Origin of the sequence: Sphingobacterium sp. MYb388, from assembly GCF_037479535.1 — a bacterium.
GTDB lineage: Bacteria > Bacteroidota > Bacteroidia > Sphingobacteriales > Sphingobacteriaceae > Sphingobacterium > Sphingobacterium anhuiense.
In genome coordinates this window covers 403698-634383 of record NZ_JBBGYV010000001.1, presented here as the reverse complement: position 1 = coordinate 634383, position 230686 = coordinate 403698, and the positions used below count along the sequence as shown (strand labels likewise).

The following is a 230686-nucleotide window of genomic DNA, read 5'->3' as shown; positions in this document are numbered from 1 at the left end:
CGGATGCTGGGTCTGATACGTAGTATTTTCCATGACGAATTTTATAAAGAACTACAAAATGGTTCTGGTTCCAGTGCAGAACACAGGGTAGCTCAACTTCTTTTAACTGTTCGATTGACAATCGAACTCCATAGGTACGGAATCCCAATTTCTCTGCGGCTTCACTAATCCCCAACAGATTTACGCCCGCTTTATTTGTTTGGCATAGTTTCCTGATTTTATGGATAGAGGCCAACTTACCATAATATTTGAATATGATACGAAGACAAGTGGATCCACAGTCCATCTCATCCATTTGTTTATAATGGGGGAATTTTTTTAACACGAAAAAATTATTCTATATAAGTCTTAATAAAAACATTTTCATTACATTAATAACAATGAAATGACATGCAACTTATTTTTGTTTAATAGTTGATAGCAAGTATTTTTCTAAACAATGGAAAATCTGTAGTTCAATTATTCTTTGATCTTTAGGGAAAAATCTATTTACAAACATATGTATACAGTGCATAATATTTTCACGATCAATTTTAATTTGTTTAATTTCATGTTTCCAGTTGTTAAAGAACTGATAATTATAAACATCGGATTTAAATGTATTTAAAATTGAGTTTTTCCGATTTCTATATAGGTTATTTAACTGAATTCTTAAACCAACTGGATCATCTTTTTTATATTCTTCAAAAAGCACAGACTTCATATACTTAATGTATTCATACTGTTCTACAGAACCATCAATCAGTTGTAGGTAATTAAAAACAGATAAAATAGTAAAATTCCAACGTTCAGAATAAGTGGTGAATCTTTTCTTTTTTAAAATTCGAAGTGTTAAAATACTGTCAATATTAAACAATTTTTGCACTGATTTTATATCATCTTTTCCATATCTATTGTAATCAGGTATATAGTTATCATATATACAATCATCTAAGTCACCTTTTCCGATTAAAGTAAAAATAGGTTTTTTTATGGTATTGAGAACTTCTAAAACATTCTGTTTATTTTTTACTTTAATTCTCAACTTTAATAAAGAATTATCGCCACCAAATCTTAAAAAATGTATTTCTTTTATTAATGATGCACTTTTAAGTTTTAATATAATTCTAGCTAAATCGCCAACCACCAAATTTTCCAAAATTCTTTCATTACCCTTTATCACTAAGGAAATCCACTTATTACCAATAGAATGAATCTTTGGTTTGGTATCGAGTTCATCTTCTCTAAATTTCAATAAGGAATATTGACTAACATTTTTTTCAATATTCTTGGCCGTTATTAAAATTTCATTATAATAATCAAGCTCACTTGCCCTGTAGCCTGAGAAATCCTCCAAAGAAATATATTTGTATTTTAACAAATGACTTAACAAAAGTTTAATACAAAAATTATGTTTTGTATGAATTAACAATTTTTTATCATTTTCCAATTTAAGTAACACGTACGATGAAATATTTAGAGAATTTAAATAATCTGCTAAATCATTATGTGAAATTTCATTCTTCTTTAAAAATTTTTGAATAGTAAATAATGAAAGATTCCACATTCTTTCGGCTAAAATAATACCATTATAAGAAATTTTAGGTAAAAAAGGTTCATTGGTGTAGGAATTCCAATCCCAAATAAGTGCAGGCTTTTTATATTGGTCACTAATCAAATTCAGTATATTATAAAAATCGAAATTTGGTAGATCAACATTTGGAGATGTTCTAACAGGTATAATTTCTCTTTTATTACTTTTCGAAAAAATTTTTATTTTTCCCTCTTGTACTGTCATTAAAATATCTGAAATACAGATTTCCTTATCACAACCAGTTTTTGCTTGATTTAGATTTATAAAATAACTTCTCTCAAGAAATCTCTTTGAAATATTTGAAAGATCATTAGGTGGTAGATAATAGATTTCTGCTAATATTGCACCTTCAAAATATTCACTTTCAAACGAATTTGATTCTTCAAAGTTCTGTGCATAATCTTTAAAATACGGAGTGAATCTGGAATAATTTTTACTGCTAGGAAAATCATTACTTGATTTTAAATGAAATTCATACAACTCATCTATCTTCAGTATTGAGCCAAAAATTCCGAAATTAGGAGAGCAATTCTTATGACCAACCGATAAATCATTAAATTTAACTAAATCTTCTTCTGAAATAACATAATGATCATCTTGATTATATTTACAGTAATTTAATATATGGCTGTAAAAATTATTAAATCTTAGATTCAAATATACTTGCTCACTACAAAGTGTAGTAATTTTATTAGGATTTGTAAAAAGACTATTACCACGCTCGGGATCAAAAATTTTCGTCAAAGGAACCAAATCACCCTCGTGATATTTTTTCTTGAAATTAGTAATGAATTCATCAATTACAGCTTTTGTGTTATCAATCGCATTGAATCTTAAAAAATTCAATTTGTTGATCGAATTAACAATTTGCGATGCTAATGTTTCGGAAATAGTAAATTTGCTTCCAACAGATACTATATCAATCCTTGTAGTTTGGACATTTGTTAAATTATCCTTAAACTGCTCTACAAGAAAATCTTTAATTTTACTATTATCATTTTTAGAAATACTCTCATCGTGATGTTTTTTTAATTCAATTAATAAGCTCTTTTCTGTATTTTGCAAAGAATCAATATTTATTTTACCTAAAAACGACTCTAATGAATAATTATCAATATATGACGGTGTTGTGGTAGCAATAATAAGCTTACTCTTAATTAATGAATTAATATATGAGCTCACTTCCATGCTTGTATTATTTGGAAATATCTTTTTAAAATATTCTATAATACTATTATAGGATATTGGTACAATAGTATCTGTTATAAAAGAAGATAAAAATTTTGAGCTTTTTATTACTTTCAGTTCATTCTCGCCATCTTTAAAAATAAAATATTTTAAGTATGTTCCTTCAAAAAAAACAGTAGAATTTATTGAATACATTAATGCCTGATAATATCTTTCATTATCCAATAAGAATTCGTTAAGAATATAAAGAACTTGAATATTTATATGCTCGTAAAATTCATTTTTATCATTATTTAGACATAAGTTTGTTTGACCTTCAATATTACCGAAGGATACAACCGAAAACATATCTAATGGTATAGCTCTACTACTTGCTCTACTAAAATATTTATATAATGTTGCATAAGTTTTTTCACTTATCTCATTTTTACAATCTTGCTTAATTAATTCCAAATAAAATAAGGGGGAAGAGTATTTCAGGGCGTCTCTGAAATTTCCATTTTGAAGAGTTTCTTTAATAGCTTTCTTAAAATCATCTTCTGTATCATTTTTCTCTAAAAGATCGAAAATATTCCTTAATGATAATTTAGGGTATCTTATAAAAAATGTATTATCAATTTTTTCCATATCATTAAATAAAAATCAGTGCACTAATATAGGGCACTGATTTCTAAAATCTAAATATTAGACCCAAGTATCATTATAAACCAGGTCACCATTACACATTTGTCCAGTTGGCAAAGGTAATTTAAAAGATGTCCCTCGTCTATCCTCAAAATGAGATGATTGTTTTCCTCCTTGCCAATCCATGCCACCTGCAATTTCTGACAACTGATCTTTTGTTAATTTTTCACCAACAAGTTTTAAAGATTTTTCCTTTTTCATAATTATTATTTTAAGTTTTTTAAATCCACAAGTTGAAACAAACTTGCTCTTTACTACAAGTAAGTTACTAAATAATATCATGAAAAAAAAATATATTTTTAATAAAGTGATAATATTGCAGAATAATCATTAAAAAAGCGTAAAAATATTGTTGCGGATAATATAATTTACATAAAAATCATAATCAAAGCTTCCTGTCGCTTTTTACACCTCTTTGCCATTTCATATTGATATAATTTAAGTTAGTTTCAATTAATATTAAGTAAGATACACCACTTCCGTCCCAAATAAATTTTAGGTGCGTATTTCCCTTCAAAAAACAGCTATTTTTAGATACTTTTGATTTTGGCTCTATTTTTTATTCTGAAAACATCTAAAGCTGTCCATTTTCCCCTTTAACTGGTGGCCTGATAATAGGATTATCTATCCATTGCCAGATACTTATTTTCACGAAGATATTCATCCTGATAAATCCCACCAGATTGGATAAATTCAAGTCGTATTTAGCCTTATTCTTAAGATATTTTAGCAGCAATATGCCGGTCAACGAAGTCCACATCTGGTTCATCACCGTATTTTCAGATGAACCCACAAAAGTTGATATTTTTAAGCGTTGTTTAAAGTGCTTGAAGTAGACTTCGATATGCCAGCGCTGCTTCTAATGTTTACCATCAGGCTGGCCTTCCATTGTATATTATTGGTCAAAAATTGTTAGTGGTTACCTGTGGTGCTGTCCCAAAAGTGAAGCAAGCAGAGTGATTTAGCATTGTATTTATTGGACGCCGAGCCAGAAAGTTTAATGAGTTCATTTTTAATGATTCCCTTTTCCAGGAGCGCTTCACTCTGGTTTGACTGGATAACATTGTACTTCATGTTAGTTTTTACTCCTGCAAAAAAAATAACAGCCGTTGCTGTCCAAATACGTGAGCGAGCTGTAATCTACATAACCTCAATCCACCACCACGACGCTTCCTTTGGTAAAACTGTAGCTTCCCGCGCACTGGCTATCATAAACCTTTCCGTCCGCAATCTGTATAAAAACAGGTAGACAGCCATCATATTCCAAAACAGTGTGCAGTTTTACGGCACCTTTAGTTCTGCGAAACTTGGCCAGCCACTTACCGATAGGCATAATGGGATGATACTGCCATGCATTAGATAAACCTTGCGTTTTAATTGGGTAAGATCTTTGCGAAAATGCGTATCCTTTTGCCATAGCTTGTCCAAAAGAGAAAAGTCTATCCAGTATAGTTAACAGTGTATAAAAAAGGCAAAGCAAAAGATATTAATATCCTCTGTCGTTGTGATTTCAAATACAAATCGCTCCCCTTAAATAGAATACTGACCTCTTGCAAAAACCACTTGCTCCTATAATTCTTTCAATTCATGGCTTTACCACCTTTAAGCACACTTATCAATTTATATCTTTCCAAAAAAAACATTTCGCAAAATCATCAATCTTACCTTTGTTTATAACCAACTGTATTACTCAGGATAATCCAGGTCAAGCTGTTAATCTTGGCATAGTATATACACTTCTGCAAACTCCACTTCGGAAAAATCTATGCTGGTGGATCTTTTGAAGTGTTAGGTCGCTTTGATCAAAGTGATATACGTGGTTGTAATCTTCTCGTTCAGTAAGTTCTATTTTAAGCTGGGATCTTGAAACGTATTTCCAGATTGCATATCACCAGAATCATAACCTTTCTTAAACCAAGCTCGTCTTTGAGCTGAGGTACCATGTGTAAAAGAATCGGGTACCGCATAGCCTTGAGCTTGTGTTTGTAATTTATCATCTCCAACTGCTTCAGCGGCTGTCATACCATCTAAAATATCATTATAGTCAATCTCGATATCAGATAATTTATTAACATGATGTGCCCAAACTCCTGCATAGAAATCAGCTTGCAACTCGGTCATGACAGAAATTTTATTATTTTCAACTTCACTTAGTTTTCCCCTCATGCTGTTTGTCTGAGGTAAAAGTCCCACTAATTGTTGTATATGATGCCCTACTTCATGTGCAATTACATATGCCAGAGCAAACTCACCTTTTGCGCCAAACTTTGTTTTTAATTCATTATTAAAAGTTAAATCTAAATAAATTCGTTGGTCACCAGGGCAATAGAAGGGGCCGTAGGAAGATTTCCCGATGCCACATCCTCCAGTTTCTGTTCCTCCATCATAAAAAAGCAATTCTGTTCCTTTATAATTTTTTCCCAACTGCTCTCTAAAAAGTTTAGTCCACACATCCTCAGTACTAGCTAGGACAATTCTTGAAAAATCAGTCAATTTAGTCTCTTCGGCACTAAGTTCTCTTGGTAGTCCAGTCTGCTCCGTACCCGTCATATTTTGAGCCTGCTGTAATAATTGAGATGGATCTCCTCCCATTAAAAAACCAATTATTAAGACAATAATCCCACCTACACCGCCCAAAGTTAATTTTTGACCACCTGACATTCCTCTCCTATCTTCGAAGTTGTCACTTTTTCTACCTCCTTGCCATTTCATATTGATATCATTTAAGTTAGTTTTAATTAGTATTAAATAAGATACACATTTTATCGTATACAGCATCGCAAATTATATTCCAAATTATTAAGCATTTTTTGATTTGTTATGTTAACCTTTTATAATTATAAATATTCATTATGTTTGCACCTAAATCATTTGCAACTTATCCAAAATTTAAATGAAACTAGAAAATCAACTATTCGAGAGAGCGGGAAATAAATGTGAATTGAGTCAAGCAACTGATAATTTAACATTATATACATTGCCCCCTGAGTTACAAGCTACAGCTGAAAACACGATTGTTGTTTGTCAGAAATGTGCCGATCAGTTAAATAAAACTACACAATTAGAAGCTGAATATTGGAAATTCCTACCCGATACCATGTGGTCTGAAGTACCAGCAGTACAGGTAGCTGCGTGGCGCATGTTAAATCGTTTAAAAAACGAAGGTTGGGCTTCTGATGCGTTAGATATTTTGTATCTGGATGACGAAACGTTAGAATGGGCAAAACAAACAGGAGATCATGAAAATGATGGATATGTCGAGTTTCATTTAGATAGTATCGGTCAACAATTATTTGACGGGGATTCTGTAGTCCTTACGAAAACATTGGATGTAAAAGGATCATCTATCCGGGCGACTTTAGGTACAGTCGTGAAGAATATTAGACTTGTGTTCGATAATACAGAACAAATTGAAGGAAAAATCGATGGTCAGACGATTGTGATTTTAACAAAATATTTAAGAAAGCAAAACTAAAAAAATAAGGCTACAATCAAATTGTAGCCTTATTTTTTATTTCTGTTTCGGATAATCACGCATATGTGCAAATTCGTAATTTGGATGTAACTTCAAACTATCGATTAAATCACTTAACATTTTCTGTGCTTTTCTTGTCTGAAACATATCATCATGCATCAACAGAACAACGTTATTCTTCGAAAATGAGGTGCCGTTACGTAATCTATTATTTATCTGACGATATATAAAACTCACCGATTCGACTGGCATACCAGAAGGTTTACCCTTTTTCCATTCACAGTCCCATCCCATAGAGCGGTAACCATTTTGGTATAATAAATCGGCCGTACTTGAACCACTTTGCATATCAATACGTTTACGATCTGCAAAGTACCAAATATTACGTCCTGGTAAACGGACAATCTTATGTTTAAGATTCAGTTCTTTTTCATTTTTATCAAAGTCCTCATACGCTGATTCTGCGTTGCTATAAAAATAAGTAAACTTATTATTTGCATGATTGTAACTGTGATTATAACAATCCACCAGCGGATTGTTCATATAACGTTCATAATATTTATGCAACCCCTTACTCATTCGGTCATGCTTTCCAATTAAAAAAGCATTAATCTTAATATTCTTTGCTGTAGCTATTGAATCAATAAATTGACTGCCATTTAAAGGTCCATCATCAAAAGTCAAATAAATATAACGAGGAGACACAGAGTCGGTTAATAATTTCGCCGTATCAACTTCATGATGAAGAATACTCTTTTTACCCTTTACAGCAATTGTATCCTTTTTAATCTCTTTCTCGACAGTATCTTTATTTAAATCATCGATATCATCTATACTATCAACAGTTCCAATAGTAACCGAATCTGTCTTTTTACTCCCACCTTCATTGCACGATTGTAATGCAAGAGATGTTACCGATAATAATCCAAGGAACAACCCCAGATTGAATGCTTTCTTCATGTTATAATTCACTATTAACCCTACACATAAACCACTAAAGCTGCTATTTGATAGCTAATGATTTAAACGATGTAAAAGTAAGATTAAATTTAACAGAAATCCAATTTTATGAAACCTTTTTTCTTTTGGAATAAAAACATTTTTTCATCAAATGAGTTATATTATACTATTTGATCAAAGAAAATGCTTTCAAACCTTCATTTAAATAGGCCAGATAAGTAGTAGCATCATAATCAGCACCTTTTGGTTTAACCAAAACCTGACGGTTTGCAGGATTCATAAGCACATAAAAAGGTTGTGAATTGGATTCAAACTGACTCGATTGTAAATAACTCCACTTACTTCCAATTGTCTTCAACAATTTTCCCGAACTCGTTTTTTGTTGATCTTCAACAGCAAGCTCAGTGCGGTCATCAACATAAAGTTGGATGATAACGACATTATTTGTCAAAAATGAACGAACCTGCACATCTGTCCAAACATTAGCTTCCATTTTCCTACAATTAACACAAGCATGGCCTGTAAAATCAAGCATAACCATTTTATGATGGGTTTTAGCATATTGTAAACCCTCCTCGTAATCAAAAAACACATTTAAGCCCAGCGGTGCATGAAATAAATCTGAATATTTGCGTTTAGAAACGTCTGTTACATGCGATCCACCAATCAATGAGCCTTGATTTAAATCAAAGTCCTGCGTGCTTTGTGGCGGTAAAAAAGCAGATATTGATTTTAAAGGAGCACCCCATAATCCAGGAATCATGTATACCGTAAACGATAGTACAATAATAGCTATGAACGTACGGATTACTGACAAATGTGGCAGATTACTGTCATGAGAAAATTTGATTTTTCCAAGTAAATACAGTCCCATTAAACCAAATATAACAATCCATAAAGACAAAAAGACTTCACGGTCGAACCAGTTCCAGTGATAAGCTAAATCAACATTAGAAAGAAATTTCAGTGCAAATGCCAATTCTAAAAATCCTAAAACAACTTTAACACTGTTAAGCCAACCACCTGATTTAGGCATGGCTTTCATAGCACTAGGAAATAATGCAAAAAGAGCAAAAGGTATAGCTAATGCAAAAGAAAATCCAAACATACCTACAGCCGGACCTAACAAAGCTCCACTTGTAGCTGCCTGTACCAATAAAGTTCCGATAATAGGTCCAGTACAAGAAAAAGATACTAAAGCTAAAGTTGCTGCCATAAAGAATATACCAGCCCATCCGCCTTTATCAGATTTTGCATCCATCTTATTTACCCATGAACTTGGTAAATTAATTTCAAATGCCCCCAAAAAAGAAGCTCCAAAAGCAACCAACATTAAGAAAAAGAAAAAATTAAAGACACCGTTCGTTGATAAAGCATTAAGGGCATCCGAACCAAAAATCATCGTTACCGCTAAACCAAGAACAACATAAATAACTATAATAGAAATTCCATAAAACAAAGCACGAATAAAAGATTGCGATTTATTTTGATTTCCCTTTGTGAAGAAACTGACAGTGAGCGGTAACATGGGGAAAATACAAGGCATTAATAGGGCAGTAAAACCGCCTAATAATCCTGCTAAAAATATTCCAAGTAGAGATTCACTACTTGCATGCTCTTCTGTTGTGATTACAGCCGTAGTTTTCTTAAGATTCTGTGCAGTATCAACAACTACAGAATCAGTCGAAACTTCAGAAATACCACCATCAACGAACTCCAGTTCGTCCATCTTAAGTAAAGTATCTGCCTCCTGAGCATGCGCAAAAGCTGGAAGAAGAACTATTAAAAGTAATAATTTTATGATGAATCTTTTCATAAATATTTTAATTATAATGCCGAGTGACAGGTTACAAATTGATTAAATCTAATTACAATGGGATAAATCCCATTGTAATAGATTCTATTTAAATATAAACATAGTGCCTAATACGCGATTAGGCTGAAACAAACTTTATAGCGATTCAGTATTAAAAAGAGATTTTGCTAACCTACTGATAGGTTTAAATCCAGTGAAAGCGAGATCTGTTGAAATATATCCAGCTGCTACAGGTTGTTCTCTTACTAAATCTGTACTCAAATATTTCTTATTATCGTCGCACAATAAGGTGACAACAACAGCTTCTTCCCCTAATTGCTCTTTTAATTTAATTGCTCCAATCACATTCGCTCCTGAAGAAATTCCTACAGCTAAGCCCAATTCTTTTGCTAATTTTTGGGCCATTATAATAGAATCACCATCTGAAGCAGAAACGATCTCATCCAACTCGTCCATTTTCACAATAGCCGGAATAAATTCATCTGAAATACCTTGAATACGATGCGAGCCAACCTTATATCCAGTAGACATCGTTGGACTTTCAGCGGGTTCCAAAGGATGAATCTTTACATGAGGATTTAAGCTACGAAGATGACGGCCTACTCCCATAACGGTTCCTCCCGTGCCAACACCAGCAACAAAAGCATCTGCAACTAAACCTTGCGAGGCTAACTGTAAACCAATTTCACGACCAGTCGTTAATTCATGAGCTTCGGCATTGAATTTATTTTCAAACTGTCTGGGCAAAAACACCCCTCCTTGCTGAGCTAGTTTCTCACTTAATTCAATACTCCCCAAAAAACCACCGTCTTCTTTACTAACCAACTGAATATCTGCACCCATACTTTTTATAATATCGATGCGTTCTTTACTCAACCAATTGGGCATAATAATTTTCACTTGATGTCCTAAAGCTTTACCAATAGCAGAAAAAGAAATACCTGTATTACCGCTAGTAGCTTCTATGATAACATCATCAGGCTGAATTTGACAATTCATGTAAGCTTTATACATAATATATAGCGCCATACGGTCTTTGATACTCCCTGTAAGATTATAATTCTCGCATTTCACATAAATCCTCCCAGCTTTCCCTTTATATGAGTATTGCAGCTCCAGCATAGGCGTGTTTCCTACTAAACACCATAAATGTTTAAATCTACTATCAAGCTCAGGAGACAAACATTTACTAAACATCAATTCGTTATTCATGATTTATTATTTTAAACAATATCAGTCTACAATCATTCGAAGATCTAATATTATCAGCAAAATTGACATAAAACAAAATAATATTCACTACATAAAGATTAAATCAATAAATTTTATCTAAATAATGATATATTTAAGAAATATTACAGAATCAACCAATTCATTACATTCATATCAATAAAAAATACAAAATGATGCTTGATGAAACCGACACTAAACTATTAAGAATTTTACAGCATGACGCTACACTTAGCAATAAGGAACTAGCATTTAGATTGCATAAATCTATCGCCGCTATACATGAGCGTGTAAAAAAACTGAAACAACAAGGCTATATTAAAAAAACTGTTGCTATTCTTGACCGGCAAAAAATAAACATGGGTCTGATATCTTTTTCACAGGTATTCTTAAAAGCACATACAGCCGAGGTTTTAAATGAATTTGAAAAAGAAGTTGCTAAATTTCCGGAAGTTATGGAATGTTATCAGATGGCTGGATCCTATGATTTTATGCTTCGAATAGCAACTAAAGATATGCAGGCCTATCACGAATTTTTAAGGTACCGCTTAGCCGTACTCCCACATGTGAACACCGTACAAACCTATTTTGTTCTATCGGAAACTAAAAGTGAAACAGCTTATCCGATTTAAAAAAATAGTTTTAATTAAAAAAGGGAGAAAACTACAGCTTCCTCCCTTTCAATTAACATATAAAAAACTATTCACTATCTTCTTCCATGTCCCTCACCTCTTTCTGAGTGACGATCGTGGCCTCTTTTATCATTTCTCTTGTCCGATTTTCTATGCTCCGATCGATCTCTATGATTTTCATGTCGCTCGACACGATGATTATCATAACGGTCATTGTGACGTGGACGATCATAATTACTTCTATGGTCTCTTATACTTACCTGATTTCTGCGATGAGCATAATGACCATAATCTCTTCTGTACCGATCGTGATGTCTCCAGGGATCTCTATCATTGACAACGACTTTATAGGTATTATAAAAATTAAAGTTACGGTATCGACTAGGCAAGCTTCTACTGGTTACCCATCTTCTACCATGATAATGCGTATAACGGCGATTGATCACATCATAATATACATTGATTTCTGGAATATAATAATACCTTACGTAATCATACCCCACTGGGCCCCAAGAAGGTTGATTACCAATGTTAATACTCACATTAACTTGTGCAGCAGCAGGTTTAACAAAAAACAAACCGCCAACTAAAACCGTCAAGTAAACTAATTTTTTCATACCTGCTCCTCCCTTTATTTATGTTTTTCAATTATTTATAGGTAGGACTCTATATTTTATAATAAGATTAATGAAAGGTTGTTAATATTTGTTAAAACGTTAAAATAAACTCAATATCAACATGTTAAAATATCAATTTAAAAATTATAGTCCAGCTAAGAAATTCCTAAATATTTATATAAACACGATTCATTTAAAAAGAAAAAATCATTATTTACTTTTGTCCTATATTTAAATCTTAATATGGTGACAAAACAAAATACAATTTGCCATTGTGGCAATTCACTTCCTTACGAAAATTGTTGCAAAAAAATTCATTTAGACCAAAAAGAAGCTAAAACTGCAGAACAATTAATGCGTGCAAGATATAGCGCATTTGTTGTTCAAGATATCGAGTTTTTATATACAAGCTTTCATTCTGAAACACGCAAGTTGCAAAACAAAATAGAAATTGCAAGATGGGCAAAGGAATCAAAATGGATGCAGCTCCGCATTTTATTTAGTAATTCCAATATGGTCGAATTTGAGGCACATTACTTGGATTCCGAGCTGAATTTACAGATTCATCATGAAAGATCCACTTTCAAACAAGTGGATGGAATCTGGTATTATGTCAATGGTAAGTTTATTTCATAAAAAAGGGATCTTATATTTGTTATAAGATCCCTTTTCTGGCTTTTAAAAGATATAATACTACCCCTCTAATTCCGGTTGGCCGTGATCATCTCTATATGGGGCCTCTTCGTCAAACTCACCCTCCCATTTAGCAACAACAACTGTAGCTAAACAATTACCGATCACATTGACCGAAGTCCTGGCCATATCCATCAACTCGTCAATTCCTAATATAGCCGCAATCACAAATGTTGGTAAACCAAATTGATCTGCAGTAGCAATTAATATAATTAATGATGCTCTGGGAACTGCGGCAACCCCTTTAGAAGTAATCATTAATGTAAATGCGATCATTAACTGCTCTCCAAAAGTCAAATGTATTCCAGCCGCTTGAGCAACAAATATCGCTGCCAAAGATAGATACAATGACGTTCCGTCCAAATTGAAACTATATCCTGTAGGAATAACAAAAGACACAATCTTACGAGGTACTCCAAATTTTTCCATAGCAGACATAGCCTTGGGCAAAGCTGCATCAGAACTTGTCGTCGCAAATGCAATAGAAACAGGTTCTTTAATCGCATTAATAAACTTTAATACAGGGATTTTCAGATAAAGTGCAACAGGCAACAATACAAAAGTTAGGAAACCTATTAATGCTAAATACAAAGTTGCTAACAACATGAATAGATTTTTCAGAATATCTACTCCCAAATGACCAACTGTAAAAGCCATTGCGGCACCAACTCCGATTGGAGCAAAATACATGATTAAGTTTGTAAACTTAAACATTGTTTCTGAAAGGCTTTCCGTAAAATCAACCAATGGTTTTCTTTTCTTTTCATCAACCATTGCTAATCCAATACCAAAAAGAACTGAAAACACCACGATCTGTAAAACTTGATTGTCATACACTGCTTTTACAATATTTTCAGGAAAAAGATCTCTAAAAAATGCCGTAAACTTATAAACAGGATGAACATGGTCTGGTAAAGTTTCTAAAATCTGTGCGTCATTACTTATTTGCGTTTTTGGCAGTTCTTCATGAGGCATATGTGCAACATCAACACCAACTCCAGCTTTAGTCAGATTTATAGCCCCAAGGCCAATAAAAATAGCGCAAGTCGTAGCACAAAAGAAATACAGCATAGACTTCCAGGCCATACGACCAACCTGTTTCAAATCAGAATGACCTGCAATACCATAAACTAACGTTGCAAATAAGATCGGTCCTACAATCGTCTTCACCAACTTAATGAAACCTTTACTTAGCGGTTGCAATGATATGGCAATATTTGGAAAATCTAAACCCACAAAAATACCCAAGATCATACAGGTCAAAATCCAAGTTGTTAGATTCTTCCGAACAAGAGCATTAACAATCAACACAGTAGCAACAATCCATCTTACTGCCATTAAAAATGATGGAGAAAAATTGACCCAACTAAATTCGTAACATATCGCAATAAGTGCAGCAATTGTCACCGAAACAAGGGTAATTAGCCCCATTTTTGATTTATACATCGGCAAACTTTTTATAAGGTAAAGTACAAAAATAAAAAAATACTAGGCTTTCACAAATATTAATATGGCGGATTATAATAACAGCAAATTTATTGGATACTTGAAGACATAAAAAAAGGTAGAATATGTACATATTCTACCTTTTTCAAAATTTTATTTTAAAAGCGATGCTTTTATTCAGCGTGTAACCAGGCTTTCTTTGCTAATAGCTCCTCTTCAGATTCACGAACCTCTTCGTCATCTACACAGCAGTCTACTGGACAAACAGCTGCACATTGTGGTTCATCATGAAAACCAACACACTCTGTACACTTGTCCGAAACAATGTAATATACTTCATCTGATACAGCAGCTTGAGAATCGTCAGCATCTAACGTTACTCCATCTCCAAAATCAATAACTCCATCTAATGCCGTCCCATCTGAGAATTTCCAACTCACTCCAGCGTCATATATTGCATTATTTGGGCACTCCGGTTCACAAGCACCACAGTTAATACACTCGTCTGTAATTTTAATCGCCATTTATAACCTCAAAATTATGATAAAAAACTATTTTTGTACTATCATTTATACAATCAAATCATTTTACACGTTTAAATACTAAGAGTAACTTGGTTTCGCTGATTGTATTAATAACACAAATATAATACAAATTTGTGTATACACGTTTATTAATTTTTACATTTTGACAAAGAAACAACGATTAGAAGGTTTTGCAAAACTTGCGAACTTATTCATTAATGATCATGCAGAGCTACAACATTTAGTTACAACTGCTCATCATAAAAATGCATGGTATACCGCAGAACACGTTAATAAAGCCTTTACTTCTTGGAAAGCAAATTTAAACCTTGAGCTATTAGAAAATTGGCTATCGCCATATCCTGATATTGAAAGTGACAAAATTGTAGGTTTAGTCTTAGCGGGCAATATACCTCTTGTAGGTCTTCATGATATATTATGCGTATTGGTCGCTGGTTTTAAAGCACAGATTAAGGTTTCTTCAGACGATGCTCTTCTAACAACTTACGTAATTCAGAAGTTGATAGAAGTTGAACCAAGATTTAAAGATCGTGTACAACTAGTGGATAGATTAACTGATTTTGATTTAGTGATTGCAACAGGTTCCGACAATTCTTCGCGGTACTTTGAACATTACTTTGGAAAAAAACCACATATTATTAGAAAAAACAGAAACAGCATTGCCATCATTACAGGTGAAGAATCGCACGAGCAACTAAAAGCTTTAGGCCATGATATCTTTGATTATTACGGTCTGGGATGTCGTTCTGTATCTAAAATATTTATCCCAAAAAATTATGATATAAGTCATTTCTATGAAGGAATTGAATCTTTTAAAGAGGTAAACACACATTATAAATACAATAATAATTACGATTATAACAAATCCATTTATTTAATAAATGGTGACAAGCATTATGATAATGGGTTTTTATTATTAAAACAAGATGACAAAATAGCATCACCCTTAGCTGTAGTTTATTTTGAAGAGTATGATAACTTAGACAATCTTTCTCAGCACTTAAATACATTATCAGACAGCTTACAATGCGTTACATCAGAAGCACCTTTAACGATCAAAACACCAGCTTTTAAATTCGGTGCCGGACAAAATCCTGCTTTAGATGATTATGCTGATGGGGTCAATACACTAGAATTTTTATTTGCAAACCAGTAAGCATAGCCTTATATTCGTGGAAGGATTTTTTGAAATAAAAAGTACTAACTTTGTAAATAGATGTATATAATCAAAGTAAAAGGAGTTGCCAAAATCCCTGACTATGTTCAATTAAGAGATGATTCATTCACTCTTTTAGCATATTTTAGGGTTGATCGCCCCGACAAATCTTTGGACAAAATTGGTCTCGGAGACAAGTCAGCGTACATTATGCAAATGGTAAAGGAATTGCCATTTGGACAAATAAAAAAATTAGAATTATAGTTCAATGTCTGGAAATACAGTAATCACATTAAAAAGCGTCGATATCTACCAACAAAAACATTTGGTCTTATCGAATGTGAATTTGAATATCAATAAAGGCGAATTTCTTTACCTCATTGGTCAATCAGGAAGTGGAAAAAGTAGTTTGCTAAAAATAATCTATGGCGATTTATATATTGGTAACGGAGAAGGACTAATTGCAGGTTTTGATTTAAAAAAACTGCATGAAAATGATGTCCCCTACCTGAGACGTAAGTTAGGAATCGTTTTCCAAGATTTTCATTTATTATCAGATCGCTCTGTAGAGAAAAATTTAGAATTTGCACTTAGAGCCACCGGCTGGAAAGATAAAACGCAAATTGAACATAGAATGCTCGATGTACTTGAAAAAGTAGGACTTCGCTCGAAATTAAAAAAAATGCCTCATGAACTTTCAGGAGGAGAACAGCAACGTATTGTTATTGCACGAGCACTCCTTAATAATCCGGAAATTATATTGGCCGATGAGCCAACAGGAAACCTTGACCCTGCTACTTCTGAAGAAATTGTATTGCTTTTACGGGATATCGCTTCTTCTGGAACAGCAGTTTTAATGGCAACTCATGATTACCAAATTATCCGTAATATGCCTGCACGCATCATCAAAACCGCTGATGGGGTATTGCTAGATCAAGTAGAAATATAACTGTCAATACTGACAGAAATCCTGATCATCCGACATTTTGTTAGTCCATTCTCCCGGTTACTGACAAGCTGTCGGATTTTTTCATTTTGGCAACAACTTTGACTGTAATTAGATTTTAGAGAAAGAACATTAGTTTCCCACATAGAATTTAGAAGAAATGAGCGAACAAGAGAATAATAACGAGACGATTCAAGATCCTATTGAGGATAATACAACGGAAAATCAAGAAGAGACGATTGAACTTTCTGTTGAAGAGAAATTAAGTGCTGAAGTAGCAGAGGCAAAAGATAAATATGTACGTTTATCAGCAGAATTTGATAATTATAGAAAACGTACAAGTAAAGAACGTGTTGAATTAATTCAATCTGCTGGAAAAGATGTGATCACAAAACTATTATCAACAGTGGATGATTTTGACAGAGCTTTAAAAGCAATGGAAACAGCAACAGATGTTGAATCAATAAAAACTGGTATAGAGATCGTCAATAATAAATTCAGACAAACTTTAGAACACCAAGGTTTAAAAGAAATGGATGTAGTAGGTAAAGAGTTTGATGCTGATTTACAAGAAGCAATAACGGCTATTCCAGCTCCTACTCCAGATTTGAAAAATAAAGTTATTGATGTTATTGAAAAAGGTTACTATTTAAATGATAAAGTAATCCGTCATGCTAAGGTAATTATAGGTCAATAAGATAAAAAAGATGTCAAAAAGAGATTATTACGATATATTAGGTGTAGCTCGTGGTGCAGATGAAAAAGAAATTAAATCTGCCTACCGTAAACTTGCCGTAAAGTATCACCCGGATAAAAACCCTGGTGATCATGAAGCTGAAGAAAAATTTAAAGAGGCTGCTGAAGCATATGATGTATTAAGCAATCCTCAGAAAAAACAACGCTATGATCAATTTGGTCATGCGGGTAGCTCTGCTTCCGGAGGCGGTTATGGTGGTGGCATGAATATGGATGACATATTTAGCCAATTTGGAGATATATTTGGTGGAGGTGGTCATCCTTTCGAAAGTTTCTTCGGTGGCGGTGGCGGAGGCTCAAGAGGAGGCCGTCGTGTTGCTAAAGGAACAAATCTTCGCATTAAAGTAAAATTAACACTCGAAGAAATTGCTAAAGGTGTTGAGAAAAAAGTAAAAGTAAATAAACAAGTAAACTGTCATACCTGCGATGGTAGTGGTGCAAAAGATAAATCATCTTTCCACACTTGTAATACTTGTGGCGGCTCAGGATCTGTTCGCCGCGTAACCAATACAATCTTAGGCCAGATGCAAACGACAAGCACTTGTCCTACTTGTAATGGTGAAGGGGTAGAAATTACCGCAAAGTGTACTACATGTAGAGGTGAAGGATTAGAAAGAGGTGAAGAAACAATTGCGATCAACATTCCGGCTGGTGTAAGTGAAGGTATGCAACTTTCAATGAGTGGAAAAGGGAACGCAGCTCCTCGCGGAGGTGTTGCCGGTGATCTAATTATCCTCATTGAAGAAATTCCTCATGAAGCATTAAAAAGAGATGGTCTAAATATTATTTATGACCTATATATTAATTTTGTAGATGCTACATTAGGAACAAGCGTTGAAGTTCCAACGATTGATGGTAAAGCAAAAATTAAAATTGAACCAGGAACCCAGGCCGGCAAGATATTAAGACTAAAAGGAAAAGGTATTCCTGAAGTCAATTCTTACCACAAAGGTGATCAATTAATTTATGTGAATATCTGGACGCCTAAAGCGGTCTCATCTGACGAAAAAGAGATTTTACAGAAATTGAAAGAATCACCGAATTTCAAGCCACAACCTGGTAAATCTGAAAAATCATTTTTTGAACGGATCAAAGAATATTTCGACTAGAAATATTAAATAATAAAATAATTATAAGACCATATGTCAGCACTGACATATGGTCTTTTTTTGTGTCATAATAAAAACTGACATTTTATCACAAAAAGTTAAATCAATATAAATATCAAAATATATGATAAATTATTTTTTCATAATGTCAATTTTTAAATCTCTGAAAACGTTTAAATTACGATTAACACAATTTATCAATACATTTCTATGACATTGAAAAATCAATTTGGTATCTATATTGATAATATCAATCAAATAGTCAAAAGGTTTGGCTATGGATATTGTAAAAACAAACTTTAAAAAAAATGAAAAAATTATTACTTACTCTAACAGCAGTAGCTGGTCTAACTTTTGCATCTCAAGCACAAGAATTTGGTTTCAAAAAAACTGACTTTATTGTAGAAGGTAATTTCTCAGCAAATACAAAAAATAATAAAACAGCTGAAAAGAAAGAAAACTCATTCAACTTCAATCCTTCTGTAGGTTATTTCATATCTGATAAAGTTGCAGTTGGTTTAGATTTCAACTTTGGAAATTTAAAAGCAACAGACTATTCTGGTACAAACGATACGTACAATAAATCAAGCAACTTTGGAGTTGGTGCTTATGGTCGTTACTACTTTTTAGATTTAGGATCACGTTTTAAAACTTATGCGCAATTAGCCGCTGGTTATCAACAAAGAACTGGAGAAGTTAACAACGGTACAACAACTACAGACATTCCTAAAGTTAAAGGATTTGGTGCTGGCGCTGGTTTAGGGATGAATTACTTCGTTACTGAAAACATCGCGATCAACTTTGGTTTAACAGACTTATTATCTTTTGGTACAGCTAAAGAAGATGGCGGTAAATCTTCAAACGAATTCAATGCTAACATCAACAGTTTTAACAACTTTTTTGATACAGCTAAATTTGGTTTAACTTTCAAATTCTAATCATATTTGAAAATAAAGAAAGAAAGGTCCGTCTCAATATAGACGGACCTTTCTTTTTTAAACGTAGCGCTTGATGATACGCAGCTTATGTGTGTATTTATTCCAATCCTTATTAAATATTCCCTCTTGATCCATCCTATCTATTCGAACACGGGAAGAAGCGTGAATAATGGTTTCAGAGTCCAGCATAATACCAACATGATTTATCCTACCTTCTTCATTATCAAAAAAAGCAAGATCACCTACTTGAATCTCTGACAAAAAGTCAACTGTCTGCCCTAATTCAACCTGTTGATAAGCATCCCTTGGTAAGGAAATACCAAAGGATTGATAAATCAATTGTGAGAAACCGGAGCAATCAATTCCAAATTTAGATCGCCCTCCCCAAAGATAGGGTACCTCCCAGTATTGCTTTGCGAGTATTGCAACCTGCTCGATGAAGTCTTCTTGCTCAAAATGCAGTTCAATTGCATTAAGCTCTACTAAATCATCTGCTCCAATATAAGGAAAATCCTTTCGTACAATCGTTCCATGTAAAAGCTGGATACAAAGATCATTATTGATAAGATGCCCCCCATCAAAACCGATCTTGATCTTACTTAACGACTGGTACTCCTCATACTGATCATCTGTTATTGCTAAAAATTGCCCATTCTGTATCCAACCAACATAATAGTCCATTTCAGTACGAACTTTTGTCCAATCCTTTGATTTCGTCAGTATTTCGAAAGCTTCTCCAAACAGCAATTGTGAAACCATTTCACTCCGATGTGATTCCTCCGCCCGCAATGGTACAATTGTTAAATTACATATTCCAAATTCCATATTTCTAAAACAAAAAACCGTATATTCAAGTTATTAATATGTACGAATATAAACTTTAATATCAGAACCATGGATACCAATGTTGTAAAAATAACGAGAATATTAGTTGCTGTGGACGATGAACCATGTTCACATAAAGCGATTTCCTATGCTAAAGAAATGGTTAAAAAATTTGAAGCTTCAGTAGCTTTAGTGACGGTTACCTCTCCCACTTCTCCTGCCAGCTATGGTGCAGATCCGCTGTTAGGTCAACAACCAATCATCATACCCGAAGTATCGGAAATAGAGCAGCAGAATGCTCAAAAATACTTAGAAGAACTAGGACAAGAGTTCGAAGGCGCTAATGAAGTTTTCTTATTCAATAGAATAGGCTCGGTAAAAGAAGAAATACTAGCCACTTCTCATGAGTGGTCAGCTGATCTCATCGTAATGGGATCAAATGGTAGAACAGGGTTTGATCATTTTATCTCGGGCTCCGTTTCTGAAGCTGTAATTAGAAAAGCAACATGTCCTGTGCTCGTTGTACCGGGTAAATGTGAATAAACTAATTCAAATCTAATAGTTCTATAATTATAAAAGCCATTTGCGATATGCAAATGGCTTTTATAATTATAAATTTCTTATTTTATTAAAGTTTGATTAAACGGGCAACAAACATACTATCCGCCTTTTCATAATATCCTTTTAATACTTTATAAGAATGGAGACTATACCCCAGTTCTTTTTGAATATAAGCAATCACCTCCTCATTTTCTTTCTCAAAAACAGAACAAGTGATGTATACCAACGGTTTACCCACTTTCAAATGCAATGAAACATTTTTAGCAATTTCTTTTTGCAATGTGGCAAACTCATCGATCTTCTTTGCATTAAAATAACTAATATTTTCAGGGCTTCGACCCCAAGTTCCAGAGCCGGTGCATGGAGCATCTAAAATAACTCCATCAAAAAGCTCAACTCCCAAAATAGGCGTAGTATCTTTCGTTAAATCAACTATTTTTTTTCGATAAGCTTTTATACCAGCCCTTTCAAAACGTTCATCTAAATTACGCAGAATGCTCATACGAACATCTGAAACCAATAAATTAGTAGTCGGATGCTTATCTAGGAACAATAAAGCCTTACCACCAGAAGCGGCACAGGCATCCCACCAATTTTCTTTCGGCAAAGCATCCATAAATTCAAGGGTCCGCTGAGAAGAAAGATCTTGCACTTCGATTACACCATCGAGATCCTTAAACCGCTGTAGTGAAGTTCCATTTGCTAAAGCAACAGTTTGTTCCGTTATAAATTTATAGCCGATCTGTTCCGCTTCAAAAATAGCTTTCACAAACTTTTCCTTACCTTTTCTAATCCGAATAAATAAGTCAGGTTGCAAGAATTGATTTTGTATAAAATCAACCTGATCTATCGCAGATGAAAGGTAATTTTTAAAAGGAAAAATGGTATCTAGCTCCAATAATTCTAGTTTTTTTAAAAAAGCTATTTTTTCTTCCAATGATAGGCTTAAATTCCAATCAGGTTCAAATAAAGCGACAAATGGACTTTCTGTTTCACATAAGTACTCCGCAATGATTAATCTTTTTTGTTGAGAAAGCTGCGTTGCCCCCTTACCCAATCGAAAATAATTATAACACAACCGGGAAGTCCATTTTCTGTCCTTTGATCCCATTTGCTTATTAATTTTAAAAAATGAAGTTAGATAACGAGCAAACGGCTCATTCCCTTCATAACCATCCATTGCTCTTTCAAAATTACGAATTTGCTGCTGTACTCTTTTTTCACTAAAATCACTCATCTTTACTTCCTATCAAAACTATTATTACGATACACCATAAATCGAACCCCTCTATTTACATATCCCCACTCAGGAAAGTAATCAAAACTAAAATCACTATTTATTCCAGAATAGGTTTCCTTAACCAAATGTTGCGCGTAGTCATCGCCATACTTAGCAATTAAGCCCCCAAAATAAATAGCGGCATCGTAACCTTTATAAGAAAAATCTGATGGAATTACCTGAAACTTATTCTTATACTTTTGATTAAATCGTCTTGTTCGCTCAGCATTTTCATCCACTAATGTTGATGTCGTCACGGTCAACTCATAACGATCAATATTCGTGTAATCTTCAAAAGATAATTTTGCCCAATTTGGGTGACCATACAATTTAAAAGCATAACCCGACTCACTGCTTTGCACGTCCATATTTGCTAATAATGCTCTAATCTGATTTCTATTTGTAGTACCACAGACAATATGATTAGTCCCAGCAACAACTAAGTTTTCGTTTAATTCAGCTATAGAAGTCACAACTTTTATTTGCAGACTTTTATTATAACCCAATGCCTCTGATGCAAAGTTATCCAAAAACTGTTTACTATCACCATCTTGTATATTGTAAACCAAAACAACGTCGCCGTAAGCATATTGCTTGGCTACATGCTTCGCCATAATTTCAGAGTGAGCACGAATAGAAGGTGTTAAAGACACTAAATTGGGAATCGCAAACTCGGAAGCCAAAGTTGCCGCTAAAGGTGAAATTTGTAAAATATTTTTCTCTTTAAAGGCTTGTGAAAATGCTCTAATCTCTTTTGGATAAACAGGTCCTACAATTAAATTGGCATTTTTTATAGACGCTGAAGCAGCTAAAGATGTGTTTCTAAAATTATCATCTTCAGAATCTATAACCTTTAAACTAAATTTACTTCCTTTTTCACCCAATTCTTCCAAGCCAAGTTGAAACCCTTGATAAAAATCCAACGCTAAAGCCGATCTTTTAACGTCTTCAGCCGTGGGACGCATACCTGCGATACGGTTTAATTGAAAAGGTAAGAGAAGAGCAATTGATTTTTGATTTTTAAGGCTTTCACTCGCTTTAGCAGCTTCGAGTTTTCTGGCATCTTCAGCCTGTTCAGCAGCAGTTTTACCACTATTATTAGAAACAGTACCCTGCTCACCTTTACTAGAAGGTGAGCGAAGTACGCCTGTTTTTTTTGTCGTACAGCTTGCAAGACTTAAAGCCAATGCTACTGCAAGAGCAATTTTATTCCCACTCAATCGTCGCTGGTGGTTTTGAACTGATATCATATACAACTCTATTAATGCCTTTGACGTGGTTGATAATTTCATTTGAAATCTTTGCCAACAAATCATAAGGTAAGTGAATCCAATCTGCAGTCATGCCGTCCAATGAACCTACAGCACGTAAACTAACAACATGCTCATATGTACGCTCATCGCCCATCACTCCTACAGAACGAACAGGAAGAAAAATCGTGCCAGCTTGCCAAACCTTATCATACCATCCTGCTTCTTTCAAATTACGGATGTAAATATCATCAGCTTCTTGTACAATACGTACACGATCTTCAGTGATATCTCCTAAGATACGAATAGCTAACCCTGGACCAGGAAAAGGATGTCTGCCTAAAATAGCTGGATCAACACCCAATGTTTTACCAACACGTCTTACTTCGTCTTTAAATAAAGTCTTCAGAGGCTCTACTACTTTCAGCTTCATGTAGTCAGGTAAACCGCCAACATTATGATGCGATTTAATAGTCGCAGAAGGCCCCTTAACCGATACCGATTCAATGATATCTGGATAAATAGTACCTTGACCTAACCATTTTGCCTCAATACCTTCAGGTAATTCCTTTTGAATTTCTTTTGCTGCCTCATCGAATACATCGATAAAAGAATTACCGATAATTTTACGTTTTTGTTCAGGATCAGAAACACCAGCTAAACGACCAAAAAATAATTCTTTTGCGTTTATACCTTTAATGTTAAGTCCCATGTTTTTATATGAATCCAAAACCTGTTCAAATTCACCTTTACGTAACAAACCATGATCAACAAAAATACAATGCAAATTTTTGCCAATGGCTTGATGTAATAAAACAGCTGCAACAGTAGAATCAACTCCTCCTGATAATGCCAAAATTACGTGATCGTCACCTAATTCCGCTTTCAGAGAAGCAACACTTGTTTCAGCAAAAGCATCTGGAGTCCACTCTTGAGCACATCCACAGATCTCCACAACAAAGTTTTTCAATAAAACTACACCATCTGTACTGTGGGTCACCTCTGGATGAAATTGAATACCAAAAGTTCTTGTACCGATAATGTGATAAGCTGCTACACGTACTTTATCTGTACTTGCGATAATTTCAAAGTTTGAAGGAACTTCTTTAATAGTATCACCATGAGACATCCATACTTGAGACTGAACCGGTACACCCGCTAATAATTCATTCTCAGCATTCACAAATTGCAAATTAGCACGTCCATATTCACGGATTTCCGAAGGTAATACTTCACCTCCTGATTTTTGAGCGATATATTGTGCACCATAACAAACACCTAATAAAGGAAAACGCTCTTGAATTGATTTAAAATCAATTTGAGGAGCTTCCTCTTGTCTTACTGAATATGGACTTCCCGAAAGGATTACTCCCTTTACAGTCTCGTCAAATTCAGGTAATTTGTTAAATGGGTGAATTTCACAATACACATTAAGTTCTCTTACACGACGCGCGATTAATTGCGTGTATTGCGAACCAAAGTCAAGAATTATAATTTTTTCTGGCATGGCGCAAAGTTACGCATTTGATATGAATTTATAGAAAGGAAATTTGACTTAAATCTTCTCAAAATACTCATTCTATATAAAACACACCCTATTTTTATTGCAAAAAAATAACAGCTTTTGATCAGGCTTAAATAACATTAATCACTAAAACAGTTTTCCCATGCTGCTTTAAATTTTGAAGAAAATCTATAATCTTCCTTTTCCAAAGTTTCGAGTAGCTGTTTTTTTGCCTCATATTTTGTCTTGATTTTAATGTCCTGAAATAAATCTATAGACTTATTTTCTTTCCCATCAACATGATATAAGACTGCTAGACCTACCAAAATATCAACCTCTGCAGAATCAGTAACAAGCGCCCGTTCAAACATTTCAATAGCTTTAGATATTTGATTCAATTCAAATAAAGCATAAGCATAGTTACTTAAAATCATTGTTTGATTTGGATTTTTACGTAAAACCAAATCATAATATTCAGCAGCTTTTGGATAATTATTAAGAACATCATAGGTCAGTGCCAATGCAGCATAGATATCTAGATCAGAATTTCCCAGACTAATTACTTTTAATAGGTCATTTTGCGCCTCTTGATATTTCTTTAAATCAAAAAAGATAGCATATCTATTTTCATAATAAACAGGATTATCATTATCCAATTCAATAGCTTTATCCAAATCCTTCTTTGCAGCTTCCAGTTTATTTAGATCTTGAAATATCAAACCTCTATTATTGTAATACATCGCTGCTTCTGGAGATTTTTTAATTGCGTTCCCAAGAAGATCAACAGCTCTTAAATTATCTTTTTGACGTTGATAGGCCAAGGCTCCATAAAAGTAAACATCAGCTATAAATCGAGGTTCCTTGATATCTTCTCCACTTACCATGCTATTCTCGAAAAGCTTAAATACATTTATCAATTCATCATCCTTGCGCATTTCATTAAGTAACTTCAAATAATTATTATAATAACGAGCATTATTTTTTTCCAATTGGAGTACCTTTTGATAATCAGATCTTGCCAATTCGGGTTTTAAATCAAAATAATAAGTATTACCTCTTATATCGTAAAACGAATGATTATCAGGATCTAATGCGATACCCTTCGTGGCAGTTTCAATAATAGTTGCGTTTCTTTTCAGTGCAATTAAGATGTAGCATTTCAATTCGTAATATGCACTTATTGTTTTATCTTGAGCGATAAGCTTATCGATAAGTTTTAAAGCTTCTTCGTGCTTGTTAGATTTGTAAAGTTTCCAGACTAACTGATACATATCTTCACTAGACTTCGTTGAAGTAAAAACTTCACCCTCTACAATATTTTCGATCTCTTGTGCATCAACCACACAGCCAGTTCCTAGCATACATGCTAATAGTAGAGTACTCACTACATTCATTGTTATCTATTTTATATTTTAAATTTACAATTTCTTCTTTATGAATAATCACGATCAATCATCTAAATACATAAAATAAAATCTCCAACAAAAAAAGCTTCAGACCTTTCGATCTGAAGCTTTTCAATATGCCGATATGTAAGAATTAACTAATAATTCCAGCCTTAATTAATTCGGCTTCCATCTCTTGTTGTAATTTCAAAGCCTCTTCTCTTGCTTTCTCCGCAAAATCATGTCCTTTTGAAGCGTAGATAATACCTCTTGTGCTATTTACTAAAAGGCCACAATCCTTATTCATTCCATATTGACAGACATCTTGAAGAGAACCTCCCTGCGCTCCAACACCCGGAACTAAAAGGAAATGATCAGGAGCATGCTCACGAATCTTAATAAAACCTTCACCACGGGTCGCACCTACTACATACATCAGGTTTTCAATTGTTCCCCATGTATTCACTTTATCAATGACTTGCTCAAATAACTGCAAACCTGATTCATTCTTAAAATTTTGAAAATCCAGGCTTCCTGCATTTGATGTCAATGCCAGTACAATTGCCCATTTGCCATCAAAATCTAAAAAGGGAGTAACAGAATCATTTCCCATATATGGTGCTATCGTAATGGAATCAAAACCTAATCCCGATTGCTTTTCATCAAAAAATGCCTGTGCATACATTTTTGATGTATTTCCGATATCACCACGTTTAGCATCAGCAATACTCAAACAATCTTTAGGTAAAGCCTCCCAAGTTTTTTGCAAAGACTGCCATCCTTTAATACCGTAACTCTCATAAAATGCGATATTCGGTTTGTATGCGACACACAAATCTGATGTAGCATCAATAATGGCTTTATTAAAGGTATAAATTGGATCCTCCTCTGCCAGTAGATGCTCTGGTATTTTTGTAATATCTGTATCTAAACCAACACAAAGAAATGATTTTTTTATCTTAATCTGTTGAATAAGTTCTGCTCTAGTCATACCGGTTATTCTGTACTTATTTTTTTGTTAATTCAATTATAAAATCTGAAACTTCCTGGCGAGAATAATCTGCTAAACCTTCATGTTTAGTAGCAATCTCACCATGTTTATTGATAATCAATGTCGTTGGTATAGAACCACCTAACCATTCTTTAGGAATTTGTGAATTTGGATAATAAACGGGTAGATTTAATTGTTTACCCGTCATAAATTTATTTGCCTTCTCAGATTCTCCTTCAATTTCTACAATCAGAAAAACGACTTCACTATTACCTTTCAATCGTTCATATAACGTAGCAATGGAAGGCATTTCTGCAATGCAAGGAGGACACCATGTGGCCCAAAAATTAATGAATACAACTTTACCCTTTAGATCGTTCATATTCACGATCTCCCCTTTATCATTTTTAAAAGAAATGTTATTCTGAACAGAAATCTGCGAATCTATTTTTTCAGGTTCTTCCAATGTTGGTTTAAATAAACCAATTTTCATTAAGCCTTGTTGAAAATAAGCTCTACTTGTTGGCCACAAAAGCAAAAGAATGATAACGACAAATACTGAATTGCCAATTATTTTTTTTGTTTTCGGATTCATGATCGGCATTTAAGAATCAAACTTTTCTAACTGTTTAAGCAAAGTCGCAAAATCCTTTGGATATGGGGCTTCAAACTCAAACTTCTTTTCATCAATTGTAAAGTCAACATACCGGGAGTGCAAAGCAAAGCGCTTCATAATTGGTAGTTCCTCTTCATTTTTAGCCAAAGAAAACCCACGTTTTTTAATCTGTGACAAGTATACCGGTTTTCCATGATACATATCATCTCCCACAATTGCAGCTTTCTGTGTGGCTAAGTGAATACGAATTTGATGCATACGGCCTGTAATAGGCTTACATTCGACTAAAGTATAGTGGTTAAAATAACGTATTGAATTAAAAATTGTAGTAGCCGCCTTACCTTTGGCGCGATCTATTGACACATTTTTGCTTCCTTGATTTAAAATGGGTAACTCAACTTTTAAATCCGTAAATGTATGTGTGCCTGCAATGATAGCATGATATACCTTATTGACACGACGTCTTTCAAATTCAATAGAAACAGAACGGTAGGTCTCAGGATTTTTAGCAATCAGTAATAATCCAGAAGTTTCCTTATCTAACCGGTGACAAATCTGCGCATCTGCGTAATATTTTTTTGCTAATCGTAAAATATTGATCTCTCCTCCTTCACGCTCATCTAACGAAGCAATGAAAGGGGGTTTATTGATAACAATCAAATTATCATCTTCAAAAACAATTAGATCGGAAAATTTTGGAAATTTAAATAAGCGAGTTTCGTTTTCTCTCATCCTGCAAAAATAGTAAAATCAAAGCAATTTAATCTGCTAATTACCAAACTATCATTTTAAAATCAATAATTAATGACCTTAATTCAACGAATTTCTCTAATTTTGGTTAATTTAAACAAATCAGTAATGTCTGTAAATAAAGAAATAAAACGTATCACTACAGTACAGGTACAGGAAATGAAACATCGTCATGAAAAAATCGCGATGTTAACAGGTTATGATTTCACCATGGCAAAAGCGCTTGACGAAGGTGGCATCGATATCATTTTAGTAGGCGACTCCGCTGCGAACGTATTTGCAGGCTATGAAACAACACTGCCCATCACCTTAGACCAGATGATCTACCACGCGGCATCTGTTGTAAGAGGTACAACTAGAGCAATGGTTGTAGTGGATCTTCCTTTCGGCGAATATCAGGGAAGCATCGATCAAGCCTATTTATCTGCAGTACGTGTCATGAAAGAGTCGGGAGCACACGCCCTTAAATTGGAAGGTGGTCTAGAAATCATTGACAACATTAAGAAAATTATAAATGCGGGAATACCAGTTTGTGGACATCTGGGATTAACACCACAAGCAATTAATAAATTTGGAAATTTTGGTGTTCGTGCTAAAGATGATAATGAAGCCGAAAAATTAAAGGCCGATGCGCTAGCACTGCAAGAAGCAGGTTGTTTTGCCATCGTGTTGGAAAAAATACCAGCAGCACTTGCTGCCGAAGTAACTGCAAGTTTAGCGATACCGACTATTGGTATAGGCGCTGGTAACCAATGTGACGGACAAGTTCTAGTTGTCAATGATATGCTAGGTATGACTAAAGGCTTTAAACCTAAGTTTTTAAGACAATATGCACAATTATATCAAGAAATAACGGGAGCTGTAGGACAATATGTAGCTGATGTAAAATCAGTTAATTATCCAAATGATAATGAACAGTATTAACATATAAACTGTCATGACCAAAGTTATATTAATAGTTGGACTTATTTTATTTTTATTGTACTACATCAGTAAAAAGCTGTCCGCGTCATTTACCGCAACCAATAGTCCAGCTATTATTGTAAAAAATGGTTATCAAAAAATAGATACATCCAAAGTTATCATAGCAGATACATCTCAAAAGGTAATGAAAAATGTAGGCATAGGAGCAATTTTATTGATTATTATGCTTGCGCTGATAATCAAGATAAAGATTTTACTATTCCTATTTCCAATATCAATATACATGATTGGTTACCTTTTTCTTTTTAAGAATCATTTAAAGAAAACGAGCAGTCAAGTAATTTGGTATAATAAGCAAACTGAAGATGTAATCATTGAATCTATGACAAAAGACCCTTATCACTTTAATTTGTTACGAGATGTTAAGGCAGTGCAACAAATTGAATCAATCCAAAATACAAAAGGATTATTATTTGGGTACTTTAGAATAAAAACACAAAAAGAGATTATAGAGATTCCGTATTTAGTCTTTCAAAATAATCCAAGCAATCATTTATTTTTTGATTCCCTACAAAAGAATTTTAAAATAGATATTCAGAAAAAGATATTTCCGATCATCTAAGACCAGTTATAAATCTGGTCTATAATGAAGATCGAAAGAGCAATTTCTTAAAATGTTTTATAAAAAAAGCTTCTATCCTATTAGGTCAGAAGCTTTTTTTATAAAACTAAAATAGGTTAAAAGTCATCCTCAATTATCTCTGCAACTCGACCGATCTGACCATCCATCAACCGAACCTTGATTCCTCTATGGTGAAATGGTGCAGATGTCAGAAGATCCTTAACAATACCTTCAGTAAGTTCTCCTGATCGCTGATCTTTTTTCAAGATAATGTTAACCAACATACCAGGTTTAATCGTTGCTCTTGTTTTTCCATCCATAATACAAATATCTAAAAATAAAAAGGGTCTTACAAATTAAGTAAGACCCCCTTGTATAAACTTAATATCCCTTACTTGAATAATTTAAAAATGTCATTTCCAAAAATAAAGACCATTAGAGCAAGTAAAATAAAGAAACCTACCATCTGTGCCTTCTCTAAGAATTTTTCACTTAATGGTTTTCCTTGGATCATTTCGATCAACAAGAATACCACGTGTCCACCATCTAATGCCGGTATCGGTAATAAATTCATGAATGCCAGAGCCATAGACAACATACCTACTAATGACCAGAAGCGTACCCAGTCCACTTCAGTACCGAACAACTGGGCAATACCTACAGGACCTGATAAAGCTTTATCGGCACGAATCTCTCCCTTAAATATCTTACCAAATCCTTTTGCATTATCAGTAATAACCGTGAATGCTTTCTTTGCCCCCATTGGCAAAGACTCCATTAAACTATAATGAATCGTAAATGTTTTAATGGTTTGATCCGGATTAACATTAAAACCCAAAATCGCATCAGAAGGCACAACACCTTTTAAAGATTGTTCTTGACCATCGCGTACAATTTTCAATTCAACTGGTTTTCCGACTTTTGCTTTCAATTGGTCCTTAAACTGATCAAAAAACTGAATTGGCGTATTGTCAACTGCAACAATACTATCGCCTTTAAGAAAACCCATTTTAACTGCTTCTGAACCCGGTTGAATAGCTGCAACAGAGGTCATTTTCATCCGTGGTTCTATAAATTTCTCATCTTTTTTATCCGCAATTGTATTTAAAATATCCGCTGGAACATGAATTTTTGTATCAGCACCAGCACGATTTACAGTCAGATCTACTCCTCCCATTAATAGTTTAGAGCTAATTAAATCTGAATAGTTTTCAATCTTAGTGCCATCAATAGCCAAAATACGGTCTCCCGCCTGCAAGCCGATTGACTTCCCAATTTCTCCGGGTACAATACCATTCACCAATTGATCATTCTTGATGTCCGTAGTGCCCATTTTAAATGTTAACATCCAAAATACAACAACACCAACAATGACATTAACAATAATACCACCTAGCATCACGATCAAACGTTGCCAAGCTGGTTTTGAACGAAACTCCCATTCTTGAGGCTCTCCACTCAATTGCTCAGTATCCATGGATTCGTCAATCATACCAGCAATTTTAACATAGCCACCTAAAGGCAACCAGCCAATTCCATATTCACAGTCTTTATATTTGAATTTAAATAATTTGACACCCCATGCATCAAAAAATAAATAAAATTTTTCTACTTTAATTCCAAAAGCGCGTGCCGCTAAAAAATGGCCCAACTCATGCAATACGATCAAAATTGACAAGCCCAATATGACTTGTGCCACCATAATTAAAACACCCATGTATCTTCTTCTATAATTATTTACTTAATTGATTATTTCTTGCGCAACTCTCCTTGCAGCATAATCGGACTCAATATAGTCATCTAGACTTGGTCTCGCAAGATAATTTACTTTTTCCAATACAGTCTCGATCACATCACTCATTCCTAAAAAACTAATCTTATCCTTCAAAAATGCATCCACAACGACTTCATTTGCTGCGTTGAGTACACAGGCACTATTCCCTCCCTTTCGTAAAGAATCATAAGCTAATGCCAAATTTTTAAAAGTTTCCAAATCTGGCTTTTCGAAAGTTAATTCTGGATAATCCATAAAATTAAACCGTTCAAAAGTATTCATTAAACGATTTGGATAAGACAGGGCATACTGTATCGGTAACTTCATATCTGGCAATCCGAGTTGTGCTTTTAAAGATCCATCTTGAAACTGTACAAGCGAATGTACAATGGACTGAGGATGTACAATTACATCAACTTGGTCTACTTTCAGATCAAAAAGCCATTTTGCTTCGATTACTTCAAGTCCTTTATTCATTAATGAAGCCGAGTCAATCGTAATCTTAGCACCCATTACCCAATTCGGATGTTTCAAAGCATGTTCCTTTGTTACGGAAGTCAATATCGAACGGTCCTTCCCACGAAAAGGCCCTCCAGAAGCAGTGATATATATTTTTTCAATTGGATTAGCTTCTTCACCAACCAAGCATTGGAAAATCGCTGAATGCTCCGAGTCGACTGGCAACATCTTAACTTGATATTGAGAAGCTAAGCTCATCACCAATTCACCCGCAACAACCAGTGTTTCTTTGTTAGCTAGTGCGATATCCTTACCGCAGGAAATAGCCTTAACAGTAGGTCTGAGTCCAGCAGCACCTACAATGGCATTCAAAACAACATCAACCGACTCAAACTGTACCACTTCTTCTAAAGCCTGCATACCTGAGTAAACCGCAATTTGAGTATGTCCTAATTTTGATTTAACAAAATCAACTTGTTCTTCATTGATAATAACAACAGCGTCGGGCAAAAATTCTAATGCCTGCGCTACTAACAAAGTAGCATTTGAACCGCAGGTCAATACTACAACATGAAAAAGATCAGGAAAGGCGCGTACCACATCTAAGGTTTGTGTACCTATACTACCCGTTGAACCTAAAACCGCAATTCCTTTTTTATTCAAAATCAAAATTATTTATTAAAATATATTACTTAAAATACTCGGATCTTCACTACCCTTATATTCTTGAACCATATCTCGGTAAGCAACTGTATAGACAACAGAAGTTAACGGGATAATTAAAAATGAATTTATTAAACTAAATATAATTGCCATAATGGAATACTCCATATAAACACAATAAATATTTAATACGCTAACAAAAGCTAAACTCAATAAAATTAAAAATAAACGAATTATATTTCCTTTCGTAATCGCCAGACTCCAACGCAAAGATTTCATGACACTAATTCCTTTATCAATAATAAAAAAAGGAAAGAATGAGATACGAAGCAATATAAAGAAGGATAAGATTGCTCCTACATTTGGTACGATCTCAAATGATACCACCTCCGTATCTATACCCATATAGATAAGCGGGAAACAAACAATCATAGCAAAAAAAAGAATCAATATAGAAGCTAATGTAAAAACGACAATTCCACCTAAAAAATTAATTAATTCTGCCCAGGAAGGCCATGTTTTAACAACCCCCACATGCTCTTTATGATCCAATAAATTCAAAATAAATTTAAACAGAAACAATTGTAAGCCTAATAAAGTTACAGCAAATAACAGCATCAAAGGAATTTTGAGAAGTATACTTGAGGTCTCCAAATAAAAAGTTAATTCATGAGCAACAACAAACAATAAAAAAATAGACAATAACAATCCCCCTATTGAGAAATAATGTCCCTTTAGTATATGAATTGATCTGCTTAAAACTTCATTAACAGCAAAAGTGCTCTCCTTGAGAAACTGAATCATCGAAATAAAAATAAATTACACAAAGATGAAATAATTTTTGGTTATCAACAATTTAACAACTCAATATTTCATCTTTTTTTACACACAAAAGATAGCAAAACAAAAAAGCCTTCTCAAATAATATTCTGAGAAGGCTTTAGTTATAGGTACACCTCTATTTAAAGTCCTTTGGAACCGGTTTTTCTAATAAATACTGATAGTAAAAACGTACACGTTCTTTAAAATCATATGCATTTTTAGATCTTTCAAATCCGTGACGACTACCCGGATAAATCATCAACTCGAAAGGTACAGAACGATCGGTCAAAGCATCAACCAATTGCATGGTATTTTGCAAATGAACATTATCGTCCATATCGCCATGCATAATTCTCAAAACACCTTTGTAATTATCCGTATAAGTTAAGACAGAACCATTTTTATATCCCTCTGCATTATCTTGTGGCGTATCCATCCAACGCTCTGTGTAATGGGTATCATACAACTCCCATGATGTCACAGGAGCACCAGCTATCCCAAAATCAAAAACATCTGCGGCTTTAGTCATTGCTAAACATGTCATATAACCGCCATAACTATGACCAGTAATCAAAAATTTATTTTTAGCTACCCAAGGTTTTGCTTTAAACCATTTCGCAACAGTAGAATAATCTATAATTTCCCAGTGCCCCAGATTACGATGCATAAGTGCTACGCCCTGTTTTCCAAATTGTCCAGATGCACGATGATCAGCCGACACTTGAATAACGCCCTCATTAGCCCAATATTGACTTCTTGTACCTTTCCATGTATCTTTCACAGTACCTGCGTCAGGACCACCATATATACTGAAAATAACAGGGTATTCTTTCGCTTCATCAAAATCCGTCGGATAAGTCACGACAACAGGTAAATCATACTGTCCATCATCAGACTTTATAGTAAAGTATTTTGTCTCACCAAATTTATAGGTATTAAAATCCGATGCTCTACTATCGGCCAGTTCTTTTACAATTTTACCCTTATTGTCAACTAGTGCTACCTTATTAGGTGTGCTTACGTTAGAATAATTAGTTATGAAATAATGTCCGTCAGGAGATACTTTTACATCATGCGAATAATCACCAAATGTCAGTCTTTTCATATTCTTACCTGAAAAGTCAACACGATATAGATCATAACGTGCCGAATTCTCTTTACGCGCCATGAAGTAAACTACTTTTGCCTTCTCATCGATATACTCTAATGAAGTCACCTGCCAATTACCCGATGTAATTGGATTTAATAACTTACCATCTAAAGTATAAAGATAATAGTGAGCCCAGCCTGTCTTATCTGATTTTAATATATAGTGTTTATTATCGGCCAGATAGGTGATACGCTCTTCATGATCTAAATTAATCCATGAAGATTGTTTTTCATCATAAATTTCTTTCTTAGCTCCAGAGTTAGGATCAACTTGATAAAATTTCAAATTATTCTGATCACGATTCATCCATTGAACCATGATATTTTTACTATCAAAACTCCAATAAGGTTGGCCAAAATATTGATCATCCTTTTCGTTAAAATCAGACCAGGTCACTTCTCCACCAGTAGCATTTACAAAACCGACCTTAACTTCTGGATTTGGATCTCCAGCTTTAGGATAACGCGTTTCTTCTAGATAACCGTGTTGACCTTTCGACACATAAATTGGAAACATAGGCACCTTTGTATCATCAAAGCGCATAAAAGCCAACTTCTTACTATCTGGCGACCACCAAAAAGCTTTATAATTAGTTGATCTACCTAAGATCTCCTCATAATACACCCACGATGACCAACCATTGTAGATAACATCTGTACCATCGGTAGTATAACGAATTTCCTTGCCTGTCGTTAAATCAATCGCATACAAATCACTTTTACGTGTAAAAGCAACAAGTTTACCATCTGGTGAAAGTGTTGGGTTTTGCTCTGCAACATCAGGAGAACTTGTCAGTTGCTTAGCTGCTTGACTACCGTCCTGAATAAAAATATCATTTTTTGAAACGTATACTTTGACAGATGATTTGGCAGGAACGACATATAATTCACGTTTCCCACTTTTCAAATCAATTTGATACGTTTTACCATCTTTCGCATCACGTTCTAGATAAGCCACACTGTTTGCCCAACCAGGGTAGAAGTTGACATTTTGTGTTAATGAATTTCGATTTCCCCAAGATTGATCAAAATCCAATCGTTTTTGTTGCGCCTGAACTGTAGATTCTGATACCAGAATAAAAGCCGTAAGACTCAGCGCGGTAATTAATTTACTCATTTAAATATGAAGATTATCTAAGTTTGAGCACTAATATAGGAAATTGCCCCTATTTACAAGAAATTTAAGTTGTAACAAGGTGATTAGACAACTCGAATTTAATTAATCATCAAACAGAGACAATTGATAACCCTCGAAACGGTCATTACTTTCATCTCTAAAATTTGAAATCGAAATCCCCATTAACCGGACCTTTTTATCAAACTCCAGTTTTAAAAGTAATGAAAGTGCAATTTGATACATATCTTCTTGATGTTTAAAAATCTCCAAGATAGAGATACTTCTTGTCAACACCGTAAAATCTGCAAATTTTACTTTTAAAGTCAAAGTTCTCCCCCATTTACCACCTTTTTCAAGTCGTGTATAAAGTCGTGAATTTAAGTCTTCCAAAATTGATTTTAATTCATCTAACTGTCCAATATCACTAGGAAAAGTATCTTCAATACCAATAGATTTACGAATACGATTTGGTACAACTGCTCGATTGTCAATACCTCTCACAATTTGATAAAAAAAATCTCCCGATTTACCAAACCATCGCGTCAAATCTACATGTGATTGCTTTTTTAGATCGAGACCTTTAAAAATACCCAAAGAGCGCATTTTATTTGCCGTTACTTTTCCAACTCCAAAAAATTTTTCAACAGGTAGCTCCTCCATAAAAGTTACAATCTTTGAAGGGCCTATAAAAGTTAAACCATCAGGTTTATTCATATCAGAAGCTATCTTTGCCACGAATTTATTAACCGACACCCCAGCAGACACGGTCAAATTAAGTTCGTCTTTTATTTCACGTTTAATTCTCTTAGCAATCTCTAGAGCCGACCCAATATGTTGTTTATCATCCGATACATCTAAAAACGCCTCATCCAAAGATAGCGGTTCAACCAAATCAGTATAACGATAAAAAATGGAACGAATATGATCGGACACCTGTTTGTAAACATCAAATCTAGGACGAGTAAAAATTAAGTGGGGACATAATTTTATAGCTTGTATAGATGACATAGCCGACTTAACACCATATTTTCTCGCCTCATAACTAGCAGTGGCTACAACACCACGTCCATCAGGAGATCCACCAACGGCGATAGGCTTACCCCGTAATTCTTCAAAATCGCGTTGATCAACAGAAGCAAAAAATGCATCCATATCTAAATGAATTATTTTCCTCTTCTTATTTAATATTGTATCATCCATCGTTTTTCAAAAAACAAATTTAGATAATATTATACAGAGAAGTCTCAACATTTACTATTTTGAATTCATCATTACCTAATGCAAAAAAATAAATACGCAGATAAAGGATTGACTATATTCAGAATAACCGACTCCTTCCAGCAAATAAATGCATTACTACATAATTACATTTTTAGACAACCAAAACCAGTATTAATTAAGGAATTATAAATACCGATATAAAAAAAGATGGCCTAAAAATTGATTTAAGTATAAACGAAACTTTATTGTTCATCTAAACAATTTTACTTAAGTTTATTATAAAATTAAACTCAGATATGACTAATTCTACAGATACGCAACAAAAAAAAGGAGGTTTTAAAAAATTTTTATTTATCACCATCTTAGTTATTTTAGCAATTGGAGCTAGCATAACATATTATAAATATTACTTCGTTTTCGGAGAAGGTGTTAAATCAGGATATTTAAATTATGCTGTCAAAAAAGGAAATGTTTTCAAAACGTATGAAGGAAAGCTTATTCAAGAGGGTTTTGGACAGATGAAAGCTGGTGGTGTCGCAAGCAATCAATTTGAATTTTCAATTGAAGACGATACCGTTTTTAAACAACTCGAATCAAATAGTGGAAAGTACTTTGATCTGCATTATAAGGAATATCATGGAGCACTACCTTGGCGAGGAAATACGGTCTATATCGTAGATAAAGTAATCAGTATGAAATAAAAGAAGCACTGTTTTGTAAACAGTGCTTCTTTTATTATAACCGTATATTCAAAAGTTATTAAAAAGGCGCATCGTCCGGCATGTCATTCATACGTGAAGGCATTGTAATACCACCAGTCATCCCTCCCATATCACTACCACTAAACATAGCCGAAGGATTCATTGCTGGAGAACTGAATGATGTTGGATTATTAAAACCATCCGCCGCACCAACACCTGTAAATTCATCTTCCAAATCAACAAACTTCACATATTTACCGACAAAACGAAGTGGTACAATTCCAGTTTCACCATTACGGTGCTTAGCAATAATAACCTCTCCTACACCAGCAGTTGATCGACCTTCTTCATCTTCAGTCATACCATAATACTCCGGACGGTATAAAAATAATACCATATCTGCATCTTGCTCAATAGATCCGGATTCACGTAAATCAGAAAGCATAGGACGCTTTGAATTCCCTGGACGAGACTCTACTGCACGGCTTAATTGTGAAAGGGCCAATACCGGAACATTTAACTCTTTTGCAACAGATTTCAATGCCCTTGAGATACTACCGATTTCCTGCTCACGATTACCACCACCTTTTCCTTCGGCCTTTCCATGCATAAGTTGCAAATAATCGACAATGACCATCTGGATATCATGCTGCGCTTTTAAACGTCGGCACTTGGCTCTAAATTCAAATACGTTTAATGCTGGTGTATCGTCAATAATTAAAGGTGCTTCAGTCAACCTTCCAATTCTAGAATGCAGTTGCTGCCATTCATGATCAGCCAGATTACCTTTCTTCAACTTCTCCTGTTCAATTTCTGTTTCTCCAGCTATCAAACGATTAACCAATTGCACCGAAGACATCTCAAGAGAGAAAACGGCTACAGGTTTATTATGATCTACAGCAGCATTACGTGCTACAGATAAAACAAAGGCTGTTTTTCCCATCGCAGGACGAGCCGCAATAATTACTAAATCTGAAGGTTGCCATCCGGAGGTCATACGATCTAATGCTGTTAAACCAGAAGGAACACCTGTTAATCCATCTGTACGATCACGCAACAATTCCAAATTTGATATTGCTTCACGCATGATATCATCCATTTTCCTAGAATCTCTTCTTAAATTATTCTGGGCAATATCAAATAAACTCTTCTCTGCATGATCCAAAAGATCAAATATATCCGAAGTTTCATCATAGGCACTATTAATAATCTCTGTTGAAACTTTGATTAATTCACGTTGAATATATTTTTGCGAAATAATACGCGCATGAAATTCGATATTAGCTGCAGAAACAACACGATCAGTTAATTGTGTTATATAATATGCTCCACCAACCATTTCCAGAGCTCCCATTTTTCGAAGCTCAGCAGTAACAGTTAATAAGTCAATAGGAGATGATTTCTGAAATAAGCTAAAAATAGATTCGAAAATTTTCTGATGAGCGTCTTTGTAAAAAGATTCTGGCTTAAGAATATCAATAACTTCACTTAAGGCATTTTTCTCCAACATCAGAGCTCCTAAAACCGCCTCTTCCAAATCTAAAGCCTGTGGAGGAAGTTTACCTAATCCACTGACTAAATTATTGAGTTTGGTTCTACGCTCTCCGAAATTGGTCTTCTTACCAGTTCCAGTATTACTATCTTCAAAATTATTATCGTTACTCATCTTATATGATATCCAAAAACTTGTGCATGTACGCTAAAAAACTGATAGCGGATAGCAAATGTAAAAAAAATAAGGTAGACATTTTTCAAGAGTTGTACACAGTCAAATTAGTTGTGAAAACAATCACCCCAAAAGCTTTTGATAAACATTGATTTACAACTCAAGTTTTCCACATTTGATGTTGAAAAAAATGTTGATAATAAAAAACAGCATCTAATTAACAAGACATTAAGCAACTGTTAACAACTTCCACCAATGTTAATAAAGTTACGCTATTTATCGCAACAATAGCGCAATCAAAAAAATAATAAATAATTAAAAATGTATTCAAATCGTCACGCTGAATAAAGTATTTGCAAGAAAATTTTGCTATTTTGATTTTTCCTTTTCGATCATATTAAAGCTCAATCAGAATATTGTATCTTTGCTACTATGACAAATGAAGCATCATCATTAAAACCATACAAGGACGCAAAAGACGGTAAAAAAGAGCAAGTTGCAGATATGTTTAACAACATATCCAAAACTTATGACTTTTTAAATCATTTTCTATCCTTAGGCATTGATATCATCTGGCGTAAAAAAGCAATTAATGCTTTAAAATCCATCGCTCCGCAATATATGTTAGATGTAGCAACAGGAACTGGTGATTTCGCGCTGGAATCAATTAAAATATTGAATCCAAAAAAAATAATCGGCGTAGACATTTCGCAAGGTATGCTTGATGTTGCACAGCAAAAGATTAAACAAAAAGGTTTATCTGAGCAATTTGAAGTACAACTTGGTGATTCAGAACAGTTGCAATTTGACGACAACACCTTCGATGCTGTAACGGTTGCATTTGGCGTCCGTAATTTTGAAAATCTAAATCAGGGCTTAGCAGATATCTGTCGTGTATTGAAGCCTGGCGGAAAAGCAATAATATTGGAATTTTCTAATCCTAAAAAATTTCCAATTAAACAATTGTATAATTTTTATTTTAAAAGAATAACCCCAACAATAGGAAAACTCTTCTCAAAAGATTCGAGTGCATACTCGTATCTACCTGAATCTGTAGCTCGATTTCCTGATGGTGAAAAATTCGCGGAAATTACAAAAGCCGTTGGTTTTTCAAACACAATAATTCGCCCCCAGACTTTTGGCGTTTGTACGATATATATTGCCACAAAATAGAGAACCAATTTATTTTATTTTAAAATTAATTCAATGTCAAAAACAGTATTCATTACAGGGGCAAGTTCAGGTATTGGAGAAGCTTGTGCAGAAGTCTTAGCGCGTGAAGGATATAATTTATTACTTTGTGCGCGTCGTTTCCAAAGATTAGAGGAAATTAGGGATAGACTTAATAAACAATATCCACAAATTGCGATCCATATCTTTGAACTTGATGTTCGCAATTATGATGAAGTAAAATCTAAAATTGAGAACTTACCTTCAGAGTGGAAAAATATAAATGTACTTATTAATAATGCAGGATTAAGCCAGGGTTTAGATAGCATCCAAGATGGCGATATCGGCGATTGGGATCGCATGATCGACACAAATGTCAAAGGATTATTATATGTTACAAAAACCGTCATACCGCTATTAGAAAATCAAGAGGGAGCACAACATATTGTCAATTTAGGATCTATAGCCGCTAAAGAGGTGTATCCAAATGGAAATGTCTACTGTGCCAGTAAACATGCAGTAGATGCACTTAATAAAGCAATGAGAATTGACTTACTTCCGAAAGGAATAAAAGTAACCGGCATAAATCCGGGAATGGTAGAAACAGAGTTTTCAGAAGTGCGTTTTAAAGGTGATATCGAGCGTGCAAAAAATGTGTATAACGGAGTTGACGCTTTAACGGGAAAAGATATTGCTGAAACAATATCTTTCGTGATTAGCAGACCCAAGCATGTTAACATCAACGATCTCATTATTATGCCAACCGCACAAGCAACAGGAACGATTGTAAATAGAAAATAATAAAATTCAGTTTAATATGACTTTAGAAGAAAAAATAAATCAAGATATCAAGACCGCAATGATCGCAAAAGATGCGAACAAATTACGTGGCTTACGTGCTGTCAAAGCAGCTATTTTATTAGCAAAAACGGAAAAGGGCCACAGCGAAGAATTGACAGAAGAAACAGAAATTAAAGTTCTTCAAAAATTAGTAAAACAACGTAAAGAATCCGCGGAAATTTACAAAACCCAAAACAGAGATGATCTGTATGCGATCGAAGTTGAAGAGCAAGAAGTAATTGAAGCATACTTACCAAAGCAACTCAGCAGAGAAGAAGTGGAAGCGATAATCAAAGAAATAATCAGCACAACTGGAGCTTCTACAGTAAAAGATATGGGCAAAGTAATGGGTGCTGCTAACCAACAATTAGCAGGAAAAGCCGACGGAAGGACAATTTCCGAGCTTGTAAAAAGTTTACTCGCTTAATTACATATACTTAATATAAAAAGGGCTATAGTAATATAGCTCTTCTTTTTATGGAATTATTTTGGAAATATAAGACATTCTCTGAATTAACAACAGAAGAATTATATCGCATCCTCAAATTACGTGTTGATGTCTTTGTGAATGAGCAACAATGCTTTTATCCAGAATTGGATAATAAAGATGATCAGTGCGCCCATATTTGGGCAGAAATCAATAATGAAATTGTTGTTTATGCCCGAATTGTACCACCAGGTCTATCTTATCCGGAACCGGCAATTGGCCGAGTTGTAACAAACCCATCCTTTAGAGGTAATAATTATGGGAAAGCTCTTATAAATAAATCGCTTACCTGCATATCTGAAAAGTATGGTAGCACAGCGATTCAGATAGGTGCGCAAACCTATCTAAAGAAATTTTATGAAAGCTTCGGATTTGAACAAGTATCTGATGAATACCTGGATTATGGAATCCCACATATTGACATGATAAAACCTAAAACTTACTAATATGAATCATATTGTTATTATTACTGCCGCAATATTAGGTTCTACAGCCATTATGCTGGGTGCCTTTGGTGCACACGCTTTTAAGAAACTAATTAGCGAAGAAAAACTAACCTCTTTTGAAGTAGGTGTTCGTTATCAAATGTATTCGGCTATTACCTTACTGGTCTTAGGGTTTAATTTACATTTCGACCTTTACAGTGAACGTTTTGTATTTTATAGTATAACGGCAGGAACTTTATTATTTTCTATCAGTATCTACCTCCTGTCTTTTGCTCAATATTGGAATAAAAATTTAAAATTCTTAGGCCCAATTACCCCATTAGGGGGACTGTTAATGATCGCTGGCTGGGTTGCGTTAATCATTCGTTTTATTTAACTTTACCTATGTTAAGGCAATGATGTCTGCCACTAACCGCTTTAATGAGCTGATGACGTCTACTTTTGCTGATACTTTTTGTATCCGCTAGAATCGTTTATGACAATAAGTAAGTAGACATGTCAACTAAAAGTAACACTTTATCAAAAATAGCACTTAAAGAGAAGACTTTTTGTGCTTTAAAATGGATAGCGATCGCCATTTCAGTTGGGTTTATTGTAGGATCAATCTCAGCTTTCTTTCTCACGAGCCTATCCTGGGTAACAAATTACAGAGATCTTCATCCGGTCATCATGCTAGGATTACCATTAGCAGGTTTAATAATTGGATTACTTTATCATTACTATGGTGGCGCTTCAAGCAAAGGCAATAATCTCCTGCTTAAAGAATATTACCAAAGCGAACAGACCATCCCATTAAGAATGGCACCTTTGGTTTTATTCAGCACGTTGCTTACACATCTTTTTGGAGGTTCCGCAGGAAGAGAAGGAACCGCTGTACAAATAGGAGGTGCAATCGCCGATCAATACTCAAGAATTTTCAAGTTAACTCATGACGATCGAAAGATTTTAATCATTATCGGGATAAGTGCGGGATTTGCTTCTGTTTTTGGAACCCCCTGGGCAGGTGCATTATTTGGACTGGAAGTTATAACTGGTGGAAAGTCAAGATTAAAAGCACTTATACCAAGTATCATGACAGCCTTTATTGCCAACTATGCCTGTTCTTTCTGGAATGTATCGCATACCCATTATCACATTCGAGAAATCATCCCCGCACTCAATCCGCAACATCTACTTTATACGGTCATCACAGGTATAATTTTTGGATTAGTAGCTTATCTATTCACTGCATTCGGAGATATCTTTAGCTACATTTTCAGAAAGATTCAATACCCTCCCCTGCGTCCTTTTATTGGAGGTATTGTCCTTATTTTCCTAATATGGCAGCTAGGAACTACACAATATATAGGTTTAGGAATTCCTACCATATTAGCCTCATTCGAAAGTCAATTAAATTCTTATGATTTTATTATCAAACTATTACTAACCACTTTCACCCTTTCCGCAGGATTTAAAGGTGGAGAAGTAACACCATTATTTTTTATTGGTGCAACTCTAGGTAATGTCCTATTTGGAATTATTCCGCTACCAATGGGATTATTGACCGCAATGGGTTTTATTGCTGTTTTTGCAGGAGCAACCAATACACCGCTGGCTTGTATACTGATGGGGGTAGAATTATTTGGGTTTGAAGCCAGTATTTATTTTGCAATTGCCTGTTTTGTCGCCTATTTCTTTTCTGGAGCGAAAGGAATCTATACAACTCAGATCATCACAGGCCCTAAACATCACTTCTATCTCCACATAAAGAAAAGGCAAAATGACATCTACGAACGATTAAGGAATCTATAATAAAAAAGTTCAAGGATTTGTCGCCAATAATCCATCCTTGAACTTCTTCAACTACAACTCTTTAAGGTGTTTGTAGTTAGATTTAATCGTATCCAAAACTTCCTGCATTTTACCTCCAAGCATCAATTTAGACATTGACTTTGCCATTCCTACCATTTGATCAAAATCAACCTTAGGAGGCATAGCTAGCGCATTTGGATTCGTAAAAACATTTAATAAAATTGGACCAGGATGCGATAAAGCAAACTCAACAGCATTCCTAACCTCTTCAGGTTTATGTACATTCATACCTTTAAAACCCATCGCTTCCGCTATAGCGGCAAAATCAGGATTTATCATATTGGTTTCGTTATCAGGAAGTCCGGCAACTTCCATCTCTAATTTGACCATACCAAGAGCCCGATTATTAAAAACAATTATTTTTACAGGCAGTTGATATTGATTAATAGTAGCTAAATCACCAAGCAACATCGACAATCCACCATCACCACATAATGCAATAACTTGCTGTTCTGGATGAGACAAAGCAGCTCCAATTGCCATTGGCATGGCATTGGCCATAGATCCATGGTTGAAAGAACCGAGCATCTGCCGTTTACCAGTCCCTGAAATAAAGCGCGCCCCCCAGACACAGGTCATCCCCGTGTCCACCGTAAATATAGCACTGTCCGTAGCCAGTTCATTAATACAGTGTGCCAAATATTCTGGCTGAATTGTATCCTCCCCCCCTTTTTCTTGCATAAAACTACGCATATTGTCCTTTACTTTCTCATAGATCTTCAGCTGAGCTTCAAGGAAACTTGCATCTTCTTTTTGTTCCAGCAGCGGAAGAAGTGCCTGTAAAGTATGCTTGATATCTCCGCACAATCCCATTTCCAATTTTGCGCGTCGTCCTAATCGTTCAACAGCAGTATCAATTTGAATAATCTTATTATTAGTAGGCATAAACTTATCATAAGGGAAATCCGTACCTAATAATAAAATCAAATCTGACTCATGCATACTTTGATAGGCTGCGGCTTGCCCTAGCAGACCAGTCATTCCTATTTCGTAAGGATTATCATGTTGAATCCCCATTTTACCTCTAAAAGAATATCCTACTGGAGCCAAAATCTTTTGAGATAATTGTACAATTTCAGGATGAGCCCCAGATGCTCCAATTCCGCAAAAAACGGTAACGCATTTACTCGCGTTAATAACTTTTGCAAGAGCGTCTAATTCACTATCAGAAGGCCGAATGACAGGATTAACATAAAATAATTGGGTAGACACCGAAGAATCTTCAGCTTTCATTTCTGATACATCCCCTGGCAAACCGATGACAGCAACTCCTTTCTGTCCTATTGCATGCTGTATGGCAGTCTGAATAATTCGAGGAGCCTGTTCCGCAGTAGTTATTAATTGGTTGTAGCAACTGCAGTCATCGAAAAGCTTTACAGTATTTGTCTCTTGAAAATACCCCATACCCATCTCCGAGGTATTGATTGTAGAAGCAATTACAATCATAGGAACGTGTGAACGATGAGCATCATACATGCCATTTATGAGATGAACGTGACCAGGCCCGCAACTACCTGCGCAACATGCTATTCCATCCAGTTCCGCTTCAGCAGCTGCTGCGTAAGCCCCAACTTCTTCATGACGCACATGAATCCATTTAAGTCGGCCATCTTTACGTATTGCTTCATTAAAAAAATTAAGACTATCTCCAGTAACCGCGTAAACGCGTTTTACACCTGCTTCCACAAGCATTTCAACCAACTGATCTGCTACAATCTTTGCCATATTAAATTATTTAAGTTAAGGGGAAATCAACACCCCCTATACTAAATAACAATGAAAAATAGAATCAGTTTTAAAATATTCTGTTAATAAAGGCTATAATAGCTTACCCGATAATAATAAGCCCGCAACGGTAAAATAAATAATCAATCCGGATACATCAACCAAAGTTGCGACAAAAGGTGCTGAAGCAGTTGCCGGATCTAAACCGAATCTGCGTAGTACAAATGGGATAACCGAACCGGATAATGTACCCCAAAGCACAACAAAAAGTAAAGATAAAGAAACACTTAGTGCAATATAAACCCAGTAAATACCATAATCATATATCCCCAGTTCTTGCCAAAGTAAAATTCTAAGAAAACCAATAGTACCCAATATACCTCCCAAAATCAGACCAGATGAAATCTCACGTTTCATGACATACCACCAGTCCTTAAGTTTTATCTCTCCCAAAGCCATGGCTCGAATAATTAATGATGCAGCTTGCGATCCAGAATTTCCGCCACTAGAAATAATTAATGGAACAAATAAAGCAAGAACTACAGCCTTTTCAATTTCTCCGTCAAAGTAAGCCATCGCTGAAGCTGTTAGCATTTCACTTAAAAACAAAATAATCAACCAACCAGCTCTTTTTTGAATCAATTTAAGTAACGGAGTTTTTGTATAAGCAACATCAAGTTCATCCATCCCGCCAAAACGTTGGATATCTTCCGTATCTCGATCTTTTATCTGATCCAATACATCATCAAATGTCACAATACCGACCAATACACCATTATCCGTCGTGATCGGAAGCGCACTTCGATCATATTTCTGGAAAATTTCAAATGCCTCCTCCATAGGAGTTGCGGCTCTGATAGCAACAAAATTATGATCAATCAGTTCTGAAATTTCAGTATCTGTATCGGCTAATAACAACTCACCTATTTTTAAATCATCAATAAGCACATTCTTTTCATCGACAACATATATAAAATTTAAGGTTTCAGCCTTCTTTCCAAAAAGCTTAATATGCTTAAAAACATGTTCAACAGTAAAATATGGTCTAACTTGGACATACATCGGGGTCATGAGATGTGCAATACTATTTTCATCATAGCCAATCAGCTTCAACGCTAACTGTTTTTCACGTTCATTTAACAAATTAATTAAGTACTTAATCAAATCATCAGGTAAATCAGAAAATAGCTGATTCCTAATATCAGGCTTTAAGTTGTTAAGCAATTCTGTCAGTTCCGATTCTGAGAGGGATTTTGCTAGGCGATATTGAACATCCTTTTCTAAAAAAGAGAATATCTCGAGTTGCAAGTCAAAATCATAATGATTAAATTGCTCATACAAAGCCTCTTTGTCTAATTTACTTAGATTTTCAGCAATATCTGCGGGATGTACTTTTATTTTTTTACTCATAAATAATTACTTTTTTAATCACCGCTAAAATCTAGAAGCTAAATTGCTAAAGTATTTTGTAAATATCTCAAAATTGAAGTTGACCAGGATTAAGCTCAATGGGATCTTTTCCTTGTTGAAATAATCGTGCAGACAGTTCACCTTTCAATTCAATTTGACCATGCTCAACATGTAACCAGCTACCCTCTCGTAAACCCAACACAGCCTGACTGTTGAATTGATGAAATTCTTGGATTCTTGTCTCTCTCGTTTCACCTTTATGTGTAGAGTTAGGATCTGGATCAAGATAATGTGGGTTGAGATTAAAAGGTAAAAACTGTAACGCTTCAAAACTTGGGGGATAAACGATCGGCATATCGTTAGTTGTACCAATTGTCAAGCCCGTTAAATTAGATCCAGCTGAAGTACCCACATAACGTAAACCAGAAGCAACAGCCGATTTAATTTCACTAACAAGATCCAATTCATACAAAGTCTTGAGCAAAAGAAAAGTATTTCCTCCCCCTATAAAAATTGCTTTTGCTTTTTTTATTGCATCCTTTTGATCAGAAAAAGTGTGTAGACCCTTTACCCGAATTCCTTTATCTTTTAAAGCTTTCTGAACATTAGCTGTATATTCATCATAAGAAATACCAGATGGCCTTGCGTAAGGTACAAATATCAATTCATCGGTCTGAATAAAGTCAACCAAATCATTTTTTATATAGGTCAAAAAAGAACTTCCATGGATCGTACTTGTACTGATAACAAGCAATCTAAAATTATTATTCATATCTATCTATCTTACCACTCAAAATTCATTCAAATTTAAAATTTATTATGTTATTTCATCATTAAAAAAGCTAGTGTGAAAATGATTTTAAAAACCTTTACTTTCACACTAGCAACTATCACAAGTCAAATGCAATAAATTTCAATTAAGGATGTTAAACCAACCACAAACTACTCTACTGATTTATCTGAAGTTGTTTTTATTTTTTTATCAAGTAAGCGCTTTTCTTCTTTCAATGCCTTATTCAATAAAAACTCTATTTGTCCGTTCACACTCCTAAATTCGTCGGCAGACCATTTTTCCAATGCCTTATATACATCACTATCAATCCGGAGCATGAAATTCTTTTTTTCCGCCATATTATTTATGAATAAAACTATTGATACAGGGTTCCCGTATTTAACACAGGAGATGCCGCCTTTTCCCCGCAGAGTACAACCATCAAATTACTAACCATTGCTGCCTTTTTATCATTATCAAGCTCAACTATATCTTTTTCAGACAATCTTTGCAAAGCCATTTCTACCATACCAACTGCACCTTCAACAATTTTAGCACGAGCGGCAACAATCGCAGTTGCCTGCTGTCTTTGTAACATTGCTCCGGCAATTTCAGAAGCATACGCTAAATGACTGATCCGCGCCTCTTTTATAATAATACCAGCTGGAGCCAAACGATCTAATAATTCTTTTTCTAAGATATGATTAACAGTATCTCCACCTTCACGTAAAGTAATTGTTGCTTGATTATTAGGATCTATTTCTAAATTATCATAAGGAAAACTACCTGCCAAATGCCGCACAGCCGCTTCGCTTTGTGTGCGGACATATGAAGTATAATTTGTCACATCATAAGTAGCCTTATAAGTATCACCAACTTGCCAAACAATAACAGCGCCTATTTCAATAGGATTACCCATTTTATCATTTACTTTTAAAGTTTGTCCCTGTAAATTATCCGATCGTAGACTAACATTTAAAGTAGAGTACAAAGGATTAACAAAAAATAACCCATTTTCTTTTACTGTACCAATATAACTTCCAAAGAAATTCAACACACGTGAATGATTTGGATTAATGATCATCAGACCCTTTAACAAGAACAGTGTGGTTAAAATAAATAAAATCCCCACCGCAATATACCAGGAAGAAGCTTCTGCTTGAAAGAAACATACGATTCCAAGTACAAAAAGAACAATAGCAATTAAAAGAGCTAAATAACCAGAAAGAGGTTTAATTAATTTTTCCATATTTTTTTAAGTTTTGATATTAGTTTGATATCAAATATATAGCATTTAGATTTCATTTCAAAATAAAATATGCCAGATCAAAAAGGATTCTTTATATTCGGCATAAATGTTTATTATCAAGATGTTTAAACAATCATTCTTACCCATTCAAAATAACGATATTGAAGTATTAATATTGGGTTCTTTACCCGGAGACAGGTCGCTTCAAGCCCAAGAATATTATGCACATCCTCAGAATCGATTCTGGAAATTAATCCAACGGATTTTTAATATAACTGACTTTCATTCTTATTCAGAAAAATTAAATATACTGCTAGAAAATAGGATCGGTCTATGGGATGTGTGCGCACAAGCAAAAAGAAAAGGCAGTATGGATCTCGATATCCTTGAGGAAATTCCAAATGACCTCACTACATTCTTTTCCCAGCACCCACACCTCCATACCATCATATTTAATGGACAAAAAGCACGTAAAGTATTTGATAAACACTTTAAAAAAGCGGATCAATACCAGTATTACACACTACCAAGCACAAGTCCTGCAAATGCACAATACTCTTTAGAAAAATTACTTCTTGAATGGCAACTCATATTTAAAAAAGATTAACAAATATTTACTACAATAAAAGCTTAAAATTCATAACGAATCATTATTTTTGCAGCAACATGTCAGATTTAAAATATAACCAAAGAGGTGTATCCGCAGGTAAAGAGGATGTACACAATGCTATTAAGAACATCGATAAAGGATTGTATCCAAAAGCTTTTTGTAAAATCATTCCTGATATTCTAGGTGGTGATGAACAGTGGTGTAATATTATGCACGCTGATGGTGCAGGTACGAAATCTTCCTTGGCCTATGTTTACTGGAAAGAAACAGGTGATATATCTGTTTGGCGCGGTATTGCACAAGATGCAATCATCATGAATCTTGATGATTTACTTTGTGTAGGCGCTACCGATAATATTTTATTATCATCTACTATTGGTCGTAATAAGAATGTCATTCCAGGAGAAGTTCTTGCAGAAATTATTAATGGAACAGAAGAAATTCTAGCAGAGCTCCGTGAGATGGGTATCGGTATCTATTCAACAGGAGGTGAAACTGCAGATGTGGGCGATTTAGTACGTACTATTATTGTAGATAGTACGGTAACTTGTCGCATGAAACGTGAAGACGTCATTTCTAATCACAACATAAAACCAGGCAATGTAATTGTTGGTTTATCCTCTTCAGGAAAAGCTAACTATGAGACAGAATATAACGGAGGAATGGGATCCAATGGATTAACTTCCGCACGTCATGATGTCTTTAATAAAAATATTGCAGCAAAATATGCGGAAAGTTTTGACCCTGCTGTTCCATATGACTTAGTTTTTTCAGGCAGTCAAAATTTAACCGATAAAATCACAGTTGAAACTGGTGAAGAAATTACAGCAGGAAAACTAGTTCTTTCTCCAACACGTACATATGCGCCGGTAATCAAAAAAATATTAGATCTTTACCGTTCTCAAATTGACGGAATGGTACATTGTTCAGGTGGTGCACAAACGAAAGTATTACACTTTGTTGATGCAGTACACGTTATCAAAGACAACCTCTTCCCTATCCCTCCATTGTTTGATTTGATTCAAAAAGAATCAAATACGGATTGGAAAGAAATGTACAAAGTATTCAACATGGGACACCGCATGGAACTTTATGTACCTGAAGAAATTGCATCAGAAATTATTGCAATCTCCGAATCTTATGGTATTCCCGCTCAAATTATTGGTCGCGTAGAAGCTGCTACTACAAAACAAGTAACAGTTAAATCTCCTTACGGCGAGTTTATTTACGAATAACTAAAACGTCATTAGACTTGGTATTTTATCAAGTCTAATGACTCCTTATAACCATGAAAGATAAACTAATTGTGGGTTGGAAAGAATCATTAGATTTACCGGAACTTGGTATTTTTAATATTGAAGCAAAAGTAGATACAGGTGCGGGATCATCTGTTTTACATTGTGAATCTTATGAAATCAAAATAATTGAAAATCAAAAGTGGATTATTTGCCATATTATCGTTAATTTTAAAACAAGAGAACTTCGCATATTCAAATTTCCTGTTTATCGAGAAAAAATTGTAAAAAGTTCATTCGGTCAAAAAGAAAAGCGTTATTACATATTAACAAAAGCCAAATTATATAATCAGTTTTTCGAAATTAAATTATCTTTTAGAAACCGTTCTTCCATGCGATATCCTATGTTACTAGGAAAAAGTTTCCTATCAAAAAGGTTTATCGTGGACGTGTCAAGATCTAACTTATCTCAAAAATCTGTTGGATAAAAAGAATATTCATAGACAATTGTTTATGAACCAACATTACAATTAAATCATTCTAATCATAGCAAAGTGAAAATCGCTGTATTATCAACAGTTAAAAGCTTATACTCGACACGTCGATTAGTAGAAGCTGCAGAAAAACGTGGACATGAATGCGTTGTCATCGATCATAGCAAATGCTATGTAGGAATTCAACAAGGCAAACCTAGCATCCACTATAAAGGTCAAGATATTTCAGATATTGATGCAATAATTCCTCGAATTGGTGCTTCGGTTACTTTCTATGGTTCGGCCATTGTGAGGCAATTTGAGGTAATGGACGTAATTTCCGCCAATCCAAGTCAAGCAATAACACGATCACGAGACAAACTTCGTTGTATGCAAATTTTATCTGGTGCAGGAATCGGTCTTCCCATTACTGGATTTGCCCGTACTGCATCTGATGTTGACGACCTGATTAGTATGGTCGGTGGTGCACCTTTAGTTATTAAATTACTCGAAGGAACACAAGGAATTGGTGTAGTATTAGCTGAAACGAAGAAAGCGGCCTCCTCAGTTATAGAGGCTTTCTATGGATTAGGAAATAATATCTTAATACAAGAATATATCAAAGAAGCGAAAGGTACAGATATTCGTGCATTTGTTGTTGGAGGAAAAGTGGTCGGTGCAATGAAAAGAACAGCCAAAGAAGGAGAGTTTAGATCTAACATCCACCGTGGGGGAACAGCAGAAATTATCAGACTTACAAAAAATGAACGTGAGACTGCTATTGCAGCTGCGGCTTCCATGGGGTTAACAGTTTGTGGTGTTGATATGATGCCATCAGACAGAGGCCCTCTTGTACTGGAAGTAAACTCATCTCCTGGATTAGAAGGAATAGAAAAAGCAACAAAAAAAGATATTGCTGGAGAAATTATCATGTATCTCGAAAAACAGTTTGAATTAAAGAAAGCTGCCAAACCAGAGATTCGTAAAAAGAAAAAAAAGCAAAGCGATTTATAAAAATGAAGGTTCCTCTAAAAAAGGAACCTTTTTTGTTTTCGAACTTCATATAATGATATGAAAAATCATCTGTTTAGAATACAATGATAGAAAAGCCCCTAATTTCATTACCAGATTTTGACAATACTAAAACGAATAAATAGGATTATACGGTTACATTTGCCGATTATATTTTAAGATGCTATGAAGTTATTTCGCTACGGACCACTAAATGAAGAAAAAACAGGAATTTTAATCAATGAAGTTCACTATGACACTTCCGATTTTGGAGAAGATTATGACAATAAATTTCTCGCTAATGGTGGGCTCGAAAGATTAGAAGAGTTTGTGATAAATAACCGTACAAGCTTAAAGCCAATTCCTTCCGAAAGTCGTATCGGAACACCACTTGCAAATCCAACTAAAATTGTATGCGTAGGACTTAATTATTCTGACCATGCAAAAGAAACTGGATTAGCTCAAGAACAAGAGCCCATATTATTTTTAAAAGCTATTTCAGCATTAAATGGCCCCTTTGATAACATTATAATTCCAAAAAACTCATACCATACAGACTGGGAGACAGAACTTGCTGTTGTGATCGGAAAAAAGGGTACACATATTTCGACAGCGGAATCAACAGATTATATCGCTGGATATGTCATGATGAATGATGTAACAGAGCGTCATTTTATGAAACATAGAGGTGGTACCTGGGATAAAGGAAAGGGCTATAATACTTTTGCTCCTTTAGGCCCCTATTTTGTAACAAAAGACGAAATTGAAGACGATGGGAATTTAAGAATTTGGTTAAAACTCAACGGTAAATTAATGCAGGAAGGAAATACAAAAAATTTCATTACTCCTGTTAAAGAATTAATTTCCTATATTTCGGATTTCTTTGGATTATTCCCCGGAGATATTATTTCAACCGGCTCACCTGCTGGCACAGGTATAGGACATGTACCGCAACGATTTTTAGTAGAGGGTGATGAAATTGAATATGGAATAGAAGGTTTAGGTGTTGCTAAGAACACACTGATTAACTTCCAGAAAGAATCCAGTTAAAATCATTAAAAAAAGCACTTAAAAAATTAAGTGCTTTTTTAATTTACTCTAGTAGATTATTTATAATTAATTATTCCACCAGCCAATTTCTTCTCAGATTTATGTGCAGGTTTGCCATAAACTTCAATAACGCCACCCGCACGCGTTTTAGCGACAATAGAATCTTTTGCATATACCTCTGCTTGACCACCGCCATTGACCGTAACATTGGTTACATCTGTTATCAATTCTTTACCTTCATATTTACCGCCAAAATTAGACACAACATCTTGTGTGATACTTTTTCCAATAAGTGAAATTGTAGAACCTGAAGTAGGCTTAACATCTACCTTTTTAGCCTCCACATAAACAACCACTAAACCACCCTCTGCCGCGGAAACATTTAATTGATCGGCTACTATTTTCTCTTTTTCTCTATTAACGATCTTCGCTCCTTTTTTGGCAGATAAACTATTCAAAGATTGATAGTATACCTTAACACTGATATTATTTCCTTGAAGAGCATTTAAAGTATTCATTTTAATACGTAATGCACCGTTTTTGTTGATAACTTGGATATTCTCAGAATTAGCCCCTTCAGTCACAACCTCATTGGAATTGCCATGAATTAATTCAACCTGAATTTTATCTGTAACATCTACCGAATTAAACGTACCCACGTTCTGCTTTGTCTGAGCAATTCCTAATTGCGCAATAAAAAATAAAATAGCACCTAATCCTAATTTTTTCATATCAATATATTCTATTCGTATAACTATCCTGCAAAATATGCACCATTCCTGACTTTAAGATAAAATTTAGCAGATTTTAACAAAAATAAATAAAAAACACAGCCCCAACAAAAAAGCGTACGAAGTGAAATTACCTCATACGCTTTTTAGTACTACTTAAATGTAGACTCAATCGATATTATAACTTGCTATTAACATCAATTGCATTCAATTCTTGGAAAGCTTGTTTCAAACGTGTAACGAAAGCTTCTTCTCCCTTACGTAACCAAACGCGGGGATCGTAGTATTTTTTATTTGGAGAATCAGCTCCTTCAGGATTACCGATTTGACCTTGTAAATAATCATGGTTTTTAGCTTCATACTCGCGAACACCATCCCACATAGCCCATTGCATATCTGTATCGATGTTCATTTTGATTGCACCATATGAAATTGCTTCTGCAATCTCCTCAGGAGTTGAGCCCGAACCACCGTGGAAAACAAAATTAACAGGTTTATCAGCAGTTAAATTAAATTTCTCGCGAATGAATTCTTGTGAGTTATGTAAAATAACAGGTTGTAATTTTACATTTCCTGGCTTATATACACCGTGTACATTACCAAAAGCTGCTGCTACAGTAAATTTATCAGACACCTTTGATAATTCTTCATAAGCATAAGCTACCTCTTCTGGTTGTGTATATAATTTCGAACTATCAACATCAGAATTATCTACACCATCTTCTTCACCACCTGTTACACCCAATTCGATTTCAACAGTCATTCCAAGCGGCTTCATACGTGCTAAGTATTTTGCCGAAATCTCAATATTTTCTTCAATTGGCTCTTCAGACAAATCTAACATATGAGAAGAGAATAATGGTTTACCATGTTGTGCGAAAAACTTCTCACCAGCATCTAATAAACCGTCGATCCAAGGTAATAATTTCTTAGCAGCATGGTCTGTATGCAAAATAACTGCAACACCATAGTGCTCTGCTAATAAATGAACGTGTTGAGCAGCAGCTACAGCACCTAGAATACATGCCTTTAATCCATCATTATTTAACGTTTTACCAGCATAAAATTGTGCTCCACCATTTGACAATTGAATAATCACTGGTGAGTTAACCGCTTTTGCAGTTTCCATTACAGCATTAATCGAGTTTGTACCAGTTACGTTAACAGCTGGTAATGCGAATTTGTGCGTTTTTGCTAATTCAAACAATTCTTGTACTTGATCTCCCGTCAATACACCTTTAAAATCTTTTAGGCTCATATTATAATTTGCTTTTGTTATTTATAATCTCACTATTTATGGACTAAGTTAAAAAAAAAATATTGTTCTACATAATTTATAAAGTGTACTTATTACACTAACACAATGATCCATGCTCACTGAATAAATAAGTTTACCCAATAGCATCTATAATTTAATATTCACCTATACGTTATTGGATATCAATTACAATTTCTCTAAGTTTGAATTAAAATATAGAACAAACATGTTACACGTATACGGAATTAAAAACTGCAACACAGTGAAAAAAGCGATCAATTGGTTAGAAGAACACCAATTGCCTTATACATTTCACGATTATAAAAAGGAAGGGATCTCTGAAAATAAACTTGAGGAATGGGAAAAAGAAATCAGTTGGGAAAAACTGCTGAATAAAAAAGGAACCACATGGAAAAAACTTGATGTAGAAGAACAAGCGACCGTTACAGACGCACACACCGCTAACCAAGTTTTGATCAAAAACACAAGTATGATTAAAAGACCTGTAATTGAAGGAGGAAAGCAAATTTTGCTCGGTTTCGATGAACTAGAATACGCTTCCTCTCTAAAATAATCGTTACAATCCGACTATTTCTTCGAAAAAATTTAACAATACATCTTTTCATACTATATTTAGGCAGAACAATCCCTACAATTAAGTATGAAAAGATTACCCTTATTGTCAATAAGTATTCTGTCCTTATCATTATCAACTCCAAGTTTTGCTCAACAAAAAAGCAATTATAGTTATACTGAAGCATTTGCTCCTTTATTTTTTAATAATAATGGTGATGAATTTCGCTCAGCAAGTGGAAAACCAGGACCAGCTTACTGGCAAAACAATGCTGACTATAAAATTACAGCAACATTAGACGATCGAAAAAATACAATTGCTGGAAATGTTGAAATAAATTATAGCAATAATAGTCCAGATCAGCTGGACTATGTATGGCTTCAGTTAGACCAAAATATGTTCTCCAAAGAAGGTCGAGGTCAAGCCATATCTCCATTAACAAAAAGTAGATATGGTGATGCTAACGCGAGTTTTGATGGTGGCTATACGATATCTTCTGTCACCGATCTAACTGGTAAACCGGTTGATTATATCATCACCGATACCCGCATGCAAATTAGGCTAACTCAAGCCTTAGCAGCAAAAGGTGGTAAAACAGGATTTAAGATACAATATTCATACACAATACCAGAGTATGGTGCCGATAGAACGGGAATACTAAAAGCCGCCAAAGGTAATGTTTTTGCCATCGCACAATGGTTCCCTAGAGTATGCGTTTACGACAACATTCGAGGATGGAATACAATACCTTATACGGGGCCTGGCGAATTTTATCGTGAATTTGGTAATTATCAGGTACAGATAACGGCTCCCGCGAATCACATTGTAGTTTTGGGGGGAGAACTTCAGAACCCACAAGAAGTATTTACGGCAGAACAGTTTAAACGCTATGAAAATGCCAAAAATAGTGACCAGACAGTCATCATACGTTCTGCAAAAGAGGTCGCTCAAGCAAACTCAAGACCAAATAAGAAAAGCCTAACGTGGAAATACATTTTAAATAATGCGCAAGATATTGCATGGGCTTCTTCCTCTTCTTTTATATTGGATGCAGCGAGAATTAATTTGGTCAATGGAAAAAAATCACTTGCTATTTCTGCTTACCCAGAAGAAAGTAATGGTAATAATGCCTGGGAACGTTCTACCGAGTATACCAAAGCGGCCATTGAACATTACTCCAACAAATGGTTTGATTATCCCTATCCTGTAGCTGTCAACGTAGCTTCCAATGTTGGAGGTATGGAATACCCTGCATTATCTTTTTGTGGCAATAAAGCACGTGCTGGATCCTTATGGGGAGTAACAAATCATGAATTTGGCCATAACTGGTTTCCAATGATCGTATCCAGCAACGAAAGAGAATTTGGCTGGATGGATGAAGGATTCAACTCTTTCATAAATGAAATTGCAACCGAAAGTTTCAATAACGGTGAATATTTTAAACAAGTTGGGGATCCAAACAGTCAAGCAGTCCGATTTACAGATCCTCGCTTAGAAGCGATAATGAATACACCGCAAAGCATGGATGAACGCAATATTGGTATATTGCTTTACTATAAACCTGCTTATGGTCTCAAATTATTAAGAAATGAAATTATTGGCGCAGAACGTTTTGATTATGCATTCAAAAAATACATTTCTGATTGGGCCTATAAACATCCGACACCAGAAGATTTTTTCCGTTCAATGGAAAATGGGACAGGGGAAAACTTAAATTGGTTTTGGCGCGGTTGGTTTCTAAACAACTGGCGTCTTGATCAGGCAATCAATAAAGTAACATACATAAAAAATGACCCTAAATTAGGTTCCGTTATTACGGTTCAAAATTTAGAAAAACTTCCTATGCCTGTAGTAGTTGAAGCCACAACAGTATCAGGAAAGAAAATTCGAAAAAAATTACCTGTAGAAGTTTGGGAAAGAAACCAATCTTTTGACTTCAAAATAGATTCAAAAGAACCTTTAATATCAGTTCAATTAGATCCTGATAAAGTTTTTCCAGACCATGTTCCGGAAAACAATATCTGGACAGCAAAATAAAAAACAGAAAATCTCATATACAATCATATATGAGATTTTTTTATTAAAATAATTTCTTTTAAATACATTACTACTTATATTTATGTATTTTTGGTTATATAAAAAGGAAAAATGAAAACAGCATTCATACATAGTCTAAGCATATTGACACTTCTGGGAATTACCAGTATCTTCAGCAATCTCAAAGCGCAGGAAAAAATAAAAGGAATTGCCATGGAATTGGTCAGTAGTCAAAAAATTGAAGGAGTTTCTATCAAAAATACCCGTACAAATAAAATTGTGCAAACAGATCAAGAGGGCAATTTTATCATTGATGCTCAATTGAATGATTATTTAGCGATAGAGGCTACCGGATATGAAAAAGATACTGTTTTTGTCTATGATTATGGTGTTAAAAGAGTCTATCTAAATAGATTAAATTCAGTAATTGAACTAAATGAAGTCTATATTGAAAGAATGACAGATAGTAGATTAATTGCAGAAATCAATGCAACAAAAATCGCGGGAAAATACTCTGATGTTGGTCAACAACGTGGCGGTATCCGTCTCTCTCCTTCTCGACTATTTAGTAAAGAAGGAAAAAGAGCACGTCAAAACTACAAACTTTTAGTAGAGGAGCAACATAAAAGAGCTATCGATCGTAAATTCACAGATGACTTAATCCAATCCGTAACGCCTCTAAAAAATCCAGATTTGGCACTTTTCAAAGAGCAATACAGACCGACTTACAAATTCATTGAGCAAGCCTCAGCAGAAGATGTTAAGCTGTATATTATAGATGCCTACAAAAAATACAACACGAAAAAAGGAAAATAGTAAATTCAACTTTATTATAAGTTCAAAAAAGCTTTAAACCAAAATATTTCACATATAAGGTTTAAAGCTTTTTTATTTTTAAAGCCTTTATACGAACATTGAATCATTAACGCGCAGATTCTTTACCATTCTGTGTTCAAACTCCCCATACTTTATTAAAAATTTCTTTCTTTTATTTTGAACAAGTTTAAATAAGTTAGGCTATGTAAAAATACTTTACAACAGCTTTATAAACATTAATTATCATTATATCAAGAACAGAAACAAAAAAAACTTCCTCTTTTTTCATATAAAAAACTATATTTGACTTTGAAAAGACAATCAATAAACATTAAAAAACAACCCACTTAAAATATATTTATGCTTTTTAAAAAATCGATTAGCAAATTAATCGCAGAAGCAGAGCTAAATGGCCAAGGTACATTAAAACGTACACTCTCCAGTTCTGGACTTATTGCATTAGGAGTAGGTGCCATTATAGGTGCAGGCTTATTTTCACTGACAGGTATAGCGGCGGCCGACCATGCTGGTCCCGCTGTAGTACTCTCTTTTATTATTGCGGCTGTAGGCTGTGGTTTTGCAGGTTTATGTTATGCAGAATTTGCATCGATGATCCCGGTTGCTGGATCTGCTTATACCTATTCATATGCTACGATGGGTGAATTTATGGCGTGGATAATTGGATGGGATCTAGTCTTAGAATATGCTTTGGCAGCAGCTACTGTATCTGTTAGTTGGTCCCAATACTTCAATCAACTTCTCTTAACATTAGGCGTCGAAATTCCAACTCAATTTCTACATGGTCCTTGGGAAGGTGGTATTGTCAATGTTCCTGCAATTATCATTGTTTGTTTACTATCACTACTTTTAATGCGCGGTACAGAAGAATCTTCTTTTGTAAATAACATTTTAGTTATTCTAAAAGTTGCTGTAGTTCTAATTTTCATTGTATTGGGTTGGGGATTCATAGATCCAGCGAATCACACACCTTTTATACCTGTCAATCATGGAGAAGAAATGGTGAAAAGTGGCCAGTTAAGTTTCTGGAGTTTTCTGGGAAGCGATGATTTTGGTCATTTTGGTTTTAGCGGTATCCTGAGAGCGGCTGGAGTTGTATTTTTTGCTTTTATCGGTTTTGATGCCGTTAGTACTGCTGCGCAAGAAGCTAAAAACCCTAAAAAAGGAATGCCAATCGGTATTATTGGTTCTTTGATCATCTGTACCTTACTATATGTATTGTTTTCATATGTATTGACTGGATTGGCACCTTACACTGAGTTTAAAGGTGACGCCAAACCTGTTGCCACAGCATTTGCAAAAACAGGTTATACCTTCTTAAACACAGCTTTAATCGTAACGATTATCGCTGGATATACATCTGTAATTTTGGTCATGCTTTTAGGACAAAGCCGTGTATTTTATTCAATGAGTAAAGATGGTCTATTACCTCGAATATTTTCAGATCTATCAAAAAGACAGACTCCTTGGAAAACAAATTTAATTTTCATGGTATTTGTAAGTATTTTTGCCGGATTTGTGCCCGTATCTGATTTAGGCCACATGGTCAGTATTGGTACCTTATTTGCATTTACATTAGTGTGCATAGGGATACTTGTATTACGCAAAACAGAACCAAACCTGGAACGTCCATTTAAAACACCATTTGTACCGCTTATTCCAATACTCGGTATTTTAGTCTGTGTATTAATGATGGCATCATTACCTATTGAATCTTGGGAACGATTAGGCATCTGGATGTTGATCGGTGTAATAATCTACTTTGTTTATAGCAAAAAACATTCGAAAATTAGAAAAGAATATGCCGCAGAGCATAAGACAGAAGAATAACATAAAAAAGGCTGTTTCGATCTCGAAACAGCCTTTTTTATGTTATTCTAATAATTCAATATCCTAAAGAAAGGAAACTTGGATTTAATTTTCTTCTTTTGGTTCTACCTCGGTTACAATATAAACATCCTCATTTTCTTTCTTCATTTTATATTTTTCACGAGCTATCCTTTGCACTTCACGTTGATCAGAGCGGATGTCTGTTATGGTTTCTATAATACTCTCATTTTCTTTCTCGTAAAACGCTTTCTCTCTCTCCAAATTACTTTTTTGATGCTGGTAACTATATTGTGTCGCAAAATCATTACGATCAAAAAAACACATCCAAACAGTAAAAGCTATACCAGCTAAAAAATATTTGTTTCGAATAAGTGCTAAAAATCTATCCATAGTACAAAAGTAATATTTAAGATCTATACATGCTAAATCTCAATTAAATATAAAAACATTTATCTGAAAATTAGCTAAAGTCTAATTATGTACACATTAATTATGGAAAAACTGCGTGATAATCATCTATTATAAAAGGAACCTGTAACTTTTCTTCATTAGAAATGCGCACTCATCATCAAAAAATGAATCACCCATACTTTATCCATAAAACGATAAATCCAATATCATTATTTTTATATAAGCGCAATAATATTGCGGATCTAAGCAAAATTATCTAAGTTTAACCCTATTATTGAATAGAATCGAGCAAATGAAATATTATCTTATAGCAGGCGAATCTTCCGGAGATTTACATGGTGCAAACTTGATCAACGCATTAAAAGTCGAAGATCCAAACGCTACCTTCAAAATCGTAGGCGGCACACAAATGGAAGAGTCTGCAAATCAAAAAGCCTTAATACACACTTCGGAAATGGCCTTTATGGGCTTTGTCGAAGTATTAAAAAACTTAAGTACCATTTCAAAAAATTTAAAAAAGGTAAAAGAAGATATTATTAAAGAAAAGCCTGATTGTGTCATTTTAATTGATTTCCCTGGCTTTAACTTAAAAATCGCAGATTTTGCCAAGAAAAAAGGTATAAAAACATGTTACTATATTTCTCCAAAAGTATGGGCATGGAACCAAAAACGTGTGATTAAAATTAAACGTGTCGTCGATCACATGTTCTGTATCCTTCCCTTTGAAGTCGATTTTTATAAAAAATGGAAAATGCCCGTTGACTATGTTGGAAATCCATTACTAGATGCCATTTCATCTTATAAATTCAATCCTAATTTCATTACTGAACAACAGCTCAGCGAACGGCCAATCATCGCATTGCTGCCTGGTAGCCGTAAAATGGAAATAGAAAAGTTATTACCGGTTATGGCAAATTTAACCTACCTCTTTCCAATGCATCAATTTGTAATTGCAGGAGCACCAAATTTTGATAAATCATACTACCAGCAATACATTGGTGATCAAAATATACCGATTGTATTTAATACTACTTACGATTTATTAAAACATGCCGAAGCAGCAGTCGTAACAAGTGGGACAGCAACATTAGAGACTGGAATTCTTAAAGTACCTCAAGTCGTTGTTTATAAAGCCAATGCACTATCTATATGGATTGCTAAACAGGTCATTAAAGTAAAATTCATTTCGCTGGTCAATTTAATTAATGACTTCTTGTCTGTAAGAGAATTGATTCAAGACGATTGTACCACTTACGATATTGCACAAGAGTTAGATCAATTGATCAATAAAGCAGAATACCGGGCAAGTGTAATGGAAAATTATGAAACATTGGCCCAAAAACTAGGAGAACCAGGAGCATCAAACAAAACCGCTAAATTAATTGTTCAGTATTTGAAGTAGCGCATTAAACCTTCAAAAACGCTATTCGTCAAACAGATGTTGTTTAACATAAAAAACAAATAGCCATGAAAAAAATAATTACAATTTTTGCCCTTGCTTTTTTGGGATTTCAGTCATATGCACAAAGTAATGTTGAGCACATCAGCAAATTAGAAATTGGGAAAAAGGCTAAAAAAGTCTACAATACCAAATCCTCAGACTCGACGATTAATTTGCATATTGACACGTTGATAATGGGCGATAAAGCTTCTTTGATGTTTTACGCAAACAAAAATGTCATTTTAAATGTTGGTCACGCCATTATAGGTAATAATGCTTCTATTTCAGGGACAGATGGAAAAAATAACGGTTCCAATTTTGATATTCAAGCTAATATTCAAAAATTAGGGTCGCTGTATATTATAGCGAAAGGAGATAATGCCTTTAATGGAACAAAAACATTTCCAAATGGTAATGGTGGAAATGTTAAATTAACACTTTCAGAAAATAGCATTGTACCGCAAAGAGAAAATAAAAAACAACCTAATTATTTGCAGATTGCAAATGAAGGTGGTGGTAAAAATGTCAATGCAACCAGCGATTTAAGATCTATTTATGATCGCGTGAGACAAGCTCCAGCTGGCTTGAGAGGACTTCCTCAAGGTCAGATCTATTCCGGTAGCCCGGGAACAGATGGCAAGACTGAGATTATAACGATTAAATAAGAAAAAGCGAGCAATGCTCGCTTTTTCTTATTTAATATCATTTTAAAGGCATCCTTTAAGCTTTAATTCATAAGCGACCACAAGTCTAGTCATTCTATCATAGCGGGCCATACCCTCCTTTTGATTATTATGCTTCAAATAGCCATTATAGAAGATACCAAAGACTTTATTAGTCCAGCCAGTATAATTGCTCCAAAAAATAGCTTCCTCCTTCAGATCAGCTACTACAAGTTGGGAAAGCCGTTTTTTATAAGTAGCAAACAATTCCAAATCTATTCCCCTAAGCTCCTGTAGCATATATGATGTTGTTTGTAAATAGCTGGAATAGCGGTAAAAAAGCTCTGGATGATTTTTCAATCGCACATAGGCGATAAAATTTGCTTCGTCTTCAAAACCAACCCCCTGTTGATGAGCCAATTCATGAACATACGTAAAAGGACTAGAAAAAACAGGCATTGCTGTATTCACATGTGCTTCATGTGTAAAAGGATTAAAATATCCTGACACACCAAAATAGGAGACCCAATGACTATTAAGGGGACCCTTTGCACCGACTAAAGTCGTTGAAAGAAAAGATTGAAAAGTCGTATCCGACTGTACTAATGCTATCATCTCTCTTTTTATCTTTTCATCCTGATGCTCCCATTGCTTTGGATTTATTTGCGACCGCAAAACATTTGTCGAATCGAGACATGTTTCCAGAACAACAAGATAATCAGCTAACTTTAGACTATCTGTGCTTAAACCTATATTTTGTACAATGGGTATCCGGTAATAGTTCATCCCCCAGCTTATGTAAAAAAACAAGTATAAGCCCAAAATTACGTTAATAAGATATACTAGGAATCTACCTGCATAAGCATATCTCTTTTTAAATAAGTACTTAACAACATTAACGATTAATAGTAAAAGACAACAAACAGCAAAAAAGTAAAATAAGTCCCCAATACTAAAAGGTAAATAACCAAAAAAAACTTGTGGTAAATATGAAAAAGAAGGATACCACATTCTTGAATAATAGTGCTCAACAAAAAAAGTATTTCCTTCCAGAATAGTGATTATTGCAGTAATAAAACACAGTATTGCAAAACAGATAAGTGGTTTCTTTAGCATAAACATTGTTTAGATATTAGCTCTCATTTTCAAAATATAGCTTATAATAATTCATCCCCTTATCTTCATCAAATCCCTTTTCAATATATTCTCTTTTACCATGTAAATAAATATGAAAATTTTTATCCAGCTTTAATACGGTCTTATAAGATGCTTCCATTTTTTTAACCGCTTTGTCGGCGATATCAAAACTGCTTTGAAAAGGAGAATCAAATTCATCTTCAAATCCAGATCGGAAGTCATTAAACATTGTTGCTGCAATAGGATTACCAATTACTTCCTCCTCAAATTCCTCTTGATCAAAAGTCTCTTTTTCTTTAAAGTAATTCAATGATTTATTGAGCAGATCAATCTTATCAGCCTTTTCTAACTCAAACATATCATCCAATTTCTCATTTACAAAGTTTTTATAAACTTTCAAATAGTTACCCGTCTGATTAAAATCATCATTACGAATTTTTATCTTTAGAAAATCATCTTTCCAATAAACTGCCTCGGTTTTATTCGTTTGATCGACAACCAGCACCTTATAACCTTCCTCTTCTTCTACATTAACTATGATCACACCCTTATCCAACTTATTAATATTAATTGCTTCTTCCTCATAATCCAATTGAAAACCACCTTGATTCGGATATACTTTTAGATAAGTTTCCTTATTTTCTGACTTAAAAATTCCGACAGCATCATAATTATCCCCCTCAATCTGTACATTTTTCAATGAAACCACATACACCTCACCAGGTTTGATCTTCGGGTGCATACAAACTTCATATAAGTGTTTTGCTATCTGCTGAGAATAGTCATGAAAAGCTAATTGCTCATTAAAGAATTGCTTTGTAAAATGAAAAATTTCATTTAACGCCAGCTCTCCGTTGGGATGAAATAAGCGATAAACTTCATTTACCTTTGCAAAAGGACTCATAAAATATTGCATGAGCAGAGGGGGGAGTACATCGTCATTCTCAAGTGGAACTGGTTGCTCTGATAATATATAAAATTCCTCTTGTGACTTGTTGCCTACACGATGGATAGAAAGTTGATCGAAAGTAGCATCTTGATGAAAAAACATATTTCCTATTTAAATCTTATTTTTAAAAATTATATAAATCGACAGCGATTTTAAATGTTTCGCAATGTGCATTAACAATATCTTTGATATGCAAAGAATAGCCTCCCCCCATACAAACTTGAACTGGAACCTGATATTGCAAACAATTTAACAGAACAAACTCATCTCTTAATCGACAGCCTGCTGGAGAAAGTTTCAATTTCCCCAATTTATCTGTCGCCAGAATATCAACTCCGGCCTGGTAAAAAACAAAATCTGGTTTGACTTTGTTAAAGAGATTCGGCAGATGCTTGCTAAGCAACTGCAAATATACATCATCAGTTATACCATCCGAAACAGGAAGATCCAAATCAGAACTTTCTTTGATAAATGGAAAATTTTTATCCCCGTGAATCGAAAAAGTAAAAACATCTCGGTCGTCTTGAAATATATGAGCGGTTCCGTTGCCCTGATGCACATCGAGGTCGATGATTAAAATTTTTTTTGCCAGCTTATTTTTAAGCAAATAACGAGCGGCCACAGCTTGATCATTCAATAAACAAAAGCCTTCTCCAAAATCATAACCCGCGTGATGCGTTCCACCTGCAATATTAAACGAAATACCATTTTGTTGCGCATATAGTGCGGACTTTATCGTACCATCTACCAGATAACGTTCACGATCAACTAGACTCCTTGTTAAAGGAAAACCAATTCTCCGAACCATCTTAGGATCTAATGTCAGATCAAATAAAGCCTGCACATAGCCGGGGTCATGCGCTAAACAAGCAATTTCAAATGACACAAGTAGAGGTTCAAAAAAATTTTCCGCTTTCACTACCCCTTCGTGCAATAGCTGTAATGGAATCAATTCATATTTTTCCATCGGAAATCGATGGCCTGCACGTACAGGATGAATATATTCGGGATGGTACGCGATCTTTAACAAAGCTGTATATTTAAAACTTCACTAAGATAATAAAAAGGATATTTAATGGTTTTTATTGTGGATAATATTTAAAAATAATTGTTTCCCCCTCTAAAAAATAGCATATTTGATTTCAACTAATTAAATTTATGGAACTTAGCACCAAACCACAATTATCAGCCGAAGAGCAACGTGTATTAGGCTCTTTAATCGAGAAGTCAAAGGTCACCCCAGAATATTACCCGATGTCACTGAACGGTCTCCAAAGTGCCTGCAACCAAAAAACGGCTCGAAGACCTGTGGTACAATATTCCGATGAGACCATTATCAATACCTTAGCCATACTGAAAAAAAAGGGTCTTATCGCGCATGTTGTAGGTGGAGGTAGCCGTGTGACAAAGTATAAACATAATTTTGCCATACAATTTCCATTAGTTCCATCAGAACTAGCAATCATCTGTCTTCTACTACTTCGCGGACCATTAACAGCCGGAGAAATAAATTCAAATTCAGGTCGTCTGTATGATTTTGAAGCCTTGGAAGACATTACAGAACATCTTGAAAAATTAGCATCTGAAGGATTTGTAAAAGCATTAGAAAAACAACCAGGACATAAGGAAGTGCGATATATACATTTACTCGGTGATATCGATTTGGAACAATTTGAGCAAATACATCCCCCTTCCGAAAATACGGTACTCCTTCATAAAAGAATTGAAACATTAGAACAAGAATTAGCACAATTGAAACAACAATTTCAAGAACTTTGGGATGAACTGCATTAAAATAGACTGCTTATTTTATCCTTCTTTCAATGTGATTTATTAAGAATCGCGAGCGCACAATGGTAAGCTCAACTTCAAAAAAGATCATGTGATTTTAGATAAAAATAAAATCGGTTTACATTATTTAAATCCGCAGCTTCGCTTTACTTTTTATAAACAATATAAAACGGAACAACATGAAATTTGGACAGGTATCAAATCCACAAGAAATAGATTTTACGTTACCCCCTACTTCCCCGGATACGCTAAAATTATTAAAAAAGAATAAAAACAAGGAAGCATTTGCCATCTATGTCGGATGTGCTAAGTGGAATAAATCGGACTTAAAGGGCTTTTATCCGAAAGGAACGAAAGATGAACTTCCCTACTACAGTAGCCAGTTTAACAGTATTGAACTCAATGCAACCTTTTATAATGCACCATCAAAAGAGCAAGTTGAGACTTGGAAAAAAAAGACTCCCACAGACTTTAAATTTTTCCCTAAAATACCGCAATCAATAAGTCATTATAGCCGTCTATTAAACACTGATGAAAAAGTAAAGGAATTTACAGATAATATCGCTCTCTTTGAAGAAAAGTTAGGAATGATCTTCTTACAAATGCATGATAACTATAAACCAAAAGATATGGAACGCCTCCGTGAGTTTATCTCTAAATTTCCGAAAGGACTACCACTTGCAGTAGAAGTTCGTAATCAGGAATGGTTTTCCAAAGCTGAAACAGCAACTGCATTTTACAAGTTACTTGAGCAATTTGACATTACAAATATCTTAGTTGACACAGCAGGAAGACGCGACCTCTTACATATGCATTTAACTACTCCATCGGCATTCATTCGCTATGTCGGAGCCAATGATCCATCTGATTACACCAGATTGGACGACTGGGTTATGGTCATTAAACAATGGCGGGAAGCAGGTCTACAGAAACTATATTTTTTCATTCATCAAAACATCGAACTGGAATCACCACTTTTAGCAAGTTATTTCATCAAAAAGCTGAATAAGGAATTAAAACTTGATTTACATATCCCAGGTAGTGATAAATTATTTTAAAATTATCACTTAGCAGTGCATGATATAAATTGTAACTCTAGCTTAGAATATCATGTAAAAAAAGAGGCATCCTTAAATAAAGGATGCCTCTTTTTGATATTTATTGCAAATTATTTTTTCGCAAAACGGAAGTTCTTTCCAATAAAACGAGCATTTGCACCTAATTCTTCTTCAATGCGTAACAATTGATTGTATTTAGCCATACGATCAGAACGTGAAGCCGACCCAGTTTTAATTTGACCACAGTTCAAAGCAACAGCTAAATCAGCGATTGTTGAATCTTCAGTTTCACCAGAACGGTGAGACATAACCGAAGTGTAGTTTGAATTCTGTGCCAAAGTAACAGCATTAATTGTTTCAGTTAAAGAACCAATTTGATTAACTTTTACTAAGATTGAATTTGCAGTATCTGTATCCACACCTTGTTGCAATCGTTTTGTATTTGTAACAAATAAATCATCACCAACCAATTGAATAGTAGCGCCAATTTTTTCTGTTAACAATTTCCAACCTGACCAATCATCTTCCTGCATACCATCTTCGATAGATATAATTGGATATTTTTCAGTCAATTCTGCTAAATAAGCAACTTGTTCTTCGGAAGTACGGATAGCACCTTTATCACCTTCAAATTTAGTATAATCGTATTTACCGTTTACATAAAATTCTGAAGCAGCACAATCTAAAGCTAGACAAATATCAGAACCTGGTTTGTAACCAGCTGCTTCAATTGCTTTTAATACAGTTTCAATAGCATCTTCAGTACCATCAAAAGTTGGAGCAAAGCCACCTTCATCACCTACTGCAGTAGATAGACCGCGGTCATGCAAAATCTTTTTCAAGTTATGGAATACTTCCGTTCCCCAACGTAAAGCTTCAGAGAATGAAGGAGCGCCTACTGGCATAATCATAAATTCTTGGAAAGCAATAGGAGCATCAGAGTGAGAACCACCATTAATGATGTTCATCATCGGAATAGGTAATGTATTAGCATTAACACCACCAATATAACGGTATAATGGTTGACGAGACTCTTGGGCAGCAGCTTTTGCAACAGCTAAAGAAACACCTAAAATAGCATTAGCGCCTAAGTTTCCTTTATTTTCAGTACCGTCCAAATCAATCATGATTTTGTCGATTGCATTTTGCTCAAAAACATCAACACCTGCTAAAGCCTCAGCAATTTTAGTGTTTACATTTTCTACTGCTTTCAAAACACCTTTACCTAAGTATTTTGATTTATCACCATCACGCAACTCTACTGCTTCGTGAACACCTGTAGAAGCACCAGAAGGCACTGCAGCACGTCCAACGAAACCATTTTGTGTCGTTACATCTACTTCGATAGTAGGATTTCCGCGCGAATCCAAAATCTGACGCGCATGTACATCAATAATTAAACTCATTGTAATATTGGTTTAAACTTTTTATATAGTATTTTATACAATACTTAGTGTAATTTTTACACTAAAAAATTATATTCTGATTTAATAATCAAATATAAATAAAATTGAGCTTATTAAAAAACGTAAACCACAATTTTATGGCAAGAATGAATATATAAAGTGCAAAAAAAGAGGTTAGCAAATTGCTAACCCCTATCTTTATACTAATCGATTATTTTTTAATTAACTCAATGAAATCATCAAATAAATAACGTGAATCATGTGGACCAGGTGACGACTCTGGATGATATTGTACCGAGAACGCATTTTTTCCAATTACACGGATACCTTCAATCGATTGGTCATTTAAATTGATGTGCGTAACTTCAACTTTATCTGACTGTTCAATATCTTCTGCAACAACACCAAAGCCATGATTCTGTGAGGTAATCTCACAACGGTTAGCAATAATATTCTTAACCGGATGGTTGATACCACGGTGACCGTTGTGCATTTTTTTCGTACGGATATCATTTGCCAAAGCCAATATCTGGTGTCCAAGACAGATTCCAAACATCGGTTGGTCTGCCGCTAAGATATCTTTTACCGTTTGAATTGCGTAACTCATCGCTGATGGATCACCAGGACCATTAGAGATGAAATATCCTGCAGGATTCCATTCTTGCATTTCTGCAAAAGTAGTTTTAGCAGGGAATACTTTTGCATACACTTCTCTTTGAGAGAAATTGCGAAGAATATTCTTTTTAATACCTAAATCTAATACTGCCACACGTACAGGAGCATCTTCATTACCATAAAAATAAGGTTCTGTTGTAGAAACCTGAGATGATAATTCAAGTCCATCCATGGAAGGAACAGTAGCTAAAGTAGCTTTTAATGCTTCAACATCTAAGTTTTCAGATGAAATAATAGCATTCATTGCACCTTTATTACGGATATGACGCACCAAAGATCGCGTATCAATATCTGAAATACCAACTAAATTTCCCTCTTCAAAATAGCTCTGAATAGATTCGTCGGCCATTTTACGACTATAGTTAATATTATAATTTTTACAAACTAATCCTGCGATTTGAATCTTACCAGATTCAGTATCATCTTCATCAATTCCATAGTTACCAATATGGGCATTGGTTGTTACCATAATTTGTCCGAAATATGAGGGATCGGTAAAAATCTCTTGGTAACCTGTAGTTCCGGTATTGAAACAAATTTCGCCAGTAGTCGTTCCAATTTTTCCCGCTGCTTTTCCGTGATAAACCGTTCCGTCTTCTAAAACTAAAATTGCAGGCAATTTGCTGTAGTTGGTCATTATTTATTAAATATAAAATTGTTTTTCCTAATTCCTTGCTTTATCGAAGTTTTGGTGTATAAAAAAAGCCCTAAATGGGCTAAATAATCAATTAACAATTGATTCAACGATAACGAAATTATCGTTTTTTACAACATTTGCGAAAGCATTTACTTCAATTTTCACAGGAGACAAAGGTATAACAAAATCATCAAAGTAAAAAGACTTTTTTTATAATATTGTGATATTCCAAAAATATAACGTTAAAATCACCAATCTTAATAAGATAATGAAGTGTTTATTAATTACTTTCAATTACATTGCCCGATGCATCGCGAAAATTCCCAATGACAATCATAACAAGATCAATAATATACCAGATACCACATCCGCCAAAGGTCAATAATTGAATAATCCCAGTACCGATCTTACCTACATAAAAACGGTGAACACCAAACGGTCCTAAAAAAATACAAAGTAATAAACAGGCTAACCACCTCTCATCTCTATTTTGATTATTTGATTGCTGGGTATAATACATCGGTTGACGAACACCACATGATGGACATATTTCTGCCTTTGCATTAATAATAGCTCCGCATTCTACACAATATTTTTGTGCCGCTTGATTCATAATTTAATTAGTTTAAACACTAAAGTTACAAACTACCGTTCAATACAGGAGCTAAAAAATAAAAAAAGCGATTACATCGTATGTAATCGCTTTTTCTACCAAAAAACAATCAATTACATATTAATTGCTTTCCAGATCATATCCTTCAATTGCAAAATATTTTTTCCTGCAACAGATGATATAAAGATATACGGTAATCCTTCCGGAACTTCTTTTTCCATTTCTCTCTCCAATTCATCATCCAACATATCAGCCTTAGTAATTGCCAATAATTTTGGTTTATCACGAAGTTCTGGATTATAAACTGAAAGCTCATTTAATAAAATATCATATTCCTGCTTTATCGTGCGCTCAGTATCTGCGGGCACCATAAACAGCAACACAGAATTTCGTTCAATGTGTCTTAAGAATCGATATCCTAAACCCTTACCTTTAGAGGCACCCTCAATAATACCAGGAATATCTGCCATTACAAAAGATTTCCCATCACGATAACTCACGATACCAAGATTAGGAACTAAGGTAGTAAAAGGATAGTTCGCAATTTCAGGTTTCGCCGCTGAAACAACAGATAATAGTGTAGATTTTCCCGCATTTGGAAAACCAACCAATCCTACGTCAGCTAATACTTTCAACTCTAGAATAATCCAACGCTCTTGTCCAGGCAAACCCGGTTGTGCAAAACGTGGCGTCTGCTGAGTTGAAGATTTAAAGTGCCAGTTACCTAATCCACCTTTACCACCAGGAGTTAAAATTTGTGTCTCTCCATCCTCGGTGATTTCAAATAAAACCTCTCCCGTTTCAGCATCTTTAGCCACTGTCCCTACAGGAACCTCTAAAATTTCATCCTTCCCTGAGGCACCCGTACTTGTAGCAGAACTACCTGATTCACCACTGGAAGCAATGATATGCTTCCTATATTTTAGGTGCAATAAAGTCCATAATTGTGTATTCCCTTTAAGGATAATATGACCTCCACGACCACCATCACCTCCATCGGGTCCACCCTTCATGGTTGTTTTATCTCGATGTAAGTGCGCTGAGCCTGATCCTCCGTGTCCCGATCGACAACACACCTTCACATAATCGACAAAATTAGAACCTTGCGCCATAGAAATAAAATATATTTGTTATTAAAACGTCTCCGCTTTATTATTTAATAATTGTCAATAATAGCAGTCAATTCTCCAAAAATAAAATCGATATCACCAATACCGTTTACTTTGGACAATTTACCTTGTGCTTCATAATAAGGTAACACATGAATAGTTTTTGTAAAATATTCATCAATACGTTTTACCAATTTATCAGCAGCATCATCCGCACGGCCAGAAATCTCCTGACGTTTAGCAATGCGTGTTTTTAATTCATCTTCATTTACATCTAAAGCTATAACTACAGAGATAGAAGAATTAATACCAGTTAAAAATGCGTCCAACGCTTCTGCTTGTGCCACAGTACGTGGAAAGCCATCAAAAATAAATCCTTTTGCGTCCGGATTTTTCTTCACCTCCTCTTCCAACATCGCAATCGTAACCGAATCAGGCACTAAGTTTCCGTCAGCAATAATCTGACTGACTTGTTGACCTAGAGCTGTCTGGTTTTGAATATGAGCTCTAAAGATATCACCTGTTGAAACATGAACTAACTGATATTTATCGATAAGCTTCTGCGATTGTGTTCCCTTTCCTGCCCCCGGAGGGCCAAATATTACAAGGTTTAGCATAGTAGTATTTAGAGTAATAGAGTAAAAAAATAAAAGCCTAATCGCTATATTGATTAGGCTTTTCAAATAGTGCGCTCAAAGGGAGTCGAACCCCTAACCTCCTGATCCGTAGTCAGGTGCTCTATCCAATTGAGCCATGAGCGCGTCAACCATTACGTCATCTTCATTGCTGTTCTTCCGTTTTGGTGATGCAAATATAGGCAAAATAGCACTGCCTCCAAATTTTTTTTTCAATTTTTATCTAATAGACTGATAATGAAACAAAATAAAAAATCATCAATCAAATACAATTATGCTTAATCATAATCAACAGATATAAAGAGCTCGCACACGGCGAAATTCGATATATAGAACCACCAAAGAAGAATTTTTAATCCCTAAATCACCCATTATACATATTCAAGTTATTTCATCTTTGAAAGGATTATCTTAAAATAATTAAAAAAAGTTTCCCAAAACTCTAAGCAATTTTTTCAGTTACTATATAAAATGCTGATTGCATTTGAAATACTTTACCTGTACCTCTGTCAACGCATAAACTAGATCTTATTTTAAAAATAGAAGAAAATAAAAACCTTTTAACCAGGAAGACTCGTATAAAAGGAATATGGAATATTCTTTATTCCAAATCACCAAATTCAACATACAGCTGTTTGTGGTTTATAAAACTAACCGGTCGTTTAGTACCCAGAATCATTGCCTTCGACTTACTCCAAGAAAAAGGAACACGATTCTCCCTTTCCTTCAAAACGAGCAGCTGATAAGACTTGTCTGTTTTCATCTGCTTAACATCCGATAACTTAACAGACAAAACCTCATGAAAATCAGGTTTTCTACTGATCAAATGGCTCAGAAATTGTTCTTTCATATTTCCGAATAAGATGTACTGCAAATTTACAGGCCTTGGATTATCTTTATCAAACTGTTTATAATAGACAACCTGCTTGATTTTAAGAGAAATCGAATCTAAAAGCTTAAATCCTCCCCTTTCAAAATGACCTCTATATACATTTGCCCTAAATACTTTGGTCTGATTAACCATTTCTGGCAAAACAAAAACTTCTGGTTCAATCGTATAAACAAATTCTTCAGGAAATGCTAAACGGCTAGTGCGATATTGCTCTAGATCGGCCTTAGAAAATTCAAGCTTCAGAATAATCTGATAGTCGTGTGGCTGATGAAACATAGGTAAATGTTCAGCATATATAGTCTCTATCCCCATCAATAACATTCCATGAATATTAGGCTTATCAGGATAATGAGCTTGCTGGGCAGATATTATTTTGAAAGTGAAGAGTAAAAAAAGCAGACAAATACTTTTATAATTCATTTTGGCGAAATTTAAATATAGCAACAAAAATAGCGGATAGTTAAATAAAGAGTTTAAACGGAGTGTCATATTCCTATTAACCTCAATTAAACTATATGATGAAACCTTCTTTTAATAATTTGGAATGGAACAAAAAAAGCTTAGTCGTAATGACTAAGCTTTCTAGTAGTGCACTCAAAGGGAGTCGAACCCCTAACCTCCTGATCCGTAGTCAGGTGCTCTATCCAATTGAGCCATGAGTGCATTTTGAGCGACTTTTATTTAAAGTCATACCCCTTTGTTTTGTGATACAAATATCGGGACTTTTTTCAATTCTGCAAACTATTTTTAAACTTTTTTAGACAAAAAAAGTAATATTTTTATTATCTTATTGATAGTATTACATTTACAAAGGTTATTTTTTTAATATTTTTTTCACAAAGACGTACTTATGTCCAAAAAAGAAACGAAACTCAGCAAAATACGTATTGACGACATCAGCATTTCATATATGATAAGACCTAGTAAGACAGATAAAGCTGAAAAAACAGTTATCTTTTTACATGGTTTCCCTTTCAATAAAAATATGTGGCGCGCACAGATGCAACAATTAGACGAACAATTTATCGGAATAGCAATAGATATTAGAGGACACGGACACAGCACGCGAGGTCATGGCTTTTTTAGTGTGGATGTTTTTGCAAAGGATTTAATCCAATTCATCACACATTTAAATTTAAATAACGTTGTACTTTGTGGTGTTTCGATGGGAGGCTACATTGCACTGCGCACTTACGAATTAATAGGAAGTACACTTCAAGGACTCATTTTAAGTGACACCCATTCTTTTGCCGATAACAATATGGCAAAACAAAAACGTTTTGATTCAATCCAAGCTTTACTAAAATATGGAAAACGTCCATTTTCATTAGGTTTTATTGAAACAGTATTTTCAAAAAAGACATTAACTGAAAACCCAGAAGCGATTGAAACAATAAAGAGTGCCATTCGGCGAAACGATCTGCAAAACATTTGTGCGACACAATTAGCATTAGCGGCCCGTACAGATACAACAGCTATGTTAAACACTATAACAGTGCCCACATTGGTCATCAAAGGGAAAGAAGATAAGTTAATCACAGATCTACAGACCAAAACCTTACTTGACAATATTGCCCACGTTAAATTTATTGAATTTACGGAATCAGGTCATTTACCTAATTTGGAAGAGCCCGAAAAATTCAGTGGAGAGGTCAACTCCTTCTTAAACTCGCTCTAGTTACAGACATAAAAAAATGCAGTGGATAAAAATCAACACTGCATTAAATTGGATGTACCAAAAGAAAACATTTCTTATAAACCACGGTATTTACTTTGTTTATATTTAAAGAAATCATTCAAATGTTGTAAGTTTTCTTTTCTTTCCTCCGATTTACGGTAAGAAATAATGGAATCCCATATAAACAAAGCGAACAACAATATTGCAAAAAGAACAGGTATGCTCAAGAAGCTACCCGTAGTACCCTGCATAATTAACCAAGTTGAAACAATAACCGTTAATAAAAATTTCATAATAAATCCTAACATTTCGTATAATTTAAAGTGACTGAATAATACGCTGACTCTACCGCCAGACGTCTGAATAAAACCTGTGATGCCGTATCTTGAAATCGCTAGCCTACTGAAAAATATAAATGATCAGAAAACTAAATGGTGGAGAAGAACCAATATATTGATAAATCAAAATATCAGGTCAATTTTCAAAAAAATCAATAGTGTATGGAGAAGGTAAAACTGGTAAGTTTTAGCACTGATTTATATTTAAAAACTGACAAAAATTAAAAAACTTATAGTAATTAATTTCACATCAACTTCAAATGTACTAATTTTTTTAGACAAAAACAAATGCTACGCGGAAAATTTTAGCTAAATAACGAGTTACTTGATTTTGTAAACAGCTATAAAATAAGAGCAAATAAAAAAATAACCTCTAATTATAACCTCTAATTAACTCCAGTACTGCAGCCAAATCTTAATAATAACAAATTGCTTTTTTAGACAAACTCTACGATTGAATAATTATAATCTGTCATAAAAATGTACTAAATTTTACAGGCTATTTAATTTAAAAAAATCATTGTTACTTTTGCTAACACTGTTAACTAAAGTTTTAAAGATGGGTGTATCAGAGCGGAAATTGCGAGATTTAGAAAAAATTAGGTTACAAATAATTGAACAATCCTGGCTTATTGTACAGGAGGAAGGTTGGCAAGCACTATCCATTAGAAAAATAGCAGATGCCATTGAATATAGTGTTCCTGTTATTTATAAACATTTTGAAAACAAAGATGCTATTGTAGCCTATTTTACAAAAGTCGGTTTTTCTTTGCTTGCAACACAACTTGCATCTGCTGTAGATTCAAGCAGAACCGCAGACCTGAACTTGTATCATCTAGCGACATCTTACTGGAAATTCGCATTCGAAAATAAGAAATACTATGAAATTATGTTCGGTTTGGGTATTCCCCAATGCGAAGTTGTGAACAGTATCAAAGAGATGAAAGTCGCATCAGATGTCATGTTAAATTGTATTTCCAAATGTATTGAAGAGAATCAAGTCGAACAAATTGATCTATTTTTAAAATTCAAAACCTTTTGGTCTATTTTACATGGTATTATTACCATCGAATTCATATCAAATACAGCAACAGATCCAGAAGTAGTATCCCCTATCCTAACAGATGCTATTGAGGGATTTATTATATCATTAAAACACCACAATAAATAACATGAGTTTATTAGAAGATTTAAAATGGAGATATGCCACAAAAAAGATGAATGGCACTCCAGTAGCACAAGAAAAAGTTGATTACATTTTAGAAGCTGCTCGTTTGGCTCCTACCTCTTCTGGGCTACACCCTTATAGAGTAATTGAAATATCAAATCGCGAATTGAAAGCAAAAATTCAACCTATCGCTTACGGTCAATCCCAAATCGTAGACAGTTCACATATTTTAATATTCGCAGCTTACGATTCCTATACTAAAGAACGTGTAGAAGCACCATTTGCGCAACAGGCGGAAGAAAGAGGATTGCCAATAGGGTTTGCAGATGATTATAAAAACAATCTTTATACACAATTATCAGCGTTGTCCCAAGAACAGCAATTTAACCATGCGGCACGTCAGGCTTATATTGGTTTTGGATTAGCCGTAGCCGCGGCGGCAGAACAAAAAATTGATGCAACTCCTATGGAGGGTTTTAACAACCAACAGTTAGATGCCCTACTTGAGTTAGACAAATTAGGCCTTAAATCGGTTACAATCTTAGCCCTGGGTTACCGCGATGAAGCAAACGATTGGTTAGTTAACTTAAAGAAAGTAAGACCAAGCCATGAAGATTTCATTATTAAATTCAACTAAAATATATTTTGGGAACTCAATTATTAGGAGTTCCCGATTCTTAAACATACATTATGAAAATAGAAATTTGGTCGGACATCGTTTGTCCATTTTGTTATATTGGTAAAAAAAGATTAGAACAAGCATTAGCTTCATTTCCTCATCGTGATGAAGTTGAGATTATTTGGAAATCTTATCAACTACACCCGCAATTCCCACAAGATGCGGCTGGTATTCCCGCAGTAGAGTACATTAAAAATGCGAAAGGTCTAACTAAGGAAGAAACTTTAGGTATGATGCAACAGGTTCAGTCCATAGGAAAATCTCTAGAGATTGATTTTGATTTCGAAAAATCACTAATTGTCAATACCCTAAATGGACATCGTCTTATACATTTTGCACAAGAACATGGTCTTGGTAATATTTTAAAAGAACGCCTACTAAAAGCCCATTTCAGTGAAGGAGTAGACGTTAATGATACCAATATATTAGTAAACCTAGCCGCGGAAGTGGGGATGGACAAAAAAGAAGTCCAAGAAATGCTGTTTTCTGATCGTTTTACTTACGAAGTCACTCAGGATATTCAAGAAGGTGTAAATCTAGGTTTACGTGGCGTTCCATTTTTCGTATTTAATCAAAAGTTTGGTATTGCTGGAGCACAACCTTTAGAAATGTTTGAACAGACACTCCGTCAAGCATATGAAGATGCTAAAACAGTTATTATCATGAATGATAATGAAGGACCTAGCTGCGACAGTGAAACCGGAAATTGCTAATAGTTTACTATTAGCAATTTTGATTGTCAGACATAACCAAAGAGTTAGCTAAACTTCTGCTCCCGAATCCCAAAATCGTGCAAATAAGTTGAACTTATTTCTTAATTTCGTTTCCTATTTAATGCAGAAAAATTGTAGTATAAATGCAGTTAACTAAACTAGAAATAAAAGGATTCAAAAGCTTCGGCGATAAGATTACAATCAATTTTAATGAAGGCGTCACCGCAATTGTGGGCCCAAATGGTTGTGGCAAATCAAATGTCGTCGATGCGATACGTTGGGTTTTGGGAGAGCAGAGTACACGTATGCTCCGTTCAGAAAAAATGGAAAACATCATTTTTAATGGGACGAAAAATCGTAAAGCGGCAAACCTGGCAGAAGTTTCACTCACTTTTGACAATAATAAAAACGTACTTCCAACAGCATTTACAACAGTCACTGTGACACGTAAGCTGTTTAGAAACGGTGATAGTGAATACCGATTAAACGATGTAAAATGTCGCTTAAAAGATATTACAGACTTGTTTTTAGATACAGGAGTTGGAGCAGATTCTTATTCGATCATCGAACTGAGAATGATTGATGAAATCATCAATAATAAAGAAAACTCCCGTCGAAATCTATTTGAAGAAGCATCTGGAATATCCAAATATAAAGTCCGTAAAAAACAAACGCTAAATAAGCTAAGAGATACTGAACTTGACTTGAGTCGCGTAGATGATTTAATGTTTGAGATTACCAAAAATCTAAGATCATTAGAAGGACAAGCTAAAAAAGCAGAAAAATATACGCTTTTAAAAGATGAATACCGCCAGAGTAGTATCAATTTAGCCTATTACCGCATTGCCGATTTTAGCAGTGAACTGGAACGTCTCCAAGGTCAGGAATCCAAATTAAACAAGCAGAGTACCGACGCACAAGAACATATTAATAAAGCTGAAAATGCACTAAAGCAAATCCGAGAAGACAATCTGGAGCAGGAAAAAAATGTTTCCATACAACAGAAAGCCACCCAGGAATTTATTAATAAAATCCGAAATTACGAGTCGGAAAAAAAAGTTAAAAACGAACAGCTTAAGAATCTTCAGGATAAAGAAAGCAGATTGAATTTTGAAATCAACAATGACAATCAACAACTCAATCATGTTCTTTATACGATCAAAAGGTTAAATGAAGAGTTATTTCATGAGCAACAGCAATTGGATAATTTCCAAACAAACCTAGAAAAGGATAAATTTGAAGTCGAAGAGCTAAGAGGTCAGCAACAAACTGCCAAAGGAAAATTAGACAGCTATAACAAGGCCAGTACAACTTTACAGGACAATATCTATAAGCTTGAAAAAGATATTGCTGTTTTAAATATTCAAAAAGAAGCTTTATTACAAGAATCCATCCGAACGGTAACAGATACTGAATCCAAAGAAGCTGAGTTAAATCAATTTAATATTACTGTAGCTGAATTAGAGGGCCGTGTAGAAACGCAGCAACAACAGTATGAGACCGCCATACAGATGGAAGAAGAATTGCAATCGCAAATTCAAAATCATACAGCAAATATAAATACCCTTAAGGACGAATTAAATAAAGAGTCAAGGTTAGCAGATGCGAAACAGAATGAATATAACTTAACTAAATCCTTAATTGATAATTTAGAAGGCTTTCCTGATTCAATCCGATTTCTAAAGAAGAATGCAGGTTGGAAAAAACAACCGCCATTATTTTCAGATGTTCTTTTTTGCGAGGAAGACTACCGCGTAGCTATTGAAAATTACCTGGAATCGATCATGAATCACTATGTCGTGGAAACACAGCAAGATGCGGTACAGGCAATTAATCTTTTAAGCGATGCTGCACGTGGTCGTGCAAATTTCTTCATATTGGATGCCATCCCATCCATAAAGACATCTTCATCGATTAATGATGATATCTTAACTCCAGCTTTGAATGTTATTACTGTTGATGACAAATTCAAGCCTCTTTGCGAAGTTTTATTACAAAATGTCTATATTTTGCAACGAGAACGCGACCATGAACTTGAATTACCATTGCCCGAGGGAGATATTGTTATTTTGCAGAAAAATGGTAAATTTTCGAAAAACAGGTTAGGTCTATCAGGTGGTTCTGTGGGATTATTTGAAGGTAAACGAATCGGACGCGCTAAAAACATCGAAATCTTAGCAAAGGAAATCAAAGCTCTTAATGAAAACATCAATAAGCTACAGGATCAAATAGCCGACGAATCCGGACGTTTAGCAGCATTACAGTCTAATTCCCAAAAGGAAATGATTGATGAGCTTCGTTTTCAACTAAACCGTCTAAATAATGAATTGATATCTGTCAAAACAAAACAAGAACAATATCAAACCTTCATTACTAATGCACTAAACCGCAAGAAGGATATTCAAGATAAAATAATAGCTATTGAAAATGATTTACTAATTGTCGAACCTCAAATTCAAGATTTCAAAAACGAACGTGAGCAGCAGGTAGGTGATCTTCAAGAATTTCAGGACAGATTTAATGAAATTTCAGAGATTTTAACTGAAAAATCCGCAAGTTACAATCAAGGAAATCTCGGATACCATCAGCAACAGAATAAAGTTTCAAACATCAATAAAGATCTCGAATTCCGCGAAACGCAGCAGGAGGATTTTCAATCTCGTATCGAACGTAATACAAAAGATCTCGAAGAAGTACAGTTATCTTTAAAAATTACAGCCCAATTTGTAGATGAAGAAGACCAAGATCTGGTGGAAATGTATACGCAGAAGGATGCACTGGAAAAAGGTTTAGAAGAATTAGAAAAGAGCTACTATGGTGTTCGTAAACAAATAAATGAGTTAGAAGAGCAAATTATACAATACCGTCGATCAAAAGAACAAGATGATCTCCTAATTTCTGAAATAAAAGATAAGAAAACAGCACTTCAGATTGATCTTAATACTTTAAAAGAACGCCTTTCTGCAGAGTTTAATATTGAATTAAAAGATCTATTAGAACAAGAAGAAACGCCAACAATCACAGAAGATCAAGATGTACTTGTCGCCAAGTGTACGAAACTCAAAAAACAATTGAATGAGTACGGTTCAATCAATCTTATGGCCAAAGAGGCTTTCGATGAGATGAATGAACGTTATAACTTCATCAATAAAGAAAAATCAGATCTATTGGAGGCAAAAGAATCTTTAATGGCAACCATTAAAGAGATTGATGATACTGCAGAGGTACAATTTATGTTTACGTTCAATAGTGTTCGTGATAATTTCATCAAAGTTTTCCGCTCCCTATTTAACGAAGAAGATAGCTGTGATTTAATCCTTACAGACCCATCTAAACCGTTAGATTCGGATATTGATATTATTGCGCGTCCTAAAGGAAAAAGACCATTGTCGATCAATCAACTATCAGGAGGAGAGAAAACCCTCACCTCAACAGCACTTCTATTCTCACTGTATCTTTCGAAGCCTGCACCATTCTGTATTTTTGATGAGGTAGATGCACCATTAGATGATACTAACATTGATAAATTCAATAATATCATTCGTGATTTTTCTAAGAACTCACAATTTATAGTGGTTTCTCACAACAAAAAAACAATTGCGAGCACAGACATCATCTATGGAGTTACCATGGTAGAACAAGGTGTATCACGTGTTGTTGCAGTTGACTTACGAGATGTCGCTTAAGAAATAACAGATTTTGTTATATACAAGATCTGTTATTATAAAAAAAGGGAGTGATACATGTGTATCACTCCCCTTTTTTTATAATAATTATTCTGATGAGCTTATTTAGTCGCTACTAGAGAAACCTTAAAGTTTATCTCAGCAGAAATTAAATCATCTTTTTTACCTTCATAACTTACGCCCCAATCAGCACGAACGATGTTAAAATCAGCTTCTGTTTTGATTGTTGTAGCAGTTGATTCAATTACTTTAGCATCAAATGAGATATTTTTAGTAATACCTTTGATTGTTAAATTACCAGAAATTTTCACATCTTGTGCTGTAGCACCAGCTTCCGCTTTAGTCACAACAAATGTAGCTTCAGGAAATTTAGCAACATCAAAGAAATCCGCCGCTTTTAAATGGCCATCTAATTTCTCTTTGTACTCTCCTTCAAGATCTGTAGAACTAATTGTATTCAAATCCAATGTGAACGTACCACCGGTTAACACACCATTATTCACATTTAATGAACCTGATTTAATCGCAATCGTACCTGTATGTGCACCTGTCACTTTCGTTCCGGTCCATACAACTTTTGACTGTGTTGCATCTACATTAAACACCTCTCCAGCTGGAGTAGCAATTTGTTCTGTCGCAACAGAATCTTGCACTTCCGCTTTTTTTCCTTCTGGATTTCCAGCACAAGAAGACATAATAACAGCTGCGATAGCAGGTAATACTAATAATTTTTTCATAACTAACTTAATCTATTTTATATGTTTAAACACTTGATTAACCAAAGATATTATAAGATCTAAATAAAATCTACTAAAATACTATACAATATCAAATTATGACAATAACATGTTTTAGTGTCCTTTAGGAGCAACATCAACGCGACGAATATCAGCGCCTAATTTCTTTAATCGCTCTTCGATATTCTGGTAACCACGCTCTATTTGCTCGATATTATGAATAGTTGAAGTACCTTTTGCAGATAATGCTGCGATCAATAAAGATACGCCTGCACGGATATCAGGTGAAGTCATTTCAATTCCACGTAAAGGATACATTTTATTCAATCCGATTACAGTTGCACGGTGTGGATCACAAAGTATGATCTGAGCCCCCATATCAATCAGTTTATCAACAAAGAAAAGACGGCTTTCAAACATTTTTTGGTGTATCAAGACATTTCCCTTTGCTTGTGTTGCCACAACCAAAACAATACTTAATAAATCTGGTGTAAATCCTGGCCAAGGTGAATCTGATATCGTTAAAATTGAACCATCAATAAATGTATCTATTTCGTATGAATCCTGCGCTGGAATAAAAAGATCATCACCACGCAACTCCATTTTAATTCCTAAACGTTGGAATACGGTAGGAATAATCCCCAATTCTTTGTAACAGACATCCTTAATGGTAATTTCAGAACCAGTCATAGCTGCTAATCCGATGAAAGAGCCAATTTCAATCATATCTGGCAACATACGGTGTGTTGTTCCACCCAAACGCTCCACACCTTCTATCGTGAGCAAATTTGAACCAATACCGGAGATATTAGCTCCCATACGATTCAACATTTTGCATAACTGTTGCAAATAAGGCTCACAAGCTGCATTATAGATTTCAGTTTTACCTTTAGCCAATACTGCCGCCATAACAATATTAGCAGTACCTGTAACAGATGCTTCATCTAACAAGATGTAAGCTCCCTTTAATTGAGTAGCATCGACATTAAAGAAATGATTTTCCGAATCGTAGATAAACTTGGCTCCCAATTTTTCAAAACCCAAAAAGTGAGTATCCAAACGACGACGACCAATTTTATCGCCTCCGGGTTTTGGAATAGCTGCCTTCCCGAAACGTGCTAATAAGGGTCCTACAATCATAATAGAACCTCTTAAGCTTCCTCCTTTTTCTTTAAATTCTGACGATTGGAAATAATCTATATTGATATCCTTAGCTTCAAAAACATAAGTATCCTCATCAATACGATTGACACGTACACCTAATGCTATTAAGAGATCTATTAATTTATTGACATCCTTAATGTTTGGAACATTACTAATTGTGATGGGTTCTTCAGTCAACAATACTGCAGATAAAATCTGTAATGCTTCATTTTTCGCTCCCTGAGGAATAATCTCTCCTTTTAATGGCTTCCCGCCATTGATTTCAAATGCATTCATGCGTACACCTATATCTTTTTATATTTTCCTTTGATGTTATAAGAAAAAAAGCAATTGAAAAGAAATATAAATCACTTCACAATTGCCTTATATCATACTTAAAGTATTAACAATTATCCTCTCTTATAACCGCTGTTACTATTGCTATTATTATTGCTGTTATTATTATTTTGGTAAGGACGTCTATTGTTATTGTTACTACTTCCGCCACCTGAATTGCTTCGTTTTTGGAACGAATTTGTTCCCGAAGGTCTTCTGTTATTTGAGTTATTATTGTTGTTGCTCCGACTATGGTTATTATTAGAATGCCCGGAATTGTTATTAGTAGTTTGTGTCGGATTATTTCCTTTAACTCTATTTCCCGGAGGCGCACTTTTGAAATCTTGTTTGGTCAAAACTGTACCTTCTGGCAATTGCAATACCTTACTTGACAATTCTGCTAAATCTTGAATAATAAATTCGTCTGCTACCGCATCTTTATTCCATGTTGTATACGCCATCTTCATGAAATTGGCAATTGAAAGCGCCATTTTTTGACGTTTTTCTTCATCCGTAATGGAAATTGCCTTATTAATCATTTTCTCCACTGTAAAACCATAATGCTTGTACTTGATATTATGCTGCGGATAGGATAACAATTCTGGCTCATGCTTCACCAATTCTGGAGTTGCTTTAGGATATGGAGAATCCACGTCAATCTGGAAATCAGAAATAATTTGCAAGTGATCCCACAATTTATGCTTAAAATCTGCCACGTCGCGTAAATGAGGATTTAACACCCCCATCATATCAATGACAACTTGAGCATACTTATTTCTTTCTTCTTTTGTAGGTAAATCACAAATATAGTTTACCATATTTTGCACATTCCTACCGTATTCAGCTAGGATTAGCTTCGGTCTTGTGCTGTTGTAGTCAAAGTTCATATAGTGAATTTCAGTACCAATACAACGTTGTATTCTGTACTTTGGTATTAAATTATTGAATAATTCTCAGTTTTGCAAATTTAAGCAACAATTGTTTCTGTCCCAAGTCTTTAAAGAAAATAGTTGCTTTTACTTCTCCCTTTGATCCTTCGAGGTTAACAACCTTTCCGAAACCAAATCTTTCGTGTTCCACTTCCATGCCAACCTGCAAACTATTTGTGTCGGATGGAGTAAAACCAGCGGAAGGTGTATGCGCTTTGGGTAATATCGAGGTAGTTTTAAAAGGTTTCGGCTTAGGTTTCGAAAAACTATCCGTCTCTTTTTGCTGCCAGGCAATACGCTCACCTTGGAAACTTCCAGATTCTGCAGAAGAACTTTGTCTTGGTTTAAAATCCAGATCCAAACAAGATGGATTCAGTTCATCCAAGAATCTGCTTGGTTCACAGTTATTAAGTGTTCCCCATCGATATCTAGAAGTTGCGTACGAAAGTAATAATTTTTTTTCAGCTCTGGTAACTGCAACGTAAAATAATCTTCTTTCTTCCTCCAGTTCAGTCCTTGAATTAAGTGCCAACTGAGATGGAAATAAATTTTCCTCTAAGCCAACGATGAATACGACAGGAAATTCTAAACCTTTAGACGAGTGTATCGTCATCATTGAAACCGTATCCGCATCTGGATCTTTATCGTTATCATCATTGGTCAGCAAAGCAATATCCTGCATATAAATGTCTAACCCACGTTCCTCAATATCCTCGCGTTCGGAAAACTCTTTAATACCATTGAGCAATTCCTGTATATGTTCGTACCGTGTCAATCCCTCAACAGACTTATCTTCATATAGTTCCTTTAATATACCTGAATGCTGTGCTATATGCATTGCCGTATCAAAAGCACTATTAGTTTTTGCCAGCGCTTGAAAACTCAAGATCATTTGACCAAATCCTCCAACAGAAGCGGCACTACGTCCGTCCATAAACATTTGAGCATTCGCTACAATATCCCAAAGACGGTATTGATGTTGATCTGCGGCGATCACGATTTTCTCAACCGTGGTATCACCAATACCACGACGAGGATAATTGATCACACGTTTCAACGCCTCTTCATCGTTTGGATTAAAAGTAAGTCTAAAATATGCAATTAAATCTTTAATTTCTTTTCGTTGATAAAAAGAAGTACCACCATATATTTTATAAGGGATATTTATTTTTCTTAAAGCTTCCTCCATTGCTCTAGATTGCGCATTGGTGCGATAAAGAATAGCAAAATCTTTATAATTATACGATTTTAATGACTTTTCTTGCGAAATTAATTCCGCAACAATTTTGCCTTCCTCATTATCTGAAAATGCACGTGAAACTTTTATCTTCTCTCCTTCTTCATTATCAGAAAAGACATTCTTTTCCAACTGATTTTGATTGTTAGCAATAACCGAATTCGCGGCGTTAACAATCATTTGAGTTGAACGGTAATTTTGCTCTAATTTAAAAACCTTTACTGCAGGATAATCCTTTTGGAAATTCAAGATATTCTGAATATTTGCACCACGGAAAGCATAAATACTCTGTGCATCATCACCAACTACACAAATATTCTCATTAACAGCAGCTAATCGCTTAACGATTAAGTACTGTGAAAAGTTGGTATCTTGATACTCATCAACCATCAAGTATTTAAACTGATGCTGGTATTTATGCAGCACTTCAGGATGCTTATTCAACAAAACGTTGGTTTTGAACAACAAATCATCAAAATCCATAGCCCCTGCACGATAACAACGTTGCGCATACGTCATATAGATTTCTCCTAACTGACCTCTCCCGTTAGAAATATCTTCCGCTTTTAGTGCTTCATTTTTATTATACTCCTGTGGCGATATGAGATTATTTTTCGCTTGAGAAATACGCCCATACACATGATTGACATTATAAAGTTTGTCATCTAAGTTCATTTCTTTCAAAATGGAACGTAGTAAACTTTTCGTATCATCCGTATCGTAAATCGTAAAATTACGCGGGTATCCGATCAATTCAGCTTCTACACGCAAAATCTTGGCAAATACGGAGTGAAATGTTCCCATCCAAATATTTTTAGCCTCAGCACCAACCACCGACATAATACGATTACGCATTTCTTTTGCGGCTTTATTAGTAAAAGTTAAAACTAATATATTGAAAGGATCTACTCCTTTTTGTATTAAATGGGCAACGCGATAAGTAATGACACGTGTTTTTCCTGATCCAGCCCCAGCAACTATCATTACTGGTCCATCAGTTTGTTCTACAGCTCCTCTTTGAGAAGGGTTCAATCCTGCTAAAAAATCCAAAGCTTTCTCCTAATATTATATGTTATTTAAAATAGCTTATAAAAGTACGAAAATCATTTGGCGGATAGGCAGTCATCGTCACAAATAATAATTTTTTAACAAAATCTGCATCCTCTTATGAATATGTAAAAGACTGATTTGCACTTCAGCTAATACTCGTTCAATATGCAGTAAGATTTTCATCGGATTTAACTGAGCTTTAATAGAGGGTTTATAGTGTTTTACCTCTAGAAACCCTCTATTATCCCTTTAGAATATCACCAAAAAATAGTACCTTAGTATAAGGTATATATAAGTATATTTCCTATTAAACAGCAGCTTACTAACGTGATATTTGCAAACTAAAATTTATCGTCTTTTAAAATGAATCAACTATGCTTCTTAAGATGCTGTAGTTCGAGATTTAAAAGCTACAAAAGAGGCAAAATTCAATTTTTTATGGAGTACATCAACAGAATTGAATCCTACTTTTTTAAGCAAATCAAGCTGATAAGTTAAACTCCGCGGTGTATCTTCATGCTCGATATAAGCAAAAACATGGTCACGATAAGTTCCGTCTTTCAAACCCGTAAGGTATCTACCATAGTAATTATCATAAATCAATTTTTGAATGGCATCATGATCATGAATCACCAGATCAAAAATCCAGATACTCCCGCCCTCTTTGAGTAAGCTATACAGTTTTTTAAATGCATGCTCCCAATCTTGGTCATCACGGAGATGATGCAAAACCGCCGTTGCAATAATAACGTCATAATGATTTTCTTTTAGCTCGGCAGTTCTAAAGTCACCTTTTAATATCTGAACCTGTCCAGTTATGACTTCTTGTACACGTTCTTGTGCTTTTTCCAACATCGGCTGGCTTAAGTCAACCAAAGTACAGTCAAAATCGGACATCTTTTGCGCTAATTTAACAGGGTAATTACCAGCGCCACAACCAATATCTAGCACGTGATTTAATTCCGGATACACAGCGACAATACCATCAGTAATCAGTTCCATATTAAACAAGGCATCTAAAGTCGTCTGCTGTCCTGTGTCAAGATTTGAAAACCGTGCTACATCCTGGTCAAACCGTTCTTCAATTTCTTTTAGCGTTGATTTATATTCCATCTTTCTAATTTTTAATATTTTCAAATCTAAAACATTGAATAATACTTTAAAAATACTATTTTAGGCAATTATTAATACCTTTCAAGTATCGATGGAATTAAGACATTTACATTATTTTAAAGCAGTGGCAACGGAGTTACACTTCGGTCGTGCGGCAGAAAAATTGCATATCTCTCAACCGCCCTTAACCCGTCAGATTAAAGATCTGGAAAAAGAATTAGGGGTCATTTTATTTTACCGAAATAATAAGCGTGTTGAATTAACAAATGCAGGACGCTATTTTTTACAGGAATGTGATCAACTGATGCAGCAGCTGGAAAAGGCTAAGCTCATGACCAAACAATTACATCAGGCTATTTCAGGAGATTTCAGACTCGGTTACATTAGTTCGACCCCAAAGAAAATGCTGGCTAAGATATTGAAACAAATCAAAAATGATTTCCCCTACTTACATGTCTATCTGTATGAGACCTCTTCTCAGAAACAAAAAACGGCATTAGAAAATGGGAAACTTGATTTAGGAATACTACGAGCACCTATCTTTACAACTAATCTTCAGGTGTATTCTTTGTTTAAAGATTCCTTTTGCTTAGCAACGCCTAAAAAGTGGGGTAAGGACATTCATGCACTTACTTTAATGCAAGAAGATTTTATTTCGTACAATTCAAGTTATGCTGATGATTACCACAATCAGATCATAGCCTGTGCAAACCGGATCGGTTTCCATCCACAAATTGTACACGAATGTAACACCATGCATTCCATATTAGAATTGGTAGCGAATGGATTAGGTATCGCATTTGTTCCCACTTCGGTTGCAAAACAGAATACCGAATTGCCATTAGAATTTCATGCTTTAAAAGAACAGGATATTCAGACAGAGGTGATATTAGCTTATGACAACAAAAGTCAACATCCCGTTTTACAGCAATTTATTACATTAATTAAAAAATATTATACCGCTTAACGCATAGCTATAAGCTCGGAATTATAAAATAGATCAGTTGATTAAAGAAACATCTGATCTGTTTTACAACTCACGTTCTACTCCTAGGCCAAATAAAGCAAAATCATATTTAACCGGATCCAATGGATCTAACTTTCTCAAATTTTCAGTAAGCTGCATCGCTGTTTTCCAGTTTACCTGATCCAAAGTTATTAATCCAAATTTACGAGCGACACGTTCGACATGAAGATCACAGGGACAAATAAGATCCTTCTGATTTAAACGGCTCCAAATTCCAAAATCTACTCCTTTATCATCATGACGTACCATCCAGCGCAGAAACATATTGATCCTTTTAACAGTAGATTTCTGTATTGGAGAACTAATATGCTTTCTCGTTCTTAATGGATAATCAGGAAGAGAAAAAAAGTAATTTTTAAACTCATCTAAACACTTTTCTAGTACAACTGTACCCGTATTTTCCTGTCCAATTAAAAATGCATCTTCCAAAGAGGAAAAATGATTATAATGATAACGAAAAAACTGAATAAAATACAGAAGATCGGTATCGTTAAAAGTACGATGCTTAAATCCGAGCAACTGCTTTAAATCAACCTCCTGATGATTCATGATGAAATCATGTGGACTTCCATCCATACGTTCTATCAACTCTGTGCATTTATTAATGATGGTCTTCCGTTGCCCCCAAGCTAATATTGCAGCTATAAACCCCATGATTTCCACATCCTCTTTCTTTTGAAAACGATGTGGAATACAAATCGGATCATTCGGAATGAAATTGGGTTGATTATACTGTTCGACTTTTTTATCCAAAAAATCCTTAATATTAAAATCTGCCATCTATTTAAATAAAAACCATCAGTTCCTCCCGATAAAATTATCAGGAGGAACTGACGGCTAAAACTTTTTAATCTATTATTAAACTAACGCTTGTTCCAGATCAGCAATCAAATCATCAGCATCCTCGATCCCAACTGAGATTCGGATCAAATTATCGACCACACCTACTTTCTCACGTATTTCTTTTGGAATAGATCCATGGGTCATTGTTGCTGGATGATTAATCAGAGACTCCACTCCTCCTAGTGACTCAGCAAGTGTAAACACTTTAAATTGCGAAGAAATGCGAAATGTTTCGTTTAGATCAGCACCTTTTAAAACAATAGATATCATACCGCCGAAATCACGCATTTGCTTTTTAGCAATATCATGTCCAGGATGATCTTCAAATCCTGGCCAATAAATTTTTTCCACTTTTGGATGATTCCTAAGATATTCAGCAACTTTACGTCCATTAGCACAATGTGCCTCCATACGTAAATGTAATGTCTTGATACCACGAAGCGCTAAAAATGAATCCTGTGGTCCAGGAGTTCCGCCTACGGCATTATAAAAAAAGAATAATTGTTTGTATAACTCGTCTGAATTCATAACTAGTGCCCCCATAACCACATCCGAATGACCATTAATATATTTGGTAGCTGAGTGCATAACAATATCAGCACCAAGGTCCAAAGGATTTTGTAGGTATGGAGAAGCAAAAGTATTATCAACTACGTAAAGCACTTTTTTTTCCTTAGCAACCTGGCCAATAGCCGCAACATCCGCAATTTTCAATGTCGGATTAGTCGGAGTTTCTACCCAGATTAACTTCGTTTTGTCCGTTATCGCTTCCCGTACAGCATCAGGATCTGAAGTATTTACAAATTTAAAAGTGATTCCATAGGCTTCATAAACTTTAGTAAAAATACGGTAGGAACCACCATATAAATCGTCTCCCGTAACTACTTCGTCTCCTGGTTTCAATAGACGCAAAACACAATCCGTGGCGGCCATACCGCTTGAAAAGGCTAAACCATGCTGACCATTTTCTAAAGCAGCTAAACAGTCTTCTAAAGCTTTCCGTGTAGGATTTGTTCCTCTTGAATACTCGTAACCTTTATGCTCGCCTGGAGAAGCCTGTTGATAAGTAGAAGTCTGATATATAGGAGTCATCACTGCACCCGTTGTAGGGTCCGACTGTTGACCAGCATGAATCGCTTTAGTTGCAAATTTATATGCCATATTATTTAATATTTATATTAATTCTGAAAAAGTAAATTTATTAAAAATCTAACGGAGATTCATATTTAAAAGTATAATTCAAGTCATTTTGCAAACGATTTGACTTTACTATTTTCTGAAATGAATCACTATTATTAAAAGCAGTTGGTAAATCAAAACCGTATTTCTGTGCTGATGCTTCGACAACATCTTGCTTTAATGGATGATGAGGACATACCACGTTGTAGATTTTATTGTTTAAAGGCTTTGCAAAACCCTCACTTATCAGCGACGCAACATCTTCCAAATGAATAAAATTGGCAGGCTGTCCACCCGTAGTGCATTCTTTCTGCTGAAAATATTTAGCAAAAATGCGATTTTGACCAAACAGGCCTCCTAGACGGTAAATATGCGTATTTGGGAATACACCAATAGATTTTTCAGCAAGCAGTAATTTGGACTGCAGTTCATCTTCTTCAAAACTATCCTCATCTATTTCTTTCGAAACATCGGGATATATTCCAATTGAGCTTAAAAATATTATTTTACTATATTGTAAACTGGATAGAAAGTTACTTACTCGAAGGAACCTTTTAGTCAGGTCTTCTATTGTTGATTTATTTGTTGCAGGAACACTCACCAAGATATAATCAAATTCTTTTGGCAAATTAATAGCAGGAGTTAGTGGTTCGTCGAAATTTTGCTTAAATGCAAAAATACCATCGGTTATTAACCGATGGTATTTTTCTGCTGTAGTGGTAGATGCCCAGACTTCATGTCCTTCTTTCAACCATAAATTAGCGACAAACTCTCCTACCCATCCACAACCTAATATGAGATAACGCATGAGTGATTGATTATAAATTAATACGCTTTTGCGAATAAAACACGTTTTGTCGAAGGCTTACCTGTAAAAATACAAATACCAGCTTCCTCTTTTGCGTCTAAAGGCACGCAACGAATAGTCGCTTTTGTTTCTTCTTTCACTAGTTTTTCTGTCTCCACAGTGCCATCCCAGTGACAAGATATAAAACCAGCTTTCGTTTCCAAAACTTCTTTAAACTCATCATATGAATTTACTTCAGTAATATGAGAATCTCTGTAATCCAAAGCCTTTTTAAAAATGTTTTCCTGAATTTCAGTCAATAAACCTTCGATTCTATCTGCTAATCCAGCTTGTTCAACAGTCTCTTTGGTCTGTGTATCACGTCTTGCTAATTCAGCAGTTCCATTTTGCATATCACGTGCTCCAATAGCTAAGCGCAATGGTACACCTTTTAATTCCCATTCTGCAAACTTGAATCCAGGTCTTTGCGTATCACGATCGTCATATTTCACTGAAATATTTTTACTTTTCAATTCGCCAGACAAAGCATCGATAAAATTATCAATTGCTTGCTTCTCTTCTGCTGTTTTAAAGATTGGAACAACAACAACTTGGATTGGCGCTAACATTGGAGGCAATACCAGACCTTGATCGTCCGAGTGTGCCATAACCAGAGCTCCCATCAAACGCGTCGAAACACCCCATGATGTTGCCCATACATGCTCTAATTTACCTTCCTTAGAAGTAAATTTCACATCAAAAGCTTTAGCAAAATTTTGACCAAGAAAATGTGAAGTACCTGCCTGCAGAGCTTTACCGTCCTGCATCAATGCTTCAATACAATACGTGTCTATCGCTCCCGCAAAACGCTCGTTTTCAGTCTTACGACCGCGTATAACCGGCACACCCAAATATTTTTCAACAAAGTCACCATATACATGAAGCATCTTTTCGGTCTCTTCAATTGCTTCTTCCTGAGTTGCATGCGCGGTATGGCCTTCTTGCCACAAGAATTCAGTAGTACGCAAAAATAATCTGGTACGCATTTCCCAACGAACAACGTTAGCCCACTGGTTCACTAAAATTGGAAGATCCCGGTAAGATTCAATCCACCCACGGTAAGTATTCCAAATAATCGTTTCAGATGTTGGTCTAACGATTAACTCTTCTTCCAATTTAGCATCTTCATCAACAATAATATTTCCGTTACCATCATTTTTTAAACGGTAATGTGTCACTACTGCACACTCTGTTGCAAAACCTTCTACGTGTGATGCTTCTTTCGAGAAAAATGACTTGGGGATGAACAAAGGAAAATAAGCATTACTGTGACCAGTATCTTTAAACTTTTTATCCAAAACCGCTTGCATACGCTCCCAAATAGCATATCCATATGGTTTTATAACCATACAACCTCTCACAGCAGCGTATTCTGCCAAGTCAGCCTTGATCACAAGGTCATTATACCATTGCGAATAGTCTTCTTCACGACTTGTTATACCTTTACCCATATTATTAATTCAAAAATTATTGTAACATTGTGATTAAGAATTCCGTCTAATAAAGGAATATAAGTTTTAAAAATAAATATTTATTATTTTTGAGAACACGATTAAACCCTTATCTGAAATTTGGGTCTAAGATAGTAAATTAGACTGTATTGTCGAACATAACGACTTAGTATATTATGAAAAAAAATAGTTTTTTACTCGGCGCTATTGTGATTTCAGGAGCCCTTACGCTGGGATCTTGTACTACTAGCAGACCAATCACTCATAGTGATGATGTCTATAATAATAATGCCCAGGCAAGACCAGCTTATCAAAGTCCGGATTACTATTATGCGGATGAAAGTGAAGCTGATCAAGTCCAAGATAACGGATATTATAGTGATGAATATTCTGATGCAGAATATGAAGAAGGAAAATACGAAGACTTGGAATATGCGAATCGAATTAATCGATTTTATTATTCTTCACCAGGTATGACCTACTTTGATCCATTCTTTGATCCTTGGTATGGTATGGGAATGGGATACGGAGGCTTTTATGGTCCTTCATTTGGTTTCGGATATGGTAATGGTTTTGGAGGTGGCAGATGGTCCATTGGCCTAGGTTTTGGCTTCGGCTATGGTTCTGGCTGGGGTTACAATCCATGGTACCCAGGATGGGGCTGGGGCGGTGGATATTGGGGTAATGGATATTGGGGCGGCGGCTACTGGGGTGGTGGTTATGGTGGCGGATACTGGGGTAACCACAGATCACGTGACTTAGCAGCACGTTCACCTTACCGTGATAACTACAACACACGTTCGAGATCAGGTACGCGTTACAGTGATGGTGGAAGAACTACTGGACGTACACGTTCGAATGCTGTCGTCTCTAGAGATGCGAACGGTAGAATTAGCAGTGTTGGAAGAACACGTTCTTCTGCATCAAGCAATAATCCAAATGATACCAGAGCAGGAAGAACACGTATCGGTTCAAGCAATACCAACAGAGGTGATTATAATAATGGTGTTGGCAGAACACGTTCAACACGTTCCGATAATTACAACAACTCAAATAGTAATGTAGGCAGAACACGTTCTACAAGTTCAACAAGAGTACAACAATCAAACCCAGCGACAAGAAGTACAAGTAGAGATACTTATCAACCTTCAAGAACACGTTCTAGCGAACCGGTTCGTTCATCGCAACCAACGATGCGATCACAATCGAGCGGAAGCTTTAACAGTGGCGGTGGTGCCACTCGTTCATCAGGTGGTGGCGGAGGCGGTGGTGCTACACGCAGTGGTGGAGGCCGTACAAGATAAATATGATTCATAAGAAGAGTGGTTGATGAAAATTCAATCACTCTTTCATTACTACTATATATAAAACTATATGACTATTAAAAAAATACTTTTTGGGAGTGTACTAGCTATAGGTATGGTTGGCACCGCAAAGGCCCAGTCAATGACGGAAGATGTACTTTTGTTTTCTCAAGGAGACAATGGAGGAACAGCTCGTTTCAAGGCTATGGGAGGTGCTTCAACTGCATTAGGTGGTGATATTAGCGCTATAACAGGAAACCCTGCAGGTTTAGGTTTTTATAACCAATCTGATGCTTCTGCAACTTTACGTTACCAATATGGGAAAAATAAGATGGATTATTTCGGTAACAAAAGCAATAGCAAAACAGACAATTTTAACCTGGATAATGGTGGTGTTGTATTTCATTTACCAACCACTCGTTACGGCGGAGACTTAACTAAAGGCTGGTTAAATTTTAATGTTGGTATTGCTTACAATCGTACGAATCTTTTTAACAATAAATTAGACTATAGTGGCGTGAATAGTGACAATTCGATCACACATGCGTATGCAGATCGCATGTTCGATGAGGATGGAAGTGAATGGGCAAATGACATGAAATCATCCTTTATGTTTGATAAAACTATTGGCAAAGACAAAAACTTTTATTTTCCAATTGCTGAAGATAAAGGAAGCGAACAATTGAATTCAGTATGGACCAAAGGTGGAAAATCTGAAACAGCATTATCTTTTGGCTCTAATTATAGCAATAAATTTTATATCGGAGCAACTTTCAGCCTAACAGATTTCCGTTATGAAAAATCTGCTGTTTTTACAGAATACGGCATAACGAAAGATGCGGCTGGTATTAAAGCATTGAATCCTGAATCAAACTATCTAAAGGCAGATGAAGAACAGGCAAAATTTGTTGATGTGGACTACGAACTATTTGACCATTACGGCCAAGTGACTCAAGGATCTGGTTTTGATTTTAAATTAGGTATGATCTATAAAGCCACACCTTCTTTAAGTTTAGGATTTACGGCTAAAACGCCTACATTTATGTCAATTACAGATGAATCGACCTCTTATACAGACATTAACTACTTTAAGCCAAATGCCGATAAGTCATTCCATAATTTCGCATCTAAGTATTACGACACCTCGTACGATTATAACTTACAAACTCCCTATAAGCTTTCAGCTGGTCTTACACAATATTTTTCTGCCGGTCTATTAACTGCGGAAGTTGAATTTGTCGATTATGCAAGTATGCGCTATAGAGATGTTTATAATAATAATTCAAACGAGCAGCAGATGAATGCTAATATTAAAAATACATACCAGGCAGCCTTCAATGTACGCGTAGGTGGCGAGGTATTATTTAATCAGATATTAAGCGGAAGAGCTGGTTTCAATTATAATGGTAATCCGTACAAAGATGCTGAGTATAAAACTTATGGCATTTCAGCTGGTCTAGGTGCTAAATTAGGCCGTGGTGTATATCTTGATCTGACTGGTGTTTATAATGCCAACAACTATAAAGAAAATCCTTATAGAATCACTTATGAAGGCGACTGGAATACGGTTAGTCCAAGTGTTGACGTTAAGAATAGCAGAACAAATGTAATGTTAACGATAGGATCAAAATTCTAGATCCTATTATACGAAAAAAAGGCCTATTTCATATGAAATAGGCCTTTTTTCGTATAAGTTACCTTTAAGCCTTTTCTGCTTTTCGTCTTACAAATAAGTTGTAGTTCTCATGCTTATCTACATAAATCTCCTCCCCTTCTTCAATAAATCCATCCAAAGCCACAGCATCATACCAGACTCCCTCTATTTCAATCTTACCAGATGGGCGCAATACAGTCTTTGCTACTCCTTCCTTATTCAATAAATTGGACTTTAAAATAGAGGAGGTATATCCTTCTTCCGATTTTTGCTCTTCCTTTAAAACAAGTCGTCTAAAAACTGGAGCCTTTAACAGATTTTTCCCAAAGATGACCATCAATATGATCGACAGTATCATGGCTCCTACAACTAATAAAAATGAATTAAATAACATACCTGGATAAGCGAGTTTAAAATCTAAAAAATCATTGGCAACAAGACTAAAAGTCAGACCGCAAATAACAAAAATTATTCCTAATATACCGGCAATTCCAAAACCGGGAATAACAAAAACTTCTAAAAGAATTAATACAAGTCCTACTATAAAGACAGCTATTTCCCAATTTGCAGCTAAACCTTGAATATAGAGTGGTGCAAAGAACAGTAATGCCGCTACAATCGCAACAGCAATAGCAAATCCTAAACCAGGGGCTTGCATTTCGGCATAAATACCACCTATTATTAACAAAATCAGTATACCACTTACAGCTGGATTTATTAAAAAACTGATAATATGATCAATTGTACCCTTACGATAGACAGTTTCTTGTACATTGACTATATTTAAGTCTTTATAGATCATATTACGATTGCTAACTTCCCCCTTTGCCAGTCCAAACTTAACAGCCTCACTGCTCGTTAGAGTCAACAATTGTCCATCTTGCTTTATCAACGGCAATGATACATTAGGATCAACAAAAGCTTCTGCCAATTTCGGATCACGATGTTTTACCTCTGCCGTTGCGCGCATCAGTCCTCGCATATAAGATTGATACTTCTCAGGAAGCACTTCTCCATTAGCATTGACAACACTTGCTGCGCCTATACTTCCCCCCGGATGGATATAAATATAGTCACTCGCCAAGGATATCAGCGCTCCTGCAGAAGCTGCATTATTATTAATATAAACAATCGTCTTAATCTTTGAGTCAAGCAATTTTGTCCGGATAGAGTCTGCAAAATTTAGGGCTCCTCCATATGTATTCAATTCCATTAACACATAATCCACCTTTTTACTCTGTGCGCTGTCGTAAACTTGTTTTACTGTACGCCAGGCACTTGGTCCTATATCATCCTTTAATTCAAACACATACACCTTTTGGGCAAAACTTGATGTGAATAATACCAAGCTTAAAAAGACTGTTATTAAAAATGATTTACTAATTTTGCCTTCCATAAATAAGATTATTAAAAAAATAAACAAGCGATTAATACATTTGCTATGTCTAAATATACTATTTCTAACGCATTTTCTCAAACCTTCAGATTTCCGGTCTGGAAAATAGAAATAGATGAAATAAGCAGATTGATTGCTATTGAGTGCCGCGATCCTGAAAATACTGTTCCTTACATCACAGTTCTGGATTTTAAAGGTACAGTGTATTTAGATCATTTTAGACTACCAGAAAAGGAATGGACTTTAGCGGCTATCCAAGATCAAGTTGTCGTGTTAAGGAAAGTTTCTGAAAATAGTCCTGTATCTCCAGGTGTTTGGATGCTATTTCATCAAAAACCAGATACGACTTATTTATACCATCAATACCAATATCTTGGGATACTCAATGGTTATGTACATGTTCGTCCACAACATATCACTGCAGGTTTCGAACAGTATTTCTCATTTCTTTCAAAAGAAATTTTAACGACAATACCTTCAGAAATTAAACCTTTTGAAAATGATATAGTCTTTCCTTTGGAATTTAATGCGCAAAAACCTTCATTTTTGCAGCATATTAAAAATAATGAAGATCTATGGATCAGTAAATGTAATGATCATTTTCTATGGTCTTATCATGAAAAACGGAAAAAAAAATATACCATCAGATTGTTGCTTTCTGATAAAAAACAAGTTCTAGATGAAACGTTAATTATTAGCGATCTGGATTTAAAACTGGTGCAAATCTATTTTCAAATTGGGTGTCAGATTTTTCTTTTAACACACAATAAACAAGAATTTGTATCGTATTTAGTATAATTGTAAAACATGATGAACATTCTATCAAAATCTACCACATATAAAACACTAGCATTCTTATCATTAGCAATGTTAGCGATAAATCATAACAATGTGTCAGCGAGCACATTTACGATTGCAGCAGCACCAGACTCCATCGGAGTTGAAAAAATTGATGGACAAGAATATGTTCTTTTCAAAATTGAAAAAGGCGATAACTATTACCAGTTAAGCAAAAAATATAAAACTACCGTAGGTAAAATAACGGAATTAAATGGAAACAAAACTTTAGCTCTTGGCCAGATTGTCAAAATCCCGACCGGTCGCATGTTTTATGTAACTCCAAACAATTCAAAGAATTCTACAGTTAAAGGCTCCCAAAAAGAACTGATCGATTATAAAGTTGGTGACCAAGAGACTCTGTATGCTATTTCACGTAAATTTGACGTAACTGTTGAAGAAATAAAGAGAGCAAATAATCTGCGGTCAAACAGTATCAGCGGAGGCCAAATATTAAAAATCCCTAATAACAGCAACTTAAATATACCTCAAAAACCAGACACGCTATTTATCGGTCCAGATACCACTGCTGTAGAAGAACCCGTTATTGCAGCTAACAAATATGGTATTCGCGAGAAAACGGAACGTGGAATTGGCGTTTGGATAGATGGACTGAATGAAAATGGGACCAGTAATTTAGCATTACATAAAACTGCAGCAGTAGGTACCGTGCTTAAAATTACCAATCCGATGACAAGAAGCGTGACCTACGCCAAAGTGGTTGGTAAATTTAATGAAAATGCAGATACACATAACGCCATTGTTGTTTTATCAAAATCTGCGGCCGCTTACATAGGCGCTTTAGATAAGCGCTTTCAAGTCGAAATTACTTACGGAGTTCCTTTAGAGGATTAGTGCTGATCGATTCTTTTCGAATATTATATATTAAATGAATAAAAAACCATATGTCATTGGAATCGCAGGTAGTAGCGGTTCTGGTAAAACATTTTTTCTAAACTGTTTTTTGAAACACTTTAGTCCCGACGAAGTGACGCTTATTTCACAGGACGACTATTACATACCAGCAAATACAAAGACGCAGGAAGAAAATAAATTGTATAATTTTGATCTTCCAACTTCGATTGACCGAAATGCTTTTTATAAAGATATTAGTGATCTATTTGACGGAAAAACAATTTATAAAGAAGAATATACCTTCAATAACCCTGCTATAAAACCAAAGATGCTGGAAATTAAACCAGCACCTATTTTGATTATTGAAGGACTGTTTATCTATCATTATACAGAAGTAAACAAGTTAATCGATCATCGGATATTTTTAGATGCAAACCAAGATATCGCATTGGAACGCAGATTACGACGAGATTTAATAGAGCGTGGTTATTTTGAAGATGATGTTCGTTATAAATGGGTTAATCATGTTTTACCGTCTTACAATGAATATTTATTGCCCTACAAAAATAGTTGTGATCAGGTTATAATCAATAATACGGACGATCCTGAACCGATCTGGAAGATCACAGATGATATCTGCGCGGATTTAAAAGATAAAATTTATAAATAACAATAAAAAGACTGTGTAGAACAGTCTTTTTTACTTTCAATCGTTCCTAAAGGGTTTGTGCATACTTATTATTTACCTATCTTTGCGCCAGCAAACAAATTATACTAATGAGCCATTCTGTAAAGATTAAAAATGCTTTAGTGTCTGTATATTATAAAGACAACTTAGCACCATTAATTCAATTATTAAACAAATACGGTGTTACCTTCTATTCTACAGGTGGCACAGAAGCTTTCATCAAAGATTTAGGTATTGATGTAGTTCCTGTAGAAGACCTAACGAGCTATCCTTCCATTTTAGGTGGCCGTGTAAAAACATTACACCCAAAAGTATTTGGTGGTATATTAGCGAGAAGACCTTTAGAAAGCGATCAACAGCAACTAGCACAGTACGAAATTCCGGAAATAGATTTAGTCATTGTTGATTTATATCCTTTTGAGGAAACAGTAGCTTCTGGAGCTTCTGAAGAAGACATTATTGAAAAAATTGATATCGGTGGCATTTCATTGATTCGTGCGGCTGCTAAAAACTTCAATGATGTTGTTATCCTATCTTCTAAAAATGATTATACAGCTTTAGAGGAAATGTTAGCAGATCAAGAAGGTACAACTACATTGGAGCAACGTAAAGAATTTGCTAAGCTTGCTTTCAATACTTCTTCACATTACGATACTGCTATTTTCAATTATTTCAATAAAGAAAATACGCTTGATGTATTCAAACAATCGGAACAAAAAGCTCAAGTATTACGTTACGGTGAAAATCCACATCAAAAAGGTGTTTTCTATGGTGATTTAGATGCTATGTTTACAAAACTGAACGGCAAAGAATTATCCTACAACAATTTGGTAGATGTAGATGCTGCAGTTGCTATCATTGATGAATTTACGGAGCCTACATTTGCAATTTTAAAACATACAAATGCATGTGGTGTAGCTTCACGTCCTACAATCAAACAAGCATGGGTGGATGCTTTAGCATGTGACCCTGTTTCTGCGTTCGGTGGTGTTTTAATCACTAATGGTGAAGTAGATGCTGAAACTGCCACTGAAATCAATAATTTATTTTTCGAGGTTCTTATTGCGCCTGCTTACTCAGAAGAAGCAATTGCAATTCTTACAGCAAAGAAAAATCGTATCATTCTAGTTCGTAAGGAGGTTGAATTACCATCACAACAATTCAAAACATTGTTAAATGGTGTTATACAACAAGATAAAGACAATACAGTTGAAGGACCTGAGCAAATGACTGCTGTTACTACAGTTGTCCCAACAGCGGCTCAATTAGAAGATTTATTTTTCGCAAACAAAATTGTTAAACATACCAAATCAAATACAATTGTATTTGCTAAAAATGGCACATTGATCACTTCAGGTGTTGGTCAGACATCACGAGTTGACTCATTAAAACAAGCTATTGAAAAAGCGAATGCTTTCGGATTTGACTTAAAAGGATGTTCAATGGCTTCTGATGCTTTCTTTCCTTTCCCTGACTGTGTTGAAATTGCAGCAGAAGCCGGTATTGCAGCAGTTCTTCAACCAGGAGGCTCAATCAAAGATCAATTATCAATCGACATGTGTAATGAAAAAGGATTAGCAATGGTGACGACAGGAGTGCGTCATTTCAAACACTAATCTTCCGATTGAATCATATAAAATAGAAGAGACTGTTACCTAATAAGGAGACAGTCTCTTTTTTGTTTATAAATAAAGTCAATCTGCAGAACGAAACATTTTCGACAATCTTTAAAAGTGTCATAAAATAGCATATAATAAATAAAGGCGACCAATGGTCGCCTTTATTTATTATATGCTATAGTAACAGCTTAAATGCTTGGTACGTTTACCAATTCATTTGTATCTGCATTATAGTCGATACCATCAAAATTAAAACCAAATAGGTTAAAGAATTCGTCACGATAACCTTGAATGTCAGAAATTTCTGATAGGTTCTCTGTACAGGCTTTTTCCCAAAGTGCCGCTACTTCTGCTTGAACATCAGCTCTCATTTCCAAATCATCTACACGGATACGACCTTTTTCATCCAATTGAACTTTACCGTCAGCTGTGTAAAGACGCTCTGCAAATAAACGTTGCATCTGCTCAATTGTACCTTCGTGAATACCTTTTTCTTTCATCACTTTGTATAGTAAAGAAATATATAAAGGAACAACAGGAATTGCAGAACTTGATTGCGTTACCAAAGCTTTATTAACCGAAACGTACGAAATACCGTTAATATCTTTCAATAAATCATTTAAAGCAGGTACAGTACCTTCTAAATCATCCTTCGCACGGCCAATTGTACCGTTACGGTAAATAGGGAATGTTAACTCAGGACCGATATACGAATAAGCCACTGTTTTAACACCATCTGCTAATACACCAGCTTCTTTTAAATCTTCAATCCAAAATTTCCAATCTTCTCCCCCCATTACTGCTACTGTATTCGCAATATCTTCTTCATTATCAATCGGATTAATCGTGATATCAGAAATCACACCAGTATGAAAATCCACTGTTTTATTTGTAAAAGGAACATCAATCGGTTTCAAAACAGAAGCATATGAAACACCTGTTTTTGGATGTGTCCGTCTCGGAGAAGCTAAACTATAGATTATTAAATCAACTTGACCTAAATCCTGCTTGATTAATGCTATAGTTTGTTTTTTGATTTCATCAGAAAAAGCATCACCATTGATACTTTTTGCATAAAGACCAGCCTCATGTGCTTCTTTTTCAAAAGCAGCAGTATTGTACCAACCAGCTGTACCAGGTTTCCCTTCAGCTGCCGGTTTTTCAAAAAATACGCCAATTGTTGCTGCTCCAGAACCGAATGCTGCTGAAATACGAGATGCAATACCGAATCCTGTTGATGCACCAATGACCAAGACTTTCTTAGGGCCATTAGCAATTTCACCTTTAGATTTTACGTATTCAATCTGGTTTTTAATGTTTTTCGCAGTTCCTTCTGGATGCGAGGTTAAACAAATAAATCCTCTAGTTCTTGGTTGTATAATCATAATGATTAATTTTCTTACTCATGTTTTATTAAGGATGCAAAATAAACAAATTTTAGTAACAATTGATGCATAAATAAAGAATATCTTTTCAAGACATATCATATAATCGGTCTTGACATTGTCCTATTCATTAATTACTTTAGAAGTTACAAATCCTGATTCTTATATAAACATGCTCCTTACCGCTAAATCAAAAGCACTTTCATTTGGTATATTAGCCTCATTATTTTTCGCTAGCACTTTTGTCCTCAACCGCATCATGGCAGTTTCGGGAGGTGGATGGCAGTGGTCTTCAGCCTTACGTTTTGTATGGATGCTACCGATATTGTTACTTATCGTTATTATACGTGGAAATTTAAAACAATTATTGATTGAAATGAAAAGAAATCTAGGGCAATGGTTGCTCTGGAGTACACTTGGATTTGGAATTTTCTATGCTCTGTTGACATTTGGGGCAAGCTATGGTCCTTCCTGGTTAGTTGCAGGAACCTTTGAATTTACCATTATTGCCGGTATGTTTATAGGTCATTTCATGCAACGTAAAGAAAATCGACAGCCATTTTCTAAATCGACCTTATTTTTTTCCTGTATCATCTTTTTGGGTATCCTAGTCATGCAAATTTCTGAGGCTAAATCTACTCCGTTGTCAACAATATTACTCGGAACTATTCCTGTACTAATAGCCGCAATTGCTTATCCTGTTGGTAACCGTAAAATGATGGCCTTAACAAAAGGCTCTTTGGACACGTACCAGCGTACATTGGGTATGACGCTCGCAAGCATGCCATTCTGGATTATTCTGATGTTCTTTGGCTTTCAGGAGCATGGACTTCCCGATCAAAGTCAATTGTTACAGACCTTATTAATAGCCTTATTTTCTGGTGTTATCGCAACGCTACTTTTTTTTAAAGGGACAGAATTAGTGCAACATGACCATAAAGCACTTGCCGCAGTTGAGGCAACACAGGCTATGGAAGTGATTTTCACATTAATAGGGGAAATTATCATATTGCAAACTGCTTTCCCAAACAACTTGGCTACAACCGGTATTTTACTTGTAGTAGTAGGAATGTATCTGCACAGCAAAAACCATTAATGATTTAATGTTTTACTAATTTTATCCAAATTGAGACTATTAGCCATAGCAGAAAAGATCTTATAATAAGTGCCACGATGATCGTATAAATCTTCATGAATGCCCTTCTCGACTACCCTACCTTTTTCCATCACCACTATTTCATTGGAGTCTATAATTTGGGAAATACTATGAGACACAATAATAACCGTACGATCCTTTTTTATAGCATCCAAACTATTTTTTATTTGTTCGGTAGCAATGGCATCCAAATTCGCAGTAGGTTCGTCTAGAAAGATAATCGGAGGATTTTTCAAAAACAAGCGGGCAATTGCTATTCGTTGCTGTTGCCCCCCTGAAAGCAAATGAGCTCCAGAATCGTAACCTTGAGGCAACTCCATAATCTGTTCGTGAATGTAAGCTTCTTTAGCTGCCTTAACAATTTCTTCTTTACTACTCCCTATCTTTCCATATTCAATATTTTCAAAAATAGAACCTTTAAAAATATGGTTGCGCTGAAGAACCATACCGATATTTTTTCTTAAAAATTTAGTATCATAGTTTTTAAGATCAACTCCATCTAATAAAATCCGACCAGCTGTAGGTTCATAAAATTTATCTAAAAGATTTATAACTGTACTTTTCCCTGCGCCGCTTAATCCAACAAGCGCTGTGATCTGATTTGGTTTGATTTGAAAAGAAATATCTCTTAGTGCATGGGTTCCGTTAGGATATTCAAATGATACGTCTTCAATCACAATATGGCCTTTGATCTTATCTGGTATAAAAGTACCGCTTCCCTCAATCAAAACATCAGACTCCAATATTTCGAAAAATGATTCCGAGTAAATTAAAGCATCATTTACCTCATCATAGATACGATGCAGTTGACGAATAGGAGCTGAAACATTTGAAAATAACATAATATGAAACATAATCGCTCCAATTGTAATCTGATTGTCCAGCACCAGAAAAGCAGTTAAAACAATAATTGCAACAACTGCTATCTGCTCAATAAAATTCTTTAGACTATCAAAAATGAAACTCGTTTTTCGTGTTTGCATCTGATTTTCCGTCATTTCAAATTGAATCTTCTCATGACGGTCTGCTTCTTCAGGTTCGCGTACAAAAGATTTTATGACCAATATAGAGTCAATTAAATTAATGATTCTATTATTCTTGGATTCTCTATATTTTCGCATCTGCCGTCTAAATCCACTAAGTTTTCCAGCTTGTGTTTGACTGATGTAGAAATAAATTGGTATAACTGCGAGCCCAACCAATCCGACGTACACATTAGCCATAAACATACATACGAGCGCCACGATGGCATTCGCAAATAAAGGAAGGATATCGATAAAGAAATTCTGAACTAAACGTGTCAGCGAGCTAATTCCCGAATCAATCCGTGTCTGCAATTTTCCGCTTTCATTTTCTTCTGACGTATAAAAAGCCATTTTATACGTCAATATTTTTTCTACAATCTGTTGTGAAAAATCTCTTGCAATAAATATACGTAGTTTTTCACCGTAGAATTTCTGTCCAAACTGAATAAAGGAATAGACAATCTCTTTTACCAAAAGAACTGCAGAGATAATCCCGATCAAATGCATACCTCTAGACAGCGGTTCTTTAGCGACCATCAAGTCACTGATAGTATCTACCGTATATTTCAAGATGAAGGCATTAATCTGCGCGGCAAAAGATCCGACCAAGGTTAAAACTAAGGTATAAAAGATGAGGTTTTTATAGGGCTTGGCAAATGGTGTTATCTTCTTGAACAGTAGTGATATGGTCATATATTAAGGCGTAAAAATAAAAACGACAAGAAAATTCGTTGTATTAATCTGACCACAACAATAATACCGAAAATAAAAAAGGGAAATGAATACATTCATTTCCCTTTTTTATTTTATAAGACTAATGATTAACCAAAAACATCATTCAAGATTTTTGCCAAACGTAAACCACCTCTAAGCATACAATTTTCTGCTTTATAAATATTGTTATAAATGTAGTTATAAGATAAGTTTGCGTTGAGCTCAACATCTGCATAGATTTTATCTGAAAGCTGATTTGACTCATACAACCAGCTCGCTAATGTACCACCTTGCACCTGCTTAACTTCATTTTTACTTAAAATATCCAACACTGTTGCATATTCAGTATAGCTATATTTTTCACCATCGATCAAATCTGAATCCCATACACGGTGTATATTAGATTTTTTTCCGAACCAGCTTACTTCAATTTTATTTCCACCTTGATCTTCGGCTCTACTTACGTGCATCGGCTGATGAGCGTCACCGATTAAATGGATCAGCATGTATAAATTTTGTTTCTTTTTTTCAAGCGTTAAATCTTTTTCTGAAAATGATTTTTCCAATCTCAACACCGTTTTGTATAAATTTTCTTCATTGGAATTTTCCATTGCTAACTGAAAATCAGCCCAAGGTAGATGCGGATTAGTATTTATAAAATGAGAATTCCCCAATTTTTTAAATTCATCATGCGGATCAGATTTAATAAAATCACCCCAATTTGCCCAATAAGCTAGTTTCTGTTTTCCAATTATTTTTTGAATATTCTTTTTTGCTTTTTTTGTCAGATGACGTTCTGCGACCTCAGCAACGACACGATGTCCAGTAGATCCCCATGCGAATACGGAAGAAATCTGCAAAGTCATTGCGAGTACAATTAGACTTTTTAGTATATTTTTCATAAACAATACAATTTTAGCGCAAAGGTAAAAATTACATCCTCAAATAAAACCCTATTGACGTAATAATTTAACTTTTGAAAATTTCAAACCCATATTGAGCATCACACCAAAACTCATCGAGAGCAATTAATCTTGGTTTGAAAAATGATATCAGATCGGGCCAGTCTTCTTGTTTAAAAATACTTTTTCCCTCCATAGTCATATAGATCATACTTACAGATTTCCCTTGTTCATCTTCCATCTCCAGATCCCAGGTCCATTCCTCTCCTAGTATAGCTGTTAGAATGGTTTTGTACTCTTCAAACTGCTCCATCATAAGTTTACGCATTGATAGGTCACGATGACTCCACTCAATTGCTATTAAAGAAAGGCGTTTATCTGCCTCCATCTTAAAGCGTAGATTTTTAATACCGGTTCTATAGTTTACCCAATTAATTTTCTCTCCATCAGCAGAGTTATTTAAAGCCATATACTGTCCAAATCGGGTCCAAAAAGTCTCCTTCAACTGTTTTACTTCTTCTCTTGAATACATGGTACTTAATTTTAAAATGACGAAAATACTACTTTTATTTTCATAAATGACTAAACATTCGTCTCCACTTTGGCGTTTTTATTGCATGTACCCATAGGGACAGCTCACAGATTTATGAACAAATCATCATTATTATGGATAAGAAAAAATCACTTCTCATACTCGCCGCTACCGCTGCCGTCACGTTCGCTTACAATGCGTTAAAACCAGTAAAATCCAAAGTCAAAGTCATCGAACCTTTTGACATAGATCGTTACTTAGGCAAGTGGTATGAAATAGCAAGGCTAGATTTTAAATGGGAAAAAGGTCTGTCACAGGTTACTGCTACTTATAACAAAAATAATGATGGTAGCATTGCGGTAAATAATCAGGGATTTCATGACCAAAAAAATAAATGGAAACAGTCAATCGGTAAAGCAAAGCCTATTGATTCATCAAAAAAAGCGGCTTTAAAGGTATCCTTTTTCGGTCCATTTTACAGTGGTTATCATGTAGTGAAAATTGATCAAGATTATCAATATGCACTCATTTTTGGAGATAATTTGGATTATATGTGGATATTATCCAGAGAAAAGACAATACCTGAAGATATTAAATTAGCCTATTTGGAATATGCGCGTAAATCTGGTTATGCCATCGAAAACCTGGTTTGGACCAAACAAGATTAGCCAAAAATAGGCTTTAATACACCATAGTCAAGAGTTGGGTCTTGAGCAAAAACTCGAGCCAGCTCTTCACGATCTTCCTCCGTGATAATCCCACCAAGTCCCTTATTGTATAATTCAAGCAAATACAAGGAAGCCTCAAGCTTGTTTTCATAGGTTAAAATTGCACTTCCCACATAAAAATTTAATACCGATACTGCATATTCACCGAAAATGTCAAATCCAAATCCTGCGCCCGACTGTACTGCAAAACGCATATATTTTTCAAAGTCAGATTTTAAAATTTCCTTTACCTTGTTTTCCATATCCGCAAAAATGCAATATTATAGTGAAATAAAAAAAAGGAGATGAACTTCGTTCACCTCCTTTTTCTGTTCCAATTGGACCTATCGTACGCTTATAGCAACGATACGATCCAATACGCGTTCCGCTTCAGGTGCATCAGCTGCTGCTTTTGCAAACTCAGAACCATAACCTTCAGCGCCAATAACCTGACTACTAGGTCCTTTTCCAATCAAATATACTTTAACTACCTCAGCGCGATCTGTAGATAATTTCTTATTAAAATCCTCATTTCCAGTTTTATCTGTATACCCGCCAATCTTTACAGTTGCTGCAGGGAAAGCTTTTAGAATTGCCGCTATGTTTTCTAATTGAACTTGACTTTCAGGAAGCACTTTAGCCGTACCTGTTTCAAAATTTAAATTATCAAAATTAAACCACTTATCTTTCAGTTCATCCTCGCTTAGCGCTTTGTAGTCTGTTTTTAGAAACTGCACCAACTGATCTTCAATACCACCTTTATAGGCTTTTAACTTTACACTATCCGGCAAAATCACCTCTAAACTTTCGCGAACGACCGGAGTAACAGCAACAACAGTCAAACTTGTGTCTACAGCTGTTGTATTCATGCTATCGGTAACAACTACCTGATCTTTATCACCTTTACAGCCTTTCCCGAATAAGAACCAAAGAACAGCAATAATTACGATGGGTATTAAAATTTTCCAAATTCCTCCACCGCCAGAAGACGGGGTTTCTGTATGTAATGGATCAACAATGGGACCGGAAGGCGGAGGTGGAATAATAGGAACATGATCAATAGGAGGCACAACCGGAGGTGCTGCAGTGACTGGATTATCATGATTTACAGGTTTCGGTGGAACAATAGGTGGTGTTACAACAGTCAACTCTTCCTCTTTGGAAACAGATTCATTTGTGACCTCTTCTGGGTGAGTAACTTGAAGTTCCTCTTTAGTAACTGGCACTGATACCAATATTGCTTCTACAGGCTTATCTGTAATACTGCTATCGTGTAATTCACTATCAGTAGAAGAGGATCTAATTTGATCCGCCTGAGCAAAAGAAGTTCCAAATGCCGCTAGTCCTAATCCTGAAGGCAATGCGGCTGTAAAATTATCCTTATTTTCATTTAATAATCGACCGATTGCACTTACATCCCAATTTGTTCCATTTTGTGTTAAACCCGAGAATACAGCAGGTAATGAAACACTTAATAACTTTTCAACAGTGGATTCATTGCCTCCAACAAGGCTGCCTAAGCTTGAAATAATTGAATTAAACTTGTCTCCAAAGATAGATTGTAAAAGATCATTGTGATGAGGTTCAATAGGCTCTGCATCTACCAATCCATTGATACGTCCTGTTTCAGTATTGGTTTTTAAAAAGTCACCAAAATTAAAATCTCCATAATATTGTTTAGCTTTCTCTAAAATTGCAGCTAAGCCACTTCCTGACTCTTTTTGCAACCCTAAGAAAACAGTAGGAACAATTGCTCCAATAGCTGATTTCACTTTTTCTTTATCTTCCCCTACGGAATTACCGAGCTTAGATAAGACTTCATCATTAAAAAATTCTTTAGCAGAATTTAAAAGGTTAATTTCCATAATGTTCAAATTTTAGTTTATCCGTTACTTTAAGTTACACTTCACGATCAAGTGCTATGCTGCAATTTCACCTTGTTGTAACAATTACATACCAAGAATTGTTTTAACACAATATATAATGCTGAATTTTAAAACTTAACATTAAACAAATATGGGTTTGCTATATTAGCCCATTAATATGATATTAAGACTATAAATACCAACATCAACTATTATTAAACATGATCAAACGTACACTCGCAACGACATTTTTCTATTTAGCATCACTATCTATTTTATTTGCTCAAAATAAACCTAAATATATATTCTATATGATCGGTGATGGTATGGGACTCAATCAGGTCAATTCTACAGAAGTCTATTTGGCAGACCTTGAAAATAGAATCGGTTTGAAACCTTTAGTATTTTCGCTTTTTCCTGTCGCTACTTTTGCTTCTACATACTCCCTATCCAATGGCATTACCGATTCTGCTGCTGGTGGAACAGCACTTGCTGTAGGATCAAAAACTAAAAATGGTGTTATTGGAATGGACTCAACACAAACAAAACCTTTAAAAAGCATCGCTTATGCGGCTAAAGAAAAGGGGCTAAAAGTCGGCATCACAACTAGTGTCAGCATTGATCATGCTACTCCTGCTTCATTCTATGCACATCAAACAAGCAGAAATAAATATTATGAAATAGCAACAGATATTCCTAAATCAAACTTTGATTTTTTTGGAGGATCTGGCTTTTTAAAGCCTAATACGAATGCTGCCAAAGAATCTGTAACGCCAATTTTCACATTATTTGAGAAATCAGGTTATACATTAGCTTTTGGAAAATCGGATTATCATCGATTGAAATCAAAAGCAGATAAGATGATCTTGATTAACAATAAAGATACTGATCCTGAATCCTTAAAATTTGCAATCGATCAAAAAGATGGAGATCTCAATCTTAAAGAAATTACGGAAGTAGCAATTGAGTCACTGACAAAAAATAATGATAAAGGTTTTTTCTTAATGGTCGAGGGAGGAAAGATTGATTGGTCCAGCCACAGCAATGATGCGGCAACTACACTGCATGAAGTAGTCGATTTCAATAACTCCGTACAGGTTGCTTATGATTTTTACTTAAAACATCCGGAAGAAACATTAATCATTATTACTGCCGACCATGAAACAGGCGGTATGACCTTAGGAAATGGAAGTAGCAATTTAAACTTCAAAGCCCTCGTAAACCAAAAAGTTTCTCAGGGAGAACTTTCTAAAATAATTACTAAAATACGTATAGAACAACCTAAGACAACTTGGGAGCAAATCAAAAATATACTAGCAGAAAATCTTGGTTTATGGACAAAAATTAAAGTCAATGAACGTCAAGAAAAAGCTATGTTCCAGGCATATGAGAATAGTTTTATCAAACATGTAAACGCAACAGAAAAAAGCCTGTATGCCAATGATGAAAAACTAGTAGCTGAAGCTGTCAAAACATTAAACGAAGTCGCAAATATATCATGGGCTTCTGGCAATCACTCTGCAGGTTACGTTCCTGTTTATGCAATCGGAGCTGGCTCTGAACTGTTTACTCACAAAATGGAAAACACCGATATTCCTAAAAAAATCGCACAAGCGGCGGCATTAAGCTTATAATAAGCAATAAAAAAAGCGGGGGTTATCAAAATGATAACCCCCGCTTTTTTTATTTTAAATCTTCATCTATTTATCATGCTGTTTATGCATCTGTTTTTTCTCGCTTTTAATATTTAAAAATTCGACTAAAACAGAGAAAGCCATTGCAAAATAAATATATCCTTTTGGAATATGCTGATCAAATGCTTCTGCTGTCAGCGACACCCCGATCAAAAGAAGGAAAGACAAAGCTAGCATTTTCACGGAAGGATAATTATTGACAAACTTACTGATCTGCTCGGAGGATAGTAACATAATAACAACAGCAATAATTACTGCCGCAACCATCACACCTATTTGATCAACCATACCAACCGCAGTGATCACAGAGTCTAATGAAAAAACAATATCTAAGATTAATATCTGAAAAATTGTACTTAAAAAAGTTACACCCTTTTTATTGACTTTATGTTCTTCAGTGTGCCCGTCCATTTTATGATGTATCTCGGTCGTACTTTTATAAATTAAAAATAGACCTCCAATAAATAGAATTAGATCCCTACCTGATAATTCCAGATAACGAGACCAATCCGGATTGTCAATACCAAAAGTAGTTGCAAGATTAATAAATGGTTCTGTCAAAGACATGATCCATTTAATTGAAAATAACAGAAGCACACGAGTTACTAATGCCAACATCAAACCTAACTGACGGGCCTTTTTTTGCTGTTCGGCAGGGAGTTTACCGCTAAGAATAGAGATAAAAACAATATTATCTATTCCAAGCACGACTTCCAGTACTGTCAATGTCAGTAGTGAAATCCAAATCTGTGGGTCTGAGATCCATTCCATAAAATATGTTGAGGGTTTTTATAAATTAAATTATTTATAATGTGCTAATGAAAAAACATGGGGACTAAACCGGGTTAATCTTCCCTGGCTATTTAAAAAATCTAGGCTGATGACAAAACAATATCCAGCGATTTCACCACCTAATTTTTCAATCAATTTACTTGCAGCCACTACAGTGCCACCTGTAGCCAGCAAGTCATCATGGATGAGAATTCTACTTCCTTTTGGAAAGGCATCTTCATGGATTTCTATAGTCGCCTGTCCATACTCAAGAGCATAAGACTCTGAAATTGTATGAAAGGGTAATTTCCCCTGCTTACGGATGGGAACAAAAGGAATCTTCAAACGATTGGCCAACATCATTCCAAACAGAAAACCTCTGCTCTCAATACCAGCAACAGCATCAAGTTTACAATCCTTTACCTGTTCTACAAAAGCGTCGACCATCTCTTCACACAGCTGTGCATTTTGCAATAGCGGTGTAATATCCTTAAAAACAATTCCAGGTTTAGGGAAATCATATACATCCCGAATGATATGTTTTAATTTTTCTTCAAGCATCTTTAAAAGATTAAATACGGAGCAAGTTTACGCAAAAAATCATCATCTAATAAGATGACCTTTTTTAAATCTTCCAAATTACGAAAATGACCATGTTGATTTCTGTAATTGACGATTGCAGTACTTTGCTTAAAACTAATATAAGGATGTTTAGACAATGACTTTACATCCAACTCGTTAATTGTTAATTTTGAAACTGCATGATGAGGACTAATCTTTAGAAAAGGAAGTATGGCATCAAATGTTTCAACAGGCAGCCCATAAATCTCTTTAATCTGATCAACAGATACAAAGCCACCCAGAGACTCTCTATATTTCACAATCCTTTTGGCAAAAGTTGAACCGATACCTTTTAGCGCTATGAAAGCAGTAGTATCCGCATTGTTTATGTCGATCTCTCGAGTTTTTAATTTATTCTCAGAATCATTTTTAAACTGAGCTAAACTATCTTTTCCTCTATTTTGAACCTGATTTTTAACTGTCGTTGGTGCAATTTCAATATAATTTTCCAATTGCTTAAATGTAGCCGGAGAGATAGAATAGATCTTAGCTAAATCTTCCTTTTTATAAAATCGGCCTCCTTTTTCTCTATAATTGAGTATGACCTGAACCTGTTTCTCTTTCAATCCCAGTTTTATCCAGCCTGCTTTATCCAAACGATTGGGATCAAATCGAAATAAACTACCTTCACCCCCTTTATCATAAGGATCTTTATCTTTATGATCCCCTAAAGACCGATATTCATTCGATTGACCAACATCTGTTGTATCATTTTCAACAGATGTAAAAGCCTGAATATTGTAATTTTCTAAATTTAAGTCGGGTTTACTAAAAAAATTGGCTATAAAAGGAAAACTGAACAGGAATAGCATCAATATACTCAGTACAAAGAATCCATTCTGTTCAGTTCTTGAGAACTTGAAGTATTTAAAAAACTGACGTAGCACAATAATTTAGTTTTCATTTAAAATACATAAAATTTAAATAAAACAAAACTAAATAATCTGAAAACCAGATAAATACTACATCAAAATACGTTATAAACTATTTTTATCTACTTTTTCTACTTTACTATCGTTCTTTAAAGTTTTAGAAATAGCATCAAATGGCCTTGAGACAACCTCATCACCTTTTTTCAGACCCGATAAAATTATAATATTTTTATCGTCCTGAATGCCTGTTTTCACAACGGTTTGTTTAACCAATCCATTGTTAAAGACAAATACATATTCTTTCAAACTGTCTGTGCTTAAACTATCTGCTCCCGTACCATTTCTGATGGTAACAGATTGTATTGGAATAGCCAACCCCTTCTGATGTTTAGTAAAGATCTGTACTGTTGCAGATAGACCTGGTTTAAAAGGAGAGGCACTATTCTCCTTAATTAAATCCTCATAAGAGCTCAATTGTATACGCACTTTGACATTAAAGTTTGTAACCTGCTCGGTTGATGAACCAGCAGTCACTGTAGCAATATTTTTAGATGAAGAAGCAATCTCAGTAACAATACCTTTAAATTTACGATCTTGATAAGCATCAACTTCAATCTCTGCTTCGTTTCCTACACGGACGCGATTAATATCATTTTCATTCACATCCACATTCACTTCCATAGCGTCCATATTAGCTATACGCATGATTTCTGTACCCGCCATCTGTGCCGTTCCAACCACACGCTCGCCTAACTCAATAGATAATAATGACACGACACCGTCACTTGGCGAATAAATTGTTGTACGATCTAAATTATCTTTTGCTTCTTTGACAGTTGCCTGAGATTGGTCTATACCAAATTTCGTAGATAATACAGTCTGTCTTTGTGCTTCAATAGCTGCTAAAGTTGAGTAATATTCTGCCGAGCTTTTGTCCATTTCAGCTGCTGAGATCACTCTTTTATTAAACAGTTCAAGATTTCTCTTGTAAGTTGCTTCAACATTACTAAAATTAGCTTGTTGCTGTTTTAATTGTTGTTGTGCAGCTGCGAGATTTGCTTTCTGAGAATTCAAAGTCGCAATAGATCTTTCATAACCTGATTGCAAAATATCAGGTTTTATACGACAGAGAACTTGTCCCTTTTTCACTAAATCACCTTCTTTAATATTCAGTTCCACAACTTCGCCAGATACCTCAGAGCTCAACTTAACTTCAAATTCTGGTTGAATTTTACCACTTGCAGAAACCAGCTCATTGATATTCATTTCCTTTACAGGATCTACAGCAACTTTAACGATATCCCCTTTTCCGAACCATCCCAATTTGCTGCCAACTAAAACCAATATTAATAGAACAACTGCACTTATTAATATGATTTTTGGTAATTTATTTTTCTTTTTAGCCATTTCAGATTTTCATTAAGGGGTTATTTAATATCAAATTTAATTGGATTTCCAACATAATAATCAATTATTTTATCTTTAAAGATCATATTATACTTTGCTTGGATTAAATCAAATTCTGCTTTATTTCTATTTGTTTGTGCGGTAAACAGTTCAATACCATTCGCCATACCTATATCATAGCGTTCTTTGATCACTTGAAATGCATCTGTCGCACTACTAAAAGCAGCTAAACTAGATTGATAACGCTGTGCTGCGGCAGAAAGGTCTAAAACAGCCTGATTAACGGTTTTATTTAAATTTGTTTCTAAAAGCTGTTGATTGGTTTCTGCCAATTCTAGATTAATCTTAGCTTTTGATACATTTATTCGGTTTTTATTATTGTCAAAAATTGGTACCGACAAAGTCAGTCCTGCCCCAAATGATTTATTTTGATTAAACTGGTCACCAAAAGGAAGATAATCTCCGGTAATTAAATTTCTTCCTTTGGAAGAATAATTGGTACCATAACTCACTCCTAATGAAAGAGAAGGATAATAGCCTCCTTTCGCAATATCAATTTGTTTTAATGCTACTTCCTTATCTAATTGAGCCTTCTTTACCTCTGGATTGAAACTTTTAGCTTTTTCAAAGACATTAACTGCCGAATATTGACCTAGCACATAGTCCACCGCTTCTACTTCTGGTTTAACCAATTTCAACTCTGCTTGTGGAGACATCTCCATCAATTGTTTCAATGTCAATAAAGAAGATTCATAGGCATTTCTAGCATTTACCAAATTAAGCTCATCCGTGGCAACTTGATTTTTAGATTGAGAAAGATCTGCCAAAGTTTTATTACCTACTTGAAATTGGATGGAATCATTTTTCACCTGCTCTTTGGATAAAAGAATCTGCTGCTGGCTCGCAATCGTCAATTCACTGTTTGTGATTGCTTCCAAATAATTAACCAATACAGATAACATCAAATCATATTTTATCTTTTCAATTTGCGTAGCGGACGACTCTAATAGTAATTTATTAGCTTTGATTTGGTTGATCTTCTGAAAACCTTGAAAAATGGTTACATTAGAACTCACAGAAGCGCTAGATGTCCTCGTCCATTCATTTCCTGTGATCACAGTACCCGATACTTGGTCAAATGCAAATCCATTATTAAATCGCTGATTTACACCTATGCTCAAATCGGGATATAAATTGGATTTTGCCTGATAGACGTCCTGCGCCGCTAAATCTTTATTTAAACTAGCCTGCTTGACCTGCAGATTTCTTTCTAAAGTAATTCGAATAGCTTCCTCTACGGTTATTTGTCCTTGTCCAAACCCCGCATACCCCATCAAGGAAAACATGATGGTCATAAAAGCCATTTTCTTATAATTTTTTCTATCGTCCATAGTAAGAACCTAATAGTTTTAATATTTTTGCTAAAATAAAAATGTATGTATCTCGTTAAAGCACCTTTCTTTCTTAAATTATTATATCCAAAATCAATCTGGAATAAATCAAGGAAAGAAAACAAAATTTACCTCACTTTTGATGATGGTCCTATTCCGGAATTAACTCCATTTGTTTTAGATACTTTAAAACAGTACAACATCAAAGCGACTTTTTTTTGCGTAGGTGAAAATATTAAAAAAAATCCACATTTATTCGAAAGAATTTTGTCTGAAGGCCATCAAGTCGGAAATCATACTTACAATCATTTAAAAGGCTGGAAAACTGACGATGCTAAGTATCTCGAAAACATCCGACAGTGTCAAGAGCTTACCAAAAGTAAGCTATTTCGCCCTCCATATGGAAGAGCTAAAAAATCTCAATTAAAAGAACTCTATTCTGCATATGAAATTATTATGTGGGATGTTCTAACCGGTGATTTTGACCTTTCACTTTCCCCTGACCAGTGTTTAAAAAATGCAATCAGAAATACCGAAAATGGATCAATTATCGTTTTTCATGACAATATAAAAGCAATACCTCGTGTAGAATATGCACTTCCTAAAACTATAGCTTATTTATTAGAGAAAAACTACCGATTCGAAGTGTTATGATTTGCTTTTTCAAGTACTTTTAGTTCATAGTATTGCGCACTACTAACACTAAAATATCCAAGTGCACCATTAGATATATTAGATATCGGATTAGAGGGAGCTGCAGAACCTGGATTTAACCCTTTAACATTGGACCAGTATGTGTATACATCCTTGGCGATACATTGTCTCAAAACTTGAATTTCGTCTCCAACTTTTATGTCTTCATCTTCATTACTTATTTCATGCTCAACAAATAATCCATCATTAAATTTATCACTAAATACATCGCTAAATTTAAATTCCTCATCATTCAATTTCAACTTATACTTGTAATAGTTTTCTTGATTAGCTGGATCATTAAAACCAAATGAAGCATATATATATTCATCATTAAATCTTTTTTTACGAACTAAACCGATGGAATCTACTGCTACATATTTAGGCATGATACAGGTTGACTCAAAATGGCTTCCATCAGACATTGTAACTGATAAGGCATATCGATCACCTTCTTTGAAAGTCATTCTATCAATAACATAGCTACCATTATTCCTATCAGCAAATTGATAAGAACGGCCACTACTCATATTTGTCACTTGCACATAAGCGCCTAACACCGGATCGTTGGGTGATGTATTCGAAAAGTCGACAACACGGTTAATGGAGATTGTTTGAGACACATTTGCATTATGCAGATCTCCGACAATAACATATTTACCGACTACAGCATCCAACTCTAAATCTATTTTATCTTCACATGAACTTAAAAATACGGCCGTTACCAACACGATACAATTAAAAACAGTTTTTATATTCATCACAATAATTTATTTATTCATTAATAATCAGTTTTTATAGATCATCACGCTAATGCTTGATTTGATGATTTAACTTCTTGAATACCTATCGGTACCTTACTTTTAAAATCATTAAAATTTAAAATTCCAGGTCACAGAAGGAATTATACCGAATAAAGCGATACGGTAAGCCTCGGTAATATTAGCATTATCCTCATTCTCTCTAAAATCAATTAAGTACGCGTTTTTTCTGTTGTATGCATTATACAGCCCAAAAGACCACGATGAGGAATACCTTTTATTGAGCTTGGCACCTGGATCGTAAGTTGCAGATACATCAAGACGGTGATAATTAGGCATCCGATAACTATTGCGATCTGTATAATAAAACAAGGTTTTACCGTCTACTTGATATTTTCCAGAAGGAAAAGTAACCGCATCACCTGTGTAGTAAACAAATGTAGAGCCCAAAGTCCATTTATCTGTCAGCTTATACATCGCTACTAAAGCGACATTATGAGTTTTATCTTGTCTGGCATTGAACCATGCTCCATTATTAATCTGATCAAATTGACGCTCACTTTTCGATAGCGTATAGCTCAACCATCCTGTTAATTTTCCTTTATTTTTTTTCAAAAACCATTCTACGCCATAAGCTCTTCCTTTACCGAATAATAATTCTCCATCCAACATTTCGTTTGCCTGTAAGTCAGCACCATTCTTAAAATCAATCTGGTTTTGCAGATCTTTGTAATAGGCTTCTACCGAAGCTTCATATTTTGCATTTTCAAAATTCTGAAAATAGCCTAGTGATACTTGATTTGCTAACTGTGGTTTGATGTTATTGGAACTTAAAACAAATTGATCTGTTGGAAGGCTTGATGTCGTATTCGTCAGCTGATGCAAGTTTTGAGAATTACGATTTAAGGATGCCTTTATACTTTGATTGTCATTGAACATATAATTTAATGACAATCTTGGTTCTACAGTGAGATAATTTTGAATTATCTGATTTTTCTCATAAATAGTTTTCTCTGTGGCATTTCCATCAGCATCAAAACTATAGATGGTACCTGGCCCTAACATACTATAGTTATTAACGCGTACACCGTACAATGCTTTAAATTTATCTGATATAGACCATTCATCTGACACGTAAACAGCCGTCTCCAACCCTTTTCTTGGTTCGATCTCAATTGTGTTTACTGCGGATCCCTCTCCCCCAAAAAGACTGGCAGGACGAATTGTCTGAACAGATGCTTGAACTCCAAACCGGATCTGATGATCATTATTAGGATAATATTGAAAATCTTGTTTAAAATTCAAATTTTCAATCTTTGAAGTGATTTTGAAGTTTGAATTATTTTCAATATTCACGTTGTAATTAAAATCGCTGTAGATAAATGTTGTGTTACTAAAGAGCTTATTAGTCCAAACGTGATTCCAGCGTATCGTACCAGTCGCATTACCCCAATTAAAATCAAACAAATCACTATAGGCCATGGCATCTTTTCCAAAATAACCAGATAGAAACAAGGAATTCTTATTATCAAAACGATAATTTACTTTAGCATTCAGGTCATAGAAAAACAATTTGCTTTTGTTTACATCTTCATCCTTCGATAATTTAAGAAATAAATCGGCATAAGTTCGACGTCCACTAATCATAAAAGACCCTTTGTCTTTTACTATAGGTCCTTCCACTTTAAGTCTAGATGCGATTAAGCCCACACCTCCTTCTACACCAAACTCCTTGTTATTTCCATCAATCATACTGATGTCCATAACCGAGGAAACCTTACCTCCAAAATGTGCCGGCATACCACCTTTATAAAAATTCACATCTTTAATCGCATCAGAATTAAATGTAGAGAAAAAACCAAATAAATGTGACGCATTATATACCGCTGCTTCATCTAGTAATATTAAATTCTGATCACCCCCACCACCACGCACATAAAAAGAACTACTGCCTTCTCCTCCACTTGTCACACCTGGTAGCAATTGAATTGTTTTTAAAACGTCTTGCTCTCCAAAAACAACGGGAATATTTTTAATATCTTTTATTTCTAATTTAACCAAACCGGTTTGCACACCAGATACATTACCGATCTTCCGTCTTCCTGACACCACAACTTCGTCAAGCTTTCTTCCTCCAGGGGTCATATCAACATTGAGTACACTATCTCGATCAATCACAACATTGAAAACTTGCTCATCAAATCCAACATAAGATACAGCAATAGATTGATTTCCGGCAGGCAACTGAATGGAATAGAATCCATAATTATTTGTTCTTGCAATCTGACTAGAATTCAAATCCCGAATTACTGCTCCAATTAGAGTTTCACCATTAGCTGCGTTTTTAATGTATCCAGAATATTGGAATTTGCCCTGAGCAAAAATTTGAGAAAAAAATAAAAAGAACAAGACAAAAAAGATAGGTCTAAGAGATCGTAACATTATTTTGATTTAGTGTTTACCAAAGATAAAAAAAGCCTTGTGGTTAGCAAGGCTTTGTGTCATAAGTTTATAATTAATTAATAAAGATTTTGGAAAACAAAAATAAATCATTTATTCATAATAGCCAATTATTTATTAATTTTTTACAAAAGTATCTTTTTTTATAAAGAACTCATTGAAAAATGCCATCTGATAAATGATTGATTTAGACCAATAATCCCAGTTATGGGCACCTGACCGGGTAATAAATGTATGTGGAATATTGTTATAATCTAATTTATCATGAATTGCTACATTTACTTTATAGAAAAAATCTTCCTTCCCACAATCTATGATCAAATCCAATTTGTTGGGTTCAAGCAAATGCACCTGATTGATAACTGATTTATTCTCCCATTCAACAGGATGAGCCGTATAGGTTCCGATTCTACTTTTGATATTCCAATTCATAGGAAAAGGACGAATATCCAATCCACCAGAGGTACTTCCGGCGGCACCGTATATATCCTGATGATTAAGCGCTAATGTCATGGCTCCATGTCCTCCCATGCTCAATCCTGTTATTGCTCGTGCCGATCGATCTTTCTTTGTTGAATAATTAGCATCAATATGTGTTATTAGTTCTTGACTAACAAAAGTATCATACTGATAATTTTGATCACCTTTTACGTCCCAATACCAGCTATCAAATCCTCCATCAGGACAGACAACTATGTATTGATAGTTATCAACAAGCTTTTTTACAGCAGGAACATTATTTACCCAATTATCATAACGTCCACCAAAACCATGAAGTAGATAAAGCACGGGATATTGATTTTTCTTATCGTATTTTTCAGGTAGAATTACAACAGCCTTTATCCCTTTAAGCATACTTTTACTATTGATTGTTAATGTATCTACAGTAGCGGCATGACCTTTAATGAGAAATAAAAAAAATAGTGCCACTAACCAATATTTGAGTTTCATGTTCATTGTATTATAGTTTTTCAAAAAAATAAAGTGATGATTTAAGTCCAAACGGACGTTCACTGATGGTATAAAATCCTTCTCCGTTTAATCCAAAAGTAATAGCTTCCCCCTGTGGTTCAATCTGATAAGGAATTAATGTGGGTTTCCTAGACAGAGCCTGTTCAATCGACTCGTTCCTATTTCTAGTCCAATAAAATATTTGCGTTAAGTTCTTAATTATTATCGCACTACCTGTGGGACTGATATTTGCGGAAGTTGTAAAAGTAAATGGCAATGTTTGAACAGGTGTCAATAGGCTGAAATTCTTTTTCACATTATTAAATATTGTAGCCTTATAAACTGTTGATTGAAAATCTCTTTTCGAAATAACATAAAGCTGATGATCTACGGGATCAACAAATAAAGCTTCTGCATCCCGAGGACCATTCTTATATCGCAACGTAACGGTACGGATTACTTTCTTCGGAATATGAATTAGCGTATCACCATGCTGATATGTTGGCTCAGGAAATATGTGAAGTTTAATATTTTCACGTTTCGAATTATTATCTCCAATATCTGCTAAAATTAAAAATGAATTTCCATTGATGATTACGCGCGCTATATCTTCACAGTCCTTCACAACAATGGATTCTAGTTCATATGTACATAACAAACTACATTTCTTATCGATCAAATAAACCCGAGCCTTATCTCCACTATCATTGTGCACCCAAAAACAGGATGATTGTTTCGCATTGATAATTCCGGACAATTCATTTAATTTCCTATCAGAAATCTCACCTAAGGCCACCTGCGATTTAAAGAGCTGTTGGCTGGTTTGGGTAAATGCGATATGAAATTGTAAAAACAAAAAGGAAAAAACAATAACTTTGTTTAATAGGTTCATGCGTTAAAAATACAATATTTTTTAATCAAACAACGTTTTCTATTTACAAATGAAGCATATGATCAAATTTTCATCTCTAATATTTTTACATCTTACAGCATTTAGTTTAACATCTTTGGCGCAAACAAATGATTTTACAATTAAAATGAAAAGCGGTATCCAGAAAGAGCAGGCATTGCAGGTAAAATATTATAATAGTGCAGATTGGGAACCTTTTTATGCTAAAATAGAATCTTTCTCCTACGATCCCAATTATAGTTATGAACTGCGAATTAGAAGAACAAAAGTAGCAAATTCAGTTCCTAATAAGCCTAGTTATCGTTATACTCTCCTGAATACAGTACAAAAATCTCAGGTAAACTCGGAGAAAATAATCTTAGAAATCAATGATAAATGGGTAGACTGCCAGGGTGTAGGGCAAATGAAGTGCCTACAGGTGAGGTCTACTCCCAAAGATGATTGGGAATATTTTCACAGTCATATAAACGGATTTGATTACGAAGAAGGTTATATTTATAAATTAATAGTGAAGCGTACCAAAATCGAAAATCCGCCACAAGATGCTTCAGCTTATCAGTATAATCTTGTAAAAATTGTGACGAAAACAGCAAGTAAAAACAAAAGATCTTTACCAACAGCAGCAGTATTCTTATCAAGACATAAGTGGAAATTGATTAGTTTAAATGGAAAAGATGTAGCTAAATATAATGCTCACCTACTTTTTGATGCTGATAAGGGCCGGATATCAGGAAACTCGAGCTGTAATAATTTCTTTGGACCATTTATCATAACTAGTAATACGATTGAATTTCCAAATATAGGAACCACAATGCGGGCATGTATGGGTGATAATATTGAATCTGACTTATATCAAGTCCTTGAAAATAGGGAACTTCATTACGATATAGCGGAGCAGACGTTTAATCTGTATATTAAAAATAAACACGTTGCTATTTTCGGCCTGACAGAAAAATAAGTCTTCAATATATGCTCTTTACAAAAACAAATATGTAGGATGATGTGTTTTACAATAAAAAGATCGAAATTATGTCATATACAAAATTCACAAAACTGCATCAGCAGAGTAACTTGCTGATTTTAGGAAATGTCTGGGATGCACACAGTGCTAAAATAGCGGCCTCTGCCGGATTTCAGGCCTTAGGTACCTCCAGTCATGCAATTGCTAATTCACTTGGCTATGCCGATGGAGAGCAAATACCTGTGAATGAGTTATTATTTGTCGTCGAAAGAATAGTGAAATCCGTAAAAATACCTGTTTCTGTCGATTTTGAATCTGGTTATTCAGACAACCCATTTGAAGTTGCCAAATATGTAACACAGCTTTCTGAAATGGGAGTTGTAGGAATCAATTTGGAGGACGGAAAGGTAGTTAAGTCTGGACGCAAGCTCGGTAAAACAGGTATTTTAACAGAAAAAATTGAAGCCATTAAATCGAGCACTAAAAATATATTTATCAATGCTAGAATTGATACCTTTACCACTAAGCATGAAAATGCGCTCGAAGAAACCATTAAAAGAGCTAAAATTTATGAAGAGGCAGGTGCCGATGGTTTATTTGTACCACTAGCAGAAAGTAAAACAGATATTGAAAAAATTGTTAATTCAACACGTTTACCGCTTAATTTATTTCTAACGGATAAACTCGCAAAACCCGCTGTATTAGCAGAACTAGGTGTGAAAAGACTGAGCCATGGTGCAAAAATTTACGAATATTTAGTCGCTCAAAACACGAAACTATTTCATGATTTTTTGGCCAATCCAAAACTTCCTAAATGATATTTTATAAAAGCCATTTATCTTAGTAAAATGGCTTTTATAATTTTACTCCTCACTCAACTGCTGTAGTGCTTCTTTAAATTTAGTTGACTTAAAGTTCATTCCCCCCCCATGTTTATTTACCAGTACCCCTTTTCTATCCAGAATAATTGTTGTCGGTATAGATTTCGTTTGCAGATCCAATGGTAGCTCTGTTTTAATTCGGTATACTGGAATACTATACTTTCTTTTTTTCATAAAATTTCCTCCTTTAACTGCATTGCCGTCCATATCTACTGCCATGAAAATGATATTGCTATTTTCCCTCATGTCGAGATAAAGTTGATTCAGTCCCGGCATCTCAGCTAAACAGGGTATACACCATTTTGCCCAATAGTTGATCACAACAACCTTGCCTTTCAGATTGCTTAAATTGATATCTTCACCATCACTATTTTCAAATAAAACATCATAATCTTGCTGCAATCTTGCTGAATAATCTTTTATATTGATGGAAACAATAAAGGAGAAACAGAATAATCCGATCACCGAAATTAACCATCCTATATTTTTTTTACAAACTCGCATAACATCACCTGTAGTCCAATCTCAAAAATAGAATTTTTTATCAACTTTTATGATAGGCCTAACTAAATACTACCCTCACAATCAAAAGATTAATAAAACAAAAGATAACCCTTTGCTATATTCCTTAAAATGTTAATCTTATTTTAATATATAATCGCTATATTCATTTAAACAAACTGATACATGATCAAAAATAATCAGCTTACAACTAACATATCAAACAAATATGCTTACAATAAACAATTACGAAGATTATAAATCCTATGAAGGAAAGCTTTTGGGATTATCAGAATGGCACAAAATTGATCAGCAACAGATCAACAGTTTTGCTGATGCTACTCTAGACCATCAATGGATTCATGTCGATAAAGAAAAAGCGGAATCCGTTGGACCTTTCAAATCTACTATTGCTCATGGATACTTAACGCTTTCACTCATTCCTTACCTTTGGAAGCAGATTGCTGAGGTTAGAAATGTAAAAATGGAGATTAATTACGGTATTGAAAATCTAAAATTTGGTCAAGCTGTTTTAGTTGATAGCGAAGTTCAGTTGCAAGCAAAAGTAAAATCTGTGAACAATTTAAGGGGTGTTATAAAAGTTATTATCGAAGCTACATTATTGATTAAAGATAATGCTAAACCTGCATATGTAGGTGATGTTATATTCCTTTATCACTTCATGTAGTAAATATACAAAGCATCCATGTTTATATAATGGCACATGGATGCTTTGTATATTTAAGAAAAGCTAAGCGGGAGATACCATATTCCGCTTGAGTTTTTTATACATACTTTTAAGCGACGGAGATAAAAAAATAACAATCAAAATAATAATGCTGATGAGTGACATCAATTCATAATAATCCATTGCAAAACGTACAAAAGCCTGATTTTTGACACGTTCTGTCACCAATTTGACTGCTGTTGCATGTTCATGAAACTGAAGACCATTTTTCAGCAACGTTGCACTTTCTTTTTCAAAATAACGCTGTAATATGATATTATTCTGCTGCAGATAGTCTTGAAAAACCATCTGATGTTGATTGGTGTCAAATAATTTGAAGAAATTTTGTAAACCGATACTACTGGTGTAGCCCAAATACCGTATAGCCAGACAAACCGCCGCCGCAGAAACGGCCAAATGTGACTTCACACTCGCTATTGTAAATAAAATAGTAGGGACCATGATCAATCCAACCCCAAATCCGTGGAGCCATAAAGGAATCCAGAAATAATAATCATTCCCTTCGCTTTCAAAAGAAAAAAACATCACCTGATGGAAACTCAATAAAAAACAATAACCTAATATCCAGATCCACTTGACTGCTTTATGGGCAATAATCCAGTACATGGAAAATAACACCCCCATAATAATTCCTAAAATATTAAACCATTGCACATAGGATAAATGGATCGGATCTAGTTTTAAAACCTGAGAAAAATATTGATTGGACACGGAAAGCGAAAATCGTTCGATATACATCATAAAAAGGATCAATAACCCTAAAAGTAAGCGTCGATTTTTAAAAATGGAAATATCAACATACACGCGTTTTAAAATCAACTGACGGATGATAAAGCAAATCAACAAAGCGATTCCCAACAACAATGCAACCTGCATATGCTGATCTGAAAACCAATACACTTCTTGTCCATACACCATCATATAACCAAAGGCAATGATGACACCACTAAAATAGATACTACTTGGCCAGTCTAGTGAAAACAAAGGATAAGGCCTAATATGACGTATTGATTTCATCGAAAGCAGTATCATTAATAAGCCCGGCATAAAGGCTAATGCAGCATAGAGGTATAATACATCGAAATTAAAGGAATCAATAAACTCTGCAGTTACAAAACTATTTAAGGGGGAGCTGCAGAGCAACATTCCGAAAAAGATAGAATAGCTTACCTCCTTAGCTCGTTCACTATTTAACCTTGAAAAAATCATCGATATGGATAGGTTTACCGCACTGGCAAATAACATTCCTTGCAGAAAGCGCAATCCATAGACCCAGGTAATATCCGTAATTCGATACATCAGAAAACAATTCAGTATCTGTAATAAATTGAATATAACATAATACTGCTTTACTGGAAAAAAGAGGAAGAAACGTCTTTCTAAGATATAAAAGCCAACAAATCCGGCATAGAATAGAATTATCAAAAACTGAACATCACTGGGCTGACTGCCATAATAACCTGCAGTAACTTGAATATTGGCTCCGGGCAAAAAGAATAATACCATACTCGGCATTAAGCAGCTGAATAATATTAGCTTAATCAACCATTCCGGAACCCATTCCTTAAATATCTCTCTCACTACTTTTTATTTTTAGCAACAGATACATTTACGTTCATGCCGGAACGCAAAATTTGTTCACCCTGCTTCTTTTCCAATTCAATTCGCACTGGAACACGTTGGACTATTTTAACAAAGTTTCCAGTTGCATTATCCGGAGGTAATAAAGAAAAAGAAGAGCCTGTGGCAGGGGAAATTGAAATAATTTTCCCTTTAAAGACTTGATCGGGATAAGCATCAGCGATCACCTCTACCGAATCTTGAATACGCAGATAGCGCAATTGGGTTTCTTTAAAATTTGCAGTCACCCAAGTCGGTGTCTCAGCATTAACAATAAATCCCAATACTTCACCAGCATTGACCATCTGCCCCTCTTCAATACTCCGTTTACCGATCATACCGTCATAAGGAGCACGAACCACTGTGTATCCTACATCCAGATGTTTTCTCCCAGCAGCCGCAGATAGTCTATTCTTTTCTGCACTGACTACTGTTTTTTGTACTTCGACATCTCTCACCCGCTCTTGCGAAGCTTCCAATTTATGCTGAAGTGCAGCCAATTCACTTTTATAAACGTCTAAAGTCGCTTTGACATCTTCCATTTGCTGGGCTGTGGCAGATTTTTCTTCATAAAGAAATTTATACCGATCATACTCTAGTTGTTGCTTCGTTACCCTAGCCTCATTTGCATCAATAGATTTCTTTAATGATTCATGCTCCTCCATTAGGATCTGCTTTTGACTGCTCAACACATTCATTTCAGCATGCTCTTTGTATACAGAAGCATTAGCTTGATCGGCCTCGTATCTATATTCACGTTGATCAATAATCAGCAACGTATCACCGCGTTTTACAAATTGGTGATCATGGTAATGCACAGAGACAATGTACCCTCCCACTCTGGAGATAATAGGATTGATATACTGAGTTACCTGGGCATCATTTGTGTAAGCATAGTTTAACCGAATCCATAATGTGCGTCCTCCCCAGAACAATAATGCACATAATACAAGTGCTGCGATCCAGTTTGTTAATTTTGTCAACTTAGCATCGGTCAATGACCAACGAGATTTAGGTTTCATTAAATAGTACCTTTTAAGAATTCAATAAAATAATAGTGTTTCTGTATTGCTATTTTAGCAGTTTCGAGTTCAAATAACGTTTTTAGATGCTCCATGTCTGCGTCTAACAGATCTGTAACAAGAGCTGATGATTTAAAATAACGGTTTTTGATAATACGAGCATTTTCTTTGGCAAGACCAACATTCTTCAAGCACACATCTCGTTGTACACAAGCTAATTTATAATCCAGATGTGCTTGTAAAAGTTGATGTTGCATATGCTCTTCTTCTAGATGGTGCTTTACTTCTTCTCTATCCACTGCAACTTTCGCAATTCTTACGAGATTTTTATTACTATAAACAGCTGAAATTGGGATCTTCAATTTGAGACCGACAATTCCTAAATTATACCAACTATCATTATATGGGTATAGAAATATCTGTGGATTGGCAAAAGTAAAATTACCAGCAAGACCAAGTTCTGGCAGATAATTTGCTTTAGATTGCTTAATTGCCAGCTGTTTTATTTTCACTTCCTGTTCAGATTGCTGCAACACAAAAGCATGGTGTTTAGCAAAAGCCCAGGATTCATCATAACTATCAACCTTTACTATAAAATCATGTGGCACTGGAACGATTGTGGCATCGCCACCAATAATGAAATTTAATCTCTGATTGAATGCTTGAATATCATGGTCAATTTGAACCAGCAACAGTTCGCGTTTAGAAAGTTCCAGTTCCATACGCAACACATCACTATGGAGTAAAGCACCCGAAGTATATAAATTTTTTATTTCTTTTAACTGGGCTTTCTGATCAATAATATCTGATTCAATTAAGGTTTTATCCATATAAGATCTTTCTAGATCTAAAAACAGATTACATACATCCAATTTGATCCCTGCTTTATCATTTGCCCACGCAATAGAAGCAAGCACCTGTTCCAATTTTCGGGATTCAATTTTCATCATATCTTTATGACCATTGTAAAGATTTAGATAAAAATCAACCCCAGTATCATATAAATAATGAATGACATCGTGTTGACTTGGTTTGTTAAATAGTCCATGATCATAGACGGGCATATTGGTTGCATAACTAGCAGAACCACGTAATGAAATTTCCGGGAGCAATTCCATTCGCTGTTGTTGGACTGCCAATTTACTTTCTTCAATCTGCAAATAGGAAGTTTCTATTTGCTTGGAATTCAGCAATGACTTACTGATTATATCTTCCAAAGATGTTCGTAACGTATCAGAAGCCTGGACTTCTGAAATAGCAGATAATAACAACCCAATTGTTAGCATCCGCTTTACCATGCTGGTAATAAATATCACTTTCGTTTCTATAAAAATTTTGCGTTGCAAACATAGAGACTATTTGGATAAATAATTTCTTCACAATTGCCAATATCTTATGCATAAAAGACAAAATCAAATAAATAGAATACAAAACAACTCAATTAAGACATGCTATGAAAACGCAAGAACTCATTTAATGAAAATTAAATTCTAAAATAGAAATATATTTACAAACGACATAATGTTATTTTCTAATATAAAACCCATATGACGTAAAAAAGGTCTACTGAATAACGGGAATGTATTCAGCAGACCTTTTCCTTATGGTATCATATATTTTTTAGCTAGACCCAACCGTAAAAACCTAACTTATTCCTTCGCAGGCCGTAATAAAACAGTTATAATTTAATACCAGATTTTAGTCAAAATCAAAGAAATCTGAAAGAAATGATTTCTTCTTTTTAGGATATTGCTGATGTTTATTATGGTCATCACGGTGACCCTCGCGATAATGCTCACGATAATCGGATCTTTCCCTATTGCTATGCTCAGGACGGACTGATCGATCTTCATAAGTATTTGAAGATACTTTGTTTTGCTCAGCGGCATAAGACATCAACTTATCAAGTTCTCCTTTATCCAACCAGACACCTCTACAAATAGGGCAATAATCAATTTCAACCTGATGACGCTCTGTCATCAATAAAGTTTCGTTGCAATTTGGACATTTCATATCTTTCTATTTCTAATTTTTCAATCAATTAAATAGCAATTTACTGAAATTAAGACTATCATCACGTTGCTATCTGACACATTTCACATTATTTAACAAGTATTATCATAACAATGTAATGCTGTTGATTTTCTCTTTATATATGCCCCTAAAAAAGAAATTCATCACTTAAGACATCAAAGATTAATCCCATTCTAAAAATTGAGAAAACTTTGACACCAAAAAGTCTAATAGCATATATTTTTATTTTTTAGGATCCAGTGTTATTTCATAGACTTTAGGATCATATTTCATCATCGCCCCAGTAGCAGCATCAACACCCCAACCAATTATTCCAATAAAGTTTAAGATAGAGACCGGATTAAAAGTTGTTTCAGGTTGAAACATCTTAAATTCATAGCCTTCTTTCTTTAAAGTAACTGTTTGACCGCTAAAACCTTTTTTAAGTCTGACTGCTACAGGAGTTATGCCCCTATCAAGACCATCAACCTCAACTTTAGCACCTTCAGGAAAGGTTTTAATAGTCACTGTTTGTTTTGTCCCTGTAAAAATTGTCGCACAAGAAGTTAAAGTAATAGTTACTAACGATAATAGTAAAATTTTTTTCATAATATGTTTATTGAGATAAAGTGCAAAGATATAAAAGGAAAGTTATTATCATGAAAACAACTTAAGATTAATTTAAATAAATTTAGATCTATTTTGAATTTACACCAAATTGCCTATCCGGTAATGAAGTAAAATCATATATTAAATTCTTGACGAGAGAAGAATATGCTACATGTAAAAAAAATATCATTATTCTTTTTAGAAAGCCTCTAAAAACTATCTGACCTCAAATCATAATAATCACACGGAAAGCAGAACTTTAACTTTATAATATCTTTAAAAATGGACTTAAAAAAGAGAGAAAAAAAGCGTACCTTTGCGGTATGATTAATGTATCCAATCTTTCTCTTCGCTACGGTAAACGCGTATTGTTCGAAGATGTCAATCTCAAATTCACACCTGGTAACTGTTACGGTATTATTGGTGCCAATGGAGCTGGAAAATCGACTTTCTTGAAAATTGTTTCTGGAGAAATTGATCCTTCTACAGGTTCCGTTGCTTTTACACCAGGCGATAGAATGTCGGTATTAAGCCAAGATCACTATGCTTTTGACGAATTTACAGTTTTGGAAACCGTAATGATGGGTAATCATGAGCTATACAAAATCATGAAAGAGAAAGATGCGATCTATATGAAAGAAGATTTCTCTGATGCTGACGGTGAACGCGCTGGTGAATTAGAAAGCTTATTTGCTGAAATGGACGGCTGGAATGCTGAATCAAATGCCGCAACACTCTTAAGTAGTTTAGGTATTAAAGAAGAATTCCATTATAAATTAGTTTCAGAAATTGACGGTAATCAAAAAGTACGTGTCTTATTGGCGCAGGCTTTATTTGGTAAACCAGATATTTTGATTCTCGATGAGCCTACCAACGATCTTGATATTAATACAATTGCATGGTTAGAAGATTTCTTAGCTTCTTATGAAGCTATCGTATTAGTTGTATCCCATGATCGTCACTTCTTAGATGCTGTATGTACGCATACAGTAGATATTGATTTTGGTAAAATGACCATCTATACCGGTAACTACTCTTTCTGGTACGAGTCTTCTCAATTAGCGTTGAAACAACGTACTGATCAGAATAAGAAAACTGAAGATAAGGTTAAAGAATTGCAGGAATTTATTCGTCGCTTCTCGGCCAATGCATCAAAATCAAAACAAGCAACTTCACGTAAGAAAGCTTTAGATAAGATCAACATTGATGAAATTAAGCCTTCTAACCGTAAATATCCTGCGATCATGTTTAATACCATGAACAGAGAACCAGGAGATCAAACTTTACAGGTAGAAGGATTGAGCAAAACAGTTAACGGCGAAGTTTTCTTCAAAGACATCACCTTCATGATTAACAAAGGTGATAAAATTGCAGTATTAGGTGCAAATTCATTGATTACTTCGGCATTCTATGATATCCTTACAGGACGTGACAAAGATTTCAAAGGAGATATTAAATGGGGTATTACGATCACTCCTGCAGATATGCCAATGGATAATTCACCTTTCTTCGAAGGTAGAACAGAAAATCTGGTTGATTGGCTAAGAGATTACACAACAAACCCTGATGCTGATGAGCAATTTATTCGCGGTTTCTTAGGTAAGATGTTGTTCTCTGGAGAAGAAGTCTTGAAAAAATGTTCAGTACTTTCCGGAGGTGAGAAGATGCGCTGTATGTTCTCCAGAATGATGCTTCAAGGTGCAAACTTCTTAATCTTTGATGAGCCAACGAATCACTTGGACTTAGAATCCATTACTGCTTTGAACAACGGTATGGTTGATTTTAAAGGTTCCATGTTATTCACTTCTCGTGACCACGAATTAACTGAAACGGTAGCAAACCGTATTATTGAATTAACTCCAAAAGGTATCATCGACAAGTTGATGACTTACGATGAGTATATTAATAGTGAAGTTGTACAGGCACAGCGTGCTGAAATGTATAAATAAGAATTATTATCTATAAAAAAGAGAGGCCTTGATTGTTATAATCAAGGCCTCTCTTTTTTCATAATCTATATTAATTTGAATAAACTCCAAAATCAGCTAAATGTGAATAGAAGAAATTACCCCACGAACTTGTCGACTCTATTTTTAGATACTGTGTATTTAGTACCGATGTAAAATCTACATTGATCCAACTTCCTGACACTTGTATCAATTGAGCTGTTTTTACCAACGACCAGCTAGTACCATTTGTACTTGAGTAAATATTAATATCCTTCATCGCCCCGTTTAGGTTATCCCGATTTCTAAAAGCGACTCCTTTTACAGATCTCAAAGCCCCCATATTCACAGAAAAATAATGCGGCTGTGGCGTTTGAGCTGACGACCAAGGCGTATGCCATATTGTACTTCTATTTTTATCTAAAACGTTGCTTGCAGGCGCACCATTTTCTTGACTATCAGCTGCTATGATTGACCAGCCTGTTATCGGTAACAAGTTGTGAACAACAACTTTAGACAAATCAGGAAGATTATTGACAAAACTATATAAGTAACTATAAGTCGACCGGCTACCGTTCTCATGCATAAAACCAATACGAAGCTGGTAGTCTCCAGTTAAATCGTAAAAATCTGCCAATGGGCACTCAAATCTAAAGCTGTCAACGCCAATTACTTTAGTCGACCATTGCACAGCATCATAATCCTGATTACCACCATATGGACTTCTATCATGCCAAATCACGACATCTTTCACCGGCTTAGTCGCTGTAAACTTACCTGAAACAATAATTTTATTGCTAGCTACAGAAGCTGATAATGATGTAATATCTACAGAGGCTGCTTGGTACCAATCTGTACGTGTTACTGTACTGAATACTTGACTATTATTAAATGTTGCTGTAGTAGCTTGTGTCAGCGAAGTTGTAGAGATGCCATAAGTCGAATTACCACTTCCCATCAATGCCGTACCTAAAGTAGGAGCCAATGTTTTATTCATGCGGTTATGGCTAGCGTTAAGACCATGACCTAGCTCATGAATCATTCCTCCAATCCATACTGTTGCTTTCCAGCCGATATCGCCACCTATTCCTAAATTTTTAGCGTCTAAATTCACATAGTCCAGCGCATAACATGTGGTACCCGTTCCATAAAATGGCGGACCTCCTGGATTCGCCGGATCACTATTGTAAGTAGGAATGACAATCAGATTATGCTCACTTTTCTTTGCAGAAGGATTTAAAGCATAGTAAGCATCCACTTCCGATTTCACTGCGCCACTCCCCCCCTCATAAGGATAAGTTGCTTTTCCAAAATTACCTGGAATGTAGATAATATTAATTAGAGAGTCGTTGATCAGATCCAAACCAAAAGATTTACGACCAAAACCTTCGCGGTCCATGTTCGAAGCAAACATTTCCTGCGCATCGAGTAATATCTTACTCAGGCGCTTTCTGAAATTTGGTATAGAATCCAAATCATTTGGCACAAAGTAAACGACATTTAATTTGTAGGGATTGTTGCGCCATTCATTAGTCAAATTAAGCGCTTGCTTTTTTCCTAGACCGGATTCATCCTTGTCATAATTACTCAAATCCTGTGTAATGTCTTTACAAGAGAATACAGTAAGTAGCACTATACTACAGAGTACGTAAAAAGATTTATTCTTCATATTTTATGTTATAATGGTGTTAACCGAATTTATAAAAGACAAATCATTTTAAAAAAAATTATTTAAAAAATATAATATTTTACTTAACGCAAACGATTGTTTTTCGCAATCAACTATACTATTTGTAACAAAAGCATAGTAAAAACTATTTCACAACCAAAATATTAATTACGATTAAAGAAAAATTACAAGCACATTGATCAACGATGAGGTCATAAAAATGATTTTTCTTATAGTGAATGTGGCTTATAATTCATTTAGGCAAGTAAACATAGAATAGATTTAAATTTCTAGTAGAGGTGTTCAAAACCTGAATCATTAATAGCTAGATTTTTTTTTATTCCAGCCTCCTACTTACATCCAAAAAAATTATTATGATTCTTTTTATCTTTCTTATACAGCGGAAAGATGTTAATGATATAATAAAACGAAAATAATTACTGCAGGTAGCTTTTACACGAAAAAAATCATAAATTTTTAACAGATAAAAGATTGACTATTTTATATTGATTTTTTTAAAAAAACCTTTCTAAACGTAACTTAAAACAATATTCATATTAAATTATAAGCGCTCAATTACAGATAGTTAAAAACTAATAATTACTATTATTTAAAAATAAATGCTGTAATATGAAAACTAAAAAATATATTTGTCTACCAAATCGATAGATTTAATATTAAACATGAAAAGAACATTACTAAATTTTATTATCATCGCGATTATTGGGGTGGCCAAAACTACTCCCTCTTTTGCTCAAGGGTCCAATATTATTGAACTCACCGGTCATATTATTGACCAGAACACAAAAGAACCTTTGCCCGGAATTACCATTACAATTCAAGGAACTGTAAACGGAACATCAACGAATAACAAAGGTGATTTTAAACTCAACACAAAGGCAAAATATCCTTTTACATTAAAAGTATCTGGAGTTGGTTTTGAAACAAAAACTTACGAAGTAACAGGTCCAGAATCCAACTTAAATTTAGCATTATTGACGCAAACAATTCTCGGAAAAGAAGTGGTAGTCACGGCATCACGAACACAGGAAAGTATCTTAAAATCTCCTGTTTCAATTGAAAAATTAGATATCAGAGCTATTAGAGAATCCCCTGCCCCTAGTTTTTATGATGCACTTGAAAATGTTAAGGGTGTTCAAATGACCACTTCAAGCATTACTTTCAAAATTCCTAATACCAGAGGTTTCAATATTCCTAATAACTTTAGATTTGTTCAGTTGGCTGATGGTGTAGATATGCAAGCGGCGACATTAGGTGTTCCATTAGGTAATGCCATAGGTCCCACAGAATTGGATATTGCAAGTATAGAAATAACTCCTGGCGCTTCTTCTGCTCTTTATGGTATGAATGCCATTAATGGGATGGCTAATCTATTGACAAAAAACCCGTTTTTATACGAAGGATTAAGCGTTTACTCCAAAAATGGGTTAAATCATACCGGCGGTACTGGTCGAGAATTGAGTAATTTGACAGAAAATGCCGTCCGCTTTGCCAAATCTTTCAATAATAAATTTGCATTCAAAGTCAATCTTAGCTATTTAAGAGGAACAGACTGGTTGTCTAATTCTTATCAGGATCAAAATCCAAACACATTAAACACAGCAAACCCTGGCTTCCCAGAACTTTCGGGTAGTAACAACCCGGCCTACGATGGCTGGAATATTTATGGTGACGAAAATAATAATGCTGTGACCCTTTCGGGTTTGAACATTAATGGTAAAGCAAACCAATCTCTAATTGTGAGACGTACAGGTTACAAAGAGGAAGATCTTTCAAAGCCTACAGTTGAAAATTTAAAATTTGATGCCGCATTACATTATCGCCTTACTGAAAATGCGGAATTATCTTATAGCTACCGATTTGGTCAAATGGATGGCGTCTTTCAAAGAGGAAATAAAATTCAATTGGATAATGTAAAGGTTCAAAATCATAAATTAGAATTAAAAGGAAATGACTATTCTATAAAAACCTACCTTTCTACTGAAAACACGGGTGACTCCTACAATATTAAACCTTTGGCAGACAATTTAGACCTGACTCATTTATCTAATAATGCATGGCGAGATCTTTATAAAAACTCATTGCAAACACAGTTAAATGAAGGAATATCTTTAACAGATGCTTTAAGAAATGCTAGAATAGTAGCTGACAAAGGTCGTGTAGAACCTGGTACAAAAGATTTTGATGAACTAAAGAATACCATTACTAAAATCAATAATTGGGATCATTTGAATGCAGGCGTTAAAACCGGTACTGCAACAGGTGGTGCTCAATTGAAACAAATGAGCAGAACTTACCACGTTAATGCACAATGGGATTTAAGCCGACACATCAATATTTTCAACTTATTAATAGGGGGTGATGCGACCATTTATGAAGTAGTTCCTGACGGAAACAACTTTGTGGATTTTAAAAGACCTATAGCAGACAGGAGTCAGCCTTTGTCAAATGGTTCTTTTGGTGAAAATGTCTATTACAAAAAAGTTGGGGGTTTTGGACAGATTACAAAATCTCTTCTGGATGAGAAATTAAAACTTTTTGGATCATTACGGGTTGATTATAATCCTGAATTCTCAGCTAAAATTAATCCTAGGATTGCAGCAGTATATACCCTAAAAGAAAAACATAACCTTAGAGCATCTTTTCAAAATGGATATCGCTTTCCTGCTCTATTTGAAGCACTATCATTTGTCAATAACGGAAATGTACGTCGCGTAGGAGGCTTGTCCTATATCAATGAAGGACTTGGATACTTAGATAATTCATATACCCTTCAATCCGTAAATAGTTTTAATGCAGCGGTAAACAAGGATGTCGCAACTGGATTGACAGCTAATGATGCGGCACTTAAAAACCGGGAACTTTTAGCTGTTACAAATTTAAAGGCAACAGAGCCAGAAAGTATCAAGTCTTTCGAAATTGGCTATAAAGCGGTATTGTTTCAAAACAAATTAGCTATTGACTGGGATCTTTACAGCAATGTCTATAATGGATTTTTAGGTCAGGTAGAAGTCGCCGTCCCATCTACAGATAAGATCACAACAGATGCATCTGTTATTGATATGTTAGCTAGTAATAGATCCAAACAAACCCGTTACCGTGTTTATACGAATGCCAAAAACAGTTATAACAATTATGGAAGTTCTCTTGGCATTACTTATAACTTCAGTGGTAACTATACAGTATCCGGCAATATTAACTACAGTGATATTACTAAAAATAAAGAATCTGATTTATTTGTTACCGGATTCAATACTCCTAAGTGGGCATCTAATCTATCTTTCGGAAATAGACAGATTCTGCCAAATGTAGGTTTTAATCTTGTTTGGAAATGGCAGGATGCATTTGACTGGGAAAGCCCGCTTGTGAATGCCCGTGTCTCCGCTTATAATAATATTGATGCACAGGTTAGTTACAAGATGCCTAAAACAACTATTAAACTTGGTGGAAGTAATATACTAAACAATCATTATATACAATATGCAGGTGGACCGACACTTGGCGCTTTATACTATATGGCTATAACTTTTGATAACATCTTAACGAAATAATATTCCCTCCCCCCTTCTATTATAATTGGTTTAATCCTCCTCATTTCTCGATGACGGAGGATTTTTTTAAACTTTATTTTAAATAAAGCCCAAAATACCATACCCATGCTATTAAAATAAGCTGCATCGGAAGTCTTTGTGCATATAAATAATTCATCCCCGGCCCCGTATAATCGGCTTTAAAAATATTGATCATCTTTCTCGAAGAATTAACATTTGCAATGAAAACGACAACAAAAAAGATAATGAGCAATATTGCAGTGGTTGCTCTTAATGAAGGTATCATTAATCCGATTCCAGCGGCAATTTCGAGTACTCCCGTTAAGTATACTAAAAATAATTTTGCAGGAATAAAATCTGGCATCATCATCACCATACCTTTTTGAAATCTAAAATGCGACAAACCAGTGAAAATGATAAAAACAGTCATACCAAGATTACCTGCAAATAAAAAATCCCAAAAACCGTAGACTAATTTTGTGCCTATCAGGGCAAGAAAAAAAGCTGTAAAAAGAATAAGTAATAATTTCATAAGTCGATCATTAGTTTGTCCTAATCTAAATCTTGTTTTAAGTTTACAAGTGCATCACTTGAGAAACAAATAAATTAACGATTTGTTACAATCAAAATGATCTGTTAGATTCAGTTCTTTTCATTAGCACTATTTTTCAGATAAACTTTTACCTGCTTTTTACATTAATCCGAAATCAGGCACAAAAAAAACAGCCGTATGTATATTTACGGCTGTTTCTATTCTTTTACGTTTTTAGCTTATTTAGTGTAAGCTTGATGTATCCACTTTGTTCTTACCTTGTTTGATCATCAGCACGAATGGTACACAGGCTATGAATAATATTCCGATGTATAAAAACACATCCATATAAGATAAAACAGTAGCCTGCTTCATGACTGAACCTTCTAATAATTGATAAGCTTTACCTAAGGCTTCATTCGGGGTAAATCCTTTAGCTATAAAACTAGCCTGCATCTGATTGATACGTTGCTGTACCTCAAAATCAGTTGGATCTAAATTAGCTAATAAATTAACCCGATGGCTTTGACTAAAGCGAGAAATAAATGTCGTAATCAAAGCAATACCAAATGAACCACCCAATTGACGCATCATTCCCGTAAACGCCGCTCCTTCACCAATACTTTTACCCGATAAGGTCGACAATGATAAAGTCATTACTGGCACGAACAATAGACCTAAACCCACACCTCTAAATATTAAAGGCCAAAACATGTGTTCCGCTCCCGTATCATTTGTGAGACGGCTGTACATCACAAATGAAAAACCAAAGAATACACATAAACCTATCGCGACCATATATTTCTGAGGAACCCCATTCTGAATCATCTTACCGATAAAAGGCATCATGAAACCAGTCATCAGCGAACTCGGAATAAGCAGTAAACCTGCATCTGTTGCTGTCCATCCCAAAATAGACTGGGTGTAAATCGGAATAACAAATGTCGAACCAAACAAGCCGAAACCGAGTATAAAGCTCATCACGACACCAACTTGTAGATTTTTATCCTTTAAAACCCGCAAATTAACAATCGGCCGGTCATAGGTCAGCTCTCTCCAGACGAAAAACAGTAATCCTAAAACTGATGTAACCGAAAGAATAACAATTGTACTATTGGAGAACCAATCATCCTGCTGTCCATGTTCCAATACAAACTGTAAAGAACCAATAAACATAATCAAGAAAACCACACCCCACCAATCCACATCTTTAGCAGCCTGTTTTTCACCATATTTAGGACTCTTAACAAATGTAAGCGTCAAAAGAACAGCAATAATACCTAAAGGAACATTGATATAAAAAATATAAGGCCAAGAGAAATGATCTACGATATAACCACCTAGAGGAGGACCTAGCGTTGGCCCAACAATAACCCCCATTCCGTAGATGGCCTGCGCCATACTTCTCTTTGCCGGAGGATAACTTTCGGTAATAATAGTTTGAGCAGTAACTAATAATGCTCCACCACCCATTCCCTGTATAAATCTAAAAAATACCAGTTCCCAAATATTGGTTGAATTACCACATAAAAACGAAGCAACCGTAAAAATAATAATAGAGGCTGCAAAATAATTTCTGCGCCCAAACTGTTGCGATAGCCAACTTGTCATGGGGATCACGATCACATTCGCGATTGCATATGCTGTAATGACCCAAGCGATATCCGTTAACGTCGCACCCAATGTTCCTTTCATATCATTGAGAGCAACATTGACGATGGTGGTATCCACAATCTCCAATAAAGCACAAAGAACTGCTATAATGGTGATGATGACACGCCGATACCCATATTCAATGAGACTATCCTGATCAAGTGTAGCTGTCATAATCTTATTTTAAGTGAACGTCAACGTCAGCGTTCATTCCTGGACGCAATAAAGCAATATGATCAGCTGTGTTAGCTTTCGTTAATAATATCTTCACAGGAAGACGCTGTACTGTTTTCACAAAGTTACCAGTAGCATTATCCGGAGGAAGTAAAGAAAATTTAGAACCTGTTGCCGGTGAAAATGAATTCACTTCACCTTCAAATTCGATATTTGGATACGCATCAACAGTAACTGCTACCTTTTGTCCAATTCGAATATCATTCATCTGTGTTTCTTTGAAATTAGCAACAACCCAGGTCTCATGATTATCAACAATGTAAAATAATGCTGCTCCAGGATTAACCATCTGTCCAGGTCTTATTTTTACATTAGAAATCTGACCGTCTGCAGAAGCAGTAACTACTGTATACGAAAGATTCAATTTAGCGGCGTCAACAGCTGCTTTAGCGCGTTCAATATTAGCCTGTGCTACTGCTGTTTGTTTACTTGCAACATTTGTTTTACTCAGCACAGCCTGACGTTGTGAATTTGACGCATTTCGCTGTTGTTTTAAAATCTCAACTTGCTTCTCCGCCTCTAGCTTAGTTGTTAAAGCCTGTTCATATTGCTGTTTCGTAATTGAATGGTTATTATAAAGATTCGAATACCGGTTGAAATCATTTTGAGCTTGTTCTGCACGAATTTGCGCAACATCAATACTTCCAATATTAGAACGAACCGTCGCATCAGAAATCGCTACATTAGCAGAAGTGGCATTCACATCAGCTTTCGATACTTCAAAAGATCCCTCTGCGCCCAACAAAGCAGCTTCAGCTTCTTTTACCTTTATCAGATAATCCTGTGTATCAATCGTAAATAATGTATCTCCCTTTTTAACAATATCATTATCCTTTACATACACTTGTGCAATATAACCACCTACTTTAGGAATGATCGGGTTCATATTTTTATCAACCTGTGCATCATCTGTTGTTTCATGCGACTGACTGTGGATGTATTTATAACCACCATACCCTCCTCCAACTAAGATAAGAGCAATAAGAATGAAGACAAATTTCTTATTTGATGGTTTCTTTTCTTCTTGATTTTCCATTGATATTTATAATTATTTTGTTGTTAATTGACCATTTACTAAAAGTAAATCATAATATTTCTCTACAGTATTAGCTTTGGAAATCGCTAAGTTAATTTTTGATTGCAACTGTTGTACATCAGCTTCTAATAAATCATCTGTATCCGCCACACCATTATCATATTTATCCTTTACAATACGATAATTTTCATTCGCCTGATTTACTGCCTCTGTATACAATTGATTTTGAGAAATCGTCAAGTGATAATTTTCATTCGCCTGTTGTACCTGAACTTTAATTTTGTCGTTCATAATAACTACATTTTCATCCACTTGGCTTACTTGATTACGGGCGATATTGACATTCTTCTTATTTTTATAAAGTGATCCAATATCATAAGAAACTCCTACACCAACATTCACTGCATTTTTCACTGTTACCAAATTATGTACGTCCAGTGCAGCATAACCACCCGTTAATGCTATTTTGGGCAATGCATTAGATTTCTCAATATTGACCTTATTCAAAGCAATATCATGTTGTGCCTGTAAGGCCTTCAATTCATTCCTATTGGCCAACGCGGTTTGAACATCAGAGAAATCTCCTGCTATAGGTGCCTCATCCAGATTGATCGCAGAAACTTGAGTAGCCTCATCTAGTTTTAAAAAATTAACCAACTGATAATTTAAAACATTAGCATTTTTTTTTGCTTCCTGAAGAGAAACCTTATAATTAGACAATTGCAATTCAGCTTTTAAAAGATCATTTCGTGGAATGATCCCATTCGCCTCCATCGCTTTAAAATCTGTCACACGTTGCTCAGATCTTTTAATATTTTCTTCCATTAAAAGTGCAGTCTGTTGCGCTTTATACAAATTGATATACAAGCTAATACCTTGTTCAGCCAATTGATCTTTTAACGCTAAAGCTGAGAACTCCTCCATCTTCACAGCATTGCCAGCTGCTGCGATACTGTTTTTAATTTTTCCACCTGTATAGATGGGCATACTTACAGAAGCCTGTCCTAGCATTAACTGATTAGCTTTAATATCCATCGGATCTGAAGATGATGATACAGGTATCCGAAGTTTAACATCCGGAGAAGTCATTGCTAAATATTGTCCGCTCAACTTAGCGTCAGGAAGTAAACTATTCTTTGAAGCATCCAACTCCAATTTTCTTCCTTTAATTTTTGTTTCTGAAGCTTTTGCTTCCAAACTTTGTGTCTGAGCAAGACGGATTACTTCTTGCAAAGTGAGGGGATCACCCTGTTGCGCAAATGCAACCCCCTGTAGACAGAAAAGTAAGAGTGCCAACTTCCCTATTTTAATATTCATATGTTAATAAAGCTTTAATCGTTCTTTGTAAGTGGGTTACTAAAGTTGACTCCATATATTGACTATATTCCTCATCAGTAGTAAGATTTAATTCTGATTTTAGAAAAGATCTGTTCATCTGAAAATTCATGAACGTCCCCATCATTGTGGCATGTATCAAGATTGGATCATTACCTGATCGAAACTCGCCTGCATCTACTCCTTTTTGAAGAATACTTGAAATGACATTTAAATTGTGCTTTTTTAAATTTTTATAGGAATCGGAAAGCATCAACCTTTTTTTCACTCCGGCTTCTATTGCCAAAATATGATAGATCGCCAGACTAGAATTCATATATTTAATATAAGATTTTACCATCTCGTCAAGGATATCCATCACAGGAATAGTCAATTGTAAAATACTCTCATCCATCTTGAATTTTTCAACCCTGTAGGTAAAAAGATCATCTAGCAATTTATCCTTAGAACCAAAATAATAATTGATCATAGCGACATTGACCTGGGCTTCATGTGCTATATCACGTACAGATGTACCATCAAATCCACTTGTAGCAAAAAGCTTTTCTGCGACATGCAATATTTCTAATTGTTTTTCACTGAATTCCATTATTGGGATTTTAAAAACCGTGTGCAAATTTAAACAAGCGTTTAAATTAAACAAGCGTTTAAATTAAAATTTACAAAAAGATAACATTAATTCGATATCATTGTAAATAAGATAAATAACATTGATTTACATTAGTTTTTCCATAAAAAAAACCTTCCTCAAACAAATGAGAAAGGTTTCTTTATAAAAATATTGAGAATATTTTAATCGTAATTTCTTATAAAATTGCTAATTAAGTATTGTAAAAATCAATTCTGTCAGGATATCTTTAGTACTCGTATTACCTCCTACATTCATTCCTTTTGATTTTAAATCTGCATCTTTTAATGCTTCGATGATCGTAAATGTTTTTCTTCTATTGTAGTTACGTGCTGCAAGTTCATATTCTTTCATAAAAAAAGGATGAACACCCAGCTCTTTAGCGGCTGTGCTTTTATCAATAATATAATGATATTTTAAAATCTTGGTGAAATATCCAGCTATAGTACCTAGAACTAACACTAAAGGATTACTTTTTGGATTTGCGGCAAAATAATCTATAATCTGATATGCTTTAAATGCGTTGCGCTTCGCTAAAGCAGTATTCAGTTCAAAAACATTAAAATCTTTCGAAATACCAATATTTTGTTCAATATCTGCCACAACAATTTCTCTTTCCTTTGGTACATTGAGCATCAGTTTATTCAGCTCATTGACAATTTTAGAAAGTTCTGTACCTAAATATTCTGACAGTAGGGCCGCTGCTTGAGGATGTATATTCCATCCCTGTTCTTTAATATAAGAAATAACCCATGCGGCTACTTTATCGTCATAAAGTTTGTTTGATTCTACGACAAGGCCTTTTTTTTCAATGGCTTTGTATAATTTTTTACGCTTGTCAAACTTGCCATATTTATAATCAAACACCAAAACCGTACTCACTGTACATTGCTCTACATATTTGAGAAGCAATTCGTCATCCTTCCATTTTAGATCCTGAGCCTCTTTAATAATAATCAGTTGGTGATCACTCATCATTGGATAACGCTTGGCAGCATTCACAATTGTCGAGAAATCAGTATCCTTTCCGTAAAGTACAGTTTGATCAAAACCTTTCTGAGCATCATTAAGAACCGTATGCTCTAATGCATCACTTATGACATCTATAAAATAGCTTTCCTCTCCGTGCAATAAATAGACCGGCTGAAATTTACGTTTTTTAATGTCTGTTAAAATAGGACTGATATTCATGATGCCACTAAATTACAACTAAAATGACGAACCGTAAAATTTGAATAACGGAATCCTACATCTCTTCTATTTTGAATAATTCAAAAATTAGTATCTTTGTCCTATGTTTAACCCAATTCCGTTAAATTTACCGCCATATCCAGCGAAATTGACAAAAGAGAATGAAACCATTTTCATTTTTGACGATTTACGAAAGAAGAAACTTGTTTTAACTCCGGAAGAATGGGTTCGCCAACATTGGGTACACTTTCTCCATATCAACAAAAAGTATCCTAAATCCTTAATGAAGATAGAAGGTGGCTTACGACTGAATGACCTTCAAAAACGAAGTGATTTACTCATCTATAATAATCAAGGAGAAAAAATAGTACTAGCTGAATTTAAGGCGCCACATATAAAAATTACACAGGCGACCTTCGAACAGATCGCTAATTACAATTCTATCCATAAAATTCCGTTACTCTTAGTAAGCAATGGATTGCAGCATTACTATTGTAAAATTGATTTTGAAAACAAATCATTTGCCTTTATAAAAGAGCTGCCGAGTTATGATCAACTTTAAGAGAATTGTAACTCATGTGTAAAACAAATGGCATATAGTATTTATTATTTAAAATATAGTTTTATATTAGTCTTATAAATTTGAATCACAAAGAATATGAATATAGATAAAAACGAATTCAGAAAATATGCAATCAAGCATCACAGAATTGGAAGTCAACATGTTGATGGATTTATTGCACGAGCGCAAGTAAACACACCTACAAACTTGACTCCATACATCGTAGAAGAGCGTCAATTAAACGTTGCTCAAATGGATGTATTTTCACGTTTAATGATGGATCGTATCATTTTCTTAGGTGATGGTATCAACGATCAGGTAGCAAATATCATTCAGGCACAATTGTTGTTTTTACAATCAACAGATTCCCAAAGAGATATTCAAATCTACATCAATTCACCAGGTGGTAGTGTTTATGCAGGATTAGGTATTTATGACACGATGCAATATATCGCACCAGATGTTGCTACAATCTGTACAGGTATCGCAGCTTCTATGGGTGCTGTATTATTGGTTGCTGGAGCAAAAGGTAAACGTGCTGCATTGAGACATTCACGTGTCATGATCCACCAACCTTCCGGCGGTGCTCAAGGTGTTGCTTCAGATATGGAAATCAATCTTCGTGAGATGATGAAATTGAAAGAGGAACTTTACACTATTATTGCTGACCACTCAGGACAAACTTACGAATGGGTAGAAAAATCTTCTGACCGTGATTACTGGATGAAGGCTTCCGAAGCAAAAGACTTTGGAATGATTGACGAGATTTTACTTCCTAAAAAGGAGATTATTAAATAATAATGGCTAAAAATAATAATAGTGGCGTTCATTGCTCATTCTGCGGAATGAGTAAAAATGATGCCCAAATGCTTATCGCTGGAGATGGAGCTCACATCTGTGACCGCTGTATCAATCAAGCAGGCGAAATTCTAGCGGAAGAATTGAAACAACGTAAGAGTAAAACATTACAAACTGCGTTAAAACTCATTCGTCCCTTAGAGATAAAAGAACACTTAGATCAGTATGTTATCGGGCAGGATGACGCAAAAAAAGTGATCTCTGTTGCTGTATACAATCATTACAAACGTCTAAATCAAAAAGTTGATCAAGATGAAATTGAAATTGAGAAGTCAAATTTAATTGTTGTAGGTGAAACCGGTACTGGTAAAACCTTACTAGCCAAAACGGTAGCAAAGATTTTAAATGTACCTTTCAGTATTGTAGATGCTACAGTATTAACGGAGGCCGGTTATGTCGGTGAAGATGTTGAAAGTATATTAACTCGTTTATTACAGGCGGCAGATTACGATGTTGCGGCAGCTGAACGCGGTATCATCTATATTGATGAAATTGATAAAGTAGCACGTAAAAGTGATAACCCTTCCATTACCAGAGATGTATCTGGAGAAGGTGTTCAGCAAGCATTGTTGAAAATCTTAGAAGGAACAGTTGTTAACGTACCACCTCAAGGTGGCCGTAAGCATCCTGATCAAAAAATGATTGCTGTCAATACAAGCAACATTTTATTTATCTGTGGTGGCGCATTTGATGGCATTCAAAAGAAAATTGCCAATCGTCTTCGTACACAGACAGTAGGTTACAGAATGAATGAGGATGATGCAGAAATTGATTTAAAAAATCTTTATAAGTACATCACACCTCAGGATTTAAAAAGTTTTGGTTTAATACCGGAATTGATCGGAAGATTACCTGTATTAACGTATTTGAACCCATTGGACAAAGAGACACTATTAAGTATCTTGACAGAACCTAAGAATGCGTTAATAAAACAGTATAGAAAATTATTTGAATACGAAGGAATTGAATTAAAATTTGATACCGAAGTCTACAACTTTATCGTAGACAAGGCTGATGAATTTAAACTTGGAGCTCGTGGTTTAAGAAGTATTTGTGAGGCTATTATGCTCGACGCAATGTTTGAAATTCCTACGTCAAAGGAAAAGACGAATCAAAAAGAACTGCATATTACGTTAGAATATGCGACGAAAAAATTTGAAAAGTCGGACATCAAAAAATTGCAAGTCGCTTAAATAAGAAATCCCTCGCATACCGCGGGGGATTTTTTTTAGCCGCACAAATTTCTTCCCATAGGCCCTCCTTCAAATAGGTTAAATTATTAAATTGAAGAATTATGGCAAAAAGTAAAAAAAACGTAGATAGCCCTATCACACCAGGTTTAAAATCAAAAGAAGAGATTGTTCACAACTGGTTACCACGTTATACAGGAAGACCTTTAGAAGAGTTTGGTAATTATATTTTATTAACAAACTTCTCAAAATACGTCACTATTTTTTCTGAAATGCATGACAATGCACCTATTTATGGTGAAGATAAACCCATGCAAAGTGTTACTGCAGGCGGCATCACTATTATCAATTTTGGTATGGGGAGCCCAATGGCCGCAACCGTCATGGATCTATTGTCTGCTATTGCTCCGAAAGCAGTCCTATTTTTAGGAAAAACAGGGGGGTTGAAGAAAAAAATTGGTGTAGGAGAACTCATCTTACCAATTGCAGCCATCAGAGGAGAAGGTACATCCAATGACTATTTCCCCGCTGAAGTGCCTTCATTACCATCATTTGCATTGCAAAAAGCAATATCAACTACTATTCGCGACCACTCCAGAGACTACTGGACCGGAACAGTCTATACAACCAACAGACGGGTATGGGAACACGATAAAGATTTTAAAAAATATTTAAAAACGATACGTGCTATGGCTGTTGATATGGAGACAGCCACTATTTTCAGTGTCGGGTTTGCAAACAAAATTCCAACGGGTGCTTTATTACTTGTTTCGGACCAACCTATGATTCCAGAAGGCGTAAAGACTGCTAATAGTGATGTAAGTGTAACAGCGAAATATGTTGATGCTCATATCAGTATTGGTATTGATGCGCTTAAGCAACTTAAAAATAATGGGTTGACTGTGAAACATTTGAAATTCTAGGAAACAGACATTTTTTGGTATTTTTGCATAAACAAACAGTAAATTTATGTGGTATAATAACATTTTAGAAACAATAGGAAATACCCCTCTTGTTAAGCTAAACAAAATCACCAAAGATTTAAAAGGAACCATCCTAGCGAAGATCGAGACCAGTAACCCCGGCAACTCGATTAAGGACAGAATGGCACTTAAAATGATTGAAGATGCAGAGCAAGCTGGCTTATTAAAACCAGGAGGAACAATCATTGAAGGAACTTCTGGAAATACAGGTATGGGATTAGCCATGGCTGCTGTTGTCAAGGGCTATAAATGTATTTTTACCACAACAGATAAACAATCCAAAGAGAAAGTCGATGCTTTACGTGCCTTTGGCGCAGAAGTGATCGTTTGTCCCACAAATGTGGATCCTGAAGATCCCCGCTCCTATTATTCGGTATCGAGCCGTCTGGAACGCGAAGTTCCCAATAGCTGGAAAGCCAATCAATACGATAACCCTTCAAATGCGCTGGCACATTATGAACAAACTGGTCCTGAAATATGGGAACAAACTGAAGGGAAAATCACCCACCTTGTCGTGGGTGTTGGTACTGGAGGTACCATTTCAGGTACAGCCAAATATTTGAGAGAGCAAAATCCTAATATTAAAGTATGGGGAATAGATACTTATGGGTCTGTATTTAAAAAATATAAGGAAACCGGTATTTTCGATAAAAATGAAATATACCCTTACATAACAGAAGGTATTGGTGAAGATTTTTTACCGCAAAATGTTGATTTTAGTTTAATTGATCTTTTTGAAAAAGTTACCGATAAAGATGCTGCATTAATGACGAGAGAACTGGCTCGTAAGGAAGGAATTTTTGCCGGAAACTCAGCTGGATCAGCATTAGCAGGTCTTATTCAATTAAAAGATCGCTTAAAAGAAGATGATGTTGTTGTCGTTATCTTCCATGATCACGGTTCGCGTTATATGGGAAAAATGTATAATGAAGATTGGTTAAGAGAACGTGGCTTTTTAGAAGATGAGAAACTCAACGCAAAAAGTATCTTAAAAAGAAGAGGTGAGCAAGCAATTGTAACAGCAGATGTTGAACAAACCGTCTTTGAAGCGTTCAACTTTATGAAAACACTTAATATTTCTCAAATACCCGTAACACAGCAGGGAATGGTGGTCGGAAAAATAACAGAGTCTGATATTTTGAATGCTCTTTTAGAAAATCCAGCTCTTAAATCCTCGTCAGTACAAGAAGTTATGACAAAGCCCTTTCCTTTTGTTGACTTAAATACGTCGATTGATAAAATATCGGCTTTGATCAATAAAGATACACAAGCTGTACTGGTAGAAGATGAATTCGGAAAAATTAATATCATCACACAGTATGATATTATCAATGCAATATCTGAAGCATAATTAAATAAAATTGTATAAAAAAAGCCTTATTGTTAATAACAATAAGGCTTTTTTTATGATAAGCAATTAAACTATGCTCCCATTGCATTCGCACTTTTGCGGAATGTATATGAGTTGAAAATTTGTCTTCTACCAAATCTTGGACGAGACTCAGCATTGATGAATTTCGTGTACACTGTTTTTGGAACACCAAAATACTCATAAGTACTTTTATCCTGAAATGTAACGCGTAATGTCTGACCCTTAAATTCAAAATCTTCAATAAAAAAGTTATTGATCGTATTGTTATACTCTTCTAAATTTGCTTCATGTGTCTCAGGAGAAATACTAACTAAGAAGTGGTAAGCCTCAATAATTTCTGTACTTTTTAACTCAGCTTCCTCTTTTTGTACTTCATCTTGAAATTTATCCGGATGCCAAGCTTTGATTAAGTCACGGTATATCTTTTTTAACGTCGCTAAATCTTCATTTTTTGTAATACCAAAAATCTTTTTGGATTCACCTATTCTTTTCATAATATTTATTTTTCCCTATTCCAACCAAACCATATTGATTTTAGGATTTGCAAAAATACGTCAATTATATTTTAGAATGAACAATTGTATGTTAATTTTTTGTAATTTCATCTTTTACATACTAAATTATCTATTTAAATTAGCAATACTGCCGAAAAGTCAAGATTATAATCACTGCCCCTATGAGCTCATAACGAGCTTAATCTGTCAAAAAAAGATTTCCGTTGTGCATAAATGCAAATACATAAGACATTCTAGAGACTGCTTCAGCTGAGCAGGTCGCATCTACAAAAACCAGGTTAGCATCATCATTCGCTTTTGGCCATTGTTGTTTTCCTTCATCGTCTAAAGGCAAGAGTTGCTGTGTTGCAAAGCTTAGCGTACGTGAAAGCTGCAATTCGGTCGCATATCCGTATAGCTCTGCTATAAGGTTTGCTTTTTGTAGCATATTACCGGTACCAAATGTGCTCCAATAATCCTGTACATTATCATTTCCGATCAGCACATTTACTCCATGCTTTTTTAATGCTGGAATAGGCATGGGACGTCCTTTAAATGGCACAGAAGAAGCAATACCCACTTTTGCAAAAGCCAATTTCTCAGCAATCTCTTCTACCTCCTGTGCATTCAGTTGTGCTAAAGCAAAGGCATGGCTGATAAATGTTTTCCCTTGTAACTGAGGGTTTTCAACTGCTTTATCGATAAGATATTGAATTGTTTTCATTCCCGAAGGACCTGCTTCATGAAGATGAATGTCTATTCCTTTATTATTATCCAATGCCAACTGTACAGTAAATTCCAAAGGCTTCTCTATGCTTCCATCAATACTGAGTGGGTCAAGTCCTCCTATAAAATCAACCCGATCAGACTTCGCTACTTCTTTCATAATAGGAGCAGAATCTGTATAATAAAGCCCGTGTTGCGGAAAAGCAACAAGCTCCGCTTGAAAGGAATCTTTTTGATGTTCGAGCGCTAGCAAAAGATTTTCAAAAGATTGAAGCCCAGAGGTCGGATCTACATTAAAATGGGTTCTCGCATAAGTTGTACCATATCCCTGCAATAAAGCAATGAGTTGCTCGGCACGTGCTGTGGAGGTTGTCAACAATCTGGGAATGATCTCTTGCTCATAAGCAATCATATCTGCAACCGTTTTTCTTTTTGGAGATAGCGCTTGCCATGGTAAACCAAATAAAGTTTTATCGATATGAATATGCATGTCTTTAAAAGCAGGCAACATCAGCCTTCCTTTCATGTCAACAGCTTCTTCAGCTGCATTATTAGCTTTTATAGCTATTATCTTTCCGTTTGCAATTTCAATACAGAAGAGATCAGTAAGAGTACCGATTACCTCTTGGTTTTCATATTCGAATCCGGTCTCTAAACGAACATTTTTTAGTGTGTAATGCCCCTTGGAAATTAATTTATGAGATGGCAACATAAGATCAATGATTATATAACAAATATAAAAATCAACTACTGACCGATTAGGTACAGATTATGCCAACTGTTGTCAAAATTATCCTTGTTCTTTAAATTGAGATGGTGTCATTCCGGTATGACTTTTAAAAAATTTCGAAAAACTGGCGTGATCATAAAACCCTAAATCATATACAATATCCTTAACACTCATTTCCGATATTTTAAGCAAACGTTTTGCTTCTAATAAAATACGGTCATGAATCAATGTCGATGCGGCGGTATTAATCACTTTTTTACTAACTATATTGAGGTAATTAGCGGAGATATGTAATTTTTCTGCATAAAAAGCTACCGACCGATTTGATTTAAAATGAAGATCGATGAGCTGTACAAATTTTGAAATAATCGGATTTGAATGATATTTCTCAAAATCATGGAATGTAATCTCAAAAGACTTGCGCAATAACAAACCGATCAATTTGCTACGTGTCTGAATAATTTCCCAAAGAATATTTGTTTCTTGCAATTCCTGTTCAATAGCTCGAAATTCATAAAACAATGCTGTATAAAGCGATCGAGAAATTTGAAAAACAGGATGTTGCTGGTAATAAAGAGAGGAAAATCGAAGATCGGGGAGAAAACTTTCAAACCATTCACGGCTAATCATCAATTGATAACAGACTGTTTCTTCATCAAATTGCCATTGATGAACCTGTCCTGGGAATAAAAAATGAACCTGCTGAGATTCGATCACATAATTTCTAAAGTCAATGCTGTGGGTACCACTCCCCTTCTCAAATAGCAGAATAATTAAAAAATCATGCTTATGTGGTTCAACAATATGACGAGCACCTCTGATCTCATGAAACAATAAATTTGTAAATCCTGAGGGTGCTTCAGTAAATTCTTGAATATTTAAAACTGGAAAATAATCGTGCTGGTTATCCATTTCTCCTCAAATTTAGTAATTCAATTTACTAAAAACAGAGGAGAATGGATTATAATCAACCATTTTTTTAATCTAGAGATATCTACACCAACTCGCCTTTATGTACCAAAGTCTCCACATCAGAGATCCGTGATACTGCTTCTGCAGAACAACTCGCCTTGATCAACACAAAATCGGCCTGATCTCCAACATTTGGCCATTGTTTTACACCCTTATCATTTAGAGGTAAAGTGCCTCCCGTTGCTATCTTTAAACTTCTTGACAATAAAAACTCTGACGAATATCCATACAACTGTGCCATAAGATTAGCTTTTTGCAGAACACTTCCCGTTCCAAAAGTATTCCAATGATCCACAATACTGTCATTTCCGGTCATTACAGTAACGTTATGTTTATATAAAGTAGGGATCGGCATAATTAAACCTCCAAAAGGAATAGTAGAAACAATACCGATTTGAGCAGCTCCTAATTTTTCAGCAATCTCCTCTTGTTTTACTTTATCAATCTTTCCTAATACAAAACAATGACTTAAAAATGTTTTACCCTTCAATGTAGGATTCTCATTAACCTTATCAATCAGATACTCCACTGTTTTCAATCCCGATTCTCCAGACTCATGCAAATGAATATCTATTCCTTTTTGGTTATCCAATGCCAGCTGAACTGTAAAATCTATTGTTTTTTCAATTTGTCCATCAATAGAATATGGATCTACGCCACCGATAAAATCAATATCCATTTGTGCTGCTTCCTTTAAATAAGGAACACTATCTGTAAAATATACGCCATGTTGCGGAAAAGCGACGATCTCAGCACTAAAACTTTTATGTTTGTTCTCAAGCGCTTTTTGTAGATTTTTTAGCGACTGCAACTTCGAAGTAGGTTCAATATTAACATGACTGCGTGCAAATCCTGTACCTTTCGACTGTAATAATTCGATCAGTTTCTCTGCTTTGAAAGTTGAATTCTTCAATAAATCGGGAAGTATTTTTTGTTCTAAAGCAATCATGCCCTTCACGCTGCCAGCTCCACGTCTTATTGCCTGCCACTTGTCACCATAGAAAGTTTTATCCAAATGGATGTGCATATCTCTGAAAGAAGGCAACATTAATAATCCTTTTGCATCAATAGCATCTGCGTTGGCTTGATTGGAACCGATTTTTGATATTTTACCATTTTCAACTTCCATATAAAATAAATCCGTCTTAGTACCAATTACATCAGCCTCATCATAAATAAAACCAGTTTCCAAACGTACATTCTTAAATTTCAACATTTTACTTTTTATTTCTGTATGCATTGGATTGATTGATTTAGCGCTCAATGTGCTTAACGGAAGAGATGCGCCAGCAACAGCTATCGCGGCATTTTGTATGAATTGTTTACGGGATAAATGGTTCAAATTATTCACTTTCTTTTTTTGTTATAAAATTACAAGTAAACTAAATCAAAATAGAGGTACGTTTTATAACAATACTTGTCTGATTTATTCCAATTGATCTCGTAAGATTTCCATCGTAAAGTAGCCATTAGTAATATCATCTTCCTTTAAGAAATCATGTTGCTCTTCACGAATCTTAACATAATATTTCCCTTTAAATAATGCCGGTAAAAGCTCTTCAATTTCATATACATCATCGACATCGATACCATATTTATCATCAATATGTGGAGAAATATGATGTTTAAAGAAAACCGTTTCTTTTGCGACTTCCTTTGCTTCCTCCAAGTTATAAGCAACAACCATTTCTTTATAATGATACTCTTCCATATCATTGGGTTTATACCCACCCATATTAACAAAATAGAGTTTCAGCTTTTCATTGTCTATAGGCTCTGTCGAGATCGAAATTTGGTAAGATCCGACTTTTGTCACCTCCCGCCAAGCATCAACATGAATCTCTCCTTTTGCTTCGGGCCAATAGTCTACTATAGCTGGAACCAATTCTCCCAATCGTTCCGCAATACCAAAATAAATATCGTGCTGTTCAACATGTCTTCCAGATGGCTTACATCCTAATAATAACATAAAAAGATTCATATACTTCCTTCGATTAATTATACTTTTATTATCATTACTTTTATAAGGTACAATTAAAATCTAATGAGAACAAAAAATTTATTCCTACTACTCATCATTGCTATCCTATTTCCTTGTAGCACCAGTGCTCAGCATATTGACAAAAAATTAGACCGTCAATTAAGAGCCTTAACACAAGACTTTCGTGGAGATATTGGTATTTATGTAAAAAATCTCAACACTCAAAAAGAAGTGCTTATTGAGGCTGACTCCATTTTCCCCACAGCTAGTATCGTAAAAGTTCCTATACTTGCAGGTATATTTGATAAAATAGAAAAAGGAGAACTGACACTGGATCAAAAATTCACTTACCGGTCATCACAGCAATATGGTGGTTCAGGTCTGATGCAATTTTTTAAAGATAGTAGTGAAACAGATCTTGCCACTATGATAGGTCTGATGATTTCTTACAGTGATAATGTCACCTCTATTTGGAATCAACAACTAGCAGGAGGAGGTTCGACCATAAACCAACTCATGGACCAGTTAGGTTTAGTCAATACAAAAGTTAATTCCCGTACCGAAGGTCGCAATGAGATCTGGAAAAAATATGGTTGGGGACAGACTACACCTAGAGAAATGGCAACCTTAGTAGCGCTGATTTTCCAAGGTAAAGTTGTCAGCACAAAAGCATCAGATAAAATGTACCGTTATTTAGGAAATATCTTTTACAACGAACGATCCCTTTCTCAAATACCGGCATATGTAAAGACCGCATCCAAAACAGGCTCTGTTGATGAAGCCCGCGGTGAAGTTGTACTTGTAAATGCCCCTAGTGGTGATTATGTATTTTGTGTATTGACAAACAACATTAAAGATCAAAGCTGGACTAAAAATAATGAAGCTGAGGAACTCACCAGAAAGATCTCACATTTATTATGGAATTATTTTGAACCAAAAAAACCCTATACACCTTAAACTATAAGCTAAAGAATGAATAAAGCGAATTTTCAATTTTGAATATCATCTCGCTGTCGTAATTTTGATTTTTCTACATAGGTTCAAAATATTCTACTAAATTTACTTTATGAGTATCTTAACACAACATTTTGAGACGGTTCATAATACCGCACCATTTTCTAAAATAAATAACGAAGACTATATACCTGCATTTGATCAAGCTATTGCTAGCACTAGAACTGAAATTGATGCCATAGCAAATACCGTTGAACCTGCTACTTTCGACAATACGATTGTTGCATTGGCATTTTCGGGAATGTCTTTAGATCGTTTATCAACTATTTTTTTCAATCTACATTCAGCGGAAACCAACGACGAATTAGAACAGATCGCTCAAGATGTTGCTCCAAAACTTGCAGCACTTGGCAATGATATCACGCTTAATTTTGATCTGTTCAAAAGAATAAAGCAGGTTTACGATCAAAAAGAACAGTTGAATTTAACATTAGAGCAAACAACTTTATTAGAGAAAAACTATAAAGATTTTGTTCGCAATGGGGCGCTTCTGTCTGATGATAAAAAAGAGCAGCTTCGCGCTATTGATACCGAACTCTCGCTACTTAAATTAAAGTATGGGGAACACGTATTAGCCGATACCAATGCTTATGAACTTCATATTACAGATGAAGCTGAGCTTGCTGGTTTGCCAGACGGAGTCAAAGAAGCTGCAGCCGGATTAGCGAGATCTCAAGAAAAAACAGGTTGGGTCTTTACCCTAGACTATCCAAGCTATATCCCGTTTGTCACCTATGCCGAAAATCGTGAATTGCGTAAAATAATCACTATTGCCGCCGGTAAAAAAGCATATCAGGATAATGAAAATAATAATGAAGAGATTGTATTAAAAATTGCGAAACTTCGATTTCAACGCGCACAACTTCTAGGCTATCAAACGCACGCCCACTTTGTATTAGAAGAGCGTATGGCACAGAATCCGGATAAGGTAAACGCATTCTTAGATGATTTATTGACCAAAGCAAAACCAGCGGCAAAAGATGAATTTCAGGAATTAAGCTCTTTTGCCAATGAAACTGATGGTATTGCTATTTTAGAAAAATGGGACGGAGCTTACTATGCTGAAAAATTGAAGCAAAAGAAGTTTCAGCTTGATGATGAGCAATTAAAACCTTTTTTCAAATTAGAAAACGTACTGCAAGGAGCATTTGAAATTGCAGGAAAATTATTTGGTTTATACTTCAATGAAGTGCAAACTATTGACAAGTACCATAAAGATGTACAAACATTTGAAGTAAAAGATGATTTGGGGAATTTCATTGCAGTTTTTTATGCTGACTTTTTTCCAAGAAAAGGTAAACGCAATGGTGCCTGGATGACTTCATTTAAACCACAATATAAAAAAGATGGTAAAAATGAACGTCCACATGTTTCAATCGTGTGTAATTTCACTCCTGCTACTGAAACCAAACCATCGCTTTTAACATTTAATGAGGTAACAACTTTATTTCATGAATTTGGTCATGCTTTACATGGTATGCTAGCAGATACCGTTTACCCTACGCTTTCAGGAACTGCGGTGTTTTGGGATTTTGTCGAACTGCCTAGTCAGATCATGGAAAACTGGTGTTATGAACAAGAAGCATTGGCGCTATTTGCTAAGCATTATGAAACTGGAGAACCGATCCCAATGGATCTTGTTACAAAAATTCGTGAGAGTGCTTCCTTTTTAGAAGGTATGGCTACACTTCGCCAACTCAGCTTTGGAAAATTAGATATGGGCTGGCATGGTCAAGATCCTACAGCGATCGATAACCTCAAAAATTTTGAGAATAATCAATTTGCATCGACGCAACTCTATCCTGATGTTACTGAAAATGCAATGAGCACATCTTTTTCCCATATATTTAATGGCGGGTATTCTTCAGGCTACTACAGTTACAAATGGGCTGAGGTTTTAGATGCAGATGCGTTTGATTACTTTAAACAAAATGGCATTTTTAACAAAGAGATTGCAACTAAGTTTAAAAATACCGTTTTATCCAAAGGTGGCACTGAACATCCAATGAGTTTGTACAAACAATTTAGAGGCCAAGAACCGAAGGTAGAAGCTTTATTGAAACGTGCTGGTTTACTAAAGTAAATATTTGCCTATGCATAAAAAAAGGATGCTCTATGATCGTAAGGCATCCTTTTTTTATTATTCTTTTTTTTAAATAGTCCCTATTTTGTAGGCTCAGCTTTTTCGTCACCTGCCGTATTTTTATCGGTATTTTCTTTTGCAGCACTGACCGTTTTTGCATTATTATCGGGAGCAAGGCTTGGGTGTGTCACCGGACTTCCTTTAGCTTCAGAAGGTGATACAGCAGGTTTAGCTGCTTCCCCTGATTTTGTGCTATCAGTAGCCTTTGGCGCTGCCTTTGTAGTAGCAGGTTTAGCTACTGGCTTTGATGCTGTTGCTGGTTTCGAAACATTAGTTGCTTTTGTAGCTACTTTTACAGGAGCTGGTTTTGATGCTGTTGTAGCAGGCTTACTTGCAGTTGCGACTTTTGGAGCTTCCCCTACCTTTGGCGCAGTTTTCGCAGGAGCTGGTTTTGATGCTGTTGCTGTAGGCTTACTTGCAGTTGTGACTTTTGAAGCTTCCGCTACCTTTGGTGTTGCTTTCGCAGGAGCTGGTTTTGCTGCTGGCTTCGATGCTGTTGCTACAGGTTTACTTGCAGTTGTGGCTTTCGGAGCTTCAGCTACCTTTGGTGTTGCTTTCGCAGGAGCAGGTTTTGCTGCTGGCTTCAATGCTGTTGCTGCCGGTTTACTTGCAGTTGTGGCTTTCGGAGCTTCCGCTAAATTTGGTGTTGCTTTCGCAGGAGCAGGTTTTGCTACCGGCTTCGATGCTGTTGCTGCAGGTTTACTTGCAGTTGTGGCTTTCGGAGCTTCAGCTACCTTTGGTGTTGCTTTCGCAGGAGCAGGTTTTGCTGCCGGCTTTGATGCTGTTGCTACAGGTTTACTTACAGTTGTAGACTTAGGGGCATCAGTAACCTTTGGTGCTACTTTTGGAGGATCAAGTTTAGCGACTGGTTTTGATGCTGTTGCTACAGGTTTACTTGCGGTTACTGGTTTAGTAGCTTTTGGCTTATCATCGTCTTTTTTTACTTCGATATTTTTTTCTGCTACGGCTTTAATATCCTTTTTCTTACTTTTAGAGACTTCACCTTTTTTTAAAGACTTACTATCCTTTAATTTCTTCTTTTTATTCTTATCAGATTTAATTGCATCATCATTCTTATTAGAAGTAACTCGTTTGATCGTTTCATCTACATGAAAAAAAGGCAATTTTTCCTGAATCTCCGAAAGTGTTTCTTTCACTTTTTTATTCAGCTTTTTATATGCCTTTACTAATTTAGATTCCTCTTTTGAAGTCACTTTCTTAGATGATTTCTTTAGTTTGCGCGGTGTTTTCGATTTTTCTGCAATTGTTTTTACATTGCTTACATCAGCTGCGAACTTCTTTTTAGCAACTGGAGTAGACGCCTTTTTATTTGTCTTTTTCGAATTTTTAGATTTTATTTCCTTAGCCATGTAGATTTATTTTTTGATTCAATGAATATTTCATCCTTATAACAATTCTGATTAACAATTGTTTGTATATCAATATATGTAAGATACAAAATATATTGTATTCCAAGCGTGTATATTCCTTCATAATTGAAATAATATTTGTATTTTTGTAATCTACATAATTGGGGTCGACCGGAATTGACAGGATGGAGACGGTTATGTAAGCATGCAGTGCGTTGTTAGTAGAGCACTTTAATCGGAACTTTCACAATTACAACTGGCGAAGAAAACTACGCCTTAGCTGCTTAAGTTAGACTTAACATAGCTATTTGTCCCGTTAGATCCTGTTCTTTGGTTTAACATTCGGGGCATCGAACAATAGAACTGGCAGGTGTGATTTTGCTAATCACTTGTAAGACTCAGCAAATACGGCGTACGGTATAGGTCTGCAACTCACCTTCCCTCGCTCGACAATTAAAGAGAAGCTAAGCATGTAGAAAGCGTACACAGTACCATGACTGGACGAGAGTTCGAATCTCTCCGGCTCCACAAATAAAACCGCACTCAGTTTAACTGAATGCGGTTTTATTATTTTATGAGAAATTATAGCAAAAAAATGTACGACGTCGGGATCTAAACAAAATTGATTAATGAGAATGCTTACGAAGTAATCTCATACCCAGCATAATAGAACCACATATACATAAGTTGTACGAATTTATTATCTTTATTAAATGCAAACCGAATTTGAAAAACTTCTAATTGACTCCTTACTGCAGGGCAAAACACAGCCTGAAATTGCTCGCGAACTCAAAGAAAAGGGGCATAACCCTTACAGTTTATCATCAATTGAAAAAACACTAAATGATCTTAAGCGTAAGCATAATGCACATACCTTATTTCAATTAGGCGCAATCATTACCCTAAAAAGGTATATAAATAAAAAAGAGTAGGTATTAGCCTACTCTTTTATAATTTGATGCCTCTAATTCAATAAGACGTTCAATACCTTTTCTTGTAATATCATAGCATTCATAAGGACTTTGCCCAATTTCAGGCTTAAAACTTCTAATAAAACCAGTCCTTTCTAAGATTGCCAATTCATCTTGAAAAGATTCATTTACCATCAAGGGCTGAAGATCTTTGTCTTCTTTTACCAACTGTAATATTTTAACTGCTAACTGTCTCATATTTTTAGAATATTGGGAAAGCTGAATTACTTTTATCTAAATATACCAGTTTGCCCGTTCAAAAACAACAGTTTTAAAGTACTGTAAATCAAAAATAACATTTTAATAATCCATAAATTACAATCCGTTAATATCTAAAAAAGATTTCTTTAAAACTTTGTATCACGCCTAACTTTATTAAATGACACAGTTCCTATCAGTTGCTTATGTAACACTTGAACCATTGAAGAAGTACTAAACAAAAGAGATCTTTAGTGGCAATGATGTAATCATAAAAAAATGGTGTTGAAATATGGGAAACTATTCGAGTTTCCCATATTTCAACACTTTAACAAACAATAATAAATACCCTGTTAGATATTAATAAATTACATTTTTTATACTCCACAAGTGTAAACTAAAAAGCGGACAAGACTAGCTGTCCACTTATTATCAGTATAAAACAATAGTAATCTGCTTCGATACTTATTCGCACGCAGTTCGGGAAAGCTTCGGGAAATATCAACTGTGCCTATTCTGTTTGTATACTGTGCCTCTACAAAAACAGTAGAGGCACAGTATAGGCAAGGTGGAAAAACAGTAGAGGCTTTCCGAAGAAAGGGCGAAATAGACCCGAATAAAGGCTGAATGTGCATCGTCCTATTATAACTATATAGAGTTATAAATTATTATTGATATTATGATCCACGTTGTTTTATGAATTCCGCTTCTGCTACACATAATTTATTTTTATTTTTGCAACGTTGCTTTTCTGGAATTTCTGCAGTTTTCCGGAGTATTTTCCTACCTGTTTTGGCGTTAGAAAATCTATGCTGCATATGTCAACTACGCAATTAAATAGAAATTTTAATTCAATTCAATAATTGATACCCCATTAAATAGATAACTTAATTATTTCCTTTCGGTAAATCGTGTAAATGCATGCTACATAATAGCCCCGGCTCAAAAAAGAAAAGCTCAACTTTTGTTGAGCTTTTCTTTTTTGAGAGAAATTAAACCTTAAACAAGGTTGAAATAATCGCCGTATCGGTAATTAATCTGAATAACTATTGCTTTTTTCTTTTATATTCCCTGAAATACAAAAGGCTTAGCATCTAAAAATTTGTCTGATGTTTCTCCTGCATAAATTTGATTTTTATCCAATGTCAGTTTTTTTATTTTTCCATTCTTGCTAAAATCCAATTTTTTCAAATCTACCCAGATCGCATTCGGACTTAGTGCATCTTCAAAATAGTAAACCAGATTCTTTTGGTCTGAAACTGTTCTCCATCTAGTTGTTGATAAATTAGGAAAACCCTCAGTAGAAATACCGTAAGGTACGGAACATTGCCTAATGACACTAAACGCACTCGCTACAGCAATTCTGGTATCATCTGTTTGCGGGACAGCTTTAATATAATATGACGCTCTTACATAGCGATCCGCAGCACGGTTTGTTCCAGGAAGAAATATACTTCCAGGAATACCTTTCCAATATTCATTTATCGCAAGTTGTTCTTCAAAAATCGGATCATTAGTCATTACAGTGTAAGCAGGATCGTGGTGTATGACTAATTTTCCGTTAATGTATTCAAGAATGGCATTGTCCCCACTTGCATCTGACATAGAAAGATGGACAGTAGTAAACTTATCTGTTCCTGGGATAAAGTCTGTAACAACAACAAATTCTTCTTTCTTAAAATGTTCGACAGCTTCAGCTACTGTCGCGAAGTTATCTAGGGCATATTGCGCCCATAGTGAAACAGCCAAGCCATTTTTCCCGGCAATATCTTTGGAAAATTCGGGATATTTAGAGCTTACTAGCCAAAGCATATTAGCAACCAGCCCCTTTTCATTCATCCCATCCGATATTGCAATGTCCCAAGAACTAGTCGTCATGCTCCCATATTTTGAAGTCCATTTAATCGTATTCTTTCCAGTACTTCCATCGCGCTCGATTCCTCTTGGGAATAGCCATAAGTTAGAAGGAATAGGAATGGAAAAATCCATACTTCGCGCTGTAATAATTGTGCTGTTTGGACCTTTATAAACCACTCTTGTACAAGCTTCTGCTTCTACTGATGAGGCGATTAAAGTTGCGGTTAAAATCAAAGCGCTTCCAATTTGTTTAATAAATGTTTTCATGACTACTAATTTTATTAAGATAAAAATGTTTAGTTCTTAGACTACAAAAGAAAAATAGATATGACACCTTCGTCATATATAATGACTCATTACTGCAATTTAAAAATATTTTTTCGATTAAAAAGAAATTACATATAAATTAAAAAAAATATCCTATAACAGTTGTTTTAAATCTACTTTATATTTGATAAAAATTAAATATCCGGTAGCAACTATCGTTCAATGTTACGTAAAATGCTTATTTAAGTAAAACGAAGTAACTGACCTTGCGAAGGTCTTTTATTAAAACTAACACATATAAATAAAAAGGAATCTCTATTTTAACAAAAATGAAGCTTTGTTTCAAATTTTACAGATATTTACGACATTAAGGACCTATTCGTACCTTAAATTGAATAAAACTTATTACAGAAAGAATTACAAATACAATTTAAACCGAAATTTCAAAATATGAAAAAGTATTTATTGCTTTTGTTTACTGTCCTATCATTTGCAAACGTGATGGCGCAAAAGAACACAGATGTTTCCTTTCAATTACAGGGAATAGTCAACATACCAACTTATGATTCTACCAACCGAATGATTTATTTGACTTATCAAAGTAAAGGACAGGCAGTATTAGACAGTACAGTTATTAAAAACAACAAATTTCATTTTAAAAGTACTGCCGATGTAGATGTTCGTGCCACATTACAATTTACAAAGCCCAATACCTCACCCAATGCTTTAGCAGATCCTAATTCCTTATACTTATATCTTTCACAAAGCATCGTAAATATTAATGCAAAAGGCTACCTAAGAAAGGCAATAATTACAGGTTCAACCACCAACGATGATTATATGGTTTTCAAAAAACCTTATCTAAAGATAGACACTGCTTTAAGATTATTAGGATGGGAGAAGAGAAGAGTAAAACCAGAAGATACGAATCAAAGTAAAATTGTTGATGCAAAAATTGACAGTGTAAAAAACAGCAAGCTTGCAAAGCTTTCAGAGTTTTTATCAACACATATTACCAAACCATATGCGGCTGAAGCGTTGCAGATGTATGTAAGCACTGATGGTTCTGCTTTTGACCTCGATAAAGCACAGCTATTTTTCGATCAGCTACCTAAGAAACAAAAAATAGCTGTATTAGGTAAGGATATTACAGCCAGCTTAATAAAACTAAAACAAAAAATCGTAACCATCAATATTTTAAAGAATGTTGATTTTTTTGATGGCTATGCCCAAACTGTTACCAATTCTGTTCCTAGAGGTGTAACCCGCATCACTAATTCCGAATACCTATACCAGTTAAATCCGAGCGAAATAAAGCAAATTGGCAATAACCTTAAGATTAAAGTTACAATTAAAGCGGGCTGCGATAATTACGATAGAATTGGCCGAGTGACTTTAGTTGTTATGCCAAAAGGTGAGAAATTTGACAAGGAAAAGGGTGAACGGTTTGAAATACTACGTATTATGACACCGTTCATGTACCGAAGTCGTCATCCAGACCATATACCTTACGAAGCTCAAATAGATCAGATGATCAGTACGATAAAACAAACCGATAAAGAAATGTATCTCGTAACAGAAGTATTTGGAACTACCGGAGCAGGCCAAAGAGAAGTAATCGGATGCGATGGTTCATTATTAACGTTCAACGTATCTGTTGATTTAATAAGCGACAAAAAAACAACCTTATCTTCGGAAAAAGCAATTTCCCTGTTAAGCTACTACAGTTTAGATGGAAAGGACAAAACAGCTGGAAAAAATAGTAAAGAGGTAGAATTTGAATTACCTGAAGACACCAAGACGACTGTTCTTTATCTTATTTCATCTGGTCATGGTGCAGCTGAAGGTGGAGAAGAATACAATTGGAGACAGCACATTATTGATTTGGATGCTAAAGAATATATACGTATAGATATGAACCAGGACTGTACACCTTACGAAATCTATAATACGCAACCAAATGGTATATATTTCGGAAACATCAGTAAAGAACGTCGTTCTTGGTGCCCAGGAGGACCAGTTCCTACTCGTGTTATCAATTTAGGACCACTAAAAAAAGGCAAGCATAGCATAAAGATAGCTATACCAGATGCCGAATTTGAGAAAACAGAAAGTAAATATTTAGTATCTGCTTATTTGATAACCCAATAATATCAATAATAAGCAATACTGCTATACAAAGTCTGTCTCTCAAGATAAGAGACAGACTTTGTACTTAAATAGTAATATTACTTCCGCACTTTCAACAGCTTCTACCTGTTTAAATTCTCATTATAATTATAAAAAATTATTCTACCGCTTTCTATCTCTTAGCAGTAATATATGTGACAATAGTGCTATAGGAACAATAATTGTTGGCAGTAATGCATAAGGAAAACAAAGAACGGCAACATTGGGCTGATCAAAACTAAATTGCTGTATCGGTACCGGGGAGGAAAATATCCCTATAAGGACAATGGAAATCAGCGAAACAATACCAGCATAATTCCACAGTGCAAATATCCAATTATTCAAGATAGATTTCCTGAATAAGGAAATAACCAGAAACACAACACTGAATATCCCTATTATAATATCAAAATTAAAACCTTTAAAAGTCATAATCTGAGGAATTAATTTTTCGAGATATAACTGATAAAGATAATACTCAATGACGATCCTAAGCGACTGAATTATCAATAATAACGTGACGTTTACCCGAGCGCTCTTCACTTTCCGATATATAGCAACATTCAACAAAATGCTACCGATTAAAGCCATTATAAATAATGGTGGATAAGCCCTAAAAATACCTAAAAAAGACAGGCCACCAATGATCGTTGTCAAGATCCCATTCAGGATCAACATCGGCCTATTTCGCCCAATTGCAAAATAAAAAATAACAATGAAAAGAAACGCCAGTCCTAAAAAAAGAAAACCGAACATATTTTATGATAATTTCTATATTTTAAATTATTACTATAAATTTAGTGATACCTTTTTAATAATTCTACTGCTTCAGAATAACGAAATTAAATAAATCTAAAAAAAACTTATCAAATACTGCTTAAGACATTCAATAATGAATAAAAAATGCATGTTTTTGATTAAATAGTACATTCTTCTAAAAATATCACGTGTTAAATTTGTTACTGGAATTTCTTGCCCTTAGGGAGCAAGTTGTAATCTTTGTACATAAATCATACTGATATGATCACCAAGTTTTGCAATTATCACACGCAATACTGAGATCTAAAAGTAAAGTAAAAATCTTTACTATACATTACACTAGTAATACCATCTTCAACATATAAAGCATCATTACCGTAAGTGTTGTTGAAGCTACATATGAAAAATAAATCTCCTGCTTTTGTTTGAAATTCTTCTCTTCAATACTTGACAGAATCTTAGGTTCATTAAAAGTTCCATATCTAATCCTAAGAAATAGGACGTAAACTATAGCCAATAGGAAAAACGTTCCGAATATAAATACTAATAGAACTGGAAAATTTGGCGCTCCTTTATAATTCCTTCCAAAGGTATCCACAAAAAAATCATAGATCTGCGCATGGTGTTCTAAATCAGAAAATATCCAGAATAATAGAGGTGCTGTAATACTATGAAGTAAAATAAAAAAGAACCAATCAGATTTATCAAATTTTTGTCTTTCAAAAACTGGATGCGCTATCTTATTATTCTTATTTAAAGCTCCGAGGTTAGAAATTTGTTTTGAGGCAATTGGATAACACATAAAACTGATTATACCACTTAATATCCAGAGTAAAAATTGTCCAGAACTCGATTTAGAATCAAAATAGGTATTACCAATATATACCGCTGCAATCCAGATCATTAAAAAGATAAAAACAGATGGAATTGCTATCAATAACAATTTACCGATTTGGAGCTTGTTTTTTGTAGGATCCATGTTAATTAATTCCTTTATGTAGTCCGCTTAATATGTACTTAACAATAATAACCAAATTCAACAGTTCTCTTTTTATTTAATTTAAATTCGCCCTTCCTATCTGATATCCGTAGTACTTTCATTAAAACTGTTAACATTTTCCAACTTGCATTACAATCCGACTTTTTTCCAACCTCCATCTAATCTTTGTGCATCATCTACCATCCACTCATCATCATTTCGAACCAAGATAAAACGATACTGAAAATCAATATGGTCTTTGGTAAAAAGATAGATCTTATTTTTTGTTGACTGCTCACTATCCACAATCTTGTGCGTCGAATACGTATGGTTAAGTCCGTTGGAATAATATAAACCATCTGGTCGATAACCTTTACGAGTTTTATAAGTACAATGTTCCTGAAAAAGTAACTTACATCTTAAACTTGTTTCATTCGTAAAACCATGTATAGCGGCATATTTCTCCCATTCAGTCATCGCATTAAAAAATAGCAGTAGTTTTTGGGAAGCATCAGTAATATCTTGTGAATTAACCGATTTCTTTTTCTTGGCTAAGGTTCTTTGTTCTTGCTCAAACTGCTCTAGTTGCTCCTTACTAAATAGATCATTCGCAACAATCTCAATCTTTGGATTACCTGCAATTGACATTAAACCTTCAAATGTAACAGCTGTAGCATCAATTCTCAATATACTAAGTTTAGGCAACTGCGCAACAATCTTCAACGTTTCATCATTTAATTGGGTATGACAGGCCCAAACACAGTTCAACTTTTTATGTCCAATGAAATATTCAAAGCCTTGCCCAGATACATTCGCCTGCGTAATAAACAAGTAATTTAAATTTGGCAGTTCCGCTAAATATTCAAGCGAGCGATCTGTTATACGGGTATTTTCAAGCGTAACATTGACCAATTTGCTAAGTTTAGAAATTTCCAAAATATCGTCATCCTGAACAGGACAATTTATAAAGGAAATTCCTAAAAGTCCTTTAGACTGTGTGATCTGCTTAATATCATCTTTCGAAAGTATTCGATTTTTAAATTCGGCACTACCTTTTAATTTACTTAAATTCTCCATATCGAATCCAGGTTTTTGGACCTAATAAACTACTTAAAATAACCCTACCGCCATGTCGTTGCAATACTTTTTTTAACATCTTGATTTGGGAGTTCTCATTTTCACATCATATTATAGCTTAACAGCCTTCGTTGCAATAAAAGTGGGGAGATACTGATCTATTAAGAATCGTGGTCGAGGCTGCGAATCTTCTATAAAATCAGCAATCATAAATCCCGCTCGCAATTGTCCACCGATAAGATCCGCTAAAGTATGACCAAAAACCAGTGCTTCCTGTCTCTCAATCTTTCTCTCAATATCGTTAGCATCCAAATCTTTCAGATCTGCATATGGCAACTTGAATTTGGGCCTAATTATACCGTCGGTAATTTCCTGGGGATTTCTATCCCCAATAAATACAACTGGATTAAAAAAACTAGCCAGTAAAAATCCACCTTTTTTTAGCACACGATAAGTCTCCTTCCATACTGGATTTACATCTTCGACGTAATGATTTGATATCGGATGAAAGACAATATCAAATGAGTGATCATCAAATATTCTCAGATCTTTCATATTTCCCTGAATCGTTTCCAGAGAAAGTCCATCTCGCTGTGCAACGATTGAATCTTGTCTCAGCTGTTCTTCTGAAAGATCAAAAACGACAACCTTGGCACCTGCTGCTGCCAATATGGGAGCCTGCTGACCGCCAGCTGAAGCAAGACAAAGTATCTTTTTATCCTTAATATCACCTAACCATTGTTTTGGTAAAGGCTCTGGGGTAAGATGTACATCCCATACGCCTTGTTTAGCAGCATTAATTAAAGCTGAGCTTACCGGCTGAGACCATTCATTTTGATCCAATGCCTGTTTATTCCAGGCTGATTCGTTATGGCTTAAAAAATCTATTTCCCTATTTGTCATAAAGTTTAATCGTTAAATCCCCTAAAATAGCATCAGCATACTATACAATTCTTCTTTTTATATTATTTACAGAAGCTTAATGAAACAATATATGTACAAAAAAGGCATCCGATGGATGCCTTTTTTAACACTTCTAATTTTCTACTAAATTTTGGCAAAAATCTTCTTTCCCCCTGTCATAAGCAAAACTGCAGCCAAACCGGCAAGTGCACCATAAGCTATTTGCTTTAATAATGAAGGAACCTGAGGTAAAAAATGATGCAAATAATCAATATTATGCTCAAAAATACCACCAGAGACTAAAATCAATGCAATTGTTCCAACTACTGCCAAGACTTTGATAACAACAGGTAAGGAATTAACCAATAAGTGTCCTAGCTTAGAAACAGCACCCTCATCATTAGATCTCTTGATCAGCTTATACCCTGCATCGTCCATACGTACAATCAATGCGACAATTCCATAAACACCAACAGTCGCAAATAAAGCAACTACCGCTACTGTTAAAATCTGAATGGTCAGACTCTCATTTAATACAGTTCCCAAAGCAATAATCACAATCTCTACAGATAAAATAAAATCCGTGGTAATCGCTGATTTCACTTTTATTTTCTCAGTTTCACTATTATTTTCTTCACTTTCCACAACCACTTCATGGCCTGTTTTCTGGCGATGAAAAAGGTACTCTATAATTTTTTCAACCCCTTCGTAGGCTAAATAGATACCTCCGATGATTAAAATAAACTTGATGGCAATAGGAAAGAAAACATTCAATAACAGTGCAATCGGAACAATTATAATTTTATTAATAAATGAACCTTTTGTTATAGCCCATAGCACAGGAATTTCACGAGAAGATAGAAATCCTGTGGCTTTCTCAGCATTTACAGCCAAATCGTCGCCTAGAATTCCTGCGGTTTTACTTGCTGCTATCTTACTAGTAACCGCAACATCATCCATTAAAGCAGCAATATCATCCAATATTGCAAATATACCTGAAGCCATATGTATTAAATATTTAGTACGGCAAAATATAAAATGATTTTATATTTCCCATTTTTTATTTTAAAATAAAAAGACATCTGGTATTACTAGATCTAATAATTTATTAATTGCTTTTTTTTCACCAATTTACAGCATTATTTATCATGCCTTCATATCATGAACGATAGAAACATAAAAAATAAAATTCTCAATTTTGCGAAAAGAGATGATCGGGTGCGCGCAGTTTTATTGAATGGTTCGCGTGCAAATCCTAAAATTAAGCCCGATCAATACCAAGATTTTGATCTATTATTTATTGTCACCGATATCGAATCTTTTATTGCTGACAAAGATTGGACCTCTTTTATTGGTAAAGTCTTGATACAGCAACTTCCCGATCAGATGTTGTTAGGAAATGATCCTGATGTAGATCGGATAACTTTTGCTTACTTAATGATTTTTGAAGATGAAAATCGAGTCGATCTAACTTTATTCCCTATCGATAAGTTCCACTCACATTTCAAAAGTGATAGTTTAACGGAAGTTTGGGTAGATAAAGATTTACTTTTTACTAAGATCGCTCCTGCTAATGATCATGATTATCATATCGCTAAACCTACTGAAAGAATGTTCATAGAGACATGCAATGAGTTTTGGCGGGTCTGCACATATGTTGCTAAAGGACTTGCCCGCCGGGAAATTCTATATGCCAAAGATACGATGGAAAGAGTAATCCGTCCTATGTTCATGAATCTAATAGCTTGGCATATCGGGGTTGAAAAAAAATTTCAGGTTGCATTTGGTAAATCGGGAAGATTTGCAGAAAAACACCTTGATCCGAAATTGTACCAAAGCATATTGCAAACATATGCGGATACGTCTATTGATAATAATTGGCTAGCACTAGTACAGATGATGACTCTTTTTAAAGATCTGCAAAAAGACCTAGCACTACATTTTGAATATAGAATCAATGTAGATGAAGCTAATAACAGTTACAACTACATTTTGAAGATAAGAAATTCGCAATAGTACCTTTTAGAAAATAATCGCACTATGCCATTTTAAAGAATAGGGTCATTAACTTTGTAACAAAAGCCCCAAAAGTATTTACCTTCTGGAGCTCTCTTTATATTGATGTAAGTCTCTTTTATCTTAATCAGCCAGATATCCGAACTTACCTGTTTGAAAATCTTCAAATGCCTGATTGATTTCTGCTCTAGTATTCATTACGAATGGTCCGTGACTTACAATAGGCTCTAAAATAGGCTCACCGCTCATAATCAATACTACCGCATGATCTAACGCCTGAACATTAAATTCCTCTCCTTCATTGCCAAACAGAACAAAATGGTCTGTAGGAGCATGATCTTTACCATTTATTAGCACATTTCCTTCAATGACAATCATGGCAGTATTATAATGTGCCGGAAAAGAAAAGGATGCTTTTCCTCCAGCTTCCAATTTTGCATTCATAACATGCATGGGTGTAAAAGTTGACGCAGGCCCTTTATTTCCCTGATACTCTCCTGCAATCACTTCAATCTCTCCTTGATCAAGTTTCACTTTAGTTTGCTCGTTATTTGCAATAGCTTGATATTTTGGTGTACTCATCTTATCTTTTGCAGGTAAATTGACCCACAACTGTACCATCTGAAAGTCTCCTCCGGTTTTACTCCATTCTGTTTCATGAAATTCCTTATGCAATATACCAGATGCAGCAGTCATCCATTGAACATCACCTTCTTTAATAACTCCGCCGCCACCAGAACTATCTCCGTGCTCTACACGACCTTTATAGGCAATGGTTACGGTTTCAAATCCACGATGTGGATGTACTCCCACTCCTTTTGGAATTTCACTTGGTGGAAAATGGTAAGTTGAGTTATAATCCAGCATAATAAATGGACTCATCCTACTAGCGGAAGCAATACTTGGTATTAAATTATGTACTCGAAATCCATCTCCAACAAAGTGAGCTGCTTGCGGTTTTGCAATAATTTCTACATTTTTCATATTCTTTTCCTTTTGTATACCACAAAGTTAGCGGAAGAAAGCCTCAAATTAATTGATGTAGGATAAGAAAAATCTAGGCTTAATTTTGTACACTTTATATTGATTTTAATTGGATGACATTAAAGACCAAGTTAAAAACACTATTAAAACGGTAAAAAACACCATACACAACCCTGACAATAATCTAATTTTGTTTTAAAATTAGATCATGATTCAGATTGCCATTTTTAGTGATATACACGGAAACCTTCCTGCACTGAATGCAGTACTAGCAGATATTCAATCAAAAAACATTTATTATAAATATTGCTTAGGTGATCTTGTGGACTTTGCTCCCTGGGGTAATGAAGTGATTGAACTGATCAAAAATGAAAAAATCCCCTGCTTAATGGGGAATCACGATGAACGTATAGCATTCGATCTACCCATCGTCCCATTAGAAAAACATGATGCTGAAGAAACTGCGAACCGTATAGTTGCCATTAAACACAGTCAGGAAACTATCACACAAGAAAATAAATTATTCTTGGGGCAGCTTCCTTACTTAATGCAGTTGGACTTTAAGGTGAAACATAAGCACTGGAAAGTTCAATTGATTCATGGAAGTCTAGAAAGCAATGAAGCATATCTTTATGCATCAGAACCCAACAGTACTTTTGAAGATATCTTCTTTAAAACACAAGCTGACATAGTCGTTATGGGTCATACGCATCTCCCTTTCATCAAGGATATAGGCAAAAAATGGGCAATCAACACAGGTTCCGTAGGAAGATCAAAAAAGATGTGCAAAGATGCAACTTACCTTTTAGTCGAACTTCATGAAGACCGAATACATGTCGAAATCATACAGGTTCCATTTGATATTATTGCGGTGGCTCATGAAATAAAAGCTAGTGATATACCTGATTTTTATGCGGACTTTCTACTCTCTGAATAAACAGCCGTTAAACAAGAAAAGATGTATCTCTCTTTTCTTCAACATTTAATAGTTTAATTCTTAATCTCTGACAACTCAAAATGAACGGGCTGTACTGGGTAATCCTGACTGTCTGTTTTTACTTTACTGATCTTTAGAATGACATCCAGTCCTTCATATATTTCTCCAAAGACGGTAAAATCATGATCTAAACGGGGCTGTCCTCCAATTTTTAAATATGTTGCTCTTTGCTCAGGAGTATATTTTATTTTTTTCTTCACTTCCAGATCATCAAGCTCTTTTGCTATTATTTTTTTTCCTACGACAAAATAGATCTGATTAAGGAAAGAGGCCTTCTCCGCATTTCCATCCCTTCCTGCCCCCAATGCTCCAACTTTATGAAATGCTCTTGGATCAAACTCAGCCGCTAGACGAGGTTTTTCTCTGGCCGGATCCGCAGATTCACGCTTCTCAATATCAATATCATGCTCTCCCCCCTGCACTACAAAATCTGAAATAATACGATTGAATAAAGCGTCTTTGTACACCTGAGTCTTGATTGCATTTAAAATTAAATCCCGATGAGCTGGTGTATAGTCATATAAGACAACTTTAATATTGCCATACGCTGTCTTAAAGAGCAACTGGTGCGTCTGACTTTTGACAACCGTTGCAAAAAATAAACATAAAAGAGAAAGGATGATATTTTTCATATGCTAAAATTTAAATGAAGGTAATTCATTTTTTAATAAATAGTAAAGCAGAAGTTATAATTGTTCAAAAAAACATGAATAGGTATGATAATTTGAACCTACCCCCCTATCCTTTCAAGGCAGGAAAATTAACTGGTCTTTCTATTTTCGAACGAATACATCACTAGTCTATTCCAGCTACAACTTTTCTCAGATAAACGATGATCAATAAAAGAGTTGGAGATTTTTTTATAACAAATAGAAAAGGTTTTAAAAATTTATTTTATTATAAGGAAGAATTTGGTCATTGCTGTATACATAAAATTTGAAGCAAAGCAAAGGGAGACAATTGGATCCGTCTTAAAAATTTCATATCTAAGACAAAGCCTCGGTGACTTTGTCTTAGATATGATAATAATGATAATCTTGATTGTTTATTTAATGGTATACAAATTAGTTTATATACCGATGAAAAGAGAGCTCAAACTATCAATTTTTATCAATCTTGCTTACTACTAAATGCAAGAGTATTGAACAGCAACTTTAGAATGCGCAGCATCTCCACCAAAGGGAGGATTCATTTTTTTTATAGAAACATCTATTGTTTTTGCAAATGAAAAATGATCATGTATAGCCTTTAGTATTTCATGAGCAGCAGATTCTAATAACTTCCTTTTGGGTTTCATGACCCGATGGATGATCTGATACAAAATCTCATAATTCACGGTCTTATCTAAATTCTCGTGGTCATCAATACCTGCATCAAACTTTACGGAAACGTTTACCAGAAATTCATTACCTAATAGTTGCTCTTCTACATAAAATCCAATCGGAGCAAATACGCGAACATCTTCCAAAAAAACGGTTTGTACTATCTTCATCCTACAAACCTATATTTTTATTCTGAATAAAACAGAATATGAGTTCAATTTCCTGTCACATAGAAAGTCCAATTATGCAGACTATCATCCAAGAGGGTATACATATTTTAGAATGGCGAATTTCTAAAACTCATATCCACTCACAAACGTCCCCCTTGTAAACTTACATTTTTCTTAACAAACCTGAATGCGCGATGACATATGAGAGTTTATTCTCTTATTGAGACAGAAAAATTTAATGAACAGACACAACCTCTACTTCAAAAATTAGTGTAGCATTTCCGCTAATTTCTTTCGAAACACTTAATTCTCCATATCCGAGCGAAGATGGTATATACAAACGCCATTTACTGCCTTCTTTCATGAGCTGCAGTGCTTCTGTCCATCCAGCTATCACTTCATTCACTGGAAAAGATACAGGTTTCTTCTTCTTGGCGGTTGAGTCAAAAACAGTTCCATTGATAAGGCGTCCTTCATAAAAACATTTTACACTATCGGTTAGTTTAGGAATCTTACCATTGCCCTCTTCTATTACCTCATACTGCAAACCAGAAGGCAGGCTGACCACAGTATCACGCAATGCATTTTCTTTAAGAAATGCTTCACCTTCTACCAAATTTTTTTTTGCCTCTAAGCGTAACTTTTTTAAATATCCTGTCGCGTTAGCCATATTTTTTTTTTCAAACATAGATAATTTTGTTTTATCTATAATAATAACTGCATCTCATGCGAAACAAAATTATCGATCTCCCCTCTGTTGTAAGGAATTATTTTACTTAGGAAAGATATCAATCTCTACCTCATCATTCAATTTCCAGTCGAAAACAACTGAAATAGGCCAATGGTCGGACAAAGGTTCGCCATACTGATCGACAAACTTTTCTTTCTCTACTTCATAAACTTTTGGAATTAACGTCAGCTTATCATTACTTCTGAACATGACTTTATCGATCGATTCTGATTCATTATTAATATCCATAATATCAACACATAAAAACAAGGGGTCAATAATTGGAATCACGTGATCACGTTGCAAGGTGATCCAGCAATCTTCCAGCTTTGTCTTATCCATAAACTCCACCAAGTTGTCTTCAGAGAATGAGAAGTGAGAATTAAAATCACCGGCAACTATGATTGCCTTTCCTACCGAAAACTTATTGATGTAAGTAGCCAACTGCAGATAATTAGCCCGTCTAGCCTTTGCTGCACGCGGATGATCCTGAGAGTTAGCATGAATATTATAAAAATCAACCTCAACACCTAAGCCTAAATGCACAGTACAATGACTAAAGCCTTTTGGTGTTAAACGATCTGATCCCGTCCTATTCTGCCATTCAATTCGCTTAAAATTGGTTATCGGATATCGGGACAAACTATCCAGGCCATCCCCAAAAATAGCTAAACCCATACTGATGGTACGGTAAGGGTGAGAATTACCACCTTGGTATAAGTAGGTATTGTAATTAAAATCTTCTTGAATATGCACAATGTCAAAGTCATTACATAGCATACCTATAGTCGCGATACTAGTAGATCGATTTGTTTTGGCTGCAGAAATAACTTGGGGTAAACCTGCAATATTATAAGTTATAATAGAAAAATTGCCCGATCTATCATCGGACAATTCATATTCTTGTTCATGTATAAAAACACGGACTTTCCTTCGTATCAAAGATTTCCATAACTCATGTAGATATTGAAAAAACATATATGCTTACAACTAGTCTATTTTCAATGACAAATATAGAATGCCCATATTAAATTACAATAACCCTACGATTAAACTTCATTAAATCATTTTTGTTTACAGCATCTGGTCAATAGCATCCCATAATTTAATCCGCTTTTGTAGAGCAATTTTTGAAACCTGTTCCACTTGCTTCCACTTTACAGGATCAGCCTCACAAAGCTCCATAATCATCTTCATTGCCAGGGGACCATGTTCATCTGCATCTAATTCAATATGTCTTTCAAAATAATAAAGCAGCTTTTCCAAATTTGAATTTGGAAAATTTAGCTGGATCTCTTTTAAAATAGAAGAAAACATATCCGGTATCAAATCTTCTCTTCCGAAAGTAAACGCAGCTGCGATTTCATGAGCTGTTCCATTTGCAATAACATCAAAAGTAAATATTAAAAATTCTTTTATGTTCGGGTGCAAAGTACTTTCGGCAATAACTTTTAAAATATCACCACCTTCATAAACATCTTTTAGAAAATTATTAACTTCACTACTGTCCCCCCTCAGTGTATCTAAAGCATCCAGATACATTTCAAAATGGCTCAATCTACGACCGTCTATATATTCATCGGATTCCTCGGCAACAACAATTTCATTAATTAAATATCTGGTATTCGGAAATTTTGAAGGATACCATGGCGTTGTTGTACAGGTTAATTTCTGCTGTAATGCTTTCAATAACGACATAAAATCCCACACAGCATATATATGCCCTTGCATAAACACTTGAAGATCTTCAATAGTTTTTATTTTATAATAAAGGGGGTGTGCAAGTAATTGATTTCGCTCGGCTGCAATGAAGGCATTAACATTATTGATGTATTCCATATCTTATGATTTGAAAGCAAAAATAGGTTCTCAAAATGAAAACTCTTCTGTTTTAAAAAAAATTGACGTCTTATTTACATATAACCACCTATACTTGTTTAAGCCTAGCTAAAAAATAGAAAAGCTTGAAGTGGGGAACCTCAAGCTTATCGTTAGCCATATATTAACCTATTTTATGAAAAGTATTTGTAATTAAAACGACTGACTTATTAAATTATTGTGCTTCGTTTTATTTTTTTTTATAATTATTATCAAAATTAATATTTGCTAATAACTGCTATCCTCCCTAAATATACCATTATTAGAGTTGATGTATATATAACGATAGCATGGATGTTTTTATTATGGCTCAAAAAAAATAATGCAAATTCCAGTGAATATTAAACTTCTAAGGTATATTTATTGTTGTACAAGAGTGATTCAATTAAAACACAATCGATATGGCAGATTTCAATTTAGAAGACTTTGTAAATATTTTAAACAATAAAGAGGTTTTTCAGTACTTGATTGATAAGAAAGTAATCAAGGAAAAAAAGTTTTTAGAGACATATGAATACGAGAAGGAATTACATGAGCTGCAAATTGAGCTAACGGCGATTCAAAATAAAGTCATAGCAGACAATAAACGTGTTTTGGTTATTTTTGAAGGTAGAGATGCTGCTGGTAAAGGTGGTGCTATAGAAAGATTGGTAGAATATTTAAATCCTAAAAAATTAAGGGTAGTCAGCCTCCCTAAACCAACTGCAGAAGAATCAACTCAATGGTATTTTCAACGCTATTTCAAACAGCTGCCCAATGCAGGGGAAATTGTGTTCTTTGACAGAAGCTGGTATAACCGGGCTGTTGTTGAACCAGTTTTTGGTTTCTGTACTCCAGAACAACACACGCTATTTTTAAAACAAGTTAATGAAGTAGAAGAACTTTTAATACAGGATGGAGTTATCGTCATTAAATTCTTTTTAAGTATATCTAAAGAAGAGCAGGCGAAGCGACTGGAAGAAAGAAGAACAGACGTTTTAAAACAATGGAAAATTGGCCCTCTTGACCAACAGGCGCAAGAAAAATGGAGTGATTATACCAGTTATATCAAGACATTATTTAAAACTACCGGCACCAAATTATCACCGTGGATAGAAATTGAAACGGATAATAAGAAAAAAGCCCGTCTTGAAGCGTTCAAAATCATCATTAATCAGATTGCAAATCAAAAGAGAGAAAAAACAGAAGATTTTGTTAAAATCCATAATTAAATTCGAAATCGGAAAAGAGTGCGTTATTTCGTCTCTTTTCCGCTAATTGAACCTTCTACTCCTATTACTTTAATTACTTTATCACCCAGTCTTGTTATATCCGACTTAAGCCCAACCATAACAGTCATAATATTGATTGGAGTGTCCTGTATTTTATTAAATGAATGTAAATAACCGATTTCCAAACCCAGGAAAAAACCATTAAATCGATAATCAGCACCAACCCCGAGTTTGCCTGAAAAAGAGAATTTTTTCTGATTTTCAATTTTAGCGATACTGTTGACAGCATCGACCTTCACTCTTGGTTCTGTCAAGAATCCAACACCAGGACCTGCATAAGCATAGGCATTTAATTTCTTTAGCTGTTTACGAATCCCCCCAGCTAGGGAGAACATGTAAAAATTAGCATTAGCATCCTCTATCTTATAAGGATACTGATTGTCCTGAATCTTTTGCTTGTAATCAAACGATAATGTATATAAAGCTGGATATAGATAATACTTTGGATTTTTCAATGAAATATCCAAACCTAAACTTCCTGAAAACTTTGGAGACAGAACATCTTTTGTCTTACCTAACGGAAAGCCCATTCCTGTTCCACCAAAATAATACACTTTGCGGTAATGAAGTGTATCTACACCCGACTGGGCAAAAACAGAGCAACACAAGAACAAACAAAATACAGTTGTTAAAATACTCTTCATAAAAAACGAATCTATTATTGTATTACAATAATAGACTCTAAAAGTTTTATATATGATCAATTATATTAAAAATAATTTTTTGACTGTGGTCCCTGACTAAACAATAAATCCACAATGCTCAAATCTGAATAAAATCCATTTTTCTCCTCAAACACTTGGTAATAAGGTTTCGGGTTTAATAAGAGACTTTCTTTCTTGGGATGGATACGGTCTCTAAAATCCAGCGCATCGGGAACCGACCTAAAATATTCATCTGTAAAAGACAATTCACGCTTTAATTTTAATGATTTTAACAAGAGCTCAAGCTGCGCAATATTGAAGTCAAATAGAAAATCAAACTTCTTATTGTAAAACTGAGCGAAATCATCCTCATAATATTCAAAATAAGCAGAATTGCGATATGCGGCTTGAAGACTCAACCAATGTAATCGTTGCCAGTCAAACTCATAGGAAATGCGCTTTTCCGACATCGGTGAACGTTCCTTTTTACTATGCTGTATGGGTACAATCAATTCCTGTATACCATTTGCAGTTGCAATACGTGTTCTAGAACGATAAGTTTGCTTTTGGAAATTATCATACTTCTCAATCAATACAGGTAACGCATTTTGTTGGATACAATGAAAATAAGAAACCGGAGGTAAGTAGCAAGTCGTTAATAATAAATGAGTTGACATAAAAAATCGTTGTATTTTACTTTATCTACTGCAAAAATAACTTAAATTAGGGATATTTGCAGGTAAGATTTACAATAGTTATCACGTTTACATGAAACAAAAAGCATTAGCAGCACTTCTATACCTTTTCGCTTTGATGCCATTTTGGTTCATTTATATGATATCCGATGTGTTATACTATGTATTCTATTATATAATAAGATATCGCAAAAACGTCGTATTTAATAATCTTAGAAATTCATTTCCTGAAAAAGATGAAGAAGATATTATTAATATAGCGAAGAAATTTTACCGTTTTTTTCCTGACATGATTCTTGAATGTCTAAAGTTCAAGAGTATAAGTCGCGCTGAAGTAAAAAAAAGAATCACACTAATTGATGATCATGAATTAACTAAGCACTTGGACCAAAATAGAACAGTTATTGCCGTCACTGCACATTATGCCAATTGGGAATATGGTATTCACCGTTTAGGTGCCATTACAGAAGCTCCGACCCTCATTGTATACAAACCGCTAAATAATAAAACCATAGACAGTGTTTACAATCAGGTCCGTTCTCGATTCGGCGCTATTATGGTCCCAATGAAACAAATCGTTAGGCATCTAGCTAAATTAAGAGGAAAACCAAGTGTCAGCGTTTTTGTAGCAGATCAAGCTCCTTTACATTCGGATGCTGACTATTTTCTACAGTTCTTAAATCAGGAAACGCTTGTTTATACCGGTGTTGAACGAATTTCTAAAATGACCAATGGTCCTATAGTTTTTTGCCATATCGGAAGAAAAGAGAAAAGAGGATATTATTTTTGTAAATTTACAACATTAATTGAAGACCCATCTTCTTACTCCGACAAGGAAATAACCCATATCCATAATGCTTTTACGGAAAAAATAATCCGCGAAGAGCCACAATATTGGCTTTGGACACATAGAAGATGGAAAAGAAAACGTAGAAAATGAAAAATTACCCTAAAGTAGCTGTTGTTATTTTAAATTGGAACGGGAGATTTTTCTTGGAAAAATTTTTACCTTCCGTATATAATAGCAGTTACCCAAATATAGAATTCGTAATTGGAGACAATGCCTCTACAGATGATTCTTTATCATTTGTACGCGCTTCATACCCAAAAATTACCATCTTAGAAAATACGGAAAACTATGGTTTTGCAGGTGGTTATAACCATATTCTATCACGTGTGGAAGCAGATTATTTTGTGTTGCTTAATTCTGACGTGGAAGTTACACCAAACTGGATAGAACCTGTCATCGAAATGCTTGAACGAGACACTCACCTTGTGGCCGCACAACCTAAAATACTAGCCTTTCACAATAAAGCAAAATTTGAGCATGCCGGTGCTGCGGGTGGATACCTCGATCGCTATGGATTTCCATTCTGCTGTGGACGCATTATGGATAAAGTCGAATATGATTTGGGACAATATGATGATGAAAAAGAAATTTTTTGGGCATCGGGAGCCTCACTGTTTATAAAAAGCTGGGCTTGGAAAGAAGCACAGGGACTGGATGAAGATTTTTTTGCTCATATGGAAGAAATAGACCTTTGTTGGCGCTTAAAAAGAATGGGATACCGAATTGGTTATTGTCCAGACTCGACGGTATATCACGTGGGTGGCGGAACATTAAATGCCAGTAATCCACAAAAGACTTATTTAAACTTCCGGAACAATCTGTTTATGCTGCAAAAAAATCTTCCTATAGGGCAGCTATTTACAGTTATATTCATCCGCTTCTGGTTTGATTTTGCTGCCTTATTGAAATTTGCTTTTGATAGAAAATTTAAAGATGCCTGGGCTGTTAGCCGAGCACATCAAGCTTTCTTCCTGAATATTTTCAAAAACGCTAAAAAAAGAAAAAATCATATTAAAACCGAAAATAAGACTGGTCAATATAAAAAATCAATAATCAATGATTTCTATCTGGATAAGAAACAAAAATTTTCTGACCTAGATCAAGAGAGCTTTTTTTAAAGGCTTTACTAAGAGTAAGTAAAAACGCATAAAAATGCAGCTCTTATCAATAGCTGCATTTTTCATTAATTTCTGTTTGCAAATAGACTAAACGTACTTTTTATTTGTAAATTCGCAACATGTCATCCATGGATATTGAACAAAAAATAACTTCACTAACGCAAGAGCTCAACCATTATAATTATCAATATTATGTGTTGGCTCAAAGCCTTATTTCAGATTATGATTTTGATCTGAAAATGAAAGAATTGGAAGCCTTAGAAGCACAATACCCTGAATTCGCAGATCCCAACTCGCCTACACAACGTGTTGGTGGTGATGTAACGACAAAATTTGAGACCGTTAGACATCGCTGGCCAATGTTATCATTAGGAAATACCTATAATCAAGATGACCTTCGTGATTTTGATCAACGGGTACGTAAAATAATCGGCGATAATTTTGAATACATCTGTGAATTAAAATTTGATGGACTATCCATCAGCCTTACTTACCTGAATGGTAAACTGGTAAAAGCGGTAACACGCGGAGATGGAACACAGGGCGATGTGGTAACCAATAATGTCAAAACAATAAGAAGCATCCCTATTCATCTAAAAAAGGGAAATTATCCTGAAGAATTTGAAATAAGAGGTGAAATCTTTATGCATAAAAATGCTTTTTTACGCCTGAATTCTGAAAGAGAAGAGAATGAAGAACAAACTTATGCTAACCCACGTAATTTTGCCGCAGGAACGATCAAATTGCAGGACTCGGCTGAAGTAGCCAAAAGACCATTAGATTGTTTCTTGTACTTTTTATACTGTGAAAACAGAAACAAATTATTCCATAATCATTGGGAAAGTCTAGAAGCTGTCAAAGAATGGGGATTTCACGTTTGTGAACACACTCAAAAATGCCAGACGCTAGATGATGTTTTCTCCTTCATCGATTACTGGGATGATAAAAGACATGACCTGAGTTATGAAATCGACGGTATTGTCATTAAAGTAAATGATTATGGCGCACAAGAGGAACTGGGATTTACAGCAAAGAATCCACGTTGGGCTATTTCTTATAAATTCAAGGCTGAACGTGTTGAAACCCAACTCGAATCCATCAGTTACCAAGTCGGACGTACTGGAGCAGTTACTCCTGTTGCCAATTTAAAACCTGTTAGTTTAGCAGGCACAACTGTAAAACGAGCTTCTTTACACAATGCGAATGAAATAGCAAGACTTGATCTTCATAAGGGAGATACTGTTTTCGTAGAAAAAGGTGGTGAAATCATTCCGAAAATACTTGCAGTTAATGTAGATAAAAGATTGTCATCTGCCAAACCTTATGCATATCCGACACATTGCCCTGAATGCAATACCGAACTGATTCGTCAGGAAGGCGAAGCCGTTCATTTTTGTCCAAATGAAGATGGATGCCCGCCTCAGATTATAGGAAAAATGCAACACTTCATTGGCCGTAAAATGATGGATATAGAAGGATTAGGCGATGAAACTATAGAAACTTTCTATAGGAAAGGGATTCTTAAGAATGTTGTTAATATCTATGGATTAAAAGATCATCAGGACCAATTACAGCAATTGGAGCGTTTTGGACAAAAATCTATCGACAATATGTTGAAGGGAATTGAAAAGTCCAAAGAAAAGCCATTCGAAAAATTACTCTTTGCATTAGGGATTCGACATGTTGGCGAAACAATTGCTAAAAAACTAGCACAACATTTCAAAACAATCGATGCGATTAAGGCTGCTTCTGTTGAAGAAATAGCTACTGTGCAAGATATCGGAATCCGTATTGCGGAAAGTATACATGAATACTTACATGTACCGGCCCACGAAGAGTTAATAGCAAAACTAAAATCTTACGGTTTACAGTTTGAAATTGAAGAGAAAGAAGTAATTTTGGACAGTAATGCATTAACTGGCCAAACATTTCTGATATCGGGTGTATTTACAAATCATTCGAGAGAGGAATTAACTGCACTTATTGAAAGTAATGGGGGTAAAATGGTTTCCAGTATTTCAGCAAAATTAAGCTACCTGGTAGCGGGAGATAAAATGGGGCCTTCAAAATTAGCAAAAGCAGAAAAACTAAACATCAAGATGATCACTGAAGATGAATTATTAGCTTTGATCGCAGATACAACAAGTATATAAATTAAATATTAATCTTTACAAACAACACAATGAACGAGCTTCATGGAGCTGGTGTAGCATTAGTTACACCTTTCAACGCAGATGGAACAGTTGATTTTGATTCTTTAGCACAGCTAATTGACTATCAAATTGACTCAGGTATGAATTATTTAGTCTCTTTAGGTACTACTGGTGAAGTAGCAACATTAACGAAAGACGAACGAAAGCGTATCTGGGATTTCACTGTCAAACAGGTGAATGCTCGCGTACCATTGATTGCGGGTATCGGAGGAAATAATACGGCAGAGATTGTAGAGCAGATCAAAAATTTTGATCCTACAGGATTCTGTGCTATACTATCCGTATCTCCTTATTATAATAAACCAGTACAGGAAGGAATATATCAGCACTATAAAGCAATAGCTGAGGCTTCTCCCTTACCTATTATTTTATATAATGTACCAGGACGTACAGGAAGCAACATGACTCCTGCCACGACAATACGCTTAGCAAAAGATTTTAAGAATATCGTTGCAACAAAAGAAGCTTCTGGCAACTTTGCTCAGTTTAACGAGATCTTAAGAGATAAACCAGCTGATTTCTTACTGATTTCGGGTGATGATCCTGCAACCTTACCTATGATGGCTTTAGGTGCAGTGGGAATCATTTCTGTTGTTGGAAATGCATATCCAGCTCAAGTTTCAAAATTAGCTGCATTATGTACTGCAGGTAGTTTTACTGAAGCTAGAACAATCCACAATGCGTTGCTTGAAATAACAGATCTTTGTTTTGTTGAAGGAAATCCTTGTGGGGTTAAATATATCCTACAAGAAAAGGGTATCGGTCAAGATTATGTACGCCTACCTTTAATACCGGTATCAGCAAACATTCAGACTGCTATTAAAGCAGAAATGCAAAAACTAAAATAAAATACCATACTATAATCATTGTATATTTAAAATCTATTAATTATCTTTGCACTTCCGTAAGTACGGAGAAAAATTAATAAACATAATTATTTAACAAAATGCAACAGTACGAATCTGTAATCGTTCTTACCCCGTTGCTTTCTGAAGATGCTGCGAAAGAAGTAATCGCAAAATTCAAAAACATCTTAGCAGAAGGCGGAGCCGAAATTGTCGCTGAAGACAATTGGGGTTTGAAAAAATTAGCGTATCCAATCCAGAAAAAAACAACTGGGTTTTATCACTTAACTGAATTCAAGGCTCCAGGAGAATTAATCAATAAATTAGAGGTTGAATACAAACGTGATGAGCGTGTAATGCGTTTCTTAACTATTGCTTTAGACAAACATGCTAAAGCTTATAGCGAGAAAAAACGTAGCGGTGCATTCAACAAAAAAGCGGAAACTAAAACTGAGGAGGGATCAAACTAATGGCTAACGAAAATATCCAATACGTAACTGCCCCTAAAGTAGAGGACAATCGTAAAAAGTATTGCCGTTTCAAAAAGAATGGTATCAAATACATCGATTATAAAGATGCTAACTTCTTGATGAAATTTGTGAATGATCAAGGTAAAATTTTACCTCGTCGTTTAACTGGTACGTCATTGAAATTCCAACGTAAAGTAGCTCAAGCGGTTAAACGTGCTCGTCACATCGGCTTGTTACCTTACTTAGCTGATTCATTAAAATAAGGAGGACTAGAGAACATGGAAGTTATTTTAAAACAAGATATCAAAGGCTTAGGTGAGCAAAATGATATCGTAAATGTAAAGCCAGGTTACGGTCGTAATTATTTAATCCCTCAAGGATTTGCTATTCAAGCGACTGTATCAGCAAAGAAAGTTTTAGCTGAAAACATTAAACAAGCTCAGTTCAAACAAGATAAAATTAAGAAAGACGCTACTGAATTAGCTACTAAGTTGGAAACTATTAAGTTATCAATCGGTGCTAAAGCTGGTGAAACTGGTAAAATCTTCGGTAAAGTAAACAGCATTCAAATTGCTGATGCTTTGAAAGCTAAAGGTTTTGATGTTGACCGTCGTCGTATTACTTTCGAAGTAGAACCTAAAGAAATTGGTGAATACTTAGCAAACTTAAACTTACACAAAGAAGTGAAAGTTCAAGTTCCTTTCGAAGTAATTGCTGAGTAATTCTTATTCAGTTTAACATATAGAAAAGGAGATAATTTCGATTATCTCCTTTTTTTATGACGTATATCGCGCTTATATTGAAGCAGTCTGTCTATCTAGTGGAATAAAAGAGGGTAATCATAAATAATATGATTACCTTCTTTTATATTATGAATATTCCCTAGATGAGTTTTCCGTATTTCAGTTCAATATGAAATTGCTATGTTATTTTATAATACCGCTCTTTTTTCATTCATCCTTATGATGAAATCTATATAAAAGGATTTCAATAAAATGAGTTCATGCACAAAGCTCAGCTATAAAATTCATAATATCGGGATTACAATTTTAACATAAGACCTACTGCTCCACCACCAAACAATGAATTTCTGTTTTTATCTCGTCCCCAAACCTTCCATAAGGTTTTCCCAACCTGTGTAACTGCATCATCTTCTTTACTCACGTAATTAAAGCTGGGGGCTACAAATACGGATAGTTTTTTATTTAGACGTAGCTCCGGAATCAATCTAAAACTAGAATGGTTATTGGATAATAATTTAAACTTATCTGTAAACTGATTTCGGCTGGATATCTCAGCTCGTAGCATAAATCTGCTGCCGTGTAAAAAAATCGCTCCTAAACCTGCTTCAAAAGCATAACGGGCAGTGTTATCATCTTTCAATGATACATGCGCTCCTAAAATGCTGTAAAGAACACGACCACCAGATCGGAATTGCACACCTAAATATGCATCTTGATCAATAGCAACAGAAATACTCTTCTCACCATTTTTAATTAAATTTAATAAGCCAATTGGATAGTCGCTGCTATCTGCAATATTAACTAACCCAGCAAGCTGAATACCTTTTACTTTATTGCCAATGTTGGCTATACCTGCAACTTGATTGCTGACAGTACCTTTACTTTGATTAAATCCACCTGCTAGTTGTGTCGCTCCTGTCCCTTCTTTCATCATATTGCCAATTCCAGAAATTTGAACTCCTTTCACCGTATCGGCCTTATTTAGTCCTCCCGTTAACTGCACCCCTTTGACATCACCAAATACTTGATTCGATATTCCTGCTACCTGCACACCATTTACATCACCTCCCACGACATTGAACCCTCCTACTAACTGTACTCCTTCCATGTCATATTGATTGAGATTAAAAACTCCACCAATTTCTAAACCTTTTACCCCCGCAGTAGAACCTCCTAGGATATTTATTGAAAATTTATTAACAATCTGTGAGCGGATAAAACCATGTGAACTTAATCCCGGAGTCATCGATATCTGATATGGACTATATAGGAAAAGTCCGCCAAGGTTCATATTTTGAATACTTTGCGCCGGTGATAAAAATACTCGTCCAAAAAAAGATCGATAAAAACCATTGTCTTGCTCATATCCGGTAAAGTAACCATACTTTCTTTTTTTATTGCCAACTTCTGTATCGATGGGAAAAATCACTAAAACACTTGTATCACGAAACATTGCTTTACTTACATTAACAGCAATCAAACTAATTTTTTTCTTAACATCAAGTTCGAAATAACCATTTTTATCGGTTAAAGTAGAAAGTAGTGCATCGCGATCAAAAATACTAGCGTCAGAAATAGGTTTGTTGGTTCGAATATTTTTGATATAGCCCGTGATAACAACTTTATTTTTATCCTGCGACTGCACTTCAACGTCTACTGCCATACGTTGTGGCGTATATTGTATAATAATATGCTTGCCAATTTCCTTAAAACTATATTCCTTTCCTAACGTATGATCCAAAAAACCATATAGTGATCCCTTATATGCCGATACTTGAATCACACTATCCGTCTGCAGTATATTGCTATTAAAAGAAAACAAAGTACCATGCTTTTCATTCAGCACCTGAAAAATTTGACCTACTGTCATATTCGAATAAGCAGGTATTTGAATCTGGGTCGCTAACTGTTGCTGTGCATCCGCTTTTGAAAAGCTAAACAAAACTAAAAATATGAATAGGTAACTAAACTTTTTTAAAAGTGGAATCTTAGTGATATGATTGATAAATTTTACCAAAAACATGATTATCTAGTTATATGAATAATTGAATCTTTAATAATAACCTTACATTTAAATGTGTCCGATATGACCTGTAAAATTTGATTTAGACTATTTTGTTGAAATGTCGCCGTTAACAAAAGCTTTTTATCTGCTTCGAGATCAATAACAATTTTTTGATCATACGCCTTAATTAATAGTTCTACGACACGCTCTAACTTGGTATTTTCAAAGACAAACTCACGATCTACATAGTATTTATAAAACAAGTCTGGCATCTTTTTGACTGATACTTTAGTGGTATCATTATCTTGGATCGTAATCATTTCTTTAGGATGCAAGTAAACCTCCTTATTGCTGTATGAAACTTTGACCAAACCTGTTGCTACAATTACTTCGGTAGCTCCTTCATAACGACGCACATTAAAACTCGTGCCCAAAACAGTAATTTGGCTCTTACCTGATTTAATCACAAAAGGATGTTCTTTGTCTTTAAACACATCAAAAAACACCTCTCCTTTCTCTAATTTTACGTTTCTCTGTTTACTCATCCATGTTCGGGAATAAACAATTTCTGAGTTCTTATTGAGTGTAACTCGAGAACCATCTGGCAGTGAATCTGAGAGTACAGCGGTAGCACTAAAAAGATTTTTTTCTTGCTTATAACTATTATTAAATAAATAAAACCCTAATGAACAGATGACCAGCACTCCAGCCGCTGCCCACCAGTTCCATTTTATCGTTACTGTTTTATTCTCAGCAACTTCTATTACTCCAGCAACTCTATTTTCTTTAGCGAATTTAAAATTTTCCCAAGCTCGATCGACATCTACCTCTGGTGCTTCAAGTGGTTTAGGTAAACGGTCCCACATATCTTTTATTTTTAAATATTCAGTTCTATTCCTAATATCTTGCTCCAACCAGTTTTTGATTCTAATATTTTCTTCTTCATTGGTTTCTCCAATGATGTATTTTTCTAGCAATTCCTTATTCATAATATATAAATGATATAAAAAATAATTACAGTTAAATAATCCATCAGCTCAAGACGTAAGTGTCGCAACGCTTTGGTCATATGTCCTTCAACAGTTTTAATGGAAAGATCCAATGTCTGAGCAATATCTTTATATTTCATCTCTTGAAAACGGCTCAGCTCAAAAACAGTACGACTCTTTTCAGGTAGCTTAGCTAGTGCTACTTGTAGTTTTTGATCAAGATCTTTTGCACTTTGATCGACAGCAGGAACAAATTCTTGCCTACTTTGCTGATAAGATTGATATTTCATCTTTCTCTGCTCTTTTTTTAAGAAATTCATACTTTCATTATAGACAGCACGATATAAGTAAGCTTTTAAAGATGTATGTACTTCTTCCTCCCAATTTTTCTCCCATAGACGCAAGAATACTTGCTGTACGATCTCTTCAGCGCTCTCACTATCTCTCAAATAACGAAATGCAGAACGGTGCAATTCCTTATAGTACAAACGAAACAGTTGCTCAAATTTCTTTTCTTTATTTTCTGACATTGATTGAATTTTCCGGATTCATGAAACAATCTACTTTTATTTATGACAACTGAACTGGCCTATACCCTTACGCTAATTTCATTTCTTTTTATTGATTCAAATTTAAAATATATAAAACGATAATAATTTAATTTTTTTCAAGGGTATTGTGATGGTATGTTGTCATAAAGGAAAGATGAATGAATAATTAATCAATACACATACAAATACAAATACGTTTAGAAAAATGAAAACAACATTAAAAACTGCCCTTATGGGATTGACATTATTAGGATTGTCCACCGCAGCAAAAGCACAAGAAGTTACTTATGGACTTCAAGTTGGAAGCAATTATAACATGACATCTTTTGGTAACAAATCCGTCAAAGATAATAATGGAAAAGTGGGTGTTTCTGTCGCTGGGTTTGCCCGTATTGGAAATGAATTATTCTTTCAACCGGGTTTAGGAGTGAGCTTGTTACGTAAAGAATATACTTTTGACAAGAATGAGAAAACGCCAAAATTCTATCAGATAAATTTACCGCTTCAGATAGGATATAAGTTAATCAATGATGGCGATTTTAATTTACGTGCTATGTTGGGACCACAATTGAATTATGACATTAAAACCGTTAAATCAACAGCAACTACTGATTATAAAAAGTTTTCTTTTGATGGTCGAATTGGATTAGGCCTTGATATTAGCAAATTGACATTAGATGCTTATTACAGTCATGGATTTAGCAGTATTGATAAAACTCTTGATGCTAAAAACAGAACGGTAGGCATCATGGTGGGCTACAAATTTTAATTAAAATAATTTTCAAATCACGAGCGTTATCCTAAAGAATAACGCTCGTTTTTTTGTAAAACTGATCATTACAATTTAACAATGATTAAAAAAAACTATTTATTATCAATCATCTTTATACGGCCTTCTTCCTGTGTTACAAGTTGTTTTTCGACAGCTATGCCAATCGCATAACGCATCGAAAATTCAATTTGCTTACCCATTTTCTGAAAATCAAATTGACGAGCCAAGTATCGGACTAAATCATCTTCAACGATACTTAAATTCTGTTCGACGGCTTCTTGCAATGCTACTATAATTTCCTCTGGGGCTATATCTTCTGAATTTCTTCCTATACCAGCATTTGACCGATAATAGTTGATATCAACCACACTTTGTTCCTTCCAATAAAATGGTTGACGGTGTTTGGTTACATGCGAAGGAACATCTACTATTATTTCAGATAGAATTCGCTCGATTTTAACACTAGGTTTCGCTTCCCAATGTTCCATAATACGCTTATATAAAAAAGACTTACTTATGGGTGATTCATGATGAATAAGCAACTCCATCTGTCTATGGATCAATGCCCTATTTCCAAGATCTTCTAAGCCCTCTGCTCCGATAGCAAATGCTTTTGGCAAATGAGTGCTCTCATAAGGGATCTGTTTAGAAATTATAGGAGAATAATCAATTTCTTCAATATGATATCCATTCTGATGAATACTTTCTGTGACATTAGCTAAAATATGGTCATGCTCTTCTGTTTTTAATAGCAATGCATTAACTTTTTCCAAAATGGATTCCACTATAAGGTCCGCATTCTCAATCCAATCCAATGTCCAGATTCTAAAAATATTCCAACCTAAACTTTCCAACATTTTTGGTAATACCAGTTCACGGTCGTTGGTAGTTTCCGCTTGAAAATAATTAAGTCCATCTAATAAAATCGATAAAATATAGCGTTTGGGATGTTCGGGATGAACAATACCTAAATCAACTCTATAGTCAGATGTTCCTATATTGACATTGACGATTAATCCTTCGGCACGTAATTTATTTGCGATATTTTGGGTTAAATTAGCATGATTATCTGTCGTGGTTATTTGGCTAGCATCTAGTACAAGGTGTCCTTTTTCAGCAAAAGTCAGAAAATTTTTCAAACCCGCGACTCCTTCTGAAGCGGTACGATTTAAGTTTATCTGATCAGATCGAAGTGTTGCAAAAACTTTCATTTCCTCTCGAGCCCGAGTTACCGCAACATTCAGTCTTCTCCAACCACCTTCCCTATTCAACGGTCCGAAGTTCATACTCACTTGACCATTTTCATCTGGTCCATATCCAATTGAAAACAAAATCACATCTCGTTCATCACCTTGAACATTTTCTAGGTTTTTAATAAAAATAGGTTCATCACTTTCCGTAGCCCATGCTTCCAGCTCCGAATCAAGTCGATACAACTCGTTTAGCTTATCTTCTATAAGATTCTGTTGTACTTGACTAAAGGTGACAATACCGACGCTTTGTTTTCGAGTTTTTGCATTCTGAAACCGTCTTGCGACATCTTCAACAATGGCCTGTGCTTCGAATTTATTCTGTCGGGTTTTACCCTTGTCATAATGACCTGATACTTGCTGGTAAGTGACACGACTATTTAGATCATCTGCTGATGGAAATGTTAATAATTTATTGTCATAATAATGTGCATTACTAAAAGCAATAAGACTTTCGTGTTTACTTCGATAATGACGTAACAAATATTTTGAAGGGAATGATAAAGAAAGACAGTCATCTAAAATACTTTCAAGGTCCTCAATTTCCATATTTTCCTCATCTACTTTATTCGTCATGAAGAATGATGTTGGAGGCATCTGTTTTGGGTCACCTACTATAACCGCATGTTTAGATCGAGCTAAAGAACTAACAGCTTCACAAGTGGGTAATTGAGAAGCTTCATCGAAAATTAATAAATCAAACTGGTCCGGATTTACCTCAAAATATTGAGCCACTGAAATTGGACTCATAAGCATACACGGAGCTAAACGAGGCAGTAGTGCTGGAATTTGATCGAATAGCTTTCGAATGCTTACACCACGTCCCCGATTTTTAATGGCACGCTGTAAAATTGCTATTTCAGATCCTTGAAGAGCTTCAATAGTATTATTTGGCAACCGTTCATTTAGTCGTAACAATAATTCCTTTTTAGTCAATTCAGTGAAAGAATTTGCAATTTGTTTATACTTATCGATCTTATCTTCAAATAATCGGACATTAAACATATTAAGTGCTTCATGCGAAGCGATCACTTTATTGGCCAGATTGTAATGAATGATATAATCAAAATGTTCCAAAAGATGTTCTTGTTTAAGATCATCTTTTTCATACAATTCAATAAACCAGTTTAAATCTAATGATATAGCCTTTTCTTTTGTTTTCGAATAATTTGTCCAATTCTTTAAATAATCAATTTGATCAATAATACCAGACATTTTACCTTCGATTTCAGTCAGCCAATCGACCTGAACAGGATAAGACCGAATATCTAATTGCGTTAAAGTTTGAAAATCATTACTCTTAATAAGTAGTTTACCCCATACCTTTGTTAAACTTTGTAAAGTATATTCTTGATTTGGGATCAATTGGGTTGTTTTTGTTTTCGACTTTTCAATCCACTTTTTTACAATATCAGTTACTGTAACATTACTCAATGCTAATAATTGTCCATTAATTATTTTCAGTGTCTCAATTTGCTCCTGCACAAGTTTTAAATTAGTATCTTCTTGCAGGTAAGAGCTGCCTAAGCCTTGATGGATTGCCTCATACTCTTTAGACTCAACTACTGTCCTTATTTGTTGAAAGGCATTGACATAAGCAAAAAATTGATCGAAGGTTTCATCTTCATGTAAAGGTATGGTACTAAAAGCTGACAAACCTTTCTTTACTTTTCTTTTTTTAAACCATTTTGGTAAAAACCAGGTCTGTTTTGCCTCATTCCATAAAGACTCTAATGCTGTCAAATTAGCATCGAGCACGCTTTTGTGGGCATGATTTAATAAAACCTGACGTCTGCTCTGATATATTTCAAAATCTGAGATCCATTTCTGTAATCGCTCTTCTTGCGATTTGCTTAATAGCATCTTCCAAAGCGATAAATCCGTCTCAGGAAGTTCCGTTAAGGACTTAATAAGCTGATCGAATAAATATAAATCTGACCAAGATAAGTTCTGAATCGGCATATCAAAATTTGATATGAACTGACGTAGCAATTGCCCATACTCCAACAGAGTATGATTTAATTCTACAGCAGAAGATACAACTTCCCGTTGGATAGCACTTGAGTATTGCACAAGAGCAATACCTTTGAACGGATTCTGAATAGGATTAGCGATAATCTTTGAAACAGAATTTAAATCGATTACCAGATCTTTCCATGTTCGCCATTTCTCATTTGTCAAAGAATCAAAAAATGTTTTAGGGAGATCGATTTTAGCGAACTGATAAGATTCTAAAGTTGTTAATGCTGTAATACTATCGTACAAACTCCAGCCAATAGGTTGCTGTTTATGCAATTGGCTAATATAAATCTGCAACTCTTTTTTAGCATTTATTAAATGATTGGCCTCATCTTGAAAATTAAAATTACCCTTCAACTGCGGCTGTTCCAAAGTTTCTGCAAGCTGTGACAGTACATCTGATTTTTTTGCTTTATTGGAGTGTAGTTCCAAACAGAAATTGGATAGACCTATTGCTGCCAATCGCTTATATACAACATCTAATGCGGCTTTCTTCGCAGCAACAAACAATACTTTTTTGCCCTGATAAAGTGCATTTGCAATAATGTTTGTAATCGTCTGGGATTTACCTGTCCCAGGAGGACCATGTAAAACAAAACTTTGATTCTGATTAGAAGTGAAAATTGCTTCTAATTGGGATACATCTGTTGCTATAGGCAACGCTAAAGCAGATGGGTTTATATTATCAAAATCTAATGGAACTTCCTCTTTTCCAATATCTAATCGCAACTGGCCATCGATAAGGCTACGAACAATGCTACTTTTTGCAATTTCTTCAGATTGATGTGCAATATCATTCCAAAGAATTAATTTGTTAAAAGAGAAATTACCCAAAATCACCTGATCTACAATATCCCATCCCTTAAGTCCCATGATTGCTCTTCGCATCTGTGCGATCAATTGTGCAACATCGATTCCTTTTCCATCTTTAGGAAGCTCTTCGAGATCCCGGAGATCCAAACCGTGTTCTTGACGAAGAAACTCTAATAAGGTAATATTGATCATCGCCTCTTCTTCGCGGCTTCTGAGGACAAATTTACTGTTGATAGAGCGTCGCGTCAGTTCAACCGGAATTAATATAATTGGAGCAGATCGAACTTGGGCAAGCGTTTTTTTTTCCCGCCACTGTAACAGTCCTATAGCCAAGAATAAAGTACTGGAGCCGTTCTCTTCTATCGATAATTTGGCATTCCGGGATATATGAGTCAGAATTGTATCTAAATCATCAGCATGATAATAAGATAATAAACGGTTATGTGCTAATTCTTCTTTTGCCAATTGATATGCTGGCGATGAAGGATGTAATGAAGGATTCAAGATATTGTACTGCTTCAGTACGGGAGCATCTGCACTAGCACTGATCGAGAAACTTTTACCATCAACTAACAGGTCTTCCAGGTCATGAATATTTACATCTATAATCTGCAACATATTTTTTGTCATACGCAAATTAAGAAGATTGTTGCGCAATGACAGGTCTAACAGCTTTCTTTCCCAGACTTTCTGCTTACTGATGGATTTATTACCATTTCCCTCAAATTCTTGATAAATTTTTCCTACCTCAATGGTTTCTTCTTGCATCTTCAAATCTACTTGATTTCGTATAAACTCATGCTCGAGATCGAAAGAATCATCTATCTTTAATGGCAGCGGTTTGATACCGCTGGCACGCGCTCGCTTTATGTCGATGGAAAGTAAGAAATCATTCCTTTCTATCAGGCTCGCTTCCGCAAGATCAATTGCCTGATTAAAGTTAATACTAGTTCCTTTACAAACACTTGTTGACTCAACAACAACAATTTCACTTATTCCTTTAGCAAAACGTTTAGTAATAGCGGTTTTATCTTCGTTAATAATCTGCGCAAATCGATCTTGATGAAGCCAACATCCTACGAAAGCATGTCCTTTAGTAACTATTATTATTGGATTCAAATCAATCGCCTCCAAACATGCTGCGTAGAGTAAACTAATATCAATACAATTACCAAAACGTTTTTTTGCAATAACATCAACCATTCTCAGCCGTTGTCCATTCTCTTCAAAACTAGGCGGTAATGCGCTGTATACTATTTCTTGCGCTTGCAAAGCATGGTATATCGCCCGCATCATTTCAAGAATCCGCGATGGGTCTGTAGCTTGGTAGCCCTCAAATTTAACAGGCAAATTTTGCTGTTCTAGATAGGCAATCGCCTTATTTTTAACCGCATAAATGTAAGGATGATTAGGTGTAATATAAGATGCTAATAATTCTGGAAGAGTATTAAAACCTCCAAAAAATGATAAGGGTTGCAACGCTATAGATACTACTTCTTCTATTAATAAATTTTCGTCCTGATAAACTCTAATTTGAAAAGTACTTCTTTCGACCTCGCTTAATTGAAGGAAATAAATTGGCTTAACAATAATTTTATCCGTGGGTATCTTAACAGATAATCCAACGGGTAGATAGGCTAATTCATAAGAAAAAGGTTCCATCCACGCTCCCTCAGAATCAATTTCAAGTCGGATTTTTTCTAAAATTTGATCGCTCTTAGAAGAGAGCATCAAATTGCTCAAAAAAGTAATCTGATTTTGATACATAGAAAGATTTAGAAATTCTGCTACATCTCTTTCTATATAAACCTGTTTCATATTATCCATTCGCATTTTATCTTATTCTCTAATATAAAAAAGATCGTTAACAGTTTAGTATCTTTTATCTTAAATAATTATCATTTCAGGTTATTGAGCAATAAAAACGGGTATTTTCACTGCATGTCGCAATTTATTTACAGTTTCTCCGAAAACAAAATCCTTAACTCCCGTATGGCCATGGCTACCAACAATTAACAGGTCAGCTTCATATTGTTCACATATCTTCGCAATAGAAGCAACCCGATTATTATAACCCAGTTCAAAATTAACTTGATAGGCTCTATCGGAAAAGAAATGTGCATACTTCTCTAATCTTTCCAGATCTTGTCTAGACTCTAAGTCATACGTACTTTCTCCCGTATATTTCACGCCTGCACTTTCAACAATATGCACCAAGATAAAGTGAGAATTCGTATTAGCTATAGAAAGGGCGTACTGTACTGCTTTTGTATCTGAAGTTGAGTAGTCCAAAGCAAGTACAACTTTATTGAACGATATGGGTTCATCAAACTTTAAATCTTCAAATGGGGGATGGACATCCAATACAATTGCTCTATTTTTATGAAGTATAGGATAAATAAAGGTCATAATCAACAAAACGATCATACCTGCGGCCCCAAGAATTAATAAAACAGTTAACCATAGTACATCATATTTAATAATCCATGTTGAGATTTCCTCATATACCAGTTTGATATTAAGTACGGCGATGATAATAGCTATAAGCCATGCCAATATTTGCATATAAGGCTTAATAACGAAATTTCCCATCTTTTCCTTATCACTTACAAAATGAATTAATGGAATAACTGCAAATGCCAACTGCATACTTAATATAACTTGGCTAAAAATTAATAAAGAGCCAACTTGAGATTCTCCAGCAATTAATATGACCAATACTGCTGGTATTATTGCTAATAATCGGGTTATAATTCTGCGAAGGGTGGGACTGATCCTTAGTCTCAAATATCCCTCCATTACAATCTGCCCTGCCAAAGTACCTGTAACAGTAGAACTTTGACCTGCCAGTATTAGCGCTATTGCAAATAATTTAGGTGCCAGATCTGTTCCTAGTGTCTTCCCTAATAAGTGATATGCATCTTCCAGATCTGCTACATCATGCATACCATTTTTATGAAAGGCGGCTGATGCGAGGATAAGAATAGCGGCATTAACCAGAAAGGCTAGATTTAAAGCTATTGCACTATCAAAAAAATTATATTTGAGTGCTTTACTTATGGAATGGTCATCTCTGTCTATTTTTCGCGTTTGTACCAAGGCTGAATGTAAATACAAATTATGGGGCATTACAGTAGCTCCGATAATTCCTATTGCAATATAAAGTGCAGCGCTATTGGGTAAGCTTGGAATAAAGCCGGTCATTACTTCACCGAAATCAGGCTGAACTAAAAACATCTCTACCATAAAGCACATACCAATCATCGTAATTAGACCAATAATGAAAAGTTCCATCTTTCGCATTCCTAATTTCTGTAGATACATAATCAAAAATGTATCTGCAAAACTGATTAATACGCCCCAAAGGATATCTATTCCAAAAAGTAAGTTTAATCCGATCGCCATTCCCAATACTTCAGCGAGATCACAGGCCGCGATTGCAATTTCTGCTAAGATATATAGTACAAAATTCATGCGCCTTGGGTATGTCTCCCGATTGCACTGTGCGAGATCTTTTCGTCTCACTATTCCTAAACGGGTACAAAGACTCTGCAAGAGTAAAGCCATGATGTTACTCATCAATAAAACCCATAATAGGGCATAGCCAAACTGACTTCCCCCGGCTAAATCTGTAGCCCAATTCCCAGGATCCATATAACCTACACTAATTAAATAGGCCGGTCCAAAAAAACTGAGGATTTTTTTTATTTTTGATTTCCCCTTACTGATTTCAACACTTTCGTGCACATCTGAAAGAGATTTTTCATGCTGGTAAGGATCTTTACTCATTAGGATTGCTATGTCGTTAATATGCCATCTATCTTGCGGAAATAAAGATATAAATCCTAAAACGAAAAACTACATTTTTATCCTTTTATTAGAAATCAAAAGACAACTGTCCCTCCTCTTTAGGAGGTTTAGGAAGATTGCCAAATTTAAATTCTTCTATTGTATCATATTGTTTTCTAATGGGATTAAATCTTCGCAAGAAAATACTAGAACAAAAAAAATCTAAATCTATTGCTTTGAAATTTTCAAAAGCTACAGCAAGCTTATCCTGATCCAACTTACGCCCAACTGTCAAATGAGGTTCAGTACTTTTAAACATTTTCGTATCAAAATCGATACTGGTTATGGCCTGCATTTTATTTTTCAAAAACTGTCTAGATTTTAATGCTGGAGCAATGAAAAAAGCACCATTTTTTGGAAAGGCACTATAATCATCAAAATACACATATTGCGAATTTTCATATTTAAGAATCTCTGTGACTTGTTTCTTTATCTTTGATAGATCATTACCATTGGCTAAATATTCACATATGGTAATATGCGCTAATGAATGACAACTCGAAAACCATCCAATCTTGTTCTTTAAACTTTCTTTGATAGATTTTACCATCTGAATACCCTTTTCACAGGGTTGAAATACCAATGAATATTTTTCTAATTCTGTGACCATTTCCATTCCTTTCTCTAATGATTCGCTTTCCTTTAAATATAGTGATAATAAAACAAAAAGAAAAACTTTCAACATTTACTGAGATCAATCTTACATTAACGCATGGTTTCATAAGATGTAATGGATTAAGAACTATAATCATCATGCAATGCTGATCTCAATTTCTTATTGCAATTTATGGTTTTAGTAAAATGCCATAAAGCTTTGTAATGGTCTATTAGCAATTATTTTTTAAGTAACTTTGTCCATTATTCATTAAATACGACAATAAAGTGTCTTTCGATAAATTAAAATTAAGCAAGCGGTTACAAAAATCCATGGAAAGTTTGGGTTATTTAACACCCAAGGAAATACAAGTGAAATCTATGTCTCGGATATTAGGTGGCCAAGATATTATCGCTATAGGTCCTGACGGTTCAGGTAAAACGACAACTTATATCCTGAGTGTACTTTCTGGACTTAAATTCAACGTTCCTGATGCTCCAAAAGTTTTGATTTTGGCTCCTGATCAAGAATGTGTTCAGGCTATTGTTGATCAATTTTATTTGATCAGTAAAAATAAAGACCTTAGTATTATTGGATTACGTGCTGGAGGTAGTATGGAGCAAGAAATTGAAAAACTTGTCGCTGGTGTTGAAATCGTTGTTTCTACTCCAAATAGAGCAAGAGCTGTCTACCTTAAATTGGGCTTAAATCTTAATTTAATACATACCATAATTATCGATGATGCAGAAGAGGTAATTAAAAATGGCATGATAACTCCGGTGAAAGAACTTGTTCAGAGTGCTAAAAAGTGTCAACATCTTGTTTTTAGCACAGTGGAGCATGAAAAATTACACCAGATGATTGATGGTTTTATGGTTTCTCCAGCCCTGATCGAAGTAGAAGAACTTGCTGCGGAAAAACTTAATGTACATGATATGTTTCTATATCAGGTTCCAAATTTCACAACAAAAATCAATCTTCTCAACAGCTTAATGCTGGACAACGAAGTTTTTGATAAAGTGATCATTTTCGTTAATAGTAAACTTACTGCACAAAAATTAGGGAAAAGCTTACACCGTAAATATAACGATGAGATCGTTATATTTAACCCCTTATTTTTTGAAGATAAAAGTATTTCTGATATCGAATTATTTAAACAAGAGGATGCTCATCGGATATTAATCGTAGCCAATGAAGGAACTGAAGTATTAGATGTGTCAGGAATACCGTATATTTTTCATTTTGAAATCCCCGAGAATAACGATACGCTTATACAACGAATCATTAAATCAAATGCAGAAGAGCAATTGTCATTTACTTTTGCAACAGATTTGGAGTTGCCTGAAATAAAAAAGATGGAGCATACAATAGGTCAAAAAATGGAAGTTCTTGATTTACCAGAAAAATTATCAATTTACAGTGCAAAAAAGGGAAATACCTCATTAATTGATGATGATAATGATGGAACACGTGGTGCAGCTTACCATCAAAAGAAAGAAAGTAATAGCAAAACATATAATTATGGTGCTGGTAAAAAAGCAAAAATGACCATGAAAAAGAAAAAAGGTTAAATAACCAATGTAAAAAAGCAACAAAAAATCACGGAACTATTATTCCGTGATTTTTTGCTTTACAGTGGAATACAATCTTGGAACAGTTGTACAAATGTTAGTTCAATTAATCTTGCAAACTTTTGATCTTCCAAAGCGAATCAAAACATGTATAAATTCGTCAATTATATTTTATCTTTACAAATCCATTTAAGCAGATCTGTAAGTAATAAATAAGAAGGAACTGATTCGCAATCCAAAATCTTCTATCTTCGTTATATTTAAAATAAAAAAATGTACAATTTCAAAAATGACTATTCAGAGGGTGCACACCCAAATATTCTAAATAGATTAATAGAAACAAATCTCGTACAGCAACTTGGCTACGGGGATGATGAATATGCTACCCAAGCAAAAGAAATCTTGAAAAAGAAGATTAACAATCCACTTGCTACGATACATTTTCTTTCTGGAGGTACGCAAACCAATCTTATTGTTATTTCCTTTCTCTTGCGTCCACATGAAGCAGTCATCAGTGCTAAAACCGGACATATTGCAGCCAATGAAACAGGAGCTATCGAGGCTACCGGTCATAAAGTTATTACTGTAGAAACAACTGATGGCAAACTAAATCCAGCTGCTATTGAAAAAGCATTGCAAGAATATGCGCTAAAACCGCATGTAGTAAAACCTAGGATGGTTTATATTTCTAACTCAACTGAAATCGGCACGATATATCTCAAAGAAGAATTAGAAGATTTGGCGGCATGTTGCCTTGCAAATAATCTATTGCTATTTCTTGACGGTGCTCGATTGGGACATGCTTTAATGGCTCAAGACAATGATCTGACACTAGCTGATGTTGCAAGGTTAACAGATGTATTCTATATCGGTGGAACGAAAAATGGAGCATTATTAGGAGAAGCTGTTATTTTTAGAGCCCCTCATCTAGCTGAAGATTTTGAATACGTACTGAAACAAAGAGGTGCAATGTTAGCTAAGGGACGTGTACTTGCTATTCAGTTCTTTGAATTATTTAAGGAAGATCTATATTTCGAATTGGCAGATCATGCCAACAAAATGGCTATGAAAATAGCAACTACTGTTAGATCTAAAGGTTTTTCTTTTTTAACAAATTCTACAACAAATCAAATCTTTCCAATTTTACCAAAAGATACCATTAAAAAACTTAATGAACATTATTTATTCTTTGTTTGGAAGGAAATAGATGAAGATCATGCTGCCATTAGATTGATAACTTCATGGGCGACAGATGAACAATATGTTGATGCATTTATCACAGACCTAAAACGACTTTAATTGCGTTTAAAACATTTCGTGTAATCATATGATTTCTCAAACTCTTACAATAGAATGCGATAATTTCAGGACAGTCTAACTGCGAATAATAAAGGGTTCTTCATTACGTGAAGAACCCTTTATTGTTTATTTGTTTTTAATTATTACTAGAAACCTGTATTTTGTTTTAGGTTCCCCATACTTGCATTGATTTCAACTTGCGGAATCGGGAAAATTTCATTCTTGTTGGGTGTAAATGTAATACCTTTAAATGTGGGCAAAAATCCACCTTCGAATGCAGAATAGCTCTCAATTACCTGTTTCGCAGTTCCCCATCTTACCAAATCATAAAACCTATGCCCTTCCATTGCCAATTCTAAGCGACGCTCAAAACGAACTGCGTTACGTGCGTAATCCTGCGAAGGAAAAGTAGGATATGGCTTTACAACATATACTGCTGCTGGAGAACCATCGGAAGTCGTTTTTGCGGGTAATTTTGCAGCTCTTAAGCGGACGAAATTAACATACTTTAAAGCTTCAGATAAATTGTTCAATTCGACCTCACATTCAGCAGCCATTAAGATAACATCTGCCAATCTGATAATGTTAACATCTAAATCAGTCAAATAAGCTCCATCATTTGAGGTATGACCCGAAAAGAGTGCTTTGGGAATCATTGTTTTCAGTCCTGAAAATGGTCCCGCATGGGGGCGGGCTCCTTTATCAGATCTTAACCAAGGATCTCCAGGAAAAATTCCATAATCCAAATAACTAACATCTCTTCTACCAACGGTATAATCTAATCGTGGATCAAAACGTAAATTAATGTTAACTTTATAATTATCGAGAGCTGCGCCTGTCAATGTCAAATCTGAAATATATGGATTAGTACGATAAGAACCATCTAATAAAGGAAGACCATCGGCATCAACTTTATAAGCATTGACTAAATCAATACTGGGCTGATAAAATCCACAACAACCAACAGGTCCGCCATTTAAACCACCTAACATATCACCAACATTACCATTGTCTCCCGAACCATCTGGATTAATGACATGTTTAGCTACCATGATCGCTTCAGGACCATTTTCTTTCAATACATCATAATTATCTTGGAATGGCATAGCAGTAATATCTCTTCCTGCCAAAACATCTTTAAATAAATCAAGAGCTTCTTTATATTTTTTCTGATAGAGGTAAAACTTTCCTAAATAGGATTTTGCAGCAAATTGATCCATACGTCCAGCCTCACTATTAATTTTGGTTGTAGGTAAGTTTGCAACAGCAGTTTTAAGGTCACTTTCGATTAAAGGTAAAATATCTTGATCATTTTTAATCGTTTTCGCGTCCTCTATCGATACATTTTCATCAATAATGGGAATATTTTTGAATACACGCCAAAGCAGAAAATAATAATGGGCGCGCAACATTTTCGCTTCTCCTTCAATTTGTTTAGCACGCTCAGCAGGAACAGTTTTACCTGCTGCTTGATCCTGAGCCAGTAGCTTTAAGGTACTATTAACTCTAAGAACACCTTCATAATACACCTGCCACATCGTACTCAAATTGTCATTTGATGAAAATGGAGCAAAGTTTACTAAACTATTCATATTCGGCTGATCGGTTGGAGTAGAGCCTTTGTGGGCATTATCCGATATCATTTCTCCAAACACCCATTGGCTAGGAGCCGATGCATAGTTGCCCCAGGTACCGTTTACATTTCCATTGAGAATTGCATAAGCACCTATTAATGATGACTCCACACCTTTCTTAATACTGACCTGCTCTTCGATGAGTTGACCCTGAGGGTTTTTCTCCAGAAAACCTTTACCGCAACCATTTATCCCCACTATTGCTAACCCAGCAATACCAATTAATATCTTTATATTTTTCATTTTACTCACTTTAAAAATTAAATTAAAATCCTAAACTCACGCCCAACATATATTGTCTAGATTGTGGATACACTCCGAAATCTACACCCAGTGCTGGATATTTTGAAGGTGTTGCTGTAATCTCCGGATCTAATCCTTCATATTTAGTTATGGTAAACAAATTGGTCACACCCAGATAAGCACGCAATTTTTTAATTCCCGTGTCTGCACCAAATAATTTCTCCGTTTTGAAGTTATAACCGACTTGCAGATTTTTCATTTTAAAAAAGCTTGCATCTTGAATATAATAAGTTGATGACGCTGATTCGATATCTACAAAAGCATAGCCTGGTAGTTCTTGCTTCGGAACTGTGCCTGAAGTATTTTTTTCTGACCACGCATCCAGTACACGAACACTTTTTTGTCCGTCAAATACACCCATATCCGTAAAATAACGAGTCGCTTCATAATTTTGATTTCCCTGAGATCCGTAGAAATACATCATCATATCAAAATTTTTGTAATTGGCATTAAAATTAATAGAATAGGTGAAATCAGGATGAGGACTTCCGATCACCGTTCTATCATTTGCATCAATTTTACCATCATCATTTAAGTCTTGATATCTAAAACCTCCAACCCGTGCCTTATCATAAGAAGGTAAATTAGCCAATTCGCTTGCATTTTGATAAATTCCAGCTACTTGATATCCATAGAATGCACCAAAAGGTTGACCAGTCTTCATAACAGAAGTTTCCATACTTCTAAATGCACCGTAAATCACTTCATCCACTCCAGGGGCTAAGGACAAGATTTCATTTTTATTTCTAGAAAAATTCACTCCTAAATCAAAATTAAATTTGTCTGGATCTTTCTGCTGATGATGGTAATTGACCGAAAGTTCAATTCCCTGATTCTGCATATCACCAATATTCAAATAAGGTGATGCACCCCTACCTGCCGCAGTTGCTGGAAGAGGTAACGCAAAGAGCATATCGGAAGTCTTTTTATTATACCAATCAAATGATCCGTCAAATTTGCCATTTAATATTGAAAAATCTAAACCGATATTCAATGATTTCACCTGCTCCCATTTTACATTCTCATTTTGGTAATCACTAATCCACATCCCGCTCACCAATGCACTGTTTATCGGATAAGAAGATGAATTTTGCGAAAGCTGATATCTTTTTAGATATTGGAAAGATGGTATACGTTGATTTCCTGTAATACCATAACCCGCTCTAATCTTTAGATCACTTAACCAGGTAGCGCTTTTCATAAAATTTTCCTCCGAAAGGCGCCAGGCAGCACTTACTCCTGGGAAAGTACCATATTTATTATTCGAACCAAAGTTAGAAGATCCATCACGTCGAACTGTAGCACTAAAAATATAGCGATCCATCAGTGAATAATCTACCTTTCCAAAAATGGAAAATAAGGAGCCAAAAGCACCTTCGCTTTCACCAGATTTTTTAGCTGCCGCACTCACATAAAAGAAATCGGTGTTATCACTAATAAAAAAGTCATTTCCTCTACCCTGAACCTGACGATATGTATTATCAATAGCCTCCGTACCCAATAAAACATTTAATTTATGAATATCATTAAAATTAGCCTTGTAATTTAATGTATTAGTCCAAGTCCATTCGGTATTATAACCAGACGTTTCTGTAACACCATTATTGGCACTACCTTCTTGAAACTCTAGATTTGGATAAGTATAATCTGTCGAATAATAGTTTTCATATTTGATACCAAAGCTCGTTTTAAACGTCAAGCCTTTAATTATATCATATTCCCCAAATGCATTTCCAAAAAACAAATTACTTTTGTTCACATCGTCTTTTGCACGATAAGCAATAGCAACAGGACTTTCTCCATTTCCCCAACCACCTTTAGATCCGGCAAAATTACCTCCTTCGTCATAGACAGGAATAATATTTTTAATCCGGTAAGCAAAACCTAAAGCACTTCCTTCACCTATATAATCACCTGCTGTATTTGTATTTACTCCTATACCATGTCCCTTGGTCATACTGTATTGCATATTTTCACCAAAACGCAACCTTTTATTAAAAGCTGAGAAATTGGTGTTTGACCGCACATTAAAACGTTCAAATCCAGTATGGATAATTGTCCCCTCTTGCCCTAAATAACCTCCAGAAACTGCATAAGAAGCATTTTCACCTCCACCTGTAGCACTTAATTGATAAGATTGTGTGGGCGCATTTCTAGACAATGCATCAAACCAATTGGTTCCTGCTTTATTGGCTTTCGTAATTTGGTAAAACTCTTCTTTATTGTCAGCATAATTGTATTTAGACATATCAACATCAGCAGGCGTGATTGAAGTTCCTATTTTAGCCCCAGCGAGCAGATATTCCGGTAAAACTTCATTCCCTTTGCTCAGGCCATTATTAATATCTAAAATTTGTTGCGGACTCAGCATTTTTGGAAAACGACTCTTATTAGGAGATTGTATACCATAATAACTATCAAAATTAATTTGAGGTTTACCAGTTTTACCTGATTTGGTAGTTACGATAATAACCCCATTATTTGCGCGTGAACCATAAATGGAGGCGGCAGAAGCATCCTTTAATACTTGTAAGCTTTCAATATCGTTTTGATTCAGCCAACTTAACTTCCCTTCGTAGGGTACACCATCGATCACATACAATGGTTCATTGTTATTGATTGTACTATATCCACGAATTTTTATCTGAGGAGTTGCACCAGGAGCACCATCTGTTACAACCTGAACGCCTGTAGCACGTCCCTGTAAAGATTCTACAGCACTTGCTGCCGGTGTACTTTTTAGCTGATTAACATCCACAACTGAAACAGATCCAGTTAGATCTTTCTTACGTTGCGTACTATAACCAGTAACAACCACTTCATCAAGGTCACCACTTTGTCCTTGCATCCCAACAACAAGTGGTAGCGATGTTGAAGTCACATTCACGGATTGCTTTGAAAAGCCAACATAAGTAATTTCTAAGACATCATTTAAGGCTGCATTAATCTGAAAGTTACCTTCCGCATCGGAAGAGGTTGCTAAAGTTTTTCCCACAACTCTGATTGTTGCCCCGGCGATTGGTTCTTTGGTCGCAGCATCCTGAACTTTCCCTCGAATAGGAGTTTGCGTGACCGATGCATTGACCACATAACTTGAGGCATCAGCAAATTTTAACATCGGGTTACCCAATGACTGATGGCTAATTAATACGAGCGCTGTAGACGCCCAAAGGGAGTATTTTATCGATTTTTTATGATCAATAAGATCCTCATTAAGAAACTGTAATAGTTTTCTCATAATGTGAAAAAGGTTTAATTTGGTAATTTAATCAGTGCTAAACCCTATTGAAAGGATCTCCCCTAGCACCATATGTTTAGTTGTTACCTAATGTACGCAATCGATTGATTTTTCATAATTATTCACGAAAAATGTTTTTAACATTACCATAACAGTTTGATAATTAACGAATAAAAATATAAAGGCTTATTGTAACAAGTACATCATGTAACAAAAAAAAGACAATTCAACTTAATACCCATTAGTTTAAAGAATGAATTTAAATGATTGAACTACCTTGTGCATTAATTCTAAATAAAAAAGCTTTATCTCAAAATAGTGATCAAAGTCATTTTTATTCTATATAATACTAAATGATAATTATTGTTGAGAGAAGTTCAATCGATTGAAAAGTTTAAAACATAAAAAAGCAGTCCTAAAAATTAGGACTGCTTTATATCAAGATAATCTTATTTGATTATGCGATCTTCTTATTGCCAATACTAGCTAAAAATAAATAACCGATTGCTCCAGAAAATAAAGAACCAATCAGTACAGCAAATTTTGCTTCTTCAATTAACATAGGATCAGTAAAAGCTAATATAGATACAAAGATAGACATCGTAAATCCTATACCACCAAGTAAACCTACTCCAAAAATGTGCTTCCAATTTGCACCTTCCGGCAACGTACATAACTTTAATTTCGTCGCAATGAAAGATATACCTAATATTCCAACAGATTTTCCGACAACTAAACCACCTATAATTCCAATGCCCAAAGCAGTGGTCAATCCGTGAACCATTTCACTATGAATAGTAATATTGGTATTTGCGATTGCAAATAAAGGGATGATGATAAAGTTTACAGGAGAAGTTAGTATGTGTTCCAATTTCTCAAGTGGTGACTCATCGTCTGTGGTATTTGTCGGTAACGTTAGTGCCACCAAGACCCCTGCTATCGTAGCATGTATACCAGAGTGGTGAATAAAATACCAAATGAATATACCCGGTATCAAATATGCCCATATTTTCTTAACACCAAAAAAGTTAAGTAATAATAAGAAAGCAAAAATACCTAAAGCAATGAACAAATAATTATAGTGCAGATCACCGCTATAAAACAATGCGATAACCAAAATAGCCAACAAATCATCTACAATTGCTAATGCGGCTAAAAAGATCTTTAGACTTGTTGGGACCCGATTGCCCAATAAAGTAATCACTGCTAAAGCGAAAGCAATATCTGTAGCCATAGGGATGCCCCAACCATGCTCAGTTGGTAATCCTTTATTAATAAACAAATAAATAAGGGCTGGTAAAATGGCTCCCCCCACAGCAGCTAATATGGGCAACAATGCTTTCTTTGGGGAAGATAATTCTCCTTCAACCAATTCACGCTTAATCTCTAAACCAACCAAAAGAAAAAATATGGCCATCAAACCATCGTTAATCCAAAGCAATACTGAATAGTTTAATTGAATATGGTCTGTTTCAAAGCCTACAGTTGTATTTAATAACTTACTGAATGAATCTGCTAATGGAGTATTGGCAACTATCAAGGAAAGAATAACACAGAGAAATAACAGAATACCACCTATGTTACTAGACTGCAGAAACTGTTTGAAAATTTTTAAATTGATTAATTTTGACATGAAGACTGTTTCATTTAGTGATCAATAAGGAAAAACGTAGGCTCCAAAATGAAAATGGATCCTAAATATGTAATTCTACTAAGATAAGTTTTTCTTTTAAAAGAATGCAGATTTCGACCCAATATTCATGCTCCAATAGAGAAAAAAAGAGTTTCAATGTTAACAAAATAAATCATACAAGATACTTAACATAAACTTCACACATAATTTACCCAGAGATTAAAAACTAAACTTATCTTTATACTAAATAAAAAAACAAAGAGATGATTAAAGATTTTGAAGTTCAAACATTAGAAAGTTACACCGATGTAATCGAGTTTACATTTGATGGAGATGATTTATTATCAGGTGAAGATTAACCTGCATTTTTAACAATTTTGTCGCACGCTTACAGCGTGTTTTTTTTGTTTTAGCCTCAAAATAAAAAGGACCAATCAAATAATAAGTCCTTTTCATTAGATACCAAAAGAAGATTAAAATGTTTATTTAATTTTCATGACCATATTATCAACACCTTCTATTTCTGTGTCTGTTTTTCTTGTTTTATTCTTTGAGGACTTTTAATGTACATGGTTTTGAGTACCCTTGACATTCACAATATCAACATTATTTGCATTGATCTTATTCCCCATACCTTCTATACTAACTTTTGTTACGTTATTTAAACTCACTGAATTATTTGCGCCCTCTACCTCCAGTTTTACAAAAGATCCTTCAATTGTACTGTGTTATCCATACCTTCAATTTTGACAATATCATGCATGGTGACTTTTATTGTACGCTTGTTCCCCTTACCTTCTATCACAATCTCTTTTCCTTTAACCTGATGAACAGATGTATAGTAAATCGAAGCGTAAGTTACACTTGTCGCGACTAATACAACAGCTGCTATACCGAATAAAATATTTTTTCTTACCAGAAATTTGTATTTACCTGAACATAACAAATAGTAAGCCTATATAGTTTTTATTTTTTCAACCAGCCAAACCAACCCGAGCTCCATTCCTTCTTCTTCTCTAATGCTTTTTCATGTTTAGGAAAAAACTTTAAAATAGCTAGAATTTTTTGTTTACCACTTTCTGTATCACCCAGTTCAAATGCTGCTTCAGCAGACATCAATCGCATTTCGCACCAATCCTCATCTTCTTCCCAATTCTGACTGCTATACATTTCATCGGACTCCTGCGCAATTCGAATAACATTATTCCAATCTTTCAAATTGAAATATGCACGAATCAAATGAAGTAATATCAAATGAAAATCACCATGTGATTCCTCCTCCTCTAAGGTTGCTTTTGTAGAGCTATAGGCAACCAATAGATCCTCTGTAGCTGCAGTATAGTTCCCAGTTAAAAAATACGATTTACCTCTTAGATAATGCAGTTTACGATAATCTATTAACGCCATCTCTTGCAGCGGTTTTGTTGCCTGATAATTATTTGCACAGGCAATACATTGTTCGTACTGCTCCAACTGAAAATAATTTTGCATTAACATATACCAATTCGAAGCATCATCAGGCTTGCTTTCCAGTTCCTTTTGCCAATCTTTTAAGGTTTCAGAATCTCCCCTATGATTAATTAGATCAAAACGTGCATTTTGAATTTCCATATATGCCTGACGAGTAACAAATAAGTCTTCTTCATCGTAATCAGCATATTCTGAAGATTGGATCAATTCATCATATTCTCGAGAAATTGTCTTTAATCTTTCTTCAGCTTCCTTTATATACCCCAGTTTAAATTCACATTTCGTTACGTAAGCAGAAATTCGAAGGTAGTTTGGTAAATCAAACTCTTTAAAACTTTCATCCAGTAACTCATGATAATTAATCAGTGCATCTTCAAATTCATTTTTTTCAAAATATGCATCAGCCATCGTATTATACAGTTCCCAAAATCTGCTGTAAATAAGTCCTTCTTTACAGATCTCAATCACTTCATCGTATTTTCGTTTACTACTTAGCGCCAGTGCATAATTATTACAGCACATGGACATGAGTTGATGATTAATGAAGTAATTTGCTTCAAACTTATTTTCGTGGAAATAAGCTTTAAATGCGAGATATGCTCTTTCAAAAAACTGTAAGCGATAATTTAACAAGGGCATATCGAGTATGGGTGATCCAATTGAATTTTCGAATTCCGAAAATTCACAACCGGAATTAAAATAGTCTATAGGTCCATCTTCTGGCCAACTTGATACTTCTGGTAATTCTTTATTTACTTCATAATAAGTGAGAATATATCGGTATATAGTCACTGAAAACCCTCCTAATTCGACAGCTTTAGCTAGGTAAGGCAGGGCTTCGTCATAGTTCCCTCCCTCCAGAATATAGGTTCCAGCGAAATGATAAGGGACAAACCAGTCTGGATTAAGATCTATATAACGCTTTGCTTCGATTAGAGGGTCTGATAGATCAAGTCCTAGCTCTTCACGAAAATTACGTTGTACCATAATGGCGAAATAAATACACTGCTTGTTTTCTAAGCCACCATTTAATAGATCGATGACCTGTTCATAAAACTTAAATATCTCTGCATCAAGTTCTGGATCTTCGTTTCCATATAACACAGCCTTAGTACCGGCCCAACCTATCATATCATAATCATGATAATCCATCGCAAGCTGTCCTATATCTAGGTAAAGCAACACATTATTAGAAAGAATATCATGTTTATATCTTTTAAATTCAGCTAACGCTTGTTGATGCTGATTTAGATTTTCACGAAGTATCATTGCTTTAAAGAGTAAACTCTCTGTTAGCAAAGCACATTTACTAATACGATCATGTGCGTATAATACTTCATAAATAGATAATAACTCATTAATGTTGCCAACAGATTCATGAAACTTTTCATGTAAATAATTTAGATCGGCTTTAAAACGGCATACATTCTCCAGCTCATCTTCGTGAATACTCAACCTGTCTATATAGGATGCATATTCATCGTAATCTAAATCTTTGTAAAAGAACCGTGTTGTTTCCAATAAACCAAAAAGAGCCGCCTCATTGTTTGGTTCAATTTCCAGAATGGATTTATAAATCGCAATAACTTCCTGAAAATCTTCTAATGCTAATTCTTTACTATCTTCTTCAGAATTTTGAAAATCAAGTTCTTTAAGTACAGTAGCTTTTAAAATTAAGGTAGGAATATCTTGAGGATTCAATACTAGGAAAACTTCTAATTCGGACAAACAATCCTCATATCTTCCTTCTTCATACAAATTAACTAGATCTTGAAACTTCATAAACTACGGCTGTTTTATATAAAAATAAAAATATATTACAAACTTCAAAACAGTTAAAAAAAATAAACCTCAAAACAGCTCATTACTAAAACGATAAATAATCTAAAGTCTGTAACAACAAAAAAGGAACCCATCAGGGTTCCTTTCCAATATCTAACAAATTGACTCAGGGTTAAAACTCTATTTTACTGCGTCAATAACTGCTTTGAAAGCATCTGGGTTGTTTAAAGCTAAATCAGCTAAAACCTTACGGTTTAAACCAATATTTTTAGCGTTTAATTTACCAATCAACACTGAATAAGATAATCCTTGTTGACGGGCTCCAGCGTTAATACGTTGAATCCATAAAGCTCTAAACTCGCGTTTTTTGGTTTTACGGTCGCGGTAAGCGTACTGTAAACCTTTTTCTACTGTATTTTTAGCAATAGTATATACTTTGCTACGTGATCCATAATAGCCTTTCGCTAATTTAAGGATTTTTTTACGTCTTCTTCTCGAAGCAACTGCGTTAACCGAACGTGGCATATTTTTAAAATTATTTGGTAAAAGGCGTCATGTTTCTCAATGATCTTACAACCCTGTACCCGGTTAAAAAATTATTATTAATTAAATCGAATAAAACTTATTTACCGATAGCAAGCATACGTTTAACGTTGCCCATATCGCCATCAGATACATAACTTGTTGTTGTTAAGTTACGTTTACGTTTTGTGCTCTTTTTTGTCAAGATGTGGCTTTTGAAAGCGTTTTTTCTTGCGATTTTACCTGTTCCAGTAAGCTTAAAACGTTTTTTAGCGCTGGAATTGGTTTTTACTTTTGGCATAATACTTTAAATTTTATATCAATCTGTTAGAATTTTTTTATTATTTTTTAGCTACCAATTTAGGCGCCAAAGTTAAAAACATACGTTTTCCTTCTAATTTCGGTAATAATTCTACTTTACCTACTTCTTCTAACGCTTGTGCAAAACGCAATAACAGGATCTCTCCTTGTTCTTTGTGTACAATTGCACGGCCTTTAAAGTGTACGTAAGCACGAACTTTTTCACCGCTTTCAAGAAATTTGATCGCATGTTTCAATTTGAAGTCAAAATCATGTTCACTGGTATTAGGTCCGAAACGGATTTCCTTAATAACAGTTTGTTTTGCATTAGCTTTGATTTCTTTTTGTTTCTTCTTTTGCTCGTAAACAAATTTACTGTAGTCGATAATTTTACAAACCGGCGGAACAGCATTTGGCGAAATCTCAACTAAATCAAGTTCCAATTCATCTGCAAGCTCTAAAGCTTTACGTGTAGGATATACTCCTGTTTCCACATTGTCACCTACCAAACGTACCTCAGGCACACGGATTAGTTCATTAATGCGGTGATCTGGTTCTTTCTTCCTCATTGGTGGTCTAGGACCACCTGGTCTTTTTAATGCCAAATGTTTAAATATTTAAACGGTTATTTCTTTAATTAATACTTCTCTAAATTTGTCAGCAGTCATGGATCCCATGTCTACTGAACCATGTTTACGCACAGAAATCGTGCCACTCTCAGCCTCTTTCTCCCCTACAATCAACATATAAGGCAGTTTTTTCACCTCTGCATCTCTGATTTTGCGACCCACTTTTTCATCACGCAAGTCTATCAGTCCGCGAATATCGGAATTATTTAGCGATTCTAAAAGGTTTTTCGCATATTCTTCATATTTTTCTGACACTGGTAAGACGATAAATTGTTCTGGGGCAAGCCATAATGGAAATTCTCCAGCACAGTGTTCGATCAATACAGCAATAAAACGCTCCATAGAACCAAATGGTGCTCTATGAATCATCACTGGTCTATGCTTTGCATTATCAGAACCTGTATACTCAAGTTCGAAGCGCTCAGGTAAATTATAATCCACTTGAATAGTACCTAGCTGCCATCTACGTCCCAAAGCATCCTTCACCATGAAATCCAATTTAGGTCCATAGAAAGCTGCCTCGCCATATTCCACGACAGTCGATAATTCTTTTTCTGCAGCGGCCTCGATAATTGCACTTTCTGCAAGAGCCCAATTTTCATCGGTACCAATATATTTGGTGCGATTTTCTGGATCTCTTAATGAAATCTGTGCAGTATACTCTTCAAAACCTAATGCTTTAAAAACATACAACACCAAGTCAATCACTTTTTTAAATTCTTCCTTCACCTGATCTGGGCGACAGAATAAATGTGCATCATCTTGTGTAAACCCTCTTACACGTGTCAAACCATGTAATTCTCCAGATTGCTCGTAGCGGTAAACCGTACCAAATTCTGCAAAACGTACAGGAAGATCTTTATAAGAGCGTGGCTTTGTTTTATAAATCTCACAGTGATGTGGACAGTTCATCGGCTTCAAGAAAAACTCTTCGTCTTCAACTGGAGTTCTTATCGGCTGGAATGAATCTTCGCCATATTTATCATAGTGCCCAGAAGTTACGTACAATTGTTTATTACCGATATGAGGTGTCATCACAGGTTCATAACCTGATTTTAACTGAGCTCTTTGTAAAAAATCTTGTAATTTTTGACGCAAAGCTGCTCCTTTCGGCAACCACAATGGTAATCCTGCTCCTACTTTCTCTGAAAAAGCAAACAACTCTAATTCCTTACCTAATTTACGATGATCACGCTTTTTTGCTTCTTCAATGAACTTCAAATATTCTGTTAATTCAGAAGCTTTTGGAAACGTTACCCCATAAATACGAGTCAATTGTTTACGAGACTCATCACCTCTCCAGTATGCACCGGCAACATTTGTTAATTTGATCGCTTTGATAAATCCCGTATTAGGAATATGTGGTCCACGACATAGATCGGTAAATTCTCCCTGTGTATAGAATGTAATCTTTCCATCTTCCAGATCTTTAATCAGATCTAATTTATATTCGTCTCCTTTTTCAGTAAAATATGCAATAGCATCAGCTTTAGAAACAGCTTTACGTTCGAAAATTTCTTTACGTTTTGCTAGTTCTAGCATCTTATCTTCAATCTGCTTAAAATCATCAGATGAGAATTCACGATCTCCAAAATCAACGTCATAATAGAAACCCGTCTCAATAGCGGGACCTATACCAAACTTGATACCTGGGTAAAGATCTTCTAATGCCTCTGCTAATAGATGCGCAGAAGAATGCCAAAAGGTAGATTTACCATTTGTATCATTCCAGGTCAACAACTTTACTGCAGAATCTTCTTCAATAGGACGAGATGAGTCCCAAATCTCTCCATTCACTTCGGCGGCTAACACATTTCTAGCTAAACCTTCCGAGATTGACAATGCTACTTGAGCAGCTGATGTTCCTTTTTCGTACTCACGAACGGAACCATCAGGTAATGTAATTTTAATCATCAACAAATATGATTATTTTTAGTAATTATTTATAAAACAATACCTTACAGACACACAACATACTAAATTGTTAATTATCAATAAGGCTTAATAAATTAAATCTATTCCTAGACCTATTATCCATCAAATATACTGAAAATAATCCATAATTGCACTTTTAAGTCTTTATTGCACTCCCATCATTGATCGACACATTTTAGTTCTACCCTTCAATTGGAAGATAGCACAACATAATGCAAACGTAACATAGGAATATTCATCATAAAAATGCTGAACTAACAGTTTATGATAAAAATTCGTTAATGATAAACATGGAGATATATAGAATCCTGTCTGCGACAAATAAGATCGTCAAGTAATTTGACTATCTAATCTAAAAGTAATGAATTGAAAACAATCCCGATATCACAATCTTTTTTATTATTTTTGCAATCTTAAATTCATTACTATGTCACATCAAGTTCCAGAAGACGGCACTTTACTTCCGTTGATGGAAGAGTTCTATACAATTCAGGGAGAGGGATTTCACACAGGAAAAGCTGCATATTTTATTCGATTGGGAGGATGTGATGTGGGGTGTCACTGGTGTGATGTTAAAGAAAGCTGGGATGCCACTTTACACCCGCTTACTTCTGCTGATCAGATTATTGAAAATGCAAAAAAATATCCTGCAAAGACAGTTGTCATCACTGGAGGAGAACCTTTAATCTACAATTTGGATTACTTAACAAGAGGTCTTCACGCAGCTGGAATTCAAACTTTTATAGAGACATCTGGTGCCTATCCACTAAGTGGCGAATGGGATTGGATCTGTCTTTCTCCAAAGAAATTTAAAGCTCCAAGAAAAGATGTTTTAGAAGCTGCCGGTGAATTAAAAGTCATTGTTTTTAATAAAAGTGATTTTGAATGGGCTGAAGAACATTCTAAATTAGTAAACAACGACTGTAAATTATATTTGCAACCTGAATGGTCCAAATATCCTGAAATGACCCCACTGATCATTGATCATGTCAAAGATAATCCTAAATGGAATATCTCACTTCAGACACATAAATATTTGAACATCCCTTAATCTAAATTTGGGATTAATAATAAAGCATAAAGGCGATCAATGATCGCCTTTATTTTTGAATGAATATTTTTTCAACTCTATTTCAAGTACTTCTCATGAAAATCTGGAAGTGAATATTGTTGTACTTCGGAACTAATCTTCAAATCCTTAACCAGAATATTACCTTGCTCATCAGTATCAATAAAATCTAAAGTAGGTTTCAGAACAATCTTCCCATTAAAATCCAATAAACCTTGCTTATTGTTTTCAGAAAATAGCAAATATGATCCTACAAAGTTGCTGATATTGCTTAAACCTCCAATAAGTGACACTCCTGAAGCATTAATGATACCATATCGATCTTCTATTGCATACACCATGTTCTCATCATTAACAGCATAAAGCACTTCAAAACCTACATGATTTATTTTTTTTGCTTCATCATCAATAATCCAAAACAAACTACTACTATCAGAAACTATTGCTCTTTGTTTATTCAATACATCGATTGAATAAAAATTTGCAGGCTCCACAATTGTTCCATCCGCTTTTTTAACCCCAAACAAATGTTCATCACCATATGCGGCATTCTGCTGTGAAAACCATTTTAAAGGTGCTTTAAGTTCAAATGCATCTTGAAAAACACTTGCATCATCCAAGTTACTACCTTCATTTTCTGAAAGCTTAACAATTTTAACCTCATGAGGTAATTCAAATTCCTTTAAGTCACTTAGCTTAGTCAAAGCTGAGACTTCAAAACCTAAAGAATTATGCACCTGATCATTTAATTTCAGAACTGCTCCTGGTACATTAATCAAAAAGGGCAAACTACTTAGATAATAACTCGGTAGATCCGGAGCATACCAAATTGTCATTGCAACTTCACCTAAATAAGGGTCCACAACTTTCAACAATGCTTTTATACAGGAAACACCGTTGATGGTTTCTTTTTCGGACCCGTTTTCCAAGATAAGATAAGCATCTTTTGGATCAGTCGGATTCTTCAATAAGGGATAATCTGAAGACAGCACATCCTGTGAAAGTAGATCATCACCTTTTGTAAATGAATATTCCTGTTTTTTAGTTCGATCTGCAATCAGAACGTGCCCTAGATTATCAACTGATTTAATCTTCGTAGGTGAGGTAAAAATCGTAACCTCTTGAGCAGTGGTTCCTCCTTTTAAAAATGACTCATAGAAATCTAACGCAAATTCAGGCACAGACTTTTCTAATTCTTCCACAGCGATCTGTCCTTTAAAACTCAATTTCATCTGCCATAGGTTATCCTGAGCTGTAGCAGAATGGGATAACAGTATAGTAAGAAATACAACATGAACCAATTTTTTCATACATTACAAATATAGCTCCTAAACAACAAAAGATAGACCAAAACGATCTATCTTTCACAATTAAAATTAATTTACTTTATTTCTCCACATTTTATTGTTTTAAATAAAATAGTGAACCATGGTTTACATATGCTGTTCTGCTAATTGCCTTATTAAAAAATAACATACCTAAAACCATTATTTCTCTATTAAAAGTTCTTTACAACGTTATTATACTTTTGGTTTTCACAGCTTGGTCACATGCAAAAGCAATACGTAAACTATTCAAAGCATCTTCCGATTGCTTCTTTAAATCCAAATCCTCTACAATTGCTTTTTGAAAAAACAACTGTTCTCTGTTACAAAGATCTTGATGTGTAGGTTCGTCTTCTAAATGAATCCATTCATCCGCATTTAAAAATTCATTATTCACATCAATATCAGCATGATGTACACGAATTGATTCTGTTTTGGTGTGTGCTTCCACCGAATCTGAAACCCCTTCTCTGACAGCATGATTTGGCACAATAGATACCGCCCCTTTAGGGCCAAACACATCTTTAACAAAAAAAGCAGTTTGACTAACCATAGGCCCCCATCCTGCTTCATACCATCCTACAGAACCATCATCAAAATGTAACTGAAGCTGTCCATAATTATAATTCGTTTCGGGTATATCATTTGTCAATCGTGCTCCGATAGCGGAAACTTGAACAGGCTTAGCGTCTGTCATCTGACACATTACATCAATATAATGAACGCCACAATCTACTATTGGACTCAAGCTATTCATTAAATTACGGTGTACATCCCACATATAGCCATGACTCTGCTGATTGAGATTCATACGCATGACCAAAGGTGTTCCCATCTTACGGCTAATTGCGATAAACTTTTTCCATGAAGGGTGATATCGTAAAATATATCCTACAACCAATTTTTTATTATACTTTATTGCGGCATCGATAACATTTTGAGCCCCTAATACCGTATCTGCTAAAGGTTTTTCAAGAAAAACATGTGCTCCTGCCTCAAAAGATCTGATTGCATAATTTTCATGCGTATCGGGATAGGTTGAAATACAGACTGCATCTGGTTTTGTTTGTAGCAGTGCCTCTTCAAAATCATCAAATTCAGGATAAGCTGCCTGAAGAGATTTATTCAATCTACTTTTACTTTCTCCCCTGGATACCAGCCCAACAATTTCAAAACCCGGTAAGTCATGATAGGCGCGGGCATGAGATGCTCCCATGTTACCACACCCGACTACTAATATCTTAATTCCTACGTCCATACCTAAACAAATGGTGTTTTTCCCGGCTGAGGAATCCCGCGATTATCAGCTTGCATTTTCCAATCATATTCTAATGAAGTAGGGCCTAAAACTTCTGTCGATTGCATAATCTGATCATACGTAATCGCTTTCCCCGTATAAGCGGCCGTTCGAGACCAAATTGCAAGTAGGGTACTATTCGCAAGGTGTGGTCCATCGTTAATCGCTTTTTTATCACGGATGGCTGCGAAAAGTTCGTCATGCTGGGTTTGATACATATTATTGTTCCGTCCAGTAAACTTCCACGCTTTGTCACCATAAATCTCGAAATTTGAAGGAATATTTAAGTTTGCACGACCGTTCTTTCCTATGACGTCCACTGAATTTCGGGAATCAGTTCCATTTTGTTGACGACAAGAATGAAAGGCCTTTAATCCATTTCCATAATCAAATTCAATAGACATATGATCATAAACGTTGCCGAATTTATCCAACTCTCGGGACTGTCTTCCTCCAGTTGCAATAATAGTCTTAGGAACAATATCTCCTAATGCCCAAGACATCATATCAACACTATGTATAGCTTGCTCGACAATAAGATCGCCAGAATATCTTTGGAAATAGAACCAATTACGTAACTGATACTCTAAATCTGACCAACCGGACTGTCTTTCCTTATGACTTAACTCTCCTCCAAATCTAAAAGTAGAAACAGATTGTATATCACCAATATCACCTTGTTTTATCCTTTGAAAGATTTCACGGTTTGGTGTTGCATACCGAAAACAGAAACCACTTACCAAACAGAGATTCTTTTCTTTAGCAATCTTTACGCTTTCAAAAACTCTTTTCAAGTTTGGAATATCTACTGCAACAGGTTTTTCGCAAAAGATGTGCTTTCCTTTTTTGACGGCCTCTTCCAAATGATCTGGTCTAAAGTTTGGTGGAGAACAAAGTAAAACCACATCCACATCGGTATTCATCAATTTTTGAAATCCTAAAAATCCTAAAAAGATGTTTTTGCTATCGACCTTTACTTGATCATTTGATATCTGTCTTAATGAATCTAAACATAGGTCTACTTGATCTTGGAAGATATCTGCAACAGCGGTAATGACGACATTTGGATCTGCGCGCAATGCTTGAGAAGCGGCCCCTGTCCCCCTACCGCCACAGCCTACAAGTCCGATCTTAATTTTCTTTGGAGCACTGTTTGCATACAAATTAAGGCTTGATGCAGCCAGAGCAGTCCCCAGAACTACGGTATTTGTTTTCTTTAGAAAAGAACGGCGATTTAGATTTTCTAAATTCATATTTTAGCTTATTATTTTCGATTGTACAAGTCCCTATTCTTCTTACAGACATCGAGAATTTAAAATTAATATTAAATTTTATACTAAAAAAGTATAAATAGCTTCCAAATGTAATAATGTTGTGCATCATAACAACATCACGCAAAAAGAAGCTTGAAGCATACTCTAACGTAATTTCTATCGCATATTAAATATTTTAGTAAGGTAAAAAATGTTTAATTTCAATGCAGAAATGTCATATTTACGCTATCTCTATTTTATTTTTATCAATTAATAGCTATTTAAATTTGATTTCTATTAACAAAATACTATTTTTGACACATTATTAATACAAACATGATTTTTGCTCACGGACATCACTTTCATATGCATCATCGCCATTGCGGCGATATGTAATAAGTGTGTTTCTACGTGAAGCATTTTTTCCCTTGTGTTTGATTTCTATTTATTAATAATTTACAGCTAACATTATAAAGCTTTGAAAAATCTTAAAATTGCTATCCAAAAATCGGGTAGATTAAACGAAAAATCAGTTCAATTACTTAAAAACTGTGGTCTCGACTTCGAAAATTATAAAAGTTCTTTAATAACAACCGTTTCCAATTTCCCTCTTGAAATTCTTTTCCTTCGTGATGATGATATTCCAGGATATGTAGAGCAAGGAATTGCTGATCTCGGAATAGTTGGTGAAAATGTCATTGATGAAACTGAATCTGAAGTTAATTATCTACAACGTCTCGGTTTTGGAAAATGTACTTTAAAACTAGCTGTTCAAAAAGATAGTGATATTAAAGATTTAAGAGATCTTAATGGAAAATCTATTGCAACTTCTTATCCTGTTATTTTAAAGAAATTTTTAGATGAATACCGCATCGAGGCAGATATTCAGATGATATCAGGATCTGTTGAAATTGCACCTGGCTTAGGGTTGAGTGACGCTATATGTGATATTGTCTCTACGGGCGGAACCCTTAAAAATAATGGATTAAAACAGTTTGCCGATGTCCGTAAGTCTGAAGCAATTCTTATCGGTCGTCCAGGATTGGAGGATAACGAAATCTTAGCAGAACTTTTACAGCGAATCCAGTCGGTGTTAATGGCAAAAGAAACTAAGTACGTTGTTCTGAATGTTGAGAAAGTTAATTTACCTACTATAACAGGTCTTTTACATGGTGTAAAATCACCGACTGTTGTTCCTTTAGCAGAAGAAGGTTGGGTTGCCGTTCATACCGTTATTTCAGAAGATGATTTCTGGGGTAAGATCAACAAGCTAAAGTCTGCAGGTGCCCAAGGAATTGTGGTCATGCCGATCGAAAAAATTATTATGTAGTTAATAAGCGCACTGCGCTTAAAATAAAATTCATCATGCTTAAAACTTTTGAATATGCTCAGTTAAATCCCATTGAATTACAGGAATTAACAACGCGTAATACTGATCCTTCGCATGCTATCCAAGATACTGTCTTAGATATTATACAAGAAGTTCGTCAAAATGGTGATAAAGCTTTGATTAGCTATGCACAACAATTTGACAAAGTTGAATTAGAAAAACTTTACCTTGATGCTAACGATATTGACGCACTGGCATCAACGATTAATCGCGAACAACAAAGGGCCTTAGAAATTGCGTTCCAGAATATTCATAAATTCCACTCTTCACAAGTAAAGCGTGAGCGAGTTGTAGAGACCACGATAGGTGTAAAATGCTGGCGGGAGAACCGTCCTATTGAAAAAGTCGGTCTTTATATACCGGGAGGCTCCGCTGTTCTACCAAGTACACTATTAATGTTAGGTGTACCGGCGCGAATTGCGGGATGTAAAGAAATCATCGTTTGTTCTCCTCCCCAAAAAAGTGGAAAAATAAACGGTTTCGTAGCCTATTGTCTCAAATTATTAAAAATCGAACGCATTTACCTTGTCGGTGGTGCTCAAGCTATAGCGGCAATGGCTTTTGGATCGGAAACGATCCCTAAAGTTGATAAAATATTTGGACCTGGCAATCAATTTGTGACAAAAGCAAAAAGCATTGTTCAAGGTATGGCCAATGTAAGTATCGACATGCCTGCTGGTCCATCTGAAGTTTTAGTAATTGCTGATGAAACTGCCACCCCTGCTTATGTAGCTGCAGATCTATTAGCTCAAGCTGAACATGGTGCGGACAGTCAGGCTGTACTGGTAGCAACTTCCAAAGATATTATTGAAGCTGTAAATCTTGAATTAGAAAAGCAACTTGCTATTTTACCCCGTTTTGAATTAGCAAGCAAAGCAATCGAGAACTCCTATGCGGTGTTAGCAACTGATTTAAATGAGGCACTGGCGTTTAGTAATTATTATGCACCAGAACATCTGATCCTAGAAACCGATCAATGGGAACGTCTTGTTCGTCTTATTTTAAATGCAGGTTCTGTCTTTTTAGGACACTTAACGCCTGAAAGTGCGGGAGATTATGCTTCTGGAACAAACCATACTTTACCCACATCAGGTTATGCAAGATCCTATTCAGGTGTATCTGTAGATTCATTTGTAAAAAAGATTACTTTCCAACATATAAGTCAGGAAGGACTACTTAATATTGGTTCTACTGTGGAGATCTTAGCAGAATTAGAGGGACTTCATGCACATAAGAATGCTGTTACCATTCGAAAATAAAATTAAAAATTTCAAATCAAAAGAAAAGCCTTTCAGAAATTCTGAAAGGCTTTTTTATTAAAATCTTATTTCGATTTAGTTTTTCAATGCTTCACCAACTTTTTTGGCTTTGTCACCTACGGCTTTAGCTGCATCTTTAGTACCTTCAACTGCAGATTTTCCAGCTTTAGCTGTTGCGTCAGCAGCTTTATCGATAGCATGACCAGTTGCATGGGCGGCATCCTTAACGCCTTCTTCAACATCTCCCGCTACTTTAGCAGTACCTGCCGTAATTTTTTCCCAAGCAGTTTTTGTCTCATCTACCGTTTTACGTGCAGCTTCTTCAGCTTTCTTATCTCCTTTTGCTATTGCAGCATCTAGATCTTTTTGAGCTTGCTCATATTTAGCTTTCGCATCAGCTGCAGCAACGTCTGCATGTTTATCTAAACTATCAAGAGAATTATCTAACTTTTCTCCGACTGTGACTTCTCCATCACTATTTTTATCTTCTTTTGGCGTGTTATTACAAGCCGCAAAAGTTAATGAAACTCCTGCGAATAATGCTAAAAATGCAACTTTTTTCATTTCGTATATTTTTTTGGTTAACAGATTTAACCAAACAATATTTATGCCAATTATGCTTTAGGATAAATTGTGCCTTTTGCCGCTTCTAGTGTATTCTTAAGTAATCCTACAATCGTCATCAAGCCCACTCCTCCAGGTACAGGAGTTATCCATGAAGCTTTAGGAGCGACTTGCTCAAAATCTACATCTCCATATAATTTAAAGCCAGATTTTGTTTCTGTTGAGTCTTCTCTATTAATACCTACATCAATTACAACTGCGCCATCCTTCACCATATCTGCAGTAACAAAGTTTTTCTTCCCAATTGCAGCAACAATAATATCCGCACGTAAAACTTCTGTTTTAAGGTCTTTTGTACGACTATGTGTTAAGGTAACTGTGCAGTTACCTGGATTAGAGTTTCGTGCTAAAAGAATACTCATTGGTGAACCAACGATATTACTTCTACCTACCACCACTGCATGTTTACCTGCAGTTTCAATTTTATAATGATCCAGCATCAACATAATACCATAAGGTGTTGCTGGGATAAAGCAAGGAAGATTTCGTTGCATTCTGCCCAAATTGATGGGATGAAAACCATCTACATCTTTTCGGTAATCTATTGCTTCAGTTATTTTATCGGGATCGATATGCTTTGGAAGTGGTAACTGCACGATCAAACCGTCAATATTTGCATCCGCATTTATTTCTTGAATTTTCGCGATCAATTGTTCTTCAGTCACATCAACATCGTAACGAATATTAGTAGATTCAAAACCTACCAATTCACAATTACGCATTTTACTCGCCACATAAGTTTCACTACCTCCGTCGTTTCCAACTAGGATAGCCACTAAATGAGGTTTACGTCCAGCTTGCGCTGTAAAATCAGCTGTATCTTTTTTGATATCTTCTTTGATTTTAGCTGATACGAGTTTACCGTCTAATAAATTCATTTTTATAGGAATAGGATTTTTTAAGTTTCTAATCTAATTTCAGTACAGCCATAAATGCCGATTGCGGTATTTCAACGTTACCTACTTGACGCATTCGTTTTTTACCTTTTTTCTGCTTTTCCAAAAGCTTACGCTTACGAGAAATATCACCGCCATAACATTTTGCTGTTACATCTTTACGTAAAGCAGAAATTGTCTCACGGGCAATAATTTTCATTCCAATAGATGCTTGGATACGAATTTCAAACTGTTGGCGAGGTAGTAATTCTTTTAATTTTTCACAAATTTTCTTACCAAAGTCATATGCATTACTTCTGTGAATCAGAGATGACAATGCATCTACAGGTTCATCATTTAAACGGATATCCAAACGGACCAAATCCGATTGACGGTAACCTATCTGTGTATAATCAAAAGAAGCATAGCCCTTGGAAATCGTTTTTAACTTATCATAAAAATCAAATACAATTTCACCCATTGGCATCTCAAATACCAATTCAACACGGTCTGAAGTTAAATATGACTGATTAATGATTGCACCACGTTTTTGGATACATAAAGACATAATCGGTCCTACGAAATCAGATTTAGTAATGATATTTGCTTTAATATAAGGTTCCTCAATAGCATCTAATTTACTCGGATCTGGTAAATCGGATGGGTTATGAACCTGAACTTCTTCATTATCTTTTGTTAAATACGCTTTGTAAGATACGTTGGGAACAGTTGTGATAACAGTCATATCAAACTCACGCTCAAGACGCTCTTGGATAATCTCCATATGAAGCATTCCTAAGAATCCACAACGGAATCCAAAACCTAGCGCTGCTGAAGACTCTGGTTCAAACACTAAAGATGCGTCATTCAATTGCAAACGGTGCATAGATTCACGTAACTCTTCGTAATCTTCTGTATCAACAGGATATATTCCGGCAAAAACCATTGGTTTTACTTCTTCAAATCCTTGAATAGCACCATCACAAGGTCTTTCCTTATGAGTGATCGTATCGCCAACTTTTACTTCACGTGCTTCCTTAATCCCGGAGATGATGTATCCAACATCACCTGTTCTAACGACATCTTTAGCAACTTGATTTAATTTCAAAGTTCCGATCTCATCCGCAGAATATTCCTTTCCTGTAGCAACAAATTTCACTTTATCACCTTTACGGATCTCACCATTTTCAACTTTGAAATAGGCCATGATACCACGGAAAGAGTTATAAACTGAATCGAAAATCAAAGCCTGTAAAGGAGCTGTTGGATCACCTAGTGGTGCAGGAACCCGCGCTACAATGGCTCTTAAGATATCAGGGATACCAAGACCTGTTTTACCAGATGCTGGAATAATATCTTCACGGTTACCACCAATTAAATCAATGATCTGGTCTTTCACTTCCTCTGGCATAGCACCAGGAAGATCCATCTTATTTAAAATTGGAATAATCTCTAAATCATGTTCTAATGCTAAATAAAGATTCGAGATTGTTTGTGCTTGTATACCTTGAGAAGCATCTACAATTAACAAGGCTCCTTCACAGGCAGCAATGGAACGTGATACTTCATAAGAAAAATCGACGTGTCCAGGAGTATCAATTAAATTTAAAATATACTCTTGACCGTCTTGTATATAGTTCATCTGGATCGCGTGACTCTTTATGGTAATACCACGTTCACGTTCCAAATCCATATTATCTAGTAATTGTGCCTGCGCTTCACGTTGTGTAATGGTGTTAGTGTACTCCAATAATCGATCGGCTAATGTACTTTTACCGTGATCAATGTGTGCGATGATACAGAAATTACGTATGTGCTTCATATAGGATTTTTAAAAATCGTTTCTAAAAAGCAAAGATACTTTTTTTGACAGACATTTAGGCTAAGCTCTCCCCTATTTATGCACATAATTTCATGATTTATCGATTAAGATAAAAAATGTTTTCGATTTGCTGTGACGTTTTCGACTTGCCATTCAATCTCAACTGTAAACTCTTGCGATCTTATCGGACAGTCTTTTACCTGACAGTAGCTGCAACATTCAGGGAGGCATGGATCTGCGTGAATAAAAAACTCGGTTTCAACAGACATTTTGGTATTAACTATTTTATCTAAAATCGAGATTTCATCGTGTACTTTAATTAAAGAATAATAATTCGGAAGTGTCAAGTGACAATCTACATGCAATTCATTGCCATATCGTTGGACACGCAGATTGTGTATATCAATCCAATCTGTATGACGGTTTTCCTGCAAAACTTGAACGACTTCTTTTACAAGATCTACATCTGACTCATCCATAAGTCCACCCACTGACTGACGTAACAATTTATACCCATTATATAAAATAAAAGTGCCCAAGACAAAAGAAATAGCAATATCGATCCACTTTAAGCCTGTTAATTTCATAAGAATAAGACCGACTACTAGGCCTATTGTACTATAGGCATCAACTTGTAGATGTTTACCGTCGGCTTCCAATGTAAGAGAACCCAATGCTCGCCCTCTTTTCATGATGTAGAATCCAATTATAAAATTAATCAGGGCCGTAACAGAAACTAAACCGATCCCTTCTTCCAAATTTGATAATGTAGATGGGAAAAAGATATTATAAAATCCTTTTACTAATATGATTGATCCGGCTATAAAAATAAGTCCCCCTTCCAAGAAAACAGAAAAGAATTCAACTTTTCCATGGCCATACGGATGATTGTTATCTTTAGGTTGAGCGGCTAAATAAATACTATAGAAAGCAAAACTTGAGGCAATGACATTGACAATACTTTCCGCAGCATCGGTGAAAATAGCATTGGAAGCAGTAAGGAAATACGCGACAAATTTGATGATCATCAATCCCAGCCCTGTCAAAAGGGATAGCAGAACTAATCTTTTTTGCTTAGACATAATATTACTTTATTTTCGCGACAAAGGTAGTCATATAACGCTACGATTTCCTTTTTAGTTTGAAACTACTAATCTTTTAGCATACTCTTTTACGTTTATACGGACTAACAAATGAAATGGTGATCAATGCTAAGCAGAATTATCATTATAAAATTTATAGTAAATTTCTGAGATGGTAACATCGGAAATATACGAAATGAAAGATTAGAATAAGTGTTACTCCAAAGCAATCAAAATCTTAATAATTTTACATATTTTCAGCAAAAAAGAAGCAATCGTTTGTCTTTTTTCAAGAAATTAAAGTATTATTTGCATTCTAAATAATATCTTTGTCTTACCATGAGCACACAATCATATTTATCAGATAGGATAAACAATTTATCCGAGTCGGCTACGCTTAAAATGACTAAGCTTGGTCGCGAATTAGCCGCAAAAGGCGTTAATGTTATCAGCTTAAGTGTTGGCGAACCAGATTTCAATACTCCTGACCACGTTAAAGAAGCTGCTAAGGTAGCTTTAGACGAAAATTGGACACGTTACTCGCCAGTTCCGGGATACCCAGAATTACGTCAGGCTATTGTGAATAAATTGAAGATTGAAAATAATCTTGATTATGACATCTCTCAAATCGTAGTTTCTACAGGTGCAAAACAGTCTTTATCAAATGTTATTTTAACACTTGTTAATCCTGGTGATGAAGTTGTAATACCCACCCCATACTGGGTTTCTTATTCAGAAATGGTTGTTTTAGCTGAAGGAAAATCGGTTTTTATCAATACTGAAATCGATAATAACTTTAAAATAACTCCTGAGCAACTTGAGGCTGCTATCACGCCTAAAACTAAATTGTTCATGTTCTCATCACCAAATAACCCTACAGGTACGGTGTATAGTAAAGATGAGTTAGCTGCTTTGGCAAAAGTATTTGAAAAACATCCACAGGTATTTATCTTATCAGATGAAATCTATGAACATATCAATTTTGTAGACAAACATGAATCTATCGCTCAATTTGATAGCATTAAAGACCGTGTGATTATCATTAACGGTTTCTCCAAAGCATTTGCAATGACCGGATGGAGATTAGGTTATATTGCTTGTAATAAAGAGATCGCTGCCGCAAATGACAAATTACAAGGACAAACGACATCGGGAACATGTTCGATATCACAACGTGCAGGAATCGTTGCTTATGAACAAGGATTAGCATCCGTAAATAAAATGAAAGAAGCATTTGCTCGTCGTCGTCAACTGGTTTATGATCTATTATCCGCAATTCCAGGAGTTAAAACAAACTTACCTGAAGGCGCTTTCTATTTCTTCCCAGAAATCAGTTCTTTCTTTGGAAAAAAAGATGAAAATGGAAATGTAATCAACAATTCATCTGACTTAGCTCTATACCTATTAAATGTAGGTCATGTCGCAACAGTTGGTGGTGATTCATTTGGAAATGACAAATACATCCGTCTGTCATATGCTGCATCTGATGAAAGCTTAGTAGAAGCTTTAAGACGTATCAAAGAAGCATTAGGCAAATTAGCATAAACTTTTATAGTCCACATAAAAAGAAGAGGCTGTCTTTAAAGATAGTCTCTTCTTTTGTTATATACTCAGATTAGCCCAATTTGCTACGTAACATGGCAAGGGAACGGATATGATTTATCTTGCCGCGGTATGGCGTATTCATAAATCCTTCTGCTAATTTTATTTCGGCATACGGCATATCAAAGCTGTCGTATGGGTTTTACGTCAATTCCGAATACAAAATAAGCTCCCCAATATGATTTTCAATAAATTCAACTAAAAATCAGACTTTCCCTAAGTGCATCGATTCTGTACGAAAAGCTCTTTTAATTTAAACAAGAGGCTAGACAATATCAGAATTTTACTCGCTAGTAAACTTAAATAACTTAATAGTAAAATACTATTTCTCTAAAAGCATGTTACGTAGGAATACCTATAAGCCATTCAGAGTTATTAATAAGCAATAGCGTAAAATGAACTACCTAAAGAATAAAGACAGACGGTCAAATTTTTAATATACATTGGCCAGAGTGATAAATCAATCGGACATAACGAATTGCGACACCGCTGCAGCGCAAAATGATTTACCTAAAACACAAAGACAAACGGCTAAATTGGTATATACGTTGACCAGAGTGATAAATCAATGCGCCATAGCGCATTGCTATCATACCTTTAGGCAAAATGCGCAACACCACTCGTTAAAACTGCCAAGCACACAGCGGTCTTTACTGTCTTGCGGCCATCTCAAGTATTGCTACAGAAACTAGTTTTTTTTTAATTATTGGTATCAATACGATTCAAGGTAAAAGAAAAAGTACTTCCTGAACCATATTCACTATCAACAGTTATAGTCCCCCCCTGTGCTTCGATAAACTCTTTACTGATACTTAAACCCAAACCTGTACCTTCTTTTTTTGTACCCGGAATTCGAAAATACCGCTCAAATATTTTATCCT

The 230686-nt window shown here is 35.0% G+C and carries 208 protein-coding genes, 2 tRNA genes, 1 other RNA gene and 1 riboswitch (2 of these 212 only partly in view); of the genes, 80 read left to right on the top strand and 131 right to left on the bottom strand.

Features of this window, described 5'->3' with window-relative positions:
- The 7 genes from WH188_RS02860 to ypfJ all read right to left on the bottom strand — a co-directional run.
- A protein-coding gene (locus WH188_RS02860; RefSeq protein WP_132772785.1) for a peptidase domain-containing ABC transporter crosses the window boundary here: on the bottom strand, positions 1-325 show its start. It extends 1862 nt beyond the left edge of the window; the window shows 325 of its 2187 coding nt (coding positions 1-325); the start codon lies at positions 323-325; its stop codon lies off the left edge, out of view.
- A 72-nt stretch (positions 326-397) separates the two neighbouring features.
- A complete protein-coding gene (locus WH188_RS02855; RefSeq protein ID WP_132772787.1) occupies positions 398-3388 on the bottom strand; it encodes a thiopeptide-type bacteriocin biosynthesis protein in 2991 nt (996 codons plus the stop codon).
- A gap of 57 nt (positions 3389-3445) precedes the next feature.
- The gene (locus tag WH188_RS02850; protein ID WP_132772789.1) at positions 3446-3646 is read right to left on the bottom strand and encodes a hypothetical protein; all 201 of its coding nucleotides are present in this window, start codon (positions 3644-3646) and stop codon (positions 3446-3448) included.
- A gap of 373 nt (positions 3647-4019) precedes the next feature.
- Positions 4020-4238: a hypothetical protein gene (locus WH188_RS02845; RefSeq protein WP_132772791.1), complete on the bottom strand. Its 219-nt coding sequence runs from the start codon at positions 4236-4238 to the stop codon at positions 4020-4022.
- 119 nt (positions 4239-4357) lie between these two features.
- Positions 4358-4519 (bottom strand): hypothetical protein, encoded by a 162-nt coding sequence (locus tag WH188_RS02840; protein WP_339423224.1) that lies wholly within the window; start codon positions 4517-4519, stop codon positions 4358-4360.
- 76 nt (positions 4520-4595) lie between these two features.
- A complete protein-coding gene (locus WH188_RS02835) occupies positions 4596-4862 on the bottom strand; it encodes a hypothetical protein (protein ID WP_132772793.1) in 267 nt (88 codons plus the stop codon).
- A 428-nt stretch (positions 4863-5290) separates the two neighbouring features.
- Complete coding sequence (ypfJ, locus tag WH188_RS02830) at positions 5291-6157, bottom strand: KPN_02809 family neutral zinc metallopeptidase (protein ID WP_132772795.1); 867 nt, start codon at positions 6155-6157, stop codon at positions 5291-5293.
- Positions 6158-6338: 181 nt separating this feature from the next.
- Here ypfJ and WH188_RS02825 point away from each other — a divergent pair, with 181 nt between their 5' ends.
- Positions 6339-6920, top strand: coding sequence for a PhnA domain-containing protein (locus WH188_RS02825; protein WP_132772797.1), 582 nt, complete (start codon positions 6339-6341; stop codon positions 6918-6920).
- Positions 6921-6956: 36 nt separating this feature from the next.
- On the opposite strand, the gene WH188_RS02820 is transcribed toward WH188_RS02825, so the two are convergent.
- The 3 genes from WH188_RS02820 to WH188_RS02810 all read right to left on the bottom strand — a co-directional run bounded on the left by WH188_RS02820 (position 6957) and on the right by WH188_RS02810 (position 10893).
- Entirely contained in the window at positions 6957-7880 is a 924-nt protein-coding gene (locus tag WH188_RS02820) for a polysaccharide deacetylase family protein (protein ID WP_132772798.1), read from the bottom strand.
- 166 nt (positions 7881-8046) lie between these two features.
- Positions 8047-9696 (bottom strand): protein-disulfide reductase DsbD family protein, encoded by a 1650-nt coding sequence (locus WH188_RS02815; protein ID WP_132772800.1) that lies wholly within the window; start codon positions 9694-9696, stop codon positions 8047-8049.
- A 135-nt stretch (positions 9697-9831) separates the two neighbouring features.
- Positions 9832-10893, bottom strand: a complete 1062-nt coding sequence (locus WH188_RS02810; protein WP_132772953.1) for a cysteine synthase family protein — start codon at positions 10891-10893, stop codon at positions 9832-9834.
- A gap of 206 nt (positions 10894-11099) precedes the next feature.
- On the opposite strand from WH188_RS02810, the gene WH188_RS02805 reads away from it, so the two are divergent.
- Entirely contained in the window at positions 11100-11558 is a 459-nt protein-coding gene (locus WH188_RS02805; protein WP_021190798.1) for an Lrp/AsnC family transcriptional regulator, read from the top strand.
- A gap of 74 nt (positions 11559-11632) precedes the next feature.
- Here WH188_RS02805 and WH188_RS02800 read toward each other — a convergent pair whose 3' ends face one another.
- Complete coding sequence (locus WH188_RS02800) at positions 11633-12175, bottom strand: hypothetical protein (RefSeq protein WP_021190799.1); 543 nt, start codon at positions 12173-12175, stop codon at positions 11633-11635.
- A 243-nt stretch (positions 12176-12418) separates the two neighbouring features.
- On the opposite strand from WH188_RS02800, the gene WH188_RS02795 reads away from it, so the two are divergent.
- Positions 12419-12811 (top strand): YchJ family protein, encoded by a 393-nt coding sequence (locus WH188_RS02795; RefSeq protein WP_132772802.1) that lies wholly within the window; start codon positions 12419-12421, stop codon positions 12809-12811.
- Between the two features lie 57 nt (positions 12812-12868).
- Here the strand turns inward: WH188_RS02795 and WH188_RS02790 are convergent, their stop codons facing one another.
- Positions 12869-14314 (bottom strand): dicarboxylate/amino acid:cation symporter, encoded by a 1446-nt coding sequence (locus WH188_RS02790; protein WP_183914994.1) that lies wholly within the window; start codon positions 14312-14314, stop codon positions 12869-12871.
- A gap of 173 nt (positions 14315-14487) precedes the next feature.
- Positions 14488-14838: a 4Fe-4S dicluster domain-containing protein gene (locus WH188_RS02785; protein WP_021192235.1), complete on the bottom strand. Its 351-nt coding sequence runs from the start codon at positions 14836-14838 to the stop codon at positions 14488-14490.
- Between the two features lie 163 nt (positions 14839-15001).
- Between WH188_RS02785 and WH188_RS02780 the strand changes: the two genes are divergently transcribed.
- The 6 genes from WH188_RS02780 to WH188_RS02755 all read left to right on the top strand — a co-directional run bounded on the left by WH188_RS02780 (position 15002) and on the right by WH188_RS02755 (position 19764).
- On the top strand, positions 15002-16015 hold the full coding sequence (locus WH188_RS02780) for an acyl-CoA reductase (protein WP_132772805.1): 1014 nt from the start codon (positions 15002-15004) through the stop codon (positions 16013-16015).
- A 60-nt stretch (positions 16016-16075) separates the two neighbouring features.
- Positions 16076-16279 carry a fructose-6-phosphate aldolase gene (locus WH188_RS02775; protein WP_132772807.1) on the top strand — a complete coding sequence of 68 codons (204 nt, stop codon included), beginning with the start codon at positions 16076-16078 and terminating at the stop codon, positions 16277-16279.
- 4 nt (positions 16280-16283) lie between these two features.
- Entirely contained in the window at positions 16284-16964 is a 681-nt protein-coding gene (locus WH188_RS02770; protein WP_021192237.1) for a cell division ATP-binding protein FtsE, read from the top strand.
- A gap of 157 nt (positions 16965-17121) precedes the next feature.
- Positions 17122-17658, top strand: coding sequence for a nucleotide exchange factor GrpE (locus tag WH188_RS02765; RefSeq protein ID WP_021192238.1), 537 nt, complete (start codon positions 17122-17124; stop codon positions 17656-17658).
- A gap of 10 nt (positions 17659-17668) precedes the next feature.
- Positions 17669-18826 (top strand): molecular chaperone DnaJ, encoded by a 1158-nt coding sequence (dnaJ, locus tag WH188_RS02760; protein ID WP_021192239.1) that lies wholly within the window; start codon positions 17669-17671, stop codon positions 18824-18826.
- A gap of 308 nt (positions 18827-19134) precedes the next feature.
- On the top strand, positions 19135-19764 hold the full coding sequence (locus WH188_RS02755) for an outer membrane beta-barrel protein (RefSeq protein ID WP_132772809.1): 630 nt from the start codon (positions 19135-19137) through the stop codon (positions 19762-19764).
- A 57-nt stretch (positions 19765-19821) separates the two neighbouring features.
- On the opposite strand, the gene WH188_RS02750 is transcribed toward WH188_RS02755, so the two are convergent.
- Positions 19822-20589, bottom strand: coding sequence for a C40 family peptidase (locus WH188_RS02750; protein ID WP_132772811.1), 768 nt, complete (start codon positions 20587-20589; stop codon positions 19822-19824).
- A gap of 69 nt (positions 20590-20658) precedes the next feature.
- On the opposite strand from WH188_RS02750, the gene WH188_RS02745 reads away from it, so the two are divergent.
- Positions 20659-21132, top strand: coding sequence for a universal stress protein (locus WH188_RS02745; protein WP_132772813.1), 474 nt, complete (start codon positions 20659-20661; stop codon positions 21130-21132).
- Between the two features lie 85 nt (positions 21133-21217).
- Here WH188_RS02745 and WH188_RS02740 read toward each other — a convergent pair whose 3' ends face one another.
- The 7 genes from WH188_RS02740 to WH188_RS02710 all read right to left on the bottom strand — a co-directional run bounded on the left by WH188_RS02740 (position 21218) and on the right by WH188_RS02710 (position 28907).
- The gene (locus WH188_RS02740) at positions 21218-22387 is read right to left on the bottom strand and encodes an RsmB/NOP family class I SAM-dependent RNA methyltransferase (protein WP_132772814.1); all 1170 of its coding nucleotides are present in this window, start codon (positions 22385-22387) and stop codon (positions 21218-21220) included.
- A gap of 2 nt (positions 22388-22389) precedes the next feature.
- The gene (locus WH188_RS02735) at positions 22390-23679 is read right to left on the bottom strand and encodes an ABC transporter substrate-binding protein (RefSeq protein ID WP_165905974.1); all 1290 of its coding nucleotides are present in this window, start codon (positions 23677-23679) and stop codon (positions 22390-22392) included.
- Positions 23636-25186: a glutamine-hydrolyzing GMP synthase gene (gene guaA / locus WH188_RS02730; RefSeq protein WP_132772818.1), complete on the bottom strand. Its 1551-nt coding sequence runs from the start codon at positions 25184-25186 to the stop codon at positions 23636-23638. Before guaA ends, WH188_RS02735 begins: the two co-directional genes overlap by 44 nt.
- A 137-nt stretch (positions 25187-25323) precedes the next feature.
- Positions 25324-26577, bottom strand: a complete 1254-nt coding sequence (locus tag WH188_RS02725; RefSeq protein ID WP_339423221.1) for a tetratricopeptide repeat protein — start codon at positions 26575-26577, stop codon at positions 25324-25326.
- 145 nt (positions 26578-26722) lie between these two features.
- Complete coding sequence (gene pyrF / locus WH188_RS02720) at positions 26723-27559, bottom strand: orotidine-5'-phosphate decarboxylase (RefSeq protein ID WP_132772822.1); 837 nt, start codon at positions 27557-27559, stop codon at positions 26723-26725.
- Positions 27560-27575: 16 nt separating this feature from the next.
- The gene (locus tag WH188_RS02715) at positions 27576-28154 is read right to left on the bottom strand and encodes a TlpA family protein disulfide reductase (protein WP_339423220.1); all 579 of its coding nucleotides are present in this window, start codon (positions 28152-28154) and stop codon (positions 27576-27578) included.
- 9 nt (positions 28155-28163) lie between these two features.
- Positions 28164-28907 (bottom strand): RluA family pseudouridine synthase, encoded by a 744-nt coding sequence (locus WH188_RS02710; RefSeq protein WP_168125870.1) that lies wholly within the window; start codon positions 28905-28907, stop codon positions 28164-28166.
- Between the two features lie 126 nt (positions 28908-29033).
- Between WH188_RS02710 and panB the strand changes: the two genes are divergently transcribed.
- Both panB and WH188_RS02700 read left to right on the top strand, forming a co-directional pair.
- Positions 29034-29849: a 3-methyl-2-oxobutanoate hydroxymethyltransferase gene (gene panB, locus WH188_RS02705; RefSeq protein ID WP_339423219.1), complete on the top strand. Its 816-nt coding sequence runs from the start codon at positions 29034-29036 to the stop codon at positions 29847-29849.
- Positions 29850-29862: 13 nt separating this feature from the next.
- Positions 29863-30471, top strand: coding sequence for a hypothetical protein (locus WH188_RS02700; RefSeq protein WP_132845379.1), 609 nt, complete (start codon positions 29863-29865; stop codon positions 30469-30471).
- A gap of 116 nt (positions 30472-30587) precedes the next feature.
- On the opposite strand, the gene WH188_RS02695 is transcribed toward WH188_RS02700, so the two are convergent.
- From WH188_RS02695 to dinB, 6 genes are all read right to left on the bottom strand, one after another.
- A complete protein-coding gene (locus tag WH188_RS02695) occupies positions 30588-30791 on the bottom strand; it encodes a YwbE family protein (RefSeq protein WP_021192254.1) in 204 nt (67 codons plus the stop codon).
- Between the two features lie 71 nt (positions 30792-30862).
- Positions 30863-32188 carry an RIP metalloprotease RseP gene (gene rseP / locus WH188_RS02690; protein ID WP_132772828.1) on the bottom strand — a complete coding sequence of 442 codons (1326 nt, stop codon included), beginning with the start codon at positions 32186-32188 and terminating at the stop codon, positions 30863-30865.
- Between the two features lie 24 nt (positions 32189-32212).
- A complete protein-coding gene (locus WH188_RS02685; protein ID WP_132772830.1) occupies positions 32213-33367 on the bottom strand; it encodes a 1-deoxy-D-xylulose-5-phosphate reductoisomerase in 1155 nt (384 codons plus the stop codon).
- A gap of 15 nt (positions 33368-33382) precedes the next feature.
- On the bottom strand, positions 33383-34171 hold the full coding sequence (locus WH188_RS02680; protein ID WP_021192257.1) for a hypothetical protein: 789 nt from the start codon (positions 34169-34171) through the stop codon (positions 33383-33385).
- Positions 34172-34325: 154 nt separating this feature from the next.
- The gene (locus tag WH188_RS02675) at positions 34326-36455 is read right to left on the bottom strand and encodes a S9 family peptidase (RefSeq protein ID WP_339423218.1); all 2130 of its coding nucleotides are present in this window, start codon (positions 36453-36455) and stop codon (positions 34326-34328) included.
- Between the two features lie 102 nt (positions 36456-36557).
- A complete protein-coding gene (gene dinB / locus WH188_RS02670) occupies positions 36558-37655 on the bottom strand; it encodes a DNA polymerase IV (RefSeq protein WP_339423217.1) in 1098 nt (365 codons plus the stop codon).
- 317 nt (positions 37656-37972) lie between these two features.
- Between dinB and WH188_RS02665 the strand changes: the two genes are divergently transcribed.
- Positions 37973-38377, top strand: a complete 405-nt coding sequence (locus WH188_RS02665) for a hypothetical protein (protein WP_021192258.1) — start codon at positions 37973-37975, stop codon at positions 38375-38377.
- Positions 38378-38435: 58 nt separating this feature from the next.
- On the opposite strand, the gene dnaB is transcribed toward WH188_RS02665, so the two are convergent.
- Complete coding sequence (dnaB, locus tag WH188_RS02660; RefSeq protein ID WP_132845370.1) at positions 38436-40043, bottom strand: replicative DNA helicase; 1608 nt, start codon at positions 40041-40043, stop codon at positions 38436-38438.
- A gap of 432 nt (positions 40044-40475) precedes the next feature.
- Between dnaB and ubiE the strand changes: the two genes are divergently transcribed.
- From ubiE to WH188_RS02630, 6 genes are all read left to right on the top strand, one after another.
- Complete coding sequence (ubiE, locus tag WH188_RS02655) at positions 40476-41216, top strand: bifunctional demethylmenaquinone methyltransferase/2-methoxy-6-polyprenyl-1,4-benzoquinol methylase UbiE (protein ID WP_132772838.1); 741 nt, start codon at positions 40476-40478, stop codon at positions 41214-41216.
- Positions 41217-41249: 33 nt separating this feature from the next.
- Positions 41250-42014, top strand: a complete 765-nt coding sequence (locus WH188_RS02650) for an SDR family NAD(P)-dependent oxidoreductase (RefSeq protein ID WP_021192261.1) — start codon at positions 41250-41252, stop codon at positions 42012-42014.
- Between the two features lie 16 nt (positions 42015-42030).
- Positions 42031-42480, top strand: coding sequence for a GatB/YqeY domain-containing protein (locus WH188_RS02645; RefSeq protein WP_021192262.1), 450 nt, complete (start codon positions 42031-42033; stop codon positions 42478-42480).
- A gap of 50 nt (positions 42481-42530) precedes the next feature.
- Positions 42531-42986 (top strand): GNAT family N-acetyltransferase, encoded by a 456-nt coding sequence (locus WH188_RS02640; RefSeq protein WP_339423216.1) that lies wholly within the window; start codon positions 42531-42533, stop codon positions 42984-42986.
- Position 42987: 1 nt separating this feature from the next.
- A complete protein-coding gene (locus WH188_RS02635) occupies positions 42988-43362 on the top strand; it encodes a DUF423 domain-containing protein (RefSeq protein ID WP_021192264.1) in 375 nt (124 codons plus the stop codon).
- A gap of 6 nt (positions 43363-43368) precedes the next feature.
- Positions 43369-43431, top strand: a riboswitch (Fluoride riboswitch).
- Positions 43432-43481: 50 nt separating this feature from the next.
- Positions 43482-44777: a voltage-gated chloride channel family protein gene (locus WH188_RS02630; RefSeq protein WP_339423215.1), complete on the top strand. Its 1296-nt coding sequence runs from the start codon at positions 43482-43484 to the stop codon at positions 44775-44777.
- Positions 44778-44828: 51 nt separating this feature from the next.
- Here the strand turns inward: WH188_RS02630 and WH188_RS02625 are convergent, their stop codons facing one another.
- From WH188_RS02625 to WH188_RS02605, 5 genes are all read right to left on the bottom strand, one after another.
- Positions 44829-46562 carry a thiamine pyrophosphate-dependent enzyme gene (locus tag WH188_RS02625; RefSeq protein WP_339423213.1) on the bottom strand — a complete coding sequence of 578 codons (1734 nt, stop codon included), beginning with the start codon at positions 46560-46562 and terminating at the stop codon, positions 44829-44831.
- Between the two features lie 93 nt (positions 46563-46655).
- Positions 46656-47972, bottom strand: coding sequence for a magnesium transporter (mgtE, locus tag WH188_RS02620; protein ID WP_132845362.1), 1317 nt, complete (start codon positions 47970-47972; stop codon positions 46656-46658).
- A gap of 67 nt (positions 47973-48039) precedes the next feature.
- The gene (pepE, locus tag WH188_RS02615) at positions 48040-48744 is read right to left on the bottom strand and encodes a dipeptidase PepE (protein WP_243655497.1); all 705 of its coding nucleotides are present in this window, start codon (positions 48742-48744) and stop codon (positions 48040-48042) included.
- 170 nt (positions 48745-48914) lie between these two features.
- The gene (locus WH188_RS02610) at positions 48915-49103 is read right to left on the bottom strand and encodes an Arc family DNA binding domain-containing protein (RefSeq protein ID WP_339423212.1); all 189 of its coding nucleotides are present in this window, start codon (positions 49101-49103) and stop codon (positions 48915-48917) included.
- Between the two features lie 17 nt (positions 49104-49120).
- Positions 49121-49993 carry an SPFH domain-containing protein gene (locus WH188_RS02605; protein WP_021192269.1) on the bottom strand — a complete coding sequence of 291 codons (873 nt, stop codon included), beginning with the start codon at positions 49991-49993 and terminating at the stop codon, positions 49121-49123.
- 121 nt (positions 49994-50114) lie between these two features.
- On the opposite strand from WH188_RS02605, the gene WH188_RS02600 reads away from it, so the two are divergent.
- From WH188_RS02600 to WH188_RS02580, 5 genes are all read left to right on the top strand, one after another.
- Positions 50115-50600 (top strand): DNA-deoxyinosine glycosylase, encoded by a 486-nt coding sequence (locus tag WH188_RS02600; RefSeq protein ID WP_031289756.1) that lies wholly within the window; start codon positions 50115-50117, stop codon positions 50598-50600.
- A 59-nt stretch (positions 50601-50659) separates the two neighbouring features.
- Positions 50660-51838, top strand: coding sequence for an AIR synthase related protein (locus WH188_RS02595; RefSeq protein ID WP_132772853.1), 1179 nt, complete (start codon positions 50660-50662; stop codon positions 51836-51838).
- 53 nt (positions 51839-51891) lie between these two features.
- Complete coding sequence (locus WH188_RS02590) at positions 51892-52326, top strand: ATP-dependent zinc protease family protein (RefSeq protein ID WP_021192272.1); 435 nt, start codon at positions 51892-51894, stop codon at positions 52324-52326.
- Positions 52327-52392: 66 nt separating this feature from the next.
- Positions 52393-53325, top strand: a complete 933-nt coding sequence (gene rimK, locus WH188_RS02585) for a 30S ribosomal protein S6--L-glutamate ligase (protein ID WP_021192273.1) — start codon at positions 52393-52395, stop codon at positions 53323-53325.
- A 183-nt stretch (positions 53326-53508) separates the two neighbouring features.
- Positions 53509-54372, top strand: a complete 864-nt coding sequence (locus WH188_RS02580; protein WP_132772855.1) for a fumarylacetoacetate hydrolase family protein — start codon at positions 53509-53511, stop codon at positions 54370-54372.
- Positions 54373-54428: 56 nt separating this feature from the next.
- On the opposite strand, the gene WH188_RS02575 is transcribed toward WH188_RS02580, so the two are convergent.
- Positions 54429-55103, bottom strand: coding sequence for a head GIN domain-containing protein (locus WH188_RS02575; RefSeq protein ID WP_132772856.1), 675 nt, complete (start codon positions 55101-55103; stop codon positions 54429-54431).
- Between the two features lie 178 nt (positions 55104-55281).
- Positions 55282-56361 carry a class II fructose-bisphosphate aldolase gene (gene fbaA / locus WH188_RS02570; protein ID WP_021192276.1) on the bottom strand — a complete coding sequence of 360 codons (1080 nt, stop codon included), beginning with the start codon at positions 56359-56361 and terminating at the stop codon, positions 55282-55284.
- Between the two features lie 226 nt (positions 56362-56587).
- Here fbaA and WH188_RS02565 point away from each other — a divergent pair, with 226 nt between their 5' ends.
- The 4 genes from WH188_RS02565 to WH188_RS02550 all read left to right on the top strand — a co-directional run bounded on the left by WH188_RS02565 (position 56588) and on the right by WH188_RS02550 (position 61636).
- Positions 56588-56935: an ArsC family reductase gene (locus WH188_RS02565; RefSeq protein ID WP_021192277.1), complete on the top strand. Its 348-nt coding sequence runs from the start codon at positions 56588-56590 to the stop codon at positions 56933-56935.
- Positions 56936-57022: 87 nt separating this feature from the next.
- Positions 57023-58972 carry a M1 family metallopeptidase gene (locus WH188_RS02560; RefSeq protein ID WP_339423209.1) on the top strand — a complete coding sequence of 650 codons (1950 nt, stop codon included), beginning with the start codon at positions 57023-57025 and terminating at the stop codon, positions 58970-58972.
- 111 nt (positions 58973-59083) lie between these two features.
- Complete coding sequence (locus WH188_RS02555; protein ID WP_021192278.1) at positions 59084-59788, top strand: hypothetical protein; 705 nt, start codon at positions 59084-59086, stop codon at positions 59786-59788.
- Positions 59789-60148: 360 nt separating this feature from the next.
- Positions 60149-61636, top strand: a complete 1488-nt coding sequence (locus WH188_RS02550) for an amino acid permease (RefSeq protein ID WP_132772859.1) — start codon at positions 60149-60151, stop codon at positions 61634-61636.
- 84 nt (positions 61637-61720) lie between these two features.
- Here the strand turns inward: WH188_RS02550 and WH188_RS02545 are convergent, their stop codons facing one another.
- Positions 61721-62026, bottom strand: a complete 306-nt coding sequence (locus WH188_RS02545) for an FtsB family cell division protein (protein ID WP_132772861.1) — start codon at positions 62024-62026, stop codon at positions 61721-61723.
- Positions 62027-62339: 313 nt separating this feature from the next.
- Here WH188_RS02545 and lpxB point away from each other — a divergent pair, with 313 nt between their 5' ends.
- Positions 62340-63449 (top strand): lipid-A-disaccharide synthase, encoded by a 1110-nt coding sequence (gene lpxB, locus WH188_RS02540; RefSeq protein WP_339423208.1) that lies wholly within the window; start codon positions 62340-62342, stop codon positions 63447-63449.
- Between the two features lie 65 nt (positions 63450-63514).
- Positions 63515-64153, top strand: coding sequence for a hypothetical protein (locus WH188_RS02535; protein WP_021192283.1), 639 nt, complete (start codon positions 63515-63517; stop codon positions 64151-64153).
- 42 nt (positions 64154-64195) lie between these two features.
- Here WH188_RS02535 and WH188_RS02530 read toward each other — a convergent pair whose 3' ends face one another.
- The 3 genes from WH188_RS02530 to WH188_RS02520 all read right to left on the bottom strand — a co-directional run bounded on the left by WH188_RS02530 (position 64196) and on the right by WH188_RS02520 (position 67266).
- Positions 64196-65161, bottom strand: a complete 966-nt coding sequence (locus WH188_RS02530) for a DUF3810 domain-containing protein (protein ID WP_339423523.1) — start codon at positions 65159-65161, stop codon at positions 64196-64198.
- Positions 65162-65282: 121 nt separating this feature from the next.
- Positions 65283-66338, bottom strand: a complete 1056-nt coding sequence (locus WH188_RS02525; RefSeq protein ID WP_339423207.1) for a nucleoid-associated protein — start codon at positions 66336-66338, stop codon at positions 65283-65285.
- Positions 66339-66360: 22 nt separating this feature from the next.
- On the bottom strand, positions 66361-67266 hold the full coding sequence (locus WH188_RS02520) for a histone deacetylase family protein (RefSeq protein ID WP_237682695.1): 906 nt from the start codon (positions 67264-67266) through the stop codon (positions 66361-66363).
- A 128-nt stretch (positions 67267-67394) separates the two neighbouring features.
- Between WH188_RS02520 and WH188_RS02515 the strand changes: the two genes are divergently transcribed.
- Both WH188_RS02515 and WH188_RS02510 read left to right on the top strand, forming a co-directional pair.
- A complete protein-coding gene (locus WH188_RS02515) occupies positions 67395-68030 on the top strand; it encodes a YceH family protein (protein ID WP_021192287.1) in 636 nt (211 codons plus the stop codon).
- Positions 68031-68206: 176 nt separating this feature from the next.
- On the top strand, positions 68207-69085 hold the full coding sequence (locus WH188_RS02510) for a DUF72 domain-containing protein (RefSeq protein WP_132772872.1): 879 nt from the start codon (positions 68207-68209) through the stop codon (positions 69083-69085).
- A 110-nt stretch (positions 69086-69195) separates the two neighbouring features.
- On the opposite strand, the gene eno is transcribed toward WH188_RS02510, so the two are convergent.
- From eno to WH188_RS02470, 8 genes are all read right to left on the bottom strand, one after another.
- A complete protein-coding gene (gene eno, locus WH188_RS02505) occupies positions 69196-70491 on the bottom strand; it encodes a phosphopyruvate hydratase (protein WP_021192290.1) in 1296 nt (431 codons plus the stop codon).
- Positions 70492-70702: 211 nt separating this feature from the next.
- Complete coding sequence (carA, locus tag WH188_RS02500) at positions 70703-71803, bottom strand: glutamine-hydrolyzing carbamoyl-phosphate synthase small subunit (RefSeq protein WP_132772874.1); 1101 nt, start codon at positions 71801-71803, stop codon at positions 70703-70705.
- Positions 71804-72083: 280 nt separating this feature from the next.
- Positions 72084-72416, bottom strand: a complete 333-nt coding sequence (locus tag WH188_RS02495; RefSeq protein WP_168125859.1) for a TM2 domain-containing protein — start codon at positions 72414-72416, stop codon at positions 72084-72086.
- 113 nt (positions 72417-72529) lie between these two features.
- Positions 72530-73528, bottom strand: coding sequence for a GTPase ObgE (obgE, locus tag WH188_RS02490; RefSeq protein WP_021192292.1), 999 nt, complete (start codon positions 73526-73528; stop codon positions 72530-72532).
- A gap of 44 nt (positions 73529-73572) precedes the next feature.
- Positions 73573-74142, bottom strand: coding sequence for an adenylate kinase (locus tag WH188_RS02485; RefSeq protein WP_132772880.1), 570 nt, complete (start codon positions 74140-74142; stop codon positions 73573-73575).
- A 70-nt stretch (positions 74143-74212) separates the two neighbouring features.
- Positions 74213-74286 (bottom strand) — tRNA-Arg (locus tag WH188_RS02480).
- Positions 74287-74761: 475 nt separating this feature from the next.
- Entirely contained in the window at positions 74762-75472 is a 711-nt protein-coding gene (locus WH188_RS02475) for a hypothetical protein (protein ID WP_168125858.1), read from the bottom strand.
- A 169-nt stretch (positions 75473-75641) separates the two neighbouring features.
- Positions 75642-75715 (bottom strand) — tRNA-Arg (locus tag WH188_RS02470).
- Between the two features lie 187 nt (positions 75716-75902).
- Here WH188_RS02470 and WH188_RS02465 point away from each other — a divergent pair.
- A complete protein-coding gene (locus WH188_RS02465; RefSeq protein ID WP_021192295.1) occupies positions 75903-76730 on the top strand; it encodes an alpha/beta fold hydrolase in 828 nt (275 codons plus the stop codon).
- A 74-nt stretch (positions 76731-76804) separates the two neighbouring features.
- On the opposite strand, the gene WH188_RS02460 is transcribed toward WH188_RS02465, so the two are convergent.
- Positions 76805-77023 carry a hypothetical protein gene (locus WH188_RS02460; RefSeq protein ID WP_339423205.1) on the bottom strand — a complete coding sequence of 73 codons (219 nt, stop codon included), beginning with the start codon at positions 77021-77023 and terminating at the stop codon, positions 76805-76807.
- Between the two features lie 604 nt (positions 77024-77627).
- Here WH188_RS02460 and WH188_RS02455 point away from each other — a divergent pair.
- From WH188_RS02455 to smc, 4 genes are all read left to right on the top strand, one after another.
- On the top strand, positions 77628-78239 hold the full coding sequence (locus tag WH188_RS02455; RefSeq protein ID WP_021192297.1) for a TetR/AcrR family transcriptional regulator: 612 nt from the start codon (positions 77628-77630) through the stop codon (positions 78237-78239).
- 1 nt (position 78240) lies between these two features.
- Complete coding sequence (locus WH188_RS02450; protein ID WP_132772884.1) at positions 78241-78873, top strand: nitroreductase family protein; 633 nt, start codon at positions 78241-78243, stop codon at positions 78871-78873.
- A 53-nt stretch (positions 78874-78926) separates the two neighbouring features.
- Positions 78927-79628 carry a DsbA family oxidoreductase gene (locus WH188_RS02445; protein WP_021192298.1) on the top strand — a complete coding sequence of 234 codons (702 nt, stop codon included), beginning with the start codon at positions 78927-78929 and terminating at the stop codon, positions 79626-79628.
- Positions 79629-79771: 143 nt separating this feature from the next.
- Complete coding sequence (smc, locus tag WH188_RS02440; protein ID WP_339423203.1) at positions 79772-83314, top strand: chromosome segregation protein SMC; 3543 nt, start codon at positions 79772-79774, stop codon at positions 83312-83314.
- Positions 83315-83415: 101 nt separating this feature from the next.
- On the opposite strand, the gene WH188_RS02435 is transcribed toward smc, so the two are convergent.
- The 5 genes from WH188_RS02435 to WH188_RS02415 form a co-directional block, all read right to left on the bottom strand.
- The gene (locus WH188_RS02435; protein WP_168125856.1) at positions 83416-84051 is read right to left on the bottom strand and encodes a YceI family protein; all 636 of its coding nucleotides are present in this window, start codon (positions 84049-84051) and stop codon (positions 83416-83418) included.
- A 114-nt stretch (positions 84052-84165) separates the two neighbouring features.
- Positions 84166-85491 carry a UDP-N-acetylglucosamine 1-carboxyvinyltransferase gene (gene murA / locus WH188_RS02430; RefSeq protein WP_021192300.1) on the bottom strand — a complete coding sequence of 442 codons (1326 nt, stop codon included), beginning with the start codon at positions 85489-85491 and terminating at the stop codon, positions 84166-84168.
- A 113-nt stretch (positions 85492-85604) separates the two neighbouring features.
- Positions 85605-86417 carry a DUF4290 domain-containing protein gene (locus WH188_RS02425; RefSeq protein WP_021192301.1) on the bottom strand — a complete coding sequence of 271 codons (813 nt, stop codon included), beginning with the start codon at positions 86415-86417 and terminating at the stop codon, positions 85605-85607.
- A 52-nt stretch (positions 86418-86469) separates the two neighbouring features.
- Positions 86470-88746 carry an ATP-dependent helicase gene (locus WH188_RS02420; protein ID WP_021192302.1) on the bottom strand — a complete coding sequence of 759 codons (2277 nt, stop codon included), beginning with the start codon at positions 88744-88746 and terminating at the stop codon, positions 86470-86472.
- A 381-nt stretch (positions 88747-89127) separates the two neighbouring features.
- Positions 89128-89859, bottom strand: a complete 732-nt coding sequence (locus tag WH188_RS02415) for a class I SAM-dependent methyltransferase (protein ID WP_132772890.1) — start codon at positions 89857-89859, stop codon at positions 89128-89130.
- A gap of 91 nt (positions 89860-89950) precedes the next feature.
- Here WH188_RS02415 and WH188_RS02410 point away from each other — a divergent pair, with 91 nt between their 5' ends.
- The gene (locus WH188_RS02410; RefSeq protein ID WP_132772892.1) at positions 89951-90826 is read left to right on the top strand and encodes a LysR family transcriptional regulator; all 876 of its coding nucleotides are present in this window, start codon (positions 89951-89953) and stop codon (positions 90824-90826) included.
- Positions 90827-90889: 63 nt separating this feature from the next.
- Here the strand turns inward: WH188_RS02410 and WH188_RS02405 are convergent, their stop codons facing one another.
- From WH188_RS02405 to proS, 4 genes are all read right to left on the bottom strand, one after another.
- A complete protein-coding gene (locus WH188_RS02405) occupies positions 90890-91666 on the bottom strand; it encodes a TIGR02757 family protein (protein ID WP_168125855.1) in 777 nt (258 codons plus the stop codon).
- A 78-nt stretch (positions 91667-91744) separates the two neighbouring features.
- Positions 91745-92890 carry a cystathionine gamma-synthase gene (locus WH188_RS02400; protein WP_132772895.1) on the bottom strand — a complete coding sequence of 382 codons (1146 nt, stop codon included), beginning with the start codon at positions 92888-92890 and terminating at the stop codon, positions 91745-91747.
- A 40-nt stretch (positions 92891-92930) separates the two neighbouring features.
- Positions 92931-93716: a hypothetical protein gene (locus WH188_RS02395; protein ID WP_021192305.1), complete on the bottom strand. Its 786-nt coding sequence runs from the start codon at positions 93714-93716 to the stop codon at positions 92931-92933.
- Positions 93717-93733: 17 nt separating this feature from the next.
- Positions 93734-95206, bottom strand: a complete 1473-nt coding sequence (proS, locus tag WH188_RS02390; RefSeq protein WP_021192306.1) for a proline--tRNA ligase — start codon at positions 95204-95206, stop codon at positions 93734-93736.
- A gap of 176 nt (positions 95207-95382) precedes the next feature.
- Here proS and WH188_RS02385 point away from each other — a divergent pair, with 176 nt between their 5' ends.
- Together WH188_RS02385 and WH188_RS02380 are read left to right on the top strand one after the other, a co-directional pair.
- Positions 95383-96510, top strand: coding sequence for a hypothetical protein (locus WH188_RS02385; RefSeq protein ID WP_168125854.1), 1128 nt, complete (start codon positions 95383-95385; stop codon positions 96508-96510).
- 70 nt (positions 96511-96580) lie between these two features.
- Positions 96581-98146 carry an OmpP1/FadL family transporter gene (locus tag WH188_RS02380; protein ID WP_168125853.1) on the top strand — a complete coding sequence of 522 codons (1566 nt, stop codon included), beginning with the start codon at positions 96581-96583 and terminating at the stop codon, positions 98144-98146.
- 64 nt (positions 98147-98210) lie between these two features.
- On the opposite strand, the gene WH188_RS02375 is transcribed toward WH188_RS02380, so the two are convergent.
- The gene (locus WH188_RS02375) at positions 98211-99560 is read right to left on the bottom strand and encodes an NfeD family protein (RefSeq protein ID WP_021188438.1); all 1350 of its coding nucleotides are present in this window, start codon (positions 99558-99560) and stop codon (positions 98211-98213) included.
- Between the two features lie 45 nt (positions 99561-99605).
- Here WH188_RS02375 and WH188_RS02370 point away from each other — a divergent pair, with 45 nt between their 5' ends.
- The 4 genes from WH188_RS02370 (at position 99606) to purH (ending at position 103556) form a co-directional block, all read left to right on the top strand.
- Positions 99606-100358, top strand: a complete 753-nt coding sequence (locus WH188_RS02370) for a hypothetical protein (RefSeq protein WP_168125852.1) — start codon at positions 99606-99608, stop codon at positions 100356-100358.
- A 9-nt stretch (positions 100359-100367) separates the two neighbouring features.
- Entirely contained in the window at positions 100368-101252 is an 885-nt protein-coding gene (locus WH188_RS02365) for a LysM peptidoglycan-binding domain-containing protein (protein ID WP_021188440.1), read from the top strand.
- Between the two features lie 34 nt (positions 101253-101286).
- On the top strand, positions 101287-101922 hold the full coding sequence (locus tag WH188_RS02360; RefSeq protein ID WP_021188441.1) for a uridine kinase family protein: 636 nt from the start codon (positions 101287-101289) through the stop codon (positions 101920-101922).
- A gap of 107 nt (positions 101923-102029) precedes the next feature.
- Positions 102030-103556, top strand: a complete 1527-nt coding sequence (gene purH / locus WH188_RS02355) for a bifunctional phosphoribosylaminoimidazolecarboxamide formyltransferase/IMP cyclohydrolase (protein ID WP_168125851.1) — start codon at positions 102030-102032, stop codon at positions 103554-103556.
- 191 nt (positions 103557-103747) lie between these two features.
- Here purH and fabV read toward each other — a convergent pair whose 3' ends face one another.
- On the bottom strand, positions 103748-104944 hold the full coding sequence (gene fabV, locus WH188_RS02350; protein ID WP_021188442.1) for an enoyl-ACP reductase FabV: 1197 nt from the start codon (positions 104942-104944) through the stop codon (positions 103748-103750).
- 172 nt (positions 104945-105116) lie between these two features.
- Here fabV and WH188_RS02345 point away from each other — a divergent pair, with 172 nt between their 5' ends.
- Positions 105117-106040, top strand: coding sequence for a DMT family transporter (locus tag WH188_RS02345; protein WP_168125850.1), 924 nt, complete (start codon positions 105117-105119; stop codon positions 106038-106040).
- On the opposite strand, the gene WH188_RS02340 is transcribed toward WH188_RS02345, so the two are convergent.
- The 3 genes from WH188_RS02340 to WH188_RS02330 all read right to left on the bottom strand — a co-directional run bounded on the left by WH188_RS02340 (position 106037) and on the right by WH188_RS02330 (position 109273).
- Positions 106037-107818 (bottom strand): ABC transporter ATP-binding protein, encoded by a 1782-nt coding sequence (locus WH188_RS02340; protein WP_021188443.1) that lies wholly within the window; start codon positions 107816-107818, stop codon positions 106037-106039. The two genes, WH188_RS02345 and WH188_RS02340, sit on opposite strands and share 4 nt — an antisense overlap.
- A gap of 128 nt (positions 107819-107946) precedes the next feature.
- Complete coding sequence (locus WH188_RS02335) at positions 107947-108741, bottom strand: S1/P1 nuclease (RefSeq protein WP_021188444.1); 795 nt, start codon at positions 108739-108741, stop codon at positions 107947-107949.
- Between the two features lie 67 nt (positions 108742-108808).
- Positions 108809-109273: a DUF4268 domain-containing protein gene (locus tag WH188_RS02330; protein WP_021188445.1), complete on the bottom strand. Its 465-nt coding sequence runs from the start codon at positions 109271-109273 to the stop codon at positions 108809-108811.
- A 134-nt stretch (positions 109274-109407) separates the two neighbouring features.
- On the opposite strand from WH188_RS02330, the gene WH188_RS02325 reads away from it, so the two are divergent.
- Complete coding sequence (locus WH188_RS02325) at positions 109408-109941, top strand: lipocalin family protein (RefSeq protein WP_168125849.1); 534 nt, start codon at positions 109408-109410, stop codon at positions 109939-109941.
- Here the strand turns inward: WH188_RS02325 and WH188_RS02320 are convergent.
- Positions 109938-110243 (bottom strand): hypothetical protein, encoded by a 306-nt coding sequence (locus WH188_RS02320; protein ID WP_021188446.1) that lies wholly within the window; start codon positions 110241-110243, stop codon positions 109938-109940. The genes WH188_RS02325 and WH188_RS02320 overlap by 4 nt on opposite strands.
- Positions 110244-110324: 81 nt before the next feature.
- The gene (locus WH188_RS02315; protein WP_339423202.1) at positions 110325-111845 is read right to left on the bottom strand and encodes an OmpA family protein; all 1521 of its coding nucleotides are present in this window, start codon (positions 111843-111845) and stop codon (positions 110325-110327) included.
- 221 nt (positions 111846-112066) lie between these two features.
- On the opposite strand from WH188_RS02315, the gene WH188_RS02310 reads away from it, so the two are divergent.
- Positions 112067-113479, top strand: coding sequence for an alkaline phosphatase (locus WH188_RS02310; protein ID WP_168125847.1), 1413 nt, complete (start codon positions 112067-112069; stop codon positions 113477-113479).
- Positions 113480-113545: 66 nt separating this feature from the next.
- On the opposite strand, the gene WH188_RS02305 is transcribed toward WH188_RS02310, so the two are convergent.
- The 5 genes from WH188_RS02305 to WH188_RS02285 all read right to left on the bottom strand — a co-directional run bounded on the left by WH188_RS02305 (position 113546) and on the right by WH188_RS02285 (position 118601).
- Entirely contained in the window at positions 113546-114310 is a 765-nt protein-coding gene (locus tag WH188_RS02305) for a TerC family protein (RefSeq protein ID WP_168125846.1), read from the bottom strand.
- 30 nt (positions 114311-114340) lie between these two features.
- Positions 114341-114871, bottom strand: a complete 531-nt coding sequence (locus WH188_RS02300) for an adenine phosphoribosyltransferase (protein ID WP_168125845.1) — start codon at positions 114869-114871, stop codon at positions 114341-114343.
- Positions 114872-114873: 2 nt separating this feature from the next.
- Positions 114874-115818, bottom strand: a complete 945-nt coding sequence (locus WH188_RS02295; protein ID WP_339423201.1) for a ComEA family DNA-binding protein — start codon at positions 115816-115818, stop codon at positions 114874-114876.
- Positions 115819-115908: 90 nt separating this feature from the next.
- Positions 115909-117210, bottom strand: coding sequence for an efflux RND transporter periplasmic adaptor subunit (locus tag WH188_RS02290; RefSeq protein WP_168125843.1), 1302 nt, complete (start codon positions 117208-117210; stop codon positions 115909-115911).
- A gap of 20 nt (positions 117211-117230) precedes the next feature.
- The gene (locus WH188_RS02285) at positions 117231-118601 is read right to left on the bottom strand and encodes a TolC family protein (RefSeq protein ID WP_021188451.1); all 1371 of its coding nucleotides are present in this window, start codon (positions 118599-118601) and stop codon (positions 117231-117233) included.
- Positions 118602-118646: 45 nt separating this feature from the next.
- Between WH188_RS02285 and WH188_RS02280 the strand changes: the two genes are divergently transcribed.
- On the top strand, positions 118647-119255 hold the full coding sequence (locus WH188_RS02280) for a polysaccharide deacetylase family protein (RefSeq protein WP_168125842.1): 609 nt from the start codon (positions 118647-118649) through the stop codon (positions 119253-119255).
- Here WH188_RS02280 and WH188_RS02275 read toward each other — a convergent pair.
- The 4 genes from WH188_RS02275 to WH188_RS02260 all read right to left on the bottom strand — a co-directional run bounded on the left by WH188_RS02275 (position 119234) and on the right by WH188_RS02260 (position 124358).
- Positions 119234-120055: a DUF4249 domain-containing protein gene (locus tag WH188_RS02275; protein ID WP_021188452.1), complete on the bottom strand. Its 822-nt coding sequence runs from the start codon at positions 120053-120055 to the stop codon at positions 119234-119236. The two genes, WH188_RS02280 and WH188_RS02275, sit on opposite strands and share 22 nt — an antisense overlap.
- A 111-nt stretch (positions 120056-120166) precedes the next feature.
- Positions 120167-122497: a TonB-dependent receptor gene (locus WH188_RS02270; RefSeq protein WP_168125841.1), complete on the bottom strand. Its 2331-nt coding sequence runs from the start codon at positions 122495-122497 to the stop codon at positions 120167-120169.
- A 135-nt stretch (positions 122498-122632) separates the two neighbouring features.
- Positions 122633-123466, bottom strand: coding sequence for an alpha/beta hydrolase (locus WH188_RS02265; protein WP_339423200.1), 834 nt, complete (start codon positions 123464-123466; stop codon positions 122633-122635).
- Between the two features lie 10 nt (positions 123467-123476).
- Entirely contained in the window at positions 123477-124358 is an 882-nt protein-coding gene (locus WH188_RS02260; RefSeq protein WP_168125840.1) for a hypothetical protein, read from the bottom strand.
- A 145-nt stretch (positions 124359-124503) separates the two neighbouring features.
- Between WH188_RS02260 and WH188_RS02255 the strand changes: the two genes are divergently transcribed.
- Together WH188_RS02255 and WH188_RS02250 are read left to right on the top strand one after the other, a co-directional pair.
- Positions 124504-125334, top strand: coding sequence for a DUF4377 domain-containing protein (locus WH188_RS02255; RefSeq protein WP_339423199.1), 831 nt, complete (start codon positions 124504-124506; stop codon positions 125332-125334).
- Positions 125335-125405: 71 nt separating this feature from the next.
- Positions 125406-126155: an isocitrate lyase/PEP mutase family protein gene (locus WH188_RS02250; protein WP_132772940.1), complete on the top strand. Its 750-nt coding sequence runs from the start codon at positions 125406-125408 to the stop codon at positions 126153-126155.
- 45 nt (positions 126156-126200) lie between these two features.
- On the opposite strand, the gene WH188_RS02245 is transcribed toward WH188_RS02250, so the two are convergent.
- Positions 126201-126722, bottom strand: coding sequence for a TlpA family protein disulfide reductase (locus tag WH188_RS02245; protein WP_132772941.1), 522 nt, complete (start codon positions 126720-126722; stop codon positions 126201-126203).
- Positions 126723-126948: 226 nt separating this feature from the next.
- On the opposite strand from WH188_RS02245, the gene WH188_RS02240 reads away from it, so the two are divergent.
- Positions 126949-127407: a MaoC family dehydratase gene (locus tag WH188_RS02240; protein WP_168125839.1), complete on the top strand. Its 459-nt coding sequence runs from the start codon at positions 126949-126951 to the stop codon at positions 127405-127407.
- Positions 127408-127470: 63 nt separating this feature from the next.
- Here the strand turns inward: WH188_RS02240 and WH188_RS02235 are convergent, their stop codons facing one another.
- The 5 genes from WH188_RS02235 to WH188_RS02215 form a co-directional block, all read right to left on the bottom strand.
- Entirely contained in the window at positions 127471-129048 is a 1578-nt protein-coding gene (locus WH188_RS02235) for a beta-carotene 15,15'-monooxygenase (protein ID WP_132772945.1), read from the bottom strand.
- Entirely contained in the window at positions 129048-130109 is a 1062-nt protein-coding gene (locus WH188_RS02230; RefSeq protein ID WP_132772947.1) for an HlyD family secretion protein, read from the bottom strand. The genes WH188_RS02235 and WH188_RS02230 overlap by 1 nt, the downstream gene beginning before the upstream one ends.
- The gene (locus tag WH188_RS02225; protein WP_165905977.1) at positions 130109-131395 is read right to left on the bottom strand and encodes a TolC family protein; all 1287 of its coding nucleotides are present in this window, start codon (positions 131393-131395) and stop codon (positions 130109-130111) included. The genes WH188_RS02230 and WH188_RS02225 overlap by 1 nt, the downstream gene beginning before the upstream one ends.
- A gap of 412 nt (positions 131396-131807) precedes the next feature.
- Positions 131808-132122 (bottom strand): TFIIB-type zinc ribbon-containing protein, encoded by a 315-nt coding sequence (locus tag WH188_RS02220; RefSeq protein ID WP_132772951.1) that lies wholly within the window; start codon positions 132120-132122, stop codon positions 131808-131810.
- Positions 132123-132365: 243 nt separating this feature from the next.
- Positions 132366-132731: a PEGA domain-containing protein gene (locus WH188_RS02215; RefSeq protein WP_021188459.1), complete on the bottom strand. Its 366-nt coding sequence runs from the start codon at positions 132729-132731 to the stop codon at positions 132366-132368.
- A 323-nt stretch (positions 132732-133054) separates the two neighbouring features.
- Here WH188_RS02215 and WH188_RS02210 point away from each other — a divergent pair, with 323 nt between their 5' ends.
- Positions 133055-134680, top strand: a complete 1626-nt coding sequence (locus tag WH188_RS02210) for an ABC-F family ATP-binding cassette domain-containing protein (protein WP_132773672.1) — start codon at positions 133055-133057, stop codon at positions 134678-134680.
- A 70-nt stretch (positions 134681-134750) separates the two neighbouring features.
- Here the strand turns inward: WH188_RS02210 and WH188_RS02205 are convergent, their stop codons facing one another.
- Positions 134751-136346, bottom strand: coding sequence for a discoidin domain-containing protein (locus tag WH188_RS02205; RefSeq protein WP_168125838.1), 1596 nt, complete (start codon positions 136344-136346; stop codon positions 134751-134753).
- Positions 136347-137029: 683 nt separating this feature from the next.
- Here WH188_RS02205 and WH188_RS02200 point away from each other — a divergent pair.
- Positions 137030-139918, top strand: a complete 2889-nt coding sequence (locus WH188_RS02200; protein ID WP_168125837.1) for a TonB-dependent receptor — start codon at positions 137030-137032, stop codon at positions 139916-139918.
- A gap of 73 nt (positions 139919-139991) precedes the next feature.
- Here WH188_RS02200 and WH188_RS02195 read toward each other — a convergent pair whose 3' ends face one another.
- The 6 genes from WH188_RS02195 to holA form a co-directional block, all read right to left on the bottom strand.
- On the bottom strand, positions 139992-140450 hold the full coding sequence (locus tag WH188_RS02195; RefSeq protein WP_021188461.1) for a DoxX family protein: 459 nt from the start codon (positions 140448-140450) through the stop codon (positions 139992-139994).
- A 243-nt stretch (positions 140451-140693) separates the two neighbouring features.
- Positions 140694-142277 (bottom strand): MDR family MFS transporter, encoded by a 1584-nt coding sequence (locus WH188_RS02190; protein WP_021188462.1) that lies wholly within the window; start codon positions 142275-142277, stop codon positions 140694-140696.
- A 4-nt stretch (positions 142278-142281) separates the two neighbouring features.
- Positions 142282-143373, bottom strand: a complete 1092-nt coding sequence (locus WH188_RS02185) for an HlyD family secretion protein (RefSeq protein WP_021188463.1) — start codon at positions 143371-143373, stop codon at positions 142282-142284.
- Positions 143374-143385: 12 nt separating this feature from the next.
- Positions 143386-144690, bottom strand: a complete 1305-nt coding sequence (locus WH188_RS02180) for a TolC family protein (RefSeq protein ID WP_168125836.1) — start codon at positions 144688-144690, stop codon at positions 143386-143388.
- The gene (locus tag WH188_RS02175) at positions 144680-145297 is read right to left on the bottom strand and encodes a TetR family transcriptional regulator (protein WP_132773680.1); all 618 of its coding nucleotides are present in this window, start codon (positions 145295-145297) and stop codon (positions 144680-144682) included. The genes WH188_RS02180 and WH188_RS02175 overlap by 11 nt, the downstream gene beginning before the upstream one ends.
- A 228-nt stretch (positions 145298-145525) precedes the next feature.
- On the bottom strand, positions 145526-146527 hold the full coding sequence (gene holA, locus WH188_RS02170; protein ID WP_168125835.1) for a DNA polymerase III subunit delta: 1002 nt from the start codon (positions 146525-146527) through the stop codon (positions 145526-145528).
- A gap of 103 nt (positions 146528-146630) precedes the next feature.
- Here holA and WH188_RS02165 point away from each other — a divergent pair, with 103 nt between their 5' ends.
- From WH188_RS02165 to WH188_RS02145, 5 genes are all read left to right on the top strand, one after another.
- On the top strand, positions 146631-147089 hold the full coding sequence (locus WH188_RS02165; RefSeq protein ID WP_132773684.1) for a type I restriction enzyme HsdR N-terminal domain-containing protein: 459 nt from the start codon (positions 146631-146633) through the stop codon (positions 147087-147089).
- 96 nt (positions 147090-147185) lie between these two features.
- Positions 147186-147887 (top strand): ATP-dependent Clp endopeptidase proteolytic subunit ClpP, encoded by a 702-nt coding sequence (clpP, locus tag WH188_RS02160; protein ID WP_132773685.1) that lies wholly within the window; start codon positions 147186-147188, stop codon positions 147885-147887.
- 2 nt (positions 147888-147889) lie between these two features.
- Positions 147890-149140 (top strand): ATP-dependent Clp protease ATP-binding subunit ClpX, encoded by a 1251-nt coding sequence (gene clpX, locus WH188_RS02155; protein WP_132773687.1) that lies wholly within the window; start codon positions 147890-147892, stop codon positions 149138-149140.
- A gap of 101 nt (positions 149141-149241) precedes the next feature.
- Positions 149242-150060: an AMP nucleosidase gene (locus tag WH188_RS02150; RefSeq protein ID WP_021188870.1), complete on the top strand. Its 819-nt coding sequence runs from the start codon at positions 149242-149244 to the stop codon at positions 150058-150060.
- A gap of 46 nt (positions 150061-150106) precedes the next feature.
- On the top strand, positions 150107-151471 hold the full coding sequence (locus WH188_RS02145; protein WP_132773689.1) for a pyridoxal-phosphate dependent enzyme: 1365 nt from the start codon (positions 150107-150109) through the stop codon (positions 151469-151471).
- A 71-nt stretch (positions 151472-151542) separates the two neighbouring features.
- Here WH188_RS02145 and WH188_RS02140 read toward each other — a convergent pair whose 3' ends face one another.
- The 5 genes from WH188_RS02140 to WH188_RS02120 form a co-directional block, all read right to left on the bottom strand.
- The gene (locus WH188_RS02140; protein ID WP_132773691.1) at positions 151543-151986 is read right to left on the bottom strand and encodes a KTSC domain-containing protein; all 444 of its coding nucleotides are present in this window, start codon (positions 151984-151986) and stop codon (positions 151543-151545) included.
- 199 nt (positions 151987-152185) lie between these two features.
- Positions 152186-153424 (bottom strand): amidohydrolase, encoded by a 1239-nt coding sequence (locus tag WH188_RS02135; RefSeq protein WP_168125834.1) that lies wholly within the window; start codon positions 153422-153424, stop codon positions 152186-152188.
- Positions 153425-153502: 78 nt separating this feature from the next.
- A complete protein-coding gene (locus tag WH188_RS02130; protein WP_168125833.1) occupies positions 153503-154354 on the bottom strand; it encodes an AraC family transcriptional regulator in 852 nt (283 codons plus the stop codon).
- 82 nt (positions 154355-154436) lie between these two features.
- Positions 154437-155765 (bottom strand): amidohydrolase, encoded by a 1329-nt coding sequence (locus tag WH188_RS02125; protein ID WP_317166801.1) that lies wholly within the window; start codon positions 155763-155765, stop codon positions 154437-154439.
- 75 nt (positions 155766-155840) lie between these two features.
- The gene (locus WH188_RS02120) at positions 155841-156383 is read right to left on the bottom strand and encodes a DUF1543 domain-containing protein (RefSeq protein WP_021189067.1); all 543 of its coding nucleotides are present in this window, start codon (positions 156381-156383) and stop codon (positions 155841-155843) included.
- 75 nt (positions 156384-156458) lie between these two features.
- Between WH188_RS02120 and WH188_RS02115 the strand changes: the two genes are divergently transcribed.
- Positions 156459-157352: a serine hydrolase gene (locus tag WH188_RS02115; RefSeq protein WP_021189066.1), complete on the top strand. Its 894-nt coding sequence runs from the start codon at positions 156459-156461 to the stop codon at positions 157350-157352.
- A gap of 109 nt (positions 157353-157461) precedes the next feature.
- Entirely contained in the window at positions 157462-159492 is a 2031-nt protein-coding gene (locus WH188_RS02110; RefSeq protein WP_168125832.1) for a M3 family metallopeptidase, read from the top strand.
- An 80-nt stretch (positions 159493-159572) separates the two neighbouring features.
- Here the strand turns inward: WH188_RS02110 and WH188_RS02105 are convergent, their stop codons facing one another.
- Positions 159573-160922, bottom strand: a complete 1350-nt coding sequence (locus tag WH188_RS02105) for a hypothetical protein (RefSeq protein ID WP_168125831.1) — start codon at positions 160920-160922, stop codon at positions 159573-159575.
- 163 nt (positions 160923-161085) lie between these two features.
- Here WH188_RS02105 and ssrA point away from each other — a divergent pair.
- Together ssrA and WH188_RS02095 are read left to right on the top strand one after the other, a co-directional pair.
- Positions 161086-161453: a transfer-messenger RNA gene (gene ssrA / locus WH188_RS02100) on the top strand.
- Between the two features lie 182 nt (positions 161454-161635).
- Positions 161636-161854: a helix-turn-helix transcriptional regulator gene (locus WH188_RS02095; protein ID WP_132773706.1), complete on the top strand. Its 219-nt coding sequence runs from the start codon at positions 161636-161638 to the stop codon at positions 161852-161854.
- A gap of 3 nt (positions 161855-161857) precedes the next feature.
- Here WH188_RS02095 and WH188_RS02090 read toward each other — a convergent pair whose 3' ends face one another.
- Both WH188_RS02090 and WH188_RS02085 read right to left on the bottom strand, forming a co-directional pair.
- Positions 161858-162091: a hypothetical protein gene (locus WH188_RS02090; protein WP_021190509.1), complete on the bottom strand. Its 234-nt coding sequence runs from the start codon at positions 162089-162091 to the stop codon at positions 161858-161860.
- A gap of 1062 nt (positions 162092-163153) precedes the next feature.
- Positions 163154-164215 carry a linear amide C-N hydrolase gene (locus WH188_RS02085; protein ID WP_168125830.1) on the bottom strand — a complete coding sequence of 354 codons (1062 nt, stop codon included), beginning with the start codon at positions 164213-164215 and terminating at the stop codon, positions 163154-163156.
- Positions 164216-164665: 450 nt separating this feature from the next.
- Here WH188_RS02085 and WH188_RS02080 point away from each other — a divergent pair, with 450 nt between their 5' ends.
- Positions 164666-166366: a peptide-N-glycosidase F-related protein gene (locus WH188_RS02080; protein ID WP_132773710.1), complete on the top strand. Its 1701-nt coding sequence runs from the start codon at positions 164666-164668 to the stop codon at positions 166364-166366.
- A gap of 141 nt (positions 166367-166507) precedes the next feature.
- Here WH188_RS02080 and WH188_RS02075 read toward each other — a convergent pair whose 3' ends face one another.
- The 5 genes from WH188_RS02075 to WH188_RS02055 all read right to left on the bottom strand — a co-directional run bounded on the left by WH188_RS02075 (position 166508) and on the right by WH188_RS02055 (position 171107).
- Positions 166508-167140, bottom strand: coding sequence for a hypothetical protein (locus WH188_RS02075; protein ID WP_021190514.1), 633 nt, complete (start codon positions 167138-167140; stop codon positions 166508-166510).
- A 337-nt stretch (positions 167141-167477) separates the two neighbouring features.
- Positions 167478-168122 carry a hypothetical protein gene (locus tag WH188_RS02070; RefSeq protein ID WP_132773712.1) on the bottom strand — a complete coding sequence of 215 codons (645 nt, stop codon included), beginning with the start codon at positions 168120-168122 and terminating at the stop codon, positions 167478-167480.
- 150 nt (positions 168123-168272) lie between these two features.
- Positions 168273-169199, bottom strand: a complete 927-nt coding sequence (locus tag WH188_RS02065; RefSeq protein ID WP_021190517.1) for an NTF2 fold immunity protein — start codon at positions 169197-169199, stop codon at positions 168273-168275.
- A gap of 111 nt (positions 169200-169310) precedes the next feature.
- A complete protein-coding gene (locus tag WH188_RS02060; RefSeq protein ID WP_168125828.1) occupies positions 169311-170102 on the bottom strand; it encodes a class I SAM-dependent methyltransferase in 792 nt (263 codons plus the stop codon).
- Between the two features lie 144 nt (positions 170103-170246).
- On the bottom strand, positions 170247-171107 hold the full coding sequence (locus tag WH188_RS02055) for a DUF808 domain-containing protein (protein ID WP_168125827.1): 861 nt from the start codon (positions 171105-171107) through the stop codon (positions 170247-170249).
- Positions 171108-171263: 156 nt separating this feature from the next.
- Here WH188_RS02055 and WH188_RS02050 point away from each other — a divergent pair, with 156 nt between their 5' ends.
- Entirely contained in the window at positions 171264-172118 is an 855-nt protein-coding gene (locus WH188_RS02050; RefSeq protein WP_206368134.1) for an aminoglycoside 6-adenylyltransferase, read from the top strand.
- 123 nt (positions 172119-172241) lie between these two features.
- Here WH188_RS02050 and WH188_RS02045 read toward each other — a convergent pair whose 3' ends face one another.
- Complete coding sequence (locus WH188_RS02045; protein ID WP_339423198.1) at positions 172242-173102, bottom strand: pirin family protein; 861 nt, start codon at positions 173100-173102, stop codon at positions 172242-172244.
- A 208-nt stretch (positions 173103-173310) separates the two neighbouring features.
- Here WH188_RS02045 and WH188_RS02040 point away from each other — a divergent pair, with 208 nt between their 5' ends.
- Entirely contained in the window at positions 173311-174039 is a 729-nt protein-coding gene (locus tag WH188_RS02040) for a metallophosphoesterase family protein (RefSeq protein ID WP_168125825.1), read from the top strand.
- Positions 174040-174092: 53 nt separating this feature from the next.
- Here the strand turns inward: WH188_RS02040 and WH188_RS02035 are convergent, their stop codons facing one another.
- The 5 genes from WH188_RS02035 to WH188_RS02015 form a co-directional block, all read right to left on the bottom strand.
- Positions 174093-174731 carry a peptidylprolyl isomerase gene (locus WH188_RS02035; protein WP_168125824.1) on the bottom strand — a complete coding sequence of 213 codons (639 nt, stop codon included), beginning with the start codon at positions 174729-174731 and terminating at the stop codon, positions 174093-174095.
- Positions 174732-175225: 494 nt separating this feature from the next.
- The gene (folB, locus tag WH188_RS02030) at positions 175226-175591 is read right to left on the bottom strand and encodes a dihydroneopterin aldolase (protein ID WP_021191479.1); all 366 of its coding nucleotides are present in this window, start codon (positions 175589-175591) and stop codon (positions 175226-175228) included.
- A gap of 235 nt (positions 175592-175826) precedes the next feature.
- Entirely contained in the window at positions 175827-176261 is a 435-nt protein-coding gene (locus WH188_RS02025; RefSeq protein ID WP_168125823.1) for an FKBP-type peptidyl-prolyl cis-trans isomerase, read from the bottom strand.
- 102 nt (positions 176262-176363) lie between these two features.
- Positions 176364-177299, bottom strand: coding sequence for an endonuclease (locus tag WH188_RS02020; protein ID WP_132773728.1), 936 nt, complete (start codon positions 177297-177299; stop codon positions 176364-176366).
- A gap of 96 nt (positions 177300-177395) precedes the next feature.
- Positions 177396-178160 (bottom strand): DUF3050 domain-containing protein, encoded by a 765-nt coding sequence (locus WH188_RS02015; RefSeq protein ID WP_339423197.1) that lies wholly within the window; start codon positions 178158-178160, stop codon positions 177396-177398.
- 440 nt (positions 178161-178600) lie between these two features.
- Here WH188_RS02015 and ppk2 point away from each other — a divergent pair, with 440 nt between their 5' ends.
- On the top strand, positions 178601-179410 hold the full coding sequence (ppk2, locus tag WH188_RS02010; RefSeq protein WP_339423196.1) for a polyphosphate kinase 2: 810 nt from the start codon (positions 178601-178603) through the stop codon (positions 179408-179410).
- A gap of 23 nt (positions 179411-179433) precedes the next feature.
- Here the strand turns inward: ppk2 and WH188_RS02005 are convergent, their stop codons facing one another.
- Complete coding sequence (locus tag WH188_RS02005) at positions 179434-180114, bottom strand: outer membrane beta-barrel protein (RefSeq protein WP_031289216.1); 681 nt, start codon at positions 180112-180114, stop codon at positions 179434-179436.
- Between the two features lie 65 nt (positions 180115-180179).
- Positions 180180-180791 (bottom strand): WbqC family protein, encoded by a 612-nt coding sequence (locus tag WH188_RS02000; protein WP_021191485.1) that lies wholly within the window; start codon positions 180789-180791, stop codon positions 180180-180182.
- A gap of 91 nt (positions 180792-180882) precedes the next feature.
- Here WH188_RS02000 and WH188_RS01995 point away from each other — a divergent pair, with 91 nt between their 5' ends.
- The 7 genes from WH188_RS01995 to rplI all read left to right on the top strand — a co-directional run bounded on the left by WH188_RS01995 (position 180883) and on the right by rplI (position 187027).
- Positions 180883-181749 (top strand): lysophospholipid acyltransferase family protein, encoded by an 867-nt coding sequence (locus WH188_RS01995; RefSeq protein ID WP_339423194.1) that lies wholly within the window; start codon positions 180883-180885, stop codon positions 181747-181749.
- Entirely contained in the window at positions 181746-182777 is a 1032-nt protein-coding gene (locus tag WH188_RS01990) for a glycosyltransferase family 2 protein (protein ID WP_339423193.1), read from the top strand. Before WH188_RS01995 ends, WH188_RS01990 begins: the two co-directional genes overlap by 4 nt.
- Positions 182778-182896: 119 nt before the next feature.
- Positions 182897-184930, top strand: coding sequence for an NAD-dependent DNA ligase LigA (gene ligA / locus WH188_RS01985; RefSeq protein WP_339423192.1), 2034 nt, complete (start codon positions 182897-182899; stop codon positions 184928-184930).
- Between the two features lie 29 nt (positions 184931-184959).
- A complete protein-coding gene (gene dapA, locus WH188_RS01980) occupies positions 184960-185838 on the top strand; it encodes a 4-hydroxy-tetrahydrodipicolinate synthase (RefSeq protein WP_132773740.1) in 879 nt (292 codons plus the stop codon).
- Between the two features lie 98 nt (positions 185839-185936).
- Positions 185937-186305, top strand: a complete 369-nt coding sequence (gene rpsF, locus WH188_RS01975) for a 30S ribosomal protein S6 (RefSeq protein ID WP_021191489.1) — start codon at positions 185937-185939, stop codon at positions 186303-186305.
- Entirely contained in the window at positions 186305-186568 is a 264-nt protein-coding gene (gene rpsR, locus WH188_RS01970) for a 30S ribosomal protein S18 (protein WP_021191490.1), read from the top strand. Before rpsF ends, rpsR begins: the two co-directional genes overlap by 1 nt.
- A 15-nt stretch (positions 186569-186583) precedes the next feature.
- Complete coding sequence (gene rplI, locus WH188_RS01965) at positions 186584-187027, top strand: 50S ribosomal protein L9 (protein ID WP_021191491.1); 444 nt, start codon at positions 186584-186586, stop codon at positions 187025-187027.
- A gap of 319 nt (positions 187028-187346) precedes the next feature.
- On the opposite strand, the gene WH188_RS01960 is transcribed toward rplI, so the two are convergent.
- From WH188_RS01960 to WH188_RS01950, 3 genes are read right to left on the bottom strand one after another with little or no spacing between them, the layout of a single operon-like run.
- Positions 187347-189071, bottom strand: coding sequence for a hypothetical protein (locus tag WH188_RS01960; protein WP_339423191.1), 1725 nt, complete (start codon positions 189069-189071; stop codon positions 187347-187349).
- Positions 189072-189073: 2 nt separating this feature from the next.
- Positions 189074-190042 (bottom strand): FecR family protein, encoded by a 969-nt coding sequence (locus WH188_RS01955; protein WP_339423190.1) that lies wholly within the window; start codon positions 190040-190042, stop codon positions 189074-189076.
- A complete protein-coding gene (locus tag WH188_RS01950) occupies positions 190039-190572 on the bottom strand; it encodes an RNA polymerase sigma-70 factor (RefSeq protein WP_208699271.1) in 534 nt (177 codons plus the stop codon). Before WH188_RS01950 ends, WH188_RS01955 begins: the two co-directional genes overlap by 4 nt.
- Before the next feature lie 226 nt (positions 190573-190798).
- Between WH188_RS01950 and WH188_RS01945 the strand changes: the two genes are divergently transcribed.
- The gene (locus tag WH188_RS01945; RefSeq protein WP_339423189.1) at positions 190799-191362 is read left to right on the top strand and encodes a porin family protein; all 564 of its coding nucleotides are present in this window, start codon (positions 190799-190801) and stop codon (positions 191360-191362) included.
- Positions 191363-191457: 95 nt separating this feature from the next.
- On the opposite strand, the gene WH188_RS01940 is transcribed toward WH188_RS01945, so the two are convergent.
- The 3 genes from WH188_RS01940 to WH188_RS01930 form a co-directional block, all read right to left on the bottom strand.
- Entirely contained in the window at positions 191458-197274 is a 5817-nt protein-coding gene (locus tag WH188_RS01940; protein WP_339423188.1) for a DUF4011 domain-containing protein, read from the bottom strand.
- A gap of 81 nt (positions 197275-197355) precedes the next feature.
- Positions 197356-199236, bottom strand: a complete 1881-nt coding sequence (locus tag WH188_RS01935; RefSeq protein ID WP_339423187.1) for an Nramp family divalent metal transporter — start codon at positions 199234-199236, stop codon at positions 197356-197358.
- An 88-nt stretch (positions 199237-199324) separates the two neighbouring features.
- Positions 199325-199981, bottom strand: coding sequence for a 2'-5' RNA ligase family protein (locus WH188_RS01930; protein ID WP_021191498.1), 657 nt, complete (start codon positions 199979-199981; stop codon positions 199325-199327).
- A gap of 242 nt (positions 199982-200223) precedes the next feature.
- Here WH188_RS01930 and WH188_RS01925 point away from each other — a divergent pair, with 242 nt between their 5' ends.
- A complete protein-coding gene (locus tag WH188_RS01925; RefSeq protein WP_046791957.1) occupies positions 200224-201462 on the top strand; it encodes a DEAD/DEAH box helicase in 1239 nt (412 codons plus the stop codon).
- A gap of 273 nt (positions 201463-201735) precedes the next feature.
- Positions 201736-202761 carry a threonine aldolase family protein gene (locus WH188_RS01920; RefSeq protein ID WP_021191512.1) on the top strand — a complete coding sequence of 342 codons (1026 nt, stop codon included), beginning with the start codon at positions 201736-201738 and terminating at the stop codon, positions 202759-202761.
- Between the two features lie 146 nt (positions 202762-202907).
- On the opposite strand, the gene WH188_RS01915 is transcribed toward WH188_RS01920, so the two are convergent.
- From WH188_RS01915 to thrS, 10 genes are all read right to left on the bottom strand, one after another.
- Entirely contained in the window at positions 202908-204638 is a 1731-nt protein-coding gene (locus tag WH188_RS01915) for a RagB/SusD family nutrient uptake outer membrane protein (RefSeq protein WP_339423185.1), read from the bottom strand.
- Between the two features lie 22 nt (positions 204639-204660).
- Entirely contained in the window at positions 204661-207936 is a 3276-nt protein-coding gene (locus tag WH188_RS01910) for a SusC/RagA family TonB-linked outer membrane protein (RefSeq protein ID WP_339423184.1), read from the bottom strand.
- Between the two features lie 457 nt (positions 207937-208393).
- Positions 208394-209569 (bottom strand): Na+/H+ antiporter NhaA, encoded by a 1176-nt coding sequence (gene nhaA, locus WH188_RS01905; RefSeq protein ID WP_021191514.1) that lies wholly within the window; start codon positions 209567-209569, stop codon positions 208394-208396.
- A gap of 560 nt (positions 209570-210129) precedes the next feature.
- Positions 210130-210267, bottom strand: a complete 138-nt coding sequence (locus tag WH188_RS26245) for a DUF3060 domain-containing protein (RefSeq protein ID WP_430981261.1) — start codon at positions 210265-210267, stop codon at positions 210130-210132.
- A 2-nt stretch (positions 210268-210269) separates the two neighbouring features.
- Positions 210270-210515, bottom strand: coding sequence for a hypothetical protein (locus WH188_RS01900; protein WP_339423183.1), 246 nt, complete (start codon positions 210513-210515; stop codon positions 210270-210272).
- 20 nt (positions 210516-210535) lie between these two features.
- Entirely contained in the window at positions 210536-212821 is a 2286-nt protein-coding gene (locus WH188_RS01895; RefSeq protein ID WP_339423182.1) for a tetratricopeptide repeat protein, read from the bottom strand.
- A 180-nt stretch (positions 212822-213001) separates the two neighbouring features.
- Positions 213002-213346: a 50S ribosomal protein L20 gene (gene rplT / locus WH188_RS01890; RefSeq protein ID WP_021191518.1), complete on the bottom strand. Its 345-nt coding sequence runs from the start codon at positions 213344-213346 to the stop codon at positions 213002-213004.
- Positions 213347-213443: 97 nt separating this feature from the next.
- Positions 213444-213644: a 50S ribosomal protein L35 gene (rpmI, locus tag WH188_RS01885; RefSeq protein WP_021191519.1), complete on the bottom strand. Its 201-nt coding sequence runs from the start codon at positions 213642-213644 to the stop codon at positions 213444-213446.
- 40 nt (positions 213645-213684) lie between these two features.
- Positions 213685-214248, bottom strand: a complete 564-nt coding sequence (infC, locus tag WH188_RS01880) for a translation initiation factor IF-3 (RefSeq protein WP_021191520.1) — start codon at positions 214246-214248, stop codon at positions 213685-213687.
- A gap of 12 nt (positions 214249-214260) precedes the next feature.
- On the bottom strand, positions 214261-216186 hold the full coding sequence (gene thrS / locus WH188_RS01875) for a threonine--tRNA ligase (protein ID WP_339423181.1): 1926 nt from the start codon (positions 216184-216186) through the stop codon (positions 214261-214263).
- A gap of 448 nt (positions 216187-216634) precedes the next feature.
- Between thrS and WH188_RS01870 the strand changes: the two genes are divergently transcribed.
- A complete protein-coding gene (locus WH188_RS01870; RefSeq protein ID WP_021191521.1) occupies positions 216635-217258 on the top strand; it encodes a 7-carboxy-7-deazaguanine synthase QueE in 624 nt (207 codons plus the stop codon).
- Positions 217259-217335: 77 nt separating this feature from the next.
- On the opposite strand, the gene WH188_RS01865 is transcribed toward WH188_RS01870, so the two are convergent.
- The 3 genes from WH188_RS01865 to WH188_RS01855 all read right to left on the bottom strand — a co-directional run bounded on the left by WH188_RS01865 (position 217336) and on the right by WH188_RS01855 (position 221151).
- Positions 217336-218586 (bottom strand): hypothetical protein, encoded by a 1251-nt coding sequence (locus tag WH188_RS01865; protein WP_339423180.1) that lies wholly within the window; start codon positions 218584-218586, stop codon positions 217336-217338.
- Between the two features lie 199 nt (positions 218587-218785).
- The gene (locus WH188_RS01860; RefSeq protein ID WP_315397645.1) at positions 218786-219859 is read right to left on the bottom strand and encodes a Gfo/Idh/MocA family oxidoreductase; all 1074 of its coding nucleotides are present in this window, start codon (positions 219857-219859) and stop codon (positions 218786-218788) included.
- Positions 219860-219861: 2 nt separating this feature from the next.
- The gene (locus WH188_RS01855) at positions 219862-221151 is read right to left on the bottom strand and encodes a Gfo/Idh/MocA family protein (protein ID WP_339423179.1); all 1290 of its coding nucleotides are present in this window, start codon (positions 221149-221151) and stop codon (positions 219862-219864) included.
- Positions 221152-221629: 478 nt separating this feature from the next.
- Between WH188_RS01855 and hisG the strand changes: the two genes are divergently transcribed.
- Together hisG and hisD are read left to right on the top strand one after the other, a co-directional pair.
- Positions 221630-222481, top strand: coding sequence for an ATP phosphoribosyltransferase (hisG, locus tag WH188_RS01850; RefSeq protein WP_021191526.1), 852 nt, complete (start codon positions 221630-221632; stop codon positions 222479-222481).
- 35 nt (positions 222482-222516) lie between these two features.
- Entirely contained in the window at positions 222517-223800 is a 1284-nt protein-coding gene (gene hisD / locus WH188_RS01845) for a histidinol dehydrogenase (protein WP_339423178.1), read from the top strand.
- A gap of 75 nt (positions 223801-223875) precedes the next feature.
- On the opposite strand, the gene WH188_RS01840 is transcribed toward hisD, so the two are convergent.
- The 4 genes from WH188_RS01840 to WH188_RS01825 form a co-directional block, all read right to left on the bottom strand.
- Positions 223876-224364, bottom strand: a complete 489-nt coding sequence (locus WH188_RS01840) for a hypothetical protein (protein WP_021191528.1) — start codon at positions 224362-224364, stop codon at positions 223876-223878.
- A 50-nt stretch (positions 224365-224414) separates the two neighbouring features.
- Positions 224415-225302 carry a bifunctional 5,10-methylenetetrahydrofolate dehydrogenase/5,10-methenyltetrahydrofolate cyclohydrolase gene (locus WH188_RS01835; RefSeq protein WP_132773762.1) on the bottom strand — a complete coding sequence of 296 codons (888 nt, stop codon included), beginning with the start codon at positions 225300-225302 and terminating at the stop codon, positions 224415-224417.
- Between the two features lie 28 nt (positions 225303-225330).
- Entirely contained in the window at positions 225331-227121 is a 1791-nt protein-coding gene (gene lepA / locus WH188_RS01830) for a translation elongation factor 4 (protein ID WP_021191530.1), read from the bottom strand.
- 104 nt (positions 227122-227225) lie between these two features.
- A complete protein-coding gene (locus tag WH188_RS01825) occupies positions 227226-228203 on the bottom strand; it encodes a cation diffusion facilitator family transporter (protein WP_132773763.1) in 978 nt (325 codons plus the stop codon).
- 339 nt (positions 228204-228542) lie between these two features.
- On the opposite strand from WH188_RS01825, the gene WH188_RS01820 reads away from it, so the two are divergent.
- Entirely contained in the window at positions 228543-229748 is a 1206-nt protein-coding gene (locus WH188_RS01820) for a pyridoxal phosphate-dependent aminotransferase (protein WP_237682694.1), read from the top strand.
- 756 nt (positions 229749-230504) lie between these two features.
- Here WH188_RS01820 and WH188_RS01815 read toward each other — a convergent pair.
- Positions 230505-230686, bottom strand: the 3' end of a protein-coding gene (locus WH188_RS01815; protein ID WP_339423177.1) for a HAMP domain-containing sensor histidine kinase. 1555 nt of this gene lie beyond the right edge of the window; the window shows 182 of its 1737 coding nt (coding positions 1556-1737); the start codon falls outside the window, past its right edge; it ends in the stop codon at positions 230505-230507.

What these genes read in the sequence shown, in the direction of transcription:
- WH188_RS02475 (WP_168125858.1), bottom strand. Translation starts at nt 75,472, where the DNA reads ATGAATTATAAAAGTATTTGTCTGCTTTTTTTACTCTTCACTTTCAAA.
- WH188_RS02280 (WP_168125842.1), top strand. Translation starts at nt 118,647, where the DNA reads ATGTATCTCGTTAAAGCACCTTTCTTTCTTAAATTATTATATCCAAAA.
- WH188_RS02840 (WP_339423224.1), bottom strand. Translation starts at nt 4,519, where the DNA reads ATGAAGTACAATGTTATCCAGTCAAACCAGAGTGAAGCGCTCCTGGAA.
- WH188_RS02230 (WP_132772947.1), bottom strand. Translation starts at nt 130,109, where the DNA reads ATGAAACCTAAATCTCGTTGGTCATTGACCGATGCTAAGTTGACAAAA.
- WH188_RS02805 (WP_021190798.1), top strand. Translation starts at nt 11,100, where the DNA reads ATGATGCTTGATGAAACCGACACTAAACTATTAAGAATTTTACAGCAT.
- WH188_RS02545 (WP_132772861.1), bottom strand. Translation starts at nt 62,026, where the DNA reads ATGGATAGATTTTTAGCACTTATTCGAAACAAATATTTTTTAGCTGGT.
- WH188_RS02185 (WP_021188463.1), bottom strand. Translation starts at nt 143,373, where the DNA reads ATGGAAAATCAAGAAGAAAAGAAACCATCAAATAAGAAATTTGTCTTC.
- carA (WP_132772874.1), bottom strand. Translation starts at nt 71,803, where the DNA reads ATGACCAACTACAGCAAATTGCCTGCAATTTTAGTTTTAGAAGACGGA.
- lpxB (WP_339423208.1), top strand. Translation starts at nt 62,340, where the DNA reads ATGAAATATTATCTTATAGCAGGCGAATCTTCCGGAGATTTACATGGT.
- fabV (WP_021188442.1), bottom strand. Translation starts at nt 104,944, where the DNA reads ATGATTATACAACCAAGAACTAGAGGATTTATTTGTTTAACCTCGCAT.
- WH188_RS01950 (WP_208699271.1), bottom strand. Translation starts at nt 190,572, where the DNA reads ATGTCAGAAAATAAAGAAAAGAAATTTGAGCAACTGTTTCGTTTGTAC.
- WH188_RS01855 (WP_339423179.1), bottom strand. Translation starts at nt 221,151, where the DNA reads ATGAATTTAGAAAATCTAAATCGCCGTTCTTTTCTAAAGAAAACAAAT.
- WH188_RS02275 (WP_021188452.1), bottom strand. Translation starts at nt 120,055, where the DNA reads ATGAATATAAAAACTGTTTTTAATTGTATCGTGTTGGTAACGGCCGTA.
- holA (WP_168125835.1), bottom strand. Translation starts at nt 146,527, where the DNA reads ATGAATATCAGTCCTATTTTAACAGACATTAAAAAACGTAAATTTCAG.
- WH188_RS02315 (WP_339423202.1), bottom strand. Translation starts at nt 111,845, where the DNA reads ATGGAAATTAACCTTTTAAATTCTGCTAAAGAATTTTTTAATGATGAA.
- WH188_RS01995 (WP_339423194.1), top strand. Translation starts at nt 180,883, where the DNA reads ATGAAACAAAAAGCATTAGCAGCACTTCTATACCTTTTCGCTTTGATG.
- WH188_RS02735 (WP_165905974.1), bottom strand. Translation starts at nt 23,679, where the DNA reads ATGATATCAGTTCAAAACCACCAGCGACGATTGAGTGGGAATAAAATT.
- WH188_RS02395 (WP_021192305.1), bottom strand. Translation starts at nt 93,716, where the DNA reads ATGCGTTATCTCATATTAGGTTGTGGATGGGTAGGAGAGTTTGTCGCT.
- nhaA (WP_021191514.1), bottom strand. Translation starts at nt 209,569, where the DNA reads ATGTCAAAATTAATCAATTTAAAAATTTTCAAACAGTTTCTGCAGTCT.
- WH188_RS02625 (WP_339423213.1), bottom strand. Translation starts at nt 46,562, where the DNA reads ATGGCAAAGATTGTAGCAGATCAGTTGGTTGAAATGCTTGTGGAAGCA.
- guaA (WP_132772818.1), bottom strand. Translation starts at nt 25,186, where the DNA reads ATGCCAGAAAAAATTATAATTCTTGACTTTGGTTCGCAATACACGCAA.
- WH188_RS02750 (WP_132772811.1), bottom strand. Translation starts at nt 20,589, where the DNA reads ATGGAATTTGGAATATGTAATTTAACAATTGTACCATTGCGGGCGGAG.
- WH188_RS02145 (WP_132773689.1), top strand. Translation starts at nt 150,107, where the DNA reads ATGTGGTATAATAACATTTTAGAAACAATAGGAAATACCCCTCTTGTT.
- WH188_RS01895 (WP_339423182.1), bottom strand. Translation starts at nt 212,821, where the DNA reads ATGAAGTTTCAAGATCTAGTTAATTTGTATGAAGAAGGAAGATATGAG.
- WH188_RS02695 (WP_021192254.1), bottom strand. Translation starts at nt 30,791, where the DNA reads ATGGATGGAAAAACAAGAGCAACGATTAAACCTGGTATGTTGGTTAAC.
- WH188_RS02035 (WP_168125824.1), bottom strand. Translation starts at nt 174,731, where the DNA reads ATGAAAAATATCATCCTTTCTCTTTTATGTTTATTTTTTGCAACGGTT.
- WH188_RS02260 (WP_168125840.1), bottom strand. Translation starts at nt 124,358, where the DNA reads ATGAACCTATTAAACAAAGTTATTGTTTTTTCCTTTTTGTTTTTACAA.
- folB (WP_021191479.1), bottom strand. Translation starts at nt 175,591, where the DNA reads ATGAAGATAGTACAAACCGTTTTTTTGGAAGATGTTCGCGTATTTGCT.
- WH188_RS02580 (WP_132772855.1), top strand. Translation starts at nt 53,509, where the DNA reads ATGAAGTTATTTCGCTACGGACCACTAAATGAAGAAAAAACAGGAATT.
- WH188_RS01865 (WP_339423180.1), bottom strand. Translation starts at nt 218,586, where the DNA reads ATGAAAAAATTGGTTCATGTTGTATTTCTTACTATACTGTTATCCCAT.
- panB (WP_339423219.1), top strand. Translation starts at nt 29,034, where the DNA reads ATGTCTGTAAATAAAGAAATAAAACGTATCACTACAGTACAGGTACAG.
- WH188_RS02305 (WP_168125846.1), bottom strand. Translation starts at nt 114,310, where the DNA reads ATGGAATGGATCTCAGACCCACAGATTTGGATTTCACTACTGACATTG.
- WH188_RS02070 (WP_132773712.1), bottom strand. Translation starts at nt 168,122, where the DNA reads ATGGATCCTACAAAAAACAAGCTCCAAATCGGTAAATTGTTATTGATA.
- WH188_RS02115 (WP_021189066.1), top strand. Translation starts at nt 156,459, where the DNA reads ATGAGAACAAAAAATTTATTCCTACTACTCATCATTGCTATCCTATTT.
- WH188_RS02255 (WP_339423199.1), top strand. Translation starts at nt 124,504, where the DNA reads ATGAAAAGCGGTATCCAGAAAGAGCAGGCATTGCAGGTAAAATATTAT.
- dapA (WP_132773740.1), top strand. Translation starts at nt 184,960, where the DNA reads ATGAACGAGCTTCATGGAGCTGGTGTAGCATTAGTTACACCTTTCAAC.
- WH188_RS01920 (WP_021191512.1), top strand. Translation starts at nt 201,736, where the DNA reads ATGTACAATTTCAAAAATGACTATTCAGAGGGTGCACACCCAAATATT.
- WH188_RS01870 (WP_021191521.1), top strand. Translation starts at nt 216,635, where the DNA reads ATGTCACATCAAGTTCCAGAAGACGGCACTTTACTTCCGTTGATGGAA.
- WH188_RS02850 (WP_132772789.1), bottom strand. Translation starts at nt 3,646, where the DNA reads ATGAAAAAGGAAAAATCTTTAAAACTTGTTGGTGAAAAATTAACAAAA.
- WH188_RS02700 (WP_132845379.1), top strand. Translation starts at nt 29,863, where the DNA reads ATGACCAAAGTTATATTAATAGTTGGACTTATTTTATTTTTATTGTAC.
- WH188_RS02600 (WP_031289756.1), top strand. Translation starts at nt 50,115, where the DNA reads ATGTTTAAACAATCATTCTTACCCATTCAAAATAACGATATTGAAGTA.
- WH188_RS02405 (WP_168125855.1), bottom strand. Translation starts at nt 91,666, where the DNA reads ATGGCAGATTTTAATATTAAGGATTTTTTGGATAAAAAAGTCGAACAG.
- WH188_RS02415 (WP_132772890.1), bottom strand. Translation starts at nt 89,859, where the DNA reads ATGGAATATAAATCAACGCTAAAAGAAATTGAAGAACGGTTTGACCAG.
- WH188_RS02365 (WP_021188440.1), top strand. Translation starts at nt 100,368, where the DNA reads ATGATGAACATTCTATCAAAATCTACCACATATAAAACACTAGCATTC.
- WH188_RS02050 (WP_206368134.1), top strand. Translation starts at nt 171,264, where the DNA reads ATGAACGATAGAAACATAAAAAATAAAATTCTCAATTTTGCGAAAAGA.
- WH188_RS02140 (WP_132773691.1), bottom strand. Translation starts at nt 151,986, where the DNA reads ATGAAAAGAATAGGTGAATCCAAAAAGATTTTTGGTATTACAAAAAAT.
- WH188_RS02525 (WP_339423207.1), bottom strand. Translation starts at nt 66,338, where the DNA reads ATGTTTTTTCATCAAGATGCTACTTTCGATCAACTTTCTATCCATCGT.
- WH188_RS02820 (WP_132772798.1), bottom strand. Translation starts at nt 7,880, where the DNA reads ATGAAGAAAGCATTCAATCTGGGGTTGTTCCTTGGATTATTATCGGTA.
- mgtE (WP_132845362.1), bottom strand. Translation starts at nt 47,972, where the DNA reads ATGAGTAAAAAAATAAAAGTACATCCCGCAGATATTGCTGAAAATCTA.
- murA (WP_021192300.1), bottom strand. Translation starts at nt 85,491, where the DNA reads ATGAATGCATTTGAAATCAATGGCGGGAAGCCATTAAAAGGAGAGATT.
- WH188_RS02590 (WP_021192272.1), top strand. Translation starts at nt 51,892, where the DNA reads ATGAAAGATAAACTAATTGTGGGTTGGAAAGAATCATTAGATTTACCG.
- WH188_RS02755 (WP_132772809.1), top strand. Translation starts at nt 19,135, where the DNA reads ATGAAAAAATTATTACTTACTCTAACAGCAGTAGCTGGTCTAACTTTT.
- WH188_RS02120 (WP_021189067.1), bottom strand. Translation starts at nt 156,383, where the DNA reads ATGTTATTATTAGGATGTAAGCCATCTGGAAGACATGTTGAACAGCAC.
- WH188_RS02020 (WP_132773728.1), bottom strand. Translation starts at nt 177,299, where the DNA reads ATGTTTTTTCAATATCTACATGAGTTATGGAAATCTTTGATACGAAGG.
- WH188_RS02110 (WP_168125832.1), top strand. Translation starts at nt 157,462, where the DNA reads ATGAGTATCTTAACACAACATTTTGAGACGGTTCATAATACCGCACCA.
- WH188_RS02335 (WP_021188444.1), bottom strand. Translation starts at nt 108,741, where the DNA reads ATGAAAAATATACTAAAAAGTCTAATTGTACTCGCAATGACTTTGCAG.
- clpP (WP_132773685.1), top strand. Translation starts at nt 147,186, where the DNA reads ATGAATATAGATAAAAACGAATTCAGAAAATATGCAATCAAGCATCAC.
- WH188_RS02045 (WP_339423198.1), bottom strand. Translation starts at nt 173,102, where the DNA reads ATGAAAAATGTAGAAATTATTGCAAAACCGCAAGCAGCTCACTTTGTT.
- WH188_RS02225 (WP_165905977.1), bottom strand. Translation starts at nt 131,395, where the DNA reads ATGCTAACAATTGGGTTGTTATTATCTGCTATTTCAGAAGTCCAGGCT.
- WH188_RS02310 (WP_168125847.1), top strand. Translation starts at nt 112,067, where the DNA reads ATGATCAAACGTACACTCGCAACGACATTTTTCTATTTAGCATCACTA.
- rplT (WP_021191518.1), bottom strand. Translation starts at nt 213,346, where the DNA reads ATGCCACGTTCGGTTAACGCAGTTGCTTCGAGAAGAAGACGTAAAAAA.
- WH188_RS02855 (WP_132772787.1), bottom strand. Translation starts at nt 3,388, where the DNA reads ATGGAAAAAATTGATAATACATTTTTTATAAGATACCCTAAATTATCA.
- WH188_RS02105 (WP_168125831.1), bottom strand. Translation starts at nt 160,922, where the DNA reads ATGGCTAAGGAAATAAAATCTAAAAATTCGAAAAAGACAAATAAAAAG.
- WH188_RS02425 (WP_021192301.1), bottom strand. Translation starts at nt 86,417, where the DNA reads ATGAACTTTGACTACAACAGCACAAGACCGAAGCTAATCCTAGCTGAA.
- WH188_RS02000 (WP_021191485.1), bottom strand. Translation starts at nt 180,791, where the DNA reads ATGTCAACTCATTTATTATTAACGACTTGCTACTTACCTCCGGTTTCT.
- WH188_RS02455 (WP_021192297.1), top strand. Translation starts at nt 77,628, where the DNA reads ATGGGTGTATCAGAGCGGAAATTGCGAGATTTAGAAAAAATTAGGTTA.
- WH188_RS02680 (WP_021192257.1), bottom strand. Translation starts at nt 34,171, where the DNA reads ATGATTCAGTTTCTCAAGGAGAGCACTTTTGCTGTTAATGAAGTTTTA.
- ubiE (WP_132772838.1), top strand. Translation starts at nt 40,476, where the DNA reads ATGACAAATGAAGCATCATCATTAAAACCATACAAGGACGCAAAAGAC.
- WH188_RS02180 (WP_168125836.1), bottom strand. Translation starts at nt 144,690, where the DNA reads ATGAATATTAAAATAGGGAAGTTGGCACTCTTACTTTTCTGTCTACAG.
- WH188_RS02210 (WP_132773672.1), top strand. Translation starts at nt 133,055, where the DNA reads ATGATTAATGTATCCAATCTTTCTCTTCGCTACGGTAAACGCGTATTG.
- fbaA (WP_021192276.1), bottom strand. Translation starts at nt 56,361, where the DNA reads ATGAGCCTAAAAGATTTTAAAGGTGTATTGACGGGAGATCAAGTACAA.
- obgE (WP_021192292.1), bottom strand. Translation starts at nt 73,528, where the DNA reads ATGGCGCAAGGTTCTAATTTTGTCGATTATGTGAAGGTGTGTTGTCGA.
- WH188_RS02385 (WP_168125854.1), top strand. Translation starts at nt 95,383, where the DNA reads ATGAAAAAAAATAGTTTTTTACTCGGCGCTATTGTGATTTCAGGAGCC.
- WH188_RS02710 (WP_168125870.1), bottom strand. Translation starts at nt 28,907, where the DNA reads ATGAGAGAAAACGAAACTCGCTTATTTAAATTTCCAAAATTTTCCGAT.
- WH188_RS02595 (WP_132772853.1), top strand. Translation starts at nt 50,660, where the DNA reads ATGTCAGATTTAAAATATAACCAAAGAGGTGTATCCGCAGGTAAAGAG.
- WH188_RS02205 (WP_168125838.1), bottom strand. Translation starts at nt 136,346, where the DNA reads ATGAAGAATAAATCTTTTTACGTACTCTGTAGTATAGTGCTACTTACT.
- WH188_RS02080 (WP_132773710.1), top strand. Translation starts at nt 164,666, where the DNA reads ATGAAAAAGTATTTATTGCTTTTGTTTACTGTCCTATCATTTGCAAAC.
- WH188_RS02445 (WP_021192298.1), top strand. Translation starts at nt 78,927, where the DNA reads ATGAAAATAGAAATTTGGTCGGACATCGTTTGTCCATTTTGTTATATT.
- WH188_RS02810 (WP_132772953.1), bottom strand. Translation starts at nt 10,893, where the DNA reads ATGTTTAGTAAATGTTTGTCTCCTGAGCTTGATAGTAGATTTAAACAT.
- WH188_RS02560 (WP_339423209.1), top strand. Translation starts at nt 57,023, where the DNA reads ATGAAAAGATTACCCTTATTGTCAATAAGTATTCTGTCCTTATCATTA.
- WH188_RS02190 (WP_021188462.1), bottom strand. Translation starts at nt 142,277, where the DNA reads ATGACAGCTACACTTGATCAGGATAGTCTCATTGAATATGGGTATCGG.
- WH188_RS02765 (WP_021192238.1), top strand. Translation starts at nt 17,122, where the DNA reads ATGAGCGAACAAGAGAATAATAACGAGACGATTCAAGATCCTATTGAG.
- WH188_RS02290 (WP_168125843.1), bottom strand. Translation starts at nt 117,210, where the DNA reads ATGGCTAAAAAGAAAAATAAATTACCAAAAATCATATTAATAAGTGCA.
- rpmI (WP_021191519.1), bottom strand. Translation starts at nt 213,644, where the DNA reads ATGCCAAAAGTAAAAACCAATTCCAGCGCTAAAAAACGTTTTAAGCTT.
- rpsR (WP_021191490.1), top strand. Translation starts at nt 186,305, where the DNA reads ATGGCTAACGAAAATATCCAATACGTAACTGCCCCTAAAGTAGAGGAC.
- WH188_RS02300 (WP_168125845.1), bottom strand. Translation starts at nt 114,871, where the DNA reads ATGCTTGAAGAAAAATTAAAACATATCATTCGGGATGTATATGATTTC.
- WH188_RS02815 (WP_132772800.1), bottom strand. Translation starts at nt 9,696, where the DNA reads ATGAAAAGATTCATCATAAAATTATTACTTTTAATAGTTCTTCTTCCA.
- WH188_RS01955 (WP_339423190.1), bottom strand. Translation starts at nt 190,042, where the DNA reads ATGAATAAGGAATTGCTAGAAAAATACATCATTGGAGAAACCAATGAA.
- WH188_RS02650 (WP_021192261.1), top strand. Translation starts at nt 41,250, where the DNA reads ATGTCAAAAACAGTATTCATTACAGGGGCAAGTTCAGGTATTGGAGAA.
- WH188_RS02515 (WP_021192287.1), top strand. Translation starts at nt 67,395, where the DNA reads ATGGAACTTAGCACCAAACCACAATTATCAGCCGAAGAGCAACGTGTA.
- WH188_RS02745 (WP_132772813.1), top strand. Translation starts at nt 20,659, where the DNA reads ATGGATACCAATGTTGTAAAAATAACGAGAATATTAGTTGCTGTGGAC.
- WH188_RS01860 (WP_315397645.1), bottom strand. Translation starts at nt 219,859, where the DNA reads ATGGACGTAGGAATTAAGATATTAGTAGTCGGGTGTGGTAACATGGGA.
- WH188_RS02605 (WP_021192269.1), bottom strand. Translation starts at nt 49,993, where the DNA reads ATGGAAAAATTAATTAAACCTCTTTCTGGTTATTTAGCTCTTTTAATT.
- rplI (WP_021191491.1), top strand. Translation starts at nt 186,584, where the DNA reads ATGGAAGTTATTTTAAAACAAGATATCAAAGGCTTAGGTGAGCAAAAT.
- dnaB (WP_132845370.1), bottom strand. Translation starts at nt 40,043, where the DNA reads ATGAGTAACGATAATAATTTTGAAGATAGTAATACTGGAACTGGTAAG.
- WH188_RS02835 (WP_132772793.1), bottom strand. Translation starts at nt 4,862, where the DNA reads ATGGCAAAAGGATACGCATTTTCGCAAAGATCTTACCCAATTAAAACG.
- ypfJ (WP_132772795.1), bottom strand. Translation starts at nt 6,157, where the DNA reads ATGAAATGGCAAGGAGGTAGAAAAAGTGACAACTTCGAAGATAGGAGA.
- WH188_RS02130 (WP_168125833.1), bottom strand. Translation starts at nt 154,354, where the DNA reads ATGGATAACCAGCACGATTATTTTCCAGTTTTAAATATTCAAGAATTT.
- WH188_RS02135 (WP_168125834.1), bottom strand. Translation starts at nt 153,424, where the DNA reads ATGTTGCCATCTCATAAATTAATTTCCAAGGGGCATTACACACTAAAA.
- WH188_RS02250 (WP_132772940.1), top strand. Translation starts at nt 125,406, where the DNA reads ATGTCATATACAAAATTCACAAAACTGCATCAGCAGAGTAACTTGCTG.
- pyrF (WP_132772822.1), bottom strand. Translation starts at nt 27,559, where the DNA reads ATGACTAGAGCAGAACTTATTCAACAGATTAAGATAAAAAAATCATTT.
- clpX (WP_132773687.1), top strand. Translation starts at nt 147,890, where the DNA reads ATGGCTAAAAATAATAATAGTGGCGTTCATTGCTCATTCTGCGGAATG.
- lepA (WP_021191530.1), bottom strand. Translation starts at nt 227,121, where the DNA reads ATGAAGCACATACGTAATTTCTGTATCATCGCACACATTGATCACGGT.
- ppk2 (WP_339423196.1), top strand. Translation starts at nt 178,601, where the DNA reads ATGGCAGATTTCAATTTAGAAGACTTTGTAAATATTTTAAACAATAAA.
- WH188_RS02825 (WP_132772797.1), top strand. Translation starts at nt 6,339, where the DNA reads ATGAAACTAGAAAATCAACTATTCGAGAGAGCGGGAAATAAATGTGAA.
- WH188_RS01915 (WP_339423185.1), bottom strand. Translation starts at nt 204,638, where the DNA reads ATGAAAAATATAAAGATATTAATTGGTATTGCTGGGTTAGCAATAGTG.
- WH188_RS02550 (WP_132772859.1), top strand. Translation starts at nt 60,149, where the DNA reads ATGCTTTTTAAAAAATCGATTAGCAAATTAATCGCAGAAGCAGAGCTA.
- WH188_RS02535 (WP_021192283.1), top strand. Translation starts at nt 63,515, where the DNA reads ATGAAAAAAATAATTACAATTTTTGCCCTTGCTTTTTTGGGATTTCAG.
- WH188_RS02715 (WP_339423220.1), bottom strand. Translation starts at nt 28,154, where the DNA reads ATGAATCCGAAAACAAAAAAAATAATTGGCAATTCAGTATTTGTCGTT.
- WH188_RS02150 (WP_021188870.1), top strand. Translation starts at nt 149,242, where the DNA reads ATGGCAAAAAGTAAAAAAAACGTAGATAGCCCTATCACACCAGGTTTA.
- WH188_RS02200 (WP_168125837.1), top strand. Translation starts at nt 137,030, where the DNA reads ATGAAAAGAACATTACTAAATTTTATTATCATCGCGATTATTGGGGTG.
- WH188_RS02555 (WP_021192278.1), top strand. Translation starts at nt 59,084, where the DNA reads ATGAAAACAGCATTCATACATAGTCTAAGCATATTGACACTTCTGGGA.
- WH188_RS02510 (WP_132772872.1), top strand. Translation starts at nt 68,207, where the DNA reads ATGAAATTTGGACAGGTATCAAATCCACAAGAAATAGATTTTACGTTA.
- WH188_RS02435 (WP_168125856.1), bottom strand. Translation starts at nt 84,051, where the DNA reads ATGAAAAAATTATTAGTATTACCTGCTATCGCAGCTGTTATTATGTCT.
- WH188_RS02795 (WP_132772802.1), top strand. Translation starts at nt 12,419, where the DNA reads ATGGTGACAAAACAAAATACAATTTGCCATTGTGGCAATTCACTTCCT.
- WH188_RS02005 (WP_031289216.1), bottom strand. Translation starts at nt 180,114, where the DNA reads ATGAAGAGTATTTTAACAACTGTATTTTGTTTGTTCTTGTGTTGCTCT.
- WH188_RS02565 (WP_021192277.1), top strand. Translation starts at nt 56,588, where the DNA reads ATGTTACACGTATACGGAATTAAAAACTGCAACACAGTGAAAAAAGCG.
- WH188_RS02800 (WP_021190799.1), bottom strand. Translation starts at nt 12,175, where the DNA reads ATGAAAAAATTAGTTTACTTGACGGTTTTAGTTGGCGGTTTGTTTTTT.
- WH188_RS02775 (WP_132772807.1), top strand. Translation starts at nt 16,076, where the DNA reads ATGTATATAATCAAAGTAAAAGGAGTTGCCAAAATCCCTGACTATGTT.
- WH188_RS02360 (WP_021188441.1), top strand. Translation starts at nt 101,287, where the DNA reads ATGAATAAAAAACCATATGTCATTGGAATCGCAGGTAGTAGCGGTTCT.
- proS (WP_021192306.1), bottom strand. Translation starts at nt 95,206, where the DNA reads ATGGGTAAAGGTATAACAAGTCGTGAAGAAGACTATTCGCAATGGTAT.
- WH188_RS01960 (WP_339423191.1), bottom strand. Translation starts at nt 189,071, where the DNA reads ATGTTTTTGGTAAAATTTATCAATCATATCACTAAGATTCCACTTTTA.
- WH188_RS02460 (WP_339423205.1), bottom strand. Translation starts at nt 77,023, where the DNA reads ATGAAATTTTTATTAACGGTTATTGTTTCAACTTGGTTAATTATGCAG.
- WH188_RS02635 (WP_021192264.1), top strand. Translation starts at nt 42,988, where the DNA reads ATGAATCATATTGTTATTATTACTGCCGCAATATTAGGTTCTACAGCC.
- WH188_RS02025 (WP_168125823.1), bottom strand. Translation starts at nt 176,261, where the DNA reads ATGGCTAACGCGACAGGATATTTAAAAAAGTTACGCTTAGAGGCAAAA.
- WH188_RS02485 (WP_132772880.1), bottom strand. Translation starts at nt 74,142, where the DNA reads ATGCTAAACCTTGTAATATTTGGCCCTCCGGGGGCAGGAAAGGGAACA.
- WH188_RS02380 (WP_168125853.1), top strand. Translation starts at nt 96,581, where the DNA reads ATGACTATTAAAAAAATACTTTTTGGGAGTGTACTAGCTATAGGTATG.
- WH188_RS02640 (WP_339423216.1), top strand. Translation starts at nt 42,531, where the DNA reads ATGGAATTATTTTGGAAATATAAGACATTCTCTGAATTAACAACAGAA.
- smc (WP_339423203.1), top strand. Translation starts at nt 79,772, where the DNA reads ATGCAGTTAACTAAACTAGAAATAAAAGGATTCAAAAGCTTCGGCGAT.
- WH188_RS01910 (WP_339423184.1), bottom strand. Translation starts at nt 207,936, where the DNA reads ATGAGAAAACTATTACAGTTTCTTAATGAGGATCTTATTGATCATAAA.
- WH188_RS01935 (WP_339423187.1), bottom strand. Translation starts at nt 199,236, where the DNA reads ATGAGTAAAGATCCTTACCAGCATGAAAAATCTCTTTCAGATGTGCAC.
- WH188_RS01930 (WP_021191498.1), bottom strand. Translation starts at nt 199,981, where the DNA reads ATGTTGAAAGTTTTTCTTTTTGTTTTATTATCACTATATTTAAAGGAA.
- WH188_RS02665 (WP_021192258.1), top strand. Translation starts at nt 37,973, where the DNA reads ATGACTAATTCTACAGATACGCAACAAAAAAAAGGAGGTTTTAAAAAA.
- WH188_RS02790 (WP_183914994.1), bottom strand. Translation starts at nt 14,314, where the DNA reads ATGTATAAATCAAAAATGGGGCTAATTACCCTTGTTTCGGTGACAATT.
- WH188_RS02495 (WP_168125859.1), bottom strand. Translation starts at nt 72,416, where the DNA reads ATGAATCAAGCGGCACAAAAATATTGTGTAGAATGCGGAGCTATTATT.
- WH188_RS02240 (WP_168125839.1), top strand. Translation starts at nt 126,949, where the DNA reads ATGCTTACAATAAACAATTACGAAGATTATAAATCCTATGAAGGAAAG.
- WH188_RS01825 (WP_132773763.1), bottom strand. Translation starts at nt 228,203, where the DNA reads ATGTCTAAGCAAAAAAGATTAGTTCTGCTATCCCTTTTGACAGGGCTG.
- WH188_RS01945 (WP_339423189.1), top strand. Translation starts at nt 190,799, where the DNA reads ATGAAAACAACATTAAAAACTGCCCTTATGGGATTGACATTATTAGGA.
- WH188_RS02320 (WP_021188446.1), bottom strand. Translation starts at nt 110,243, where the DNA reads ATGGAAAACAAGGTAAAGGAAATTTTAAAATCTGACTTTGAAAAATAT.
- WH188_RS01840 (WP_021191528.1), bottom strand. Translation starts at nt 224,364, where the DNA reads ATGAAAAAAGTTGCATTTTTAGCATTATTCGCAGGAGTTTCATTAACT.
- WH188_RS01835 (WP_132773762.1), bottom strand. Translation starts at nt 225,302, where the DNA reads ATGAATTTATTAGACGGTAAACTCGTATCAGCTAAAATCAAAGAAGAT.
- ligA (WP_339423192.1), top strand. Translation starts at nt 182,897, where the DNA reads ATGTCATCCATGGATATTGAACAAAAAATAACTTCACTAACGCAAGAG.
- WH188_RS02090 (WP_021190509.1), bottom strand. Translation starts at nt 162,091, where the DNA reads ATGAGACAGTTAGCAGTTAAAATATTACAGTTGGTAAAAGAAGACAAA.
- WH188_RS02465 (WP_021192295.1), top strand. Translation starts at nt 75,903, where the DNA reads ATGTCCAAAAAAGAAACGAAACTCAGCAAAATACGTATTGACGACATC.
- WH188_RS02265 (WP_339423200.1), bottom strand. Translation starts at nt 123,466, where the DNA reads ATGAAACTCAAATATTGGTTAGTGGCACTATTTTTTTTATTTCTCATT.
- WH188_RS02220 (WP_132772951.1), bottom strand. Translation starts at nt 132,122, where the DNA reads ATGAAATGTCCAAATTGCAACGAAACTTTATTGATGACAGAGCGTCAT.
- WH188_RS02085 (WP_168125830.1), bottom strand. Translation starts at nt 164,215, where the DNA reads ATGAAAACATTTATTAAACAAATTGGAAGCGCTTTGATTTTAACCGCA.
- WH188_RS01925 (WP_046791957.1), top strand. Translation starts at nt 200,224, where the DNA reads ATGGAAAGTTTGGGTTATTTAACACCCAAGGAAATACAAGTGAAATCT.
- WH188_RS02740 (WP_132772814.1), bottom strand. Translation starts at nt 22,387, where the DNA reads ATGAGTGATTTTAGTGAAAAAAGAGTACAGCAGCAAATTCGTAATTTT.
- hisD (WP_339423178.1), top strand. Translation starts at nt 222,517, where the DNA reads ATGCTTAAAACTTTTGAATATGCTCAGTTAAATCCCATTGAATTACAG.
- WH188_RS02325 (WP_168125849.1), top strand. Translation starts at nt 109,408, where the DNA reads ATGGATAAGAAAAAATCACTTCTCATACTCGCCGCTACCGCTGCCGTC.
- WH188_RS02195 (WP_021188461.1), bottom strand. Translation starts at nt 140,450, where the DNA reads ATGAAATTATTACTTATTCTTTTTACAGCTTTTTTTCTTGCCCTGATA.
- WH188_RS01820 (WP_237682694.1), top strand. Translation starts at nt 228,543, where the DNA reads ATGAGCACACAATCATATTTATCAGATAGGATAAACAATTTATCCGAG.
- eno (WP_021192290.1), bottom strand. Translation starts at nt 70,491, where the DNA reads ATGAGTTTAATTATTGATGTACATGCGCGTCAGATTTTGGATTCGCGC.
- WH188_RS02645 (WP_021192262.1), top strand. Translation starts at nt 42,031, where the DNA reads ATGACTTTAGAAGAAAAAATAAATCAAGATATCAAGACCGCAATGATC.
- WH188_RS02770 (WP_021192237.1), top strand. Translation starts at nt 16,284, where the DNA reads ATGTCTGGAAATACAGTAATCACATTAAAAAGCGTCGATATCTACCAA.
- WH188_RS02060 (WP_168125828.1), bottom strand. Translation starts at nt 170,102, where the DNA reads ATGACAAATAGGGAAATAGATTTTTTAAGCCATAACGAATCAGCCTGG.
- WH188_RS02015 (WP_339423197.1), bottom strand. Translation starts at nt 178,160, where the DNA reads ATGGAATACATCAATAATGTTAATGCCTTCATTGCAGCCGAGCGAAAT.
- WH188_RS02410 (WP_132772892.1), top strand. Translation starts at nt 89,951, where the DNA reads ATGGAATTAAGACATTTACATTATTTTAAAGCAGTGGCAACGGAGTTA.
- WH188_RS02725 (WP_339423221.1), bottom strand. Translation starts at nt 26,577, where the DNA reads ATGAATGTAGTGAGTACTCTACTATTAGCATGTATGCTAGGAACTGGC.
- WH188_RS02065 (WP_021190517.1), bottom strand. Translation starts at nt 169,199, where the DNA reads ATGGAGAATTTAAGTAAATTAAAAGGTAGTGCCGAATTTAAAAATCGA.
- WH188_RS02345 (WP_168125850.1), top strand. Translation starts at nt 105,117, where the DNA reads ATGCTCCTTACCGCTAAATCAAAAGCACTTTCATTTGGTATATTAGCC.
- rseP (WP_132772828.1), bottom strand. Translation starts at nt 32,188, where the DNA reads ATGGGTGTTTTAATTATGGTGGCACAAGTCATATTGGGCTTGTCAATT.
- WH188_RS02575 (WP_132772856.1), bottom strand. Translation starts at nt 55,103, where the DNA reads ATGAAAAAATTAGGATTAGGTGCTATTTTATTTTTTATTGCGCAATTA.
- WH188_RS02055 (WP_168125827.1), bottom strand. Translation starts at nt 171,107, where the DNA reads ATGGCTTCAGGTATATTTGCAATATTGGATGATATTGCTGCTTTAATG.
- dnaJ (WP_021192239.1), top strand. Translation starts at nt 17,669, where the DNA reads ATGTCAAAAAGAGATTATTACGATATATTAGGTGTAGCTCGTGGTGCA.
- thrS (WP_339423181.1), bottom strand. Translation starts at nt 216,186, where the DNA reads ATGATTAAAATTACATTACCTGATGGTTCCGTTCGTGAGTACGAAAAA.
- dinB (WP_339423217.1), bottom strand. Translation starts at nt 37,655, where the DNA reads ATGGATGATACAATATTAAATAAGAAGAGGAAAATAATTCATTTAGAT.
- rpsF (WP_021191489.1), top strand. Translation starts at nt 185,937, where the DNA reads ATGCAACAGTACGAATCTGTAATCGTTCTTACCCCGTTGCTTTCTGAA.
- WH188_RS02530 (WP_339423523.1), bottom strand. Translation starts at nt 65,161, where the DNA reads ATGTGGTATCCTTCTTTTTCATATTTACCACAAGTTTTTTTTGGTTAT.
- WH188_RS02630 (WP_339423215.1), top strand. Translation starts at nt 43,482, where the DNA reads ATGTCAACTAAAAGTAACACTTTATCAAAAATAGCACTTAAAGAGAAG.
- WH188_RS02075 (WP_021190514.1), bottom strand. Translation starts at nt 167,140, where the DNA reads ATGTTCGGTTTTCTTTTTTTAGGACTGGCGTTTCTTTTCATTGTTATT.
- WH188_RS02175 (WP_132773680.1), bottom strand. Translation starts at nt 145,297, where the DNA reads ATGGAATTCAGTGAAAAACAATTAGAAATATTGCATGTCGCAGAAAAG.
- WH188_RS02095 (WP_132773706.1), top strand. Translation starts at nt 161,636, where the DNA reads ATGCAAACCGAATTTGAAAAACTTCTAATTGACTCCTTACTGCAGGGC.
- WH188_RS02270 (WP_168125841.1), bottom strand. Translation starts at nt 122,497, where the DNA reads ATGTTACGATCTCTTAGACCTATCTTTTTTGTCTTGTTCTTTTTATTT.
- WH188_RS01990 (WP_339423193.1), top strand. Translation starts at nt 181,746, where the DNA reads ATGAAAAATTACCCTAAAGTAGCTGTTGTTATTTTAAATTGGAACGGG.
- WH188_RS02610 (WP_339423212.1), bottom strand. Translation starts at nt 49,103, where the DNA reads ATGGCGGAAAAAAAGAATTTCATGCTCCGGATTGATAGTGATGTATAT.
- WH188_RS02675 (WP_339423218.1), bottom strand. Translation starts at nt 36,455, where the DNA reads ATGAGTAAATTAATTACCGCGCTGAGTCTTACGGCTTTTATTCTGGTA.
- pepE (WP_243655497.1), bottom strand. Translation starts at nt 48,744, where the DNA reads ATGAATAATAATTTTAGATTGCTTGTTATCAGTACAAGTACGATCCAT.
- WH188_RS02785 (WP_021192235.1), bottom strand. Translation starts at nt 14,838, where the DNA reads ATGGCGATTAAAATTACAGACGAGTGTATTAACTGTGGTGCTTGTGAA.
- WH188_RS02400 (WP_132772895.1), bottom strand. Translation starts at nt 92,890, where the DNA reads ATGGCATATAAATTTGCAACTAAAGCGATTCATGCTGGTCAACAGTCG.
- WH188_RS02340 (WP_021188443.1), bottom strand. Translation starts at nt 107,818, where the DNA reads ATGACCATATCACTACTGTTCAAGAAGATAACACCATTTGCCAAGCCC.
- WH188_RS02165 (WP_132773684.1), top strand. Translation starts at nt 146,631, where the DNA reads ATGTTTAACCCAATTCCGTTAAATTTACCGCCATATCCAGCGAAATTG.
- WH188_RS01940 (WP_339423188.1), bottom strand. Translation starts at nt 197,274, where the DNA reads ATGGATAATATGAAACAGGTTTATATAGAAAGAGATGTAGCAGAATTT.
- WH188_RS02330 (WP_021188445.1), bottom strand. Translation starts at nt 109,273, where the DNA reads ATGTATTCAAGAGAAGAAGTAAAACAGTTGAAGGAGACTTTTTGGACC.
- WH188_RS02040 (WP_168125825.1), top strand. Translation starts at nt 173,311, where the DNA reads ATGATTCAGATTGCCATTTTTAGTGATATACACGGAAACCTTCCTGCA.
- WH188_RS02450 (WP_132772884.1), top strand. Translation starts at nt 78,241, where the DNA reads ATGAGTTTATTAGAAGATTTAAAATGGAGATATGCCACAAAAAAGATG.
- WH188_RS02370 (WP_168125852.1), top strand. Translation starts at nt 99,606, where the DNA reads ATGTCTAAATATACTATTTCTAACGCATTTTCTCAAACCTTCAGATTT.
- WH188_RS02285 (WP_021188451.1), bottom strand. Translation starts at nt 118,601, where the DNA reads ATGGACGATAGAAAAAATTATAAGAAAATGGCTTTTATGACCATCATG.
- WH188_RS02375 (WP_021188438.1), bottom strand. Translation starts at nt 99,560, where the DNA reads ATGGAAGGCAAAATTAGTAAATCATTTTTAATAACAGTCTTTTTAAGC.
- WH188_RS02215 (WP_021188459.1), bottom strand. Translation starts at nt 132,731, where the DNA reads ATGAAAAAAATTTTACTATTATCGTTAGTAACTATTACTTTAACTTCT.
- WH188_RS02245 (WP_132772941.1), bottom strand. Translation starts at nt 126,722, where the DNA reads ATGCGAGTTTGTAAAAAAAATATAGGATGGTTAATTTCGGTGATCGGA.
- purH (WP_168125851.1), top strand. Translation starts at nt 102,030, where the DNA reads ATGAGCCATTCTGTAAAGATTAAAAATGCTTTAGTGTCTGTATATTAT.